The sequence below is a fragment of the Francisella frigiditurris genome (assembly GCF_001880225.1).
Lineage (GTDB): Bacteria > Pseudomonadota > Gammaproteobacteria > Francisellales > Francisellaceae > Francisella > Francisella frigiditurris.
In genome coordinates this window covers 519,044-749,729 of record NZ_CP009654.1, presented here as the reverse complement: position 1 = coordinate 749,729, position 230,686 = coordinate 519,044, and the positions used below count along the sequence as shown (strand labels likewise).

Genomic DNA, 230,686 nt, shown 5'->3' with positions numbered 1-230,686 from the left:
CCTAACCTTAAAAAAGAATTAGATCAACTTCAGAATAAGCAAATAGAAAACGTAAATCAAAAAATACACTCTCTTCAAGAGGTTTATAACAAATTACACATCGCTATTGTAGATATGCCACCAGCAACAATTCGTGATGGGGGGATTATAAAAGATGGTTTTGATGCTGAGCTTGATAAATTAAAAAGTATAAAAGAAAATGCCTATGAATTCTTATCTAAACTTGAACAAGAAGAAAGAAAGAAAACCAATATAAATGCCCTTAAAATTGGTTATAACAGAGTTCATGGATATTATATAGAACTTTCAAAGCAATATTCTGATCAAGTTCCTAATGACTACATCAGACGCCAAACATTAAAAGGCAGTGAGAGGTATGTAACAGAAGAGCTGAAAAATTTTGAAAATGAGATCCTTTCCAGTAAAGAAAGAGCTTTAGCAAGAGAAAAATATATCTATGAAAATTTATTAAAAGATATATTAGAGTTCTATACTGAAATCCAAGAAACATCAGAGCAAATTGCTCAATTAGATGTGCTTTCAAATTTTGCAGAAAGAACACATACTCTTAAACTAGTACAACCATCTTTTAATAAATCAAATTTATTAGACCTAAAGCAAGTTAGACATCTTGCAATAGAGCACAATATTGATGAACCTTTTATTCCTAACGACACTCTTCTATCTAGAGATTCTCATACTCTTGAAATAATAACAGGTCCAAATATGGGCGGTAAATCAACCTATATGAGACAAATTGCTCAATTAATATTTCTAGCACATACTGGGTGTTTTGTACCAGCGTCAAGTGCCGAAATTTGCGACATCGATGCAATATTTACTCGGGTAGGAGCTTCAGATGATATAGCAAGCGGACGATCTACATTTATGGTTGAAATGACTGAAACAGCTTATATCCTAGATAAGGCGACTAGTCAAAGTTTAGTTATAATGGATGAAATAGGTAGAGGAACTAGTACTTTTGATGGATTATCACTTGCCCAAGCATGTGCTGAAAAACTAAGCAAGATGAATTCATTTACCTTATTTGCTACTCACTACTTTGAGCTTACAGATTTAGAAAACAAATATAAGAACATAAAGAACATTCACTTTGAAGCTAAAGAATACAAAGATAATATATATTTCATGCATCAAGCTAAGTCCGGTGCTGCTAAAAAATCTTATGGTATCCAAGTTGCAAAACTAGCAGGAATCTCAAATGATGTTATAAATAGTGCCGAAAAAATATTAAAAGGATTGGAAAATAAAACAAGTTTAAAAACTATAGAAACTCCTCAAAAAAATTTATTTCAAGAACAAGATAAAAATTCTTTAAATATCAAAAACAAACTAAAAGACATTGATATAAGTAAAATAACTCCCTTAGAAGCCTTGATTATATTAGATGAACTCAAAAAGGATTACTCAAACTAAACTCTACATAATAACTACCTTATTTGTTATAATAATCAGAATAAGTAAAATTAATTTTCAATTTTGAAGGATCTAGTTAATGGAAGATAATCAAAATCAGCCATCTTTTGTGATACAAAAAGTATATACAAAAGATGTTTCTTTTGAGTCTATGAACTCGCCAGAAGTATTCAAACAACAATGGAATCCAAAAGTTGATTTCAACTTAGACATAAATTTCAAAAAATTAGATGAAAGTAATTACGAAGTTGATTTAACAATTACTGTAAATACTAAAAATAATGAAGCTAATGCCTATATCGCTGAAGTTACACAGTCTGGAATATTTACTATTACAGGAATGAGTGAAGAACAATTAGATTCAGTATTAAATACATACTGCCCTAATACTTTATTCCCTTATTCTAAAAGAGTTTTAGATAGCTCTATTCACCGTGGTGGCTTCCTCCCTCTCAACCTCTCTCCAATAAATTTTGACGCAATATATTTGCAAAAGAAAAATTCCGCTACACCAGCAGAACATTAATATTTTTTTTAAAAGAGAGACTTCTACAATGCACAATACTCAAAATAGCAAGATTAGAATATTTGGTTCTATTATGATAATAGTTGGCACCATGATTGGTGCTGGCATTTTAGCTTTACCAATTATAACTGCAAAATTAGGGTTTTTATTGAGTTCTCTCATTATAATCATTATGTGGAGCATAATGACTTATACAGCATTAGTAATTACAGATGTCTCTTGCTCCATGCCTTATGGTAGTAGCTTTAAAAGTATTACAGAACGTTATCTTGGAAAGATTGGTGGTGCTGTAGCTTCTGTTTCTTTTCTTATACTTATGTATTGCATTAGTACTGCTTATATTTCGGCGGCAGCCTCTTCTTTAACAGCCACTTTTCCTTCTTTACATGAAAATGTCTGTTCAATTGTATTTGTATTAGTTTTCGGAAGTATTGTTGCATTTGGAACTAGAATTGTAGATTATGCGAACAGAGTTTTTATTATCTTAAAAATATTAGTTCTAATAATATTATGTTTCGTTTTAAACAACTATATTGACACCTCTAATTTGCTAGCATCTCCTGTTGAATTAGGTGCTTCCTTATTAATTGCTATTCCAATTTTTGCTACTTCTTTTACATCACACATTATCGTTCCAGCTTTATCTGATTACCTACATAAGAACCATAAAGATATGAGAAAGGTAATAATCATAGGTAGCATTATCCCGTTGATATTATATTTAATATGGGTTGTAACCATACTAGGTGTTCTTCCTTTACATGGTCCAGTAAGTTTTATGCAATCAATATTTGATAAAACTCCAGTCCAAGATGCAAATATAGGTGATATTCTTAGAGCATTAGGCAGTAAAGTACATACTAAAACTACTGATATAGTTCTACATGTATTTACATATGTCGCTATAATGACATCTTTTTTAAGTGTTAACCTATCTTTATTACACTTTAATATTGATAGTTATAATCTTGATAAATTAAAGAATAAATATATTACACTAGCTATAGGAATTATTTTGACCTTCTCTGTACCATTAATAATAAATCAGGTGAATCCAAATATATTCATATATGCTATGACTTATGTTGGAGTATGTATTGCAGTACTACTTATGATCATACCCTCTCTTATAGTTGTGAAAAAGAGTTCTTTAAAAGAAAGTTTTAATTACAAAATTAGTAAAGTTAAAACATTCTGGATAATTTCTTGGATTTCTGGGATCATTGTTATACTTTGTGTTTTATTCTAACTTTTAAGATTCCGTGGACAATTTAATAAATAAATTTCTTGATGATCTAAAATATCATAAAAACTATTCTCCACGAACTATTGAAAGCTATTGTAAAGACTTAAAACAATTAAGTGCTTTTTTAAACACCTATAACATAAAAAATACTTCACCTTCAGATATAACAAATTGGATAAGAGATTGCCACTCTAAAGGAGATTCCTCAAAAACTCTACAGAGAAAAATAAGTTCTGTTCGTAGTTTCTTTAACTTTTTAATAGATTTAGATTTTATAAAAAATAATCCTACTTTTGATATAAAGCCTCCTAAAGATTCTAAAACTCTACCAAAAACAGTTAATGTTGATGAGTTAGCATTTCTATTAGATATAAATCCGAGCTCAAAAACAGAAGTTCGAGATATTGCTATTTTTGATATGATATATAGTTGTGGAATAAGATTATCAGAACTATCAGGTTTGACCATATCAAAAATAGATTTCTCTCAACAAAGCTTAAGGGTTTTGGGGAAAGGAAATAAAGAAAGAGTTGTCTACTTTGGAACAAAAACTAATAATACTTTAAAAAAATGGATAAATATTAGAGAAGAATATAATCCTAAAACTGATTACTTGTTTATAAATAACAAAGGCGAACATTTATCAAATCGCTCAATACAAAAAAGATTAGAAATTTTTGCAAAAAAATATGCTAGTAAACATATTCATCCGCATATGCTTAGACACTCATTTGCCACACACCTTTTAGAATCATCTAAAGACTTGCTTGCAGTAAAAAAACTATTAGGACACTCCGATATATCTAGTACTCAAATATATACTCATTTAGATTTTCAGCAACTTGCTGAAGTTTTTGATAAAACCCATCCCAGAGCAAAAAAGAAATCTTAAAATGATTATAGTACTAGATAAAGAAACTCAAGCTTATATAAAAAGCATAAATCCAAATATAGATATCTGTATTAATAGCAATGCAGAAAAGTTTCTATGCTTGGAGGATAAGGTTTTAACTTTACACAATATAGATCAGAAACTATCTATAGATTTTTCTAGCACAGATATTCTAGAAAGAATAAATCCAAAAACTAAAAAATGTAATGTGGTTCAGGCTGTAGAAGGTAGAAGTAAAGGTATCCTTAAAATACTTGATACAACAGCTGGGCTTGGGAGAGATGCTTTTACATTAGCATCAAGAGGTCATTTAGTTACAGCCATAGAAAAAGATACTTATATATTTTTATTACTGTACAACGCATTAGAAAGGGCAAAAAATAATACTCATCTAGAAGAAATTGCCAATCGAATGGAATTATTAAATACTGATAGTTGTGATTTTATACTTAAAACAAATACCTCTTTTGACTGTGTATATCTCGACCCTATGTTTCCAGAAAGAAAAAAGTCAGCAAAAGTAAAAAAAGAAATGCAAATTTTTCATAAAATAGCCTTTAATGAAGATGAAAATAACTCAGAGCTTTTAGAAAAAATAATGACTCACAGAATAGCAAAAAAAGTTATTGTTAAAAGACCAATCAAGGCAAACTTTTTAGCTAATAAACAACCAACTTCTCAACTTAAGGGTAAAGCAAATAGATTTGATATTTACTCTATTTAAAAGATCTATTTATTTGAGTATATTTACTAACTAAAGCTATGCCCGCAATAAAAAGAAATAACGCGGATAATCCGTAACATATAGAAAATGAAGTTCCATTAACTGGCATATTTTTAGTCGCCATAGCCACTTGTCCATATGACAAAGCATAACTTATAAATACTACAGCAATCATAAGTAAACTATATATAGTTCTAAATGCTAAGAAAACACAGCCTATAACAAAAATCATATAACATAGATACCCAAAACCAAAAAGCATTTCAAAAGAAAGAATTGCTGGATTTATCAATTTATAAACCGCAAATACCCATAAAGTTAATAATAAAGCAGATATTAATAAAGCTTTTATAAATATTTTTTTATTCAATTTGATGAAGTAATTATTCTTAAACCAAATAGTCGCTACAAACAAAACTGCTAATATTTCTGCTGACAAATACACTGTTGAAAGGAGTACGCTATATTTACCATAAACATATATTTTCATTAAAGTAGGCACTAGTAAAAATAACCAGCTAAATCGTTTTTCTTTCATTAAAAGAATAGAGAATATTAATAAAAATAAATTAGCAATAGTCTCCAATACAACATAATCTAAAGTAACCAAAATTTAACCTTTAAATATATTAATTAGGATATTTATTTTACCATTTACACTTTGTTTGTCATTACTTTAATAATATAATCACTTTTAGGTTAACTTTTTTACTAGTTTTCTTAGGAACCTTATGAAAAAAATCATAATATCATTTTTTACGGCGCTAATTTTTAGCTCATTCTCATATGCAAGTCCAGTTTATTCTTGGGTAAGTGAAGATGGAACTACTGTTTTCTCTGAGAAAAAACCTCCTGCAAATATTGAATATAGAGAAGTTGAGGTTGGTAAACCAACTGTTGTTGATGTACCATCTCAAGCATCTAAAATAGCAAACCCTAATACAGAAAATCAAAATGTAGAGATAGACCAGTCAAAACTATCTACGTTAGAAAATTCGCCTCAAGCGAAACAACAAAATGAAACTCTACAAAACGAATTTAATAGATACCCTGTGACAATCACTTCCCCATCAGAAGGACAAGGAGTTTTCTCTAAAGAAGATGTTATAGAGGTTAAAACTAATCCAGTATTATCAAAGGATGATAAGCCACAATTTATAATAGATGGAGATGTTGTTCCAGCTAAATATGCAGATGGAAAATGGACAATAGCTAGACCAATACCTGGAGAACATAAATTATCAGTTGGTGGTCAAACTAAAGATGGTAAGAATATAAACTCTACAAATAATGTTTCTTTTAATGTGTTCACTGGCTGGATAACACAATCAAAAAATACTGGAAATATAACTAAAAAATCTTAACTACTCTTTATTTATCCATTTAACTTCAATAAATCTTTCAGGATTTTTTTCTTTTAAGTAATCTAAATTTGGACATTTAGTTGTATGGATAACAACACCCTTACCAACACTCATATATCCAGCTATGTCATCATTAGGCTCAGGCTCACAACATTTAGCAAAAACATATTTCATCCCTGAATATCCAGACACAAGAATACTTTTGGGCTTACTTGGATCAACTTTATCATTTTTGAAAGAAGATCCTCTTTTAACAGTTCTTTCTTCAGCCGAATAATTATCTAATATATGATTAACTAAACTTTTTAATCTAATAGTTCCATTTTCAACACTAGCAAAAAGAGTATCTGCATCAAGCATATTAAACTTTTTTGCTACTTCAGTATAGTCCGGCTCTTTTAAATTATAACCTTTTAACTCTTTTGTTAATCGCTCTTTGCCTAGAGCTATATTATCTTCCTTATTCTGCTCATTAAACCATTTAGTCACTCTTGATCTATGTCTAGGAGAAAATAAAAACCCTTCACTTTCTAAAGCCCAGTCTTTACTTGGATTTGGTAATTTATTAGTTAATATCTCAACCTTATCACCAGTCTGTAGTTTTGTAGTTAGAGGAACTATTCTACCATTTAGCTTAGCTCCTCTAGTTCTGTGTCCGACCATAGTGTGAACAGAATAAGCAAAATCCAAAACTGTAGAACCTATTGACAAATCAACAAGCTCATTAGCTGGAGTAAATATATAAACTCTTTTATTAAGTTCTTGAGATATCGACTGTTCTTCTTGATTGATATCTTTTTCCCATGCTAATAATGATCTTAGCCATATAACTCTCGCCTCATAACTTGGATCGAACTTAACTCCCTCTTTATATCTCCAATGAGCAGCAAAACCAAGTTCTGATTCCTCATGCATTTCTTTAGTTCTTATTTGAACTTCTAACACTTGTCCATATGCATAAACAACAGTATGTATTGATTTATAACCATTCGCCTTAGGACTCACGATATAATCTGTAAATTCTTCAGCTATAGGCTCCCATATATCATTAACTACAGCTAAAGCTTTATAACATTGATCAATAGTGTCAACAACAATTCTTAGAGCTGTAATATCAAACAGTCTATCTAAACCAGCATACCCTTTATTTTTTAACTTTTTCCAGATGCTATATATATGCTTAATTCTTCCATTTATTTCAGCATGAATATTCTGCTTATTTATAGCTGTAGCTAAATCCTGCCTTGCTTTTTCAAGTCTACTTTCTCTTTCTAATCTTGTTGAACCTAAAGCTTTTGCTATTTTTTTATAGTCCTCAGGATTTAGAAATGAAAAAGCCCTATCTTCTAACTCCCATTTAATTTGGAAAAGGCCCAATCTATTTGCTAATGGAGCATAAATATCCAAGGTCTCTCTAGCTATTGTTAACCTTTGCTCATCCTCTAAAGATTTTATATGTCTAATAGTACAAAGTTTATCTACTATTTTTACTAAAACTATACGGACATCTTCTATTACTGTAAGAAGCATTTTTCTGAAAGTATCTATTTGCTCTAAACTTATACTTTCTGAACGATACATCTTAATTGCGGTCATCTTTTTAGAGCCTTGAAGAATTTTTAAGACTGAAATGCCACAAGCATTTTCCACATCTTCATCGGAAATAACAGATCTACTATATATATCATATAGAAGCCCTGATGCTACTGAATCCTCATCAGCTTTTATTTGGAATAAGATATAAGCCATTTCTATGGCATATATGTATACATTTATTCCAGTAATATGCCTAACAGTTGGACTACTATTTTTCTTTAATAAATTTATAGCTGATTCTATTAGGGACAACTTCTCTGAAGGGAAAAAACTTTTTAGCTGAGATAAAAATAACTCTTCATTAATATGACCATTACTATCAAGTAATTTAGAGTCTATAACTTGCATTTATTTTTTCTTCCCTTTTTAGATAAATAAAAAACAAAGTTAGTCTATAAGCCGGGTTCTGTAATAGACAGTCATTTATCTAGGCTTACTGTCACCAGCAAGCTCAAGCGACCTACCCTGCTACGATGCGAGCAACATCATAGTAGCACTATTTGGTCTTGCTTTAGATGGGGTTTACAATGCCATTGAGTGTTACCACCAATGCGGTGCGCTTTTACCGCACCTTTTCACCCTTACCAAACTAAAAAAGATTGGCGGTATATTTTCTGTTGCACTTTCCATAGGCTCACGCCTTCCAGGTGTTATCTGGCATCCTGCTCTGTAAAGCCCGGACTTTCCTCAGTAGCAAGCTACCGCGACTGTCCGACTAACTTTGTATCTCTTTAAAATTAACCTAGCCTTTTCCTTAGCTCAGTTAACTCTTTCTCCATATTAGATTTTACAGAATTATATTCCTCATGCAAAGAAGTAATCTGCTTTCCATATAATTTCTTTGTATCAATAACCTGAGCTTCTAAGGCCATTCTATCATTGATTAGCTTTCTTCTATGTTTAGTATATTCTTCTTGGCTCTTTATTCTATCTAACCTTACTAACTGTATAAGTTTAAAGATATCTTTTATTTCTTTTGCTTCTTTATTTAACTGATCAATGTTAAATTCATATTTTTTAGTAGTGAATATCTCTTCAGAATCCATTTTATTAAAATCAAAATTTGGTTTTTTCATATTTTAAATTAGGCCTAATTTTCTTAAGGAAATAATGAACAATTATATAAATATTATATATGTGCCAATTTACCAAATGAAACTAGCAATTGCAATGTAATAATACCAACTCCGCTTAAGAGTATCACTAGTAAATACAGCTTACTAACAAAGTTATTAGTTTTATTTGCTGTTCTTAATGACCATGCCATCATAGCTGGTTGTATTATTAACAAAAAGGCTACGAATATACTTGCGTAACCTAATGCTGATATAAAACTATCTACAAAATAAATGGCAAAAAATAAAGGGGGAGCTAGAGTTATACATAAAATAAGAAGTCTTTTCGCTATAGTTTTTGCCTCAATATTATAAAGATCTTTATTAAAAGAAAATAATGCTAATGCAACGCCTAAAAAAGATGTAACAATAGCAAAATTTTCAAAAAACTTAATAAATAAAATTACAGATATTTTATCTTGAGCCATATAACCTTGAGCTAAACTACTACCATTTTCGACAAGCTCAACAAACCCATTAGAACCATATAGAGGAATCGTTCCTAATGTTACAAAAACCCAAATCAAATACACTATGAAGGGAGTAACCGCCCCTATACTGACTACCTTCTTAAAGACCTTATCATTTTTATAGTAATTTCTAATAGCTGGAATAACTATATGAAAACCAAAAGATGTAACTAGAATCGGAATAGCAAACCATCCGTAACTAAAACCAAAATGACTTTCTTTTAAAAATGAGGATTTAACATCTGGAATAATAAATAAAACAAACATCACAAAAGCTAAAATTTTTAAAAATAAGAAAAATTTATTAACGTAAAAAGTTGCTTTTGTACCCATAAATATACAATAACCAAACATCACACAAAAAACTACTTTAGACCAGTCATTCAAACCATCACTTATAGGTTTTAGAATATAGTCCGAAAATAACTCTCCTCCCATAAATATATAGGCTGTAAGTAAAGAATATAAAAGTAATAAGTAAAATACTAAATTGAAAGCTTTCCCCCACTTTCCAAGTAAGTTATAGGCTATAGAATCCATATCTACACCTATAGGTTGCGAAGAGCTTATCTCAACTAAAAGCATCGCAGTAGCATACATAACCACCCAGACAATAAGTAGTAAAAAAACAGCAAAATAAAAGCCTGTAGCTGCAACTGCGAAAGGGATTCCTAACATACCAGCTCCAATGGCAGTTCCTGCTATAATTGAAACTCCACCAAGCTGTTTAATAAAAGAGACTTCTTGCATCAAAAATATAAAAGACTAACACTTAATATTTAAATTTAGCACATTTTGACAATAATAAAAAATAAATCAGAGAATTAAATCTATCTATAGATTTTCTCTAATATTCCTCATTCCAAAAAATATCCAGAGAGCTAGTAATATTTGAATAATCGCTGCTGAAAGCACTACTGCATAATAAGCCTCTGAGAAAACCTTCTCCCAATGATGATCTGAACCTAACATATGATAAAAATCATATGCCAATGTAAATGCTGTTAAAGCAAAAGCTGATGAAATCATATTACTTGAATTCTTAAGGGTATTTACACTATCTAGCTTACTTTTATCTATAACGGTGTACATTACTGCATTAGACGAAGTTTGATACATTCCCAACACAAAGCCATATGCCATAGCCATCAAACAGAAGGTGAAATAATGATAATGAATATCAAAAACTATAGATAAAGATAAAACAAATGCTATTCCAATAAGGCCTACTATCATACAAAGCTTATATCCATAATGATATATAAGCTTTTTAGTTACTTTCTTCGACACTATAGTACCCAGCATCAGAAATACTGACATGATAGATATATAAATAGTGTTTAAATGACTTAGATTATAAAGAACCACAGGCCAAGCAAAAAACACCCAATAAACACTTAGTCTGCATAGAAAATTTGTATAAAAAGGAATTTTAAAATCATGATTTTTAAAAATACTAAAATCTATGACAGGATCCTTTATCTTCCTATAAACAAAAGCATATAAAGATACTGAAAAACATACACCAACAGCTAGGCTAATTTTAATCCAAACTGCCACATCTTTTAAAATAACCTCACTCAGAATAAATAGAAATGAGATCGATAAACCAATTATAGTTAACCCTAAAAAATCGAACTTCCTATCTTTATTAAGTAAATCCTCCTTTGGAAAGATTTTATATAAAATGAGAATGGCAAATAATGCAAAAGGAACTTGCAATAAAAAAGCTAATCTCCATGATTCTGGTGAGATCGAAGCGAGCATACCTCCAAGTATTTGCCCTACTACTGCCATTATTAAAGTATAGTTAGATAGAGATGCTGTACCTTCCAACATATTTTCTGAAAATTTAAGATAAGCTAAGCTTGCAACAGGAGCTGAGAATGCAGCAAATAAACCTTGAAAACCTCTGTACGTAAACATCTGAATATCTGATGTTGCTAAACCAGTCATCATGGAGAAAAAACCAAAACCACTTGCCGCAAAAATCAATGTCTTACGATAGCCTACTTTCTCTGCAATCCAAGAACTAATTGGTAAAAACATACCCATGATAATCATATATATACTAATACCCATCTTTAAATGAACTGGAGTAACATCAAAAGTTTCAGCTATTTTGGGTAAGATATTATTCATAACTGTAGTATCAATAAGATCCATACCCATAATAGTGATAATGGCTAAAGTTACTAGTTGAATATGTGTTTTTTTCATAGATGAATATTTATTTAAAAAGATTTAGCATAATTTATATACTATAGCATAGCCTTAAACAACTTCTTTAGTTTCTTCTATACGCAAATCTGGACTGTTTAGATTAATTGGAAAACCGTTATATCTCCTCCACAATTCATAACCTAAACTAACTTTATTAAGCATTACCCAAGCTTTCACTCCAGTACCAAGACGTAAAATATCTGGAGAAGGCCAATTTCTATCGCCGGCAGGCTTAACAAAGATCTTATATTCGCCTAAGTAATTATTTTGTGGAGAAATAAACATTACTTCCCCCTCAAAAGTACCAATTGCTATCTGAGGCCATCCACTAAACTGAACAGCAGGCCAGCCCTCAAACTGCAACATCACTTTATCTCTCAGCTTTATCAAAGGAATATCCATATTTTTAACCCATAACTCTACAATACGAGTTTTACTTTCTGGAACTATAGTTGCTAAAACGTCAGTCTCCTTAACTATTAGACCCCCAACACCATGAACTCTATCAACAATTACTCCATCAACAGGAGCCTTTACTAATCTACTTTTCTGCCTTGCTATTGAAACCTTAACCTTTGCTAAATTAACTCTTTGTATCGCAAGCTCTTTAGTATAATTCACTAACTCAAATTCTGACTGTTCAATTATTCTCTGAGTACTTGCTCCAGTTTTAACAAGGTGCTTATGTCTTGCAACATTTTTTTTAGCATTCTTAATTGCTAGTTCTGATGATGCTATGCTAAGTTCTATGGCTTTTTTTTCTTCTTCTAATCTGGATAATACTTCAGGATCTAAATCAATAACTTCAACAATGGGATCTCCTTTTTTTACTTTCTCGCCTTCAAAAACAAACCATCTACCAAGACGTCCCCCCATAGGAGCTGATATATTTTGCTGTCTTTCAGAAGGTGATAGCGTAGTAACATATCCATAGCTAGCAGCTGTCTGTTGCCATGGAACAAATGCTAAAATTGTTACTAAAGAAAATACAACTATAAAAACTACTATAATTACTTTTGCTAAACTAGGACTTTTTTTAAGCAATCTCTGACTTTCTAACATTTGAACCCTGCCTAATTATTATCGTAGGAATTTTTAACTCATTTAATAAATTAATTATTTTATTTTGTAGTTCAGTATTTAAAAAATAAAAAACGTCAACAATAAGAATAAGCTTAGGATCCATCATTATTGCTCTTAAGATCATCAAAATAACTTGATCATTATAATCAATCTTGTATTTGACTATTTGTGAATCAATTCTTTCATAAAATATCTCTTCAAGATACTCTAAATCAAGTTTTACTAATACTTCTTTAAGAAACTCTACCTTAAAACTCTCTAACTGACCTAGTTTTATATTTTCAATAACTTTTGCATCATATAACTCAATATTTCTAATCAAAATTAATTTTTCATTCAAACTACTTTGATCATATATAGAAAGATCATGATCATTAATATATAAAGAAAATGATTCAAATTTATTACCATCTAGCAGACTCAGACATATCTTATTAGTACTTTCCTTATCTAAAACTAACTGTTCTATATTTTTATTTTTGAAGCTTACATTTAGCTCTATATCTTTATCTAATATTTTAAGCCTATCAATACTAGAGACATTTAATGAGAGTTTTTCTATTTTCTCAAGTTCCGAAATCTCAAATAACTGTTTTATCTTTATAGCACCAACAATAAAGTCGTAGCAGTCATCAAGATAGTAGCTAAACTTTAACATTCCAACAAGAACAACATTTATTAATAATTCTGCAGCTATTAACTGACCAATAGATAATTGACCTTTAATAATCAAGTATGAACCTAAGCTTAATAAAGCTATATTTATCAAAATATAAGTTATGCCAATATAAATATGATGCCTTAATAAAAATCCAAAATGCTTTTTCCTATAGCCTATATAATCACATAAATGTTTATCTAAAATTTTTAAACTCAAATCAGCATTATTTGCTTGTCTAAAGGAAATGGGATTATTAGCTAACTCCTCAAACCAGGCAACTATTTCATACTTGCATGTAGACTCAGCATAGGCTGTTTTACAAGCTGAGAAAAAAGGTAAAAATAAAGATAAAAAAACTAAAGTTACTAAAAGAATGTCAAAAGTTAAAAAAAGAGGATGGTAAAACCCCAATATTATGACACAAAATATTATCTGTAATACTATATCTAACAATGTTATAAATATTATTGAAACAGATTTCTGTAACATTGGTAGCTCAAAGGCTCTATTAACTTTTTCTGCTACATTAATATTTGTAAAGTTATAGAATCTTATTTTATTGATTTTCTCTAATATCTTGACTGATAGATTAACAAACAATCTTCGCTCTATATGCTCGACTAAATAAATCTGAAATATTCTAATACAAAAAGCTGTTGTTAATAGAACAAATAAAATAATAGTCAGACTAATAATGGGTCTTGTAGAAATACTGACATTAACCAAGTTCACAAGAGTCTGAACAGAAATTGGGATCGTTAAAGAAAGAATTCCCAACAAGATACTATAAATAAAAAATATATAAACTGTACCTCGAGGTATATCTAATAAAGATTTTAACTGTTTATAAATCATTTAATAAGTTATTAAATAATAGTATACTGATTTAGTATTATATAAAAATATAGAATTTATACAACTTCTAATTTCTTGGATTAAAATCCATTAACTCCTTCATCTTATCATAAAACTCTTTCTTTTCATTTGTATCTGCTGCAGGTAATTTGACATCATAAACAACATAGAAATCAGCTCCTGCAAGACCTTTACCTTTTATTCTCATTTTACGTCCAGACTGAGTATTCTCTGGAACTTTCATTTTCTTCTTACCGAAAGGAGTATCTATCTCTAATGAAGTCCCTAATGCGGCTTCCCATGGAGTTATATTAATATGTTCATAAACATCATTATCTTCAACCCTATAATTACCGCTAGCAACTACTTCAATCTTTATAAACAAATCTCCAGCAGGAGCATTTGTGCCTATACCAGCAGCACCCTTACCTTTCAAGCGAAGCTTTTTACCATTACCTATCGCTTTTGGAATAGTTACATCAACATTTTCATGTTTAATTGATGGCATACCATTAGCTCCAACTTCTTGATAGCTAAAGGCAACATTTTTCTTACCACCATTTAAAGCTTCATCAACAGTTAATTTTAGAGAAATTGTTATATCTTCACCTTTTTGAGCTCTTTGACGACCACCAAAGCCACTAGCTCTGCCACCGCCTCCACCAAAAAGATCGCCGAAGATATCTCCTAAATCCTCAAAATTAAAACTCTGCGAAGAACCACCTGCTCCACCGAAACCTCCGAAGCCCCCTTGGCCTCCGCCAAAGCCTCCTTGTTGTACCTTATCCCAATTATCTCCATAAGAATCATAAAGCTTTCTTTTTTCTGGATCTCTTAGAACTTCATAAGCAGTTTGAATTTCTTTAAATTTATCCTCTGCCCCAGCATCTTTATTAACGTCTGGATGATACTTTTTTGCTAATCGTCTATATGCCTTTTTAAGGTCTGCTTCAGAACAACCCTTACTGACACCTAGTAATGAATAATAATCTGCCATTTATATAAACCTTTTTTAAAATATTAATCTTATATGAACTTTCTCAAATATACATATAGTGGCAATATTAAGAAAAACAAGTATAAAACTGAATTTAGGCAAGTATAAATAGTAAAAACTAATCGCCTTTATAAATATTTAAACTCCAATTATAGTTTTGATAATTAATTTTATGGGTCTTTTGAACATATTCTTTTACTTTTGGATCTTTTGAATAGTTATATATATAATCTGCCATAGATTTGTTACTTCCAAAATCAGCATGATACCAGAAAAAAATCTTTGATATTAATAAGCCAGTTCCATCAACTTTTACACCTTTAGGGCTATTAATAAAATTACTAAAAGCATCATATAATTGCTTATCAATTATATTTCCTTCAAATGCTTGTGTAGATAGATTTGGACAACTAATAGATGCACAATTCAAGGTTGCATGAATACGTGGATCTTGCCATATTGGTCTTAAAATACGATGCTCTATATCATTTAAAGTAATATCTTTACCTTCTATTCTAATTACTGGCTTATCCCAAACTCCCGTAGATGCTCCAAACCATTTAGGATCAATTTGGCGAATTGAAGTTATTCCTTTATTTTTTAGAATTAAATCAACGGTTAGCATATTATACATATTTATCCAATATGCTAATTGCTGATTAGAGTTATAAGACAATATATTAAGATTACTATAATCATCTATCGCTTTTTCTAAGTTTTCTTGATCTTCCTGTGACACCTGATCATATTTCACATATGTTTGATCACCTATATTAACAAGATATTTATTAAGAAATTGCTGCCATGGATCAAAGTTTATAACTTGTTTTGAGTCTTTATCCCAATGATCCCAATATTTCCATTCTTCTGATTTTTGTGCTGAAAAACCCAATATAGTCCAGAAAACCAAAATACACGCTACAAAATATTTTCTCATCACACCCTCTCTATAGTTTTATCATAAATAAAACCTGCTAAAAATGCCCATGGAAAATTAAATATAATATTAGCATAAAATAACCCACTATCAGCATTTGATGCAAAAAAGCCATCTCCTGAATAAGGCATTCTTATCATATAATTAAAAAGTATAACTATTAGAGCAATAATAGTACTTTTTACCCATATATTTTTTGAGATAGGTAAAGCAAAAAGTGTCGCCCAAACTCCACCCCAGATCATCATGCGATAGATTTCAAACTTAAGCTCTTCTGTCAAATTTAGATTGTGTGTAGTTGCTAAAATCCATAAAAGCTCAATAACTAATGCACTTACTAGACCAGCCATATAAGCAATAAAAACTTTATTCAGATACTTTTGCATAATATATGCTCCTAAAACTATTGAGAGTCTTATCCCTTGGCAACCTTAGCATATATTACAGCGGCCAATAATCCCCATAAATAATTAAATATAATATTCATAAGAAAGACTTCCGTACCCGCATTAAGTGCAAAGAAACCTTGACCAGATAAAGGCATTTTCACTAAGAAGTTAAAAAATATAACTGCTAGCCCAACAATAGAGCCTTTAACCCATATATTCTTAGACAGAGGTAATGCTAATAAAATACCCCAAACTCCTCCCCATACCATCAAACGGTATAACTTAAATTTAAAATCTTCTGACACAGGAATTTGTTGCTTCGCAATAAAAGTAAAAATGTATACCAAAATTAAAGCACTTATTAATCCAGCCATATATGCTATAAAAACTTTATTCAAATGCTTATGCATAAACTAATCTCCTTCTTGACTTGAATAACAATAAAACTCATAAACTCTATAAATTGTTGTCCACAATACTAATATAGTGAAAACCAAACCTAAATACAAAGTTGTACTAGGCAAAAGAATCATTACAATAAAAAATATAAATGTCTCCGCTCTCTCCATAAGCCCTGGACTATAGTAAAAACTTTTATGACTTTGTTGCTGACTAAAAATTCCAACCAACAAAAAACTACTTATACAAACGATTATTGACATCATCATAAATAAACCAACCCAAGCAATATATGGTTGATGGATAAATATAGCAATGATTATAAAAGCCTCTACAAATCTATCACTTAGAATATCTAACATAGTACCAAATGATGATGACTTTCCTTGTATCCTAGCAACACTTCCATCTAATATGTCAAAATATCCCGAAAGTAAAAGAAAAAAGACGCTTATATATATATCAATAAATATAAATATTGCACTTATAAAACCAAATATAAATGAAGCAATTGTTAGACTACTTGGAGAACAATATTTAGATAAAGCCATAGCTACCATATCAACAAAATATCTCTGAAACCATGGTCTAACTTTTTGCTCTATCATATTCTTTTACCAAGAATCTTTAATAAAATTTTAACAATTGTTTTAACTTTTTTACTATAAAGCATAGGAGTAAAATAGCTCCCAGCAACTCTTTTGTTTAATTCACTTAGAGTTGGATAAGCTACTATATGTGAAGTCATTTGCTTTATTTTAAATTTATTTCTAATAGCTATTGTCCATTCATTTATAAGCTCGCCAGCACTCTCTCCAACAATTGTAGCCCCAAGTATATAACCTTTTTTATCAACAGCTACTTTTACCAAACCTTCCGTGGACAAATTAGCCTGAGCTCTATCATTACTACCATAATCAATTGTTAGAATTTTAGCATCCTGCTTATCAGCTTCTTTTATAGGCATACCTGTCTGAGCTAATTCAGGAGTCGTATAAACTACAAAAGGAAAACTCTTATAATCAACCTTAACAGGAAGCTTAAACAACATATTCTGAATAACTATACCTGCATGATAACCTGCTGCATGTGTAAACTGATATGGACCAGCAATATCTCCTATAGCATAAATATTTTTATAGTTAGTTCTTAGTGATGAATCTACTGTTACACCTTTTTCTGTATGAACAACACCAACTTCTCCAAGATTTAATTTCTTTATATTTGGTGCTCTACCTGTAGCTACTAGAAGATGTGTTCCAGAGTAAACATTAGTATCTGTTTTTACATAAATAGTGTCATTATCTTTATAAATCTCTTGTATCTTGGCGTTTGTGACAACATTTATACCTAACTTTTTAAATCCATTTAAGATTACATTTCGACAATCTGAATCAGCAAAACTTAAAATATCAGAAAAAGCTTCAATAATAGTTACCTCACAACCTAATAAAGCATGAGCCTGAGCTAGCTCTACTCCTATAGGACCTCCACCTAAAACAGTCAACTCCTGAGGTTTATCTGATATATCGAAAATATTTTCATTTGTATAATAATTAACTTCATCCAGACCTTTTATAGGAGGTACTTTAGCTCGTGAGCCTGTAGCTAAAACTATATATTTAGCTTTTATGATTGTTTCCCCAGCTTTGACTGTATATCTATCGACTAATTGAGCATACTCTTTTATTACATTCACCCCTAAGCCTTCAAACCTTTCTACAGAATCATGAGGAGCTATTTTAGCTATGACATTCTTAACGTGCTGCTGAACCTTTTTATAACTTGGCTTTACACCATCTATCTCTATCCCAAATTTATGTGCTTTCTTTGTATGATAAACAACCCTAGAAGCTTCGATCATTGCCTTAGATGGAACACAACCATAATTTAGGCAATCTCCACCCATTTCTCCGCCTTCACAAAGAACAACCTTTGCACCCATTTGCACTGCTCCAGCAGCGACAGATAAGCCTCCTGAACCTCCACCAATAATACAAATATCCGTTTTAATTTCTTTCATAAGACTTATCTCTTGTTAATTTCTTTTTTATTACAGGAATTAAAGAAAGTAATGCTAAAGCTAAAATTGGTAAAATAAATTCTTTTTGAAAAATAATACTAAGATTAAGCTCTTGCCCTTGCTTTATAGCGTAACCAAGACCCGTACCAACCCATACATAAATCACCGAACCTGGAATTATTCCTAATAGTGTTCCAAAGAAAAAATCTTTTAGCTTTATATTTAAAACACCACAAGCAATATTAATTACAAAAAAAGGAAAGATTGGCACTAGTCTAAGTACTAATAAATAATTAAAAGCATTATCAGAAAATCCTTTTCTCATCTTTTCAATGCTACCTTTTGCTTTATCCTTAAGCATTTCTCCAAACGATGTTTTCACAGCTAGAAATAAAATAACTGCACCTATTGTTGCTGATGAAACAACTAATATTGAGCCGAATACGATACCAAAAAGAAAACCTCCTAGTAAAGTCATAACAGCAGCGCCAGGTATAGAAAAGGCAACAACTAAGATATAGCAAACAGAATATATCAGAGAGCTTAATATTAAGTTCTCGGAAGTGAAATGAAGTAAACGATCATAGTTTTGCTTAAGAGTTTCAAGCGTTAAATATTTATAACCACCAAGCATAAAAAACGCTAGCAAACCAATAACTAATATAATTATGGGAATCAATTTATACTTCTTTCTCATAGATTTTTCTCAAAGAATAAGTAATTTCTTCAATTATATAGGTTATAGAGAAATATATTTAACTAAATTTATACCTATAAACTTTTCATTCCACTCTTTAAAGAAATTCTTAGAAATATCTCTCAATAAAAAATATAATATAAAAATATTTAAATTCATTTAAGAAAGTAATAGTGTCTAGTAAAATTTATTCTTGGACTGTCATTGGAGCTGGCTGTGCTGGTATAGTTGCAATAGCAAAACTACTTGATGAGAAAATATTACCTAATGATATTTTATGGATAGATGAAGATTTCAATGGTGGAGAAATAAACTCTAAATGGTATGAAGTTCCCGGAAACACTATTGTTGAAACCTTAAATGATTCATTCTATAGCTTTAAATCAATTAATTATAAAGAACTTAAATCTGATCTTAAAAACCTCAATCCTAATGATGTCTGTTCATTAGGATATTTAGCAGACGCTTTAAAAGATGCATCTAAAGAACTTTTATCCTCTGGTTTAAATACTTATAAAAGTAAAGCGATCTCTATTTGCGATAAAAGTGGAATTATTGAAATAGAAACACTTAATAAAACTTTTAAAACAAAGAAACTTATTTTAGCTACAGGAGCTAAGCAAGCCCAACAAAATACAAACAAAAAAAGCTTAAATCTAGAAATTGCATTATGTCCAACAAAGCTAGCTCAAGAAAACCTACAAAATAAAAAAATTGGTGTAATAGGATCTTCTCACTCAGCTATTCTTGTATTAAAAAACTTAATAGATGCTAATGCTGAGAATATTGTAAATTTTTACAGAAGTTTCACAAAATATGCTATGCCTTATAACGATAAGATAATTTATGATAATACAGGACTAAAAGGTCTAGCCGCTGCCTGGGCAAAAGAAAACTTAGAGACCTCAAAGCATATCAAAAGAGTACATATACAAGACCCTTCCTATAGTAAAGAATTTTCAGAATGTGATTTACTAATTCACGCTATGGGATTTGAAAGTAGAAATATTCCTATTAATGGAGTAACTAACTATAAGCATAATCCTTATCATGGAACTATAGCTCCAAACATATATGGAATAGGAATTGCGTATCCAGAAATTGCTTGTGATGATTTTGGGTATACTGAGCAGAATGTAGGAATGCTTAAGTTTGTAAAATATATAAATAAGGTTTTCCCTATATGGCAGATGTAGTTTTATACTCAAAAAACATAAAATCTCCTATTGGAGATCTTATAGCTATTGCAGATAATTCAGCTTTGTTAGCATTAGGGTTTGGTGAAATTAATATAAATCAAAAACTTGCTAAGCTTGACTTAAAAGCCTTAAAAATAGTAGAAGAAACTAATGAAATCCTTGAGACAACTGCAAAAGAATTAGATTTATACTTTTCTGGTATACTTAAAAAGTTTACTATCCCGTTAAAACTAAATGGTACAGAATTTCAGAAAAACGCTTGGAAACAGCTACAAAATATACCTTATGGAAAAACAATTAGCTACTTAGATGAAGCTAAAAACATAGGAAATGAAAAAGCTTTTAGAGCAGTAGCAAATGCTAATGGGAAAAATAATATTCCCATAATAATCCCTTGCCATAGAGTAATAAATAGCAATGGTAAGCTTGGTGGCTTCACTGGTGGTATAGAAAAGAAAATATGGCTCTTAGAACATGAAAGTAAATTTATATAATAAAAAAACATAGCTATATATCCTAAAAATACATTTTATTATCCTGTATGATAAAGTAATTAAAATATAAAAATCTCAGAAAATGGATTTACAATATACTCTTCTAAACTTTTTTAAAGAAAATTTTAATCTAAACCATACACTCTCAATAATCCTAGTAGAAATATTCTTAATATCTTGCTTGCTTGGTATTGGTCTTATCGCATACTGGGTATTAAAATTTATAAATTATATATATACAAAGAAATTCCTAGATCGATTTATTAGGCAAGCATCTATTGATGGCAGCTTTGAGAAAAGTCTAGTTGGAACTCTACTTAAAATAATACCGGGTATTATAGTTTTTATTGGATCTAAAGTTGTAATTTTCAATCAAGTCTCATGGACTAGAGAAGTATCTCAAATAGTTAAAAGCCTAGCTCTTCTTTACATTTTGTACATGTCACTAAAAACTGTCTTCATTATATTAGATATTTTCTGCGACTGGCTTAGAAAGAAAAATCATACTAGATACTACCTAATTAAAAGCTTCATTCAAGCTCTTAAATTAATTATTGTCTTCTTAGGGATAATATTAGCTATTTCTATAATTATTGAAAAATCTCCTTTAATACTACTAACGGGATTAGGAGCTCTATCAGCAGTACTGCTTTTAATTTTTAAAGATAGCATTGTAGGATTTGTAGCAAATATTCAGGTATCAACCTATGATACAGTTAGAGTTGGTGACTGGATAACTATCCCGAGTCATGGTGCTGATGGTACTGTATTAGATATCGCAATAAATACAGTTAAAATCCAAAATTTTGATAAAACCATAGTTTCCATACCCACTGCTGCTTTAATTAGTGGTGGTGTAAAAAACTGGCGTGGAATGCAAGAATCTGGAGGGAGACGAATTAAAAGAGCCCTAAAAATAGATATAAACACAATTCGCTTCTGTGATGATAAATTAATAGATAATCTTAAACATATAGATCTGTTAAAGAATTACTTAAACAATAAAGAGAATTGTAAAACTATTACAAATGCGACTTTATTTAGATATTACATAACTGAATATTTAAAAGCTTTACCAACTATAGAGCATTCTAACTTCTTAATGTTAGTAAGACACTTAGATCCTAGTGAAGTTGGTTTGCCAATAGAAATATATGCTTTCACAAACACTACCGCTTGGGCTGATTATGAAAGCATTCAAGCAGATATTTTCGACCATCTTTTAGCTATGATTAACTCATTTGATTTAAAAATTTTTCAATTAGATGATTATAGAAAATGGAAAATTAATAGCGATAATTAAAAGTAATTAAGCAAAACACATATAAATAATATTAGCCCTACCCAATGGTTATCTGAAAAAGCTTTTATACATTTCTCTATGCCTAGTTTCTTATAAACAAAATAGTTATATATAAAAAATAAACTTGCCAGAAATAATCCCACATAATATATCAACCCATATTTACAGATAATTCCTAATAAAATTAAGAAAGCTATAGATATAAAATTAAATATAAATATAAAACTAAAAACTCTTTTACCAAATAATATAGCTGATGAATTTATACCTATTTCCAGATCAAATTCTCTATCTGCTAATGCATAAACCGTATCATATGCTATGGTCCAACATATAGTAGCTAAATAAAATACCCACGCTTCTATCGGTAATTTATTTTGTATCGCAGAGAAAGCCATCAATATCCCAAAGTTAAAAGCCAAACCAAGTACAAATTGAGGCATGGCAAAAAACCTTTTACAAAACGGATATAAAATAGCTAAAAACAATGCTATAAAAGATAAAACAATTGTAAACATATTCAAAAATAAGACACATACAAAAGCTACAAAAGATAAAACCAGGCATAAATTTACAGCATTCCTAACTGTTAATTTACCAGTAGTTAATGGTCTAGAACTTGTCCTTGCCACATGCCTATCAAAGTCTATATCAGCAATATCATTTAAAATACAGCCAACTGTTCGCATCACAATTACACCAATAGCAAATATAAATAAATATTTAAATTCTGGTATACCATGAGAGGCTATCACTAAAGCTGTTAGCGTTGGCCATAGTATTAAAAGTATAGGAATTGGTCTATGCAATCTCATTAGCATCACATAGGCTTTTAAAGTCTCTTTATTTAACATTTAAACTTCTTTTTTCCACTAAATTTTTAATTCCTAAAAAATATTCTGTAATTAGAACTTTTAAATTATTTTGCTCTTTTAAAGAAAATATAGAGCTCCGCGAGAAAACATAATCATTTGTTACACTTCTATTCGTTTCTTGCTGAAATTCTTTATTTGAAAGCTTCCTTACAATAAAGTCACTTCTTAAAAAGTTATCATTATTATACAAAAAGCTCTCGCCTATTGGATTTTCTCCCAAAGATTCAAATCTTTCTTTAAAAAAGACATATGTATCAATAGGAACAATTGTCCTTGCATACACCAATTCTTTTTCATCTGAATTTAAACTAATTTTTCTTACTATGCTATTATCTTTATTCAGCAAATTACGCTCAAAGCTATTTAAATCTTCTAACTCTTGAGAATGTTTTGTCAGAGTAATTTCACTATAATATTTTTTTAAAGCTATTGTTAAATGCTTAGCGTCCCTTAACCAAAATTCATAATGTTTTTCATCTATATTTGTTAGTATTTCCATCTCACCAAAAATTATTTTAACTGCTTAATTGTTTAAAAAACAATTCCTAAAAGCTATTATTGATAACAATTATACACATATATACTAATTTTTATATTAAACAAGGAGTCGAAATGAGACCTAGTGGTAGAAATAATGACCAACTAAGGAATTTAAAAGTTACACATAATTTCACTAAACATGCTGAAGGTTCAATACTAATAGAATTTGGCGATACTAAAGTACTATGTACAGCCTCTGTAACAGAAGGTGTGCCAAAGTTTAAAAAAGACTCAGGAGAAGGTTGGTTAACTGCTGAATATGGAATGCTTCCTCGATCTACACACACAAGAATGGATAGAGAAGCTGCTCGTGGTAAGCAGTCAGGAAGAACTCAAGAAATACAAAGACTTATTGGTCGTGCTCTTAGAGCTAGTGTTGACCTTACTCAAATACCAGAATATACAATAAAAGTAGACTGTGACGTTATACAAGCTGATGGAGGAACTCGTACAGCAGCTATTACAGGTGCATCATTAGCAATCAAAGATGCAGTTGAACATATGAAAGAAAAAAATATGATTCCTGCTGAAGCTAAACCTTTAAAGGCTCAAGTAGCTGCTATTTCTGTTGGAATATATAATGATAATCCAGTTTTAGATCTAGATTACGATGAGGACTCTAATGCTGAAACGGATATGAATGTCGTAATGAATTCAAATGGCGGTTTAATAGAAATTCAAGGTACAGCAGAAGGTAAAGATTTTTCTGAAGAAGAGTTTGCTAAAATGCTTACTCTTGCTAAAAAAGGAATAAAAGAAATTTTTGAAAACTTATTCTAAATCTCACTAACTCTATCATTTATTTTTGCTAAAAGATCAAAATCCTTACTTTTTAATTCGATTAAGAATTCTTGTAAAGGTTCACTTTTAGCAAACTGTAATCTTTGCTCTAGCTGTTTTATTTGTTCTACAACATCATTTCTTTCTTCATATAATGAGGCTAAATCACTATCTGCATGTTTTAGAAAATTACTTACGGAGCTTTCTTTCTTAGCTTGAAGTTTATTTTTTAAATTATTGCTTGATGTAACTGCTCTATTTGTTGTTAAAGTCTTTCTTGTTGATAATGATAACTTTTTTCTTGGCTGTTCTTGTTCTGACATTGATACCACTTATTATTTTTTATTTATATTATTTACCGAAAAAAATCATAAAGATTTTGGCGAATGCACTCTTCAAATTATATTACATTTGAAGTGAATTTTATAGATTCTAGAAAAATCTTTATTTAACTAATTTTATTAGGTGTCACTTTTAATGAATCTAAATCAATCAAAGCACCATAACTGTCATCTGCCCCTGCTTCCCTTAGAGTTAAAGTTTTACCAGATGCATTAGTATTAGTTAAATCAATATTAATACTTTGCCAACCTTGTGAAAAATTATCATGAGTATAAACAAGTTCATCCCCAAGATAAACCTGAAAATTACTTGACTCATTACCTGTTCTTGAATAGTAATCAAAAGACATTTTCATACTATCAAAACCTTTAGATGCAAGATCATGAGAAAAATCAACTATTTCATTCCTATCACCATCTAGCTCAGCAACATTTGGACGTGCATCATCAATATTCTCAAAATCATTCCAGATTTCTACTTCTTCATCCCCTCCAGTAATATACCATTTTCCAAGAAAGTCACTATCAGTATTTACTTTACCCCAACCATTCTCATTAACAGGCATATCATCATACTGAAAATTATCTTCACTGAAAATCATGTTATTCTCTTTTAGAATTCTAAAGAAAGTTGCGTCACCTAATATACAATGACTAGGGAGGCTAGACTGAGTTAAGCCATCTCCGGCAACAACACAACGCCACCTTACAGAATCCTCCGGTACATCTTCTGGACGTACCATGATCTCTCCATATCCATTAATTATACCACTTCCAGTTGTGCCAATATCTTTAGTCAAAGCTGCATATTCATTAAGTGCGTCATTTCCCTGAAGAGAATAAAAATCATGACCATTTCTTTTAAGATCATATATTTCTTTTGCTCTAGCTGTCTGTACAGAAACTTCTGCTGCTATTTTTGTTCTTAGCACGTAGTTAGAATAGACTGAAGTGGCTATTGTAGCTATTATAGCTACAATAGCCACTGAAACCATAAGCTCTACTAAGGTAAATCCAGCATCTTTTTTGAAGCTTCTATTATTCATAATCACAAACCTTTAACACTTACACCTATAGACTGCAATCTATTCTCTAAGCTTGGATGTGTAGAAAACATATCTGACATATCACCGCCATTAAAACCAGCACTTAATGGATCATATATATAAGAAGCTCTACGAAGATTCTCATTTTTATTATGTTTATACTCATTTTGTGCTTCAGGAGTGGCGCTGTCTTTTGATATTTTCATCAATGCATTTGCCATTGGCATATTTGTTCGCATTAATTCTACAGCTCCCGCATCTGCCATATACTCTCTTGTCCGACTTAAGAATAGCATCATAAATATAGTAAATATTTGCAAAACATATCTTAAAATAATAATTATTAAGAAAAATACTGCAGCATTATTATTACGATTATTACTACTTCTATTATTTCCAGAGAAAAGCACTGAATAAAATAGGAAATCCATAATAATAAGCATCATATTAGATAAAACCATAGTAAAAAGGTTTAATTTAATATCTTGATTTCTGATATGGGTTAATTCATGTGCCATAACAGCCTGCAATTCATCTCTAGTTAAACTTTGAGCTAACTTAGCAGTTATTGCAACCATTGCTGATTTCTCTGAATATCCTGATGCAAAAGCATTCATATAGTTTGCATTAATAAGAAACACTTTCGGCATATATCTCATACCTGCAGCAACTTTCATTTCCTCGACAACATTATAAATTTTCCGAGCTAACGGATCATTATTATCTGCTGTTATTTCCTGATAGTCTGTACCAGAAAGCATTATCTTATCATACATTGCAAAAGTAATATAAAGCCAAACAACTGTTATTGCTGAAATTATAATAGTTGCATAAGGAATAATTTTAAACGTTGCAAGCCATACAAAGACCTGACTGATAGAAAGCTGTTGGTGATAATATTGATAATATGAATTCGCTAATTCACTATACCTATAAACAGTATCTACAAATATACCCAGTAAAAAGAAAACAATTAAAAATACTGCTATAACTAGATATGTCTTTTGCGTGTTTTTACGTACTACTTCTCTCCAGTTTGCTGAGCCGTAGTGTAAATTTTCACTCATCTATAGCTCCACTCTTGCTTCTTCTAATTGAGCTTTCTTCTCTTCAGAAATATTCCAATAAATAAAATTCTCATCTAACTTCTTAAAGAGACTTACTACTACTCCAGCAAAAAATGATTTCTTATGGGCATTATATCTTTCTATAGAATCATTAAGCGCTTGCTTAGCAAAAGCTAATTTATTCTCAGTCGAAGTTATTTCTTCTTGTAATTGTATAACATTCTGATTAGCTTTTAATTCTGGATAATTCTCAAATTGAACGTTTATGCCTCTAGCAAATTCTGAAATTTTATTTTCAGCATCTATTCTTTCTTGTACGTCGCCATTTTCTTTTGCCACATTTGCTTTATTTCTTAAAGCTACTACTTGTTTCAATGTAGTTTGCTCATAATCCATATATTTTTTAACCACATTCACTAAGGAGTCAAAAACCTTAGCACGACGATCAAGTTGCACATCAATTTGTTTTTCTGAATTTTTAACTGTTTCTATTTCAGCAATTAACTTGTTATACGTCATAACCACATATACACAGATAGCAGCTATCACTAATAATAAAATCACTCCAAATGTCATAAGCCATTCTCCTTTACTCAAAAATATCAATTTACTTAATATAATTTATATGCTCTTTAGCATACTTTTTCAAGGATAATTGAATAAAACTAGACTGAATGAATAAAATCAGAAAATGCTTTAGTAAGATTTGTATGATATTTTTTCTTATTAAGAAGTAAATAAAACTCTCTACTTAGATCTAACTCTTCTACTTTTAAAATTTTAATTTTTTGTATATCTGAAGACTCCTCGACAATTGCCTCTGATAAACACGCAAGTGAATCACTATGTGAAACATATTGCTTTATAGCTTCAGAATTATTTAACACCATTAATTGTTTCAAATCTTTTGCATCTTTACCAAGCTCTTTATAGAAAATATCAAATGTTCCTGAGCCCGCTTCTCTTGTTACCCACTCATATTTAAGAATATCTTTTATCGAAACCTTTTTCTTTTTTGCTAAAGGATGATTAATAGAGCAAAAGACTTTTAAGTTATCTTTTCTCCATAATTCCACATCTAGTGCTTGACTATCACAAGCCCCTTCTACAAAACCAATATCGCACCCAAGCATTTCAACTTGATGGATAATTTCTTTTGTATTTCCATTAATAATCTCTAATTCAACATCAGGATATTTTTGTTTGAATTGAGCCAAATATTTAGGCAAAACATAACTAGCAAGAGTTGTACTGGCGCCAACTATTAGTTTTCCAGATAAATGCTCATTATCAACAGCAAATGATTCAAATTCACTGACTTCATCTAAAATGCGAATTGCTTTTGATAATAGGTTTTGACCATTATCATTTAGTTTCATCCTTTTTCCAACTCTATCAAATAAGGTTGTATCCAACATACTTTCTAGTTGGGATAATGACATACTTGCCGCAGCTTGTGAGATAAAGCACTTTTCTGCACCAATACTAATAGATTCTGACTTAGCAGTATTAACGAAAACTTGAAGTTGCTTAAGAGTTATTTTCATAAACTATCTTGTTATATTTGACACCTTATTAGTTAAATAAGCATCAAAACCAATAATTAATATCATTTTAACTTATATGTTTTATAAAAAATATCTATTTAACCTTTTATAATTTATAGATAATATAGATATATTAATTAATTTTGTTTGTATATATTATGGATTACTTACTAATATTCTTATTTATGGGGTTTCTTATCAGCTTCCTCGCAAGAATAATTAGTATTAAAGAAGATCTAATTCTAATATTACTTTTAATATTAATTATCGCTGATGATGGTTGTATTATAAATCACAACTATAGTGATATAGCTGTTAATACATCTCTAATTATAATACTATTTAGCTCTTTAATTAGTATAAGAAATCTACATAAATCAAAAGGTTTAAGTTGGATACTTGCAACAAATATTATTCCAGCTACTTTAATTGGTGCTGTAACCAGCTTTGTTTTTTCTGATGGAATTCAAATGATAGATGCTGCTGCCATTAGTGGAAGTGTACTTCTTTTCTTAACACTATTAACTATTTACAATTTAATAAAACTCTCCCAAAGAAATAATACTCTAAATAAAAATCTAATATTTCGTTTATTAAAACTTGATAGTAGTAAAATTCTAAATGTGATAATGTTTTTAGCCTTAACTATTTCAGTAGCATTAATAAGCCTAACTATTATAGAAGATTATGAAAGCTATAATTTATACTCTCCAACTTGGATTATAAAATGGTTAGCAATCTTATGCATATTACCAATAAAACTAATTGGCTCTTATTTAGGTTCAAAATATTTGCATAGACTATCTAATAAATACTCAAAATTTTTATTTGCTGGAATATTAAGTATTATAGGCTCTACTTTATTGTTTATTTAATTTTTAGCAATCTTAGTGCATTCATAATTACAACTAATGTTGCTCCCATATCAGCCACTATTGCCATCCATAATGTAGCCACACCCGCTATAGCAAGAGTTATAAATAAAGCTTTTATGGTTATTGCAAAGATAATATTTTGCTTAATAATATTTACTGTTCTTTTTGAGTGCTTAATTAGCCAAGGTAACTTACTTAAATCATCAGACATAAGCGCAACATCTGCTGTTTCTATAGCAACATCACTCCCTATTGCTCCCATAGCAATGCCTAAGTTAGATCTTGCTAAAGCTGGTGCATCATTTATACCGTCACCTACCATCGCTACTTCTTTATATTGCTCAACAAGCTCTTCTACTTTAGAAACTTTATTCTCTGGCAATAATTCAGCATAGACTTTATCTATCCCACTTTGTTTACCAAGAGCTTTTGCTGTACCAGAGTTATCACCTGTCAGCATAACTGTTTGTTCTATACCTAACTCTCTCAAATTATTTAAAATTATTTGAATGTTCTCTTTTAGAGCATCTTGAACAGCTATTATTCCAATTATTTCCTTATCATTTCCCACAAAAATTAATGTATGTCCCAAATTTTCTAACTTAACAGCTTTTTCATGCATTGAACTATTTTCACACAATTGTTTTTCATGGCTAAATACATGGCTACCAAGCCAGTATTCTTTTCCCTCTACTTTTCCTGAAACACCTTTGCCGCTAATAACTTTAGTATCATCACTATCTACTAATCCTATATTATGTTCTTTAGAGTAATTTAAAATAGCCTCAGCAATAGGATGATCAGTATTTTTTTCTAGGCTTCCAGCAATTTTAATAAGCTCCTCTTCTGATATATTGTTAGTTATAACTTCTCTGACACTAGGCTTACCTTGTGTTAAAGTTCCCGTCTTATCAAAAGCTATAGCTTTTAATTTAGCAGGGATCTCAATAAAGGTTCCTCCTTTAATTAGCACACCATTTCTAGCAGCACTAGCTAAAGATGAAACAATTGATATTGGAGTAGAGATAACCAGCGCACATGGACATGCTATAACTAAAATAACTAAAGCTTCATAAATCCAGCTTAGCCAAGCCCCTCCCAAAAATAATGAAGGTACAATAGCGATTAAGATGGCTAAAATTAACATAGCTGGTGTATACACTCGAGCGAAACGATCAACCCATTTTTCAGACTCTGAACGCTTTGATTGAGCATGTTCTATAGCTTGAATAATTTTAGCTACAGAAGAGTCTTCGGCTGTTTTTGTAGTTTTTATTTCTATAGTTCCATTACCATTAATACTACCAGCAAAAACTGTATCACCTACTTGTTTCTGTATTGGCATTGACTCACCAGTTATAGGCGCCTGATTCAAGAAACTACTACCTTTTATAACTTCACCATCTAAAGCTACCCTTTCACCCGGTTTAATAAGAACTCTTCGTCCTATGTTAATTTCTGAAATAGGTTTTTCTTCAAACTCTTTATCATGGCAACAATAGACTAAAGCTTTATCTGGAGTTAAAGTTATTAATTTTGTGATAGCTGATCTAGCATTACCTACACTCCAAGACTCTAAAGATAGTGAAAATGCGAATAAGAAACTTACTATTGATGCTTCAAACCACTGACCAATTGCTACTGCACAGACAATAGCTATAACCATTAGCAAATTCATATCTGCATCAAACCTTTTCAGAGCTGCCCATGCTTTAGGGAAAACAAACCAGCTTCCAGAAATTATAGCCAGTAGATAAAATACTTGTGAAACTATTGGAAAAGCTTCTGTAGCACTTGATTCACCAACCACTAATGCATGAACAAAACCATGTAAAAAACCATGATATAAATATGCTGCTACTATAAATAATCCGCTAAATAATGTTGTTATTAAACGCAAATGACGCTTCCAAAAACTTTGATTCTCATCATTATTTTTTATGTGCTCATCCCATGTTGTAGCTTTTAATCCAGACTTTTTAATCAATGCCACAATCTCTTTGGCTGATATTTGATTATTTGGAGATTGTTCAATAAGCAACTTACTATTTAGAAGGTCAAACTGAAGTTGATCTTCAGGCACATTTTTTGCAAGCGCTTTTTTTATTATATTAACTTCTTCAACACAGTCTAAACCATAGACTTTAAAGCTTAAATAATTTTTAGTTCCACTCATATTGAAACTCCTTCTTTAGCATGTACCTCTGGAAGATGCTCCAGACTTTGTTCAACCATTTCTTTAATTAGTTTTAGATCTTGCTTCACAGTAGCATCATCTTTTAGTGCTTCTAGAAGCCATTTTAATTCCTCTTTATATATAGAATTAAAATAGAAATAGTGGAATCGTCCCTGCTTCCTCTTATGGATAAGTTTATTACGTCTTAAAATATCAAGATGTTTTGATAGAGTAGAATTAGCTAATTTAAAAATATGAGCTAAATGACATAAACAAAGCTCATGATGATAAATAACCATTAAGACTCTAATTCTAGTCTCATCCCCTAAAGCTTTTTGAAAATCTACAATATCAGCTAATTTCATTTCTACTTCCCACTATATGTTTCGTTATTTGACGAAATATAGTTATATGATAAAAATATTTTAATTAAACTTCAATCTTTACAGCAACTTTTTATTTACTTCTCTCAAAGTGAAATATACAATCCTCTCACCTTGATCATAAACCAAGCGAAGAATATAAAATGATCAAAACACTACTTAAATTTCTAACAATTACTCTAATATTTATGAATTATGCATACTCATATCAGAATTTTGCTGACAAAAATTTTATCGACAAAGTTGTAAAAACATTTGATTTACCTTCAGATAAAAATATAACTATGCTGAATATCCAAGATTATCAACAAACAACTGACTATACTTGCGGCCCTGCTGCTATTATGACTTTAATGCACTATTACGGTTTATTAAAAGATTCAGACATGAATAAAGAAACTGAGATGAAAATAGCCAAAGAGTTAAAAACTGATGATGACTATGGCACCACTCCTGAAAACATGGCAAATTGGTTAAAAACCCATGGTCTTGAGGTTGAGCAAGGAACTAATGGCAATATACAAATGTTAGTTGATAATCTTGATAAAGGCATACCAACGCTTGTCGATTGGATTGATTGGGGTGGACACTGGACTTTAGTAACTGGCTATCAAAAATTAGGAAACTCCATTGATGACGATAAAGACTTAATTTTATTCACAGACCCGGCTGTTCATTTTAACAATGAGAAAACTATTAATGGTCTTACTAAAATAAACCCTGATCGCTTTCAATATATGTGGTTTGATTCAAAACAAGTTCCGGGAATTTATATAACTGCATCAAAGAAAGATTAAATTATTAGTTATAGAAATTTATGATTTAAATCAACCTACTTTATCAGTACTTGCTATTAATTATGAAAATAACTAAATATGTAAGAACAGATTTAAAATTACAGATAAAATACTTTAATAATTATTTTATTACCGTCTCTAAGTCTTTTTGTTTGACAGACCCCGCCCGCTTTATTAACTTGGGTCGACAGTATAAAGACCTACATCTCTTTCTATTGTTCCAGACTGTTTTTCCTTCTATTTCACGACCACTATACCCTTAATAGCAACTATCTGGGCTGGTTTGATACCTATCTCTAGTATCGATATCGACGGACCTTCTGTAATCTCTTACGCAGCTTCGCTACGACAAGCTCCAAAATTTACAAAGTAACTCTACTTTCAGATCATTTTTAGACGCTTTTTTTACAATTAACTCTTTACATTAGAAGATTATATTTTCAATATAAATATAATATCATTTTAATTATAAAAATAATGAAAAGACCTAGACCCAATTTTACATTTAATATTGAGACATGCGCTCAAGTTGCAGAGCGACATAGGATTGAGGAAGACAAAGCTCTATATGAATCAGGTAAATGCCTAATTTGTAACGATAATTTATCAGAAGCAAATCTTAACATATGTACTCCATGTACTTTATTAGGATTTGAGGATCATATCGTAAGCACTGATCACTTAGGCGTAAGAGGTAGTAAACTGATACATACTATACATATTGTTTCAGAAATGCCAGAAATAAGATTAAAAGGATTCTTACAGTCATTAATATTAAGTAATTTTAAGGGAATTATATGGACCGACCTTAAAAATATGAAGAGTTTAGAATATGTATTATCTAGTTACAAATTAAGTAATAAATGTGAAATTAAAAATATTGAGATTCTTCTCAACAACTTTTTAGATAAAAATAATTCTCTAACATATTTAAATTATAAGACAAAAAAAAGCATACTAGGTTTTATTCAAGCAGAATTAAATAGTGTATTTGGTAAAGTAGCATATGCTGTTGATATACTTAGAATGATTGTTTTACAACAATATGGTGGGTTTTATATTGACTCAAACGTTAGAATTCTTAAGAGAGAGATACAAACCGTAAACCATTTAGGTAAAGAACAAAGACATAGTGGAATTATGTATTTAGGTAGAGGTGATGTATCGCATAATGCAGAAGAAGCTGATGCTACTTCATATAAATTATATGAAAAATTAAGAACCAAACCAGGAAGTAAGAAGTTTTATCCTCATGAATGCTCTGCTATTTATGCTAATAAAGGTAATATATTTTTTGATTTTGTTCTATATAATTTTTTTGATGTATATATAAAGAATCCTATTTTTTCACACGAATCTGGAATTTATAATGACTCTAAATATAACAGCAGAACTCCTAGTATTATTAATTGTATGATGGTAGCTCAATATTTAATGGAAATTAAGTTTAATCTGAGAGATTATGATTTCACATTAAAAACTGATGAATTTATAGAGGCTAAAGAGATAAAGCTTAAGGATTATTCGTTTGATGCTGTAAATTATATAGGAGTCTTACCATTTTCAGCTTTTGGTTATAACTGGGGAAAATATTATTCACATTCCCATAAAACAAGTCATGAATTTACAGGAGAAGATTACAAAACTTGGTAATATTTGGCGGATTTGGGCGAATAAGACACCTTTTGACATATAACCTAACCTATTTGTCTTGTGTTACCGCCTTCATTAGAATATCATGAGGAATATTATTAAATAGCTATTTAATACCAAACTCAAGCACCTAATTATATCGCAAACATCTTTTCCATGTTACGCATATCGCATCCAATGCAGATTTATTAGATCCGTAACCATAAAAATCATCTAAAAATATGGTTCAACTTGTGTCTCAAATGATGGCTTAATCACCATTTGAGCTATTCTGTCACTTCAAGTTGTAACTCTTAGCATTCTAATACTACTTGATTTCTTTGGAATTTCCACTACCATGACTGGTGGTGGAAAATAACTACCTGATAATAATCTATTCCAAATTTTGTAAAGGTTACTTTTTGATTTTCCTCAAAATCTTTAAGAAGCAGTTGATCTATACCAGCAGAACTGGCGTTCGATTTAAAAAGCTTATAGGCTTGATCCTTTGGTATCTCAAATGCTTTTGTCATTCCTTATATATCCTCCTAGTATTTACCAGTTGTATATTCAATTTGACAGCCCTATCCATTAACTAATGATGTTTAACTAAAACTGGTAAAATGCTATAGATACAAAATTAATTCGAACTTTGGTAAATTATACTTTTGAAAAGAATGTAGATTTTATAAATATTTACCAATGTAACACATATACTACATCAAGGAAATTAAATAAATGCCTTACTCTATAGCTTATACAGTAGATTATAGTTCTAATCATCACTCTGAAGAAAAGTGAAAACTTGTTATATATGAAGTTCAAGAATTTGGCTCAGATAATTTTGATTTAGATAATGAAGAATCAAAAAAACATAGAAGCGAAAAATATAAATGTTCGACCCCCATGGGAAAGTGATGTGTCAGTAAAGAATGCAGCTAGAGAGTATGAAATATCTAGAAAAAATAAATATATAAATTCTCCAACAATAGGAAGACAGCAAAAAAAGTTAACTGGGATTATTATAATGATGGTAAAGATTATACTGGGTATGAATCTTGGCATAAATACTTAGAATATGATGTAGATAGATTAATAAGAACCATAGGGGATTCTTTTGTAAATATAGCTATTACAAATATTTACGGCATAATCCATAATAACAATTAAGTAACTTTTTACAATAAAATAAAATTTAATCTTAGCTATAAATCTAGCTTATTCTTTCTGTAGCTAATATATTTGGTACAATATCTATATAGATGCATTACTACAGGTTATAAAAAATGAAAAAAAATATTTTGGTATTAGGGGCTGGCTCATGGGGAACAGCTCTTGCTTTACAACTTGCCTATGCTGGCCATAAAGTAAACATAAGTTCTTGGAAAAAAGAGCATAATGAACAAATGTTAGCCAATAAAAATAATGCTAAATATATTCCTAGTATTGAAAAGTTTCCAAATAATTTAGAAGCAACTGTTGACTGGAAATCTTCTATTAATAATTTTGATGAAATACTAGTAGCAGCTCCTAGTTCTGGATTTAAAAGCACTCTACAAGAGTTAAAAGGTTTTATTAAACCTCATCAAGGGATTATCTCCGCAACAAAAGGTTTTTGTCATCAAAGCTATAAACTTCTTAATGAGATAGCAAAAGAGTTTTTACCTGACACTAATTTTGCCATTTTAACCGGTCCAAGCTTTGCAAAGGAAGTAGCAAATAAACTTCCTACTGCTGTTGTTATAGCATCAGAAGATATTGAATATGCTAAAAAAATCCAGCAACTTTTTAGTTCTGAAACTTTTAGATGCTATACAACTTCAGACATTATTGGCGCTCAAGTTGGTGGCGCTGTAAAAAACGTACTAGCAATAGCTGCTGGTATATCAGCTGGAATGAACTTTGGCGTTAACGCTCATGCAGCCCTTATAACTAGAGGATTAGCAGAGATGAAAAGACTTGGTTTAAAACTAGGAGCTAAGGAAGAAACTTTCCTTGGGCTTAGCTGTCTTGGTGATCTTTTACTAACATGCTCTGATAATCAATCAAGAAATAGAAGATTTGGTTTATATGTTGGTCAAGGCCATAAAATAGAAGAAGCCTTAGCAATGGTTAATAACGTTGTAGAAGGATACTTAACTGCTGAAGTTGTATACCAATTAGCTAAAATAAATAATGTTGAAATGCCAATTGCTACAGCTACTTATAGAGCTTTATATAATAAAGAAGATCCTAAAACTATTGTAAAAGAACTAATGTTAAGAGAATTAAAATCTGAATAATCTTTATTATTGATCACCTGCGACTTGTTTTGGTACATAGTCTTTTAAATTGACTTCTTGCATTTCAATTTTTGTATTATATGCATGATCTCCTACTTTAGTAAAAATTGGAGCTAGCTGAGAATCTTCCCAAAATTTACTATCTTTAACATAATCGATAGAACTAATTGTTGAGCATATTATTGAGAATATTAAAACATATTTAATAATTGCAATAAAAAGAGCAAAAAGAGTATTTCCTATACCCTCTTTTTCTTTATTATTTTTCATGAAAATTTTCATAATACCGAAAATTATTAAATATGCGCAGATCAAAACGAATAAGAAAGAGACTACATACGCCACACCAGGATCTTCTATTATTGAGCTCATAAAACCATCTCTGATCTTTACAGCAAGTACTCCAGCTGCAAGTACTGCAAAGATCATCAACACAAATGAAACTATATTTTTAAATAAACCTTTAACTGCCGAGAACAGACTTAAAATAAAAATAGCTATTATCATAGCTATATCTAGGAAATTTAAACTTTCAAGGAACTCCATATTTACACCTATTTCAATATCTCTTTTAATTGATTCAAATTAGTTATAGTAATTAAATCTATACCTTCTGATTCTAACGCTTTTGTTACATTTGCTTTAGGCACAATTATTTTTTTAAATCCATGCTTCCTAGCTTCATTTATCCTCTCTATACCATATGGAATAGGTCTTATTTCTCCCGAAAGTCCAACTTCACCCATAATCATCATATCTTTAGGAATCTCAATTTCTTTAATACTTGAATAAATGATTAGAACCAATGCTAAATCTATACTAGTTTCAGCTATTTTAATACCACCAACTACATTTATAAATACGTCTTTTTCATATAAATCAATATGCATATATCTTTGGATAATTGCTAAAATCATGGCTAACCTATTTGTATCTATGCCAACACATAACCTTCTTGGTGGCTGATTTATATTTTTATCAACAACTAAAGATTGTAGCTCTACAAGCAATGGTCTAGTTCCCTCCCAAACTGAAACTATAGCACTTCCTATTAGATTAGTCCTTCCATTATTAAGAAATATTGCTGATGGGTTTTTAACCTCTTTCATCCCCATATCTGTCATTGCAAAGACACCTATCTCATTAACGGCGCCAAATCTATTTTTTAAAGCTCTCATAAGACGGTATCGACCATTATCTTGAGCTTCTAAAAATATAACAGCATCTACTATATGCTCTAGTACTCTAGGTCCAGCAACCTCTCCAGATTTTGTAACGTGTCCCACTAAAAAAACTGCAATTTCATTTTGCTTAGCTACCTGAGTAATATAAGCTGAAGACTCTCTAACCTGTGAAACTCCACCAACCATTGACTGAAGTTCTGGATTATATATAGTCTGAATTGAATCTATAACAACAATCTCTGGCTTCTCTGCAACTAAATAATTGGCTATTATTTCAACATTAGTTTCACACATAACAAGTAAATTGTCTGAAGGAAGTTTAAGCCTCCTAGCTCTTAAAGCTATTTGCTCTAAAGACTCTTCACCACTTACATAAAGTACTTTTTTTTCTTGAGATAGATGAGCCATTACTTGTAGCAATATAGATGATTTTCCAATTCCCGGATCACCTCCTACCAAAGATACAGAACCTCTAACGATTCCTCCCCCTAGAACTCTATCAAACTCTTTAATATGAGTAAGAATCCTAGCCTTACTTTCATTTGTGATTTTATCTAAAGTTACTGCTTTTGAGGTATTTCCAGAAAATCCTTTTCGAGAAATACTATTAGATTTATTCTCTTTTACCTGAATTTCTTCAACTAAAGTATTCCATTCCCCACAATTATGGCATTGACCTTGCCACCTAGGAGAGTCCATACCGCAGCTTTGACATACAAAGACTATCTTTTGTTTAGCCATTTACTGCTTCTTACCTTTATATCCCAACAAATATCTAGAAATTACTTTTTCTGTTTCTGATGCATTAGGTCCTATAAACTGAACCCAATATTTATGAGCATCTTCATTATCTTGTTCTATAGCCCTGACACTTTTAGGTAATACAGAAATCACTCTAGCTTCACAACCTACCTGCTCATGAAGTTCTGTTAAAGTAACAGATACTCTAATTATGCTATCTAATTCTAAAATTTTATTACTCTTTATTTTAATACCGCCATCTTTAATAACCCTTAAATACTTGACATAGGCATCTTCTCTATTTTCAAAAATATAATTAACTTCTAACTGAATATCTTCTTCACTATAATCAAATCCCGAATATCCTTCTACGATAGAAGATTCCTCTTCTTGTAAATCATCTACTTGCTCAATGATTTCTTCTTGCAGCTCATTTTCTAATATTTCTTCTTCCACGAAGTCACTTTTAATATCAGATACTTCACCTAAATCTATCTCAATAACATTTATAGATTCATCTGTATCTTCATCACTATCAACTTCATTATTTTCTATATACTCAGGCTCCAAATCTAAGACGTTTTCAAGCTCTTCTTTTTCTAGAAAGTCATCATCCTGAATATCTTCTAACTTTGGATGCTTTTTCTTTGCAGTGCCTAATAAATCTTTATCTGTTGTTCCTTTCTTAGAATCTGAGCCACCCTTTTTGGATGAGCCTTGCTTTAATAAATCTAACCTACTCATTTATTTCTCTTTGTCCTTTTCACAATCTTAAAAATACAAAAAACAATGGTGGATATAAATAGCAAAATAACAAATGAAATAAATTCATGCTCTTTTATCCATTTTCCTAAATGAAAATGAGAAAAAGCTCTTAAAACTGCATGGCCCGAAAAATATCCTATTGTTATATAAATAAAAGACCACACAAAACTGCTTAGAAAATCAAAAGCAAAAAATTTTAATCTTTTAATCTTACTTATCCCTACCACAAAAATAGTGATAGTCCTTAACCCATATAAAAACCTAATACTTAAAATAGCCCAATAATCATATTTATCTAATAAGCTTAAAGATTTATTTACTTTTTCATTCCATGATGGACGTTTAAGTAATATTTTTTCTCCAGCTATTCTAGAAATAGTAAAGACTGTATTATCATGTAACACCGCACCTAATCCAGATGCTAAAATTACTAAAGGATAATGAAGTAAGCCAACAGCTGTCGCTATCCCAACGACTATTAAGAAAATCTCACCCTCAATCATAACTCCAACAAAAACGGCTAAATAACCCCAGTGAACAATCATATCCCAGAATTCGTGGCTCATTACTTCTCCCTATCCACTTTAAAGGTTACTGTAACTTTTAGTTATTAAAAACTCATCCATTAGTACTAAAGCTAACATTGCTTCGGCAACTGGCACCCCTCTAATACCCACACAAGGATCATGACGACCTTTAGTTATTAAAGTAGTATTTTCTCCATGAATATCTATAGTACGACCGGGCTGTAATATACTTGAAGTTGGTTTAAAGGCCATTTTAACAATAATATCTTGACCAGAAGATATACCACCAAGGGTTCCTCCTGAATGATTTGATAAAAATCCGTCTTCCTTTGTAATTTCATCACGATGCTGACTGCCTTTCTGAGATACAACATCAAAACCGTCTCCGATAGAAACTGCTTTAACCGCATTTATCGATAACATAGCATAAGCTATTATCGCATCTAATCTATCAAAAACTGGACGACCCAAGCCAGCTTCAACCCCAGTTGCAACTACTGTAACTTCTGCACCTATTGAATCACCTTCTTTACGAATTTTATGAATCAGCTCTTCACACTTAGGCACAGCATTTTCATCTGCTAGGAAAAAAGGATTTTGAGATATAAAGCTTCTATCTTTAAGTTCTGCCTTTACATCACCAATTTGTGAGCAATATCCAAAAATATCTATACCATGAGCTTTTAATATTTTTTTAGCAATAGCTCCTGCAGCAACTCGCATAGCTGTTTCTCTAGCTGATGATCTACCACCACCACGATAATCTCTTATTCCATATTTTTTAAAATATGTATAATCTGCATGTCCTGGTCTAAATTTATCTTTTATATCACCATAATCTTGAGATTTTTGATCTTGGTTTTTTATTACTAAACCGATTGGTGTACCAGTAGTTTTACCTTCAAAAACTCCCGATATTATTTTAACTTCATCTGGCTCTTTTCTTTGAGTTGTATATTTTGATTGTCCTGGCTTTCTACGATCTAATTCTATTTGAATATCCTCTTCAGTAAGAGGAATGTTTGGAGGACAACCATCTATAATAGCTGCTAAAGAATCACCATGACTCTCTCCACATGTCGTAACTCTAAATAAGTTTCCAAAGGTATTACCCGACATAAGAATATATAGTATTTAAAATATGATTAACTAATATAATAACATAAAAGAAAATTCTTTCAGATATAACACTCTACTTACTAAAATAATTAATAAATAAACTCTTATACTTAATTAGCTCTTCATAAGTTAATAAAAATACTCCATCACCACCTTCGGCAAAACTTAACCATGTGAATGGAATATCTGGGCACATTTCCATTAAAGCATACTGACTATTTCCGACTTCAACGATTAATATTCCTTCTTCAGTTAAGTGCTGATCAGCTTCTAGAATAATTTTCTTTGCTAGATCTAGACCATCTTCACCAGCTTCTAATGCTAATTTAGGCTCAAAATGATATTCTCTAGGCATTGAATCTATATCTTCTTTATCCACATACGGAGGATTAGAGATTATTACATCAAATTTTTTATTGCCAAGATTAGCAAATAAGTCAGACTTAACAGTTTTCACTCTGTCTGTAAGATTATGTTTTCTAACATTAAGCTTAGCTACGCTTAATGCATCATCAGAGATATCAACTAATGTAACATCTGCGTTTTCAAACACTGTCGCACAAGCAATCCCTATACAGCCACTCCCTGTACAAAGATCTAGCACTTCTTTAACATCGTCAACATCTGCAATCCAAGGAGTAAAGCTATTTCTTATAAGCTCTGCCACAGGAGATCTTGGTATAATGACTCTCTCATCTATATCAAACTCCATATCAGCAAACCAAGCCTTTTTTAAGATATATGGTAAAGGCTTTCTCAAATAAGCTCTTTGATAAACATATTTAATTATCTTCTCTTTTTCTTCAGTAAGAAGATTTGCACCTATCATATTACTATCAATATCCGTAGAAATGTTTAAAGCAGATAACACTAAATGTATTGCTTCATCCCATGCTGTTTCAGATCCATGTCCAAAATAAACTTTTTGTTGAGTCATCTCAGAAATAGTCCAACGGATATAATCTCTTATAGTAGTTAGATTTTTTATAATATCTTGTTTTTTTACATCACTAAACATTTATTAGCCTCTTTTCCAAATTGTGCCTTTAGCAGTATCTTCTAAAACAATTCCTTGTTTTAATAAGTCATCTCTTATTTTATCTGCCTTAGCATAATCTTTATTTACTTTAGCTTTTACTCTTTCATCAATTAAATTTTGAATTGAATCAACATCTATATCCGTAGCACTATTAAAGTACTCTTCAGCACTTGTAAATAAAATTCCTAATACATCACATAGCTTTCTCAAAAGGAAAGCATATCCTGATGCTTTGTAAGCGCTTTTTGTTTTCAATACATTGATTTCTTTAGCTAAAGAAAATAATACTGCTAAAGCTTCTGGGGTATTAAAATCATTATCCATCGCTTTTATAAACTTAGTTTCATATTCTTCAGCATCATCTGGTAAATTAATTTCTACAGGCTCAATATCTCTTAGAGCTGTAAACAACCTTTCTACAGATGCTTTAGCATTATCTAAATTCTCTTTAGAATAGTTTATTTCACTTCTATAATTTGTTAATGCCAAGAAATATCTTATAACTTCAGGATGATATTCATCTAGCACATCAACTATCGTAAAAAAGTTATTTAAAGATTTCGACATCTTTTCAGCATTAACTTTTACCATTCCTGAATGCATCCAGTAATTAGCAAAAGTACATCCATTACATGCCTCAGACTGAGCAATCTCATTCTCATGGTGAGGGAATCTCAAATCCGACCCACCAGCATGGATATCAAAAGTCTTACCAAATAATTTTTTAGACATTGCTGAACACTCTATATGCCAACCTGGTCTACCAGCACCCCATGGTGAATCCCAAGAAGGCTCGCCCTCTTTAGACATTTTCCAAAGAACAAAATCTAAAGGATTTTCTTTTTCCTCAACCACATCCACTCTTGAGCCCTGCTGTAAAGCATCAAGGTTTTGTTTACTTAACTTCCCATAGCCATCAAACTTACTCACTCTATAGAAAACATCTCCATTAGCTCCTTGATAAGCATATCCTTTATCAATCAGGTCACCTATCATAGCTATCATCTCTGGAATAGTCTCAGTTGCTTTAGGCTCGCTACTTGGTCTTAATATGTTTAACTTATCAAAAACATCATGCATCGCTTTTATATTTCTAGCAACAAGATCAGTTGTTGATTCATTATTTTCATTTGCTCTTTTGATAATTTTGTCATCAATATCTGTAATATTTCTAACTAGATTTACATCATAACCTCTATATTTGAAATACCTATTAATAACATCGAACGCTATATATGTTCTAGCATGTCCTATATGACAATCATCATATACTGTGACACCACATGCATACATTTTTATTTTATTAGGTTCTATCGGCTTAAATTCTTCTTTTTGTCCACTAAGCGAATTGTATAAAATCATTAAATTTTTCTCTTACTAAATAATTTAGAATAAAAATATCGTACAAGTATAACTAATTTTCAAAGCATTTAGAATTGCTAAAAAATTAATAGAATAATGGCATACTCTGCTTTTGATTACTTCTAATTTGTGCTCTACATTCTTCTATATCTATTTTCTTCTGTTTTGCTATTTTCTCTAAAACCTCTAAAAGTAAATTTGGCATACCAACCTCATTTTCAGGTTGCTTATTTAACCATGGCCACGCTGAAGGATTATCTGTTTCTAATAAAACTCTATCAATAGGTAACAGCTCTAAAATCTTTTGGATTTTCTCACTAAATAAAACCTCTAATCCAATAGTAAAATATCCTCCCAAAGCCAAATAACTATCTAATAATTCCAATGACCCATTATACCAATGGATAATAAATTTTTTGTGTCGATATTTTTGAAGGTAGCTTAAAACATCCTCCTCTGCTCCACTAGTATGTAAATTTAAAAGCTTACCCTTCACTAAAGAACTAGAAAGAATATATTCAAAAACATCTAACTGATCATTATATGGTGCTGCATAATCCAAGAATCTTTTATCTAAGCCAATTTCACCTACCATTGTAGATTTATCTAAATACTCATTTATAACTTCTATATTTTTAGAATACTTCGATGCCATCCATGGATGGACTCCAAATGAACTTTTTATAATATTCGGGTTTAATGACTCTAATTTCACATTCCTCAAATATGATTGAATATCCATGCTAACAGCGAAAAGTTTTATATTAAGCTTTTCACATTGATTTATAACTTTTAATAGCTGATTATCCGTATAAGCATCAACATGAATATGCGCATCTACTAACATTAGTTATTTCTCTTTTATAGAACTAGCTTTTATGTTAAAACTAATAACAAAATATTTCTAAACTTTATTTATGCATTTATTAGATTTTATTACGATGATTGTTAATCTGCTATGTACCTATTTATTAGCAAAACTTAATATTTTAGGTTGGCCTGTTGGGGTTATTGGATTAATTTTAAGTTCAATATTATTTAGCCAAGCAGGTTTATATAGTGATGCTATATTACAAATATTATTAATAGCATTTTTTCTTTATGGTTTTTATAACTGGTATAAGCATGGCTATAAATCAACTTTTGAAATAAAACGATTATCTTTCAAAGGATACTTCTTAACAATAGCATCAGTTGCTTTTGGAAGCATAATTCTTCACTATATTTATAAATATTATGGCATTAATGTAATTTGGCTAGACACTATTGCTAGTATTTTCTCAATTGTTACTGTTTATTTAAGCGCCAAAGAGTATATTGATAACTGGGTCTGTTGGATTTTTATAGATGTAACCTACTTAAGTCTATACGTCTATAAGGAAATCTATTTTGCAGCAATAACTACTGCAATATATCTGATAATTGCTATTAGGGGCTACAACTACTGGAAAGCTCAAGAGAAATCACACAAATCAAGCATCTAAATTCTTAATCTCTAGAATAACTTCTTTTGCATATTTGTTCTTTACTTTATTAACTCTCAAATCAAAAGCAGGTTGAGACCATGTATCTCCAACCTTATGGGGTACGGGTAAAACTTGTTTTAATAAGTCCTGCACAGAATCTGCTACATAATCAGAAAAATCAACCTCAGCAAGCTTTTCAATAGCATATACTGGCGATTTTGTATTAATTAAAAACACATTACTAGATAAAGTTACCCAAGGCTCCTTAACAAAATGAAACTCATCTCGCATTTTCCCAATCAAAATTGTCAATAAGTTATCTAATGTAATAAAACCTATCAAGCTATCTTTATTATATACAAGAGCAAAGTGTGGCTTTCCTTGTCTAAACTTATTTAATAGCTCTATTAATGGCGCATGATGCGAAACTTTAACGATAGGACGTAGATTTTCTTTATAAACTTGATAGTCATCGCCTTTTCCCAATGCACATAAAATATCTTTGGTATGAAGAATACCTATAATATTTTCCTTATTTCCTTGATAAACTGGGTACCTTGTATAAAGTGATTCTTGAATAACTTTTAGTTTATCCTCAATCGAAGAGTCAAAATTTAAGCTAACCATTTCATCCAATGGTCTTGTAGCGTCAATAGCTTGAAGTCTCGAAAATTCCATCATCCTAAGCAACATAACGCGATGCTCTTCCTTTAGAGGCTCTCTTAAATGACTACTTTTTAGAATTAACTTTATTTCTTCAGCCGTATATCCATGCTCACCTTCGGGAACAATATTTAATCTAAATAGTTTAAGAAGTAAGTTAGCACTTGTATTTAATACCCAAATAAATGGAAACATTATCCAATAAAAGACATATAGCGGCACAGAAGTAAAAAGCGACCATCTCTCAGCTTGACGAATAGCCATTGATTTTGGCATTAATTCACCAATAACTATATGAAGAAATGAAATAATAGAAAATCCAGCGAGGAATGATACAAATTTAACAAGCTCTCTTGATGTTATTCCAAAACCAGCTAACACTGGCTCTAATAGTTCTGCAAAGGCTGGTTCACCAACCCAACCTAAACCCAATGATGCTAAAGTAATACCTAGCTGACATACTGAGAGATATGAGTCTAAATTATTATGAACTTTATATAATATTCTACCTTGCAATCCTTTTTTATCTTTTATAACTTCAGCTCTAGAATGCCTTAACTTTACCATTGCAAATTCTGAAACAACAAAAAAAGCATTAAGTAATACAAAGCCAAAAGCTAACAAAATAAAAAATAAATTATCGTATTCAATCATTTCATTTTTTTAAATTAAGTTCAAATATTAACTTCTAGATTTCCCAAGTATAAGTACACACAAAATAGTATTTAAAAATAACAAAATACTAGGAATCATAGAAAACATATAAATTGAGAAATCATTAGAATCAAAATATCTAATTATTGAGAAAATTGCTACCAATAAACCAAAGCTTGAAAATAATATTTTACCTACATGCTGCCTTAATATGACACTCCATGTATCATCTTTTACTTGTTTCTTACAAGTTGGTTTCCAACCCTGTGGTTTTTTTAAATAGAAATTAATCTCAGCCTTAATACCACACCAAAAGACAAATGAAGAAAGCATAAAGTTTGATATATATATCTGCCAAATTTTACTAAAAATATTTCCTTTAAGCTCTCCATAAAAATAGTACCAGATACTTAATATTATAAGAGGCAATAATGTAAGATTTATTAATATTGCAAGTCCCAAATCATTCCTTGGGAAAGCCACTACCAATAACGCTAAAAATGGAAATCCTGAAACAGCAATCTTAAATAAGAGGTAAAGCATATCTAGCTTTACTCTAAACGTTACATTAGATGAAGATAACATTCTTTTAATATGTTTATGCATAACCTGCATACCACCAAAAGACCAACGTAACCACATCCTTTCAAACTCTTTTAATGAAGTTGGCATCCATTCTCCAGTTTTAAGGAAAATGGGCTTACTCTCAAACCCTGCCTCATAACATCTAAAACCAGCAGCAATGTCTTCTGTAACCATTACTTCACCACGATAATACTCTTCCCAAGGATCTGTCTTATCTAAAGCTTCTTTACTCCAGATACCATTATGTCCTTGAAAGTTACAATAACCATATTTACCAGTAAACTCATTAAAATATCTAATAGTATTCTGAAATATGCTAGTAACTCTTGTCATCAAATTAACTTCATAATTAGTACTCTGTATTAAGAAACTTACAAAACCTAATTTTTCTACTTTCTCAAACTCTTTCATTCCAACGTTCAACGCTTGTTTTGGTAAAGTCGAGTCCGCATCAAGAAACAATACATAATTAAAAATTACGTTATCTATAGCTATATCTAAATTTCTAGGCTTGAATCCTTCAACACCATTTCTATGAATAAACTTACACTTATTATCACCATAAATTTCTTTATGCTTATTAACGTATTCTTTCCATTTATTTAAATCTTTAAATTCTAAATCACTATTATCTACTACTATTATTTCCTTTAACTCTACCGGGTAATCTAGATCATGTGCTGAATCAAAAGTCATTTTGCATACTTCAAAAGGCTCATTTCTTGTAGTGATTACAATTGAGCAGCCTTTAGTAGGCTTATTATCTAAATCAGGTATATAATATCTATCATTAAAACCAAATATACTTTCATAAAGACCATGAGAAGCTAAAATTATTCTATAGCTTAATAAAAATAAAGTTGGAAGCAACAGAGTAACTATAATTATTGATGTAAAACCATTATTTGCATAGTTAACTTTTAAAATCTCTAAAATAGCTAAATTTGTAAAAGAATAACTAAAAAGTATATAGACAAAAGTAGTTAATTTATTTTTCTTACTTTGACTTTTCTTACTTATAGAAAATATATAAATTAAAAAAACAGATAAAGTTGAAACTAATAAAGTATATATATATATATAATCAAAATAAGACAGAAAAAAGCCAAGTAAGATAAAGAGAAATATTAGTGTTACTTTTTTCATAAAATAAGCTGAATGTCACATTGAGCAAAATAATACTTTAATAGCATAAAACTAGCAATAAAAACCTATTTATACTTTTCAAGAGCTTCTTTATACTTATCGAACTCTTCTTCTATTGATTTTTCTGGCTTCCCAGTTAACAAACTTGCAATAACTATCCCTAAACAACTTGCACTAAAAGCAGGAATCATTGCATAAACCCCAAACATATATCCCAAGTCTTTAAGCCATGGCCAGACTAGTACCGTTAAAGATCCCAATGCAATTCCTACATAAGCTCCTGTTTTATTCATTCTCTTCCAGAATAAAGAAAGTATAATGACACCTCCAAAAGAAGAGCCTAATCCAGCCCACGCATATGCGACTAAATCTAAAATGCTACTTTCTGGACTATATGCTAAATATATCCCTATTATAGTTATAACCAAAACTATCAGTCTACTGACATTCAACATCTCTTTGTGAGATGCATTTTTCCTAATAAACTTATGGTAAACATCAGCTGAAAATGCACTAGACAATGCTAATAACTGTGCTGATGAAGTACTCATAACAGCAGATAAAACTGCTGCTAATAGAACACCTTCTAACCAAGGATTAAAAAATGCTTTAGATAATTGTAAAAATACTGCTTCTGGATTCTCAAGCCCGTTCTGATAATATGCTGCTCCTAACAAACCTACTGCCATAGCCCCTAGTAAAGCTAGAATCATCCAGATCATACATATCCACATTGCTTGAGTGGTTTTTTTAGGATCCCTTATAGCCATAAATCTAACAATAATATGTGGCTGACCAAAATATCCCAAGCCCCATGCAAGTAGAGAAATTATAGATAAAAAAGAAACTCCTGATGTAATATCAAAGAAACCATGAATTTCTCTGGAAGAAACAGCATCTGCTAAACTTGTAAAACTTCCAAAATATCCAAAAGCAACAGCAGGAACTACAAGTAATGCAAGCAGCATCAAAGATCCTTGAAAGAAATCTATCCAAGCAACTGCTAAAAAGCCTCCTACACACGTATAAGTAAATATAATGACTGCTGTTAAAATCAATGCTTGATGATAATCAATTGAAAACATAGAGCTAAATAACAAGCCACCAGATACAAAACCTGCACTTATATATATAGTAAAAAATATTACAAGAACTATGGCAGTCAATGCTCTAAGATAACCCTTAGTATCATGAAATCTATTCTCAAAATAAGCTGGTATAGTTATAGAATCTTTAGCCACTTCTGTGTAAACTCTTAATCTTTTTGCGACAACTCCCCAGTTTACAAATGCTCCGATTGTCAAACCTAAAGGAAGCCATATTTGACTAATCCCAAGAGCCATAAATGCACCAGGAAGTGCTAATAAAAGCCAAGAACCCATATCTGAAGCACCTGCCCCAAGAGCAGCGATTGGACCACTCAGTGACCTACCACCAAGCATATAGTCAGATAAGTTTTTTGTTTGAAAGTAAGAATAAAGACCTATAGCAAATATTATTGCTATATATATTATAAAAGTTATCCAAAGAATAGTCGTATGACTCATTTATTTTTGTCTACTACCTGTAGCCTTTTTAAAAATACATTAGATTTATCCTACCATAAGAAAGAGGGCTTTTCTAATTTATTAGATTTATAAACATACTCATAAAAGTTATGACATGAATTTCTCAACACCTTCTTTAAAGTCAAAACTATGCTCAGCTGTGATATGGCGAACTGTTTTAGTAGTAGATCTCATCACAATACTATGCGTTACTGCATACGATCCTCTACGAGAACTATTAACTCTTTTAACCCCTTTTAACATCGCCCCATCAGTCACTCCTGTAGCTGCGAAGATTATATTTCCTGAGGCTAAATCATCTATATCATATTTTTTGTTTAGATCAGTAATACCCCATCTATGGGCTCTAGCTATTTCATCTTTATCATTAAAGACTAGTCTCGCCTGCATTTGACCACCCAAGCACTTCAATGCTGCTGCTGCAAGTACTCCTTCAGGAGCCCCTCCAGTACCGATAAACACATCTATACCAGAGTTTTCTGTAGCTGTTGAAATCACGCCAGAAACATCACCATCATCGATTAAACAAACTCTAGCACCTGTTGCTCTAACTTCTTTTATTATCTGCTCATGTCTAGGTCTATCCATAGTACATACAACTAAAGCAGAAACATGGACTTTTTTAAAATCTGCTATTCTTTGTAAATTTACTGCTACAGAATCATCTAAATCAACTATTCCTTTTGGAGCATTTATTCCACCAACAGCTATTTTTTCCATATAAACATCTGGTGCATTTAAAAATCCGCCCTCATCAGCCATAGCTAAAACTGTTAGAGCATTTGGACCGCCTTTAGCTGTCAAAGTTGTTCCTTCTAATGGATCTAAAGCTATATCAACCTTTGGACCGCCTTTCCCAACTTTCTCTCCAATATATAGCATTGGAGCCTCGTCAAGCTCTCCTTCACCTATAACAACTGTTCCATCAATATCTAACTCATTAAGAGCCTTTCTCATAGCATCTACAGCAACTTGATCTGCGGCAACTTTATCACCTCTACCCATCATACTCCATGATGCTAAAGCCGCTAACTCTGTTACCCTTATTGCTTCTAAAGCTATATTCCTACTCATACTACTCATTTTCAATATCTCCTAAATTTTACAATGTCTTTTTTATTGGTTCTAAAAAATTTTCTATTACTTGCTTCAAATCAACTAATCTTCCATGAAAAAAATGACCTACCTCATTCATTTTTACTAATGTAAGCTCAGACTTTATTTTTTTCATAGTAAAATCAAAAACAGAATCAGGATTCACCGTATCATCATCCATTCCTTGAATAACAAGCCAAGGGATATTTTTTGGTTCTGGATAATTAGTTAAATCAAATCTATCAACAGCTGGTGCAACAGTTATAAGCATTGATAAATTATCTATTTTCTCAAATGCTTTATAAGCTATAGCTCCGCCAAAAGAAAATCCACATAAGACTATTTTTTGACCAGGTTTCTCTTTCTTTACCCATTCATATACTGATAAAAGATCATCCAGCTCGCCAAAACCATCTCCATACTCACCATCACTAGCCCCAACACCTCTGTAATTAAATCTATAGCTTTCTATTCCAAAAGTACGCATAGCTCTAGAAATAGTAGTTACAATCTTGTTATGCATAGAGCCTTGATATAAAGGATGCGGATGACAAATAATAGCGGAAATATTTTCTAATTTATCTTTTTTGATATCATCATGAATAGCGTCAATATTTCCAGCTTTCCCTGAGATAAAAAAATTATTCATAGCTAATTAACTTCTTCGAGTTAAATCACATTCTTCTAGTTTAACGACTTTTGTTCCTTTTATAAACTTATATCCCAAATATATAATAATAAATACTATTAAACCTATATATGTCGATATAAAGTTAACAGCTAGACTTTCCCAGGTTAAGCCATGCTGTTTAAATATATATACCCCTTGTCCAACGATAACTATAGAAACTAAAGTAAGAGCAATAATTGGCGCCCAAGGAAATAACTTAGACTGATAAGGCAAGTCTTCTAACTTCTTACCTTGTCTTACATATGCACGTCTAAATCTATAGTGACTTAAAGCTATAGAAAACCAAGCAATAAATCCTGCCAAACTAGAAACATTAATAAGCCATGTAAATACTTTTCCACTATCCAAAAATGATACAAAAAAGAAAGAACATCCAATTAATGCTGTTGCTAATAAAGCCATAACTGGGGTACCTTTAGAATTGATCCTAGCAAATATACTAGGTGCCTGTTTTGTCTTGCCTAAATGCCACAAGATCCTTGTTGCACTATACATACTAGCATTACATGCTGACAAAATTGCTGTTAATATTATTAAATTCATAACAGTAGCTGCTGAATTAAAACCAGCACTCTTAAATACTTCTGTAAAAGGACTAACAGATGCATCATGACTATCTGCTGCTCTTATAAGTATAGGATCATTATATGGGATAAGAAAACTTATAACTGCTACTGATAAAATATAGAATAAAAATAATCTCCAAAATGTTTGTTTAACCGCTTTAGGAATAGAATGCTCAGGGTCTTTAGCTTCTCCCGCTGTAACACCTATAAGCTCACTACCCTGAAAAGAAAATCCAGCTATCATAAAAACAGTCAGGAATCCCCAATATCCATTATGAAAAGGAGCGTCTCCTATAATCCAATTATCGAAACCTACTGGCCCACCGATTCCAGTTAAACCTATGATTGTTAAAGCCCCAACTATTATAAATATTACAACTGTAGAAACCTTTATAAAGGACATCCAGTATTCTACTTCACCATAAATTTTAACTGAAAAAAGATTTAACCCAAGAATTAGTAAGAAAAAAATCAAACTCCAAATTATTACAGGAACATCTGGATACCAATATTGCATAATTAAGGCAGCTGCAATAACCTCTGTTGCTACAGTAATAGCCCAATTAAACCAATAATTCCAACCTGTAGAAAAGCCAAAGGCAGGATCAACATACTTACTCGAGTATTCACAAAATGTTCCTGTAGTTGGTGAATAAGCAGCCATCTCACCCAAACTAGTCATCAGAAAATACACCATTACGGCAATTATAGTATAAGCAACGACTGTTCCTCCAGGACCCGCATCAGCTATAGCACTACCTACTGCTAAAAATAATCCTGTACCAATACACCCACCGAGTGCAATCATAGACATATGTCGACTTTGTAAACCTCGATTAAGTCCTTTTGACATCAAACCTCCTGCGGTTCTTAAAAAGCTATTAGTGGAATAGATAAAATTTTGAAGATCGTATTAATAGAAAATAGGAGACATAAAATCCACCTTTCCTAAATATTCCAAATCTCCGCCATAAAACTATAACCCAAGTCCATAAAAGCTACTTATTTATAAAAATATATTTTCATTATTACCTGGAACTTAAGAAAAAGCAACGATTTAGAATAAGATTGAGGTTCTATGATTTTTTTAATTTATTTCTATACATAATCGCATATATGACCCATGTCGATATATATACGAATATCCCACAGAAAATAACGTCACTAAAGAAATGTCCTCCTTGAGCCATTCTCATAAGCCCAAGTCCTCCTCCAGCCAATATAGCAACACTAAAAGCTATAGCTCTCTTTTTTCTAGTAGCCATAAGTGGCATCAACGCAAAAAGCCAAAAACCTACTGAGGCATCTCCACAGACAAAAGAACAGTTCGAGGAACATTCTGAAGAAATTACAAAAGGTTGTTGGAAGTTCTTATCTCCATCAAATTGTTTTACCATTTGAGGTCTTGGTCTACCCCAATGATCTTTGAAAATTGTATTTACAATTAAACCCGGTCCAACTATTAAACAAATTAAAACAAAGAATATTTCTTTTCTGTATTTAGTTTGCCACACTTTAATAAAAATAGAGCCAAGTAAAAACAGTGCAACCAATATTGAGAAAACTATTGGAAAAATTCTTACAAATTTATTTAAAAATGTAAAAAATAAAACACTTTGACCAGTAAAGAGATTATCACCACTATTATAAAAATTACTAGCTAAAGTGATATCTAAATGTGGAAAGCATAAGAAAAATACCCATGCAAAAAAACATACTACAAAACCTAAAATTATATGAAATCTAGCCAATCTACTGTCTCCTGAGAAATACAATTCTCTTTTACTAATACCAGTTACTCTTTATTAAGTTTACAAGAAGTTCATAAAACAGGAAAGCATGGCTAGTAAATTAACTAACAAAACAGCTTTATTTTTTGCTAAAATTGTAACGTTAAATTTGAACTCTAATTAATTTTATATATTAAGTTATGGCTGAAAAACAATTAAAAAACACAAATCATGCTACTGGAAGACTAAAAATAGCACTAGTTGTAAGCCTTGTTGCTATTATTATTTATCTAATAATAGCACTATTTTCTTTCAACATTAATGATCCAGGCTGGTCAACAGTTTCATCTGAAAAAGAAATACAAAATTATGCAGGACCTGTGGGTGCTTATATTGCCAGCGTTATATTATCAATATTCGGTATATTTGGGTATTTAATACCTTTCTTTCTAATTGATCCTATTAGATCTTTACTACTTAGAAATGATAAACCTAAATTCAATTATTTAATGCTTTCTATAAAAATCTTAGGATTTGTTATATTACTTCTGTCTGGCTGCGCTCTAGCTGAGCTTTACTTAAATTTTTTCAACTATTGGCTTCCTCAAAGATCTGGGGGAATAGCTGGCTATGAAGTTGCGAAATATTTTGTTAAATATTTAAACAATGTTGGTGGCTCATTCATATTACTTATACTTTTCTTTGTTGGACTAACTCTTTATTCTGGAACAACATGGATACATCTTTGTAAAACAATCTATAATTTTGTTACTGGATTATTTTCTAAAAAACCAGAAATAAATAAAAAAGAAGAAGATTTCATGTTTGGTGACTTTAATAGTTTTCAAAAAAATGATGATAAACCTTTAACAAAAAATCAAGCATCTGTAACAATAGAAAAACCAATAGTTAAAGAACCCATATCTAATATAAATGAAGATTACAATCATCAAGATTTTAACAATGATGAAGAGCTTTATTTTAGTGGAGAAAAAAATTATGAAGAAGAGGATTTTGCCTCTCTAGAAGAATTACCGGAAAAAAAAACTAAAAATAAATCACCAACGTTAAATAAAAGCATTAGCTTGCCCTCCTTAAATCTATTAATCGAGCCTGAAGAAAAAAAAACCATCGTTTCTAAAGAGCATTTAGAACAAACTTCTGCTTTATTAGAACAAACTTTAAATGATTTTAATATAAGCGCTAAAGTTGTAGCGGCATATCCAGGACCTGTTATTACAAGATATGAAATTGATCTAGCACGAGGAACTAAAGTTAGTAAACTTACAAATATATCTCAAGATTTAGCAAGAGCTTTATCAACTACAGCAGTAAGAGTCGTGGAAGTAATCCCGGGAAAGCCGTATGTTGGTTTAGAACTACCAAATAGTGAAAAACAAATAGTAAGAATAAAAGAAGTTCTATCAGCCTCTGAGTTTATAAGCTCAAAAGCACCAACAATGATGGGAATAGGTGTTGATATATCAGGAAAACCAACATTTGCAGAACTAGCAAAAATGCCTCACTTATTAGTTGCAGGTACTACTGGCTCAGGTAAGTCAGTTGGTGTCAATGCGATGATTATAAGTATGCTTTATAAATGTACACCTGAAGAACTTAGATTCATTATGATTGATCCCAAAATGCTAGAGCTTTCAATTTATGATGGTATTCCTCATCTTTTAACTCCAGTTGTTACAGATATGACTGAAGCTGCCAACTCCCTTAGATGGTGTGTAAAAGAAATGGAAAGAAGATATGCTCTGATGTCTGCAGCAGGTGTTAGAAATATTGCTCTACTAAATGATAAGATTGAAAGAGCTGAAAATGCTGGTAAACCATTAAAAGACACCATGTTCATTAAAATGAATCCTGAAAGAGCTCATGAAGCCCCTACTCTTCAAAAAATGCCTTACATAGTTGTTATTGCAGATGAATTCGCAGATATGATAATGGTTGTAGGTAAAAAAGTAGAAGAGCTTATTGCTAGGCTTGCACAAAAAGCAAGAGCCGCTGGTATTCATATTATTTTAGCAACACAAAGACCTTCAGTTGATGTCGTTACTGGTCTTATTAAAGCAAATATTCCTACTAGGATGTCTTTCCAGGTTTCTTCTAGAATAGACTCTAGAACAATCCTTGATCAACAAGGTGCCGAACATCTTTTAGGTCATGGAGATATGCTATATCTTAAACCAGGCTTAGGGGCCCCTATGAGAGTTCATGGAGCATTCGTAGATGATGATGAAGTTCATAGAATAGTTGAGTCATGGAAATCTTATGGAGAACCTGAATATATTGAGAGTATTACAAATACGGCTGATGATGAAGGTGGAAATAATCAAGGATCTGACGAATCAAGTGAAGATCCTTTATATAATGAAGCCGTTGAGATTGTAATAAAAACACAAAAAGCCTCAATATCGGCTGTCCAAAGAAAATTAAAAATAGGCTACAATCGCTCTGCTAGATTAATGGAAGAAATGGAAGAAAATGGAGTCGTTTCCGAAATGAATTCTAATGGTATGAGAGATGTACTAATAAAGAGAGAATCATAAATGAAAAAGATAGTCATTCTTATACTTTTAGTCTTTTCGATGAATATTAGTTTAGCTCAAAGCAGTACTGAAAGTCTAATTTATAAAATACAAAATATTCATTCTATGTCTGCAAACTTTTCACAAACCTTAATAGATGGACAAAATAATAGCAATATTACAAGTCAAGGAAATATGTTTTTAGAAAAACCATCTTTCTTTAATTGGACAACTACTAGCCCCAATAACCAAGAAATTATCTCCAATGGAAAGAATCTTTGGTTTTATGACGCAGATTTAGAACAATTAGTAATTAAAAATCTATCAAATGATATAGCTCAAGCACCCTATTTAATACTACTATCAAAAAATAGTGAAAAATTAGACACCCTGTTTAAAGTTAAAGTAAACAAAGACAACAGCTATACTTTAAAACCCAAGGATAACGATAGCATAATAAATAATATAAGAATCAAATTCGATGATAATAATAATCTTAAATCTCTAGATATCAGCACATCACTACATCAATACACTAAGATTGAATTTTCAAATGTTGAAACAAATGTAGAAATAAGTAAAAATAAGTTTGAGTTCTCTGCTCCAAAAGGAACAGATATCATCAATGAAACAAAGAATTAACTATCTAAAAAACTAGTTTCTTTCCTAGGTTCTCTTTTATGAATATTCCTATGTTTTAGAATCTCTTTCTTTTGAGAAGCTGACTTTTGAGGATTATTCTTATCAAATTCAGTAAGAAGGATATCCGCATCACTAACGTATTGTCTATTTTTTTTGTTATCAAATAAATGTAACATCTTAAAAAGAATCTTGTTCATTAAAGCCTCACTATACAATTTAACTTGTAGCCCTTAGTTAATTATACTAAACTAAACATCAAAGTCACCTACAAAATACCTTAGTCTAAGCATCAAAAATGGGTTTAAGTCAGAAGCCAAAAATTATTGGCGTATTTTTAATGTTTCTAAGTATAACAATGCTTACACCCATTGGCATAGACTATATATACGATGAGGGAAATTCCACACCTTACATAACAAGCTTTTTACTAACTTTTACATCTGGTTTTATTTGCTGGTTTATTGCTAGAAAATCTACAAAAAAACTCACAAATAGAGATGGTTTTATAATTGTTGCTCTAGTTTGGCTGATTGTAACCATTTTTGGTGCCATTCCCTACATGATGTTCCCAGATCTAGGTCTACCATTTACTAAAGCAGTTTTTGAATCAACCTCGGGATTTACAACAACTGGTGGCACAGTTATTGTAGGATTAGATAATCTTTCTCATAGCATTTTGTTTTATAGACAACAAACTGAATTCCTTGGTGGCATGGGTATTATTGTATTATCTGTAGCTATCTTACCATTACTTGGTGTTGGGGGCATGCAATTATACAAAGCCGAGATATCAGGACAATGGAAAGATGAGAAATTAGCGCCAAAGATTTCAAGCACAGCAAAAGCTTTATGGTTTGTTTATATCTTATTCACTATTCTATGTTTCTTTTCCTATCTAATCGTAGGATTAGATCCTTTTGATGCTATATGCTATACATTTTCAACAGTTTCAACAGGTGGCTTTGCCCCATCTGATGCTAGTATGACAGACAAATCCAATGGTGTTCTATTAGTATGTATGATTTTTCTATTTTTAGGAGCCACGAGCTTTAAAGCACATTTTATTGCATTAACAAGATTTAAAATAAGTCATTACTTTAAAAACGTAGAATTTAAAGCTTATTGTTATTACCTATTCTTCGCAGCATTTATAGTAGCTATTACACTAATTGCTAACACTAATGATTTATCACAAATTCCTAAAATCATCTGGAATAGTGCCTTCCAAGTTATAGCGATAAGCTCTAGCTCAGGATTTGTATCAGATACAAACTATTACTTATGGCCCTCTTTCCTTCCTGTAATGCTGATGTTTTTAGCTATCATTGGCGGCTGTGGTGGTTCAACTGCTGGAGGCTTAAAAATGATAAGAGCAATCTTATTTAAAGAAAAAGCCGTTCTTGAAGCAAAAAGAGTAATACATCCCCAAGGGGTTTTCTCAGTTAAACTTGGAGATATACATATCTCAGAACAAGCTCTCAATAGAGTCTCTGGCTACATTTCTGTATATGTGATAATTTTTGCTGTCGGCTGGTTAGCGTTAATAGGATGTGGTCTTGATATGACTACATCTTTTTCAACTATTGCAACTACTCTATCGAATGTTGGACCAGGATTAGGTGATATTGGATCAAATTTTAGTAAACTGTCTGATAATGCTCTATGGATTTGTAATTTTGCTATGATTGCAGGACGTTTAGAAATATTTACCTTGTTAGTTTTATTTATACCAGAATTTTGGAGAAAATAAATTAAAATACCGATGCTTCAGCAAGATAAGAAAGATTACCAACTATTTTATATTTATGCTCACCAGCCCTTATATTAGCTTTATAATCGATATTCGAGTACTTTCCATCACATTGAATCTTCATAAGCGATTTATCTAATAAATAAGCTGTAAAAGATCCAGTTTCAGATATACTTGATTGATCATTTGGTGTTTTCATATATATAAATTTACACCCTTTATTATCAGTAATATACACATCCACATCAAACGGGGTAGGATCACCTGAAGCAATATCTTTAACATCATTAGGAACTTGCCTAAATCCATAGACTTTATATGATTGTTTTATACTTCTATCATAATCATGGCCAATATCTCTAATATCTACTGTACTTTCAATATTAGGATTTGTTGCTGTACACCCAGATAAAAACAATAAACCTAATAGTATATTTTTTTTGGAATTTAATTTCATAGCAAACTCTTTCTTAAATATGTTATAAAAAACATAAATTAATTTAAATCTTAAGGCTAATTGTTTGCAAATCGTTTTATAGCAGAAACTATTCGTTTTCTGTACTTATGTCTTCTTGATTCTGTTGTTTTTTATGCTCATAGTAATCTTTCATACTAAGGCCTTTAGCTCTAAATTCAGCTTTTTCTGCAATTTCATCAACTCTTCTTTTAGAATATTCAATATGCTCAGGAGCATAGTCTTCTACTGGTTGTCCTTGCAAGTTAAATCTCTGCTTAAGCTCAAATACTGCTCTATGATAACGTGTATCACCAACATAGCGACGAAGAACATTTCTTAAAACCATTTTATCAATTGGTGCAAAGTGTTCGTTTTGATAAATTAATTCTATATCTTCACTTATACCTATTTTTAGAGGTTTTTTATTTATTGGACCAAAACAATTAGGAAAACGTGTACATAACCATTTAAATAATCTAGCTTCTTCTTTTTGTCTTTCTTTTTCAACATCTATAGAGATCACTAGTTCCTCAACATCATTAAGACTAGGACTCTGTAATTCTTTTATGACATTGTTACTTATTCTATGTCCATACTGCGGAATTCTTATAAAGTCATCAGATTTCAATATTTCAGCATTTTTCTTAGGAGATTTTATCTCTTCCTTCTTAATATCTTTAGCCTCAGATATATTCCTATCTCTAGCCTGTCTCATTCTTGAAGTTTTTTCTTCAATCTTAGATGAGCCACCAAGTAGTGACTGTAATAACGAAAAATCGTTTAATTTATTTCTTCCTTCAGACATATCTTAATTTTCATTCACTTTTAGCCGGAATTTCATATAAAATTCCTTAAATATTATTTAGATAATATCGTACTATAAAAATACCATAATAAGCAAGATATAATATTTATTAACAATTATTTTTTAATTTTATTCCTTGACAAGAAACTAATTTTTACAGATAATATGCTCATCTTTCGTGGCTATGTAGCTCAGTTGGTTAGAGCACAGCATTCATAATGCTGGGGTCACTGGTTCAAGTCCAGTCATAGCTACCACTTTCAATTGAATCAAAATATAGCATTAGCTTATTAAAATAAAAACTTTATTTTAAAATCTGAAGAAAGTTTATAAGAGTTTTAGATTAAAAAAGACCTACTAAAACAACATAAATTAGAATTATAATAGCTCCTATTGCTCCACAAACAGCTACCAAAAATAACGTATACAAAGTATCACTGAAGATTTTAGAAAAAATGCTATCAGGATTTTTACTTTTTATTGAATGAAAAAAATTTCTTATTTTATTCATAATTAATTCCTATAGGTTTTACAATATTTATAATTTAGAGTTTAAATCAACTCTTTCTAAATCATATTAAATAGCGTTTAATTTTGCAAGAAAAGATGCTTCACTAAACTCTTTCTTATCAAACTTTATATATATAGCTTCTTCATCTAGATTAATATTTGATTCATATATCCCTATCTCTTTTGAAAGAATATTTTCTATAGCCTTTTTTTGTTCATTAGAAAGATTAATATGATAGATTTTAGAATTAAGATACTGGATATCTCCCATTGTAAGAGAAACTATAAACCATAATACGCCAAAAATAGTACAAAATATTAACACTCCTGCAATACTATAAAGCTCAAAAACTACTCCTCCTAAACTACCTCCTATAAAAATACCAAAGAACTGAGCACTCGAGAAAATACCCATAGCAGTTCCTTTAGTTCCAACAGGAGCTGTTTTTGAAATGACCGATGGAAGAGTCGCTTCTAGAAATGAGAAAGATGCAAAAAATAAAGTTAAAAGCATCCCCATTATAATAACATGTTGAAACTCAAATAAAATTCCTAATACACAAAGTGTTAAAGTAATAATCGCTACTATAAAAAGTAATTTTATTTTACGTTTAACTTCACCAATAATAATAAATGGAAATACTAAAGTAAATGATATCACTAAGACTGGTAAATAAAATAACCACTGATAATCAGGTGCTATTTCTATTCTATTAGTCAATATAATTGGAATTACAATAAAAAGTGCTGTCAAAATTGCATGTAAAGCAAAAATTCCAAAGTTCAACCGTAAAAGTTCTTTATGAAAAATTACACTTTTAATCAAATGAAAAACTGGCTTAGCTTCATGATGAAAACTTGGCACTCGAGGTGTTGGAATTTTTAAGAGCATAATGATACCAACCACTCCCATAATAGCTGTTACCCAAAATATACCAGATAACCCTATAATACTATTTAAAATTGGGCTTATCATCATAGCAACCATAAATGACAAGCCTATACTCATTCCAATAATAGACATCGCCTTAAGTCTATTTTCTTCTTTTGTAATATCAGCTATCAATGCTGTTAAAGTACTCCCTATTGCTCCTGCTCCTTGAAGTGCTCGTCCTATTATGATTCCATATATATTAGTAGAACATGCTGCTATTATACTACCCAGTATAAACAGCAGTAAACCAAACAGTATAATCTTTTTACGACCTATATAGTCAGATGCTATCCCTAACACTAGTTGAAGAGAGGCCTGTGTTAAACCATAAATTCCTAAAGCTAAGCTAATAAGAAAAGGAGTAGCATCTTTTAAATGATCTACATACAAGCTAAAGATTGGAAAAATTATGAATAACCCAATCATTCTAAAACTATATATAAGAGAAATATAAAAAGTAGATTGAAATTCTTTAGAATACATTATTTTTAATTAAAATTTAGAATTCTTAAAAGTTTAATAAAAAAATCTATAGAATTAAAGATTTAATAAATTATAAAAGGTTATTTATGGATTAAAAGCTATTAACTAACCCATTGATAAGCAAATTACAGTAATAACCCAAACTGATGTTAAGAAAACTTTCTTAGACCATTCTTGCTCATCTTCAAGATTCATAGCTTTTATTGAAATAAATAGCCAAAAAATCGCCACAAACATTGTTATTATAAAAGAGATTATATCTGCTGTTCCGATGATAAAAGGCAGAGTACAAGATAATATAAATAACACCATATAAACTAGTATCATTTTTTTAGTAATATCCAGACCTTTAACAATCACTAACAGAGGTATTCCGACTCTTTTGTAGTCTTTCATATGTCTAATAGAAATTGCATAAGAATGAGGTATTTGCCAAAAAAACAATATTAGAAATAATGATAAGGCATTTAAATCAAGCTGGTTTGTTAATGCCGTATACCCAGCCACAGGAGGAATAGCTCCTGAGATACCCCCTAATAAGGTCGCATGTACAGAAGAACGTTTCATAATAGTATAAACTACAACATATACTACAAACCCTATAAGAATTATCCATAGCGTCAAAGGATTAACGAAATAATATAAAACAATACTACCTGCCACTAACAAAATCATTCCATAAATAATAGCTGAAAATGTAGAAATTTGACCTGTTACTAATGGACGATTCTTAGTTCTTGTCATTCCAGCATCAATATCTTGATCTATACAGTTATTGAAAACACAACCAGAACCTATCATTAAGGCAACACCAATCATAACATAAAGATATAAACCAAGATGCTCAAAGCCAATATGCCTATGCGCAGCTAATAAAAAGCCACCCGTTAGAGTAATCAAATTACCAAAGATAATCCCTGGCTTTGCTAATTGAAGATATTTTTTAAAAGACATAGAAAAAAGTGCGATTAATTTTAATTACATCATCATGTCATAAAGGTCGAACATGATCCACATAGTACCAACAATTATGATAACAACTACTAGAAGCGCAAAAACTGCACTTACCAAGTTCCAGCGAGCTTTTGAGTCAGTACTTAAGTGTAAGAAAAATATCAACTGCACAAATAACTGTATTAGAGCCAATATAGCTATTGCTACACACAAACCTATAGGAGATAAAACTTTAAACCCAACTAAAGCAAAAGCTATAGTAGTAATTACGATAGATAGCACAAAACCTGTTACATAACTCTTATGAGTACCGTATGCTGCACCTGTATCATGATCATATAAATGTTCTTTAGCCATATTATATCGCTCCTAACAAGTAAACTATTGAGAATACAAATATCCATACGATATCTAAGAAATGCCAAAACAAACCTAAATATGTAAGCTTAGTTTTTGCCATTGGCGTCATACCGTATTTCTTAAGTTGCAAGATCATACTTACTATCCATAAAAGACCCATAGATACGTGTAATCCATGCGTTCCAACCAAAGTAAAGAAAGATGATAAAAACGCACTACTTGACCAAGTATGGCCTTCCATAGCTAGTTCATAAAACTCATGAACTTCCATAATAATAAAGCCTAAACCTAAGAAGAAAGTAACTAATAGCCACTTTATTACATGATTTATGTTGCTAGAATTACGATTAAGCATTGCTAAACCGAAAGTAAAACTACTAACTAGTAGTAACATTGTTTCTACAAAAACATATGGCAAACTAAATAGTTCTTGAGCATCCGGCCCACCAAATGTATTTTTATGAAAGACTGCATATACAGCAAATAGCGTAGCAAATAGCACGCAGTCACTCATAATATAAATCCAAAAACCAAATACGTTTTTAGAACCATCAAAATGATGTTCGTGATGATGGTTATTATCCGCAGTTACTGTACTCATACTTGTAACTCTCCTTGTTGATTATATTTACTTTCAACATTTTTAACTTCGTCAGCTTTTACATAGTAGTCAATATCATAGTCAAACGATCTGTATAATACTGTACCTATCATACCAGCAACACCAACAACAACTAACCACCAGATATGCCATACTGCAGCAAATCCAAATACGAAGCTAAATGCTCCTATTATAACCCCAACTGCTGTATTTCTTGGCATATGAATATCTTCATATTCTTTAGCTTCAGTTAAAGGTCTATTATCTACACCTAGTCCTTTTTCTTTATGATCCCAATAAGCATCACGCTCTTCAACTACAGGATCATGAGAGAAATTATAGAAAGGAACTGGAGATGGGATACCCCACTCTAAAGTACGACCATAACCCCAAGCATCAGCACCAACACGATTTTGATCTCTATTTTTGATACTTACAATAATTTGTAATACTTGGAAAAATATACCTAATCCAATTATCATAGCTCCAAACCAAGCCACTATAAGTAATGATTGGAAACCAGTTGATGCATCATAATGATACAATCTTCTTGTCATACCCATAGCACCTAATAAATATAAAGGCATAAATGCTACAAAAAATCCTACTAGCCAACACCAGAAAGCATATTTACCTAAACGCTCATTTAGTTTAAAACCAAATATTTTAGGGAACCAATATGTAAGTCCGGCAAATGCTCCAAATACTACACCACCAATAATTACGTTATGGAAGTGAGCTATTAGGAATACACTATTGTGCATTTGGAAGTCAACACCTGGTAAGGATAATAATACACCCGTCATACCACCTACTGAGAAAGTTATCATAAAACCAACTAACCACATCATAGGCGTAGAGAAAGTGATTCTTCCACGGAACATAGTAAATAGCCAGTTAAATATTTTAACTCCAGTTGGAACAGCAATAATCATTGTCATAATACCAAAGAAAGCATTTACGTTCGCACTTGCTCCCATTGTAAAGAAATGGTGAAGCCATACAGCAAAAGACAATATAGTAATTACTATAGTTGCCCAAACCATTGTTACATATCCAAATAAAGGTTTCTTAGAAAAAGTAGCTGCAACTTCTGAGAATACACCAAACATAGGAAGTACAAGAATATATACTTCAGGATGTCCCCATATCCAGATTAAGTTTACATACATCATTTGATCCCCACCGCCTGAAACAGTAAAGAAGTGAGTACCGAAGTATCTATCTAAAGTAAGTAAACCTAAAGTCACAGTTAAAACTGGGAATGCTGCCACAACAAGTATAACAGAACATAATGAGGCCCAAGTAAATACTGGCATCTTCATTAATGTCATACCTTTACAACGCATTTTAATAATTGTCACAAAGAAGTTAATACCAGTCATTAATGAACCAATACCAGATATTTGAAGACCCCATATATAATAATCGGTCCCTACCGTTGGACTATAAGTTATTTCTGAAAATGGTGGATATGCTAACCAACCAGCATGAGCAAAATCACCCACCAATAAAGAAATATTTATTAGCATAGCTCCAACTACAAAAAGCCAAAAACTTAAAGAGTTCATATAAGGGAATGCTACATCACGAGCACCAATTTGAAGAGGTACAACCCAGTTCATCAATGCAAATATTAATGGCATTGCAACGAAGAAGATCATAATTACGCCATGGGCAGTAAAGATTTGATCAAAATGTTCTGGAATTAAATAACCTGTACTGTCACCTGAAGCTAAAGCCTGTTGTGTTCTCATCATAGCGGCATCCACAAAGCCACGGAACATCATTACTAAAGCTACGACAACATACATTGTCCCTATTTTCTTATGGTCAATAGTTGTAAACCATTCACTCCATAAGTAACCCCATTTTTTAAAATATGTGATACCACCGACTAATGCCACACCTGCAACCACTATACCTATAAACATACCAAGTATGATTAATTGTTGGCTTACTGGCTCATACAGATATGGAAAAACCAAATGTGGATCACTTAGTTTTCCAATTAATGCTTCTAGCATATTGCTCTCCTATTTACCGTACTATTTATAATTTATTACTACATATCCATATGATGCATATTACCCATCTTTTCCATGTCGCCAGGTTTATAATTAGGCATCATATAAGACATAGTAATATCATTAAATAAGTTCTTATCAACATTTGAATAGTAAGTTACTGGATTATTTACAGAATCTTTAACTAAATTATTCCAGAAATATCCCCATGTCAATGATGGATCATTTGAGCTTTTTATTTCTTTAACCCATTGATCAAAATTATCTTGATTCACCACCTCAGCATAAAATTGCATCTCTGCAAAACCATGACCAGTATAGTTAGCAGAAAATCCACGATACTTACCATTGTTTGTACCTATAATATGCAATTGTGTAGTCATACCAGTCATTGCATAGATCTGACCACCTAGCTCAGGTATGAAGAAAGAGTTCATAGGCGCAGCTGAAGTAATTTTAAAATTAATTGGTCTATCTTTTGGAATTCTTATGTAATTAACTGTGGCAATACCTTGTTCTGGATAAATAAACATCCATTTCCAGTTTAATGCTACAACATCAATTTCTAGAGGCTTTTTATCAGACTCTAAAGGCTTATATGGACTAAGTGAGTGAGTAGTCTTCCATGTCATAATAGCTAATATAAGAATTAAAACACCTGGAACACCCCAACACACAACCTCCAAAAGAGTACTATGAGTCCATTCAGGACGATATTTTGCATTTGCTCCTTCGCGATAACGCCATGCAAACCATAAAGTTAAAATTATCACAGGTATAACAACTATAAGCATAAGCAATATAGCATATACCAAAAGCTTCTGTTCACTTGCCGTAATAGGTCCATTAGGATCTAAAACACCACTCTTAACACAGCCTGATAAAAACAATGTAGTAAACGCAACTATTAACGCTAATATATATTTTTTTTGTTTCATACTATTAACCTTAGAACTATAAATTAATTTTAAAATAGTTATTCCGATATTATTCTAGCAGAATATATAACAAATAAGAAAAAAAAATAACTTTTTTTACAACTCTAAAGCTAATTAAAATACTTATATGCATGCTCTTACAATAACAATGCAAAACAAAAATCTAGACTTTTATTGATATGAATAGTTTAATAAAACATCATACAACCTTTATTAAGCCACAAAGGAACAACACATGAAAAAATTAACAATCGCTTTATTAGGAGCATCTGTAATATTAATGAGCGGATGTTCAGAGCAAAATACAAAAAGTAACACAGAAATTACAACAACCAAAACCGACACAATTAATTATGCTGAGCATATTGCAAACCCTGAAATTATAAATCAATTATTAAATGATAATAGAACTCCTTATTTAGGTAATAAAAATGCTGAAAAAGCAGTTGTTGTATTTTTTGACTACGGCTGTGGTAAGTGTGCTGAAATTTCTAAAGAGATAAACTCTATACTTAAAAACAACTCTGATATTAAGATCATATTCAAACCCTATCCTTCATCAAATCGCGATATGAACGTTGCAAATTACGCGAGCTTAATTGCATATGAAGCTTATACTCAAGGAGGTCCAGCATTATTTGATGAATATAATAAATCTATATTTGAAACAAGAATATCAAAAGGTGAAATAACATTTGATGAAATAAATTCCATTGCCGATAAACTAAGTATAAAAATTGATAAAGCCCAACTTAAGGAAGCCGCAAAAGAGGAACTTGAATCGCGTCAACTAGGAAAAGAAATTGGTTTTGATGGACCTCATGCACTTATTATTCTGCCAACAAATTTAGCGAACATGGACAAAAACGAGCTCGATAAACATTTAAATGAAATTCATGTAATTGCAGACAAACACACAAATAACGCTGCCAGCTCACCTAAAGATGCTGCTAACTGGGTGTCTAATCAAATTCAAAATGCTCTAACTAACTCTTAACTTAATCAGGGATAAATAAAATCACCACATCTTTATATAAAACATCTTCTTTTAATTCCCATGGCTTAAAGCATTCAAAATGCAAAACAATCTTTTGAGGAATCTTCTTGAACCTATCATGCACAGACATTTTAAAACTATCTAACGAACCATATTTAGATTTCTCAACATTAATACTTTCATGCTGATATGAAACCGCTTTAATATAATCATAATTATACTCTGTCAAAAACCATCTATAGCCAGAGATAGAGTCAACCGGTAATTCTATATTTATAGTTGCTTTATTTCCTTCTATAACTATAGGCTTTGAATAAACATCTTCTAGATCTGACTGCTTCATTTCAGCAAAAACAAAAAATGGAGAAATCACAAAAATAATAATTAATGACAAATATTTACTCATCGCTTTAATTCAAAATCATTTTATAAATACCTCTAGTTATTATACAATTACACAAATTTAATAGTAAATGTAAAGAAATTTCTAAATATGGCTCTAGAAAAATTTGATTTAGAATTAGTGTCTTTTAAAGATTTAACTCCAAATGTTAGACATTTTGTTTTTAAAAGAACAGACAACAAGCCTTTAAATTTTGTGGCTGGACAATTTATAACATTCCTACTAAAAGATAGTGAGGGAGCTCTAAAAAGAAGAAGTTATAGCTTAGGTTCTCTACCTACCAACAATATGCTTTTAGAAATAGGTATTACTTATGTTAAAGGAGGAGCTGCTTCAGAATTCTTCTTTAATATGAAAGAGGGAGAGACCGCTCCAGCAATGGGTCCTGCTGGTAGATTGATACTAAAAGATGAAGAAATTAACAAATTAATCCTAATTGGCACAGGTACTGGAATAGTTCCTTACAAATCAATGTTTCCAGAATTATTAGAAAAAGCTAACAACACAGAAATTCATATATTATTAGGCGTACAACATAGAAAAGATGCTCTTTATGCTGATGAGTTCATAAATTTTGCTGAGAGACATGAAAATATTCACTTCAAACTTTGTTTAAGTCGCGAGAAAGAAAGTTTAAATAGTTATGAAGCTTCTGGATATGTACAAAACCAATTAAGAGAATTAAGCCTAAATCCAGAAACAGATGTTGTATATCTATGTGGTAATCCAAATATGATAGATCAAGCATATGAGCAACTTACAAGCGCTGGATTTAATCCAAAAAGCGTAAGAAGAGAGAAATATATTTCCTCCAATTAAACTTGATACTTACTTTTAATTGAGTTAAAATTCGTGAGTTATTCTACTTTTTAGGGATATGGTGCCTAATGAAATAGCTTAGGTGGCGATGTCAAATTATAAAAACAAGGAAATAAAAAATGAAACAAGAAATTCACCCAAAATATAATGAAGTTACAATTACTTGTAGCTGTGGAAACACTTTTAAAACAAAATCTACAATCGGTAAAGATGCTTTAAATATAGATATCTGTTCTGAATGCCATCCTTTCTATACTGGTAAGCAGAGAGTAGTTGATACTGCTGGTCGTGTTGATAGATTTAACAAAAGATTTGGTTCTCTTAAGAAAATCTAATTTATTTATCTTATTATTTCTATCTAAAATTTATCAAATAAAAATCAATTTCTAAAATAAACTAAATACAAACTGATTTGTAGTATTTATCTATATACTCGTTTAAAGATAAACTATCATATTCTCTAAGTATTCTTTCTGCATCAAATGATTCAGCCACCTGCCTTTCTAATAAATCTATTTCAGTATGATCTAGTTTATTTTCCCTAAATTCATTAGATGCTTGTTTAGATAATTCTAAGACTAAGTTCTTATAACCCTTATCTTTAGCATGATTAGCTAAAATAGCAGAAGGAGTTTTTAATACATCAAGGACCTTTTCTTTTTCAAGAGAAACTGCATCAATATACTCCCGCCCCATTTGTAAAGCAGTTTTCTCGATAGATGTAAAAAGTTCAAGAGCATAATCTTTTAATAGAACTTTTTCTCCTGTACAAATCTTTATAAGCTTAGAAGATGGATTTCTCCCATTAATTGCCACTTCGGTTAAGTTAGATTTAGCAGCTTTTACAAAATCTTCGCTATATTGATTAAAATCTCTCATGAAACAAGTCATTAGCATAACCTCTATAAACAATGAAGTTTGCTTATCTATTCCAGAAGCAACAAAAGGATTTACATCAAGCACACGAACTTCTATATACTCAACACCTCTATTCATAAGCGCACAAGCCGGTCGCTCACATCTTTTTGATAGCTGTTTAGGTCTTACAGGACTATAATACTCATTTTCAATTTGTAAAATACTATTATTTAACTGAATACGCTTACCTTGATCATTATATAAGCCTATTCTTTCATAAGGTGCGAACTCTTCTTCTGTAGCACCTATTAATCCCGTAACATATGAAGTTACATCTTTATAAGATATATGCAAATTCTTCTGTGCTGGACTAGTATAGCCTAAATCACTCATCCTTAAACTTGTTGCATATTCACCAATATAAAATTCATCATCCAATTCATTTAAATAGTTAGGCTTATTTTTAACAGATGCTTTTGCACAAATCGGGCTTGCTCCAAACAAGTATGGCAACAGCCACATATACTCAAAATAATTATTTATTACACCAAAGTAAACACCAGACTTTGTTAAACCCAGCTCTTCAGATTTCTGAGCGACTAACTTCTCATCAAAAGAAAAATTATAGTGAATTCCTGCAATTACTTGCATCACCTTACCATAACGAGCTTCTAAACCTCTTCTATATACCTGTTTCATTTTTCCAGAATTAGACTCTCCAAAATCAGCAACTTGCACCTCTTTTTCTGAAACAATTAGTGGCATACTCAAATTTAATATAATTTCATTTACATCCATTCTTTGCAAAGTAAAAGAATGGAGTTTATTAAGCTCTTCCAACACATGATCTATACTTTTTCTAGGCTTTGTTATAAGCTCCAATAAATTTTCAGAGAAATCTACGGTTATACTACTATTAGTAAGCTTATGTCCTAATTTACTAGGATGTTGGCTATTAGTAAAAATTCCATCTTCACTAATCCTAAGAGTTTCCCTTTCTATCCCTCTAAGATTATTTATATTCTTTAAATCATACATTACAAAAAAAGTCTTATTTCCATATATACTTTTTCTAGTATAAAGTATTACAGATAGTTTTAGAAATCCTAATGTTTAATGATTAAATATTTTTTCACACCTAATAATAGCGTAATGACAATATAACTCATTGCTGAAAGACTAATAATAAGAAAAAGTCTTAAAAATCTTTCTAATAATGTCATTTGAAACCATACATCTATATTTAAATCAAAACTAAACAAAACCAATATCATTACACCAATACTAATAAAAATTTTTAAGAAGTAGCTTTTAGAGAAGAATAAGTTTATAAAAATCGTAAAATTAAATTTAGCTAATATGATCATTTGCATCATCAAATTTAATAAAGCTACTAAAGATGTAATAATCGCCAAGATAAAAAAAGCATAGGTATCATCTGATAAAAAATATATAACCAGAGCATCTAATACTATATTAACTAATAAACAAAATACACTTATTCTAAATACTATATTAGTTTGGCTACTAATATACAACGCAGATGTAATAATTCTAATAACCACAAAACAAAACAAAGAAACAGCATAGCCCATTAAAGCCATTTGAGTAAAATTAACATCTTGCTCACTAAACTTTCCATAATTAAATAATGTCACAACAATTGGTTTGGATAAAATTACCAGCCCCACAAGAGCTGGAACTGTAATATAGATAGCAAAATTAAAAACCCTAGAGAAAACATACCGAAAGTTAGAATAATCATTTCTATATTGAATCAAATAAGGAATAACAACTGTAGCTATAGCTGTGCCAAAAACCCCATAAACAAATTGGTTAACTCTGTCTGCATAATAAAGCCATGCAAGACTCCCAGATATCAAAAATGAAGCAAAAAAAGTTTCAACTAATGAGTTTATTGATAAAATTGAAGCTCCTACAAAAGCTGCTGGAAACTTTCTAAAAAAAACAATTACCCTAAGATCCCTCATAAAGATCACAGACTTACTAATATCTATTTTTCCAACAAGCTTATAAAGTGAAATCATGGCTACAATTAATTGAAAAATACCAGCTATTAAAACTGAATAAGCTACAACATATATTGGAGTATTAAACTTTGGTGCAATCAGAACTCCCATTATCATTGATATATTTAGAATTAAGGGAATTATAGAGGCTATTACATAACGCTTATGACTATTCAAAATAGCTGATATTAATGCTACAAGAAATATAAATAACACATATGGAATCATTATTATAAATAATGTAGAACATAATTTAAAAATCTGGTAATCATCCATAATTCCTGTAGCAAAAATACTTACCCATAAATTAGAAAAAGCAATTCCAAGTAAGATGATAAAGAGAAGAGAGATTGAAACAAAAAATAAAATAGTTGCAACAAATTGTTTCTGTTGATTACTAACTCGACCTTTAATATATGGATTTAATATCTGGGTTATTGCTCCTGAAGAAGCAACTTTTCTCATAAATTCTGGGATTCTAAAAGCTATTAAAAAAGCTTGCATTGCAATACCAGTTCCAAAAAAACTAGCTAGTAAGATATCCCTAACAAAGCCTAAGATTTTAGACAGAAGAAGAAAAAATGAAACAATTAAGCTATTAGAGAAAAACTTTTTCATTTAAAAGTTATCTTTCGATATAATCTTTAAAATAAGTTAGCGCTTTTTTATAAACCTCTTGTTTAAAATAAACAACGTGATTTATAGGATACCAATAGCTTACCCAACGCCAATTATCAAACTCTGGTGTTGCATTAGCTTCAAGATCAATATTGTTTTCTGAAGTTTTTAATTTTAATAAAAACCATTTCTGCTTTTGCCCAATACAACAAGGACTATTTTTTCTAACTAAAGATTCTGGTATATCATAAATAAACCAATCTCTTGTTGATGCTACAACCTCAACATCATGAGGCCTTAAACCAACCTCTTCATAAAGCTCTCTATACATAGCTTGCAAAGGAGTTTCGTTTGGATTAACCCCACCTTGAGGAAATTGCCAAGATGTCCGATTTTTTCTTTGCCCCCAAAATAACCTATTGCGGCTATTAAGCAACACTATTGCTACATTTGCTCTGTAACCGTCTTTATCTATCATGTATTTATAAATATAAATATAAAAGCCTAATATTTATTCTAAACTAAAAAAAATAGGTTTTATATTAATTAAAGAGAAAAAATTTAAAGAAAAATTTACATTTTAAGACCAAGCTCTCTCAGTCTTTCATTTAGAAAAATCTCTGCCTTTGGATATTTATCAGATAAATAAACTTCTGCTTTTGGATGAATGAAACATGGAGTTGATAATCTATCAACGTTTTTTGTTTCACCCTCTGGTTTAACAACTCTATGTTTTGTTGCTATATATTCCCCATTTGTCATCTCTTGAAGCATATCACCTATATTAATAATTATAGATTCACTATCACAAGGAACATCATACCACTGATTGGTAACTGGAGATAACACCTGTAAGCCTGGAGAAGAAGCAATCGGCAGTAAAGTAATCAAATTAATATCTTCATGAGCAGCTGCTCTTACTGCCCCAGGCTCTTCATCACCTTTCATCGCTGGATAATGTAAAACTCTCAACAAAGTACCTGGTCTTGATACAGTATCTTTCAATCTTTGAGGAAGTCTCTTAGCTACTTCTGGATCCATATAATCATCTATCCACTCTAATAAAGTTTCTCCTAACTCCATCATCTGGTCGAACATTTTTTTAGCCGCATCGCTGACCTCTTCAGGGTATCTACCCCATGGAAAATATAAATGATAGAAATGTTTTATATCTTTAACTCTTTCGCCTTTAGCAACTTCAGAAACATCTTTAGGGAAATAGCCATCTTGCTTTTCTCTATCAAATAGATACTTATCAGCATTTCCAGACTTCAAAAAAGCTTCCCACTCTTTATAAACAGTTTGTATAAGATTCCAATCAATTGGATGAGTCTTCAAAACAGCAAAACCTGTTTCTTTTAATGACTTTGTAAAATCAGATGGTGCATTATCCGCATAATAATCAACACTCAAAATATTCATACTCTCTCCACTTAAAATAAACTTTCCGTGTAAATTATATCAATAATAGTCTTAAGCTTGTATAAAATTATAAGCTAACCTCGTGGATGATGCTTTTGATAAACCTGCTGTAATCTATTCTGAGAAATATGAGTATATATAGTAGTTGTAGAAACACTACTATGACCTAAAAGCATTTGAACAGATCTTAAGTCCGCACCATTATTTAATAAGTGTGTTGCAAAAGCATGTCTTAAAGTATGTGGAGAAATTTCAGAACTTATACCTGCCAATAAAGTATAATTCTTAATCCTATGCCAAAAAGACTGTCTTGTTATTCTTTTAAAATGCTTACTTAAAAATAAAGCCCTTTCTTTTAAAGATTCTAATAATTGTGGTCTTACTTCACTCATGTACTTTTGTAGGTACTCTAAAGCATACTCTCCAATAGGAACTATTCTTTCTTTAGAACCTTTTCCTAATACTCTAATAAGACCTATATTCATGTCAATATCATCAATATTTAGACTTACTAATTCGCTAACCCTTAGTCCAGTAGCATACATTAGTTCTAACATAGCCTTATCTCTAACTCCAATATCCTCTTTTAGATCAGGAGCTTCTAGAAGTTTCTCAACGTCTGCCTCTGTCATATCTTTAGGTAAGCTTTTTTGCAACTTAGGCAATTGTAGTTTTATAGCAGGATTCTCAGAAATATATTTATTTTTATACAGCCATCCATAGAATTTTCTAAAAGTAGAAATCATTCTAGCATTTGATCTACTACTATAATTATTACTAGCCCTATATGAAATAAACTCATAAAGATGATCAAAGTCTATAGTTGAAATATCTTTTTTAGAATAGTATTTTTGAAGAAAATTAAGATCAGTACGATAAGAAGAAATAGTGTTTTTGCTTAATCCAGCTTCCAGCCACAGATTATCTAAAAAAATATCTATCAAGCCAGATACACTATCCATTTTAATTTATTATACTTTTTCCTTAATTCTAGCAGCTTTACCTGTACGACCTCTCATATAGTAAAGTTTAGCTCTACGAACTTTTGCTTTTTTCTCAATTGTGATACTGTCAATAAGAGGACTATGAGTCTGGAAAGTTCTCTCAACACCAACATCTGAAGACATCTTTCTTACAGTAAATGCTGAATGTAAACCTCTATTTCTTTTTCTTAAAACAAAGCCTTTGAAAGCCTGTACTCTTTGCTTATCACCTTCTCTAATCCATAGATTAACTGTGATAGTATCACCAGGGTTAAACTCTGGTAAGTCTGTTCTTATTTGAGATTTCTCTACTAATTCAATAAATTTATTTTTCATTTTTTACTCCTTTTGTGCATACCATATCTTTATATTTTTTTCTAAAAATTCTCTATCTTCTTTAGATAGGCATTGGCACTCTAATAAATCATATCGACGCTCATAAGTTCTTATCAACTTCTGATTTCGTCTCCATTTTTCTATATTTGCATGATTACCTGACAATAATACTTCAGGAACTGCTTTTCCATTAGGAAGCACAGCTGGCTTTGTATAATGCGGGTAATCCAAAAGTCCATCATAAAAAGAATCCTCTAAAAACGAATTCTTATTACCTAAAACTCCTGGCAGTAATCTTATTATACTATCCATAACAACCATAGCAGGAAGCTCACCACCACTTAAAACAAAATTGCCAATAGAGATTTCCTCATCAACATAATCTTCGATTAAGCGTTCATCAACTCCTTCATATCTACCACATAGCAATATCAATGAATCATTCTGAGAAAGCTCTAGAGCTTTAGCATGATCAAAAATATCACCCTGTGGCGACAAGTATACTACTTTTGCATTAGAACCTAAAGATTTTTTTGCTTCCAATATAGCTCTCTCTAAAGGCTCATATTTCATAACCATACCAGCACCACCACCAAAGCTAGTATCATCAACAGTAGAATATTTATCTTTAGTAAAATCTCTTGGGTTATAACATTTTAGCTCAACTTGCGACTCTTTAACCGCTCTAGAAGTTATGCCAAAGTTAGTTAAAGCTTGAAAGATTTCTGGAAATATTGATATAGTGGCAAACTTCATATAAATAAATTAGTAATCATATTCCCAATCAACTATTATTTTTTTATTTTCTAAATCAACGTCCAAAATATAGTTATTAATGTATGGGATCAAATACTCGTCTTCTGATTTTTTACAAATAAGAACATCATTATAGCCAGTCTCCATTATATCAATAACTGAACCAAAACTATCCTTACTCTTATTATAAACCTTCATGCCTATAAGATCAGTCCAGTAAGTTTCATCTTCCTTCAACTTTGGTAAAGCTTCTCTTGGAACACCTATAAGTGCATTAGTAAATTTCTTAGCATCATTTATATCATCAATGCCTGCCAATTTTATATAGATTTTATTTCCTCTCCTAAAAACATGCTCGTCTTGTAACTCATTCCAAGATATATCATTTTGAAAATTCAAATACCATTTACCATAAGACAAAATAGTTTCTATATCATTAGCAAATGGATAAAGTCTAAGCTCTCCATTTAGCCCATAAGTAGAACCAATTCGAGCTATCTCAACGAAATTTTTAGACATCTAGAAATTTAAAGGATTTTAAAAGAAAATTTAATTAAGCTGCTTTCTTAGCTTCTTTCACAAGAGAAGAAACTCTATCTGAAAGTTGTGCACCGTTAGAAACCCAATGATTAACTCTATCTAAATCAAGCTTTAATCTTTCTTCACCACCTTTAGCTAAAGGATTGAAAAAACCAAGTCTTTCAATAAATTTACCATCTCTAGGACTTCTTTTATCAGCTACTACGATTTTATAAAAAGGACGCTTCTTAGCACCACCGCGAGCCATACGAATTACTACCATAATCTTCTCCAATTAATATATTTAAATTTTTTAATATTTTATATATAAAGTCTTAAAATAAACAAGACTCATAAAAATAATAGCAATACTTTAAATGCTATAACTAAAAAAGTCAAGTGTTGACTATAGTTTGTAATTAGTTATAATGCTCACTTAGTCGCTATATTTAACAAACAACTTGCTTGCGACAGAAAATAAAAAGCTAAAGCGTTTCTTAAAGTTTAACCATTACTTTTTTAGGGACCTTTTAGCAAAAACTAAAAGGGAGCAATATATATGTCAAAAAATTATTTATTTACTTCAGAGTCTGTTTCAGAAGGTCATCCAGATAAACTTGCTGATCAAATATCCGATGCCATTCTTGATGAAATATTAAAACAAGATAAAAATGCTAGAGTCGCATGTGAAACTCTAGTAAAAACAGGAATGGCTCTAGTAGCTGGTGAAATCTCAACTACTGCATGGGTTGATATTGAAGAACTTGTAAGAAAAGTTATTACTGAAACTGGGTATGATGATGCCAACAAAGGTATAGATGGAAGAACTTGTTCCGTAATAAATGCAATTGGAAAACAATCTTCTGATATTGCTCAAGGAGTTGATAGGGGTGCATTAGAAGATTTAGGAGCTGGAGATCAAGGTCTAATGTTTGGTTTTGCTACAAATGAAACTCCAACGCTTATGCCATCTGCTATATATTACTCACATCTATTAATGAGAAAACAAGCCGAACTAAGAAAATCTAATAAATTAAGTTGGTTACGTCCAGATGCTAAAGCACAAGTCACATTAGCATATGAGAATGACAAACCCAAATTTATAGATACAATTGTACTATCTACACAACATGATGAAACAATCTCTCAAAAAGATTTACACGATGCCGTGATTGATGAAATAGTTAAAGCTACTATTCCAAAGGATCTAATTACAAAAGATACAAAATATCATATTAACCCCACTGGAGTATTTCTAATAGGCGGACCACAAGGTGACTGTGGTCTTACTGGTAGAAAGATTATAGTAGACACTTATGGTGGAGCTGCTCACCATGGTGGTGGTGCTTTCTCAGGAAAAGATCCTTCTAAAGTAGACCGCTCAGGTGCCTATATGGGCAGATATATTGCCAAAAACATTGTAGCAGCTGAATTAGCGGATAAATGTGAAGTTCAAGTTGCTTATGCCATTGGTGTAGCGAAACCAGTTTCTCTTATGGTAAATACTTTTGGCACAGGCAAAATTTCTGATTCCGCTATAGAAGAACTAGTTAATGAAGCATTTGACCTAAGAGTTGGCAAAATTATTGAAAATCTAGACTTACTAAGACCAATCTATAGAAAAACTTCTAACTATGGACATTTTGGCCGCGAACTACCAGAGTTTAGCTGGGAAAAGATTGACAAAGCAGATACCCTTTTAGAACTATATAAATAGCTCTCTATCAATTAAATGGATATACAATAGGTATTAGCAAAATACATGTTGCTATATATACAATAGATACAGGTACACCTACTACAATAAAATCTCTCCAACGATAAGAAGTAGCATTAAAAACCATAAGATTTGTCTGATAACCATACGGAGTCAAAAAGCTTGCAGAAGCAGCAAATGCTATACCTATTATTATAGGAAAAGAATCTATTCCCACCCCTTGAGCTAAATTAGATGCAACTGGAAACATTATGGCTACAGCCGCATTATTTGTAATTAGCTCAGTAAGAAGCATAGTAAGTATAAAAATACCCGCAAATATTACATACGGTTCTAAATTCTGTAAATAATCTGCTGAAAAATTTACTATCACTTTAGCAAGTCCAGTATTTTCCATACTAGAGGCTATACAAAGTGAAGAGGTAACTATCATCCAAATCTTTATTGGAAGAGAATTTCGTATTTCTGAAAGTGATAAACATCCTGTTATTAAAAGTAAGGCCAGCAGTAGAAAAGAAGTATTAAACAAAGATTCTCCTGTAATAACGGCATACCCCACCATTAGGATAAATCCAATAACTGTCAATTTTTCACGCCATCCAGATAATATATTATGGAGTTCTACATCTTCGTCTATAAGATAAAAGTTTTTTCCAAATTTTTTATTATTAGAAGTTGATTTTCTAGTTGCTAAAATCAACATATCGCCAGCCTTCACTTTTACATCATTTATCTCACTCTCAAGAGAATTCTCAGCTTTTTTAATTCCAACCACAGTCGCATAAAAATTTCTAGGAAAATTAATAGCTTTAATGGATTTACCTCGAAGCGGTGAAGTTTCTTTAACTATAACTTCTACCAACTCAACATTATCAAAGCCTTTAGACATCGCATGCAATGTTAAGTCTTTAATCTGAGATAAAATACTTATTTTTGAAATATCGCCAACAAATATTAACTTATCTTCACTTTTTAAGACTGTAGTAGCTCTGATTTGAGCTATTCTTTTACCATCTTTTCTTATTATAGTTTTTAAAGTTAACCCATCCAAATGCCTAATACCTGCTCCGCTAACACTTAAATCTTCTAGCTTTGATCCAGCTTGCAGCTCTACTTCAATAAAATAACCTTTATCTTTAGTATTATCGGATTTTATTTTAGGAAGAAATAAGCTTGTAAAATATAAAACCAAACATCCTAATAGCGCAACAACTAATCCTATTGGGGTAAATGTGAAGAAATTAAAACCCTCATGCCCTTCACTTATATACATGCTATTAACAATTAAATTAGTCGAAGTTCCTATTAATGTTAGAGTCCCTCCCATAATAGTAGCAAAAGACATAGGTAACAATAGCCTTGAAGGAAAATAAAGCTTAGTCGATTTAATAGCATTAATTAGTACAGCTGATACCGCCGTATTGTTTAATATCGCTGACGATATCGCAGATATACCTATGATTCTTATTAAAGTTTTACGTTCATTCTTTCCAAAAAGTAGTCTTTTAAGTTTCTGTAAAATACTGGTTTTTGCTAAAGCCACTGCGATTAGCATCAAAAATACTAAAGTTGCGAGCCCAGAATTAGATGCGTTTTTTATTAAATCATCCTTACTATACCAACCAAGCAAATAGCATATCAACATAGTAATAGAAAAAACTAGTACTGTTTTCTCTTGATACTTGACTAAGAAAACCAGCATAATAGTAAGCACTATAAATAATGCAACCTGACTGTACAACATATTTTATAATACGAGAGATAACAAGTTTATTTTACTATAGCAAAATAAAAGAATTAAAACATAGAAAATTTAATGTAGGTTAGAAGAATTATAAGAACTAAGATGCTGTACTAGCTTGATAGCTTTTCTTAGACTCAACAAACTCAACTTTTAGATCTTTATATTTTGACTTAATTACTTTCACATCAGCTTTAGACAACACTTTGTCTTTCTTTGCCTTTAAATACTCCTGCTTAGCACTATACATACTCTTCATATTTGAAACAAAAGCAGCATATTTTTCTTCAATCGCAGAATGCTTAGTTTTATTTGTCGATTCTAAAGCCTGCTCTAACTTAACTTTAGCTTTAGCAATTTCTATTAAATGCTTTGGCGTAGTTTTAAGATCAGTACACCAACCTAACTTAGCACAGCCTGCGATAAGCCACTTAGATGGATCAAAATCAAAGAATCTAATACCATTTCTATAGTCTCCAGCAAAAGCATGATGATAATTATGATATCCCTCTCCGCCAGTAACAAGAGCTGTTATAAAACTATCTCTAGCTGTATTCTTTGTTGAATAAGGTCTTCTGCCTAACATGTGAGCTAAAGAGTTTATACAGAAAGTTGCATGATGTACCAAAACAACTCTTAGAAACCCTCCTAATAAAACACACGCAATAACTCTACCTGTAAACAAACCATATAATGCTGGTAAACCAAAACATGCTAATATTGCTAGAATAGTATAATGCTTATCTTGAAACACTATAGCTTTATCTTTCATTAAATCATTTACACCTCTAATCTCTTGAATATCTGGCGTACTATACTTTAGGAGCCATCCAAAATGAGAAAACCAAAAGCCTCTAGTTGCCGCATATGGATCTTTTATAGGATCATCAACATCTTTATGATGTTTTCTATGATCTGAAGCCCATTGCAATACACTGTTTTGTAAAGCAGCTGTACCAAAAATTAATAATATGTAACTAATAACCTTATTAGCTTTATATGCTTTATGAGACCATAATCTATGATATCCCATAGTTATACTCAATCCTGTTAAAGCATAAAATATAGCTAAACAGATAAAGTCAGATGTTTGGAAACCATAAAAATATGCATATAACGGCACAGCCACTAGCGTAAAAGCAGGTATAACTATTAAGCCGAAAAAGCTTTTCCAAACGATAGAACCCTCTTTCTCGAAGGTTGTTGTTAAATTTTTATTCATGAAAACCCTTTTTTATTGTAAAGATTAAATTTTATTCTGTCTAATTAGACACCTTAAGCATAGCATAAAACATCGCCGGATAATAGCCTAGATTTTATACCTCGGAAAAACCTCTATATCTAAGCTCTCAATTCCATCTCTATGACAGTATCTATATCCACCAGCTAAAGCTATCATTGCACCATTATCAGTACAATATTTTAATGGTGGAAAAAATATTTGAAAATTATGATCATTTGCCATCTTATTTAAACTTTCTCGCAAGTAAATATTAGCACTAACACCACCTGAAACAACAAGACGTCTAAAACCAGCCTGACCCAAAGCTTTTTCACATTTATACACTATTACATCAATAGCAGCTTCCTGAAAAGCATAACAAAGGTTTGCCTTATTTTCTTCAGTTTTAAATTTTTCATTTTGCCAAGCATTTAATACTGCCGTCTTTAGTCCACTAAAACTAAAATTTAAATCAGGGCTATTTTTCATTGGTCTTGGCAATATGTATTTCTTCTTATCCCTTGCCAACTCAGCAAGTTTTGCTACTTCAACGCCTCCAGGGTAAGACATCCCTAACAACTTAGCTGTTTTATCAAAAGCTTCTCCTACTGCATCATCAATAGATTCTCCCAACAATCTATATTCAGCAAACTTACTTACCTCAAACAATTGAGTATGACCGCCTGAAACTAATAAAGCTAAATATGGATACTGAATATCACTATCTTCATCCAATAGTGGAGATAATAAATGCCCCTCCAAATGATGAATTGGTAAAGTAGGAATATCATAGATATAACCGATACTTTTTGCAAAAGTAGCCCCAACCATTAATGCACCTACAAGACCAGGTGCAAAGGTATAAGCAATACAGTCGATATCTTCCAAAGAAAGTTTAGCTTTAAATAAAACATCTTTAGTTAGAGAGTATAATTTTGCAATATGTTCTCTCGATGCAAGCTCTGGAACAACTCCTCCATAACTTTGATGCAACTTTATTTGACTATATAAAGAATCTGCAAGAAGTTTACCATTGCTAGAATCATAAATAGCTATTCCAGTTTCATCACAAGAACTTTCTATACCTAAAATTAGCATAATTATTTCTTGGCTGCACCGCCATTTGTTTTAGTTATTTGTATAAATTTAGTTATAAAAGATCCAAATACTAATCCTAAAACAAAAGCTATTGTCATTAACACAATCAAAGGTAAACTAGCCGTTCCAAAAATATAATCGAAGCTTACCTTATCAGTGTTCAATATAGATAAAATAACAATAATAATAATAGTTGCACCAAAAAATAATTGCCAAAATAATTTAATTATCATATCAAACATTTACCATAAAAATTAATAAATAAAAATTGGTATAATTATAAATTAAAAGAAAAAATAATTAAAAGTTTTTTATAAGTAGAAGAGAAACTATTAGAAGTCTAAAGATTCAAGAGCATTTCTTAACGATTCTTCAATATCATCATTCACATTGCTATCGTCATTAACATCACCAAAACTCTCAATGCCATTTTCCTGAGACGCAAATTCAGAAGCAATATTATCAAAGATAGCTGAATCATCTACGCCTAGATCTTCTCTCAGTTTCTCAATTTTAGCTGTTTCTTTTCTAATTGCCAAACCTGTACCTGTTGGAATCAATCTGCCTATTAATACATTCTCCTTTAAGCCTCTTAAATTATCTACCTGACCATTTATAGAGGATTCAGTAAGAACTCTTGTAGTTTCCTGGAATGATGCTGCAGATAAGAATGATTCCGTAGATAAAGAAGCTCTAGTAATACCCATTAACACAGGATCAAACTCTATCAACCTCTTTCCTTCAGCTGCTAACTTATCATTTTCTTCTAATATTCTCACTAATTCAACAGCTTCATCTTTAACGAATTTACTATCTCCCTCATCAAGAACTATTGCTTTTCTCAACATCTGTCTTACTACGGTTTCTATATGCTTATCGTTAATAACAACACCTTGCATACGATAAACAGACTGAGCTTCAAATAATATATAATCAGCAAATTCCTCTAATCCTTTAAGCTTAAGTAACTCATGAGGATCCGTTGGACCGTCAACTAAAACATCTCCTTTAGATATAGTTTCCCCATCAAATACATTCAAATGTCTTGATTTTGGCAACAAAATTTCATCTATCAAGATTCCATCTTTATCAAAAATTTCGATTCTTTGTTTTTCTTTTGTATCTCTATTACCTAACTTAACTACACCGTCACAAGGAGCTAGTATAGCAGCCTCTTTAGGTCTTCTAGCTTCAAACAGCTCTGCAACCCTAGGAAGACCTCCTGTAATATCTTTATTCTTAGAACCTTCTAAAGGAATCTTAGCAACAATATCTCCAATCTCAATTTTTGAACCATCAGCAACGTTAAGTACTGCACCAACTGCCAAGTTAATGATTTTTAGCTCTTTTCCTTTGGAATCTAATATTTTAACTACTGGTTTCATATGCTTAGTAGTTGCTCTTTGAGAAACTGAAGTTATCTCAATTGTAAGCTGACCTGTTAAATCATCGGACTTATGTCTTGATGTGATACCATCAATAACATCTTCTAATATAACTGTACCAGCAACATCAGTAATTATTGGTTGCGCATGAGGATCCCAAGACGCTATAACATCACCAATATGAACCTCACTACCATCAGTTAATGGTAATATTGCTCCCATATGTACTTTATGTTTTTCTCTAGTTCTTCCCATGCTATCAGAAACTATTAATTCTCCTGCACGAGATACTACAACTTGCTTAGCTTCTTTATTAGTTACCGTTCTTATGTTATCAAACTTAACTGAACCACTAGTTTTAACTTTAATATCACTAGCTGTTACTCCTAGAGATGCCGCACCACCAGTATGGAATGTTCTCATTGTAAGCTGAGTACCTGGCTCACCAATAGATTGAGCAGCAATAACTCCTACAGACTCACCAACGTTAACTTGTCTTTCACGAGCCAAGTCTCTTCCATAACATTTAGCACATAGTCCTCTACGAGTATTACAAGTAATTGGTGAACGTAGTTTGATCATATCAATGCCGTTTTCATCAAGCAACTCAACCAGATTTTCATCAAGTAAAGTACCAGCTTCTAATAAAACTTCATTCTTATTATTATAAACATCAGCAGCCAAAACTCTTCCTAAAGCTCTTTCTGCTAGTGGAACTTTAACCTCACCATCTTCAACTATTGCTGAGAACATTAAGCCATCATCCGTTCCACAATCTTCTTCAATAATTACTAAATCTTGTGCAACATCTACAAGCCTACGAGTTAAATAACCAGCATTAGCTGTTTTAAGAGCCGTATCTGCTAAACCTTTACGAGCACCATGCGTAGATGTAAAGTATTGAAGAACCGATAATCCTTCTCTAAAGTTAGCTGTAATAGCTGTCTCAATAGTTGTACCATCTGGTTTTGACATTAGACCCCTCATACCAGCAAGCTGTCTCATTTGGTCATAAGATCCTCTAGCACCAGACTTCGCCATCATATAAACTGAGTTGAAAGATTCTATTTCTTTTTCTTTACCATCAACTAAAGCTTTTTCTTTAGAAATAGCTTCCATCATTGAAGCACCAACCTCATCAGAAGTTTTACTCCATATATGAACTATATTATTATATCTTTCATTTTCAGTAACTAATGAAGACTGATACTGTTCTGTTATATGCTTGACTTCTTTTTCAGCTTTTTCAATTTTTTCTTCTTTATCTGTTGGAATAACCATGTCATCAACACCAACAGATACACCAGAAATTGTAGAATATTTAAAACCAGCGTACATTAAATGGTCAGCCAAAAGGACTGTTGCCTTACCACCAAGGATTCTAAAGCTTTGGTTTATAATATTACCGATTTCTTTTTTAACAAGCACTCTATTGATTAGAGAAAAAGATAAACCGTCTGGTAAAATATTGATTAACAATGCTCTACCTACAGTAGTATCAACTATTCCTTTTTCACTATAAGTATTACCCTTAGTGTCAAATACTTGTCTATTCACTCTAAATTTAATTTTTGCATGAATATCTACAGTTCCTGAATTATACGCTCTACTAACATCTTCATAGCTAGAAAACAATTTGCCTTCGCCTTTAGAGCCTTCTTTTTCTCTAGTTATATAATAAAGTCCAAGCACTATATCCTGAGTAGGAGTAATAACAGGCTGTCCACTTGCTGGAGACAAGATGTTATTTGTAGACATCATAAGAACTCTAGATTCAAGCTGAGATTCCACAGTTAAAGGAACATGTACAGCCATTTGGTCACCATCAAAGTCAGCGTTGAACGCCGCACAAACTAATGGATGCAATTGAATAGCTTTACCTTCAATAAGTTTAGGTTCAAAAGCTTGAATACCTAATCTGTGTAATGTAGGAGCTCTGTTAAGAAGAACTGGATGCTCTCTAATAACAGTTTCTAGAATATCCCATACTACTGACTCTTCTAACTCTACCATTCTTTTAGCTTGCTTAATAGTTGTAGCATAGCCACCAAGTCTTAACTTAGAATAAACAAATGGTTTAAATAATTCTAAAGCCATCTTCTTAGGCAAACCACACTGATGTAATTTTAAAGAAGGTCCAACAGTAATTACAGAACGACCCGAATAGTCAACACGTTTACCTAATAAATTTTGACGGAAACGACCTTGCTTACCTTTAATCATATCTGCTAATGATTTAAGAGGTCTCTTATTAGAACCAGTTACAGCTCTTCCTCTTCTACCATTATCTAAAAGAGCATCTACAGATTCCTGAAGCATTCTTTTTTCATTTCGAACTATAATATCAGGAGCATTTAGATCTAATAATTTTTTAAGCCTATTATTTCTATTAATTACTCTACGATATAAATCATTTAAATCAGATGTTGCAAATCTACCACCTTCAATAGGCACAAGAGGTCTTAAGTCTGGTGGAAGAACTGGCAATACAGTCATAACCATCCACTCAGGTTTATTACCAGAAGCTTGGAAAGTCTCCATAAGTCTTAATCTTTTTACAGCCTTCTCTCTTCTCGCTGTTGACTTACTTTCTTCATACTCTGCCTGAAGAGCTTCAATTTCTGAATCCATATCAGTTTCAGAAAGAAGAGCATAAATAGCTTCAGCACCCATAGAAGCTTCAAACTCATAACCGTAGTTTTCTAATGCTTCCGCATACTCTTCATCCGTAAGAAGTTGTTTTCTTTCTAAAGGTGTCATACCAGGGTCTGTTACTATATATGATTCAAAATATAGAACTTTCTCTACATTTTTAAGCGGCATATCTAAAAACAAGCCAATTCTAGAAGGTAATGATTTTAGATACCATATATGAACAACGGGACAAACTAAATCAATATGCCCCATTCTTTCTCTTCTTACTTTAGCTTGCTCTACTTCAACACCACATCTTTCACAGACAACACCACGATGCTTAAGTCTTTTATATTTACCACATAGACACTCATAATCTTTTACAGGGCCAAAAATTTTAGCACAAAAAAGACCATCTCTCTCTGGCTTAAAAGTTCTATAATTTATGGTTTCAGGTTTTTTAACCTCACCATGTGACCATGAACGAATAACTTCAGGCGATGCCAAAGAAATTTTGATTATGTCAAATTTTTTGCTATTGTAATTCTGATTCAGGATACCGTTACTCAAGGTATATTCTCCTATAATTTATTTATTTTGATTACAAACAAAATATATGTTTATAAAATGGGCTTTTACTCTTCTTCATCTGAAGATTGATCAAAGTCCATGTCAATACCTAATGCTCTAACTTCATTTCTTAAAACATTAAATGATTCTGGTACATCAACATTCATAGTTAATTTACCATCAACTATATTCTTATACATTTTAGATCTACCAGTTATATCATCAGACTTAACCGTTAGCATTTCTCTCAATGTATAAGCAGCTCCATAAGCTTGAAGTGCCCAAACTTCCATCTCACCAAATCTTTGGCCACCAAACTGAGCTTTACCACCTAATGGCTGTTGAGTTACCAAACTATATGAACCTGTTGATCTAGCATGCATTTTATCATCAACCAAGTGATCTAGCTTAAGCATATACATATAGCCAACTGTAACCTCTCTATCAAAAGGTTTTCCAGTACGTCCATCGTATAATCTCATTTGCCCATTAGTTGCAAATCCACCTATTTTAAGAAGCGACTTAATATCTTCCTCTTTAGCGCCATCAAATACAGGAGTTGCTATTGGAACACCTGCTTTAAGGTTATTTGCCAAAGTTAAAATCTCATTATCGCTTAAGCTTTCAACATCAACTTTCTTATTTCCAACACTATTATAAACTTCATCTAATGTTTTTCTAAGATCCGCTGCTTTTTTTGAATCCTCTAAAGCTTTATCAATTTTCTTACCTAAACCATAAGAAGCAAGACCCAAATGAGCTTCCAGAATCTGACCAATGTTCATACGAGAAGGAATACCCAATGGATTTAGACAAACATCAACAGGTGTTCCATCCTCCATAAATGGCATATCTTCAATAGGTAATACTCTAGAAACAACACCCTTGTTACCATGTCTACCAGCCATTTTATCGCCTGGCTGTATTCTTTTTTTAATAGCAACAAAAACTTTAACTGTCTTAAGAACACCTGGAGAAAGATCACTACTCTGTGTTACAGATTTTTTCTTAGCTTCAAATCTACTTTCTATAGCAATTTTAGCTGAATCGTAATACTCTTTTGCTTTCTCTACTTTTTCATTAATTTTTTCAGACTCAAATTCAATTTCTAACCACTTAGAGAAAGGAAGTTTGTCTAAAAATTCTTTAGTTACAACAGCTCCTTTTTTAAGACCTTTAGATTTCGATACTTTTTGTCCAACAATTTCTTTTTCAATAGAAGATCTAACTATAGACTCTATAACAGCAAACTCTTCATCAAAGTCTTTCCTAATTTTAGAAATCATTTGTTTTTCAATTTCTAAAGCTCTCTGACTTTTACCGCCTTTATCATTTTCAAATACCTGAACGTTAATAACTGTTCCAGATGTTCCACTAGGCATTCTTAATGAGCTATCTGCCACATTAGCTGCTTTCTCATTAAAAATAGCTCTTAGAAGCCTTTCTTCTGGAGTAAGTTGTTGCTCAGCTTTTGGAGTAATTTTTGCTACAAGAATATCACCTGACTCAACGTTTGCCCCAATATGAACTATTCCAGATTCATCAAGCTTTGACAACCCACTTTCACTAACATTAGGAATATCTGCAGTAATCTCTTCAGGTCCAAGTTTTGTATCACGAGCCACGCAAGTAAATTCTTCAATATGAATACTTGTATATTTATCATCTTTAACAACTCTTTCAGATAATAAAATTGAATCCTCAAAGTTATATCCATTCCATGGCATGAAAGCTACCATCAAATTATGACCTAAAGAAAGCTCACCAAAATCTGTAGCAAAACCATCAGCTAAAACATCACCTTTTTCAATTTTATCGCCAACGTTAACTATTGGTCTTTGATTAATACAAGTATTCTTGTTAGATCTCTTGAATTTTGTTAGATTGTAAATATCCACAAGATTATTTGCTTTAGCTTTCTTTGTATTTACTCTAACCACAATTCTATTAGAATCAACTTCTTCTATTGTTCCTGGATTTCTAGCAACGATACAATTACCTGAGTCTCTAGCAACAATCTTTTCCATTCCAGTACCAACAAGTGGCTTTTCTGACTTAAGTGTAGGAACAGCTTGACGTTGCATGTTTGCTCCCATCAATACCCTATTTGCATCATCATGCTCCAAGAAAGGTATTAAAGCCGCAGCAGCTGAAACCATCTGCTTAGCAGAAACATCCATATACTGAACTCTACTTGATTCAGTAAAAATAGCCTCACCACCTGAACGACATTGAATCAATTCATCAACAAAGTGATTATTTTTATCTAACCTAGTTGATGCTTGCGCAATTACATATTTTCCTTCATCAATAGCTGATAAATATTCTATTTCATTAGTAACTTTACCATCTACAACTTTTCTATAAGGCGCTTCTAGAAAACCATAATCATTAACTCTAGCATAACTAGCTAAAGAGTTAATTAGACCAATATTTGGTCCCTCTGGCGTTTCAATAGGGCACAACCTACCATAGTGAGTTGAGTGAACGTCTCGCACCTCAAATCCTGCTCTATCACGAGATAAACCACCAGGCCCTAATGCTGAAATTCTTCTCTTATGAGTAACCTCTGATAATGGATTATCTTGATCCATAAATTGAGATAATGCTCCTGAAGTAAAGAACTCCTTAATAGCCGCTGTAATAGGTTTAGAGTTAACTATATCCTTTGGCATAAGTCTATCTTTATGAACTAAAGACATACTTTCTCTAATACCTTTTTCAACTCTATAAAGTCCTATTCTGAACTGGTTTTCAACCATTTCACCTACAGAACGAACCCTTCTATTTCCTAAATGATCAATATCATCTACATTACCTTTGCCATCACGAATATTAATAAGCTCTTCAAGAACACCAATAATATCGCTATTTTCAAGAGTATAAATATCTTTTGAAACTTTATCGCTATTTAGTCTAGCGTTTAATTTCATTCTACCTATATCAGATAAGCTATACCTGCTTTCAATAAAGAAAAGACCTTCAAACAGAGCCTTAACTGATGCAGCAGCCGGAGGATCACCCGGTCTTAAAACCTTATAAATCTCAACAAGTGCTTCTTCTGTAGTTTTAGTTAAATCATATTTTAAAGTATCAGAGATATATCTACCTCTTTCTGTTGTTATAAAATCAACAACATTTAATTCTAAAACTCCTGCTCCTGCACATTTTTCTAACAGACTATCTGTTATATCATCATTTGCAGATGCTATAACCTCTCCTGTTTTTCTATCTATTATATCTTCAGAGACTCTAAGTGTTTTAACCAAATCTAAGTCAATAGATATTGATTCAACACCAGCATCTTTAATTTTCTTAATATCTCTCGTAGTTAACTTCTTATTTTTCTTTATAAGAATTTCACCTTTTGAATCAGATATATCAAATTTAAGCACTTCACCTTTTAATTTAGCAATATTGTCTAATTTAAGTTGAAAGTTTTCACCATCAAACAAGATAGTTTCACTAGTAGAAAAGTGCTTTAATATTTCCTCTTGAGAATATCCTAATGCTCTTAATATAACCGTAGCACAAATTTTTCTCTTTCTATCTATTCTCGCCCAAATAATACCTTTTGAATCAAACTCAAAATCTAACCAAGAACCTCTATATGGTATAATTCTCGCAGAAAAAGCACCTTCTTCAGAATCATCTTTACTAAAGAAAACCCCTGGAGAACGGTGAAGCTGAGAAACAACCACTCTTTCAGTACCATTTACTATAAAAGTACCATTACTAGTCATTAATGGGATATCACCCATATAGACAAACTCTTCCCTTATATCTTCTACTATTTTCTCGCCAGGAAGAGCTTCTTTATTATAAACGACTAGTCTAAGTTTAACATTAAGAGGAGCATCATAAGTCGCTCCTCTTATTTGGCATTCACTTTCATCAAAAGTTGGCTCACCTATTTCATAATCAACATAATGAAGCTCATATTGTCCATTTTTACTTTCAATAGGAAAAGAAAGCTTCAATACAGCTTCTAAACCAGATTTTGCTTGAGCATCTTTATCTGCATCAAGTTGCAAAAATTTTTTATAAGATTCAGTCTGTACAGCCAGCAAGTACGGCACATCCAAAATATGAGGAAGAACTCCAAACTCTTTACGAATTCTCTTTTTCTCAGCGTATGAGTAAGACATCAAAAACATCCCTAAGATTTTTGTTTAAACAAATAACAAAACAAAAACGCAAATATGAATATATCTGCACCAATCTATATCTTCAATACTAGAAAGACTAGGAGCCAAAAATTGACTACTAGTCTAATATTTCCTTTAAATTTTATATTTAAAATTATAATTATTTAAGCTCAACTTTAGCGCCAGCTTCTTCAAGTTGCTTTTTAAGAGCTTCAGCATCGTCTTTAGAAGCAGCTTCTTTAACTGTAAAAGGAGTACCTTCTACAGCATCTTTAGCTTCTTTAAGACCTAAGCCAGTCGCCGCTCTAACTGCTTTAATAGCAGCAATTTTATTTGCACCAGCATCAACTAAAACAACATCAAATTCAGTCTTCTCTTCAGCAGCTTCAGCAGGACCAGCAACAGCAGGACCAGCAACAGCAACAGCGGCAGCAGCAGAAACACCAAATTTTTCTTCCATCATTTTAACCAATTCACATACATCCATTACACTCATTTCAGCAACAGCATTTAGGATATCTTCTTTTGTTATAGCCATTTTAATAACTCCTTTTATTTAACAATTAATTCTTTAAATAGCTTTTTCTAATTTTACAAACCAAAGTAATATTTTACTTACTATCTCCAACAGCAGCAAAGACTCGTACAGCTTGAGTAGGAATCTCATTAAGAGTACGAACAAACTTAGCAACTGGCGCTTGCATAACACTAAGTAATGTAGCAAGAGCTTCCTCTCTATTAGGAAGCTTAGCAAAGTCATCCAATTTCTCAGGACCAAATACTTCACCAGACATAGCTAAATTTTTAACTTCAAAAGCATTATGATCTTTTGCGAAGTTTTTAAATAATTTAGCTGCTGCACCTGGCTCATCCTTAGAAAGAGCAAGAACAAGAGGACCTTTGAGCACTTCACCCAAACACTCCAACTCAGTTCCCTTAATTGCTAAACGTGCTAAGTTGTTACGAACAACTCTTAAATAAACCCCTGACTCGCGCGCTTGCTTTCTTAATGAAGTCATTTCATTAACAGTCAAGCCACGATAATCAGCTACCGCTGCAGACAATGCTGAGGATACATGTTCAGCAACTTCTTCAACTATTGCCTTCTTATCCTCTATTCTAAGTGCCATAATCGACTCCTTATGTTTATTGTCCACACTCATTTATTTATTAACACGATATTTAAACCAAAAAAGGTTGTCAAACATCGTCTGCGTAGGATAATTATTAAGCCAGAAATCCAGCTCCTACGGTCTTTGATCGTTGTATTTTCACACAACCCAAAGAAATTGCAAAAGCAAATTTTATATAGTTAAATCAGAAAAGTCAACATTTATTCCTGGACCCATAGTACTAGATACAGAAACTTTCTTTAGGTATATCCCTTTAGAGTTAGCTGGCTTAGCCTTTTTAAGATCAACTAATAATTTTTCTAAATTTTGCTTTAACGCATCAGAAGTAAAGTTAACTTTGCCAATAGTAGTATGAATTATACCAGCTTTATCAACTCTATATCTAACTTGACCTGCTTTAGCATCTGTAACTGCTTTAGCAACATCCATAGCAACAGTACCAACCTTAGGGTTTGGCATAAGACCTTTTGGACCAAGTATTTGTCCCAACTGACCAACAACTCTCATAGCATCTGGAGACGCTATAACCACATCGAAATCCATGTTACCTTTTTTAACTTCATCCGCTAAATCTTCCATACCAACAACTTCAGCACCAGCTTCTTTTGCCGCATCAGCTGCAGGACCTTTAGCAAAAACAGCCACTCTTACTGATTTGCCAGTTCCATTAGGCAATACAGAAGCTCCTCTAACTACTTGGTCAGATTTTCTAGGATCAACACCAAGAGCAACCGAAACATCTACAGACTCAACAAACTTAACAGAAGAAACGTCTCTTAAAATATCAAACGCTTCTGCCACATTATATTTTTTCTCAGCATCTACTTTAGCTGAGATATTTTTCATTCTTTTTGAAATTTTAGCCATCATTAAACCCCTTCTACTTTTACACCCATGCTACGAGCACTTCCTGCAATAATTCTTACAGCAGCGTCTAGGCTTGCTGCAGTCAAATCAGGATCTTTAGTCTTCGCAATCTCTTCCAACTGTGCGCGAGTAATTGTTCCCACAAACTCTTTTGAAGGGTTTGAAGAACCAGATTTAAGCTTAATAGCTTTCTTAATTAAATAAGAAGCTGGTGGCGTTTTCATCTCAAATGTAAAACTACGGTCACTGTAAACTGAAATCTCTACAGGAATTGGAGAACCTGGCTCCAAACCTTGAGTTTTAGCATTAAATTCTTTACAGAATCCCATAATATTAACACCATGCTGACCTAAAGCCGGACCAATAGGAGGACTCGGATTAGCTTGACCAGCTTTAACTTGCAACTTAATAATAGCTTCTACTTTTTTCTTAGCCATTTTATTTCTCCAAAATTAGGTTAATAACACTTGTGACTTAAACACAAGCTCCCCAACAAACCCTAAATACTAGGATTCTTTCTCAACCTGAGAAAACTCAAGCTCAACAGGTGTTGATCTACCAAAAATAGATACAGCAACCCTAACCCTTGATTTCTCATAGTTAACTTCTTCAACCACGCCAGTAAAGTCATTAAATGGCCCCTCTAGAACCCTAACAACCTCACCAACCTGATAAGTTTTTCTAAGCTTCGGCTCAACCTTAGCAGCATCACCTTCTACAAAATTTAAAATTCTTTCAATTTCTTTTTTGCTCAAAGGAATTGGCTTCCCTCTAGAACCAACAACCGTCAACACTCTAGGAACCGATTTTATCAGCTGCCAAGCGTCAGTAGTCAAATCAGCTTCAATCAAAATATAACCAGGAAAGAATTTTCTTTCACTTTTTCGTTTTTGACCACCCCTCATTTCAACAACATTCTCTATTGGAACAAGGATTCTACCAAAACTCTTTTCGAAACCAGCTACTTTTATATTCTCTTCAAGCTGCATTTTAACTCTTTTTTCATAGCCAGAATGCACCTGTACAACGTACCAAAGCATAAAAAACCCTTAATCAACCTAAGAAAAGCTGAATAACTTTTCCAAACAACATTCCAAACAAGTAAATAAATACTGAAAAAATCATAACAACTACTATCACCATAGCAGTAATTGTCATAGTCTCTCTTCTAGTCGGCCAAACCACCTTTGCCATCTCAAGCTTTGATGCATTAAAAAAAGCCCAAAATCTACGCCCTTGATTAGTAAATCTAGCAATGACCAGTGCCACCAAAACCGTAATAACTGCTATAGATGTTATATAAGCCGAATCCAAAGCATTAAAATAATTACTTGTAAAAATTCCAGTAACTATAACAAGTAAAGAAATCACCCACAACATAAGATTTGCTGGCTTAGAAATAGTAGCGGATTCAGAGCTTTTAACTGCTCCACTAACCCAAACTTTATTATTAAAACCTTGTTTACTCACAAAAGCTCTCCTTACAAAACGTAGGGTATAAAATAACACAGAGAAAAAATAATATCAAGATATAAAAAAGGCGATGCATACTTTTGTACACACCGCCTTAATTATTTGGCAGGCCAGGAGGGACTCGAACCCCCAACTTGCGGTTTTGGAGACCGCTGCTCTACCAATTGAACTACTGACCTTTTTTAACGATTACTCGATAATTTTAGCAACAACACCTGCACCAACTGTTCTACCACCTTCACGAATAGCGAAACGTAAACCTTCATCCATCGCGATTGGGTTGATTAGTGTTATAACCATTTTAATATTATCACCAGGCATAACCATTTCTACACCTTCCGGAAGCTCAACAGCACCAGTAATATCTGTAGTACGGAAGTAGAATTGCGGTCTATAACCTTTAAAGAAAGGAGTATGTCTACCACCTTCTTCTTTAGATAATACATAAACCTCAGCTTCAAACTTAGTATGAGGCTTAATTGAACCTGGCTTACATAATACTTGACCACGCTCAACATCATCTCTCTTAAGACCACGAATTAAGACACCAACGTTATCACCAGCTTCTCCACGATCTAAAAGCTTACGGAACATTTCAACACCAGTAACTGTAGTTTTTTGAGTTGGTCTAATACCAACAACTTCAACTTCATCACCAACGTGAACAATTCCACGCTCAACACGTCCAGTAACAACCGTACCACGACCAGAAATTGAGAACACATCTTCTATCGGAAGAATGAACGGCTTATCAGTATCACGCTCAGGAGCAGGAATATAGTCATCCATAGCTTGAACTAGCTCAACAATCTTCTCAACGTACTTCTCATCACCTTCAAGAGCTTTAAGAGCAGAACCCATAACAATAGGAGTATCGTCACCAGGGAACTCATACTGATCTAAAAGTTCACGAACTTCCATCTCAACTAACTCTAATAACTCTTCGTCATCAACCATGTCACATTTGTTTAAGAAAACAACGATATATGGTACACCAACCTGACGAGATAAAAGGATATGCTCACGAGTTTGTGGCATAGGACCATCCGCTGCAGAACATACAAGAATAGCGCCATCCATCTGAGCAGCACCAGTAATCATATTTTTAACATAGTCTGCGTGTCCTGGACAATCAACGTGAGCATAATGTCTATTTGGAGACTCATACTCAACGTGAGAAGTATTAATAGTAATACCACGCGCTTTTTCTTCAGGTGCATTATCGATTTCATCGAACTTACGAGCAGAACCACCGTTTTTCTCAGCCATAACCTTAGTAATAGCTGCAGTAAGAGTTGTCTTACCGTGGTCAACGTGACCAATAGTACCAACGTTTACGTGCGGCTTCGAGCGTTCAAATTTTTCTTTAGCCATTTTTTTACTCCATTTTTATTAACAAAAACAAAAAACAAATATGGTGCTCACAACCAGACTTGAACTGGCGACCTCTCCCTTACCAAGGGAGTGCTCTACCAACTGAGCCATGTGAGCTTAAACATCTATTTTATAAAATTCTGTGATTTAGGTTGGAGCGGGTGATGGGAATCGAACCCACGCTATCGGCTTGGAAGGCCGAAGTTCTACCATTGAACTACACCCGCATGGTGGAGGGAGCAGGATTCGAACCTGCGAAGGCTGAGCCGTCAGATTTACAGTCTGATCCCTTTGGCCGCTCGGGAATCCCTCCCCTAAAACTTGTACTACTATAAAGCTTATTTTATTAAAAATCAAGCTTTTTTAGCGTTACTTAAAACAATTCAAAAATTGAAATTTATGGGACTTTAACCCCCTAAAAAAACAAATATATAATACTTATTTTATTAAACTATGTAAAGCCCTAAAACTACAAAACAACAACCTTATTACTAGATCTAGTTAATGCAACATATAACATTTGTTGCATTTCTCGCTTTTTAGAGTTTAGCAAAATATCTTTCAATAAGATAAAAACAGTGTCATAAGTTGAACCTTGAGCTTTATGGCTTGTTACTGCAAAACCATAATCAAGATCTTTTTTTATTTCATTATTTTTAAACCTATTAGAACCATCTAAATTTTTTAAAATATCAGTCATTAGTAGATTATTTTTTCTAAACTCATAATATGAAACCCAATTTTTATCTGCTCTAGACACCGCCAGTAACTTATCATGAATTTCTGCATAATTGTATAAATTCTTAGCATCTAAATGATCTACTATAAAAACGTGCTTTTCATCAAAGGTTTTGAAAATTTTTGACTTTTCCAAAAGAAAAACATTATAACCAAAAAGACCATTTTTATTACACACCCTATCCGAAATAGAAGAAACCATATAATCAACGCAATTATTAATAATAAAATTCTTCTTAGCAGCATCCCTTACTGCCCTATAACCTGTTAATATATCGCTCTTTTCTAATAAATTAACTTTTACACCAAAAGTTAACTCTCTTATAATCTGATTGGACTTCATAACTGTTTTATTTCGCCATGCAATGAGCTTAGCATAATTAATATTTTCATTAAAATTTGACGCTTCAAAGCACTCTGATATTTTCTCTCTGAATTCTTCATTTGAAGAACAAAAATAAATACCTTCACCCTTTGCATTTAATAAAGTTTGTCTATTTAAAATAAATTCTGGCAATTCTCCATTATTTAAAGAATATCTCAACTCTTTACTTAACTTAACTAAAGGGTTATTTTGTTTTTGTCTCACAAGACTAGTTAATTCATAAAAATCTTCAATTTCAAAAACTACGCTCTGATCTTCATCAATTGGCGGGATCTGTGCTTTATCCCCTATAAAAATAATTTTTGTTGTCAAAGATTTATTAACTTCAAATTTTATAAGATCAAATAAAGAGCCATTTATCATGCTAGCTTCATCAATAATAATAAGATTATATCTATTGATTAAAGCCGGCTCCACTTGTGAAAACTCAGGATCATTCGGATTAAAACCCTCCAGTTTAACATCAGGGCGAAGCCCAAGTAATGTATGAATAGTAAAACCGTCAAAAAGTGTTGCTTGTGAAATAACCAAACTAGCTTTTTTTGTTGAGGCTGAAACAATCGCCCTCCCCCTATACTTCTCTAAAATCCTCTTTATGATAGTTGTTTTACCTGTCCCAGCATATCCTGAAAGCAGAAAAAACATTTTTGGGCTTTTTAAAAAATCATTTATCGCTGATATAGCAGCAATCTGTTGTTTGTTTAATAAAATTTTTTGCCCATTAGCTAGATATAAAGACTCTTTTTCTTTATTTAAAAGATTTTTTTGCATCAAAATTAAACTTACTATGAATATCCATAACTTAGTTTTATAAACTATAAAAAGATTAATAAAAGTTACATATAAAAGTCAACTCTCGATTACTTATGACATAATCTTTTACTTGCCTTACAAAACATACAAAACGATGCAACTTATATCTCAAATGACAACTACAAACATATAAACAGTTGCAACAGATATAAAAATAAAATAGTCTTCCTACAATTGTTCTATATCTAATTATATTTGGAAACTTAAGCAAGTTTTATGAATACATCAAGAAAATACTTAATAATTCAGCTATTTGGATATTTATTTATCTGGGCAGGAATGACTTCACTTTTTTATAACCCCTCAGCCATAGCCATGGATGTAGCAGAAAATATAGCATGGTCAAATCACCTGAGTATAATGTATGACATTCATCCAGGGTTAGGAGCTTTTTTAATAAGAACTATTTTATTCTTTACCAACAATGCAATTTTATCTGCAATGCTCTCTACTGGATTATGCATGCTAATTTCTTTGATATATATTTATAAAATTAGTAGAAAATATTTTTCTGAAGAAGAGTCAACTTTTATAACAATTATCACCACATGTAGCGGATTTTATATTCTACAATATTTTTTAATGTATAATCAAAACAAAATATTGTTACCTTTTTGGGCAATTACATCTTATTACTTTATATCAGTTATTGAAAACAACAAATATAAAGACTGGATATTACTAGCAATATTTACAGCTTTAGGCGTTTATGCTAAGTTCCAAATTTTACTATTATCAGGCATAATGTTTGTCTATATACTCTGTACTTTCAAGAAAGAATACTTATTTAAGATAATTACAGCAGCAATTATTTTCTTTATTGCAATAACCCCTGCCATTATCGGCATAATCCAGCAAAATTACACTCCAATCTTATGGATATTTAAAGATGCAAATATAATATCGGGCGATCATAAAGATTTAAGTATTTTATCTAAACTTCTAACAGGACAATTAAACAATTTTCTTAATTTTGCATATGTTTCTGCGCCATTAATTATAATTGCAATTTTTATCAAAATAAAAAAAATAAAATGCGATAGCTATAAGTTTCTATTAAACCTAACACATCCTTTATTGGTATTGTGGGCATATCCTCTAATTTTTGTTTTCGCACTACAAAGTTATTATGGAAAAATTCCAGACGGGTGGCCATTAGCTATTATGTCTTTATGCATCCCTGCAATATATAAATTATTTAACCTTAAACAAGTAAATAATATAAACTTCAAAAAACTGGTTATTACACTATTAACATTACAGTTTATAGTATTTGCAACCTATAATACTGCAAAATATTTTAATGACATAATTCTTTATGAAAACATAGGTGATGACCTTGCTAAAAAAGCCGATATATTTTGGGATAAATACTATGACTCCTCAATGACATATGTTGCTGGCTTTTATCCATACTATTTAGCTGCTTTTTCTAAAAGTAAGCCTAGATTCCTAAGAGATCCTTATTTAGCAGATAAGAACTCAACTATTCTTATAGCTTTTGGAGATTGTAACCCTAACAATTATAAAAGCTTAGAACCTGATTTTAAAATATTACATAATGAGTGCTCTCAGATTACAACAGTTAACAAATACCATAGTGTTAAAACTAATGTTTCTTTCTATGTAGTTAAGAAAATAAACTAAGTAAAGCTTATTGTTTGAAAATAAATATTTCTAAACACATAGAAAATAAAAAACTTTAATTAACTATTTTGAATCTAGGTATCTAGTAACCACTCGAGACATAACTATACTATTTGATAAAACAATCTCATCTCCACTATCTGATTCTAGCTTTGTATAAAGAAAACCAACTGACTTAACAACTCCCAAAGAACCTCCTATATCAACTTTCTCACCTATTGAAAAGGGTTTACTAAAAGCTAGCATTATACCAGATGCAATAATACTATAAGATGACTTTAAGGACATTGAAACACCAAACACTATACCTGTTAAAACACCGGTAATTGGCGATATTGGAACGCCTAATTGAGCAATAGCAATAACTACTACTAAAACTATTAAAATAACATTAACAAGACTAGATAAAAATCTAGCCATAATTTCATCATATTGTTGTAAAATTTTATTTATTAGATTTCTTACTATTTTAGATATAAATATTCCAACTATTAGTATAATTGCAGCAACAATAAGCTTCATAAAAAAATGATCTGAGTTTAAATAAATCATTTTGCTTTAATCCTTAAATAATATTTTTTCCTTGCTTTAAGCAATATAATCAATGAGATAACATGAAAACCAAAAACCACTAAAGATGAAACTATATCATCAAAGTCATACTTAGCTAACCAAAAAACATCTTTAGCTCCATGTCCTAAATCATCAATAATTTGACAAAGCATATAAAAAGCAAATACTGAAATAGACATCGAATATCTAAACAAAAATAAAATTAAAGCTGTTAGCAAAATCATTGGATATACAGCAACACTAAGAAACTGTCCAGTCGATCCATAATATTGTAAAGTTGTTAAAGAGTAATAACTAAGATCTTCAGAGTCTATAGCTGAAAAATAAATAAAAACCGCAACTAGCAAAACTGATATTGCCGCTACAGTGTTTCTATTTATTATAGTATCTGAGAATTTTCTATAACCCTTCTCAGAAAACAAAAGGCCTACAACAGAGATCATGATTGTTCCAGAAAGGAAGCTATTATAACTATCTACAGAAGTCGGAAAAAGCTTATACAATAAATAACCATATAAGCTTGGCGAAATAGAAAATAACAACATACAAATCCAAAAATAAGGATCATCATTCTTTTTATTCTCAAAAATCCTACTCATAAAATGACTTGCTAAGAATAAAGACAATCCAATTAATAGCTGCATCACAATGTTTGCGATTAAAAAATTATCCAACTAAATAACTCCCTTACTCTTTAATAACAAATAAAATCCTGCTGCCAAAGAACAACCAATTAAAGGTCCTACAACAGGTATCCATGCATAACTCCACTGACTTGAGCCCTTACCTTGTATTGGCATGATAGCATGAAACAACCTTGGCCCAAAATCTCTAGCCGGATTTATAGCATACCCAGTAGTTCCCCCAAGTGACAAACCTATAGCGATAACAACAAAAGCAACAGGTATGCCCCCTAAAGATCCCATATCTACAGGATATGCTGTGACTAAACTTGTTGAGTCTCCTAACTGAACAACAACTCCATGCATCATCAAAATAGCTAAAACTAAAACGAATGTACCTATTATCTCACTTGCCAGGTTTGAAGGAATATGCTTAATTGCTGGAGCAGTACAGTGTGTAGCAAGTTTTAAATCAGTATTATCTGTTACAGAATAGTGTGGATAATACATAACCCAAACTAAAGCCTGTCCAAACATCGCTCCCAATATTTGTGCAAAGATATATGGTGCAACACTTCCCCAAGGAAACTTACCAGCAATTGCCAATGAAACACTAACAGCCGGATTTAAATGTGCTCCACTAATAGGCCCAGCAACAAGAACACCTAAAAAAACTGCCAGCCCCCAAGCAAAAGTTATAACAATCCAACCACCATTATGAGATTTTGTTTTACTTAGCACAACTCCAGCAACGACACCATTACCTAGTAGAATAAGTATCATTGTCCCTATAAACTCGCCTATACAAGCTTCAAACATAAATCACTCCGAAAATAAATTAATTTGCATAAAGATATTTAGCATCATAAAGCTTACTAAATTCCAAAAATGAGTTTACTTGATTTTCTTGCCAAGCCTCATCTTTGCCAAGCTCTTTTGCTAAAAGCTTTGCAACTAAGCTAGCAGACTCTTTACAAGCTTTAATATCTAAAAAAGCAGCCCTAGTTCTTCGTGCTAATACATCTTCAACTGTATGGACTTTTTCATGTCTTGCCTGATAAATAACTTCTGCTTGAAAATAAGGTAGATCCTTATGAATAAACTCATAATTATTTTCTTCTTTTTGAATGCTCTTAATTTTATCTACAAATTTACCATAAACTCTTAGAGGATAGACCTCATTAGAATTTATAGCATCAACCAACTCTATCTGTGATGTTTTAGAAGGTTTTTGACCAGTTTTACCCAATTGAATATGATCAATAACATCTTGACCCATTCTTCTAAAAATAGTCCACTTACCACCAACGATAGTTATCAAACCATCTTCAGACTCTATAATCTCATGCTTACGAGAGATTTTTGCAGAACTTTTTTGTTTTTTTGGAGAAACTAGAGGTCTTTGACCACAATAAACAGCTTTAATATCATTAATTGTTGCTTTAACTTTAGAATACTCATTAAATGTATCCAAAATAAAATCAATTTCCTCTTTATCTGCTTTTGGCTCAATACAAGGCTTTTCTTTTTTTATATCTGTTGTACCTACTATCAAATGATCATGCCACGGAAGTATAAAAAGTACCCTTCCATCAATAGTTTCAGGAATTAAAATAGCATGCTCTGTAGGAAACATCTTTCTATCAAAAACAACATGTGTACCTTGACCAACAGATACATATTTATGTGCTTCTTTTTCACCAGATAATCCAATGGTAACATCTGAAAAAGTTCCCGTTGCATTAACAATATGCTTTGCTGTAAATACTTTCTTTTCTCCCGAAATAGTATCTACAACTTCAACGCTATCAACCTTTGAACTATTATTTGAGCTAAAGATCTTTTCAACTTTATGGTAATTTAAAGCTGTTCCACCTTCACTCTCAAAAGTTTTCATTAATGAAACTAGTAGTCTTGTATCATCAAACTGACCATCATAATAAACTAAGCCTTTATGCAACTTAGTATCATCAATATTTTCTAATTCATTTATAGTTTCTTGCTTATTAAGAACATAGCTTTTGCCAATTTTATATTTACCAGATAAAAACTCATATAATTTAACTCCTACAGTATATTTAAGAGTTTCATAAAGAGTTCTAGTAGGAATAAGATAAGTTTGTTTTTTAGTAAGGTGTGGAGCATTATGCAGAAAAGAAAATCTTTCCTCCAAACCTTCTTTAACTAAAGCAAAATCAAAATTTTCCAAATATCTAAGTCCTCCATGTATAAGCTTTGTTGACTTAGATGACGTTCCTTTACCAAAATCATAAGCTTCTAGAAGTAGCGTTTCATAGCCTCTTGAAGCTGCTTCTAAAGCACAACCAAAACCAGTAGCACCACCACCGATTATGATAATATCAAAATCTTTACTCATTATTCAGCCCATGCCTTACTTCTTTCAACAGCTTTTTTCCAACCTTTATAATCATGACATACTGTCTCTAAGTCTTTTTTAGGCTCAAAATTTTTCTCAATATTGACTAATGTTTTAAGTTCTTCTTTATTCTTCCAAAAACCTACCGCTAGACCAGCTAAAAACACAGCTCCTAATCCTGTTATCTCATTAATTTCAGGCTTAGAGATATGTGTTTGTAAAATATCTGCCTGGAATTGCATTAAGAAACTATTCTGCACAGCTCCGCCATCAACTTTTAATCCAGCAAGATCTAATCCCGTATCTTCTTTCATACAGTCTAAAACATCTTTAGCCTGATATGCGATAGCTTCTAATGCTGCTCTAATAATATGCTCTCTCTTTGTATCTCTAGTTATACCAACTATAGTACCTCGAGCATACATATCCCAGTAAGGAGTCCCCAGCCCAACGAATGCAGGCACAAAATAAACCCCGTTAGTAGAGTCAATTTTTGTTGCATAGTATTCACTATCTTCTGAAGAGCGAATAAGCCCAATACCATCTCTAATCCATTGTATTACTGCTCCAGCAATAAATACACTACCCTCAAGTGCATACGTAGGTTTACCATTTTCACCCCAAGCAATAGTTGTTAAAAGTCCAGCATCTGAAAATACTGGCTTATCACCCACATTCATAAGCGCAAAGCATCCAGTTCCATAAGTGTTCTTAGCCATACCTTTCTCAAAACAGCAATGTCCAAATAGTGCAGCATGCTGATCTCCAGCTACTCCTGCTATAGGAATTCTTGCTCCAGCTAGAGTTCTTTCATCAGTATGTCCATAAATTTCACTAGAGTTTTTCACTTCAGGGAGCATTGATTCAAGAATACCTAAATGTTTAAGAATCTTTTTATCCCACTCTAGTGTATTTATATTAAAGAGCATAGTTCTAGAGGCATTACTATAGTCTGTTGCATGTACTTGCCCTCTAGTCATATTCCAAATAAGCCAAGTATCAATTGTACCTAACAACAACTGTCCTTTTTCAGCCTTCTCCCTTGCACCCTCTACATTATCAAGAATCCATTTAACTTTTGTACCAGAGAAATATGCATCAACAACTAGTCCAGTATTTTCTTTTATATATTTAGTTAATTCTTTATCTTTTTTTATTTCATCACAGATATACGATGTTCTTCGACACTGCCAAACTATAGCATTATAAATAGGATCTCCAGTTTCTTTATCCCAAACCACGACGGTTTCTCTCTGATTTGTAATACCTATTGCTGCTATCTGATCTGGTTTTATTCTAGACGATTCTAAAACTTCTCTTAAAACTCCACTCTGTGTACCCCAAATTTCCATAGGATCATGCTCGACCCAACCACTTTTTGGATAAATCTGTGTAAACTCTTTTTGAGCGATTTTTTTAATACCACCTTTATTATCAAATATAATTGCTCTTGAACTGGTTGTTCCTTGATCTACTGCTAAGACAAATTTTTGAGACATTGATTGCTCTCTTTCGAAAAACACTTATGTCAAAGATTATATAACTAAAGAGGTAATAAATTAATAAAAATAAGAAAATTAAGCTCTTTTTTCTTTTATAAAAAGCGCTAATAAGAAAGATAAAAACATTAATATCGGCAGTATAAACAATGCTAGTTTAAATGACGCAATTTCACTAAAACCAAAACTTTCTAATTTTGCTACAGCAAAGCCAACAAATGGTTGCAATATAGCTCCACTTAAAGGAATGAATAAGTTAACCATAGCTAAACCTGTAGCAATATATACAGGACTAACCTGAGTTCTTAAGATAGTGAAGTTAAGCACATGGACAGCCTGCATACCTCCCCATAAAACACATAAAACACACATTAGTATAGGATTTATATGGAAGTAAACTATAGCTGTAACAATAAATATCCCAAAGACAGATGCCCACACAAGAAGAGACTTCTCCTTATTAAAGATTGTCGCTATAAAACCCCATAACGGACTAAATACGGCTATTCCAATAAATATCATTGATGAAGCTGCTCCAGCATAATGTTCAGAATAGCCTTCTAAAGTCAAAAACCTAAAGCTCCATAAATCTGCAAATAATGCTGTAGTACCATAGATAGTGAAGCAAAAAAGACCATTTAACCAAATTTGTTTATTCTTTAAAACTACAAGAATATCAGCTGGCTCACTATGCGCATCTGCCAAAACATCAGTATCTTTCTGATTATGTGGCTCTTCTGACTTTATGAAAATAACAGTACACACAAATAGTACTATCGATACTATTAATATCCCAGCCATAATTGTCTGAATACTATAATGATTAGATAAGATAACCAAAGGCAAACCAGTCAAAGTTCCTGCTGTATACATCAACATCTGAGTAGCTCCTGTAAACATAGGAAAAAGTCTACTAGGTAACCATATCGCTATAGATTTCAATGCAGATAAAAAGGCAAAACCACCACCTAGACCTGCTAAAATTCTATAAATAACTAAATACTCCTGAGATGTGGCTTGAGTCGCAATAAACACAGCTAATGAAAACATAAATGTACTAATCATCATGACTTTCTTAATACCAAATTTATCAAGCAATATACCCGCTGGTAGCTGTGCTGCCACGTAAGCCCAATAAAAAGCTGAACTAAACAAACCAATTTGCTCTGGAGATAGATTATATGGATCAGTCAGAAAATCATGATATAAAGAATTACTTGATGCTCTAATAACGAATTCTAACGCATAGAAAAACGCACATAAAAACCATATAATAAAACCAATTTTTGTAACTTTTTTCATTTATACATCAAGAAAGTTGGGTTATTGATAATTCGATTATGGTTTAGATTTCGATAGAAGTAAATAGAATGAATTTATTTGAATTAAAAATCCCATTCAAACCCTGTTTTTAGCATTCTTGAACCTCGATAGTTTGCTCCATCAAATCCATTAAACATCGTAGTATCATTTGCCATCTGACCAGTTAGGTTATATTGCCCTTCAAATATTAATCCAAAAGATTTAGAAAGATTATATTTTGCTCCTCCTCTACTTGAAGCAAACGCTGCTACTCGATCTTGAGCGTTATAAACCCCACCAATATTGTTTAATACATAAGGAGAAGCTCCCAATACTGTACCACCATAAAGTTCAAACTTATCATCTAATATTTTTTTAGTTAGTTTAGTTTCTTGAGTATAGAATTTTGAATTTTGGACGACTCCACTTGTTCCAGCTGTTAGCATACCTTCTGAACTTGTCCAAGAATTTAACTCTAAAGTGTCGATCAATTTTAAGCCTTCTGCTTGTGTATTTAAAAATAAAGAACTATTGCTTTTATCTACAACCTCATTTCCTCTTTCTGAGCTAGATCTATAAAAGCCTTCACTTCCAGTAAAAAATTTGCCTGTTTGAGGATTATATTCTGAAGCCTGTAAAGCTGATAATGAAATCATAAAAATAATCAAAGCTAAAATATTTTTCATAAGCCTCTCCAATGATTTGCCTCTTTATTATATCACAGCGTAGTAACACAATAACTTATAGACAATAAACTCTGTAACTAGTAAAGTATCTACATATTTTCAAAAAGATACATAGATGAAAAAAACAAATTTTTTCTCAATACTAACTATAGGTATTAGTTTTTATTGTTATGAATTCTTCCTAAGAATACTTACTGGTGCTTACCAAGAGCAAATAGTTAATTATTTCTCAATAAACACTCATACTGGATTCTCATTTCTAGTATCAAGTTACAATATTACCTATCTTCTAATGCAAATACCTGCAGGAATATTACTTGATAGATTTGGTAGCAAAAAAATTCTTATCTCTGCAACACTCATATGTGGATTAGGCAATATACTATTTGTCCTTGGCAGCTATAATATGGCTCTTGTCGGTCGTCTCTTAGTTGGTATAGGATCATCTTTTGCTTTTATTGGGGTACTTAAACTAGCTAGAGAGAACTTAAGTCTGAAATACTTTGGGTTAGTTGCTAGTATTGTGATATCTCTTGGTACATTGGCTGCTGCTTTTTCTCAACAATTAAGCGTCTACATATCAAGCTATAATGCTTCTTGGATATCTGTGTTTATTTATTCTGGGATTTTAGCTGTTCCATTATCTTTATTATTTTTGCTGTTCTTACCATCAAATGAAAACACTATAAATTTGATGCCAAAAATTGGAGATATCTCCAATCTAACAAAGAAACTTTTAAAAGATAAGACTTTATGGCTGAATGCTAGTTGGGCTAGTTTGATATATATACCAACCGTTGTTTTAACCTCTCAATATGGAGTTTTTTACTTTAAATCTATTTATAATATAAATGATTTATCTGGAACTACTCTTATAACATCATTATTTATGGGATGGGTTATTTTCTCACCAATTATGGCAACTATAATTCACAAGTTTGGTGAAAGAAAAACTATCCATATCTGCATTATAGGAATGCTTATTACAATAATATTACTAGATGCTAAAGTGCTTGGTAATAACCTTATATTACTCACTTTTCTATTTGGAAGTTTTTCTGCTGTCCAAGTACTTGTATGGCATTTTTTTAATAAAATATGTCCAACAAATATATCTGGTCTTGGTATAGCAATTACGAATATGATAATAACTCTAATAACAGAATTAGGACAATTAGCTGTTGGAGTTTCTTTAGATGTGACTAAGGTAGTTAATTTAGATTATCCTTCAAAAACAATAAGTGCTTGCTTCTTAGTATTTACTCTTTTAGGATATTATTTAATAATTAAATCTCTTAAAAAATTTGATAATAGACAAATCGGCTAATCTAAATATTCAGCTTGCTCTTTAACTGGCTTTTCCATACCAGTTTTCCAAACCCAGTAATACACAGGCTCACTGCCTCTGAAGCTAATTACTTTATAGTTATCTTTAGCATCAATAGCATGCAATGTTAACTCATCAAGATATCCATGCTTGAGCCTTTTCAAATCATTTGCTGCTTCGTATACAGCTTCTGTAACACTCATTCCCATCTTTTGATATAACACTATTGATCTAGCAGTTGAACATCTTATAGCCATCTCACCTGTATGAGTACAAGCTGCCGCACCATAACGAGAATCAGCATATGATCCTGCTCCAATTATTGGACTATCTCCTAATCTACCAGGATAACGCCAAGCCCATCCAGAGGTGCTAGTTGCAGATGAAATTTTGTTTAAATGGTCTCTAGAAAGATAAACCGTAGTATCAAAAATCTTTTCAGGATCTATCGCTTTTTTACTTAACTCAATTAGAGCAATATTTGGAAACTTCTCACCCTGCTCTTTTGTTAAGTATTTTTCTATATGATTCCTCCACGCTGTCTCTGCAGATTCTATTAAATTATTAGATTTCTTTGCTCTTATTTCTGCAGCAAACCTATTAGCACCTTCGCCTACTAAGAGCTCATGATTTAATCTTTTAAATACTTCGTAAGCTACTTCAACTGGATTAAGAAAACCTTCTAATGCTCCTACAGCGCCTGTCTTTAATGAGTCTCCATCCATAACAGCAGCATCTAATGTAACATGCCCCGTAACATCTGGCCATCCACCTTTCCCAACTGTTCGAATATCCGTATTCTCTTCAACTAACTTAATTCCTTCTATAATCGCTCTTAAGCCATCTTGATTAGCTTTTAGCAATTCAAAAGATTTATTAACTCCACATTTACCTTCATCATTTGCTATTAAAATCATGCTTGAAATTCCTCTGGACTCTTTTTAAACCTTCTCAAAAGGTAAATTATTATAAATAAAAGTATAGCCATAAATAATGCTGCTACTGCCAATTCAAAAAAACCCGATGAAAATAATTTAGTTGGATTACTATCTGACTTTACATCTTTTGTAATATGTGAGCCAATTATACCGCCGAAAAATCCAGCATATGCACTAATAGTCCACCAAACTCCCATCATTGTTGATTTCAAATGCTCAGGAGCCACTCTAGTAACCAAAGCCAACCCTACAGGAGAAATACATAATTCTCCAAAAACTAACATAAGGTATGCAGCTGAAACCCATAAAACACTTACATAGCTAAGTGAGTTTATAGCTGAATAACCACCCACAGCTAAAAATGTAAAAGATAAGGATAAAAACACTAAGCTTAGAACAAATTTAATCTCATCTGAGGGTTCTCTATTTATATCACTAAGTCTCTGCCATAAGAATCCAAAGAGTGGTGTGATAATAACCAAAAGTGTTAGCTGAATGCCCATAACTGTAGTTACAGGCAATTGATATCCGAAAATATTAAGGTCAACACTAGTCTTTATAAATAATGGAATACTAATAGTAGTTTGATTACTTAAAGACCAATAAAACAGCATAAATATAGATAATAATAATAAAGTTGCTATTCGAGTTTTTTCAGCGGTTGTTAAAGATCTCCACAAAAAACTAAGATAAACAAATAAGCCAATACCAGACAAACTAATAACAATCATAGAACTAGTAGGATGAGCAATAAGATAGCCAAATAAAACTGCAAAAAATACTACACTCAAAATGATCAGTCTCCACACAGTAATTCCGAGAATGAGTTTTTTATTCATAACTTTAAAATTAGGCTCATCACAACTTTCAGGAAAATGCTTTTTACCTTTTTCAAAAACAACTAACCCTAAAGCCATACCAAAAGCCGCTAACATAAATCCATAATGCCAACCTATCTTCTCACCAACATAGCCAACTATAAAAGTAGCTAATACTGAACCAAAGTTGATCCCTGTATAAAAATATGCAAAACCACTACTTCTTAAAGCTTCTTTTTTATCATATAGACGCCCAACCATAGTTGATACATTAGATTTAAAAAATCCTGTTCCTGCTGATATACATCCAAGTCCTAAAAACAATGCAGTAGAATTACTGCCTAATGAAGATAAAATTATGTGCCCCGCCATAATAGCAAGACCTCCAATTAGTACACATCTTCTATAGCCAATAATCCTATCAGCTAAGACTCCTCCAAAAGCGGTAGTAATATAAAGATAAGTCACATAACTTCCAAAAATAACAGTAGCATTATCTTCAGCAAAATTTAAACGACTTGTCATATATAGAACTAATAATGCTGAAAGCCCATAAAAACTAAAACGCTCCCACATTTCTGCAAAAAATAGATACTTTAAACCACTAGGATGCTTTAAGTGAAGGTGACTACTCATAATAAAATTCCACAAGAACAATATAAATCTGTAATTTATATTTTTAGTATTAATTTCATTATGTTAGAGAAAAAATTCAAAGACAAGATGATTGCACCAAATAAGCTTGGTACCTAATTAATTATAGTTATGCTTTATTTCCATATTCTTGCATATGCTTAGCAATACGTTTATTTGAACCATACATGAAATGGTTTTCCATTCTTTCTTTATACTTACTACCTGGTACGGTTAACCCAACAGCATCTGCAACTTCTCTAATTAACATAGGGCTAGCTCCACAACAAACACCTAAATAATTCACTCCAAAATCATAAGCCTCTTTTGCAAACTCTCTGATCTCGTAACGATTACAGTATAAGGGATCAAGCGCTGTTGGAAAAGTTCTTCCATGAGGTGCTGGACAGCCACAACCATTGTTGTCTGGCAAGTTAAAAAATGTTGGATGATCATTAGTTGTTCTATATGGAATAGGAAGACCTGCCACATGGCACTTAACAGCTGTTCGAATTTTCTTTAAATCTGGAAGCATTGTTTGAGGGCCTCTAAAACAATTAAGTCCTACAACATCAGCGCCACGCTGCTCTAGCTCTTTGCAAGTATCTATAATTGACCATCCATCTCTCATTGTATTTTCAGCCATTGGTGCGATTGTTAATACAGTTGGAAGATTGGTTTTTTTCATAATTTCTAAAGCTCTAAAAGCTTCTTCAGCATAATAAAACGTTTCTCCGATTAAAATATCAGCCCCTTCTTCAGCTGCCCATGTAACCATTTCATCAAACATTCTAGTTACTTCTTTTTGTGATGTATTATTTCCTTGTTCCCAAATATTTGAGTTAGAAATATTTCCAGCTAATAAATTTGGTTGAACACCTTCTGGTGTTGTATCAGCAACTCTTTTAGCTATTCTAAGAGCCTCTCTATTTAACTTTTCAAGCAGACGCTCTTTTCCAATAACTCTTAATTTTTCTCTATGGCCGTTATAAGTAAAAGCCTCTACAATATCTGACCCAGCATGTTGGAAGTCTCTATGCAAACTTTCTAAAACCTCAGGATGCTCCAAAGATACCATAGGCACAAATTCACCTGATGCCATATAGCCTCTTCTTTCTATCTCAAATAGAAAGCCTTCCGCACAAATAACAGGCCCTTTATTTAAACGTTCAACTAAACCTTCTTTAACACTCATTTTTATACTCCTCTTAGTTTTTAAACCACATATAAAAAATGATAAATATGTAGCATTTATTAAAAATTAAGGCTTTTTGGAAACTTTTTAGAAAAGTTGTTTCAAAAAAACCATCTGCAAAAGCGGATGGTCTATAAATGAATATTAAAGACAACAAACTACGCTTTAGCAGAATTTATAAAGCGCTCGCAAGTTGATATATTAAATCAGCGCTTGTCTTTTATCCTAAATTAGATTTCACAATTGTTAAAACTTTTTACAGCAATAATATTAATTTCTTTAATTTTAATTTTTCTATCTATCATATAAAAAGCTATACATGCATACACACCAACTAAAGAAACTATAGCCATATAAACAAAATATAGCTGATATCCTAATACTCCAGGATAAGTTTCTAATAAATAGCCATTTAATATAGGTAACAATATATCCGGTGAAAAAGATAACATAGCTGCTACACCTATAGCTAAACCCAACATTTCTTTTGGAAAACCACACATCTCTATAGTAGACCAATAGGTTCCTCTAGCTGCGTAAGTTACGATTCCAAATAGCATCACAATACCAATAATCACTGATGTATTATCAAAAAACATCGGAATCGCTATAGCTGAAAGGCTTAATAAAAATAAAGAGATCATTATTAGTAATAAAGTTTTCAATATACAAAGCTTATCAGCAAAAATTCCGGCACATATTGCACCAAAAGGTTTTGTCCAAAGCTTCAGAGCTATAATACCTCCAACCATATAAGCAGTTAACCCAAAGCTTGATTCATTTAAATAACCAGAAAAACTATACGTTGCCCAAAATACTTGATATGCCGAAAAAATTATAAGAACAACATACTTAAATCTTCTATTTTTAAATATAATCTTTAAGTTCTCTAATAAATTACCTTTAACTATTCTCTCAATTTTCTTTATATCTGGACTTTGCTTAAAGCAGAACCAAAAAATTATACCGACTAAAATACAAACAGTTGAATACATCAATATTACATTTATTAAGGCTTGAGGATCTTTATCAGAAGTTTTTTCTGCAGTTACAAAGTAAATATATACAGCCGCGGTTGCTAAGATAGCCTCCACAAGACCTCTACCTCCCTCAAAAGCCCCAAAAAATCTACCCTGAGCATTTTTACCAGCAATAATATTTATCAGTTTCAGAGAAGCTGCAGAAAATGATAAGCCTGTAGTTATACCCCATCCTAAATATACAAAATATAAAGAATAAAAAGATGGAATGGTTGAAAAATAAAAACCAATACAACCTGTACCAATTAGAGAAAATGTAATTAGCTTTTTCATTGAAATCTTATCTGCTAGCCAACCACCAGGAACATATCCCAAGAAAAATGATAATCCCAATATCGAATACAAATTACCCAATTGAAAAATACTTATACTAAAGGTTGTAAGCATTTGATCCTGAAAGTTTTGTCTAAGATAAACTATTGGATATATAACTCCTCCAGCTAATATTAATAACAGAAGTTCTAATGTTTTTTGTCTGCCCATTTTAATACCCTCAAAATAGAGACTATAAAAAGAGATATAGATTTAAGCCTTATCCCCATACGCTTGTATATGCTTAGCTATTCGCTCATGTGTTCCATACATGCTATGGTTTTGCATTTTTTCTCTATACTTACTTGCTGGTACTGTTAACCCCACAGCTTCGGCAACCTCTCTAATCAAAGCAGGACTTGCCCCACAACAGACTCCTAAATAATTAACTCCAAAATCATAAGCCTCTTTAGCAAACTCTCTTATTTCATAGCGATTACAGAATAATGGATCTAATGCTGTAGGGAATGGTCTACCATGTGGTGATGGGCAGCTACAACCATTGTTATCGGGTAGGTTAAAAAATGTTGGGTGATCATCTGTTGTCCTATATGGAACAGGTAGTGCTGCAACATGGCATTTCACTACTTTACGAATCTCTTTTAGATATGGAAGCATTGTCTGAGGGCCTCTAAAACAATTTAAACCAACAACATCGGCACCACGTTGCTCTAGCTCTTTACACGTATCAATAATTGACCAACCATCTAACATAACATTCTGACCAAATGGAGCTATTGTTAAAACTGCTGGCAAGCCAGATTTTTTGATTACTTCAACAGCCTTAAATGCTTCTTCTGCATAAGAAAATGTTTCTCCTATTATGAGATCAGCACCTTCTTCAGATGCCCAGGTAACCATTTCATCAAACATCCTCTCAACTTCTAGTTGAGCATTTCTATCTCCTTGCTTCCAGATATTTGAGTTGCAAATATTACCCGCCATCAAATTTGGCTGCACTCCTTTAGGAGCAGAATCAGCAACTTTTTTAGCTATTCTAAGAGCCTGTCTATTCAAGTCTTCTATAATATGCTCTTGCCCTGCTACTCTAAGCTTTTCTCTATGTGCATAATAAGTTAAAGCCTCTACTATATCAGATCCCGCATGCTGAAATTCTCTATGCAATCCTTCTACAATCTCTGGATGATCTAAAACAACTGTTGGAACAAATTCACCTGACGCTAAAAATCCACGTCTTTCTAATTCAAAAATAAAACCTTCGGCACAGATGACTGGACCTTTATTTAGACGTTCAACCAAACCTTCTTTAACACTCATTTTTATACTCCTCTTAGTTTTAAACCACATATAAAAAAATGACAAATATGTAGCTTTTATTAAAAATTAAGGCTTTTTGGAAACTCTTAGAAAAACTGTTTCAAAAAAAACCATCTGCAAAAGCGGATGGTCTATAAATGAATATTAAAGACGACAAACTACGCTTTAGCAGAATTTATAAAGCGCTCGCAAGTTGATATATTAAATCAGCGCTTATTTTTATCCTAAAGAAAAATAAATTTATTTATACTATTTTTTACAGCAATTTTTATTTTTCAGAATTTGCTGTAGAATTTTTGACAACAGCATACTTTACAGATTATGATGAAAAGTATGAATTTTGTTTCATATTAGTCTACAAGTTAAATTTTGTAGGCACGTGTTGATTTGATAACTCAGCTTGCGGACACGAAAAATAATCTGCTAAACGGTTGCTGGATATTCCATCCTCCCATACTCAGATTTTCCCCAAGCTAAAGAGTTTTATAAATAGGAGAAAACTATGAGTAAATATTCTTTAGAAACTTTAGCATTACACCGTTCAATTCCTGATAAGAGTGGATCTGTACAAACACCTATTCATCAAACATCTAGTTATGTATTTGAAAGTACAGAACACGCTGCAAACCTTTTTGCACTAAAGGAATTTGGTAATATCTATTCTCGACTGACAAACCCAACTGTTGATGAATATGCCTCAAGGCTGGCTAGCTTACATGGAGCTGCTGGTGGCTTTGCCTGTTCATCAGGTCATGCTGCTCAATTTTTAATATTGCTTAACTTACTACAAAATGGAGATCATGTAGTCGCTTCAAAATACTTATATGGTGGCTCTATCACACAGTTAAGCCATACATTTCCTAGACAGTTCGGATGGCAATCAACTTTAGTTGATATAGATAATCACTCTGAAATAAAAGCTGCAATCAAAAATAATACAAAAGCCATATTTATAGAATCTCAATCTAATCCTACAGGAGTAATTGCAGATATTAAAGCTATTGCAGATATAGCTCATGAAGCTGGAATCCCTCTAATTGTTGATAATACGATAGCAACACCATATTTACTAAACCCCATAGAACATGGTGCTGATATAGTTTCATATTCTCTAACCAAATATTTAGGAGGAACTGGTTCAATTATTGGTGGTGCTGTAGTCGATGCTGGGACTTTTAACTGGTCACAAAATGATAAATTTCCTTTATTATCTAAACCTGATAGTTCATATAACAATATCTCTTTCCATAAAACTTTTGATAAATTAGCATTTACTGTCAGAGGTTTGGCTGTTGGTTTAAGAGATATCGGAGCCACACTTAGTCCACATAGTGCTTTCTTAGCAATTCAAGGATTAGAGACGCTAGGAGCAAGGCTAGATAAACATGTTTCAAATGCACAAATTATTGCTGAATTCTTAGATAATCACCCTAAGGTAAAAATAGTTAATTATGCTGGGCTTACAAACTCCCCATACTATAACTTGGCAAAAAAATATTTTCCTAAAGGCCAAGTGGGTCTATTAACTATAGAACTTGAAGGAGGCTTTGAGGCTGGCAAAAAACTTGTAGAACAAACAAAGATATTCACTCACTGCGCCAATATTGGTGATGCTCGTAGTTTGATAATACACCCAGCATCAACAACACACTCTCAGCTGAGTGAGGAAAAAAAAATACAAGCTGGTGTAACTAATGGGTTAGTGAGACTATCAATAGGTTTAGAAAATCCTGATGACTTAATTTCAGATTTATCTCAAGCTCTAAATGCTTAAGGAGAAAAGCTATGTCCGTAAATGTGAAAGAATCATTTGAATGGCTCAAAAACTTAAAGTTTAACTTTCCGACTCAAATTAACTATAAAAATTCTAATAATATTCGTCACTTACGAATAGCTATAGTAAATTTAATGCCAACCGTTAAAGAAACCGAAAAACAATGGACAGAGGTTCTATCACACAATCCTAACACAATTGTTGACTTAGTCTTTTTTCATTCTTTAACAAGACCAAGTACTCGAGTTGACAAAGCTCACTTAGAACAAAACTACCACAATTGGCAAGATTATGATTTTAATGATCTAGATGGAGTTATCATTACTGGAGCTCCAGTTGAGCTGCTAGAATTTGAAGATGTTGATTACTATAAAGAAGTTTGTGACATAATAGCAAAAAGTATTAATCATGATCTCTCTTTAATGCTAGTCTGTTGGGCAGCACAAGCAGCTTTATATTATTTATATGGAGTAAAAAAAGTTTGTTTGGATAAGAAACTGTTTGGAGTATATGAGCACAAATTACTTAAACCTGATCATCCTTTATTGAAGGGCATTAAAGATAATCAGATTAGAGCCTGTGTCTCAAGGCAAACAAAAATAGATCATACAGATGTATTAAAATATACAGATCCAATTCTAGGTTCATCTATCGATGGTTTAGATTGTTTAGCCGATAAAAACTCTAATATAACCTATATGTTCAATCACTTAGAATATATAGCGAACACTCTAGAAGGCGAATACTTAAGGGATCTTGAAGCAGCTAAAAATATAGAAACACCTCATAATTATTATGATGAACAAAATAACATAAACTTTTCTTGGCAAAATGATCGAAAGGTTTTTTATTCTAACTGGCTAGATATTTTAAAAGAGAATAAGAATTAAAACCGATCAAACAATTTTTGTATTTCTTCTGTATTACTTGTTTTCAACAAACATAAATATAGATATATTCTAGCTTTTTCAGGAGTTAATATATCAGAAGACACTAAATCAAATCGTCTATCCAAATCATTATAGTTTTTAGATACTTTTCCAGAACGTACAAAAGTTGATCTCACAACAACTATACCTTTGTCTCTAGCTTTCTTAAGGAAATAATATTGATTAGATGGGATATTACCATTTCCTGGTTCCACAATTACAATTCCCTTGAGATCCTTAATATTTCCGATACTTTCTAGATAATCTGATGATATATCAGCATGCTCATAAATTATCTCTACTTTTGGAAAAGACTTAACTTTTTCTAAATCATTATTTGCTGCGAGTATTCTTCCATGGCTAGCTATAATAGAATCTTTGTCATCAATAAGAATAGGATTAGTAAAGCCAAACTCTTTAATAGAGCCAGCTATCTGTAATACTTGATCATCATTATGAGTTCTTGAATTATTAATATAAGGTATTAAATCAGAAACTTTTTTAATTTTATTTTCGTAGAAATTCATTAGGAAGTATAAATATAATTTCTTTAATTATAAGTATACTATTGAGATAAGTTAGGACTCTTAGGCTTATGAGCCCCATGCATAGTTAATTACATAATCGACATCTCCTAACTTGTCGATTAATGGTTTTGTTATATCTTTCCATTTAGCACCAAAGTCTTCGCTCAAATATACTTTATTTGTTGTTAAGCCTTTATCTATTAAAACAATACTTCCTTCCGAAGAAGTTATCTGTTGTATTGAATTTAAATATGCTGTACCTCCATCTATCAAGCTAAGGCTATTGTGCTGCTTATACGTAGCTGGCAAACCTTTATTTTCAGATCTATAAAATCTTTGACTATTTTTAGAATAAACTACTACATCATTTTTATTAAATAAATAATGTGGTAAATCATCTACCGAAATATCACTTACTAATTTAACATCTTCTCTATTTGTTGAAATATATTGTTTATTATTTTTAGTTGCTAGATATACATACTCATTTTGTGTGTACATCGCTGAATATCCATCATCAGAATTACACTCCATTGTACCCATCCAAAAACCATCGTTTTCTCTATGAAAAACATAGTTGCTTTCTGCACTTGATCCGTAAATTCCAGAACTAGATTTATCTATATTAATTAAACTATTAGATCCTACACTAAGTGATCGTACATCATCATTATTTAAAGACCATGTTATACCATTGTCGTATGAAATATAAAATTTAGCTGTATATCCACCTTCAGCATCATTAAAACCAATTGTTAAGAGACAAATATCTTCAAGCTTTTGACTATATGGTGCTAAGCTAATTATCCTTTCTCCTTTTAAAACAAGCTTCCAACCATCATCAAAAGAGAATCTATATAAAAATTCTCCACCTTCTCCGCCAGCATAACAATAAAAGTAAATATTATTATTTATTGTTATAAATTTTACTGGCTTTCCTGTTTCCTTAATTCCTAAGTCTATCTCTTTTGCACCTTGGCCCATACGACCTCCAAAAAGCTTTATATGTCCACTTTTATCTTTGTATGCATAACATTGATAATCGGCATGGAAACATCCTATAAACCCTGTTAATTTATCTGGTGTTTTTAAATCTTCAAAAGCTCCAGCTTTAGGATTATATAGACAAGCTATATCCTTAGTTTTGCTATTTGCCATTATTAAATTAAAAAAAGCATTTTTCATTTTTATCTCCTTTTTGATTAACTCACTTTCAACTGTAACACTAATAAATATTATTTTCAGCTTCTAGAACAAATCTCCACAAGCTTTTTTATAATATTTTCTATTACAGTAATTTCTCTTTCTTTTTTTATTTGAGACTTTGAGCTCTTCGTAAGGTTTAAGATTAGTTAATTCACTTATTGGAAATAAGCTTCTATTTCCTTCAAGCATAAAAACTATATCTTCCTCAGCTGTGTTTTCCCATAATTCATAAGCTTTTAGAAAGCTTAAAATTAGACAAATAGTAAAACCCTCTACAATACATACATATCAAGGCTTTCATCAAAAATTAGCTCCATTCGTAACGCTTCCCGGCTTATAGGAACGAAACCCCAACTTTTTATATTTTAATTAAGAATAGAAAGAAAGTGACTTACTATAGACTATAATAAGTTTGGAATTCCATAGGATGAGGAATAAGCTCAATCTTAGTTAATTCCTCTAACTTAAGCTCGATAAATGCATCTATAAACTCATCAGTGAATACACCACCTTGCTTCAAGAATTCTCTATCTGCATCAAGTGACTGTAAAGCAATTCTCAATGATGGTGCAACCGTAGGAATCTTAGCCAATTCAGCTTTTGGTAATTCATACAAGTTTTGATCCATTGGAGCACCTGGATGAATTTTATTTTTTATACCATCTAAAGCTGCCAACATTACTGCTGAAAATGCCAAATATGGATTAGCCATAGGATCACTAAATCTAATTTCTATACGACGAGCCTTAGGATTTGCTATATAAGGAATTCTTATAGAAGCAGATCTATTTCTCGCAGAATATGCTAACAATACAGGAGCCTCATATCCAGGAACTAATCTTTTGTAACTATTAGTTGAAGGATTTGTGAATGCATTAAGTGCTCTAGCATGCTTAATAATCCCGCCTATTGCAAATAGAGCTGTTTCTGAAAGACCTGCATAATCATCACCTGTAAATAGATTTTTACCGTCTTTAAATAAAGATAGATGTATATGCATACCAGAACCATTATCAAAAGGAATTGGTTTAGGCATAAATGTTGCTGTTTTACCATACTCATTTGCAACGTTGTGAACTATATATTTAAACTGCTGAACTTCATCAGATTTCTTAGTAAGTGAGTTAAATTTCATACCTATTTCACTTTGCCCACCAGTAGCAACTTCATGATGATGTACTTCTACTTCTTGACCAACATCTTCTAGAACTTTACACATCTCAGCTCTAATATTATGTAAATGATCAACTGGAGCAACTGGAAAGTAACCACCTTTAATGCCAGGACGATGTCCTTTGTTACCAAACTCAGTCATCTTGTTTGAATCCCAAGCAGCATGGTTTGCTCTAATTCTATACTCAGAACCTTCCATATCAGACTTAAATGTAACATCATCAAATATAAAGAATTCTGGTTCTGGACCAAAATAAGCATCCGTAGCAATACCTGAAGTTTTTAAGAAATCTTCTGCATTTCTTGAAATACTTCTTGGATCTCTTTCATATCTATCTAAAGTTTTAGGATCATAAACATCACAGCTTAAAACTATAGTTTTGTCATTATAAAAAGGGTCAATATAATAACTAGCCAAATCAGGCTTTAATATCATATCTGATTCATTAATTGTTTTCCAACCAGCTATAGAAGAGCCATCAAACATTTTACCATCTTTGAAAAAGTCTTCATCAACACAAGAAGCTGGAACAGTAACATGATGCTCCTTTCCTTTAATATCCGTAAATCTTAAATCTACAAATCTTACTTCTTCTTCTTTAATAAAACTTTCTAATTCTCTAGTATTCATTTTACCTCCAAATAATTGACAAAAACAATGATGTCAAATTCAATTCTAGCATAAAATCCAGAAGCCAAGCAACAACTATATTTTGACAAGATTTGCTATATTAGCTAGAAGTATTTTTTGCCCCATATCTGGACCAAAATCTACAGTATAAAACTGTTTCTGACCTTGCTGCTGAGACTTAATAAAGATACCTTTACCAAAAACTTTATGAAATACTTTATCACCCTTTTTGAAAACTAATTCTTTAGAGTTATTTTTTAGAAAGTCAAAAGGTGAAACTCCAAAATTCTGTTTTTCTTTTTGCTTTGGTTTTTCCACTATTTTTTTAGATATTAACTTTTCATCATCTATTTCTCTTAAGAAACGTGATTTAACTTGAAAGCTACTTCTACCAAAAATATTACGTACTTCTGCATGACTTATTGTCAAACATTTCATTGCTCGAGTAATTGCAACATAAAATAGTCTTCTTTCCTCTGCAAGCTTCTCCTGGATTTTTTTTGAAGAAGCTTCATTATAAGCATATTCTTCTGAATTTATGACTGCCGTTGGAGGAAACACTCCCTCTTCTGCAGCAACAATAAAAACATATGGAAACTCCAAACCTTTTGCCGCATGAACAGTCATAAGTTGTACACACTCAACACTTTCTTGTGCCTGCATTTCACCAGACTCTAAAACAGCAAATGAAAGAAAATCCTGAAGAATATCTACATTATCATCTAGTATCTCTATTTGTGGCTCAAAATCTTTTGCCGCACTTATCAATTCTTTTAAGTTATCTATTTTCTGTCTATCTTTTTCTGTATCTTTATCTTCATACATTGCTAATAAACCAGACTCTTGAATAGCAAACCCTATTAATTCATCTAAAGATAAAATACTTAACTGCTTAGAAATTAAATCTATCAATGCTATAAAGTTTAATAGTATTGTTGAAGCTCTTTTTGACAGCAACCCTCTTTGAACAACTTCTAATGAAGCATCCCAATAGGAAATAATATTTATTTCTGCATAATTTTTTATTATATCTAATGTTTTATTACCCAGACCTCTAGTCGGTGTATTAATTATTCTTTCAAAAGCTAAATTATCTGATTTTGAAACTGCTAATCTTAAATATCCTATAGCATCTTTCACTTCAGCTCGATCAAAGAATTTAAAGCCCCCATAAATACGATAAGGAATACTCGCATATATACAGCTTTCTTCTAAGACACGAGATAAATAGTTAGATCTATAGAGAATAGCTATATCATTGTAACTAACACCCTGATCATTTAACTCTCTAATTTTTTCTATAATGTACCTAGCTTCATCCCTTTCATTAACAGCATCATAAATATCAATTTGTTCACCTTCTTCAGCTGCAGACCAAAGTTCTTTAGTCATCCTATTATCATTATTTTTAATTACAGCATTTGCTGCTTTGAGGATATTCTTTGTTGATCGATAATTCTGTTCGAGTTTTATAATTTCAACATCACCGAAATCTTCAACATACTTATGAATATTATCTACTACAGCGCCTCTCCAACCGTAGATAGACTGATCATCATCGCCAACAGCCATTACATAGTTATTTTCATTAACTAAAAGCTTTAGCCATAAATATTGCACTTTATTAGTATCCTGAAATTCATCAATCAAGATATATTTAAAAAGCCTTTGATAATAATGTCTAACATCCTCATTCAATAAAAAAAGCTCATATACATATAACAACAAATCAGCAAAATCTAAGGCATTATCTAGTCTTAATTTTTCCTCATAGGCTTTATATAATTCTGAGTAATTAGAATCATAAGAAAAAGTTTTCTCTAACTTATCACTACGTATTGCATCATCTTTCTTCTTATTTATAAAATTCTGAACTAATTTAGGGGGATATTTTTTATCATCTAAATTTAGAGATTTTATTATTTTCTTTATAACTTGTGTTTGCTCATCCTGATCTAGGATTCTAAAGTTTTTATCTAACCCTAATTCATGAGCATGTTTTCTAAGTAATCTATGTGCAATACCATGAAAAGTTCCTATCCACATACCAAAAGTCGAAAAGCCTAATATTTTCTCAACTCTTTGCTGAATTTCTTTAGCAGCTTTATTTGTGAAAGTCACTGCTAATATATTTAATGGTGAGATACTTTGCTCTCTACAAAGATATGCGATTCTAGAAGTTAAAACCTTAGTTTTACCACTGCCCGCTCCAGCTAGAATTAGTGAATTTTTTTCCCCAATAACTACTGCTCTATGTTGGGGATCATTTAAATCTTTTAGAAAAGTTAAAGACATTAATCAATTAATAAAAACTTTTATTTATTATATTCTAACAAATTACTTTTTTTATTTAAGGATAAGTGCGAATTATAATATTAAGATTCTATAGAGAATAAAGCCTCTGTGAAATTTTCTGCATCAAACTCTTGTAAATCATCAACTCCTTCACCAACTCCAATAAATCGAAATGGTAGAGAAAACTTCTTAGCAAGAGAAAAAACCATTCCGCCCTTTGCTGTTCCATCTAATTTTGTAACTGTTATACCTGTTAATCCTACGGTTTTATTAAAAACTTCAGCTTGTGCTAAAGCATTTTGTCCAGTTGTAGCATCAAGGACAAGCATTATTTCATGAGGTGCAGACTCATCTATTTTCTTTATAACTCTAACAACTTTTTTAAGCTCTTCCATTAGATTATCTTTTGTATGCAATCTTCCTGCTGTATCTGCTATTACAACATCAACTCCTTTTGTCTTTGCTGAAGAAATAGCATCATAAATAACAGAAGCACTATCCGCTCCAGTATGTTGCGCAACCACAGGAACATGATTTCTTTGACCCCATTCTTTTAATTGCTCAACAGCAGCAGCCCTAAATGTATCTCCAGCAGCCAAAATTACACTTTTTCCTTGAGCTTGTATTTTTTTAGTTAGTTTACCTATAGTAGTTGTTTTACCTACCCCATTTACTCCAACTATTAAAATAACATAAGGCTTCTTATTTAGATCAACTTCTAAATGCTTTTGGCAAGGTAATATTATTTCATGTAATTTCTGTTTTATTATTTCATTTAGCTTATCTGCTGTTTGGATCTCTTTCCTAGACACTTTATCTCTAAGATAAGAAATAATTTGATCTGTTGCTTCTATACCAATATCAGCAGTTAATAACTGCATCTCAATATCATCTAATAGTTCCTCATCAACTATTTTCTGACCCATCAGTATAGTGCTTAAGCCACTACCTAATTTACCTGCTGTTTTAGAAAGCCCTTTTTGTAACCTAGAAAATAAGCCTTTTTTATCTTCGATTGAATTATTTACTAAGTCTTTGCTAATATCTTCTGAGCTTTTATTTTTTTTGAAAAACATTAGAATTTGAAGAAGAAAAAATAATAATTACAGATTTTGCACTAAGAGTTGCTTATTTGCAACAATTGAAAAAATAAGCTATTCGAAATATCTATCTCTTAATTTAGCTATCTTCTGATGAAGAGGATCAAACATGCTTACTATTCCTTTTGATTTTATGAAATGCACCTCTCCATCAAAAGCTATCTCATCACCAGCTCTTGCATAAACTTCTAAAAGTTTATATCTTAAATCAACGTTATTAGAATCAGTTTCTAATGAATCTTGTAGAGTTATACTCGCTTCAACAAATTTTTCACTATCTAAGTATTGATCAACTAGTTCAATAACATATAACTGTTCTTGCTCTTTAAAATCTTCATAACCTTCTTCATTATTAGAGCTAGAGCTTTCATCAGTAGTTAATGATTTATTTTCACTTGTTTCAAAGATTACGCCTCTATCAGTTCTAACAGCAATATTTCTATCCTTCTCACCATAAACAACATCTGAACTTACTTCTTCAGCATAATTATCTATTGGTAAAGAATCTTCACCATAATCTTCTTCATCAAGGCTTGCTGATGACACATTATTGTTATTAACATTTGAATTTTGTTGATTCTCTCCACTACCTGCGAAAAAATCAAACTCAGCTTGGGCATCATTTTTATCAGTTCTATAAAATTCCACATCTGAAACAACAGGTGAAATTCTTGACATCAAATGATCTCTTCTTTTTTTAGAAATAAGTTCAAGTTCTTTTTCTTTCTTATCATTCCTAGAGTCCAAATATTTTTTCCCAAAAAATCCAACCACTCCAAGGAATAAAAGAAACGCCACTATTCTTAAAAAACCACTAAAACCTGAAGTTCCTGCTTTTATTTCAGACTCTACACCTTGTATTTGGGTATCTAAATCATGACCATATTTAGTTGCCACAGATTTACTATCTTCAAAGATAATCCCTGGAACATTATGCTGAACAGAATTTGTAGATGACGAAGATGATTTAGCAATCATACTTTTATCACCCAAGTTATCATCGATCACTTCTGGAACAGAATTCACATTACTAGCTACAGAACTTCCTGTATCATTAGCTACACCTTGAGATCCATCTGAAGAATACTGGTTTCTTAATAAAATTAAACCATCCTCAACCTCAGATTTTGTTGTAGGTATTGCAATTTTATCTCCAACACCTATTCTGTTAGATAAAATATCTGGAATTTCTGGTTTATTTATTCCTTTTATAGCATCAACAAGCTCAGAATTGCTTACTCCTTTTATGGAATGATTAGCTGCTATTTTATATAAATAATCATTAGACTGTACTGTATAGATATCCATACTAAAAACATAATGACTAGTTAGAAACACTAGCACAACAGAACATATCAACTTCTTGACAATATCAAACATTCCTAATTCCAAAATACTTTTTATAATAAATCACACAAAATTATATCATATTTTTTTAGCTTAAAAATAGGTGTATCTAGTGTTCTCTAGTCGCACTAAAAATAATATCAGGATTTTTTTCTTTTGCTAACTGCAAATTAACATTAGTAGGAGCTAAATATGTCAAGTATCCTGCGCCATCATAAGCTATATTTACTTCATATTTCTTTTTAAATTCTGCTAATTTTTTCTCGTCTTTACAAAAAATCCATCTCGCTAAAGAAACATTCACTCCTTCATAAGAGCATTTCACATTATACTCTGAAGCTAACCTTTGAGCTACAACATCAAACTGTAAAACACCAACAGCACCTAAAACCAAATCATTAGATATAACTGGTTTAAATACTTGTGTAGCACCCTCTTCTGATAATTGAATAAGTCCTTTTTGTAACGCTTTCATTTTTAAAGGATCATTTAATTTAACCCTTTTAAAGATTTCAGGAGCAAAGTTTGGAATACCTTTAAACTTAAGTTTCTCTCCTTGAGTGAAGCTATCACCTATTTGGATACTACCATGGTTATGCAATCCTATAATATCTCCAGCAAATCCTTCTTCGACCTGCTCTCTTTCACCTGCCAAAAAAGTAAGAGCTTTAGAAACTTGCATAGTTTTACCAGTTCTTTCATGAAAAATTTTCATACCTTTTTCATATTTTCCTGAACAGATTCTGAAAAAAGCTATTCTATCTCTATGTTTTTCATCCATATTAGCTTGGATTTTAAAAACAAATCCAGTCAACTTATCTTCATCAGCTTTAACAACTCTTTGATCAGCTTCACGTGACTGCGGTGCTGGAGCATATCTTGTAAATCCATCCATCATTTCTTTGACACCAAAATTACTTAAAGCCGTACCAAAATATACTGGAGTTAAAGTTCCATCCAAAAATTCTTTCTCATCAAATTCATGGCTAGCTCCTTGCACAAGCTCTATTTGCATTTCTAACTCATCATATAAGTCAGGGCCAATAGCTTCCTTAGCATTTTTCAAGCCTTTTACTTTTTTATAAGGGTGAATCTCATGACCATGCCCGCCTTCAAAAAGGGTAACTTCATCTTGGTATAAATCATAAACTCCTTTAAAAAACTTACCCATACCTATAGGCCAATTCATAGGAGCACATTTGATTTTTAAAATATCTTCAACCTCATCCAAAAGCTCTAAAGGATCCCTAGTATCTCTATCAAACTTATTCATAAATGTAACAATAGGGGTATCTCTTAGGCGACACACATTCATAAGCTTAATAGTTCTATCTTCAACACCCTTTACAGCATCAACCACCATCAGTGCTGAATCAACAGCTGTAAGAGTTCTATATGTATCCTCTGAGAAGTCTTCATGTCCCGGTGTATCTAATAGATTAACCACCCTTTCATTGTAAGGAAATTGCATAACAGACGTAGTTATAGAAATTCCTCTCTGTTTTTCCATCTCCATCCAGTCAGAAGTTGCATGAATACCACTTTTTTTTGCTTTTACTGTACCTGCTGTTTTAATAGCATTTCCAAAAAGTAACATTTTTTCTGTAATTGTTGTCTTACCCGCATCTGGGTGAGATATGATCGCAAAAGTTCTTCGTTTTGCTATTTCTTTTAACATTTCATTCATAACTTTATTTAATAAATAATTATTGGACCTAAAAATAATGTATAAGATTCTACTAAAACTATAAAAACAAAGAAACTAAAAATACTTATCTAATATCTTTGATAAATCCTGTTTAATTTCCTCTAACGAATTACTTGCATCTATTTGAAAAGCATTATCATTTTCTTTAACTAAGTTTTGAAATACTTTCCTAGCTCTTTCAAAAAACTCTAAACCTGCTTTTTCTATTCTATCAGGAGAACCAACTTTTCCAGCTCTTGCTAAGCCTACAGCTGGATCAATATCTAAATAAATAACAATATCTGGCTCACATTCGCTTAAAAAAGTTTTATTTAACGCTTCTATTTTTTCAAACCCTAGCTGTCTTCCTCCTCCTTGATAAGCAAGACTAGACCAATAAAATCTGTCTGAAACAATAGTTATTCCATTATTTAAGCTTGGCTTTATAAGAGCTTCAACATGCTGAATTCTACTAGCATACATCAGAAGTAATTCAGTATCTGAAGCAACTTGCTCACCATCATATTCTCTAAGTGCCAACTCTCTAATTTCTTCAGCAACTTTTGTACCACCCGGCTCTCTTGTAAAAACTGCCTTACAGGCTTTTTTCTCAAAATACTCTTTTATAAATCCTATAGCTGTACTTTTTCCAGCTCCATCAAGACCTTCTATAACTATAAAAAGTGGTTTCATATAAAATCCTCTAAACAAAAACTCCAACTACAACTGCTGACAGAAGACTGACTAATGTTGCTCCATAAAGTATTTTCAAACTAAATTTACTTACTTTTTCTACAGCCACTTTATCTAAAGAGTAAATTGTTCCAACGATAATTCCAATAGAACTAAAATTAGCAAATGATACTAAAAACACAGAAATTACTGCCTGAGTATGTAAAGATATTTCAGTCAAATGATCTTTCATCATAAGCATAGCAACAAACTCGTTAGATACTAACTTTATTCCCATGAGTTTACCCGCAAATAACATTTCATTTGATGGAATATTTAAAACCCATGCAATTGGATAAAAAACATACCCTAATAAATCTTGAAAACTAATTCCTATAATAAACTCAAAACATGAATTTAAAGTTGCAATTAATGCCATAAAACCTATTAACATTGCAGCAATAACAGTGGCTATTTTAAAACCATCTATAATATACTCGCCTAGAACAATAAAAAAAGCTCTTTTACTATCAGTATCATAATCTATTTCTAATTCTTCATAAGAAGTTTCTTTTTTAAAATCATATGGATTTATAATATGTAAAACGAAGAATGTACTAAACATATTCATAATAATTGCTACACATACATATTTAGGATCTATCATAACCATATAAGATCCCAAAATAGATAGTGATACTGTAGACATTGCTGTAGCAGTCATAGTGTATAAAACATTAGGTGATAAATGCCCAAGAATATTTTTATAAGCTATAAAATTCTCAGCCTGACCCAAAGTCAATGAACTTACAGCATTAAATGACTCTAACTTCCCCATTCCACTAACTTTTGATAATAGATATCCAACTCCTCTAATAATTAAAGGTAGAATTTTTAAATACTGTAAAATACCTATTAATGCTGAAATAAAAACAATTGGCATTAAAACATTTAAAAATAATACAAAGCCATTATCTTTATTTTTATCAATATTTCCAAATACAAATGAAATACCTACTTGCGCCTTATCTATCAAAAAATTAAAAGCATTAGTAACACCTTTCATTATCAAAACACCAATGTGTGATTCTAAGAGAATTCCACATAAGATTAATTGAATAAATAACAAAATAAAAAGCCATCTATACTTGATATTTTTTCTGTCAGAACTAAATGCAAAAGCTAAAATAAAGACAAGAAAGATACCTAATAAAAAGAAAAAAATTCTTTCTATCATTTAAAAACCCTTAAACAACGAAACCAACAACACAAGCAGATAAGAAACTTACTAATACAGCTCCATATAGTATCTTTAAACTAAACTTCGCGACTTTAACTGAAGCTTCTTTACTAAGAGCTTGTATTGCTCCAATAATAATCCCAATAGAACTAAAATTAGCAAATGATACTAAAAACACAGATAAAACAGCCGTTGAATGCTCTGTTAATTCTTTAGCATGGCCACTCATCATTTGCATAGCAACAAATTCGTTAGTAACCATCTTAGTTCCCATAATCTTACCTGCTAGTAAAAGTTCATTATTATTAATATGTAAAACCCAAGCAAATGGATAAAATATATAACCCAATATATCTCTAAAAGTAATACCAAATATACTACTAAAAATACTATCCACTAAATGTAGTAATGCTATGAACCCTATTAACATAGCACATACTATAATAGCCACCTTGAAACCGTCTAATATGTATTCAGCAAGCATTTCAAAGAAGTCTTGTTTTTCCTCTTCAAATTGCTCATGTAGCTTGTCATAGCTAATTTCTTCAGATTTTTCATATGGATTTATAATAGTCAAAACAAAGAAAGTACCAAACATATTCATAACCATTGCAACACAAACATATTTTGGCTCAAGTAATGACATATATGCTCCAGCCACAGCTAAAGATACCGTAGACATTGCTGTAGCAGCCATAGTATATAAAACATTAGATGGTAGATGGCCAATAATTTTTTTATAATTTATAAAGTTTTCTGATTGCCCAACTGCTAAAGAACTTACGGCATTAAAAGATTCTAACTTCCCCATTCCAGTAACTTTTGATAAAACCCAACCTATACCTTTTATGATCAATGGCAATATTTTAAAATACTGTAAAATACCTATGATTGCTGAAACTAAAACTATTGGCATTCCGACATTAAAGAAGAATATAAAACCATTCTTATTCATATCTGTAAGACTACCAAATATAAACTCAGAACCATCATGAGCACAATCTAATAAATGTTCGAATCCTTCCGATATTTTACTAATAATAGTAACTCCGATATCAGAGCGAAGTAAGAAAGCTGCAAGTCCTAATTGAACAAGTAAAATTATAAATAAATATTTATATTTAATTCCTTTTCTATCACTACTCCAAGCAAAAGCTAAGATAAAAACAGAGATAATCCCTAATAAAAAAAACATAAACTTTACAAACATCTCTAACCTTAGCACATGAAAATGACACAAACTGAGTAAATTTTACTAAAAATAAATATCTTTTTGGAATTTTTTTAGAGGTTTTAAGAAGTATTAATAACTATTATTAGCTTTCTGAGTATTAAGAAGATTATCTAGTAAGCCACTAACACCAAGCCTGAATGTTTTTGAATCAATATAGTCTTTGGAAATTATTTTTTCTGCTAAATTTATATAACTAACTGCTTGATCATAATCTCTAATTCCACCTGATGCTTTAAAACCAACTACTCTATTTGCTTTAGCAATAGTTTGCAGCATGATTTCAGCAGCTTCGGTAGTTGCTCCCACCTTCGTTTTACCAGTAGATGTTTTAACAAAATCAGCTCCATTATCAATCGCATCTTGAGTAGCTTTAAGAATTAGCTCTTTACTCTCTAGCTTTCCAGACTCAATAATGATCTTTAACACTTTACTACCACAAACTTTTTTTATTTCAGATATGATTTCACAAGATTTTGCTGAAGATCCTTGTACGTTATATTCTTTATAGTCTATAACTAAATCGATCTCATCTGCGCCTAAAGCTAACGCCTGTTTAGTTTCTGCTAATACGCTTTGTAAGTTAGCTTCGCCTCTAGGAAAATTTATAACTGTTGCGACCTCAAATTCATCAAATAGTTTTTCTTTAACTAATTCAATAAACTGTTTATGAACACATATTGCAGCAACTCTTCCAAGTTTATTTTCTGCCTTTGAACAAAGTTTTATAATATCTTGCTCGCAATCATCATCGCCCAATAATGTTAGATCCATCAGAGAAACTATTTTTTCTTTACTAATCATTTTGACCTTTACTTAAAAATTGACTTACCATTCTCTAGAGCATCTAAGCCAAGATAATCAGCTATACTTTGACCAATATCTGCAAATGTGTCTCTAATCCCTATACATTCACTCTCAATACTTTTACCCCAAAGCAAAAATGGAATATGTTCCCTTGTATGATCACTGCCTGGCCAAGTTGGATCACAACCATGATCTGCCGCCATAATGACTATAGTATCTTCATCAAGAATTTCATCTAGTTCTGGTAACCTTGAGTCTAAATATTCTAAAGCTTTACCATATCCCTTAGGGTCTCTTCTATGTCCAAAACTTGAGTCAAAATCAACAAAATTAGTAAATATTAAACTATTTGCCGACGCTGTTTTATATTCTTGTATCGTTTTATCAAATAATTCTTCAAGACCTGTAGCTTTGACTTTTTTAGTTATACCTTGATTTGCATAAATATCAGCTATTTTACCGATGGAAACTACATTCCCACCAGCTTTCTTTAGCTTATCTAAAAGTGTGGGAGCTGGAGGTAAAATAGAAAAATCCTTCCTATTACCAGTACGCACATATTCATCTGCACACTCTCCAATAAAAGGACGAGCAATAACCCTACCCACACACATACCTAATTCATCTAAAACTTCTCTAGCTATTTTACAAATCTCTAATAATCTGTCTAAGCCATAATAATCTTCATGCGCAGCTATCTGAAAAACACTATCTGCAGACGTATAAATTATTGGACTTTTTGTTATACAGCTTTCACAACCTAGTCTTTTTAAAACCTCTGTACCTGAAGCATGTCCAGCATCAATAAAACCTTCGGTAAGGTTAGCTCTCTCAACCCAAAGATCTATAAATTTTTTATCAAAATAGCTTCCACCTTCTTCTTTAGGAGAAAAATAATACCAATCAAACATTACTGGCACACCAGCTATTTCCCAGTGTCCGCTAGGAGTATCTTTACCTTTACTCACCTCTGTACAACTACCATATTTAGAATTAATAACAGTATCATTTCCATCGGTTATATCTAATGACAACTCTTTACCACTACTTAATTCAGCAGCTTTTTTTAGGCCTTTTTTTGATAGATTGGGCAAACTCAAAGACAAACCATTGTTTTTAAAATAATCAACAATATGTCCAAAAGTATCAGATCCTACATCTCCAAATTTATCAGCATCAGGAGCATGTCCAATACCAAAAGAATCGAATATTAAGATTATTACTTTTTTATTTTTTAACATTTACTCACCTGCAGAATTATTTAAATATGCTGTTCTAATACCTCTTAAAATCAAATCAGGAGATATTACATCAAAAATACCCTCATCCTTAAATAAATGAGAGAAGCCACCTGTTGCGATAGTTAAAACATCAGAATCACCCAGCTCTTTTATCATTCTAGATTTAATTTCTTTTATCGCTCCTAAATGGCCAAAGTATAATCCTGATCTGATATTTGTAGTAGTATCATACCCTGTCGCCTTACTCGCCTTAGCTATAGTAATTGATGAAAGTTGCGATGCTCCAGCACATAATGCATTTAATGATAGCTTCATCCCTGGCAATATTGCCCCACTCAGATACTCTCTATTTTTAGTAACTATATCAAGAGTAGTTGCCGTCCCCAAATCAATAACAAGCAAATTCCTATTTGGATAGTCTTGTATTGCTCCAATACAGCTTGCGATCCTATCAGCACCAACTTGATGAGCTTCAACATTTGACATATCAAGCTTTAATTTCACATCCATATTTACAAAAAATGCTTTTTGCTTGAAGTATTTAATAATAGCTGAACCTAAAGAATAATTAATATGAGGAACAACGGAAGAAATAGCACATCCTTTAATATCAAGAGGATCTATATCATTTTCTCTAAGAGCTTGTCTTAAGAAAACACCTATTTGGTCTGAAGTAGAGTCAACTGATGATGTTGCATATCTAAGCTGGCCAATAATTTTATCTTTGTCAAAAACCCCTATATGTATATGCGAATTTCCAACATCCATTACTAATAACATAATAACCTCTTAATGGGCTTGCTCCCAGTTATCACCAATATCAACATTTACCTCTAATGGCACACTTAAAGTGACAACCTGCTCCATAATGTTTTTTATTTCTAGCGCTAGAGTTTCTGCTTTTTCTTTTCTCACCTCAAACACTAGTTCATCATGAACTTGCATTATCATTCTTATATTTTGATTATACTTACTAACCAAGTCTTTTTTAACTGCAATCATAGCTTTTTTTATAATATCTGCGGCTGTACCTTGCATAGGAGCATTTATTGCAGCTCTTTCTGCAGCATTCCTTTGGGGGACATTTCGTGAATTAATTTCAGGCAAATATAATCTTCTACCCAAAATAGTTTCAACATAGCCATTCTTTTTAGCAAAATCCTTTGCTTGTTGCATATACTCTTTTACTGCTGGATATCTATTAAAATATATATCTATATAATTCTGTGCTTCTGATCTAGAAACTTCTAATTGCTTAGCCAAGCCAAAAGCGCTCATCCCATAAATTAGTCCAAAATTCACTGCCTTTGCTCTTCTTCTTTGCTCTGAAGTGACTTCTTTTATATCAATATCTAAAGTCTCAGCAGCAGTCGCAGCATGGATATCTAAACCTTGATTAAATGCTTTTAAAAGATTTTTATCTTTAGAAAGATCTGCCATTATCCTAAGCTCAATCTGAGAGTAGTCTGCAGCAACTATATAGAACCCTTCTTCTGCTACAAACGCTTCCCTAATTTTTCTACCTTGCGGACTTCTAATTGGTATATTCTGCAAATTTGGATCTGAAGATGACAATCTTCCTGTTACCGTTCCCGTCTGATTATATGAAGTATGCACTCTACTATTAGAATCAACCATTTTAGGTAGCTTTTCTGTATACGTGTTTTTTAACTTAGATAAATGCCTATACTCCATTATTAATCTAGCAACTTCATACTCTTCAGCTAATTGTTGTAAAACCTCTTCAGAAGTTGATGCCTGTCCTCCTGAAGTTTTTTTGACTGCTGGTAAATTCATTTTCTCAAACAGTATTTCTCTAAGCTGTACAGGTGATGACAGATTAAACTCTTGATCACACAGAATAAAACACTCTTTCTCTAGCTCATCAATCTTAGATTGCAGATCGTAGCTTTGTTGCTCTAACTTCTCAACATCAATTTTTACACCAAGCTTTTCCATCTCATTTAATATGAGTAATAAAGGCATTTCCACATCTTTATATAACTTATATAAAACATCTTCTTTCTTTAGTTTTTCAAGAAAATGATTGTATAGCCTAAAAGTAATATCAGCATCTTCTGCTGCATATTCAGAAACTATTTCTATTTCTATACAATCTAGAGTTTGTTGCTTTTTGCCAGTTCCTGCAATACTAATATACGGAATCGGCTCTATTCTTAAATTTTCTTTTGACAGACTATCCATATCATGTCTACCTGTACTTTTAAGAACGTATGCCATAATCATCGTATCATGTATGTCTCCACATATCTGAACACCATATTTTGATAAAACTTTTTCATCGAATTTAAAATTATGTGCTATTTTTTTAGAATTATTTGCAAATATAGGCTTTAACTTATCTAAAACAAAATCTAATGATAATTGCTGAGGAACACCTAAATATCTATGTTGTAATGGAATATATACAGCCTCTCCTTCTTCATAACAAAAAGACATTCCAACAAGTGCTGCTTCTTTAGTATCTAGAGAATCAGTTTCAGTATCAAAAGCAAAAACCTCAACAGTTGAAAGTTTCTCAACTAGCTTATCAAGGTCTTCTTCTAAAAGAATTGTTTTATAGCTTTTAACAACCTCTTTCTTAGAAGTATCTTTTACTTCGAACTCTTTTAATAATGAATTAAACTCATACCTTTTAAAAGCTTCTTGCAAATACTCTTTATCTGCCTCTCCTCGTTTTAAAGTCTCTAAGCTTAGTGGTAAATTTAAATCACACTTAATTGTTGCCAACTCATATGAAAGTCTTAATAATTCAATATTATTTCTAAGATTCTCACCAACCTTTCCTTTTATCTCATCCTGATGAGCAATAACACCTTCTATATCATTATAGGTTTGCAACCATTTTACTGCTGTCTTTGGACCAACATTTGGTACACCTGGAATATTATCTGAAGAGTCTCCCATAAGCGCTAAATAGTCTATAATTTGTTCCGGTGTTACACCAAACTTCTCAACCACCTTAGCTGGATCTGTAACAACATCTTTCATAGAATCAAAAAGTACAACTTTATCCGTAACAAGCTGAGCCATATCCTTATCTCCTGTTACGATAACAACTTCGAAATCATCTTTAAAGTTTCTAGCTAAAGTTCCTATTACATCATCTGCTTCAACATTCTTTTCAATAATTAGTGGAAAACCCATCTTCTCTATAATCTCAAGAAGTGGCTTAATTTGAACTCTTAACTCATCATCCATTCTCTTTCTATTTGCCTTATAATCAGCAAACATATCATGGCGAAAGCTTTTCCCTTCAGCATCAAAAACAACAATTATATGATCTGTTTGATACTTTTGAGTGAGTTTTTTTAACATATTTATTACGCCAAGAATAGCACCGGTAGGCTCTCCTTGACTATTACTAAGGAATGGTAAGGCGTGATATGCTCTAAATAAATAAGATGAGCCATCTACTAATATTATTTTTTCCACGAGAAAATATTTCTAAATTTAATTTAATTGAATTAATTATATATGAGATAATAAATCAAACCAAATGTGCTTTAATAATGAAGATCTAAAAAGCTAATTAAACTACTTTTATATCCTTACCTCTTGTTTAATTACGTATAGTTTATGATTATTACGATGCTGGGCCATCAGCACTCGGAGTAATCGTTGTTTCATTATTCGCTGGTTGATTTTTTCCTTGTTCGATAAACTTCCCTCACTCAAAAGCTTTAAAAACAATTCTTCTATATTAACTGGAAAGCCCGCATATGATTATACTCCTGTGACGCATTAGTATAAGTCTTACCAGCTTCAATTACAAATTTCTCTGTCAATATATTAAATTTAATTCTCAAGATTTCCATTCTTTCATCTAACACATCATCCTACTCTTTGGTCAATACTATAATACAAAAATTGATTAACTAGGGCTTAATAGAGTTCCATAATTAGGATCAGTAAACTCTTCCGATCCTATTACATCTTTACTACCCTCGAGACTAATATTAGTAATCACTTCTAAAAATATTTCTGAAGAATTCCAACTTTTCATTTATTGCCTAGGCTCACTAAATTTAAACCACATCATATACTAAACATAAACTATCAAAATTTATATTTATTGAAATATCTAAATACCACCAGTTTTCTTTTGCAAAATTTTTACACTTAACAGCATCTTTATAGGTCATAACTATTACATCATCACCATCAAACTCTATAAAATCACACTCTTTAAATTTATAATGATCTTTAAATATTTTTCTTTTAGTAACAACCACGCCAAGTTCCTCTAAAGAGTTAAAAAACTTTTGTGGATTACCTATACCTACGATAGCAGTTAAATTAATTCTATTAAATTCGCTTAAGCTTTTTCTTTCGCCTGTTTTTATATTTACAAATTCTTTAGGAATAATTTTTGTGAAGAGAATATTTTTGTTAAACTCTTGTAATAGCTTTTTATCTTCATCTTTACAGTTTCCAATAGCTATAACTGCATCAACCTCTTTTATTCTCTCAATCGACTCTCTAAGAGGTCCTGCTGGAAAAGTTAATCCATTTCCAAACATCCTTGTTGCATCAACAACAACTATCTCATAATCTCTCGCAATCTTATAATGCTGTAAGCCATCATCAGATATTATTACATCTATATTTGGATACTTTTCTTCTATAAACTTTATAGATCTAGTTCTATCCACATCTATAATTATCGGAACTTTTCCCTCTAGAGCATCATACATCATACAAGGCTCATCACCACATTTTGATGGTTTAGTATTTTGATCAACCTCAAAAGGATAAGTATCTGCTTTAGCCCCATACCCTCTACTGATAATAGCTGGCTTTTTATTATGAGAAATAAAATATTCGCTTAAAGCTCTTACTACTGGCGTCTTACCTGTTCCACCAACAGAAATATTTCCAACAATTATAATAGGAATATTTGATTTATATTGTTTTTCTTGGAGCTTTTTTTTTCTATGTGATGCTATTTTTGAGAAAATATAAGAAACAGGCTCAAGTATGGTTGATAGTATTGTTTTTTTTCTTGAGTACCAGTGCTTCTCAATCATTTTTTACTCTAGGCCAGATTGATATAACCTACTATACAATCCACCATTTTTTATAAGTTCTTCATGCTTTCCACATTCAACAACTTTACCACTATCCATCACTACTATCTTATCAGCATTTTCAACTGTGCTTAATCTATGAGCTATAATAATAGTAGTTTTTGAATTAGTGAGATTTTCTAATGCTTGCTGAACCACTCTTTCAGATTCATTATCTAGCGCACTAGTAGCCTCATCAAATATTATTACAGGAGCATCTTTCAACAAAGCTCTAGCAATTGATATTCTTTGTCTTTGCCCACCAGAAAGTTTAGATCCATTATTTCCAATACTTGTATGCATTCCTTCAGGCAAAGTAGCTACAAACTCTAAAGCATTAGCCTTTTCTAGAGCTTTTAAGACCTCTTCTTCAGATACATCTCTATCAAGACCAAATGCAACATTATTATAAACAGTATCATCAAATAAATGAACATTCTGAGAGACCATTGATAAGTGAGATCTCAAATCTTTTAAAGTTAGCTCTTTTGTATCAACACCATCCAAGAATATCGCACCTTCATCTTGTATATAAAATCTAGATATTATACTTGTAAGAGTTGTTTTTCCACTTCCTGATTTACCAACAAAAGCTACTGTCTCACCTGAATTAATATCAACATTAACATTATCTAGAACTTTTTTATCTCCAAATGAAAAAGATAGATTCTTTATATTAATTTTACCATCGGATTTAGTAAGCTTTTTTGTTCCTGTTTCTTTTTCAGCAGGATAGTCTAGTATATAAAATATATCTTCTGTAGCAGCAACCGCTTTTTGTATAACCACATTAACTTTTGTTAGATTTTTTATAGGTTTCAATACTGCAGCAGCAGCCGCAAAAAAAGAGGCAAAAGAGCCTGCTGTCAACCATGAAGAACCACTTTCATTTGTCCCAAAAATAGCTATAGTAAACAAAGAAAAAGCTAAAACTAATGAAGCTATAATCTGTATAATTGGTGATGTTAAAGCATCTAAAGCAATTGTTCTTACTTGCTGAGAATACGTATAATCCAGATTTTTAAAGAATTTTTTCTGTTGCTTTTCTTGAGCTCCAAATATTCTTATCTCTTTGTAATTTCTAAGAGTTTCCTCAGCAGTATGAGTCACATTTCCCATAGAAGACTGAGTATTTCTGCTCAATGACCTAAATTTTTTATTTATCAAGGTAATAAACAAACCCAAAAAAGGTCCAACTACAATCAAAAATAAAGATAGCTGCCAGCTTGAAACAACCATTACAATAATAAGCCCAATAACAAATGTACCATCTTGGACAACTGTTATAATAGCTGTTGATGTTGCTTCAGTAACTTGGTCAACATTATATAGAAGTCTAGAGATAATCTGCCCAGAAGAGTGCTTATCAAAAAAGCTTGCTGGCAAATCCATGAACCTTTTATAAATATCTTTTCTAAACTTATAAACAACTTTTTGACCTAATGAACCTATAAAGTATTGAGATAGAAACGAGCCAACTGAGCGTAAAAATAACAGCCCAACCATTCCAAGTCCCATAAACATTAAAACTTTCGCACTTTGCTTAGTTATGTCTCCGCCAGCTCCAAACCCATAATTCAATATTGGATTTATCAAATAGATCATAGAAGCATCAGCTGCTGAGAAAAATATACTTCCTATCGCTGCTATAGCTAAAAACCACCAGAGGTGTCTAACCTGATAAATAAGCCTCTTATAAAGAGTAGTTACTTTTTCTTTACTAGGAACACCACTACTAAAATCATTCGCTGGAGAAGACTTAATATCTATTTTATCTATAGAATTTGACATATTTGTAAAAAAGTAGACCTATTATAAAAACACAACTAGAATTAATTATACACTTTTTTATGCTAACATAAAGTTTAAGAAAGTCATTTCATATCTTTTATTCACATGAAAATCTACTTAGTTGGCGGGGCAGTTAGAGATATTCTTCTAGGCATAACTCCAAAAGACAAAGACTGGGTTGTAATTGGAGCAAATGAAGAAAAAATGCTTACTTTAGGATACAAAAAGGTCGGCTCAAACTTTCCTGTTTTTATTAATCCAAATACTAAAGAAGAATATGCTTTAGCTAGAAAAGAGAAAAAAATAGGAAAAGGTTACTGTGGATTTGAAACAATCTTTGACAAAAGCGTAACTCTAAAAGATGACTTACTAAGGCGTGACTTAACTATTAACTCCATTGCCATGACTGAAAAAGGAGAAATAATTGATCCTTTAAATGGAATGCTTGATATAAAAAAAAAGATTTTACGTCACACTAGTTTAGCATTCACAGAAGATCCCTTAAGAGTCATAAGAATAGCAAGATTTAAAGCCCAATTATCAGACTTCAACTTTAAGATTGCTAAAGAGACTAAAGAGCTTTGTATAAAAATAGCTAATTCTGGAGAGCTTACTGATCTAAAAAGGGAAAGGATAAACATCGAATTCATAAAATCTTTAAAAAATCCTAAAATATTTTTTAATACTCTTAAAAACCTAAATAGTTTAGAAATTCTTTTTCCACACATTAAGCAACATTTCTCCAAATTACCAAAGAAAAGCTTTTTCATATCTAGCACATATGAACAAAGCAGTATAGAAATTAAAATCGCTTTAACTTTTTTTGCTTTTACACCGGATCAAATAGATAAATTAAAAACTGAACTTTATTTAAACAATAAACATTCAAAAATTATTAATGCCACTTGTTGTTTATTTCAAATAAGTAAAGTGACAAACCATGATGAAATACTTCTCCTAATAAAACAATCAAACGTATTAAGAGACAACATTCTTTTACAAAAAATTAAAATCGTTATGAACAAATTAAAAGAACTCATAAACTTAAATAATTTGGAAGAAAAAATAGACTCCACTTTTGAAACCGTTTCTAAATTACTAAAATTAAATTATAATAACGCTTTCTCAAAAGCCTCCTCTACAGACAAAAAGAAACTAGCTAAAACCCTGCAGCTGAATATTATAAAAAAACATTTTAAATTATGATACAATCACAAACTACTAAATGTTTGAGCAAACATACCTTATAAGAGTTATCAAATATATGAGAATTTTTTTAGATAAGCCTTTTCTGACAAACATAATAATATGCACTTTTGTTGAGCTAATAATTATATGCCTTGCACTCACATTAAATTTAACCCCTTGTCCATTATGCATATTACAACAATTGTGCTTAATTGGTATTCTTGTACTAAGCATTGTCGGGCTATTTAAATTCAAAAAATACTGGTTTATAACTCTAGCCATAATACTTTTTTTAGCTATTTTAGGGATATATTTCTCTGGTGCTCAAGTATACCTACAATACTTTTCCCCATCTAAAAAAATTGCTGCCTGTGATACAGTAACTAACTCTTTCATTATAAGCGCTGTAACGTCCGTATCAGGATCAACAAGTAGTTGTTCAGCAACTTTGAAAGAAATTCCTGGGCTATCTTTAGCTTCCTATAGTTTAATTATATTTATATTAATTACTTGCTTAAATATAGTCTCATTTTTAAGAAAAATATTTACTAATTCGAAGGAATCATAGATGTCTGAGAAAACAAAAGCTTTTTTATACAAAATTAAAGATAAATGGAATAAATTCTACGAAAAAATTAAATCCAAAAAAATATATTATGTTTCTTTTGTAATTGCAGTACTATTTATAGCTTGGTACTTCTTAGGCTCTCTGGGCTTAACTGTCGCTCTAATTTACTTCATCCAAAAAATTAATTTTGTTAAAAGACAATTTTTAAAACTAAAGAATAATCGACAAGCTGCTGGAATAACAATTGCTGTAACTACAGCTATAATGTTTGGTTTGGTTTTTGGATTTTCACAATTAGTAAAATCAATGATACAACAAGGCATGGCCTCTTATGTGCCTCAGCCTACGGCAGTTACTTCAGTTTTAGTAAAAGAGCAAGATTGGCAACCAATTATAAATACAATTGGTGAGGCTCAGGCCATTCAATCAACTGCCATCTCCTCTCAGTCTGGCGGTATAATCAGCGAAATTGCTTTCAAAAGTGGGCAAGAAGTTAAAAAAGGTGATCTACTCTTTAAACTTGATACTAGTCAATTAGAAGCAAGCTTAGAAGAAGCTCAAGCAAATCTAAAATTAGCTAAAATCACAGATGAAAGATATAAGCAACTTGTTGCCCAACGTGCAACCTCTAAAGAATCAGCAGATAAAGCAAATGCTGATTACCTTTCAGCAAAAGCTCAAGTTGACAACATAAGATCACAAATTGCATTTAAAGTCATAAGAGCTCCTTTTGATGGAAGAATTGGTATAAGAAACATAAACTTAGGGCAATATTTTAATAATGGTGATAATGCTGCAACGCTTACCACTATATCTCCTATCTTTATAACATTCCCAATCCCTCAAAACAAGGTTAATTTAATTAAGGTTGGCGACATTATAAGTTTTTATTCTGACACATTCCAAAATGAAACTTTTGAAGCAAAAATAACTGCTGTGAACTCTTTTATTAATAGTTCAAATAGATCTATTATGGCTCAAGCAATTTATAAAAATAAAGATCACCGAATATTACCAGGTATGTTTGTAACTGTTCATATAAACCTACCAATAGAAAAAAATGCTATAGTTATCCCGAGAAATGCTATAAATTACAACCTTTATGGCGAATCTGTTTACACTTTAAAAACAATTACTGATGATGACGGGAAACCTACAAAAGCATCTTATACATCTACAGCAGATGGAGGCATGAAAACGGTACAAACTGAAGATACTCTATACAAAGTTGGTCAGGACAACATAGAAGTTTTAGAAACTAAAGATAATCTTGCACTAGTATCTGGAGTAAAAGCAGGGGAAACAATAGTAACATCTGGTCAAAACAAAATAAGAAAAGGTGCAAAAGTTATCGTAAATAACTCTGTAGAACTAAGCAATGACATCTATAATGGAGATATTCAATAGTGGAAACAGAAGCTCCAAAAACTAATTTTATTAAAAAGCATTTTATAGACACTTTCATAAGAAGACCCGTTTTATCCCTTTCTATAAGCTTTATGATAATAGTAATAGGGATAGGATCCTTTTTCACATTACAGATTAGACAATATCCTTACATTGATAGTGCAACAATAACTGTTACAACAAATTATCCTGGCGCTAGTCCAGCAAACATTCAAGCTTTTGTTACCAGACCAATTGAAAACTCTGTTGGTGCTGCAAAAGGTATTGATTACATGACTTCTTCGTCAGCATTAGGAACAAGTACTATAAATGTTTATGTAAAACTTGGGTATAACACAAATGACGTTCTATCTGAAGTAGTACAATATGTTAATGCTGTTATAAATAGATTACCTAAAGATGCTTATTCTCCATCTATACAGGTTAACCCAGCAGATGACTTCCCTTCTCTAATTTTTGCTTTTACAAGTGATGTCATGACTCCTCCAGATATCACAGCATATATAAACTCTGAGTTAACACCTAGGCTATTAGCTAAAGGTGGTTTATCTAAGGTTAGTGTTTGGGGAAATAAGCCTTATGCCATGAGAATCTATCCTAATAAAGAGAAAATGGCTGAATATGGTATAACAGCTACGGAGCTTGCTGACAGTATTGGATCAAACAGCTTAATAGCTGCTGGAGGCGCTATACAAGGCCCATATCTTAACTATGTTCTTAATCCTGAAACTAGTATGTCTACAGCTCAAGATTATAGAAACCTAATAGTTAAGAAATCTGAGACACAAATAATAAGGCTAAAAGATGTAGCTAGAGTAGAATTGGGCGCACAAACTTATGACTCATCAGTAAAATTTGATGGTAAAACAGCTGTTCTAGCTGGTGCTGTTGTATCTCCTGATGCGAACCCTCTTACTGTTGTAGCTGCTCTTTTAGACGAACTCCCATCTATTAAAGAAGGACTTCCAAATGGACTAAATGTTGATGTAGCATTCAATAGTACATTATATATTGAAAGTTCTATCGAAGAGGTTTTACATACTCTATTTGAAGCAGTGATTATTGTTTCTATTGTTATGTTCCTGTTCTTAGGATCTTTTAGAGCAGTAGTTGTTCCTATTATTGCTATTCCGCTATCTATCATAGGCTCATTTTTCCTAATGAAGGTAATGGGATTTTCAGTAAACCTCTTAACTCTATTAGCTATGATTTTGGCTATTGGTCTGGTTGTAGATGATGCTATTGTTGTATTAGAAAATATTTATCGTCATATAGAAGAAGGAATGGAACCATTCCCTGCCGCTATTAAAGGAGCTAGAGAAATAGCTAATCCAGTTGTATTAATGACACTAACCTTAGTAGTAGTATATGCACCTATTGGTATGATGACAGGATTTACAGGAGCATTATTTACCGAGTTTGCATACTCACTAGCTGGAGCTGTATTAATATCAGGTATAGTTGCATATACACTTTCTCCAATGCTCTGTTCAAGAGTATTAAATAGAGAAATGCTTGATTCCAAATTAGTACATTATATAGATAGTTTTTTTACTAAGCTAACTGCCAAATACACTAGCATTCTAAAATTCGTACTAGAAGTTAAGCCATCTATTGCGATAGTCGGTCTAATTGTGACAGCAAGTTGCTTCTTTATGATGCGAGACATTAAATCTGAACTTGCCCCAATAGAAGACCAAGGCTTTATAGCGATAATGGGATCTGCTCCATCTTCTGCTAACATAAACTACTTAAATACTTTTAGTAATCCTTTAGCTAAAATATTAACCAATATTGAAGGAGAGCAGAACACATTCATTTTAAATGGTGTAATGGGTTCAAACGTGATATTTGGTGGATTTATTATGAAACCTTGGGATGAGAGAACAATTCTGCAACCCCGAGCTGCTCAAAAAATACAATCTGAAGTAACAAACATTGCAGGAATACAGACCTACACATATCAAACACCTTCCTTACCAGGTATCCCTAGAGGAGCTCCTATGACATTTGTTATTCAAGGAGTTACTGATTATGAGGCGATTTATGACATTGCCAATGATTTCATCGCTAAAATGATGAAAAGTGGTTTATTCGTTTTTGCCCAAAGTGATCTTAAGTTTGACAATCCTGTTACTGATATCAAGATTGATAGAGAAAAAGCAGGAAACTTAGGGCTCTCGATGAAAGATATTTCTAGCGTATTGCAATATAGCTACGCTGGAGGATACATTAACTATTTCTTCCGTCTAGGATATAGTTTCCAGGTTATTCCTCAACTCCCTAGAATGGATATGCTCACACAAGAGCAACTGGGAAGCATTTATTTAGACATAAAAACTCCTATAGAAAATATGTTTAACTCTCAAATTCCAATATCTGCTTTGGTTCAGTTTAAAACGAAAGGGCAACCACTTACATTAAATACTTTCCAACAGTTAAACTCAGCTACTATTTCAGCAGTTATGGCGCCAGGAGTCACTCAGGGTCAAGCAGTAGACTATATGGAAGAGTTATCAAAAGCAGAACTTCCAAATGGATTTTCATATAACTACTCTGGCTCTGTTAGACAATATATAGAAAACGGTAATACAATGATGATTGCTTTTGCTTTTGCCATTATCCTTATTTTTTTAGCTCTTTCCGCACAGTTTGAAAGTTTTAGAGATTCTTTAGTTATTCTAGTGACAATTCCTATGGCTATATCAGGAGCTCTACTACCACTGTTCTTAGGTCAATATCTTGGAGCATCATGGGCTTCCCTGAATATTTATACTCAATTAGGACTAGTTACACTAATAGGATTAATATCTAAACAAGGTATTATGGTTGTTGAATTTGCAAACCACTTGCAAAAAGTTGAGAAATTAAACAAGTACGATGCCATAGTAAAATCATCTTCTCAAAGATTAAGACCCATTCTAATGACAGTTTCAGCAATGGTTGTTGGTGTAATACCTCTAGTATTCTCATCTGGTGCTGGTGCTGTAAGTAGAAACTGTATTGGGGTCGTTATATCAAGTGGATTAGTAGTAGGTGCTATATTCTCTCTATTTGTTTTACCAGTTGTATATATGTACGTTGCTGAAGATAAATCTAAATTCCTAGAGAGAGAAAAAAAGGAAGATGAAATAATAGAAACTTTACAACAATCTGATCACTAATCCTCATTTACTTCTTTTATAAGATGCTATATATTGAAATTATCATAAATAATTTTGTATATTACTATGAATTCAGAATCACATTTACCTGACTCAAAATCACTTATGGCTCTAGCATGGGTTATTTGTCTAGTAACAACACTTTGCTATAGTTACGACTTCTTTATAAGAGCCGCTCCTGGAGTTATGGCAACAAACTTAAAAGATGCCTTTTCAATAAACGATACCCACCTTGGTTTTTTATCTTCTGCTTATTTTATTTCATATACAATAATGCAAATTCCAGCTGGTGTTGTATTGGATAAATATAATAGAAGAGTTGTTATAAGTGTTGCAACAGCATTATGTGTGCTAGGTAACTACCTCTTTTCAGCTACAGATTACTATGAAGTAGCCTTTTTTGGCAGAATACTTATGGGAATAGGTTCAGCTTTTGGTTTCATTGGCGCCGCTAAAATGGCCGCTATGTGGTTACCTCAGAGATTCTTTGCAACATTCATTGGTTTCACTACAGTTGTAGGAATTCTAGGTGGTCTTATGACTGATACAATCTTATCTTCTTTAGTACACAATTTTGGTTGGAAATCCGGAAATGCTGTATTTACATATATTGGGATAGGAATATTAGTCCTAGTTATCACGTTCGTACGAGACAACCCAAAACATGTAGAAAAATTTACACACTTAAGTGAAGCAAATTTTAAAGAAACAATTTTTAAAGTACTTAAGATTTTTGGAAATTCTAAATTTTGGGCAGCTAGTATTATAGGTGCCATATTGTTTATTCCAATAAATGTTCTAGGCTCTTTATGGGGTGTTGGGCTAATACAAGCAAAATTCGGGATAGATCAAGCAGGGGCATCTTCTATAAATGGTTTCTTATTTATTGGATCTGCTGTGGGATTTGCAATAGCTGCAATCATAGCTTCTATGACAACTAGATTTCGTTTTATGTTAGTTGTAAGTATCACGGCATCATTTACTCTGCTAGCTATAGTTGTATATCTTCCATTAAATATACAAGCATTCACTATATTCTATGTGCTATTAGGTGTAGTTGCAGGTCCTCAAGCAGTAACTTTTGCTATTGCAAAAGCAATATCTCCGAAAGGTACAGCTGGCTCGGCAACAGCTGGTGTAAATATGGTTAACAACCTTATACCTGTCTTTTTACTACCTTTAATTGGATATATATTGACTCACTATGGTACTTTAATGGTTCACACAAATACTAAGCTTGAAGTTTATACTATATCTAGTTATCAAACTGCTCTAAATATGGTATTAGTTCTTCTATTAATCTGCTTACCTATCTCAATATTTATACCAAAAGAAATAGAAGATAAATAAATCTTTTTTATCTAAAGAATCCAATTATTTACAAGAACATGCTATATCAAGAATTTCAGATAGTCTTTCATCTGAATCTGCTATAACTAATATCATAACTTTATTATTAGCTTCTAGATTTCCTATACAGGTAATAATAACCCCTTCTTTATCACCATAACTATAAGCTATACCTTTAGATTTCAAATAATCATGATAGTCATCTATAGTATATCCTTTTGGAACCAAAACATTATTATGACCCACCCAAGGCTTATACTCGCCATCTCTTAATTCATGCGCTAAGAAACCAGCATATATAGCACCTGTTTGACGAGCATTTACCTCTAAAACATATGGAATAATTTCTCCAGCAATTTCTCTTATAAGCAAATCAACTCCAACAACACCTCTTACACCGTGCTCTCGAAGTATTTCTGTCACTTCTGAACAAAGTTTTTGAACTGATGGGTATTTTTCAAACCTTGACTTATATTTATTTCCCAAGTGAGTTTGACCATCTAACATTTGATCACTTAATCCCAAAGAAATATCATCTTCTTTCTTATCCGCAATACATATCTGGAAAGCTGGAGAACCTAAATTATCAAGCCAAGGATCAATCATAAATACTTCGACCTTACTCATCAATTTTAAAACTTCTTTAAGTTCTTTTTCACTTTCAAATCTATGAATACCATATCCGGAACATGCTCTTGGAATAATAACTGCACATTCATAAATACCATGATTTTCATACTCTCTATATATCTCAAGAGATTTTTTTACATAATCATCACTAATTGTAGAAACCATATTAGTACTTGGAACCAATATGCCTCTATCATGTAACATTTTTCTTAAGAAGGATTTATCATTAAGGAAAACAGATAAAGATGTGCTTAATCCATACTCTTTACCATATCTAATTCCCATTAACTCTATTGATGTAGATGAAGTAAAAGGAACAATAGATACAAACTCCTTATCTTTGAATTCAGGAATTTGATCAGCATAGTTCATTACTAAAGTAGAAAATCTATAATGCTGCAATATATCTTCTATAAAAATGAAATTATCCATAGATATATAGCCAAGGCCAATCTCTTTAAAGTATTTAACCATTTGCTCTGCGACTTTCATGCTAGTTCTTGGCAATACAATCTTATGATCTTTTGCCAATAAACAAAGTGTTCTTGTTATATAGTTACTAACAAATGAGCTAACCAAATCTGCTCCATAAATATCAGTAGTATTAGGAATATGTATAGCTTTTTTGCCCCACATTTTTTCAGATAATGTATTTGTTATTTTTGTTGTAGACATATCTCACCTCTTCTTTTTTCTTTTAATTGCATGTGGGCGTCATAAATAGCTTTAGAAAAAATAGCTGTCATCTGATTTAATTTGATCTCATCTATTTCTAGTTTTGCTAAATCATAATCTGTGTCACTTGTTACTTTTTTTGACAAAAAGTCCTTAGGTAGATCTATACACACAGTACCAAGCTCACAAACTAAATAATGAGCAACTAAATGCTCAGCTAGTATATATGGTTTATCATACTGGATTTCTATACCTTGATCATGAAATTGCTTCGCTAAAGCATCTAATAGCTCTTGATTTGCAAAAATACCATTACGATGATCACCTGTAAAAAGCTCTGTTAATCGTAGCTCTCCCTCTTTATGACTATCTCTAAATAGCCTTATATATTCTTCTAAATTATCAGGTGTCTCTATGATCGCCTCAGCATACCTTTCTTGAATAATATTTGGAGAATATGTCGACATTGTATGCAAATCTATAGATACTGCATTATAGCTTTTTGCTATAGCTACAGCATGACAAAGATGCTCCATATATCTATCGTAAAGCTTCAGCAACTCTGCTTTAAGTTTTGGATGTTGATTATAATCTATTACGTTTCTCAAACAGTTTGGATATAATCTACCAGCGTCTAATATTGACCTAGGAAAAGATGGCTCTATTATTAAAGTTTTTAAATTAAATTTATTATAAAGAAATTTAGCTATCTCTTTAGCCAATTCTCTTGTACCAAAATCACACTCAATTTCTAGAAATTGCTCAAAAGCAACTTTATCAAGCTTTATTAATTCAGCAAATATAGGATAATCAAACTCTATAAAATCGCGTCCCAGCTCAGAATGTGGGCAAGTTAGCAAAACATCAAACTTTAAATCATCATCGGAATAAAAGTAAAAAGTCGCACTCTCGTGATATTTTACATATGATGGTTTATCTATCAAATTCACAGAAATATTAAGTTTAATTTAAAAATTATTATTAGAAAATTATAACAACTATATAAACAATAATAAAATCTAATTTTTTTTGGCATTCTTTACGTTTATACTTAATAGACACAATATTTTTAATAAGAAAACTTCTATGGATGATATAAAAGAAGAAAAAAGTGGATCCATTTTTGGCTTCTTGATAACTTCTTTTACTGTTTTTTTTGCCATTCTTATATTTACTATATCAATAATTATTTTTCACCAGATAAAGAAGCAAAGTGATTCATTATTTGACTATCAAATGCAGGTATCAGCTAAAGTTTTAGAAACCGTTTTTAAAATATATCCAACTTTAGAAGCAGCAGAAGAAAGTGTAATTTTTAATAATATGTCTAAATCATTTTTAAACGTTGAAAACTATAATGAAAATGTTGCTATTAGAGTTTATGATCCGAAAGATAAGAAACTTATATTAAAAACCTCTAATCTGCCAGATTTTGAAAAAAACAATATGCAGATAAACCAAGGCTTTGAAAGGATATATACAGTATTAAACGGAGGTCAGAAAAAATATTGGTACACCTATACTTTAACTACCGATAATGGAAACCTTATAACCATCTTTATTAATGATGCTGTTAAAGATAAAATATCTCACTCTGTAATTGTTAAAGCTTTAGGTTTATTAATTCTTACATACCTATTTTTAGTAGCATTTACATACTATATTTTAAGCTTAGCTCTCAGACCTTTAAAAAGAATTAATAAAAAAGTATCAAGACTTAATCCTAGAAGTAATGATAGACTCGATATGGATGAAACCCCTCAAGAAATAATGCCATTTGTTCAACAAATTAACTCTCTTATTGATAAATTCCAAAATATTCTTGAAAGAGAGAAGAGATTTTCTGGTGATGCTGCTCATGAGCTTAAAACACCAATAGCTGGATTACGGACACAAGTTCAAATTGCTCTAACTAGTGACGACCTCACAGAAATAAAAGAAAAACTCAAAAAAGTCTTAAACTCAGCAGACAGATATTCTCATATAATTGACCAATTATTAACCCTTAGTAGAATTCAGCCAAATGAGCAAATTTCTTTTGCTAAGAAACTAGGAATTAATAGAACAATAGAAACAGCATTAGCTGATGCCGCTATTAAAGCTATAGAAAAAAACATAAATCTTATATTTAATCCTTATAAAAAAGAGCTTTACTGTCAAAGTAATGATTATCTAATAAATATTTTAGTAAAAAATCTTATTTCAAATTCAATAAAATATACCGAACCTAATGGATCTGTAGAGGTCACAACTTATCTCAAAGATAAAAGTATTATGATAACAGTTAAGGATACTGGAATAGGTGTTCCTAAGGAAAGTCTAACAAGAATATTTGATAGATTTTATAGAGAAACCGGAACAAAACAAGAAGGTAGTGGATTAGGCCTAGCAATAGTCTCTGAAATAGTTAGACTCCATAATGGAGAAGTGTATGCAGAAAATAATCAAGATAAAGGAATTACTGTTACAGTAAGAATTCCTCTTATAAATAATTAACCTTTAATTACAATATATTTTGCTGCCTCTTCTTTACTAATTATATCTGTCTTCATTAAAAGCTCAATACTAGCTTCCATAGTAGACATCCCTTGAGCACTTCCTGTTTGAAGAGAGCTATAAATTTGAGAAAGCCTATTATCTTTTATCATATTTTTTATACCAGAATTATTAACCAAAACCTCATAAGCTGCTACTCGTCCACCGCCTTTTCTTTTCAAAAGCCTTTGAGAAATAACTATTTGTAGCGATTCTGCTAACATATTTCTTACCAGTTCTTGTTCCGCTGGAGGAAAAACAGAAATAATCCTATCTACAGTTTTTATAGCTGACATTGTATGCAAAGTTCCTAACACAAGATGTCCTGTTTCAGCAGCTTCTAATGCGAGCCTAATAGTCTCTAAGTCTCTCATCTCACCGACAAGAATACAGTCTGGATCCTCCCTTAAAGCAGATTTCAAGGCGGCATTAAATGATCTAGTATCCCTCTTAACTTCTCTTTGATTGATCAAACTCTTTTGACTAACATGTACAAACTCAATTGGATCTTCTATCGTCAGAATATGGGCTTCTTCTTTTTGATTTATTTCACTAACTAAAGCCGCCAAGGTACTACTCTTACCAGAACCCGTAGGACCCGTAACAAGAATTAAACCACCTCTTTTTGCCTGTACCGTTTTTAAAACTTTTGGCGCACTAAATTGGTCCAAAGTAGGAATCTTATTTTCTAAACGACGAAATACTGCTCCATAGCCTCTATTATGAAAAAAAGCATTTACCCTAAATCTAGCATCATTCTCTTTATTATCTATTGAGAAGTCACACTCTAGCGTATCTATCAGCTCCTCTTTTTGATCCTCAGTCATTATTTCCAATAACATCTGACTAATCATCTTGTCATTTAATACTGGGGAGCTTTCTATATCAACAAGATCACCATCTATTCTATATCTTGCTTTACAACCAGAAGATAAATGTAAATCTGATACTTTCTTTTGAACACATAAAGTTAGAAGTTTTTCTATCACAAGCGTACTTTTATAATAAAAATCGATAAAGAAACTTTACCATTATTAGCAAATAAAGAAAATAAGGATTACAGAAAAATTAATAAAGAAAAATTTATTTGAATAACTTCTTGAAGAATCTACCTATCTTAGTAAAAGGACAACTACAAGATTTAGAAGATTCATCACCAGACATCATAGCCTTAAGAACTGTCTGTAAAATTCCTCCATTCTTCAAGTAATCAACGTCTACATCAGCATCTAAACGAGCTAACGCTTCAAATGTAGTTGTATGAGCAGTTGTAGGATGTACTGCTTCTACAACAACTCTTTGTCTTGGTTTAACTCCATCTAGGTTTTTAATGTTAAACATCTCAGAACCATCTAGTCCAAGTGTTTTAGCATTTTGCCCATCAACATACTCAAGAGGTAAAACACCCATACCAACCAAGTTAGAACGATGTATTCTTTCATAGCTTTCTGCTATAACTGCTTTAACACCAAGTAAGAATGTACCTTTAGCCGCCCAATCACGAGAAGATCCTGTACCATACTCTTTACCCGCTAAAATTACTAGAGGAATACCTTTCTCTTTATACTTCATAGCAGCATCAAACACATACTGTTGAGAACCATCTAAATGATACTTAGTATAACCACCTTCAACATTATCTAGCAATAAGTTACGGATACGAATATTTGCAAAAGTTCCTCTCATCATAACTTCATGATTTCCACGACGTGATCCATAAGAGTTAAAATCTTTTTTCTCAACACCATGAGCTTTTAGATATTGTCCAGCTGGATAATCTTCGGGAATTGAACCTGCTGGAGAAATATGGTCTGTAGTAACAGAGTCACCAAGCATCAATAAAGTTCTTGCTCCTTTGATATCTAAGCTACCAGTATTCTCACCAGCAAAGTTTTCAAAGAAATTTGGACACTGAATATAAGTAGAGTTTTTATCAAACTCATATAGCTTACCTGTTGGAACTTGAAGCTCTTGCCAGTCTTTTGTTCCATCAAGAACTGTTGCATATGCTTTCTTAAACATTTCTGAATTAACAACATCAGCTTGAATTGTCGCAATTTCTTCAGTACTAGGCCAAATATCTTGCAAGAAAACATCATTACCTTCAGCATCTTGACCAATAACATCTTCTACTGGATCAAAATCAACACTGCCAACTAATGCATATGCTACAACATGAATTGGAGAAGCTAAATAATTAGCTTTAACATGAGGGTTAATACGCCCTTCAAAGTTACGGTTACCAGAACTTACAGAAGATACTACCAAATTAGCTTCATTAATTGCATCAACAACAGGTTGATCTAATGGACCAGAGTTACCTATACATGTTGTACAACCATAACCAACCAAGTTAAACCCTAAATTCTCTAACTCAGATAAAAGTCCTGCTTTTTCTAGATATTGGGTTACAACTTGTGATCCAGGTGCTAAAGATGTCTTAACAAAAGACTTAACTTTCAACCCTTTCTCATTTGCTTTCTTCGCTAATAAACCAGCGCCTAGTAAAAGAGATGGATTTGATGTATTTGTACAAGATGTAATTGCAGCTATCGCCACTGAACCATGAGTAATAGTCTCATCAAGCCCTTTAACCTCTACTGATTTTTCCAAATCAGCTTCAGTTAAACCAAAACCATGTAAACCTTGCTCATGAGTTAGAGCCTCTTTAAATGCTTTTTTCATATCATGAAATGATACTCTATCTTGAGGTCTCTTAGGACCAGCAAGGTTAGACTCAATCTCAGACATATCAATTTCAACTATACTAGAATACTCAGGCTCTTCTGAAGAGTTTTCTCTATATAGAAGTTGTTCTTTATACATTTCACGAGCAGCATCTACAAGTTCTGCACGGTTAGTATTTTTAAAGAAATCTAAAGTTACTTCATCAACAGGGAAGAAACCAATAGTTGCTCCATACTCAGGAGCCATGTTAGCAATAGTCGCTCTATCTGGTAATGATAGACTTTCTAATCCATCACCATAATATTCTACGAACTTACCAACAACACCATGCTTTCTTAATACTTCTGTAATTCTTAAAACCAAATCAGTTGCTGTAACACCAGTTCTTAATTTTCCAGTAAGTTTTACACCTACTACATCTGGTAAAACCATATAATATGGTTGACCTAACATAACTGCTTCAGCTTCGATACCACCAACACCCCAGCCAACAACACCAACACCATTGATCATGGTAGTATGAGAATCTGTACCTACTAAAGTATCAGGATAAATGATGTCTTCACCATTTATATTTTTAACTAAAGCACCTTTTGCTAAATACTCTAAGTTAATTTGATGGATAATCCCCATTCCTGGTGGAACCACAACAAAATCATCAAAAGCTGTTTGCGCCCACTTTAAAAGACTATATCTTTCACCATTTCTTTCAAACTCTTTAGCTACGTTTTGCGCTAAAGCAGTTTTCGTACCATAATAATCAACTTGAACAGAATGGTCGATAACCATAGCTGTATCTACAAGAGGGTTAATCTTATCAGGATTACCACCAGCATCTTTAATCGCTTTTCTCATAGCAGCTAAATCTACTACAGCTGGAACACCTGTGAAATCTTGCATAACTACTCTAGCAGGCATATGAGGAATTTCTGGTCTATCTTTAGATTTAGCATCCCAGTCTAAGACTTTATGCATATCTTCTTCTTTTACTTTATAACCATCAATATTTCTAAGTTGGTTTTCTAGTAAAACTCTTATAGAGTAAGGAAGACGAGAAACATCTTTTCCCAACTCTGCATTAAGTTTCTTTAAACTATATAGAGAATACTTTTTACCCTTGTCCTCTATTTCTACTTTTGCGATATTCTTAATATCAGCCATGCACTATCCTCCGTAGATGAGTAAATTTAAAAAATACACGATTAATATTTTAACCTGTTTAAGTGATTTTGTATAGAATAAAGAGTTTTAGTTAATGACTCTATTTTTGAAAAAGAGATATGTCTAGCTTTCCTTTTTTAAATGGTGGACACCATAGATAACTAGTATTCAAAATTTTTGAGAATTTAAATACCCCGTCTATTATTCCATCACCATCTCCAAGCATTCGACCCATTTGTAAATTAAATGATCTAAATGAAGAGGCAAAACATGAGAACATAAATCCTCCATTTAGACTACCATCAGACCAAGGCATCGATTTTCTTAATAAATTAGCTTCTGGTGAAAAATTCTCTTTTGCCGATCTACTTATATGAGCATAATCTTTCAAATTTGATAACTGATGAGAATCATCCATACTTCTTCCTATACAACCCTCTTTCTCTGACTGACTAGCATTCATAAGCCAATTAAAATCATGCTGCCATTGCTGTAAAACCCAAAAGCTTGAACCTTCCAACAAGCCCTCATTAATTATTGCCACAGGAACAACTTCATCACCTTTTGGGTTCTCTATACCGTCTTCGAAACCAGATAAATCAAATTTACGATGATATGAATAAGCTGAAACAGCTTTCTTAAAATCAAAAAATTCTAATAATGCTTTTCTTATATTGAAAGCATGATGAAATATGACTCCCTTATCTTCCTCTTTTATCCATAAAACAAGATCATATCCACTGTCATCTTGCATCAAATTCGAGTTAAATTTTTGTTTTTTATATAAATCCACCTTCAGAAAATGCTTTATTAGATTATTCCCAAAACCTGCAACTATTGTTTTTCCATCAACAAACTTTTGTAAAACTTTTAAACCAAATTCAAGATTTTCTTCATTAGCTATATTAAACATCATGTACATAGCTGAAGATGTATTAGGCTCAACTATTCCTAATTGATACTTTATTATTTCCATCTTAAAACCTTAGATAATTAATCACTTATAGTTATAATATAAGCAACCAAATTTAAACTCCACAATAAATGATAAGAAAGCAACTTTCATATTTCTTAATAATAGGTATTCTAGCCTCTATATTAAACTTCATAATAGTCTTCATTTTAGTACATCTAAATATAGCAAAACCCCTTGTAGCAAACTTTTTTGCTTTTCTTATTGCTTTTAATGTGAGCTATTTTGGTCATAGATACTTAACTTTTTCTGGAACCACCAAATCCCATAAAAAAGCCGCATCTCAATTTTTCATAAATGCGCTTATAGGGCTTGCTTTAAATGAAGGAATTTACTTCATACTTCTTCACTTTAATATTCAATATTTAGTAGCTCTATTTATTACCATGTTTTTAGTAGCTCTATATACATTTATAATTAGTAAGTTATTTATCTTCACATCATAGCTCTTTTATCTTTATCATATTAAAATACAACCTTATAAAGCCTATCTTTAGACTCTTAAATATGTTTAAAATTGATAAATACATAAGCATTTACATCCATTTCCCTTGGTGCGTTAAAAAGTGTCCTTATTGCGACTTTAATTCGCATGCAATAAAGGATGATTTATATTTATCTGATACATATTACAAAAAACTTATAGAGGATTTTGATCAACACCTAGAAGATATTCAGGGTAGAGAAATTATAAGCATATTTATCGGTGGAGGCACTCCATCCTTATTCAAAGCTGAATATTTAGGAAAAGTATTAGAGCACATAAAAACAAAAGCCAAACTTGCTAGCAATTGTGAAATAACTCTTGAGGTCAACCCAGGAACAGTTGAAAGAGGGTCTATAGACAGTTATTCAAAAATAGGAATAAATAGAATCTCTCTTGGAGTACAAAGTTTTCAAGATGATAAACTAAAAACCCTTGGACGAATTCATAATAGTCAAAATGTGTACACAACCATAGAGGAAATACATAAATCAGATATAAATAATTTCAATATAGATATAATGCATGGTCTTCCTCAACAAAACTTAGCTGACGGATTATTTGACCTTTCTGAAGCAATAAAAATGCTTCCCTCTCATCTATCTTGGTATCAGTTAACTATCGAACCAAATACTATGTTTGCCGCTCATACACCCTCTCTTCCAAATGAAGAAATCCTTGAAAAGATAGAAATCCAAGGCAAAGAACTTCTTGACTCAAATGGATTTAAACAATATGAAATCTCAGCATATGCTAAAGACAATAAGAACTCTATACATAATACAAATTACTGGTTGTTTGGAGATTATATAGGTATAGGAGCAGGAGCACATAGCAAAGTAACAAATCTAGACAAGCATACAGTTAAAAGAGTATGGAAACATAAACATCCTAAGGTCTACACTCAAACAACAAATTTTGTAAAAGGATCAAATATTCTCACAAGAGAAGATCTAATTTATGAGTTTATGCTAAATGCCCTTAGATTAAAAAATGGCTTTAATCTAAATAAGTTCACAGAGACTACTTTTCTAAATATAAAAGATATTGATTCCAAAATAGCTCAAGGAATTAAAAAAGGCATACTGTCAAACGAAAACAATATATTAAAACCTACAGATAAAGGTTATATATTCCTAAATGATTGTATAAATATTTTTATATAAAATTTGAATTTTTGGTATCCCGTAGGGGATTCGAACCCCTGTTGCCGCCGTGAAAGGGCGGTGTCCTAGGCCTCTAGACGAACGGGACATAAGACTTTTCATCAATCAAATGATGTGAAATTATTATATATTTATTTCAAATCCTGTCAATATTTTTTTAAAGGCCTAACAGAACTTAGATATAGCTGTTTGTATTCTTGAAATAACTCTTTGTTTCCCCAAAAGCTTTAAAGTTATCCCAATATCTGGCGACTGTCCAGAGCCTGTAACAGCGATTCTAATTGGCATACCAACTTTGCCCATTCCACACTCACACTCTTCTGCTGTTGCACTTACAACTGAATGAAGTACAGCTTCATCTTTCCAGTCAGCATCATTTAAGTTTTCAAACTTACTTAAAGCAACTTTCAAGATATCACCAGTTGTAGCTTTATAATGTTTCTTTATAGATGCATTATCATAAGACAACTCATCTGAATAAAAATAGCTAGACTTCTCAGCTAACTCTTTTAAAGTCTCCACTTTTTCAGCCATTGCCGGTACAAGTTCAGATAAAACCGGTCCATCATTAATATTTAAACCTGCTTTTTCAAAATGATATTCAACCTCATCTTTTATATCTTTAAAAGGAGATGTTTTTATATAATGCTTATTTATCCATCCCAGTTTCTCAAAATCAAATCTAGATGGAGATGCACTAATATGCTCTAAATTAAATTTCTCTATCATTTCCTCTATAGAAAAGATTTCCTGATCCCCAGATGACCAACCAAGTCTCACAAGATAATTTAATATAGCTTGTGGCAAATATCCATCTTCACGATATTGCATAACATTTACAGCACCATGTCTTTTAGAAAGTTTTGCCCCATCTGGCCCCAAAATCATTGGAACATGTGCAAAAACTGGTACCTTTGCACCAAATGCTTCATAAATATTTATTTGCTTAGGAGTATTATTTATATGATCATCACCACGAATTACATGAGTTATAGCCATATCTATATCATCAACAACTACACAAAAATTGTATGTTGGCGAACCATCAGACCTTTGAATAATCATGTCATCCAACTCTTCATTGGCTATAGATATTCTACCTTTTACAGCATCATCCCAGCTAACAACTCCACCTAATGGATTCTTAAATCTCACCACATATTTGTCACCATCTTTAGGAATATAATTAGACTCTCTACATTTTTCATCATAACCAATTTTTAAATGATTCTTTTGTTGAGACTCTCTTAGCTCATCCAACCTTTCTTTTGAGCAATTACAATAGTAAGCTTTCCCATCAGCAACAAGTTGCTTAACTTTTTCGTGGTATCTATCAAATCTTTTTGTCTGATAGTAAATCTCGCCATCGTTTTCTAGCTTAAGCCATTTCATACCATCTAAAATAGCATCTACTGCTTCTTGCGTAGACCTTTCTAAATCAGTATCTTCTATTCTTAATACAAATTTACCATTATGCCTTTTTGCATAAAGCCAACTAAATAATGCTGTTCTTACACCACCTACATGTAAAAAACCTGTAGGACTTGGAGCAAATCTTGTTACTACCATGACCACTTTCCCTTTTAATAAAACTATAATCTAAAATTCAATATAGGTAACTTGCTACTTATATTGCTAATTAAATTCTCAATTTTAACACAATAACTATATTTAATATTAGAAAAAGCCTTATGTTTTAAAATACTTTTCTCATAAAAATTTATTTTTTTGATTATTTATTAAATATATATAAAAGCACTTAGTACAAGGAATTACATTAAGGAAGACCCTTCATATACACATTAAAAAATAAAGATAATTTCATTTTTGCTGTATAAAACTATAAAAACGAGGAAATATTATTTTATTATTAAATTAATTTAAGTATAGATTAATTTAAATTTATTTAAATTTTAATAAACTATGACAAAAGAGGTGACTTATGAAATTGAACAAAATTACTCTATTTATGGGGCTAAGTTTATTGGTAGCAAATCAGGCATATTCTCATGGATATGTGGAAAGTCCTGCATCTAGAGGATACTTTTGTAAACTTGGAGAGAACAAAGATTGTGGTAGAGCTCAATGGGAGCCTCAGTCAATTGAAAGAACAAAAGGTTATTTTAATTCTGGCAGTCTAAATAATAATATGGGAAGTGCTGGAGTTTCTGGTTTTGAACCTTTAGATGAGCAAAGCAAGAATAGATGGGCAAAAACTGTAATTAGACCAAATCAACCGCATAAATTCACATGGTTTTTTACGGCAAACCATAAATCAAATGCTTTTGATTTCTATATAACAAAAGCTGATTTTGATCCAAACAAGCCTCTTACAAGAGATAGTTTTGAGAAAGAACCTCTTCACTGCTACAACCCTACTCCTTACTGGATTGCCCCTAATCAACCAGCAAAAGATGGACAAAGCTTCACGTGTGACCTACCAGAAAGATCAGGCTATCAAATCATAATGTCCGAATGGGAGGTTAATGATACTGTAAATAGCTTCTACAATTTAATTGATTTAGAGTTTTCTAATGCTGAAACTGAAGGAAGTATTATAAAACCAGGATCATCATCTGATGATGACAATGGCGAAATTCCAGCATGGAGCTCAAACTCAACGTATGCTACACCTGGCACCAAAGTCAGCCACAATGGTAAAATTTATCAAAATAAATGGTGGGCAGGATCATCAGATATTCCTGGTCAAAGTGCAGTATGGGAAGAGATTCAAAACATTCCAGATGAGCCTACACCTTCTGATCAATTCCCTGTAGAATCATTTAGACTTGATATTAATCCAACAGATTTGAAAGAAGGCGATAAAGTTTCATTATTCGTATTTAGTCAACAAAATGGTTCTCAAGAGTTTGATTTAATAACTGTGCCAAAATCACCAGACTCAGGACAACTATTAAAATCTATAGCTGAGAAAATCAATGAAATAAGTGCAAATAGCTTAAACAATAAAATCATTGCTGGGGTTAAGAAAAATGGTGTCGTCTCACCTAGCACAGAGAATTTAATGATCTATCAAACATTAGGTAATACATACTCTCAAGTAAACCTTAAGCACGAAATTGCAGATCAGAACCTTATTAATGAATTACATTTGATGAATGTCCAAGATGAGTATGCTATAGATGATTATGGCAACATACAAATAAATGTTAGCTTAATGTCTCATAGCTCTGAGCCTGTCGAGGCCTCAGTTACTTTACTTGATAGTGAAGATAATCCAATTAAAAGAGAAGATCATATTAAAATAAACCCTTATGATACTGCCAATGTAATTTGGAGTATCGAAGACTTAGAAAAAGGTGATTATAAGTTAGCATTCACAAGTATTCTTACTGGTGCTCCAATCTGGCAAGAAACCAAAGATATTAAGATTGTTGATTCAGAAGAAGAGTCTAATACTCCAGTGAACGAGCTACATTTAATGGGCGCATTAGATGAATATACCATAGACTCAGATGGCAATGTTCAGATCAACTTTAACATCATGTCTCATAGCTCCGATCAGGTTAAAGTAACCGTTAAGCTATTAGATAGTGAAAAAAATGTTGTTAAAATAGAAAAGAATATAGCAATAAACCCTAATAGCTCAGCTAGTCTTAACTGGAGCTTAAAAGGACTTCAAGAGGGTAACTATAAATTAATTATAGTGAGCAAGCTAGAGGGTACTAAAAATTGGAAACAAACGAAGAATATTAAAATATTAGCTTATGCGGATGAGCCAACGCCAACGCCAACGCCAACGCCAACGCCAACGCCAACGCCAAATGATTATCCTAAATATGTTGCTGGTACAGCATATAAAGCTGGAGATATAGTAAGCAATGCTAGTGGGAACTATAAATGTAAGCCGTTCCCATATTCTGGATGGTGCTCACAAGCACCTAGCTATTATGCTCCAGGAACTGGATCCGATTGGGCAGACGCTTGGGACAAAGTCTAAATAATAATGGGGGTTAATCAACTCCCTACAATTCTTTCTAACCCTTTCTTTTTATTTCAAATAAATTTCACAAAATATTTTAAATATCTAAGTAAGTTTATAAAACAGTTAAACCAAAGAAATAACCAACAATAATGGTTAATCCCATAATTGTCAGAAAAGCGTTCAACACAGTGTATCTATAAGCTTTATACTTTGTATTTTTATATATAATTATTACCGGCAATAAATATAATAAAAACGCCACAGCTGGAGCAACTAATAAACCAATAATATCCAGTATACTAAAATTACATATTACACTTACCCACAAAGTGAGAAATATAAGAAATGTTGCTAAACGATTTATTAATCTATTAGGAATTCTACGATTTAAGAACTTATTTAAAAAAGTATTAAGTAAGCAATGTAACCCTTCTTTTGAACCTATATAGCACCCAACAAATGAACTCACTATAGCAGTTAAAACTATCATAGGCCCTAAAAAATCAAGAATCTGACTATCATGATACTTACCTAAAATAGTTACTATAGATAAATTATTACAAGCACCATTAAGAATATCTTGCTCAGGAACACTCAAAAGACAAGATGTTACAAATATAAGCACAAAAATAAATAATGATAGACTGCTTATTTTCATTATCTGATTAACTTTATCCTCATTATTAGGGTAATTAAGTCCTACTCTATCCCTATAAAATATTACCAAGCTAGATATCACTGGAGAATGATTTAATGCTAAAACTAAAATAGGTAGCACCATTAATATTCCTCTCAAATAAGAACGAAAATCAAAACTGCCAAAATCTAAGTAATTAATATTCCAATAAGGAATCATATATATGGAAAGGAATATAACAAGCAATATTAAAACTATTACTATAAGTTGCATAACTCTCAATATTATTTTTATACCAAATGAAACTAACATAAATATAAAAAACAAAAGCAAAAAGCTAAACCATATGTGATTTGATAGATTTACACTAGTAATTCCTTTTTCATAAAGAAAATTAGAAATTTCATTATTTAAACCAATAGCATATAAAGGCATATTTAAATATATTGCTAAAAAATACAATAAAACACATATTGTACCGAGAACATACCCCAAAGTGTCTGAGAAAGTATCTGTAATATCTTCATGGTTTTTACTCTTTAAAACTATCCTAGACATATTTCTATGAGACAAATATGTTAAAGGAAGTGCAAAAATCATAACTGTAATAATTGCCCAAATACCACTTTTACCAGCTTGTATCGGTAAATATAATAAACCTGCCCCTATTGCTGTTCCGAATAATGTAAAAACCCATTGAATGTCTACTTTAGTTATTTTCTTTAGATCATCCAAACCTTAGTTTCCCCAATCCAAAATTACTTTACCACATTTGCCTTCTTTCATAATTTCAAAAGCCTTTTTATAATCATCAACATAAAATCTATGTGTGATAACAGGATTTAAATCTAATCCTGCCTGAATCATGCTAGCCATAAGATACCACGTTTCAAACATTTCTCTTCCATATATCCCTTTCAATGTTAATCCTTTAAATATTATAGGACCCCAATCAAGGGTTATATCTGTACCAGAAATACCTAATAAAGACATTTTGCCACCATTATTCATAGCATCAATCATCATTGTAATAGCAGAATTAAACCCAGACATTTCTAGTCCAATATCAAAGCCTTCTGTCATACCTATTTCTTTCATCACAACTCTCACTTGCTCTGACAATGACTCTTTAGTCTTATAATCAGAAACATTCAAAGCAAAAGTTGCACCCAAATCTTTAGCCTTTTGTAACCTATATTCATTAACGTCTGTAATCACTATTCTCCTAGCTCCACAGAATCTAGCTATCTTTACAGCCATTAATCCTATCGGACCAGCTCCTGTTATTAATACATCTTCACCTGCTAAACTAAAAGACAAAGCTGTGTGTACAGCATTTCCTAAAGGATCAAAAATACTTGCTATCTCATCGCTTATCATATCAGGCACTTTAAATACATTAACAGCAGGAATCGTTAAATATTCTGCAAATGCCCCCTGCCTATTAACCCCAACACCTATAGTTTCTCGACAAAGATGTCTTTTACCTGCTCTACAGTTTCTACAGTGTCCACAAACGATATGCCCTTCTCCTGAAACTCTATCTCCAATTTTTAAGCCTGAAACACCTTCTCCCAAACCAACTACTTCTCCAACAAACTCATGTCCAACTATCATCGGAACTGGAATAATCGCCTGTGACCATTTATCCCAGTTATATATATGTAAATCAGTACCACAAATCGCAGTTTTTTTTATTTTAATCAAAACATCATTATGACCAAAAGTTGGGATAGGCGCATCATCAATCATCCAAATTCCTGGCTCTTTTTTTAATTTAGATAATGCTTTCATTGTTTGTTTTATACTCATACAATTCCTTAATAACTAAATTATTCCCAACTCTTTTGCTGCTTTTGTAAAGCCTGAAACAGCTTTATCTATTTGCTCAAAAGTATGTGCTGCAGACATTTGTGTCCTAATTCTTGCTTTTCCTTTAGGAACAACAGGATATGAGAAAGCAATAACATAAATACCATAATCTAAAAGTTTTTCTGCAAATTCAGCAGCTTTTTTCTCATCATATATCATTACAGGTATAATAGGATGCTCACCAGGAACTAAATCAAAACCAGCGGCAGTCATTTTTTCCCTAAATCTATCTTTATTTGCCTCAAGTTGAGTTCTTAGTTTATTAGAGCTTTTAACTATATCTAAAGCTTTTAGAGATGTCTTAGCAATAATCGGTGCCAAAGAGTTAGAGAATAAATATGGTCTAGAAAGATTCTTTAATAAATCAACAACTTCCTTTTTAGCACAGATATAGCCACCTGAAGCTCCACCTAAACCTTTTCCTAAAGTTCCTGTTAAAATATCAACCCTACCCATTACATTACAATGCTCTATAGTTCCTTTACCATTTTTACCAACGAAACCAGAAGCATGAGAATCATCAACCATTACAATAGCATTATATTTATCTGCCAAATCACAAACCGCTTCTAAGTTGGCAATAATTCCATCCATTGAGAAAACACCATCTGTAGCAATCATTTTAAAGCGCGCTCCAGCCTTATCTGCTTCTTTTAATTTCTCCTCTAAGTCTTGCATGTTATTATTATCATATCTAAAACGCATAGCTTTACACAGTCTAACTCCATCTATAATACTAGCATGATTTAGCGAATCGCTAATTATTGCATCTTCTTTAGTCAATAGCGTTTCAAATAAGCCTGTATTAGCATCAAAACAAGATGGATATAAAATAGTATCTTCAAACCCAAAAAAATCACTTAGCTCCTTTTCTAATTCTTTATGAACACTATTAGTCCCACAAATAAATCTTACTGAAGCCATACCATAACCATATTCTTCGATATGATTCTTTGCATATTTCACAATATCTTTATTATTAGCAAAGCCCAAATAATTATTAGCACAGAAATTTATTAATTCGCTTCCATCTTCTAGTTTAATTACAGGATCTTGGGGGGTTACAATAATCCTTTCACTTTTATATGTTCCAGCATCTTTAATCTCAATTATTCTAGTATTTACGTTTTTATAAAATTCTCTATTCATAATTTATAGACCTCTCAGGTTATTACTATTTTAATTATTAAACTAAGCTTATGAGTTGTGGCAAAGACTTACCAAAAATGATATTTATACTTAAACTATAATTTTTTTTCCTGCCGGATACAAGCAATAGAAATACTCTCTTTGATTTACTAAACTAAAGAATTGAAATTACTCTATTTCTTCCTGATAATTGATATTTGCCAATATAAAAGCTGATATATCTAAGATTAGCTCTATTAAAACAATAAATATACTAAAGGCAAATGAGAAAGTGATAATATCTGAAATTAAAACAATTATAAAAATCGATTTTCTTCTAAGTTTCACAGATCTAATATAACATATATAATACAATGTTAATGTTGACAAAACCTGAAGAGATGTAACTATAAGTATTTACACTGTTAAATGTAACACCAGAAGGATCAGCATAGGCAGAATACAAATATATATTAAGAAGAATATAAAGAAAGTTAAAAACAGCAGTATTAGAAAGGTCTTTACTTAAACTATAAAAAAACCATTTTTAGGTCTTATTGAATAGCCTGATTTATTATTTCTAATATTTTCTCTTTGTTTTTGCCATTCAGGTATATTATTTTCGCTCATTTTTCTAATATTAAAAATATTACATAAAATATAAGCTACAGATTAAAATGGTAGAGTTCAAGAAAAAATATTATTCAGGATCTTTTGAGTAATAAATACCTTTTGATGAATTTAAGGCTTTTAATCTAGCGTCTGCCTCTTGAAGTCTTTTCTTAGCGTCTTCAAGGCTTAGTTTAGAAGAATCAGGATGTTTAAGAGCTTCTTCAGCTCTTGCTTTAGCCTTTTCAGCTTCAGCATGATTAAGATTTTCAGCTCTTTCCATCTCATCAACCATTATAGTAACTCTAGAAGGAGTAACTTCTAATACTCCCCCAGAAACATAAAGAACTTCTACATCATTATCTTTCTTAATAGTTACCACACCTGCTGGCATAGTAGATAGTAGCTCAGTATGTCCATAAGCTATACCCATTTCACCTGCACTACCTCTTAAGCTAACAATATCAGCTTCTCCAGTAAATACAGAACCGCTAGGGCTAACTACATCAACTTTTATATAGTTTTTAGACATAATTTTTTCCTATAGAGTTTTTGCTTTCTCGATAGCCTCTTGAATAGAACCAACCATATAGAAAGCTTGTTCTGGTAAATGATCATATTCGCCATTAGCTATAGCTTTAAAGCTAGCTACAGTATCTTTTAATGGTACAAATTTACCAGGGTTTCCAGTAAAGACCTCTGCAACATGGAATGGCTGAGATAAGAATCTTTGAATCTTACGTGCTCTATCCACAGTTTTCTTATCTTCGTCAGATAACTCGTCCATACCTAAAATAGCAATGATATCTTTTAATTCTTTATATCTTTGTAATATTTTCTGAACTGAACGAGCTGTTTCATAATGCTCTTGACCAACAACTAACGGATCTAACTGTCTAGATGTAGAATCAAGTGGGTCTACAGCAGGGTAAATACCTAACTCAGCGATTTGACGAGACAATACAATTGTTGCATCCAAATGCGAGAATGTAGTAGCTGGTGATGGATCTGTTAAGTCATCTGCAGGTACATATACAGCCTGTACAGACGTAATTGAACCAGTCTTAGTAGATGTGATACGCTCTTGTAAAGCACCCATCTCAGCAGCTAGAGTTGGCTGATAACCTACAGCAGATGGCATACGACCTAAAAGAGCTGAAACCTCAGTACCTGCTAAAGTATAACGATAGATGTTATCAATAAACATTAATACATCACGCTTCTCATCACGGAAACCTTCCGCAATTGTAAGACCAGTTAAAGCTACTCTTAATCTATTTCCTGGCGGCTCGTTCATCTGACCATAAACTAAAGATACTTTATCTAATACATTAGATTCTTTCATCTCATAATAGAAGTCATTACCTTCACGAGTTCTCTCACCAACACCAGCAAAAACAGAGTAACCACTATGCTCTTTAGCAATGTTATTGATAAGCTCCATCATTGTTACTGTTTTACCCACACCAGCACCACCAAATAGACCTACTTTACCACCTTTTGCAAATGGACAAATCAAATCTACGACTTTGATACCAGTTTCTAAAATTTCTGTACTTAATGCTAATTCATCATATGCTGGAGGAGCTTGGTGAATAGATCTAGTCTCTTCATATTGAATTGGACCAGCTTCATCAATTGGCTCACCTAACACGTTCATAATACGTCCTAAAGTTCCATGTCCTACAGGAACTGATATAGGAGCATGAGTATTAGTTACTGCCATACCTCTTTTTAATCCATCACTAGTTCCCATAGCGATAGATCTAACAACGCCATCACCTATTTGTTGTTGAACTTCTAATACTAAACTAGCTTCTTCAACTTTTAATGCATCATAAACTTTTGGTACATTATCCCTTGGAAATTCCACATCGATAACTGCACCAATTACTTGAATAATTTTACCTGTACTCATCATATATCTCCTAAACTGCCGCGGCCCCAGAACAAATTTCTGCAAGCTCTTGTGTAATCATAGCTTGACGCACTTTGTTATAATCTAACTTAAGTTTCTCAATAATATCGCCAGCATTATCTGTAGCGTTTTTCATTGCTAACATCCGCGCTGCTTGTTCACATGCAGCATTTTCTAAAATAGCACCTCTTACTTGAGCTTCTATATATCTTGCACACAAAGCATTTAAAACCTCTTCAATATCTCTTTCATAGATATAGTCCCAATGACCTTTACTAGCTTCAGCTTTATTTTCTGCCTTTTCTTCTTCAGTAAAGATATTTTTTATTGGTAATAAAGTCTGCTTTTTAGGCTTTTGTTTTATAGTGCTTACAAATTCATTACTATATAAAAATAATCTATCAATCTCTTCAGCTTTAAATTTGTCTAGCATAACTTTAACAGCGCCAGCAATCATTTTGATGCTATTTTCCTTATCCTTCTCAACATAATGAGCTGTTGCAATAACTTTCACATCTTTTAGCTTTCTAAAAAATGCTTCTGCTTTTGAACCAATAACACATACATCGATCTGCACTCTATCTTCTAATAAATCTTTTATATCTTTTAGAACATGCTTGAATAAATTTATATTAAGACCACCACAAAGACCCCTATCTGTTGAAGTAACAATAAAGCCTACTCTTTTAACAGGTCTTTCATACAAAAAAGGATTAGGATAGTCAATGCTAGCAGCCACAACGTTTTTAATTATTGTATTTGCACACTCTACATATGGACGTACATTATTCATAGAAACTATAGCTCCGCGCATTTTACTTGCGGCAACAAGCTCCATAGCCCCTGTGATTTTTTGCGTATTTTTAACACTTTGTACTTTAGAGCGTATCTCTCTAGCGTTAGACATTCTTCACTCCTACCAAGCTTGTGTTGATTTACAATCTTCAATAATAGCTTTTAATTTATCTGCTATTTCAGAGTTATAATTGCCAGTTTCATTAATTTCTTTTACAACATCCGCATACTTATCTTGTGCTAAAGAATGTAATGCTGTTTCAAAAGGAATTACTTGATCAACATCTAAATTATCTAAATAACCATTATCTGCTGCATATAAAGATAAAGCCATAAGCGCTATAGATAAAGTCGCAAACTGATTTTGCTTTAATAATTCAGTAACTCTTTGACCTCTGTTTAACTGAGCTCTAGTTGCTTCATCAAGATCTGAAGCAAATTGTGAGAATGCTTCTAACTCTCTATACTGAGCTAAAGCAAGACGAACTCCTCCACCAAGCTTTTTAATAATCTTAGATTGAGCAGCACCACCCACACGTGAAACAGAGTTACCTGGATTTATAGCAGGTCTTAAACCAGCATTGAATAAATCAGTTTCTAAGAAAATCTGTCCATCTGTAATCGAAATTACGTTTGTTGGTACGAAAGCAGATATATCGCCCGCTTGTGTTTCAATTATCGGTAAAGCTGTTAAAGAACCAGTTTTACCTTTAACTTCACCATTTGTAAATCTTTCAACGTACTCTTCATTTACTCTAGCTGCTCTTTCTAGAAGTCTAGAATGTAGATAGAAAACATCACCAGGATATGCTTCACGTCCCGGAGGTCTTTTTAATAATAGAGATATTTGTCTGTAAGCCCAAGCTTGCTTAGTTAAATCATCATAGATAATTAAAGCATCTTGACCTCTATCTCTGAAATACTCACCCATTGAGCAGCCAGAATAAGGAGCTATATATTGTAGTGCTGCAGAATCTGAAGCTGTAGCAGCGACTATAATAGTATGGTCTAAAGCATCATGTTCTTCTAGTTGCCTAACTATATTTGCAATAGAAGAAGCTTTCTGCCCAATGGCCACATAAATACATTTAACACCAGTATCTTTCTGGTTGATGATTGTATCTATTGCGATAGCTGTTTTACCAATTTGTCTATCACCAATAATTAACTCTCTTTGACCTCTTCCAATTGGAACCATAGAGTCAATAGATTTAATACCTGTTTGCATAGCTTGATCTACTGACTTTCTCCAAATCACTCCCGGAGCAATCTTTTCAATAGGAGATACTTCACTAGTATTTATCTCGCCTTTACCATCAATAGGATTACCTAAAGCATCAACCACACGACCAAGTAAAGCTTCGCCAACAGGAACTTGTAAGATTCTTCCTGTACAATAAGCTTTTTCGCCTTCTTTAATGTGCTCATATTCGCCTAAAACTACCGCACCAACTGAATCAGAATTCAAGTTAAGCGCTAAACCATAGACATCTCCTGGTAACTTAATCATTTCGCCAGCTGCAACATCGTTTAAACCATAAATGGTCACGATACCGTCAGCAACACTAACTATAGTACCTTCTGATTTAAGTTCAATAGAGTTATCAAATTTCTCTATTCTTTCTTTTATTAAACCACTAATTTCTGATGGACTTAACTGCATAGGTTCCCTCTTCCCACATACTTTATGATAATAAAATATTTTTCATTTTATCTAGACGACCAGATACAGAATTATCTATAACTGTATCCCCAACTCTCACAATTGCACCACCAAGGATTTTAGAATCTATCTTAACATCCATATCAATAGTACAATTAAATTTTTTCGCAAGTTTTTCTTTAAGCTCTTTCAACAAAGTCTTATCAGCTTCATAAGCCAAAATAACTACAGCTTTTTTATTACCACTAGCTAAATTTTTAAACTCTTCAAACAAGTCTTTAACTTGCGGAATAATCAATAATTTATTCTTCTCTGCGATCAGCTTTAAAAAATTTAATATTTTTTGATCTACCTTATCAGTCAACTGATCAACTATAGCGCTAACAATTTGTGTCTGAGAATATATTGGACTAGATATTAAATTTAAGACATTTTTATCTGTTACTAAAGCTTTAAATACTGTCAATGCTTCCAACCATTGATCGACAACACCATCTTTGCTAGCAAACTCGTAAGCTGCTCTAGCATATGGTTTTGCAATAATATTTAAATTTGTCATCTCAGCTACCTTATATCGACTTATAACTTAGAAACAAAATCATTTAAAATTTCATTTCCACTTTGCTGATCTACTTTAGCAGAGATAATTTTACTAGCTCCAGCAATAGCAAGTTCAACAAGTTCTTTTTTAAGCTCTTCTCTTGCTTTCACTTTCTCTTGTTCTATCTCAGCCATAGCCATACTTTTTATCTTATCAGCAGATGCAATTGCTTCTTCTTTTGCTTGCTCGTCTATTCTATGAGCTCTAGAATAAGCGCTATCAACTATTTCAGCAGCCTTTTCCCTAGCTTCACGAACTATATCAGCAGATTGCCTTTTAGCTAATTCTAGTTCTCTAGACGCCCTGTCAGCAGAAGCTAATCCTTCAGCAATTTTCTCTCTACGCTCATCCAAAGATTTACGTAAAGGAGGCCATACAAATTTCATTGTAAAGCCAACAAAGATTGCAAAAGTAATCATCTGTCCAATAAGGGTGATATTTATATCCATTCTAAATCCTTTCTAAAAAGATATTTACTTTAAAAATAGTCTATTAATTATGCTCCAACAACTTTAGTTGCTGCTTCTGCTAGTCCTGGTATAGCTAATGGATTTGCATATAAAACTAAGAAACCAATTGCTATTGAAATAGCTGCGAAAGCATCAACGAAAGCAGCTACGATAAACATACGACCTAAAAGCATACCGCCCAGCTCAGGCTGACGAGCAACACCTTCAAGATATTTACCGCCTAAAACACCAAAACCAATTGCAGTACCCAAAGCAGGTAAAGAAATCAGAAGCGCTACTGCTATAGCTGTTAAACCATTTAAGTTACCTAAAACTTGTAAAGACATGTCCATTTATACTCTCCTTTTATTAACGTTATATTTACATTTTTAAACTAATGATCATCCTGAGCCATATTTAAATAAACTACAGTCAACATCATAAACACAAAAGCTTGAATCAATACAATTAAAATATGAAATATAGCCCATATTCCACCCAGCATCCACTGGAACCACCAAGGCAAAAGAGCAATAAGTATGAAAATTAATTCTCCGGCAAATATATTACCAAACAAACGAAGTGATAATGATACCGGTTTAACTATTTCATCAACCAACCTAAAAAAGATATTAAGTGGAAATAGCCAAATACCAAAAGGCACTGTCAAAATCTCTTTAAGAAGACCAAAGCCCTTAGCTTTTATATTATAAAAAACAACTAATAAAAACACTGTAATAGACATGGCAAACGTAACATTTGGATCAGCTGTTGGAACCACTCTAAAGTAAACATGATGACTATCTGTGAAGAAAGATATTATCCAACCAAATAGATCCACTGGAAGCAAATCCATAAGATTCATAAGAACAACCCAAACAAATATAGTCAAAGCCAATGGTGTCACAAAATCACGCTTTCTATGATAGTTTTCAGCAACAAGACCATCCATCCACTCCCAAACAGATTCAATCATATTTTGAAATCTTCCAGGAACGCCAGATGTAGCTCTTCTAGCTACAAAAAACATCATTAAAATAAAAAAACAACCTAAAATTGCACTCACCAAAAGAGAATCTAAGTTTAATTGCCAAAAAGATCCTTCTCCAAGGCTAACTTGCCAGTGATGCAAATGGTGCTGTACATACTGAGTTGCTACTTGCGAACTAGATTCACTACTTGCCATTATCTTTTACCCACCACACTAAAATAACTTTAAAACAAACATACCTACCTACTTCACCTTAACAAGAAACATAGGCACAAAACACATGACTAATTGTAACGAAATTAAACCAAAAATGTAAGGAAATAATTTAGGTTTTATGTAAATTGCTAATAATATTGTTATCAAGGCAACCAATGTTAGCTTTATTGCCTCACTTAAATAAAAAATCAAAAGCTCAATCCCTGGATTGAATTGCTTCCTCATCAAGAATCTAGAAAAGAATATAAAGTTGGCTAAAAAAATTACCCCCCCTCCTAGTAAAAATGAAAACAAGTACTCAGAACTATATAAAAAATAAGTAATGCAAGATCCTAAAATCAAGACAAAAACCTGACTAAAAACAAATTTTCTTATATCCAGCCCTACATTCGCTAACATTCCATTTCACCTCAAAAAAAAGAAATCTTATCATAATCAGAACAAATAATATCAAAAAAACAAAAATCAATAAACTAAATGATCCTTGAATTAATCTTTATAGAAACTTAAAATAAACAATACTGACTAATTTAAAATTTTCTCTACTCTTTAATGACTGAAAAAATACACCAGATAAAAGGCTATGCTTGGATAATAATAGCTTTAAGCTCATTTTTACTTTTTGACAAATATGTGATGCAAGTTTTTCCAAGCTTAATTACTGACAACATGATGTCTAGCTTTCATATTAATGCAACTGAAACTGGAGCTTTAGGATCAGCTTTTTTCTGGGCCATTATAATTTGCCAGCTTTTCCTTGCTGGTCCGATTATAGATAAGTTTGGTTTTAGAATAATTAGCCCCATTTCTATATCTATATCTGCAGCTGGAGTTATTCTTTTTGTCGTCGCAGCATCTCGCGGCAATTTATATTTAGCATACTTTGCCAGGATCATAACAGGTCTTGGAGTATCTTTCGCAACTATTTCATATATAAAAGCAGTATCTGTTTGGTTCGAGCCTAGAAAATTTGCTTTCGCTGCAAGCTTCTTAGCTACAGCAGCCATGATAGGTGCCTTATGTGCACAAGCTCCTTTAGCTTGGCTTATTTCATCATTCGGCTCTTGGAAAGAAGCTATGCTAATCTTCTCAGTATTTAGCTTATTTATAGCTGTTATATATTATGTTTTAGTAAGAGACTTTAATCCTCAACAGCCTCATGCTAACTGCCCAGAAAGTAGACCCTCAACCTTACAGGGACTTAAAGAAGTAATAAAAAGCAAAGACAATTGGTTACTTGCCTTTTATGTTGGCTTAAGTTTTACAGCTGTTGATGCATTTGCTGGTTTCTGGGGAAATGCTTACTTTAGAGAATCCTATCATATATCTAAAGAGCACGCTGCATCTATAATATCTATGATTTTTATAGGAATGGCTATTGGATCTCCTATATTAGGTAAAATATCTGAAATTCTAGATAGTCGCAAAGGAGTAATGATAGTTTTCCATATAATAGGAACAGTTGCTCTAAGTGTTGTATTACTTTTTAAAACAACCATTTTACTTTCATACATTCTATTGTTTATTTTTGGCATTTGTCTAGGTATTTATATGCTATCTTTTGCTATAGGTAATCGCATAAACCCCATAGCTATAGCTGCAACCGTTGCTGCCTTTATAAACACTGGGGAACCAATACTTGGTGCCATATTTGATCCTCTCATAGGATATTTCCTTGATTTCTCTTGGGGTGGAAAATATATAAATACAGCTGGGGAAATAATAGCCCAAAGAAGCCATGTATCGGATATAAAGTATTTCGACTTATCATCCTATCATTTTGCTTTTATTTCATTAGTATTAAGCATGATTGCTTCTTTAGTAATACTTTTCTTCATTAGCGATAAAGAAATAAAACAAGATTAATTTATAAATCCAAGATTTTTTTAATTCTTGAATCTAAATCAGCCTTTACATTTACTTTCTCTTTCTTCTTACTATCAAAAAATTCCAAACTATAAGCATGTAACATTAGTTTATCAACCTTCAAACTATTAAGATCCTTATCTTTGTCAGAATCTCCATATTTTTTATCAAAAACAATAGGATGACCAGATACTTGACAATGCACTCTGATTTGATGAGTTCTTCCTGTTTCAAGCTTTATCTCTAGAAGACTATATTTTTTTCCAATATATGTAACATTTAATATATTTGTAATAGCTTTTTTACCTTCTGTGTAATCAACTTTAACAATACGCTCCCCAGACTTAGATAAAGTTCTACTAAGAGGTAAATCAATTTTGTTCATATTTTTATCCCATAGTCCATGAACAACAGCAAAATAAATTTTATCGACTTTTCTTTGTTTAAAAAGATCAAAAAAATAAACTAATGAGCTATGTTTTTTAGCTAAAATAACGCATCCAGAAGTTTCTTTATCTAAACGATGAACTAAGTCCAGTCGCTTAACTTTTGGACGAAGTTGTCTAAGTCGCTCAACTAATCCGCTATTAACTCCCGATCCTCCATGAACAGCCATCCCTGAGGGTTTATCTACAATGATATAGTCATCTGTTTCGTAAAGAATTCTATTTTCTAAAAAATCTAAATGTTGTGAGGGAATTTTTACCACGGATTCTTCAGCTTCTAAAACAAACGGAGGAACTCTTACTATATCTCCAGAAGTAATCTTATCAGTCTGCTTAACTCTTTTTTTATTTACCCTAAGCTCACCTTTTCTTATCCAACGATAAATTAAAGATTTTGGCAGCCCTGAAAATTTTGAGATTAAAAAGTTATCTATTCTTTGTTCAATTATATCACTATCAACCTCAATATATTGCACTCCGGACATTTTACATTTCCCCAAAATCTTCAGATTGCATATCATTAAGCCTACTTACTGTCCTCTGGAACTCAAACTGAAGCCGTCTTCCTTGATAAATAGTTTTAAAATCTTCAGCTGCTAAAATTATAACTTTTACATCCTGATCATAACATTCATCTATTAATGCTATAAATCTTCTAGCAATACTTTCATCAGAAGTACTACAATCACTACCATCTTCAGGACGCATAGGTTTTAACTTATATAGAAATATACTTCTATATTTACTACATATCTCTATATAATCAAGAGCACTTCTTCCTGAGCCACATATAACTGCTACATCAAAACAAATAGAATTTTCACCAACAAGAAGGGCCGGAATTTTTCTATTAATTATTTCTACCTCAACATCTTTATCAAAGCTAACATTTTCTTCAAAAAATCTAGTAAAAAAAACTTCTCTCATTTCAGTATTATAAGGATAAAAATAATTCAAGTAACTAACATCTTTACAGAATCTATAATCAACCCCAGAATCAAGGTTTAAAACATCAACATTTTCTATCAACACATCTATAGCAGGCAAAAAAAGTTCTCTCTGCAACCCGTTTGAATAAAGTTTACTAGGATGTATGTTTGAAGTAGCAACCAAAACAACACCTAGATCAAACAGTTCCTTAAAAACCTTGCCAAGAATCATTGCATCAGCTATATCTTCAACAAAGAATTCATCAAAACATATTAATTGATTTTTCTTAGCTATTTCATAGGCAGCTTTTGAAATTGGATTTTTCTGACCACTATATTTCTTAAGTAAGAAATGCATATTTTTCATAAAATGAGAAAAATGTAATCTACTTTTATTTATTATAGGAACATTATCAAAAAATATATCCATGATAAAAGTTTTACCTCTACCAACACCTCCCCACATATAAAGGCCGATTATAGATGGATACAAACTTTTACTAAAAAAATTAAATTTATTTCTTTTTTTTGTTTTAAGCTGATTAGTAATTCTATCTAAGCTTCTAATCGCTTCTAGTTGTAATGGATCAGATCTTAAATGAGACTGTTCTATCTTTTTTTCATAAACTTCTAAAAGCGACATATATTATTTTACTTCTTTATCTTTAACTAAGAACAATAAGAATAAAGCTATTATCATACTTATAATAAGAATAATAAAGGCATTATGATATGCTTGTATATTAAAATATCGATGAGCTCCATCAATAGCTGAGTTTACAATATTATTATGTATGTCAATATATTGACCATTCCATGTAAAATCTAAGAAAAATCCAATAAGAGGATCAAACAATGCTCCTAAAAGAGGCTCTCCCGTATTAATAAGAGCAGCTACTGTTGCAGCAACAACTATAGGATTAACACGATTACCTATAGCAAAAGCCAACATATAAACACCTAAACAAAAGCCAAAAATGAATAATAAGACAGCCGAGATTGTCGGAGTTAATTTAAACTGCAAAACGATAGCTAGAGATATAGTTGCTATCACATGAAATGACAACATTATTCCGACTCTATTATCAAATCTCTCTGAAAGCTTACCAACGAAAGGAGAGCCTATTGCTAAACCAAGAAACATCATAGAAACGATATATGAAGCCTCTTTAGAGCTCACATCATAAAGCTCTCGAAAATAATTGTTACCCCAAATACCTCCAAAGACATCTATAGTTGTAAAGGTCAGACCAGTATAAAAAGTTAGAAACCAATTATTCCTATTTAACAATACCTTCTTTATACCATCTAAAGTACTAGTCTTTTTCCTTAAATCATCAGCAAAAGAAGCATGTGGATTATAATCTCTAACAAGAGCTAAATATAACAAAGCTATGACTATACTAAAAAGTGCGTAACTCACTAATGCTTTATGCCACGAACCTGTAAACTCAATAAGATAAACTAGTGGAGCCTGACCCATCAATGCACCAGTCATCGCTGCAGTCATCAGGAAACTACAAACAAAAGCAAATTTCCTAGGCTCAAACCAAACCGCGGCTGCCTTTATATATCCAACAGTTGCAAATGAGGCTCCTATTCCTATCATTATTCTAGAAATACAACCTAAAGCAAAACTATGAATATCTGCAGCCAAAACAAACAATAACAATCCCATGGCTGAAAGAATTAGAGATGCAAAGCTGACCTTTCTAAAACCTAACTTATCTATAATAGGTCCAGCCACAAAAAATTGACAAAAAACAACTGCCCATAGAAACAGCGATACCATAGCACTCATTTCTGTCGCATTTATCGAGAAACTTGTCATAAGCTCATTTGCTATTAAGCTTGGTGACACATTCATTATATATTTATCAATAAGTAAGAAAGAGCTTAATATTACTACAATCCAAGCATATCCTCTTATATTGTGAATTTTCATTTATCTCACTTTTTATAAAAATATTTAAACTAACCTATATATTTAATTCTTTATATAAAAATTCTTCCAATAATGGAACCTCAACACCGACCTGATCTCTTCCATCCTGTAGAAACTTAATTGTTACAGAATTATTCTCAAGCTCTTTTTCTCCAATAATTACAGCTAATCTTGCTTTTTGCTTATCAGCTTTCTTAAATTGAGACTTAAAGCTTCCTAGTTTCAAATCCAAGTCACATTTAAAATTTGTATTAAAACGTATTAAATCAACTATAGGCATAGATTGTTGAACACTCTGTGCTTCTAAAATAAAGAATATATCTAAATCATTATTTTCATTTGGTAATAAATTTAATTCCTCAAGAAGAATCAACAACCTTTCCATTCCTATAGCAAAACCTATGGCAAAATTATCATCACCACCAAGATTTGCAATTAAACTATCGTACCTACCACCTGCACAAATAGCACTTTGAGCCCCTAATTTATCTGTTGTCCACTCAAACACTAAGCCGGAATAATAGTCTAAGCCTCTAACTAAGTTTTTATTTACTTTATATTTAATGCCTAGTTTTTCTAAATAATCACAAGTCTTTTCAAAATCCTCTCTCACTTCATCATCAATAAAATCTATAAGTTTAGGGGCATTTTGTAGAATCTTTTGTGTTGATTCAATTTTCGAATCTAATATTCTTAATGGATTATTATCTAATCTTTTAACAGAATCCTCATCTAAATCATTATGATATGGTTTTAAATAATCTAATAATGCCTGAGTATAATTTTTCCTATTCTCAACTGAACCTAGATTATTTATTTCTAACACCACATGCTCTGTTATACCGAGTCTATTAAATAATTGCCAGCATACTGAAAGTATTTCCAAATCTATACCCAGTCCTGAATATCCATAAGTTTCAACACCCAGTTGATAGAACTGTCTATATCTACCCTTTTGAGGTCTTTCATACCTAAACATTGGACCTAAATACCAAATCTTCTGAGTTTGGCCTCTTGAAGCAAGATTGTTCTCAACAACCATTCTCACACATCCAGCAGTACCCTCTGGACGTAAGGTAAGATTCTCTCCATTTCTATCTTGAAAATCATAAGTCTCTTTAGAAACTATATCTGATGTTTCTCCAACACTTCTATGAAAAAGCTCACTTTTCTCTAATAATGGCAATCTTACTTCTTTATAATTATAAGAGGATAAAACACTTTTTATTATTGATTCTAGACATTGCCACTTATAGCTATCCTGAGGAAAAATATCATTAAAGCCTCTGATAACTTGAATTTTCTTCATAGGAATCTATCTCAGTTTTTCTACTTTATTCTCTTTTTGATGACTTTCGTCTTCAGATACTTCTTCTTTATCATGCTTTATAAACTTAGCATCTTGTTCCAAAGCTTCATGAATTTTTCCTTCCATTTTCATACCATACTCAATGGAATCATCATATATAAATTTCAATTCTGGAACTATCCTAAGTTTTAAATCCTTCGCAATTGAAGATCTAAAAAAACCTTTAGACTTTTTAAAAGCTTCTGCAACATAAGGAATATCTTCTTCAATTAAGCAAGAATAATAAACTTTTGCAAAAGATAGATCTTTAGACATTTCAACTTCAGTAATAGACACTAAAGAAAGTTTTGCATCCTTAACTTTAGAACGAAGTAATAATGATATTGTTTTTTTTAGTTCACTAGAAACCCTTAGAACTCTACCTTCTGCTGCCATTTACAGCTCCTTAGCTACTTCAATAACTTCAAAAACTTCTATTTGATCACCTGCTCTTACATCATTATAGTTTTTGACACCAATTCCGCACTCCATACCTTTTTTAACTTCGCTGGCATCATCTTTAAACCTTTTTAAAGACTCTAAACTACCTTCATAAATAACAACTTGATCTCTAAGTATCCTAATAGGATTACTCCTCTTAACAACTCCTTCAATAACCATACACCCAGCGATAGAACCAAATTTAGAAGATCTATAAACTTCTCTTACTTCGGCAATACCTATGATTTGTTCTTTCATTTCAGGAGATAATAATCCTGTCATTGCTTTCTTAACATCATCTATCAAATCATAAATAATATTATAGTAGCGCAGCTCAACACCATCTATCTCTGCCAACTTCTTAGCAGCACTATCAGCACGGACATTAAAACCAAATATTACAGCGGTAGAAGCTACAGCTAAAGTTACTTCAGATGAAGTAATACCACCGATACCACTAGAAATAATATCAACTTTTACTTCATCAGTAGAAAGCTTAAGTAATGAATCTCTTATAGCCTCAACAGAACCTTGAACATCACCTTTAAGTATGATTTTAAGAGTTTGTTGCTCTCCTTCTTTGCCCATATTATTAAACATGTTAGAAAGTTTAAGCGATTGTTCTTGAGCAATTTTAGCTTCTTTTTGTTTCTGAGCTCTTAATGCAGCAACTTCTTTTGCTTTCTTCTCATCCTTAATAACTGTCATCTCATCACCTGCAGCAGGAACTCCTGATAAACCAAGAATCTCAACTGGTGTTGAAGGACCTGCTGTCATTATCTTATTTCCAAGATCATCATTCATCGCTCTAACACGACCAAACTCAGTACCACATAGGACTATATCACCTTGCTTAAGAACCCCGTTTTGCACTAAAACTGTAGCAACTGGGCCTCTGCCTTTTTCTAGGCGCGACTCCACTACAGTACCTTCAGCATGTCCGCCTCCAAAAGCTACAAGCTCTAGAACTTCAGACTGTAACAATACTGCATCAAGAAGCTCATTTACACCCTCTCCAGTTTTAGCAGAGACATTAACAAACATAACTTCCCCACCCCAAGATTCAGGTATAACATCCCTTTGAGCAAGCTCACTAACCACTTTATCTGGATCAGCTTCTGGTTTATCTATTTTATTAACAGCTACCACTATAGGCACTCCAGCGGCTTTAGCATGCTGAATAGCCTCCTCTGTTTGAGGCATCACACCATCATCAGCCGCAACAACTAGAATAACGATGTCCGTACTCTTAGCTCCTCTAGCTCTCATAGCAGTAAAAGCTTCATGTCCTGGAGTATCTAAGAAAGTAATTGAACCCTTCTGAGTTTCTACAGAGTAAGCTCCTATGTGTTGTGTGATTCCACCAGCCTCACCCGCTACAACTCTAGCTTTACGAATATAATCTAATAAAGAAGTTTTACCATGGTCAACATGGCCCATAATTGTTACAACAGGAGCTCTAGAAACCTTTTCATCAGAGCTTCTATCTACAGTAGTTACTGCTTCTTCCAATACATCTGCTTTATGTAAAGCATATGAATGTCCCAATTCTTCTACTATCAAAATAGCTGTATCCTGATCTAAAGATTGGTTTATAGTAGCCATAACACCCATATTAAATAATAGCTTAACTATTTCAGCACCTTTAACTGCCATTTTCTGAGCAAGGTCACTTACTGTTATGCCTTCATAAATCACTATATTCTTAACTTCACTTTCTACAGGCTTTGTAAACTCCTGCTTCTTAATTTTTGACTTGATATGAGCATGTTTATTTCTCTTACTACCAAACTCATCAAAAGAATCAAAATCACCAGCCAACTGTGATAGCTGCTTAGGCGAAGCTTTTTTAAATGACTTAGATGTCTTCTTAACAGCTGCTCCCTTAGCCTTTCTACCCTCTTCTTCTTCTCTTTTGTATTTAGTATTCGTAGGACTTACAACTGAATCTGCTGAGAACTTTTTCTTTTCAGATTTCTTTTTAGAAGATGCATCTTCATCTTCTTCTTGTGTTTCTTCAACATTCTTAGCTTTTTCTGGCATAGAGGTTATTTTAAAACCACTAGTCTCTACCTTTTTTTCTTTAACAGGCACTTGTTCTTTCTTAGAAGCATCAACGTTGCTAACTTCTGAAGCTTCTTCTTTTTCAACTTTAGCCACCACTTCTGGAGAAATCTCTTTTAGAACTTCTTCTTTCTCCTGTTGATCGCCTATTCTTTCTTTTTCTTCAGCATCTAACTTTTCAATATTTAACTTAGCAACTCTTCTTTTTTTCTTAACAGAAACATTAATCTTATGATTACCATCAAGCTTAACTGTCTTAGTAACCTTTTTTCTTGTAAGATTTCCTTTGGAACTATTTATTTTCTCCAACAAAGTCTTCATTTCATCCTCTGTAAGAGTGTCATCCTTACCTTTTTTATTTATACCAAAAGAACTAAGCTGCTTAAGTAAGGCATCTTCATCCTTTTTAATTTGTTTAGCTAGCTGACCAACTGTAATATTTGCCATGAACAATCATCCTCTTTTCTAATTTTTGTCTTTTATCCTACTCAAACCAAGGAGCTCTTGCCTTCATTATAAGTTCAGCACCTTGTTCTTCAGAAAGATCAACAATATCTAAAAGCTCATCTACTGATAAATCAGCCAAATCTTCCATAGTGCAAATATTGTTTTTAGCTAAAGAATTTGCTAAATCTTCTGTCATCCCATCCATATCAAGTAAATCTTGAGCAGGTTTTTTATTCCCTAAAGCTTCTGTAAGCAATGCTGTTTTAGCTCTTTCTTGAAGCTCATTCACTATATCTTCATCAAATCCTTCAATTTCTAAAAGCTCCTCTTTATCTAGATAGGCAAGATCTTCTAATGTTTCTATTCCTTCCTCTATCAACACTAAAGCAAAGTCATGATCAATATCTAGGACCTCAACAAATCTTTCCACTATTGAAAGTTGCTTTTCTTCTTGCTCAGAATCCGAAAGAACGTTAATTTTCCAACCTATCAAAGCACTAGCCAATCTAACATTAACTCCATTTTTACCAATCGCTTTTGATAGACTATCTTGCTTAACTACAATATCCATTGATGCCGTTTCTTCATCAACATTTACTTCTATCACATCTTCAGCATCTACAGGCGAAAGTGAGTTGATAGCATACTGAATAGTATCTTCATCCCAAAGAATGACATCAACTTTCTCGCCACTTAACTCATTCATTATCGAATGAATCCTAGAACCTCTAACACCAACACAAGCACCGCAAGGATCTATTCTTCTATCATTACTTTTAACAGTAACTTTTGCTCTAAATCCTGGCTCACGCACAACATTAACTATATTAATAAGCTCTTCTTCAACTTCAGGAATTTCCAATTCAAATAAAGCTTTCAGCATAGTATTACTAGAACGACTTAAAACTATAGTTTGTGCACGACCATCTTCATCATAGTCTATACCTTCAACACAGCTTCTTATTTTATCTCCAACCCTAAATCTTTCTCTAGGAATCAGATCCTTTTTAGATAAAATACCTTCAGCATTACTTCCAAGATCTATAACAAGCAACTCATAAGTCGCTCTCTTAACTTCTCCATATACAATAGATCCAATTTTTTCTTTATAAACCCTAGCTGTTTTCTCACGCTCAAAGTTTTTAATTTTTTTCATCAAAATCTGTTTTGCTGTAGTCGCTGCAATACGTCCAAATTCAGCAGCTTCAACAGGCTCTCTTATCACATCTCCTGCAGAAACATCATAGCCTTTTTCTCTAGCAACATCTTCATATAATTCTTTAGAATAATCTATTAAATCTCTATCTTCTGGAACTATATGCCATACTCTATCTGCAGTATATTCTCCAGTATTTCTATCTATATGAACTTCTATATTCATATCGTCATTAAGTTCTTTTTTAGTAACAACAGCTAATGCTTCTTCCATAGCTTGGAATAATAACTCTTTTGAAATATCTTTTTCATTAGCTACTGTCTCTAAAACTAAAAGTAATTCTTTACTCATAATAACCTCTCTAAAAATTAAAATACTGGAGAAACTCTCATTTTCTTTAAATTATCAAAATCAAAAGCCAGCTCTTGGCCATCCTCTTGCTTCAAAAAAACATTATTTCCTTCGACCTTAGTTAATTCACCCTTAAATTTAGTCTGCGAATTAACAGGCTCTAAAGTTACTGCCTTTACATTAAACCCAATCAAAGCCTCTGCTTGATTTATATTAAAAATCTGACGATTCATGCCAGGAGAAGATACTTCTAAAACATATCTTCCAGAAACTGGATCTTCAACATCAAAAATAGCACTAACTTCTTTACTAACAGTTTGACAATCATCAACAGAAACACCTGTTTCATGATCTATAAATATACGAATAGTAGTTTTACCACTACCCTCAACTTCTATTCCCCATAGAATATAGCCAAGGTCATCAACAACTGGCTCAACTATTTCATAAAGCTTATCTAGAATCATTTTCTAAGAATCCTCCTTAACAAAAGCATGAAATCATACCTTCAGATAGCAAAAAGGCCCTTATAGGGCCCTTAATGAGTCTTAATATTGGTAGCGGGGGCTGGATTTGAACCAACGACCTTCGGGTTATGAGCCCGACGAGCTACCAAGCTGCTCCACCCCGCGTCTATGTGTAATATAATAACAGTATATTTTACATTTACAAGGCTTTTTATATTTTTTCTAAATAGTGCTCTGCCTTATCGCATCAACCATAACCTTAACTTTCTCTGGATCCACATCAGGATAAATCCCATGACCTAAGTTAACGATATAATTATTCTTTTCATCCTGCTTTATAAAGTCCATATTATGCCTAACAGTATCTTGAATTTGCTTATCACTAGCATATAAGAATGCTGGGTCAAAATTACCCTGTAGAACAAACTTATTCCCCACCTTATTTCTAGCTTCAGGCAATGTTATATTCCAATCAATCCCTATACCATCACATAATGAATTAGCATATTCTTCTAAAAACATACCACCACCTTTAGTGAAAAAAACTATAGGAATATTAGGAAATTCACTTTTTACATCATTTGCTATTTTATTCATATAATTAAGAGAAAATTCTTTATACTGTTGCACAGGAAGAACTCCTCCCCATGTATCAAATATCATTAGGGAATCAGCTCCGGCTCTTATTTGTTCTTTCAAATAAAGAACAATTGTTTCAGATAGTATAGATAATAGCTTATGCATTAATTGAGGTTGTGAATACATCATCTTTCTAAGCTTATTAAACTGCTTAGACCCTTGACCTTCAACCATATATGCAGATAAAGTCCACGGACTCCCTGTAAAACCAATCAGTGGTACATTTATAGCTTTCTTTGTTGTTTTCACAGCATTATACACATACGACAATTTATGGTTTACCTCATCTAGTGATGCAAAGTTTCTTAAATCTTCTTCTGACTTTATTACATCATTAAAGATAGGACCAACTCCTTTTACAAATTTTAAATCAAGACCCAATGCCTCAGGTATAGTCAAAATGTCAGAAAAAACTATTGCTGCATCAAGATCATATCTTCTAAGAGGTTGTAATGCCACTTCACAACAAGCATCTGCATTACGACACATATCCATAAAATCTTCAAATTTTGATCTAACCTGTCTATATTCTGGCAAGTATCTCCCAGCTTGTCTCATTATCCAAACAGGTGGAGCAGATAACTTTTTTTCTCCAAAAGCATCTAAAAACAACCTTCTCATATAAATCCTTATTAATTTATAACTCTATCTAGCTTTCTATAGCTTATAGCTTCTTGAATAGACTTTTTATTAATTAGCTCTATTCCTTCTAGATCAGCTATAGTCCTGGCTACTTTTAATATTTTATAATATCCCCTAGCTGACAATCCTAATTTATCTATAGCTTTATTTAGAATATTCTTACTTTCTACATCTAGCTTACAAATAGTATCAATTTCTGTGCTTGTAAGCATAGTATTTATTTTGCCTTGTCTTACTAATTGTAAGTTACGAGCTATCTCAACCCTTTCTCTTATAGGCTCACTTCTTTCACCACGCAAACTTTGATTTGTTAAATCATCCTTTTGCAACTCAAGCACTTCAACATGCAAATCTATTCTATCCAACAATGGTCCTGATAGTTTACTCTGGTATTTATTAACCGATTGCTGAGTATCTGTACATTGCTTATATTGAGAACCCAAATAACCACAAGGACAAGGATTCATTGCAGCCACCAACTGAAACCTAGCTGGATACTCAACCTGATTTTTAGCTCTTGAGATACTTATAGTCCCTGTTTCCAAAGGCTCTCTTAGAACCTCCAAAACCTTTCTATCAAACTCTGGAAGCTCATCGAGAAACAATACTCCATTATGTGCTAAAGAAATTTCACCAGGCATTGGATTACTGCCACCTCCAACTAAAGCAACTGCTGATGATGTATGATGTGGCTGTCTAAAAGGCCTCTTATAGAAACTATCTGCGATATCGGTCTCACCCTTTATAGAAGCAATCATTGCTGAAGATAAAGCTTCTTTCTTATCTAAGCTTGGAAGAATAGAATTAAGTCTACTAGCCAACATTGTTTTACCCGTACCAGGCGGTCCTATTAATAAAATATTATGACCTCCAGCAGCAGCTATTTCTAAAGCTCGTTTAGCTTGATACTGACCTTTAACATCCTCTAGATTTTCGTATAGATTGCTAAAGTCTAACTTATTAGTTTTATCTAAATTAGCTAATTTTATTTTCCCAGAGAGAAACTCAACCACCTCTTTTAGACTACCTAGAGGAAAAGCTTTAACTTCGCTAACCAACTGAACCTCTTCTGTATTGTCACGAGGTAATATTATTTTCTTATCAGCTTCAGAGCTTTTAATTGCCATAGGAATAACACTAGATATTCTCTTAAGATCACCACTTAAAGATAGCTCTCCAGCAAATTCATATTCATCAATCGATAAATCACTCGCAATTTCTACTTGTCCTGAAGCATAAAGAATCCCTAAAGCTATTGGAAGATCAAAGCGACCTCCACTTTTAGGCAGATCTGCTGGTGCGAGGTTTATGGTTATTCTCTTATTAGGGAAATTAAAGCCTGAATTTATTATTGCACTTCTAACTCTATCTTTACTTTCTTTAACTGCAGTTTCTGGTAAACCTACAATTGATAAACTTGGTAAGCCATTGGATAAATGTACTTCTATAGATACAGAAGGTGAGTCTATACCAAGCTGCGCTCTACTTTTTAGGACAGCAAGACTCATCTTTTAACTATCCTTTATTAATAATTGATCAATTTTTTTCTCTAGCTCTTCTAATTTCAATCTTGTCTTTGCTAGTATCTTTTTCTGAATTTCAAACTCCTCTCTGCTTACAACATCTAATTTTGACAAGCTTTTTTTGACTATTTTATCACGAGAGTTTTTTATCGTATCTTCTAAAGAATTTAAAATATCTTTCATCTTATAAAACCTTATTTAGTTTTATAAGAGTATAAAAACTACAAATCGAATTAGCAATTAAAAGATTAAGAAAGAAAATTATATTACGTTAACAACTTGAGCTAAAGTTGATAGCAATGCTAAAGGCATGATACCTAATAACAATAAGAATAAACCATTAACACTTAAAGCTACAAGTGTAGATTTATGTGCTTTAACTTTTGTGTCATTTTCAGGATCATCAAAATACATCACCTTAATAACTCTCACATAATAGAATGAAGCAACTACAGCCATGAATAATACAAAACATGCTAAAACGTAATCACCACTATTTATAAGACCAACTATCAGAAATAATTTAGCAATAAACCCACCAAAAGGAGGAATACCCGCCATAGAAAACAACACTATAAGCATAATAAATGCAAGCCATGAGTTCTTAGTATTAAATCCTTTTAAATCATTTAATGTTTCAACTTCATAACCACCAACACTAATTGCTGTTAAAGCTCCAAATATAGCCAAGGCAGTAAAAACATAAACGATTATATAAAAACTAGCTGTCACTAAAGCATATTCTTGAGGATGTAAGCTAATAGCTAAAAGTATAAAACCAACCTGAGAAACTGTTGAGTATCCAAGTAATCTTTTTACATTCGTTTGAGATAAGGCCACTAAGCTACCAAAGAAAATCGACAATATACCAATTACCCTAAATAAATATATCCAAGAATCTTTTAGTGAAGGAAAGCCTACAAATAAGATATTAACTAACATTGCAAATGCTGCTATCTTTGGAATAGTTGCCACTATAGTAGCCACAGCATTCGGAGCACCTTCATAAACATCTGGAAGCCACATATGAAAAGGAAATGCTCCCAATTTGAATAAAAATGAAGATATCATTAACACAACACATACTAATAAAAGCTGTCTCTCAATACCTGTAAAGTGACCTGCTGCTAATGCCTTAGCAATATCCGTAACATCTAATTGACCTGTGATACCATAAACAAATGACATCCCGAAAAGTAATAACGCTGAAGCAATAGCTCCTAAAACAAAATACTTAATTGATGCTTCAAGACCTCTTCCAGAGCTTCTATAAATAGCAATTAACGCATACATTGGTAATGATAAAAGCTCTAAACCAATGTATATGCTAACTAAACTATGTGCAGCTGTTAGAACCATTGCTCCTAATATACATAGCATCAATAAGGTATAGAAATCACCATCTGAGATTTTTCTATCCTTGATATACTCTCTTGAATACAGCGTAACAAAAAGAGCCAAAATTAATATCACAATCTGCAAAGTATAAGCAAATCCACTAAATACAACCTGACCCTCAAAAGTAACCCCTGCTTGTAAGAAACTATCTTTAGCAAAAGTCGCCACAAGAGCTAAAGCTATAAATATTTGCGCAAAAATATAATTAATATTTTTTATTTTTCCATGCAAAAATAACCCAGAAAACATTACAACCAAAACACCTACTGCTAGTAATATTTCTGGTAATACGTAAAAGATCGATAAATTCATAATCAAATCACCACCCTATAGAGATAAACCAACAATATGCGCCGAAGCAGCAGATGATATTTTTAATATTGGCTCAGGATAAAAACCAAAGAATAATGTTGGAGCCGCTAATAATATAAACACAAATAACTCCATCTTGCCTAAATCTTTTAGCCCTGCAACCTGAGGAGAAATAACCTCTCCAAAAAATACTCTTTTATACATCCACAATGTATATACAGGAGCTATTATTAGAGTTAACCCAGCTATCAATGCAAATAAAGGAGAATATTGAAAAACTGCTAATAGAATCATAAATTCACCAACAAATCCACTTGTTCCTGGAAGACCGACGTTAGCCATACAGAAAAGCATAAAGAATGCAGCAAATATTGGCATTGTTTTAGCAACACCTGAGAAATCTGATATCTCTCTAGTATGCATTCTCAAATATAAATACCCAATCCCAATAAACATACCACCAGAAGAGAACGCATGGCCTATCATTTGAAAAACTGCGCCTTGTATAGCAAGCTGCGCATGAGTTTCACCTAATTCTGGACTAGCGTTCTTCAATAAAAATATAGAGAAAAGCCCTAAAGTTACTAGTCCCATATGAGAGATAGATGAATATGCTATTAACCTTTTAACATCTGTTTGAGCAACAGCAACTATTCCTACATAAACTATAGCTATAAGAGACATAGCTATAAGTACATACTCTAACGATGATGCAACTTCTGGCAACATCGGAATAGCAAATCTTAAAAAACCATAAGCTCCTAACTTAAGCATTAGTGCAGCAAGTATAACCGAACCTCCTGCAGGGGCTTCTGAGTGAGCATCTGGTAACCATGAGTGGAAAGGCCACATAGGAATTTTTACTGCAAATGCTAAGAAAAATGCTCCAAACACTAGCCACTGCGCTGTTAATGTAAACTTAACAGCCTCATCTAAACCTTGTGTTTGAGTTGCCCAAGCTATAAAGTTTTGTATTGAATATGTATCTGCGTTTACAAGAGCGCTAGCTGGTTGCTGAACGACTTGAGACTGTAGATATAATATTGCTGCTAATAAAAATACAGATCCAAAAAATGTATATATAAAATATTTAACAGCCGCATATGCTTTTTTATTACCGCCCCAAATACCTATACCTAGAGTTGTCGGAATAATTAAAGCTTCCCAGAAAACATAAAAAAGGATTGAGTCATTAGCACAAAAAACCCCATTAGTTAGACCACAAGTAATCAAAAAGATCGCCATATATTGTCTGACTTTAGTTTTAATGGATGTCCAAGCTGATAACACAATAACTAATGTTGCAAAACAAGTTAAAACTATAAAAAGAACTGAAAAACCATCAACCCCTAAACTATAATAAATATCATGGTTACCAAATCCCGTAAACCATCTATAGCTTTCCTGATACTGCATTTGGTAGCTACCCACATCAAAGCCAGTAACTAATGGAATACATAGTAATAAAGTCATCACACTAAATACTAATGCGACCCAACGTGCTGCGTCACCATGCAGCTCTTCTGTTTTAGTTGCGAGCACTGTAAAGCCACCAACTATCGGTAACCATATAATCAAACTCAATAAGTGTTGACCAATATTCATAATAAAACTTACCCTCTATTAGCTAAACCGTTACTAGCAATAATATAAATAATAATACCCCAACCATCATTACAAAGGCATAATCAAATAAATATCCTCTTTGTAGCTTTCTAAAACTATCCCCTGTTTGGTATATTAAGTTTGAAGACCCATGAACGATTGTCTTATCTATAATAAAGATATCTATGACTTTCCATAAAAAAGCACTAACCAATAAAAATGCCTTTGCAAAAACCACATCATACAATAAATCAATAAAGTACTTTTTAACTAAAATATTATAGAAAATTCCTACACCAGATTTTGTCTTAGAAAAGAATTCGGGAACGCTTGGCAGCCATATATAAAGTACATATGAAAGAATAAATGCTCCAAAAGCCAACCAAAAAGCCAATGAGTGAACAGAATGTTTCACAAATGTTAATGGCGTAGCAGTAGCTTCATCAGAAGCTAAATGTGCTGTAACACTTAAACCACCAAGCCCTTGCTGTGCGTAAGAACTAATTGTATCTCCAAATAATCCATTAGCTTGAGATAATACTGGCTCAAAGAAATACCAACCGATCAAAGCTGATGGGATAGCTAATAACACCAAAGGTATTAATATTGATAATGGAGACTCTTTAATATGAGATTTTTCTTCTTCAGTCATTCTTTCTTTACCATGGAATACCAAGAAAAACATTCTAAATATATAGAAAGAAGTTACAAAAGCGCATGCTAAAACCATTGCATACGCAAAATCATGGCCAAAAACTTTAGTACTACCAGCTGCCTCGATTATTAGATCTTTTGAAAAAAATCCAGAAAAAGGAGGTAGTGCAGCCAAAGCCCAAGCACCTATAAACATACAAACATATGTAAGAGGTAAATATTTTCTTAAACCTCCCATTCTTCTGATATCTTGCTCATGATGCATAGCAACTATAACAGAACCTGCAGCTAAGAATAAAAGTGCCTTAAACATAGCATGAGTCATAAGATGGAACATACCTATAGAAAAAGCGCCAGCTCCTTGAGCAACCATCATATAGCCAAGCTGAGAAAGAGTACAGTATGCAATAACTCTTTTAATATCTGTTTGTACAATAGCTATCAACCCCATAAACAAACAAGTAATAGCACCTACTATTAATACAAAACTCAATGCTGCTTCAGACATCACAAACATTGGTGAAAGCCTAGCAACCATAAACACACCAGCTGTAACCATTGTAGCGGCATGTATAAGAGCTGAAATAGGAGTAGGACCCTCCATAGAACCCTCTAACCAAGAATGTAATGGGAACTGAGCAGACTTACCCATAGCTCCAATAAAAAGTAAAACACACATCAATGTTACTGGACTAAAAGATATTCCTAAGAATTCTACAACTTGTGTATTATCTATATTCGATAAACTTGCAAAAACAGTATCATAGTTTACAGAGCCTGTATAAAGTATTACTGCACCTATACCTAGTAAGAACCCAAGATCTCCTACTCTATTTACCAAAAAAGCTCGTAAACTAGCCACATTAGCTGAATCTCTATTAAAATAAAAACCTATTAATAAATAAGAGAATAAACCTACACCTTCCCAACCAAAGAATAATAATAAGAAATTATTTCCCATAACTAGGCATAACATCGCAAAAGTAAAGCCCGAAATATAAGAAAAGAATCTAGCATATCCTTTCTCACCTTTCATATAACCTATAGAGTAAACATGCACTAGCGTTGAAACAAATGTAACTATAAGCATCATATATACTGTTATTCTATTAACAGTAAAGCCAACATCTAGCGAAAGCTTGTTAGAAATAGGAGCCCAACTATAATATGTAGCACTATAAACATCTCCATAGAAGAAAACACCATAAGCTAATACAGCACTTAATACAAAAGATATAGAGCACAGAATTACTGTAAAAAAGTTTACACCTTCATTTTTTATAGATTTACTAAAAAATCCTGCAGTAATAGCTCCAACTAAAGGCGCCAAAACTATAATTGCAATTATTATAGCTGCTACTTGATTATTTATCATCATTGCCTGCCTAACCTTTCAATGTATTAAGTTTACTCAAATCAATAGTTTTTCTCTTACGCGAGATTGCTACCACAATAGCAAGACCTATAGCCGTTTCAGCTGCTGCCACCGCCAATATGAAGAAAACAAAAACTCCACCCATAGCCTGTTGATGCATATTAGCAAATATCAAAAAATTTGTATTTACAGCTAAAAGCATAAGCTCAATAGACATTAAGAGAATTAGAATATTTCTTCTATTTATAATAATTCCAGCAACACTTATAACAAAAAGTATTGTACTAAAAATTAATCCATGAGTAACTGGGATTGTAATGCTATTCATTAGTCACACCCTCTTGTTTTTGCTCTTTATCAGTTCCTATTTTAACCATAGTTAAACGATCCTTAGCTCTAACTCTAATTTGCTCAACAGGGTTAACTGATCTATTATCTTTTCTTTTACTTCTTAAAGTAAGAGTAACTGCTGCAACCACTGCAGCTAAAAGTATAAAATCGACAAGCTCAAAAACGTATAAATTACTATCATTAAACATTGTAGAGCCTATTATTTTTAATCCTCCAATACCCTCTTTCATAGTTGCTCCAGAAAAGACTTGGGTCACTGCATAAGTTATTATTGTTGCAAATATAGCACATACAATAATTGCTGAAAGCGCATAAAAAAATCTACCAACTCTTCCTTGCTTCTCAACATGTAAATCAAGCATGAATACCACAAATAAGAACATAACCAATACGGCACCAACATAAACAACTATCAAAAGTAAAGCTAAATATGTTTGCTGAAAAGTAATCCATACTGCAGCTGAAAAAATAAACGTTGAGATCATAGCTATCACAGAATTAACTGGATTATTGCCTAGCACCAATACCAAAGCCGAAATAATAGCTAGAGATGCAAATATATAAAATAAAATATTAACTATCACTTGTAACCTCTCTATCTAAAATTTTTATCTTGCAATCTATCGGCAGCAATTTGAGACTCATATTTATCACCAATTGCTAATAGCTTAGCTTTAGTCATAATATTTTCACCTCTTTCTTCAAAGTGGTATTCCAAAATATTTGTCTCAACAATAGAATCAACCGGGCAAGACTCCTCACAAAAACCACAAAATATACATTTAAATAAATCTATTTCATAACTTGATGTTCTTCTTGAACCATCTTCCCTTTCAGTTGAATTAATTGTAATTGCTAAAGCTGGGCAAACCACCTCACAAAGCTTACAAGCAATACATCTTTCTTCACCATTTTCATATCGTCTTAAAGCATGCAAACCTCTAAATCTATTAGAGACAGGAGTTCTTTCATCTGGATACTGTACAGTAACTTTTCTAGTAAAAAAGTGTTTTCCCGTAACTGTAAGCCCTTTCAAAAGCTCCCATAGTAAAAATGTTTTAAGAAAACTTGTAACATTTCTCATTTCTTTATCCTTTTTACCACCAAGGCCCTACATTAAATCTTACCATACAAGCAACTACAACAACCCAAGCAAATGTTAGTGGAATAAATATTTTCCATCCAAGTCTCATTATTTGGTCATATCTATATCTAGGGTAAGTTGCTCTAACCCATAAAAACATAAACATAAACACACTAGTTTTACCAAATAACCATACTACGCCAGGTACTATTGAAAATATGTGTTCAAGAGCTGTTCCTTCAAAAGGAGAATTCCAGCCACCTAAAAACATTATCGCAGTCAAAATACTAATTAAAATCATGTTTGCATATTCTGCCAAGAAAAATAAAGCAAATCTAGCTCCTGTATACTCTATGTGAGGCCCTGCAACAATTTCAGACTCTCCCTCAACAACGTCAAAAGGGGCTCTATTTGTTTCAGCAATACCAGAAATAAAATATATAATAAACAAAGGAAATAAAGGTATAAAATACCAATGTAGTATTCCTCCAGCTTGTGACTCTATTATTCCTGTTATACTCATAGATCCAGCAGCTATTACAACACCTACTATAGCAAAGCCCATAGAAAGCTCATATGAAATAACTTGCGCTCCAGCTCTCAGTGCGCCAAATAAAGAGTATTTACTATTTGATGCCCAACCAGCAATAACTATTCCATATACAGAAAAGGATGTCATCGCTAATATATAAAGAAGTCCAAGATTCATATCTGAAACCACCACACCTTTAGCAAATGGGATAACTGCCCATGCAGCATATGCTGGTGCAAACGCTAATATTGGAGCAACAAAAAATAAATATCTATTTGATTTTGTAGGAACAATTATCTCTTTTAAGAAAAGCTTTAAAGCATCAATTATCGGTTGCAACAAACCAAAAGAGCCAACTCTGTTTGGACCAATTCTATCTTGCATATATCCAATAACTTTTCTCTCAGCATACGTATAGTATGCAACTACTAAAATCAAAGGAATGATTATAAGAAGAGTATAAAGAGAAATCCATAAAACATACTCTAGCATACCTACTCTCCCTTATCGTTAACTAGTCTTATACTAATATTGTTGTCACTATACAAAAATGGCTCCATTTTTTTTCTAGGAATCATTATATTCTTTGAATGAAGAGCATCATCTACAACAAAATCATATTCAACTGAATTTTCTATATTATAAAATTTGATTCTACCAACTTCATTATCAGAACCAATCTTATCTGCTAAAGTTCTAGAAATTCTTACTCCAGAATACCTTTTAGCATCTTGAGTTTCCTGTAAAGGTTTAGATCTTCTTATTAAGCTAGTATTATCGTACATACTACTAGTAGCAACAAAGGTTATATCTCTAGCTTCTTCCAAAGGCAACTCTTTCAGTTCTTTTTTATAATCTATTTCAACACTACTATTATCTTGCTGATTATTATAAGCATCTGTAGTGACTTCTGAGATTTCATTATATTCGAAACCTTTCAGATCTAACATATTGCCTAAAACTCTTAGAATTCTCCAGAGCTCTTTATTTTCAGAATAAGGCTTTACAACTTGCCTGAACTTCTTAATATTTCCAAAAGCATCCACAAAACTACCAGAAGTTTCATAATGTGAAGCAGTAGGAATGATAATATCTGATTGCTCTTTTATCAACTCATCTGTATAAGCACCAAATGAAACTACAATATCTATATTTGATAAAGCTTCTTTTAATTTAACTTCACCAAGAACACTATCTTTAGCAGGCTCAGTATTAAATAATAACAATAATTTTGTATCTGTATTTCCACTCAAACACTCTTTCACAGAAAACTCCGTATCGCAACTAAAACCAGGGACCACTCCTGTTCTGACAGCGCCTACCGAATTAACATTTGTTGGCAAGAATCCCCCTTTGATATTTATAACTTCTCTTATCATAGAAATAATGATTGATACAAACCCAAACTCTTTTGATCCAACTATATCTTGCCCAACAAGGATTTTCGGTGAATTTGCTTCTAAAATTTGATCTGCAACTTTTCTTACTTCTGCAGCAGGATCAACTTTTCTTAAAACATCATCTAAATCAAAATGGCTATAGCTAATATTAGCCCTAGTAAGCAAGGCTTTAAGTAAACAAAGAGTTAGATATCCCGCATCACTCAGATCCATTTTTGTTTGAGCAACTGGGTAATTAAACTCATAATCACAGATATTCCAAGCAACTACCTTAGCACCTTTTTCAACAGCTTCTTTTACTCCATAATTTATTAATGGATATTCTTTTCTCAGGTTTGAACCTAGAACAAATATAAAATCAGACTTTTCAATTTCTTTTAATGAACAATCCAGTCCAATACCAGATGAAACTCCTTTTTTAGAAGCATTCTCTCTTACTCGAGAATCTATATTTTCAGAGCCTACAGCTTTCAAAAGTTTTTTTGTTAAAAACATTTCTTCTGAAGTAGAGCTCTCAGATATTACAGCAGCTATTTTATCAGCGCCATCTTTTTCAACTGTTTGACTAATAGCTACTTTCACAAAATCCAAAGCCTCTTCCCAAGAGACAGGCACCCAATCACCTGATTTTTTAATCATCGGCTGCTGAATTCTATCTTCGCTATAAAGTCCTGCATACTCAAATCTATCTCTATCAGCTATCCATGTATTTCCAGCCTCATCTTCTCTAGGCACAACTCTAACTAATTTATTTTGATATACGTGCGCGCTCAAATCTGTAGCCACACCATCTCCAGCTGATATAGCCGGATACTGCTTAAGCTCCCAGGCTCTTGCCTTAAATCTAAAAGGCTTAGAAGTAAGAGCTCCAACAGGGCAAAGGTCTATAACATTTCCAGATAATTCAGAATTAACCATATCGCCAGAAATATAAGTACTAATTTCAGAGTGATCACTTCTTCCCATAACACCAAGCTCTTTAACACCAGCGACCTCTTCACCAAATCTAACACAACGTGTACATAGAATACATCTAGTCATATCAGTAGATATCAAAGGACCAAGCTCAGGATCTGCAACAGCCCTTTTTGTTTCTTTATAGTCTGATGTAGTATTTCCGTAGCCAAGAGCAATATCTTGTAACTCACACTCTCCACCTTGATCACAAATAGGGCAGTCTAATGGATGATTTATAAGCAAAAACTCCATAACATCTTTTTGCATCTGCAAAGCTTTTTCAGACCTTGTTTTTACTTTCATTCCCTCCATAACTGGAGTTGCGCAAGCTGGTGATGCTCTTCTAGCACCTTCAACATCAACCAAACACATACGACAGTTAGCTGCCACAGAAAGCTTTTTATGATAACAAAATCTAGGTATATATATACCATTCGCATCTGCAATCTGAATTATAGTCTGATTAGGTAGTGCTTGATAACTTCTACCATCTATCTCTACATTAACTTTTTTGGATTCTTTATTGTCTGACACAAAACTTCTCCAACAAATTATTTATCTACAATACTTCTGCCTTCATTTTCAATCATATAAACAAATTCATGTCTAAACTTATCTATATAACTCTGCACAGGCCACGCAGCAGCATCTCCTAAACCACAAATAGTATTCCCTTCTATATTTGTAGCCACTCTAAATAGAGTATCAATATCTTCAGGCTTACCTTCTCCATGAATAATTCTATGCAATGTACGAGCTAGCCAACCAGTTCCCTCTCTACAAGGCGTACATTGACCACAAGACTCCTCATAGTAAAAATCTGCGAGTCTAGCTAAAGTCCTAACCATACAAACAGTCTCATCCAGGATTACAACAGCACCAGAACCTAGCATGGAGCCAGCTGCTGCTATTGATTCGTAATCCATAGTAACATTCAACATTTCTTCGCCTGTTAGAATCTTACTTGAGCTACCACCAGGAATAACAGCTTTAAGCTTATTACCATTTCTAACTCCGCCACACATATCAAGCAAGTCTTTAAATGGCATACCCATGCCCACTTCAAAAACCCCTTGCTTCTTAACATGACCAGAAACACAGAATAATTTAGTTCCACCACTTTTCTCAGTGCCTAACTCACTAAACCACTTACCACCATTTTCTAAAATAGGAGGAACTGAAGCATAAGTTTCAGTATTATTTATATTAGTTGGTCTATCATACAAGCCTTTAAAAGCTGGAAAAGGTGGTTTAAATCTAGGACGTCCCTTCTTCCCTTCTAAAGAGTTAAGAAGCGCTGTTTCTTCACCACAAATATAAGCTCCAGCCCCAACAGCACAATACAGATTAAAGGTCACACCCGACTTTTTAATATCAGAACCTAAAAGACCAGCCTGATACACCTCTCTCAACGCATCCTCAAACCTTTCTATAGGCTCAAAAAACTCTCCTCTAATATAGTTATATCCAGCCGTGGCTCCCATAACATAACCAGCGATAGCCATACCTTCTATCAGCTGATGAGGATTATTTCTTAAAATCTCTCTGTCTTTACATGTTCCAGGCTCACCTTCATCAGAATTACATACAACATATTTTTGACCAGGAACACTTCTTGGCATAAAGCTCCACTTCAAACCAGCTGGAAATCCCGCACCGCCTCGACCACGAAGACCGGATGCTTTTAACTCGTCAATAATAACTTCTGGAGCTATTCTTTCATTCAATATCCTATTCCAATAAGAGTATCCACCAACAGATAAATAAGACTCCAAAGTCCATGGCTTATCTAAATGTAGCGTACGAAAACAAACTTCATTAGCCATAACTACTCCAGCCCATCTATTATCTTATCAACCTTTTCTATAGTAAGGTTTTCATGAAACACTTTATCAACCTCTAACATAGGAGAACCACAACAAGCACCCAAGCACTCAACCTCTTTTAAAGTTATTCTACCATCTTTAGTCGTCTGACCAGGCTTAATACCCAATTTATTTCCAATGTGCTCAACTATTTCATAAGCACCATTTAGCATACAAGATACATTTGTACAAACATTAAGCTTATGTTTTCCTACAGGCTCTAAGCAATACATACTATAAAAAGTAGAAACCTCATAAACATCAACCTTGCTGACCCCAAGATAGTCTGCTAAAGCAGTTTGTAACTCATCTGTAAGATACCCACCATTTTCATCTTGCAGAATATGTAAACTTTCTATTATTGCCGATCTCTTCTGATCCGCTGGGAATTTGCTAACGACCCTATCAATATCTTCAATGACCGCTGCTGAAACTATTTGTAATAAAGACATTCTATATCCTCAAACTATCTATCAATATCACCAAACACAATATCTTGTGTCGCAATAATTGCTGGAGCATCTGCCAACATATGCCCAGAAAGCATCTCATCCATCGCACTAATATGCGCAAACCCTGGAGCTCTCATTTTAAGTCTATATGGCTTATTAGCGCCATCAGACTTCAAATAAACACCAAATTCACCCTTTGGATGCTCTGTACCAACATAAACCTCTCCTTCTGGAACACAATACCCTTCAGAAAAAAGTTTAAAATGATGAATAAGCTCTTCCATATTATTTTTCATACCATCTCTAGTCGGAGGAGCGACCTTATAATTATCAGAAATAACCCTTCCTTCATTCACTCTCAACCAATCGATACACTGCTTAATAATCTTATTAGATTCTCTCATTTCAGCCATTCTCACAAGATATCTATCATAGCAATCACCCGTAGCTCCGACAGGTATATCAAACTCTAATTTATCGTAAACTTCATATGGCTGCATCTTTCTTAAATCCCATGCAACACCACTTCCTCTAAGCATCGGACCAGAAAAGCCTAGTGCTTTTGCTCTTTCTGCAGAAACAGTACCTATATCAACCGTTCTCTGCTTCCAAAGTCTATTATCAGTCAGCAAAGTATCTATCTCATCTAAAGACTTTTCAAAACCTTTAACAAAGTTATCTAAGAAATCAAGCATACTGCCTTCCCTAGCCTTATTGATTTTCTTAGCCTTTCTCTTACTTGTAAATCTACTTTCTTTATATTTAGGCATTTCTACTGGCAAATCCCTATACACTCCACCAGGTCTAAAATATGTAGCATGCATACGAGCACCAGAAACAGCCTCATAGCAATCAAACAAATCTTCTCTAACTCTAAATGCATACAAGAAAATTGTCATCGCGCCCAAATCTAGACCAGAAGCTGCAACCCATAACAAATGGTTCAACAATCTTGTCATCTCCGCAAACATCACTCTAATATACTGGGCTCTTTCAGGAACTTCTATTTCCAAAAGCTTTTCTATCGCCATGACATATGAATGCTCATTACACATCATAGATACATAATCAAGCCTATCCATATAGCCAATACTTTGATTATACGGCTTAAATTCAGCTAACTTTTCAGTACCCCTGTGTAACAAACCAACATGAGGATCCGCCCTAACAACCATCTCCCCATCTAATTCCAAAATTAGTCGCAATACACCATGAGCAGCAGGGTGAACTGGACCAAAATTTAACGTGTAATTCTTATATTCTGCCATACTCAAAAATCCACATTTATTTACGAATAACTCTAGGAGAGTTTACTCTATCATCTATTTCAACAGGCTCATAAACAACCTTTCCTAGGTTTTCATCATACCTCATCTCAACATAACCTGTTTGGGGAAAATCTTTTCTTAAAGGATGTCCAACAAAACCGTAATCTGTAAGCACTCTTCTTAAATCTGGGTGATTCCTAAAGTAGATACCAAACATATCATAAACTTCTCTTTCCGCCCAATTCGCTGAAGGCCAAATATCAGAAACAGAATCAACCAAGATTATTTGAGCATTCTTAAGCTTACACTTAACCCTTATACGAACATTCTTCTTAAAGCTCAATAACTGATATATCAACTCAAATCTATCGTCCGCATCAGCATTTCTAGTAGCTTGCTTTCTTCCCCTAGAAAATCCTGCTTGAGAAACAACATTACCAGTATCCCAATCGGCTTTACCATAAGTAAGATAATCAACCGCCGTAATATCAGTTAACTGCTCAAAAGAGTATCTCTTCCTAAGAGCATCTAACACTAAATAAATATCTCTTTGATCACTTATAGAGATATTTATTTCCTTATTTGCAATATAGCAAGAAACTGCCCAACCTTTAAACAGGTTAGAAATATTATCCAAATGTGTTTGCAAAGAATTACTCACAATTACTTCCTCGCTATAGTATTGGTTCGAATTATTTTATTTTGAAGCTGAATAATTCCATAAACTAGAGCTTCAGCTGTTGGCGGACAACCTGGAACATATATATCAACAGGAATAATTCTGTCGCACCCTCTCACAACCGAATAAGAATAATGATAATATCCGCCACCATTTGCACAAGATCCCATAGAGATAACCCATTTTGGATCAGGCATCTGATCATACACCTGTCTCAATGCAGGAGCCATCTTATTACAAAGAGTCCCAGCCACCAACAATACATCAGATTGCCTAGGACTTGGTCTAAAAACAACCCCAAACCTATCTAAATCATACCTCGAAGCTCCTGCGTGCATCATCTCAACTGCACAACAAGCCAAACCAGTTGTAACCGGCCATAAAGATCCTGTTCTAACCCAGTTAATCAAAGCATCAGCACTGGCCGTAATAAAGCCCTTATTCTCGCCACCTACTCCCATTCCAAAGCTCCTTTTTTCCAGCCATAAATAAGACCAAGAAACAAAACTACTAAAAATATTATCATTGCAACGAACGCACCATTTGAAATAGCTGGAGAATCTACGCTAGCTCTTATGTTTATTCCCCATGGAATAATAAATGCCAATTCTAGATCAAGAACTAAAAATAAAACTGCCACCAGATAAAATCTAACATCCAACTTTTCTCTTGCATCACCAAAAGTAGGGAAACCACACTCAAAGGTTTCTCCCTTGCTTTCACTCGGTTTATTAACACCAACTATAATGGACAAGATCTTACCAATCATAGCGAATGCAACACCTATAGCTACCGAAATAATTAGAAAAATTAAAATTGGAGCAAATTGCTCGTAGACACTATTTGCCATAAGCCAAATCAATATATACACAATTAATACGCAAATGATAACATAATTAGGAACCAACTACAAAGTTAGTAGTAAATAAAAAGCCGCCAAAGCAAGTACCTAGAAGCTTCTTAGGAAGCTTAAAATATATATAGATAAAATCTAGCTTGCTACTATTTTTTTTTCTAATACAATAATTTCAATTAAATTATATAATTAAAACTATAAAGTGACTCAATACAAAATCTTTGACAACAAATACATAAAGGACTTTATAACATCAGATAACAAAAATACTCCTTGCTACATCTATGACACAACCCTCCTAAAAGACACTTTCCATGCTGCATCCAAGGCTTTAAATAAAAAGTTTAACAATGCGTATATTCATTACGCAATAAAGGCAAATACTCATCCCAAAATAATAGAATTAGCAAAAGAATATGGCATGGGAATAGATTGTGTAAGTAGCGGAGAAATACTACAAGCATTAGATAGTAAAATCCCCCCTAGCAATATTGTATTTGCAGGAGTTGGCAAGACCAACCAAGAAATAGATATTGCTTTAGAAAAGGATATTTTTAGTTTCAACTGTGAATCTATCCAAGAAATCGAAGTAATTAATGAGAGAGCTAAGGATAAAAATAAAATTGCTTCTATTTGTATACGAATAAATCCAAATATTGACGCAAAAACTCACCATTATATCAGTACTGGACAATTTGATGATAAATTTGGTGTATCTTTCTCAACTACTACTGAGTTTCTACAAACTCAACTAGAAAAACTTAAAAATATTAAATTTATTGGCTTACATTATCATGTCGGCTCCCAAATATTAGATAAGGCTGTATTTGAGTCATTAGCTAATACAGTCAATGAGCATTTTGAAATTTTACTTAATATTGGAATAAAAGTTGAACATATTAATTTTGGTGGCGGACTAGGAATAGACTACATAAACCCAAATCAAAACCCTATAGTTGATTTTAATAATTATTTTGGAACTTTTGTAAAAGGATTTAAATTTAAGGACAATGTCCAAATACATTTTGAACTCGGAAGGTCTCTTGTTGCCCAATCAGGAATAATTGTTTCTAGTGTACTATTCAACAAAACGACTCACCTGACTAATTTTTTAATAATTGATGCTGGAATGACAGAGTTAATTCGCCCAGCACTTTATCAAGCAAAACATCATATTGAATCGCTCAGCATGAATAAAAAAATAAATAAATACCATGTCGTAGGTCCTATTTGCGAATCTAGCGATATCTTAGCTAAGAATATACAGCTACCAGAAACAAACAGAAATGATTTAATAGTAATATACTCAACTGGCGCCTATGCAAAAGTGTTATCAAGCCAATATAATTTGCGACCTAGCGCCCCTGAATATTTTATTTAAATCTTATAAGATTTGTTTTTAATCATTATTTTAACTAAAATTTCAAATAACTACCTTCTTACTTAAGATATATAAATGTCTAACAATGTAAAAACTATCGGTATCTTCACACTAGCCATGCTTAGTGTCTCAGCCATATTAAATCTAAGAAACATTCCCGTAATGGCATCTTTGGGGCTAGAGGCTATATTTTTTTATACTATTGCCACTTTATTTTTTCTAATTCCAACATCAATGGTTAGTGCCGAACTAGCAACAAAAATTCCAACTAATGGTGGAGTTTACTCATGGGTAAAAGCTGCCTTAGGAGAAAAACTAGGATTTATAGCTATTTGGCTTGAATGGTTTAATAACGTTATTGCCTATCCTGCAACACTAGTAACTATCGTGGCAACTTTAGTTTTTACGGGACTTCCATCCTTACAAAATAGTAAATCTCTAATGTTCTTAACCATGATGATCATATTTTGGGGATGTACTTTTTTTAATTTAAGTCAGATTAAGACTTCTACCAAATTAAACATTATTGGGGCATTATTTGGCACAATATTACCAGGAATACTAATTATAGGCTTAGGCGCGATATGGGTGCTTGCTGGAAATCAAAGCTCCATAAGTTTAAATGATCAAATAATACCCTCTTTTACCCCTTCAAATTTATCTTTACTAGTAATAGCATTTTCAAGCTATTCAGGTATGCAACTATTAGCCTTTCATGTCAAAAATGCCAAAAACCCTACCACCACAATCCCTAGAGCAATCTTGATTAGCGCTATAATCATTCTTTTTATTAGCACAATGTCAGCTCTAAGTATCGCCACAGTAATACCACACAATGAGCTAAATATAACGAATGGCGTCATTGATTCATTCTCAAGATTCTTCTCTATATTTCATCTAAAATTCTTAACACCTATATTAGCTATCTGTATAGTAATTGGTGCAACAGCAAGCTTATCAGCATGGTTGCTAGGACCTGCTAGATCACTCCTTGTAGTTGCTCAAGAAGGCTATTTACCAAAACCTTTAGCTAAACAGAATAAAGCAGGAATGCCTGTAAATATTTTATTATTACAAGGCGTTATTGGAACAATATTTTCTAGTTTGTATTTATTCACTCCAACATTACAGGATGCCTTTAGTCTACTCATAGCATTGACTTCACAATTTACTGTAATGATGTTTATTCTGATATTTATTTCAGCTATTAGATTAAAATACACACATCCTCATAATAATGGTTTTAATATACCATTTGGAAAACTTGGTGCGTGGATTATTTGTTTAGCAGGTATTACAGCATGTTCAATAGCTTTTGTGATGGGACTATTCCCTTCAAGCTCAATAAGCTCAACAATTTCGATTCATGAATATCTTACATACATGCTTATAGCGGATGCCATAATAATAGGCATACCTCTAATATGGATAACTTACAAAGAAAAAACCAAACAAAAATAGTAAACTACTGCTTAACCCATACTAATTTATCTGTCTCAAAGCCAAGTCCTTTTGCTTTTTTTACAAAATCTTCTTTAACCGAGTCTGGTACAGTTGGAGTTCTAGATAACAACCATAAATAATTATAATTATTACCTGCAATATATGCATATTTATAACTATCTTCTAAATCAAATATTACATAAGCTCCATAGAACGGTTTAAAGAAAGAAACTTTCAAGTAGCCAACATCATCTTTTTCAACAAACTTAGCAACCCCTTTAGCATAAGTTCTTTGCTCAGTTATAGGATTAACTCCACTATTAACAACTTCTATTGTTCCATCTGAATTTAAGCTATATTCTGCATAAACCTTAATCAACCCTTTCTCAAAACTATTATCAAACCTAGCGATTTCATACCACCTACCTAAATAATTTTGAGGATTGAAATTTTCCACTGGCAGAATGTTATCTGGCTTATGAACACAACCAACAAGAAAAAGAGTAATCAACAACATAAAAAATCTTTTCATAATACAAATATAAAAATTAACATCAATAAGCTATATAATATTTGTAGCTAAAATATAACTCAATAATTATCTACTATGGAATTAGATTACTTTGGCTTCATGGATAAGCCGAATATAGCTGATTATAAGCTATTTCTTATAAGTGGCGATGAACCATTACAAAAACATAATATTATTGAGAAAATAAATAATTCTTTTAAAGAAAAAAATTATGAAATAGCTCGCTATGATATTAGTGAACAAAACCATGATGTTTTATACCATGAAGCAGATAGTTTAAGTCTATTTAGCATGGACAAATTCATCCAATTCACTCTAGATAAACCGCCTCTGAAAAATCTACAAAAGGCTCTAGTAGACAATCTTTGTAAGCCTAGTGATAACTCATACCTTGTTATCTTCAGCGGGTTAAAAAAGCAAAATCTATCTACTAAATGGTTTCAATCATTAAGTCAAAATGCCATACATGTACACATATATGACCCAAATATAAATGTAGCGATAAGAATAATAAAAAGCGAAATACTTAAAGAAAATGAGCTATCACTTTCTGATGAAGCTATTCAGATGCTAGCACAAAAAACTGAAGGTAATTTAATTGCTACAAAACAAATACTAAAATTATTAGGAAGACAGAATCAGAAAACCTTTGATGAACAAACTATAAAGCCATTTTTACATGAGCACACAAACTATAACGTTTTTGACTTATCTGACGCTATCATTGAACAAAAAAAAGCAAAGGCTCTAACTATATTAAACCACATACTCTTAGAAAGAGATAAAGCTACTCTTATACTATGGACACTCAAAAGAGAGCTTAGAATAATTTTCCAACTACAAGAAACTAACCCTTCTTATCATCAAAAAGTATTTAGAGAGAATAATATATGGCCGTCCAAACAAAAATATTATTCATCATTAATAAATAGAGTTCATAATCAAAACATTATCTTAAACCTACAAAAGTGCCTTAATACAGACCTTTGTATAAAAGGAGTAAAAAAAGGAAATGTAAAAATAATGCTCAATGAAATAGTTTTCGATTTAATTAAATAAGAAATATTATAGTTATTTCAACTTGCCAAATTTTTCTTCAATATCTTAAAACAGTTAGCCAAAATTCAGCAAACACATTTTTTACTGCTTTGTCTAGAAAACAAACTTTACGCAACTTTTTCAAGAGTTGGCTTAATACCCTCATAAGCACTAGCTACAGCAACTCCATTCATTGGAATAGAGCTTGTAATATTAATATCTATTACTTCTATAATATTTGCTAATTTCTTTATGATTTTTTCTATTTTAATTTCTGTACTATGAACCACTAAATTAAAATGTGAAATCCCTTTATTTGCAGTTTCAAAAACCGTCATTTGCTCTATATTCACGCGATTACGTGACAATATAGATGAAATTCTTTGTAATACGCATAGAGTATTTTCCGTATTTATTGCAATAAAATAAATATTCTCGTTCATAATCTATTACTCCTCTATTCCTAATCTGGTATCACTGATAGAGGCTCCTGCTGGAACCATTGGAAATACATTTTCCTGTTGCTCAACCACTATTTCTAACAAATAAGACTCATCTGAGCTTAACATCTCATCTATAGCATTAGATAAATCTTTTCTTTCAACAACTTTTTGTGCTCCAATATCATAGGCTTCTGCTATTTTTATGAAGTCTGGAGAACTTATTTTAGTATATGAATATCTTCCATCAAAAAACATTTCTTGCCACTGGCGAACCATTCCAAGAAAACTATTATTTAAAATAACTATTTTAAGATTTATATTTTCTTGCTTAAGAACTGCTAGCTCCTGAATATTCATCTGGAAGCCACCATCACCAACAACAACTATAACTGTTTTTTTATCTTTAACTCCCATTTTTGCTCCAATAGCTGCAGGAAGAGCAAAGCCCATAGTTCCTAAGCCACCTGAACTAATATGGGAGTTAGTATCCATAAATCTATAATATCTAGCTGCTATCATTTGATGCTGGCCAACATCAGAAACTATAACAGCCTCGCCTTTAGTCTTTTCTGAAAGAAGATTAACTACTTCTGCCATTTTTAACTGACCATCTTTCGGCTTTGTTTCATTCTTTATTATAGCATCAACTTCTTTTTGATACATTTCTGAGAAAAGCTTATGCCAATCTTCATGAGAGTTTTTACACACATATGGAGTAAGAGCCAATAAAGCTTCTTTTGCATCCGCATGAATAGGAACATCAACCACAACGTTTTTGTTGATCTCTGAAAGATCTATTTCTATATGTATAATCTTCGCATTTGGTAAATAGTTATTTAAATCACCAGTAACTCTATCATCAAATCTCATACCTACAGCAATAACAACATCAGCTTCATTACATAAAACGTTAGCTGCATAGTTACCATGCATACCCAACATACCCTTATATAAAGGATGCTCAACAGGAAAAGAAGACAATCCCAATAAAGTACTAACTACTGGAAGACTTGCTTTCTCTGCCAATGCAAGCATAGCTTCTTCAGCACCAGATAACATAACACCGTGTCCGGTTATCAATATTGGTTTCTTTGCATTATTTATAAGCTCTGAAGCTTTTAATACACTATCCATATTCATAACAGGTTTTCTTGTCCATTTTGAATTAGGAGTGCTTTCTGCTTCTTTATACTCCATCATTCCAACCTGCGCATCTTTTGTAACATCTATAAGAACAGGTCCTGGACGACCACTTTTAGCTATTTCAAAAGCTTTCTTAAATATATAAGGAATTTCATTAGGATCCGTAATTTGATAATTCCATTTAGTCGCTGCGACAGTCATTCCTATAATGTCAGCCTCTTGGAAAGCATCTGTTCCTAAAAGAGAACTAAAGACTTGTCCTGTAATACAAACAACAGGAACTGAATCTATTTGAGCATCCGCTATTCCTGTAATAAGATTTGTAGCACCAGGTCCTGAAGTAGCAATAGCAACTCCTACTTTCTCAGTTGCCCTTGCATATCCAACTGCGCCATGAATCGCAGCCTGTTCGTGCCTTACCAACACATGGTGTACGGTATCATGTGCATCATGTAAAGCGTCATATGTAGGCATGATTGCTCCACCTGGGTAACCAAATACGCAATCAACACCCTCTGCTTCTAAGCTTTTTACTATAGCTTGTGAGCCGGTAATTTGCATTTATTATTCATCCTCCACTAAATTAGAGATATTATTCATTCTCTACACTATTTTTCTAGCCTTAGAGATTTTAGAACTCATCAGCTGTTATAAAAACTTATAACACTCATTCTGCATTTTGTGTAAATATTTTTATATGAGTTTTACAGCGTTAATTGTAATAAAAAGAAGCTACTTTTCTTAGCTTTTAAAAAAAGTATATCGTTTAAAATAATAAAATAAAGAAAAAACTATAAATCAAGTAAAATTAGTCTAAATCAGTTACACATCCCTGAGATGCTGAAGAAACTGTCATAATATATTTTTTCAACGTTCCTCTAGTAGCTTTATATGCGGGAGCTTTCCACTTAGCTTTACGCTTAGCTAATTCTTCATCTGATAAATCAACATTTATAACATTCTTCGTTGCATCAATTGTAATTTTATCTCCATTCTCAATTAAAGCTATCACACCACCTTCTTGAGCCTCTGGTGCAATATGACCAACAATAAACCCATGAGAACCTCCGGAAAAACGTCCATCTGTTATCAATGCCACATCTTTTCCAAGGCCCGCTCCCATTATCAGAGAAGTTGGCTTTAACATCTCAGGCATACCAGGACCGCCCTTAGGCCCTTCATAACGTATAACTATTACATCACCTTTTTTAACTTGACCTTTCTCTACTGCTTTAACCATATCTTCTTCTGAATCGAAAACATTAGCTATACCTGTAAATACTTCACCTTCTTTTCCAGTGATTTTAGCTACTGAACCTTCAGGGGCAACGTTACCTTTCAATATCTGTAAATGACTTGTTTTCTTTAACGGATTGCTTAATGGTCTAACGATTTCATTATTTTCAGGTAAATCAGCAACTTCTGCTAAATTTTCAGCCATAGTTTTACCAGTAACAGTCATACAGTCGCCATGAATCATACCCTCTCTTAGAAGCATTTTCATAACAGCTGGAGTTCCACCTATAGCGTGTAAATCTGCCATAACAAACTTTCCACTTGGCTTGAAATCCGCTAGTAATGGAGTCTTATTAGCTATTTCTTGGAAATCATCAATATTTAAATCCACACCTACAGAACTAGCTATCGCCAATAAGTGAAGCACAGCATTAGTAGATCCACCAAGTACTGTAATTACAACCATAGCATTCTCAAATGCTTTTCTAGTCATAATATCTCTTGGTTTTAAATCAAGTTCTAATAAATTTTTAATAACCTCACCAGCTCTATCACATTCTTTAACCTTCGCAGGAGATGTTGCTGGCGTAGATGAACTAAATGGTAAGCTCATACCCATAGCTTCTATAGCACAAGCCATAGTGTTTGCAGTATACATACCACCACAAGCACCCGCACCAGGACAAGCCTTTTTAATAGTTTCTACACGTTCCGACTCTGTAATACTACCAGCAAGACATGCACCATAACTTTGAAAAGCTGTTACGATATCTATAGGTTGCCCACGAAGAACTCCCGCCTGAATAGTTCCACCATATATAACAAAACCAGGGCGATTTAGACGACCCAACGCCATCATACATCCAGGCATATTCTTATCACACCCAGGAATAGAAACTAGACCATCATACCAATGCGCAGACATTACTGTCTCTATAGAATCAGCAATTAAATCTCTAGATTGAAGAGAGTAGCTCATTCCATCCGTACCCATAGATATACCATCACTAACACCTATAGTGTTAAATCTCATACCTTTTAAATTAATTGCCTCCACACTGTTTTTAACAAACTGTGCTAATTGGTTAAGGTGCATATTGCAAGTATTACCTTCATACCAAACACTTGCTATACCTATTTGAGGCTTACTCATATCTGTATCAGTCATACCAGTACCATATAGCATAGCCTGAGATGCCCCTTGAGATTTATCTTGCGTAAGAACCTTACTATATTTATTTAAAACTTTATCTTTACTCATTATTTTACCCTTTAATGTTTATGGATATGCAATATTATATGCATCTATAAATGCTTCAACAGAAGCCTGAATAATATCCGGAGATACTGCTTTACCTATAGTCTTTATGCCAGCTTTATTTAGGCTCATCTCAACATAAACAACCGCATCAGCCCCTTGTCCCCTAATCTTAACCTTATAATCAGTCAATTGATAATCAATACTGCTTGGACACGCCTTTCGTAAGGCATTTAATACAGCATCTACTGGACCAACACCTATACTTGAAGCAAAAAATTTCTGCCCATCTATTTTTACAATCACCTCTGCTTTAGATTGCTGATCTTGCTCAACAGCCACTTTAAAAGATTCAACCTCAAGCACATCGCTACTTGTACGATCAACCATTTCTGTAGCATCTTGAATAACGTCCTGCAAATCTGAAATATAAATTGCCTTTCCTTTAGCTAAAAATCTTTCAATCTGCTCTCTAACTCTAGTAATGAAGCTTTCATCATAATTAGCTCCGAAAACTTCAGCCAATACTTTCTTAATTTCCTCGATTGTAGGTAACTTATCAAATATAACCTGACTTTGTTCTACAAATATCATCATCTTATTATCAAAGAACTTACTATCATATAATTTGTTAAAATCTCTTTCATTAGGATAAATAATTGGTGGCTGAATTGCTGATTTAAGCACAACGCTAGGATCTTTAAGCCCTTCTCCAGAAAGCACGCACACAACGGTATCGCCTTTTCTGATTTCACCATTTTTATGCTTTTTAAGTAAATGTGCTACTGTTGATGCTGAAGCCACCTCAACAAATAAACCCTCTTTTGTAGATAGAATATATTGAGCCTCTAACATCTTCATATCAGTAACTGAAGATGCTTCACCAGCTGTATTATAAATAGCATCTATAGCCTTATCTCCATCTATCGGATATGGAACAGCTATTGCCGTTGCTATCGTATCTGCTCTAGTTAAGGCTTCTACTCTATTTTGATTTTTCTCAAAAGCTCTTACTAAAGTATCTGCTCCAGTTGACTGAACACCTGTTAATCTTGGCATTTTATCAATCAATCCAAGCTCATTATACTCAGTAAAACCTTTATAATAGGCTGTCATATTAGTTCCGCACCCAATTGGAATAATTACCTCATCTGGCACTTGGAAAAGCATTTGATCAACTATTTCAAATGCTGCTGTCTTCTGACCCTCCACCCTAAATGCATAATCGCCTGCCAAGAAGAATTTCTTAGATTTAGCTATATCATAAGCTAGTTTAGCTGCATCATTATAGCTTCCTTTCACCTGAATGATTTTCCCACCAAAAGACATAACTTGTGCTAGCTTTGACATTGAAACACCTTCAGGTACTATAATAAAACAAGGCATTTTCGCAGCTGCCGCATAACAAGCACAAGAAGCCGCCATATTACCAGTTGAAGCAAGTATAATACCTTTTGCTCCCAACTCTTTAGCTATCGTGATATCAACAGCTGATCCTCTATCTTTAAACGATCCTGTTGGATTTTTACCCTCAACTTTAAAATATAGTTCTATACCCAGCTCTTTTCCAATCACCTTACTTTTAATTAGAGGTGTTGCATTTTCTCTTAAAGAAACAAAATTAGCTGGTTCTTTAATTGGCATTAATGGCAAGTATTTTGATAAACAAGGAACCGCCTGCGTGAAATAATCTAAATTAATTTTGCTTCTAACTTTTACCATATCCATTTGCACTTCCCACGGAGTACTCTCCCCAGCAAATACAAAATCATCTGTAGAAACTTTTTCTTTAGTAATAAAATCTATTATTTGATACATATTAAATAACCTTTAAACAATCTTTTAAAATAGAAAGTTCATAATCGAACTCTAAATACTGCTCATTATAATTAACTGTTGTATGTTCTTAAATAGTTAATTGCTCCCAGCCCACATATTTTTTATAAAAACCGTGAAACATTTAGACTAAATCATTATCAATTCATTATTTATGGGATATAATAAAATCCTTTTGATAAAAAAGATTCTTTCTATTATGTTGCTTAAAGAAATTTTGAGATTCACTGATGATAATACTGAAGACAGAAATGAAGCGCCAACGCTTGAAGCTATTGGTATTACACAAGAAGTTCTAATTGGTGTAGATAAGTGGGCCAGATCAAAAACTAATTATGGAAAACCTGCAAGCTATATACCTGAGCTTTTAAAATATGATATAAAAAATACAGCTCTTGCAGTTGGAGATTTGCACGGTAATATTTTAACTGCAGGGAACGCCCCAACCTTTAAAGCTAGTATCCAATCTGTTGTGAAACCATTTCTGTATGCTTATGCTTTAGAAAAAGGGACTCCTCCTGATGAGATTTCTTCTATTGAAGCTACTTCTTTGCAATTTAATATAGATAAAGTATTGCAACCAAATTCTGGAATAACTAGACCTGGTCACCCTTTAAATAATGCTGGGGCAATTTCTTCTGCTGGAGCTATAGAAAACTTCAATGATTTTTTAGGGTTCATGAGAGAACTAACCGGCTCTCCAGATTTAAATATAATAGAAGATATTTATCTTTCTGAAAGCTCTACTAATTATAATAATCGTGCAATGATGTATCGCCTAGTAGATACTGGCAGATTTAAATCCGCAACTCGTGGCATCAAGGCTCTAGATAACTATACTAAAGCTTGCTCTATTGGACTAAATGTCTCTGAATTACTTCAAGCAGCTCTTGTTTTTGCTAGCGGTGGTGTAAAGAATGGAAAAAGACTTATAAGCCAAAATAATGTTGTTCGTGCTATTAATGTTATGAACTCTTTTGGTTTATATGAAAATACAGGCGCGCTATCATTATTAGCTTCTGGAACAAGAGCCTTGTCATGTAAAAGTGGTGTTGGTGGATTCATTATTAACATAGATCCATTTAGAGGAGCAAGTTGCTCGTATAATCCTTTATTAGATGTTTCAGGAAATAGTGTTTATGGAAAGTTAACTCTTGTTATTTTAAACCATCTACTATCATCTGCTCATGCTATGAGGCTAGATGATCAAGAAACTCTTAGACTACTTTCTTGTGAGTATGAAGTCTCTATTGAAAATAAATATTTCTGCTATGGCTACAAAGCCGAAAAAATAGACATAGATAACCCTTTATAACTCAATCCTCTTATTGCTTTTATTTACTTAGTTGTATATCTTTGCTTGAGATAGCAAGAAATTCCTTATGGATTAAAAATGAATAGCAAATTAGCAATAGCTCTTGAAAAATTTATATTTGGCATACGTTGGTTACAAGCACCTATTTATATACTATTATCTTTCATTCTTATAGCTTTTATCTATGAGATATTTAATGAATTAAAACATCTATTCATGTCTTTATCTTCATTTAATGGAGAAAAGTTAATAATTCTAACTTTAACTTTATGTGATGCTGTTTTAGTGGCGAACTTAGTAGTTATAGTAATAATTAGTGGATATGAAAATTTTGTTTCTAAAATAAACATGAGAAAACAAAATGGTCAACCCTTATGGATTAAAAAACTATCTCCAAATGCTGTTAAAATAAAGATCGCAGGATCGATAATTGCTATCTCATCAATATCTTTATTAAAAAAGTTTTTAGAAATATCTCAAACGACAGATAGAGAACTTTTATGGGGCACAATAATTCATATTGTTTTTGTATTATCAGCCCTATTAATAGCTATCACATCTTATATAGAAGGTAAGTCTCATAAACCTAGTTATGATGAAGATTAACACCAGGCAAAATAAGAAGATTATTTATCTTTAATATTCTTAATTAATACCACATTATTCGCAGGAGTTCCTTGAGAAACTAAATAATATCCTGCTGATGAATTAGTATCTATAGCTGACTCTACTTTACACTCTCCGGATGCATCACAAGAAGAAATCACTCCAGAGTCTTTAGGATCTCTTAATTCAACTTTAGCTGATCCAAAAACAGGATTAGAATAACTTAAAAATGCCACATTTTGATTTTTACTATCTTTTAATGGGAAAGATATATTATTTGAAAATAAACCTGCGTCACAGCTTGTTTTGACAGTTTTACCATCATTACTAATTACTTTACAGCCATCTGTAACTTTTTCCACCGTTCCAATACTTATATTACCACTATCAACTTTCGTAGTGAAAGCTTCTGTAGCATTTGAAATAGCTGGTAAAAGTAAAGTCACTGTTGCAATACCTAAAATTTTCTTTTTCATATTTATTTTCTCCTATTTAACTCATAGACAATATTGTCACTATTTATTGTAAGATGAGCTGCCAATTTATAGCAATAGCTTTATTCAGCAGCTACATTTTTTAACAGAATAAGAGGAATAAGCTTTTTATACTTATAAATTAAGAACAAATATTATCTGAGGTATTTTTTATAAAAAAATATCTATTCCGGCTTCATATGAGGGAATAAAATTACATCTCTTATAGATTGAGAATTTGTCAGATACATCACTAGCCTATCAATACCTATACCTTGACCAGCTGTTGGAGGCATCCCATATTCTAAAGCTCTTATATAATCTTTATCATATGGCATAGCTTCGTCATCACCAAAGGCTGCTGCCTCTACTTGTTTTCTAAATCTGGTTGCTTGATCTTCTGCATCATTAAGCTCAGAGAAGCCATTAGCAATTTCACGTGCACCAATAAAGAATTCAAATCTATCTGTAAATTCTGGATTACCATCACTCCTTCTCGCCAATGGTGAAACAACAGCTGGATAGTCTGTAATAAATGTAGGTTGAATTAACTTAGCCTCAACAGTTTCTTCAAATATCTCATTAATTAAATGACCTAATTCATGAAATGGTTCAACCTTAATATCTAACCTTTCAGCAATAGCTTTTGTTTTATCAAAACTTGCTAAATCATCTTTTGAAATATCTCCATTATGCTTAACTATAGAGTTAACCATAGAAATTCTTTCATATGGTGCTGCGAAGTTTACTTTAAACTTCCCATACTCAAGTTCTGTAGTTCCAGCTATTTCTTGCACCAGCTTAGGCAGCATATCTTCTGTCAAATCCATTAAGTCATTATAGTCAGCATAAGCCATATAAAACTCAAGCATTGTAAATTCAGGATTATGACGAGATGAAACACCTTCATTTCTAAAATTACGATTTATTTCATACACTCTTTCAAAACCACCAACAACTAGTCTTTTTAAATAAAGCTCCGGAGCTATTCTCAAATATAATGGCATATCTAAAGCATTATGATGTGTTTTGAAAGGCTTCGCAGCTGCACCACCTTGTAAAACGTGCATCATTGGTGTTTCAACTTCCATAAACTTATGATCATCAAAATATCTACGGATAAAGCTAACCACTTTTGAACGAACTTTAAAAACTTCGCGTGATTTCTCATTAGTAATAAGATCAACATATCTTTGACGATATCTCATTTCTTGATCCGCAAGTCCATGGAACTTGTCTGGTAGTGGTCTTATAGCTTTTGTTAGTATTTCAAAATGATCTGCATGAACAGAAAGCTCACCAGTATTCGTTTTAAATACCTTTCCTGAAACCGCTACTATATCACCCAAGTCACATAAGTTCTTAAAAGTATCATACTGCCCTTCCGGTAAGTCATCTTTTTTCAGATATATCTGCACTCTTCCAGACATATCCTGAAGCGTGAAGAACGAAGCTTTCCCCATCACTCTTCTTAAAACAACTCTCCCAGATACTTTATAAGTTTTTTTATCTTCAGCATCCTCTAGCTCTTGCTTTGTTTTCTCTGCATATCGAGCTTGTAGACACGCTGCAACCACATCCCTTTTAAACTTATTTGGATGGCTTATACCATTGTTCTGTCCAGCTAGTGTTTGCAATTTTTCTTTTCTTAAAGCTATTTGTGAATTCTCTTGCATCTCTTCTATATGCTTTCTTACAAATTCAGGCACTCTCTCATGAATATCTAAACTATGCTCATGCAAATCTTTTTCAGCCAAAGTTTTTTCAACCTGCTCTCTTACTTTACCTCTTACAGCATCTTTTATGACTATATCATTAGCCTCTAAATATTCTTTTATTGATGTTTTAATTAAATCTTTTAGTTTACTACTCATTCAATACACCTTATAAACCACTTTTTAAACTTGCTTCTATAAATCTATCCAAATCACCATCAAGCACTGCTTGTGTATTTGTATTTTCAACTCCTGTTCTTAAATCCTTAATACGAGACTGATCTAAAACATAAGAACGAATCTGACTTCCCCAGCCTATGTCAGATTTTGACTGTTCTAAAGCATTTTTCTCCGCATTCCTTTTTTGCAACTCAAGCTCATACAATTTAGATTTTAACTGTTTCATTGCCTGATCTTTGTTTTTATGTTGAGACCTATCTGCTTGACATTGTACCACCACGTTTGTTGGAATATGTGTAATCCTAACAGCAGAATCTGTACGGTTAACATGTTGCCCACCTGCTCCAGATGCTCTATAAGTATCAATCCTTAAATCAGCTGGATTAATCTCTATATCAATATCATCATCTACCTCTGGAGAAATAAATACTGATGCAAATGATGTATGCCTTTTGTTATTAGAATCGAAAGGAGACTTTCTAACTAGCCTATGGATTCCTGTCTCTGTTCTAAGCCAACCATAAGCATATTCTCCCTCAATCTTTAAAGTACAACCTTTGATACCTGCAACATCTCCATCAGAAACATCATCAACTGTTACTTTAAAGCCATGACCATCTGCCCAACGCATATACATTCTCATCATCATCTGCGCCCAGTCTTGTGCCTCTGTACCACCAGAGCCCGACTGAATATCTAAATATGCATTATTAGCATCCATTTCACCAGAAAACATTCTTCTAAACTCTAGCTTTTCAATATCCGCTGTAACTTGCTTAATATCTTTTATGACTTCTTCTAAGAAACTTTCATCTTCTTCAGCCAACTCTAAAAGTTCAGATAAAGTTTCCAGACTTCCTGTAATTTGCTCACAGTTTATAACGATATTTTCTAGTTCAACTTTCTGCTTTCCAAGATTTTGAGCATACTCAGGATCATCCCATATAGAGCCATCTTCGAGCTCCATTAAAACTTCTGTTAGTTTTTCTTTCTTTGCATCATAGTCAAAGATAACCTCGTAAAGATTCAATACGAGCCATTAGATCTTTTAATTGAGATTTATAGTTTATAGTTTCCATTTGCATATTTTTTATAAAAATTTGTTTCTAGATTTTATATTTTTGTATAAAAAATCACAATCAATTTACATTAATTCAGATTTTATCTTGACTTAGTTAGATAGGGGGGGGGGTATATTAATTTACGAAGATGTCAAACATTTTACAGCAAAAAAGGAATATATAATGAAAATATCAAAAACTTTTATTTTAGGCTCTATGATTGGATCTAGCTTAATATTAGCCAGCTGTGCTAGTTCAGAAACAGGATTAAAACAAGCAACTGCAAACAATATTGGTGGAGTACTAAGCAATGATGTAGCAGTTAGTGATATTGATAGAGGCGCAACAACTGTCTCATGGAAAGCTAAAGTAAACAATACGAACTATAGTTGTGAATCTGATGACATGGTAAGAAAAGTTAATTGTGTCGCTAAAAAATAATAATAAGAAAGATAAGATAAAAACACTCATTGTTGATTAATGCGAAATTAAGATAAACGGCAAAAATATTACTCAACAACCAGGTTTACAGAAAGTTTTGACGGATAGTAAAATGCATGAAAAGGAGCAAATAAATGAACTGTACAAGTTGTAATTCAGAGAATACTCAAAGATTAGAAGTTATATATGAAGATGGCACTCAACACATACACACTAAAAGCAAGACTGCTGGGACAAGTCTTTTTAATCCTATAGGAGGACTATTTGGTGCTAAAACAACTACCAAAGGAGTTTCAATGTCATCAGCAGCAAAAAAAGCTGCTCCTCCTATTAAAAAATCTTTTGGCTGGCCCATCATTATGATTATTGCTGGCATAATATGCTTTAATGGTACCATTGGCGTTATCCTTATAGGCTTATTACTGATAGCTAGCGGAGGATTTCTAGGTTATAAAAACTTTAAATATAATAGCGAGATTTTTCCTCCATTATATAGTAACTGGCTAAATTCATGGATGTGCAACAAATGTGGCTCCATTTTTACTACTGAATAAATTTTTACTCTTATTCTTTTAGAATATCTTTGCTATCATTGTTAATAAGTTTTTTATTATTTTTAATTTTCACACGCCAATATGTCATACCAAGCTTTAGCGAGAAAATATAGACCTAAATCATTTGCAGAAGTCTGTGGTCAACAACATGCTCTAAACAGCTTAGTCCATGCTTTAGAAACACAAAAAGTACATCATGCATATCTCTTTACTGGCACAAGAGGTGTTGGAAAAACAACATTAGGTAGACTATTAGCTAAATGTCTAAATTGCCAATCTGGCGTAACTGCAGACCCATGCAATGTTTGTGAAAGTTGTACAGCCATAAACAATGGGACTTTTATAGATCTTATTGAAATTGATGCTGCATCTAGAACAGGTGTTGAAGAAACCAAAGAAATTCTAGATAATATCCAATACATGCCCTCTCAAGGTAGATATAAGGTCTACCTAATAGACGAGGTGCATATGTTATCTAAACAAAGTTTTAATGCCTTGCTAAAAACTTTAGAAGAACCTCCTGAATATGTCAAATTTATTCTTGCTACGACTGATTATCACAAGATACCAGTAACTATACTTTCTCGATGTATACAGCTACATCTTAAACATATCTCACAAGAAGATATTAAAGCTCAACTTAAAGAAATACTTCAAAAAGAAAGTATTGATTCAGATGAACAATCTCTAGAATATATCGCATACCATGCAAAAGGTAGCTTAAGAGACGCATTAAGTATTCTAGATCAAGCAATTAGCTTCTGTAATGGAACTCTTCATCAAGCTAAAGTCAGAGAGATGCTAGGCATTGTCGACAATGAAGAGATATATAGCATTATTTATTCAATAATAAATAATGACCCTCAAGGCATATTACCCGCTATCAAAAACTTATCACTAACAGAAAGTAATGCAGAAGCTATTTTAGATAGAATCTCTGAAATCTGGTTTAGCTGCTGTCTTTATCACTTTACAAATAGCTTAGATACAACCAATGATGTAAGTCTAGAAGTTATTAAAGACATCTTAGGTAAAATATCTGTTGAAGAAGTTCATTTATTATATCAATTAACAATTTCCTCTAAAGAAGATATTCATTTAGCACCAAATTTTGAAACTGGTGTAACAATGGCTTTACTCCGCCTTATAGCTTTTCAAAAAAAAAACTTAACTGAGAGTGAAACTACCAATATTCTAAAAAAAACAATAGTTGAGCCGAATATTCAACAACAAATAAATCCACCCTCTGAAAAAGTTAACTCTCCAAAACAACAGAAAACTTCTGAGCAAAATGATGAAAATCATTCAGATATAAATAATGATCAAAAGTGGTTTTCTATTTTAAATAAAATTAAGCTAAAAGGCTTTACAAAAACTTTTGCATTTAATACACATCTAATAAGCTTAGATAAAGAAGAAATAAGAATAAGTCTAAATGAAGATGCTAAAAAAATTCTTGAGCTTAATCCAAACAGTTTAGAGAAGTTACAAGAATCTATTAGAACTCACTCAGAAAATGAAAATATAAAAATCATAATGGATAACCATTCTCAAAACTCTAAGAATGCAAAAAAAACACCCTCTGAAATAAAGAGGGAAAATGCAGTAAATAAAGTATTTAATGATACAAATGTAAAAATAATTAAAGAAACTTTGGATTTAGAAATTCAAGATCAAAATATTGTATTAACTAACTAATATATTCCCACGCGCTTTTATCAGCAAAAACAGCATGTAGAAGTCTATTATTTAACGTATGTCCTGATTTATAGCAATTAAAGTGTCCTAAGATGTAACCGCCAACATAAAAGTCACCAATAGCATCTAAAAGCTTATGTCTCACGAATTCATCTTCATAACGAAGGCCTCCTTCATTCAACACACCCTCATTAGTAATACCAACAGCATTATCTAATGATGCTCCTTTAGCCAAGTTATTTTGATGCAAATATGCAAGCTGCTCATAAAATCCAAATGTTCTAGCTTTTGAAACCATCTCTATATAAGCATCTAAATTATGCTCAAACACAATATGATCCTTAGTTGCAGCTATTACAGGATGATCCCACTTAATTTTGAATTCATATTTAAGAGTATCACTTGGTAAAACCTCTGCAAACTTTCCTTCATGTTCAACTTTTACAGGTTTTAAAATTTTAATGCCCTTTCTTTTACTATCTTGCTCAACAACTCCAGCCTTATTTAAAAGTTGAGTAAATTCATAAGAACTACCATCCATAACTGGAAGTTCAGGAGCATTGACCTCAATTAAGACATTATCAATTTCATACATAGCAAAAGCAGACATCAGATGCTCAATAGTTGATACAGAAAGTTTCTCATTTCCATCTTTAGTAAGCAAAGTACACATAATAGCTTCTTTTATATTAGAAATGCCAACTTTTATATCAACATTAGGACTTAAGTCTATTCTACGAAAGACTATTCCATGATCAACATTTGCTGGAAGGACTGTCATAGATACATCAACACCAGAATGTAAACCTATACCAGTAACCTTAAAAGGCTTTGAAATTGTTTTTTGATGCATATTATCCCCTTTTTCCTGAAAAAGAAATTATCTTCTTCTTAAGAAGCTTGGAATATCTGCTTGACTAGTTTCTTTAGCCGACTCTTGTGAGTTGTTTGAAGCAACTTCCGTTTCTTTTCTTAAGAAAGATGGAGCAGATGGACTAGAAGATTCTCTCGCTGAAGAACTTTTTTCTAAACCAAAACCTTTCTTAGAAGCTACTTTTTCTATACCAGTAACAACTACAGTGACTTTCATAGTCTCAGTAACTTCAGGATCAATAACTGTACCAGCTATAACTATAGCATCATCAGAGATAAATGATCTAATCACCTCACCAACTTCTTCAAACTCACCGATAGACATATCCATGCCAGCAGTAATATTAACAATTACTCCTTTAGCACCATCTAAATTAACATCTTCAAGTAATGGACTTGATATAGCAGCCTCAGCAGCTTCTCTAGCCCTATTTTCACCAGAAGCTTCTCCCATACCCATCATTGCTATACCCATATTAGTCATCACAGCTCTAACATCCGCGAAGTCGACGTTTATTAAACCAGGCTTCGTTATAAGCTCAGAAACCCCTTTAACAGCATTTCCTAATACATCATTAGTTGCTTTGAATGCATCTAAAAGGCTAGCTCCTTTACCAAGTACACTTAATAATTTTTCATTTGGAACAGTTATTATTGAATCAACATGTTTAGTTAATTCCTCTATACCAAAATCTGCTGCTTTCATTCTTCTTGGTCCTTCAAATGGGAAAGGCTTTGTAACAACAGCTATAGTAAGAATACCCATTTCTCTAGCAACCTCTGCAACGATTGGAGCTCCACCAGTACCAGTACCGCCTCCCATACCAGCGGTAATAAATACCATATCAGCACCACTTAAAAGTTGCTCAATTTTACTTCTATCTTCTGTAGCAGCTCTCTTACCTATTTCAGGATTTGCACCAGCTCCAAGGCCTTTTGTAAGATTAGTACCAATTTGTAGAACATTTTCCACTTTAGATCTAGATAATGCTTGACCATCAGTGTTCATTACATAAAATTCAACACCCTCAACCTCTTCACACATGTGCTGCACAGCGTTACCGCCACCGCCACCAACGCCAACAACTTTTATAACAGCATTCGACACCATTGAGTCATTAAAATCAAACATTCTTCAATCTCCTTTTATTACCTTTATAAATTAATTCTTAAAAATTATTGGAAAACCAACCTTTAACAGAAGATACTAAACCTTTTTTATCAACTTTACTCTCATCTTCTGATACATCAACTTCTTTACTGCTACTTACAGATGATGGGGAATCTACACTATTTATCGCTGCGTATTTTAAAAGTCCCACAACAGTTGAGTAAGAAGGATTATGAACCACTTCATTAGCCCCTAACACATCAATAGGACCTCCAACTCTTACTGGAAGCCTAAACATTTCCTCACCCAATCTAGCCAAACCTTTTAATTTTGATCCTCCTCCTGTAAAAACAATCCCAGAAGACAATGTTTCTAATAATCTATTCTCATCTAATTTAGAATAAAGCATCTCAAAAACTTCTTCCATTCTTGCTTCAATTACTAGAGAGAGATCTTGCACAGATATTCTCTTTTTTGCATTACCTAGAGCATTAGGAATATCTATTTTTTCATCCGGATTTTTCAAATGCTTGCTTGTAGCATATCCATACTGTAACTTAAGGCTCTCAGCAGCATCAACAGGAAGCCTAAAAACTTTAGAAATATCTGAAGAAATACTATTTCCACCAACTTTCAGTGTATCAGTAAAACAAATACTTCCTTCAGAAAAAACAGTAACACTTGTTGAGTCTGCTCCTATATTAACTAAACAAACACCCATATCTTTTTCATCTGATGTAAGCACAGAACTACTACTAGATAAGTGTTCAGCAACAATATCAGAAATTTCAAAGCCACATCCCACAATGCTTTTTCTTATGTTCTGCAATAATCTTGATGACACAACGATTATATGCACATTGGACTCTAACCTTACAGCAAACATTCCTATTGGCTCTGTAACTCCAGGCTGTCCATCAACAACATAGTCTCTCTGCAAAACATGCAACATTTCGGTATCAGCTGACATAGGAACAGCTTTTGCTGTTTTAATTGCCATTGCTAAATCTGTCATAGAAACTTCGCCACCCTCAACAGCAGCTAACCCATAAGAATTAAAACCAGCAACATTGGGTGCACTTACACCTAAAGTTACTCTATTAATATCAACTCCTGCTATATCTCTAGCCTCATCTAAAGCTGCATTTATAGCTTCCATTGCCATTTCTAGATTTATAATAGCGCCTTGTTTAACACCTTTTGATCTCTTCTGACTTACGCCAAGTATTTTTATCGTTCCTTGTTCAACCAATTGACCAATAGCAACTGTAATTTTTGAAGAACCTAAATCAAGCGCACAGAAATTACCACTTTCAAAAGCCATACAATACCCACTATCCTAACCATTAATGGCAAAGTTAATATAATCTAGTATACAATTATAAAGGTTTAGCTAAAAAAAACCAATTGCTTTACATAATAAAATAATATCTAATATTTCACAACAAAGCCATTATCATATCGCATATCAAAATATTTTACACTCTCATAATTTTTAACTTGCTCATAAAATTTGAAAAATTTCTCAAATCTTTTAATAAGATCTTTTGAACCAAGCTTTACATAAAAACCATCCGACAGCTTCACTGAAAACAAATTCCCCTCATAATCCATATCAATTATCTCAACATTGTTTTTCTGAGCAATTCTTTCCAGATCTAAATATTCGCCGTATATATAATCTTTATTCTTATCTGGACCATTGATGCGAGGTAGATATTTATCATAATTAAAGACAGTTGGAGAAATAATAGTCATATCATCTAAAAGAACTTTTTTTTCGCCCCAATATGCAATAGGCTCTCTTTCATAAATATAAACAACTAACGTTGATGGCCATATTTTCTTCACCAAAGTATAATCCGTTCCTTGAAAGTCAGAAATATAATACTCCAAAGACTCAGCATTGAAATCAAGCCACCCCTTGTTGCTTGACTCTAAAATTTTATCTATTAAATCTTGTTTAGATATATAAAAAAGCTGATCATTTGATACAACATCAACTTTAGATATATTCTCATCTATCCTTGTAGCAAAAAACAAGATGATCAACAGAATGGCTACACAAATCAAAAATAAAACAAATCTTTTTACAATCTTTATCATTTAGCCTGTTCTACAACTTTTTTAACTAAATCATTAAAACTATAGCCCAAAGCTTTAGCTGATTTTGGAGATAAACTATGTTCTGTCATGCCTGGGGAAGTATTTATCTCTATCAAATAAAACTTATTATCTGAATAAATAAAATCAACTCTTGCATGCCCCTTACAGCCCAGAACATCATATGCTCTTTTCGCCAATTCTCTTATTTCTAATTCTTTATCATCAGGCAATCCACTTGGACTATGATATATGGACTGACCACCATATTTTGATTCATAATCATAAAACTCATTTTTAGGCTCTATCCAAACAGATGAAAAAACTTCATCATTCAGAACGGCTACAGTCATCTCTTTCCCAGTGATCCACTCTTCTATCATGACCTCGCCATATTGAGCAGCTTCTTTATAAGCCAACTCAAGCTCCATCTCAAGATTTACTTTCGTAATCCCAATACTCGATCCAGTACTAGTAGGCTTTATCACAACTGGAAAATTAAGCTCCCCAGATTCTTTTAAGCTCTCTGTGAGAAGCCTTGCCTTAGGAGTAAGGAGACCATTTCTCTCCCATATCTCTTTACTTAGCATCTTATCCATAGTAATCACACTAGCACGAGTATCAGATGCTGTATGCTTAATTTTCAAAATCTCGAGCAATGCTTGAATGCGTCCATTCTCACCATCTTCACCATGCAAAGCTATATAACATACATCTGGAGAAATTCTTAAAATCTCTTCAACAAGCTCCTTAGAAAAGGCGTCAACTCCCTGAACATCGAAGCCTTCTTGCTGTAATGCAGCTAAAACAGCTTTTCCTGACTCTAAAGAAACTTCTCTCTCAGGAGAATCTCCACCATATAAAACAACTATCTTTTCTTTTTTCATACAATTATTTATTTCTTCTTTCCAAAAAAAAATCTTTTAAAAGCACTTCACATTCTTTCTTCATCAATCCTGATCTAATACTTAAATTATGATTCAGATCCTTATCTTCATAGTATCTTTTGCGAGAAAAAACTCCAACTCTACTATCAGGTGTCGCAAAAACTAATTCATTCACTCTAGCTTGAATCAAAACACCCAAACACATTATACACGGCTCTAATGTTACATACAATTTAGTATCATTTAAACGATGATTATTTAACCTAGCAGCTCCCATTCTTATCGCGAGCACCTCAGCATGTGCCGATGGATCATTATTAGTTATAGTACAATTATGAGCTTTCCCAATTATCTCTCCATCCCTCACCAAAACCGCACCTATTGGAATTTCGTTTTTTTCTTTAGCCAATAGTGATTGACTATAAGCCTCTCTCATAAAAAAAATATCAGATTCATTAAAAAGCATCAAAAATATATAACTAAATAATTTTTTACTTGAAGTCTCACCATATCATAAGTTAATATTAAAGACTACAATTTTGTCTGCCACTATTTTTTTAATAACCAGTGGATAGTGTCAGATTATTGTTTAACCAACCACACTGGAAAATGGAAACACATATATGTCAGAAAATTTCAAAGAACTATTTGAACAGTCTCTAAAACAAACAGAAATGAGAGTAGGTAAAATAATCGAAGCTACTGTTGTTAGCATAGATAAAGATTTCACTATGATTGATGCTGGATTGAAATCAGAATCTTTCATCCCTACTGATTCATTAAAAAATAACGACGGAGAATTAGAAGTTTCTGTTGGCGATAAAATCAATGTTGTTTTAGATGCTTTAGATAATAGTCATGGTGAAACTAGACTTTCTAGAGACAAAGCTAAGAAAATTGAGCTTTGGCAAAATATTGAACAAGCTTTTGAAAACAACCAAACTGTACTTGGTAGAATCACTAATCATGTTAGAGGTGGTTATACTATGGAAGTACAAGGTTTAAGAGCTTTCTTACCAGGATCTTTAGTTGATGTAAGACCAATTAAAGATGTTGCTCATCTAGAAGATAAAGATATCGAACTTAAAGTAGTTAAAATAGATACTAAGAGAAACAACATAGTAGTATCAAGAAAAGCTGTTATTGAAGAAAATAACTCAGGTGATAAAGATGCTCTTCTTGAAAAAATCTCTGAAGGAAGTGTTGTTAAAGGTATTGTTAAAAACATTACTGACTTCGGTGCTTTCGTTGATCTTGGTGGTGTAGATGGTTTATTACATATCACAGATATTTCTTGGAGCAGAATTAGCCATCCAACAGATGTTCTTTCTATTGGTGAAGAAATTGATGTTAAAGTAATTAAGTTCGACAAAGAGAAGCAAAGAATATCTCTAGGCATAAAACAGTTAGGTGAAGATCCTTGGTTGAATATTGCTAGAGAATTACCTGTTGGCACTAAATTAATGGGTACAGTTACTAACATCACTGATTATGGATGTTTCGTAAAACTTAAAGAAGGAATTGAAGGCTTAGTTCATACATCTGAAATGGATTGGACGAATAAGAACGTTAATCCTCATAAAGCTGTAAGCATTGGTCAAGAGCTTGAAGTTATAGTTCTTGAACTAGATGCAGACAACCATAGAATATCTTTAGGTATAAAACAATGTAGACCAAACCCTTGGAATGAATTTGAGAAGAACTTCCAAGTTGGTGATAAAGTTCATGGCAAAATCAGATCTATTACTGAATTTGGTGTATTTATCGGTCTTGATGGTGGAATTGATGGTCTAGTTCACATATCTGATGTTGCTTGGGATAATCCTGCAAAAGCAATTAAAGAACTTAAAAAAGGTGATGATGTTGAAGCTGTGCTTGTTTCTGTTAATACTGACCTAGAAAGAATAGCTCTTAGCATGAAGCAATTATCTGAAGATCCTTTCAGACAATTTGCAGAAACTAATCCTAAAGGATCTTTAGTTAAAGGTAAAATCATCAAAGTCCAAGAAAATGGCGCGGTCGTTTTACTTGATGAGACTAATAATATTGATGGATTTATTAGAATATCTGAAATTTCAGTTAATCACACTAAAGATGCTAGAGATGAGCTAAACGAAGGTCAAGAAATTGAAACTCGCATAGTAAACATAGATCCTAAAAAGAGAAGTATTGCTTTATCTATAAAAGCAATAGAAGAAGGTGATGTTGCTAAAGCTAAGTCTAACTACAAAGTTGAGCAAATGACTCCTACAACTCTTGGAGATCTAATTAAAGAGCAGTTAAGTAAAAAATAATCTCTTTATTTATTAAATTTGTTTATTCATCATAGCCCATAAATCAAAAGGTTTTTGGGCTTTTTTATTCTTAAAAATAAAGTAAAATATCAATAATTTATATATAAAAATAAAGTTATATTGTGCTTACATCTAAAATAGATGAAATAATAAAAGATTTGAAAGAAAATAAAATAGTAGCTATTCCAACAGATACTATTTATGGTTTTAGTTGCTTAATAAATGAATCAGCAATCAAATCCATTCTTTCTCTAAAAAGAAGAGAACCAAGCAAAGGTCTTATAATCATATCATCAAACCCAAAACATTTAGCAAATTTCATTAAACTTGAAATATTATCAAAAGCACAGCTTGACAAAATATTCTCTGAAACTTTAGAGCCTACTACTTGGATAGTCCCAGCTAAAAATACTGAAACGTGGCTAACAGGGGGAAAAGATACTATTGCTGTTAGGCTCACAAATAATGAAACCATAGAAAAAATAACATCTAATCTAAGTCAAGCTATAATTTCAACAAGTGCAAATTTATCTGGTAATGAAAGCTTATCTACCACATCTATGATAGATAGCGCTTTTCCGAATATAAAAATATTAGAGACAAATAAAACCTTAAATACTAAACCTTCAAAGATAATAGATATCATAAAAAACATACAAATACGCTAGCCTTTCAATAGAATAAAATTGATAAAAATATAAAAATGTAATAGCATATGAGTGTGTAACAAATTCCCGAGATTTTTGTAAAAGGAAAAAAATGAAGAAATCAAAAGAAATAGATCATAAAGATATTCAAGATAAGCTTTGGAGCCATGATGATGAAACCAACTTGTCGAATGAGCAGTATAATACTCTACTTATAGAGCAATATAGAATGTATGTCGAGTCTGCTGACAGAACTAGCTTTAGAAGAATCGTTATCAATTTATTCTTCCTAGTGACGAACCTTTTCATTGTTGGAATCGTTGCTCTTGCTGTAAGCAATAATATAAATATTAATAACCCTCCATCTCCAACTTTAATCGCTATACCTTTCTTCGCTGGTATAGTTTTCTGTTATGCATGGTGGAAAATTGTAAGATTCTTTAGACATCATGTGCAAATAAAAAACACTATTGTCCCTTCTATAGAAAGAAGATTACCATCAAAAGCATGGTTAACTGAAGAATATATAGCTGGTCAAAAGGGTTCATTTAAGCCTATCAGAGTACTTGAAATATACATGCCTTTCATTTTTGTTGGCATCTATACAGCTTTCTTCATATTCATCCAAGTTTCTTGGTTAAAAGTCTCTTAAATAAATTTTTCTCTAATTTATATTGCCTGAATAGCTGTTATAGCTATTGTATATGTAATATCATCTACAGTTGCGCCTCTAGATAGATCATTTACTGGCTTATTTATACCTTGAAGAACTGGTCCGATACTTAAAACATTCGCACTTCTTTGAACGGCTTTATAAACAGTATTTCCAGTATTTAAATCAGGAAATATTAAAACTGTTGCTTTACCTGCCACAGGACTACCTGGAGCTTTTTTCTTAGCTACACTCTCTATCATTGCAGCATCATATTGCAAAGGCCCATCAACTAGTAACTCTGGCTGTCTATTTTTCAGCATTTCAGTTGCCTTGCGAACTTTTTCCACCTGCTCTCCAGAACCAGATGTTCCTGTACTATAGCTTATCATCGCTATTCGTGGCTCAATACTAAACTTTTGAGCAGATTCTGCACTTTGTATGGCAATTTCAACAAGCTGCTCTGCTGTAGGGTCTTGGTTTACAGCACAATCTGCAAAAACAATAACCTCTTCTGGCATACACATAAAGAACACAGATGAAACCAGCGAAATTCCTGGTCTTGTTTTAACTAATTGCAACGCAGGTCTTAAAACATCTGCAGTTGTATGTTCCGCACCAGAAACAAGACCATCAACCTCTCCAAGGTAAAGCATAATTGTTGCTAAAATTATTGGATTTTTTATCGCATCTTTAGCAATATTTTCAGATAGTCCCTTATGTTTTCTTAAATCTAGTAGCGTTTTTAAATATCTTTTTTCTGAAGCTTCATCTATTTCTATTACTGTTATACCTTCCGGCAAAGAAAAACCATTTAAATGAGCAACCTCATTAATTTTAGTTTTATCTCCAATAAGCACGCAATCAGCTATACCTTGTTCATAACAGTTTTTAACTGCCTGCAAAGTTCTAGGCTCATAACTTTCTGGCAATACTATTCTTTTCTTAGCTTTTTGTGCCATTTTCAACAAATGATACCTAAATGCTGGCGGTGACATGATTCTATTTTTTGCTATAGAATCTTTCGTTATTTCTTTTAATATCTCTTTAATATTAACACTGGCTATTATCGAATCTTTAACTCTTTGGATTCTTTCAAAATCATCTTTAGGAATACCCATGAAATCTAATTCTGTTATTTTAACAATAGTACTAGTACTTCTATTTTCTGTAGTAAGTATAGCTAATCCACTCTTCTCAGCAATTTCTAAGCATAGCCTTTTAACATCATCATTAAGTCGCTTTCCTACAGTTAAAACTATCCCAGCTATTTTCATACCTTTATGAGCAGCTAAACAAACTGCCATCAATATATCAGATCTATCAGCAGAAGTTATGACCATTGTATTTGGTTCCAAATCTTCTATAAAATTCTCTATATTTCGAGAACACATAGTCACTCTATGAACTCTTGTGTCTAAAGTTACATCTGTAATAAGCTCTAACTTTAATCTGTTTTTGATATCCAATATCCTAGGATAAGTCTTCTCTTTTGACCAATCAACACAACCAAGAAATCTTATCCCATCTGGTTTTGAAAATATTGATAGCCTACTTACCTCTTCAGGACTTATTCTTACTGTCCCGCTTGATTCTCTAGTTTCTTCATCAGTCAAACTAAAACCGATATGTCCATCCTCATCATAAGGAGCATTTACCTTAGTTATAATAGCTCCTAGCACTTCTATTTTTTTAGGTAAAGTTCTATATTTATATTCCATTTCATCGTTAATATCTTGTAAGGTCTTGTTGCCATGATAAGATGAAATTATTACTTTTGCTGATAATGCCTTAATCAGCTCTCTATTTAACTCAAATAAACTACCATTTAAGGAATATAGCTTATGTGTGTAGTCAGTTTGTCTAAATAACCCACACACTATTGCAAAATCATAACCTTGAGCTTTCTCATAAAATTTTTGTAAAACCAATTCAACATAATCTTTAACTCTATCATTTAATAAATATTTCTCTATCTCTTCAATGGTCATATCCATATCAAAAACAGGGTGAAAGGTTTTTATCTTTAGACCTTTTTGTTGAAGTGCATAAGCAATACTGCTTGCCAACATTCTTAAGCCTGTGAATTTAGATGATGGTAAAATAAAAATTGGTGTATTCATATTATTAAGATTCCAGATTTTTTAAGAACTAAACTGTTAAACTAATTGCAATGTATCTTTTGCTATCATCAACTCCTCATTAGTTGGCACAACCATTATTTTATGACTTCTATCACTATTTATATAAATTTGATCTTTAGCATCATTTTTAGCAGAATCTATCTCAAATCCAATATTTGATAGTTTATCAACTATGTTCTTTCTAATTGTATTAGCGTTTTCACCTATACCGCCTGTAAAGACTAATGCATCTAAAGTATCAAAATAAATCATATAACTTGCGACAAACTTGGCTACTCTTTGAGAGAACATTTTAATAGCAAGGCTAGCATCAGTATGCCCCTTTGCCGCTAACTCACGAATTTCTCTCATATCATTATGACCACATATACCTAACAAACCACTTTCTTTATTTAAAACACTAGAAATTTTCTCAACATTCCAGCCAAGATTTTTTGCTAAAAAACTAAATATTCCAGCATCTATTGAACCCGAACGAGTTCCCATTATAAGACCATCTAGAGGGGTAAACCCCATACTAGTATCTACACTTTTCCCATCAACAATAGCAGATAAGCTACATCCATTACCTAGATGAGCAACTATAAAATTTCCTCTCTCTTTATTTAAAAGCTTTGCTGCTTGTTTAGAAACATAGTTATGTGAAGTACCATGAAAACCATACTTTCTTATATGATACTTATCAGTTAATTCTCTGGGAATTGCATACTCTGCAACATATTTCTCTATAGTTTGATGAAATGCTGTATCAAATACAGCAACTTGAGGTAGTTTTGGAAAAATTCTCTCACAATATTCTATACCATCCACATTTGCTGGATTGTGTAAAGGTGCTAGAGTAATACATTTCTTAATTTT

At 32.3% G+C, this 230,686-nt stretch carries 207 protein-coding genes, 7 tRNA genes, 1 other RNA gene, 4 pseudogenes and 1 riboswitch (2 of these 220 cut by a window edge); of the genes and pseudogenes, 50 read left to right on the top strand and 169 right to left on the bottom strand.

Features of this window, described 5'->3' with window-relative positions; translation table 11 throughout:
- The 5 genes from mutS to KX01_RS03715 form a co-directional block, all read left to right on the top strand.
- Positions 1-1,437, top strand: the 3' portion of a protein-coding gene (mutS, locus tag KX01_RS03735) for a DNA mismatch repair protein MutS (RefSeq protein ID WP_071664740.1). The gene continues 1,113 nt to the left of window position 1, outside the view; the window shows 1,437 of its 2,550 coding nt (coding positions 1,114-2,550); the start codon falls outside the window, past its left edge; the stop codon is at positions 1,435-1,437.
- A gap of 79 nt (positions 1,438-1,516) precedes the next feature.
- Entirely contained in the window at positions 1,517-1,963 is a 447-nt protein-coding gene (gene secB / locus KX01_RS03730) for a protein-export chaperone SecB (RefSeq protein ID WP_071663719.1), read from the top strand.
- A 28-nt stretch (positions 1,964-1,991) separates the two neighbouring features.
- Positions 1,992-3,212 carry an amino acid permease gene (locus KX01_RS03725; protein ID WP_071663718.1) on the top strand — a complete coding sequence of 407 codons (1,221 nt, stop codon included), beginning with the start codon at positions 1,992-1,994 and terminating at the stop codon, positions 3,210-3,212.
- Between the two features lie 13 nt (positions 3,213-3,225).
- On the top strand, positions 3,226-4,101 hold the full coding sequence (gene xerA, locus KX01_RS03720; protein WP_071663717.1) for a site-specific tyrosine recombinase/integron integrase: 876 nt from the start codon (positions 3,226-3,228) through the stop codon (positions 4,099-4,101).
- Between the two features lie 4 nt (positions 4,102-4,105).
- Positions 4,106-4,825 (top strand): class I SAM-dependent methyltransferase, encoded by a 720-nt coding sequence (locus KX01_RS03715; protein WP_408606613.1) that lies wholly within the window; start codon positions 4,106-4,108, stop codon positions 4,823-4,825.
- Here KX01_RS03715 and KX01_RS03710 read toward each other — a convergent pair.
- Entirely contained in the window at positions 4,818-5,435 is a 618-nt protein-coding gene (locus tag KX01_RS03710; protein ID WP_071663715.1) for a hypothetical protein, read from the bottom strand. The two genes, KX01_RS03715 and KX01_RS03710, sit on opposite strands and share 8 nt — an antisense overlap.
- A gap of 121 nt (positions 5,436-5,556) precedes the next feature.
- On the opposite strand from KX01_RS03710, the gene KX01_RS03705 reads away from it, so the two are divergent.
- The gene (locus KX01_RS03705; RefSeq protein WP_071663714.1) at positions 5,557-6,189 is read left to right on the top strand and encodes a DUF4124 domain-containing protein; all 633 of its coding nucleotides are present in this window, start codon (positions 5,557-5,559) and stop codon (positions 6,187-6,189) included.
- Here the strand turns inward: KX01_RS03705 and KX01_RS03700 are convergent, their stop codons facing one another.
- The 14 genes from KX01_RS03700 to KX01_RS03635 all read right to left on the bottom strand — a co-directional run bounded on the left by KX01_RS03700 (position 6,190) and on the right by KX01_RS03635 (position 19,634).
- Positions 6,190-8,133 (bottom strand): RelA/SpoT family protein, encoded by a 1,944-nt coding sequence (locus tag KX01_RS03700; RefSeq protein ID WP_071663713.1) that lies wholly within the window; start codon positions 8,131-8,133, stop codon positions 6,190-6,192.
- Between the two features lie 31 nt (positions 8,134-8,164).
- Positions 8,165-8,508, bottom strand: an RNA gene (gene rnpB / locus KX01_RS03695) — RNase P RNA component class A.
- A 14-nt stretch (positions 8,509-8,522) separates the two neighbouring features.
- The gene (locus tag KX01_RS03690) at positions 8,523-8,861 is read right to left on the bottom strand and encodes a hypothetical protein (RefSeq protein ID WP_071663712.1); all 339 of its coding nucleotides are present in this window, start codon (positions 8,859-8,861) and stop codon (positions 8,523-8,525) included.
- Positions 8,862-8,914: 53 nt separating this feature from the next.
- Positions 8,915-10,120 carry an amino acid permease gene (locus tag KX01_RS03685; RefSeq protein WP_071663711.1) on the bottom strand — a complete coding sequence of 402 codons (1,206 nt, stop codon included), beginning with the start codon at positions 10,118-10,120 and terminating at the stop codon, positions 8,915-8,917.
- Between the two features lie 84 nt (positions 10,121-10,204).
- Positions 10,205-11,590: an MFS transporter gene (locus KX01_RS03680; RefSeq protein WP_071663710.1), complete on the bottom strand. Its 1,386-nt coding sequence runs from the start codon at positions 11,588-11,590 to the stop codon at positions 10,205-10,207.
- A gap of 54 nt (positions 11,591-11,644) precedes the next feature.
- On the bottom strand, positions 11,645-12,655 hold the full coding sequence (locus tag KX01_RS03675; RefSeq protein WP_071663709.1) for an HlyD family secretion protein: 1,011 nt from the start codon (positions 12,653-12,655) through the stop codon (positions 11,645-11,647).
- Positions 12,630-14,192 carry an ATP-binding cassette domain-containing protein gene (locus tag KX01_RS03670; RefSeq protein WP_071663708.1) on the bottom strand — a complete coding sequence of 521 codons (1,563 nt, stop codon included), beginning with the start codon at positions 14,190-14,192 and terminating at the stop codon, positions 12,630-12,632. The genes KX01_RS03675 and KX01_RS03670 overlap by 26 nt, the downstream gene beginning before the upstream one ends.
- A 67-nt stretch (positions 14,193-14,259) precedes the next feature.
- On the bottom strand, positions 14,260-15,189 hold the full coding sequence (locus KX01_RS03665) for a DnaJ C-terminal domain-containing protein (RefSeq protein WP_071663707.1): 930 nt from the start codon (positions 15,187-15,189) through the stop codon (positions 14,260-14,262).
- A gap of 118 nt (positions 15,190-15,307) precedes the next feature.
- Entirely contained in the window at positions 15,308-16,126 is an 819-nt protein-coding gene (locus KX01_RS03660) for a DUF547 domain-containing protein (RefSeq protein WP_071663706.1), read from the bottom strand.
- Positions 16,126-16,512, bottom strand: a complete 387-nt coding sequence (locus KX01_RS03655) for a membrane lipoprotein (protein ID WP_071663705.1) — start codon at positions 16,510-16,512, stop codon at positions 16,126-16,128. Before KX01_RS03655 ends, KX01_RS03660 begins: the two co-directional genes overlap by 1 nt.
- 29 nt (positions 16,513-16,541) lie before the next feature.
- Positions 16,542-16,925, bottom strand: a complete 384-nt coding sequence (locus tag KX01_RS03650) for a membrane lipoprotein (protein WP_071663704.1) — start codon at positions 16,923-16,925, stop codon at positions 16,542-16,544.
- Between the two features lie 3 nt (positions 16,926-16,928).
- A complete protein-coding gene (locus KX01_RS03645) occupies positions 16,929-17,522 on the bottom strand; it encodes a CDP-alcohol phosphatidyltransferase family protein (protein WP_071663703.1) in 594 nt (197 codons plus the stop codon).
- Complete coding sequence (locus KX01_RS03640) at positions 17,519-18,937, bottom strand: dihydrolipoyl dehydrogenase family protein (protein ID WP_071663702.1); 1,419 nt, start codon at positions 18,935-18,937, stop codon at positions 17,519-17,521. Before KX01_RS03640 ends, KX01_RS03645 begins: the two co-directional genes overlap by 4 nt.
- Positions 18,924-19,634 carry a TVP38/TMEM64 family protein gene (locus KX01_RS03635; protein ID WP_071663701.1) on the bottom strand — a complete coding sequence of 237 codons (711 nt, stop codon included), beginning with the start codon at positions 19,632-19,634 and terminating at the stop codon, positions 18,924-18,926. Before KX01_RS03635 ends, KX01_RS03640 begins: the two co-directional genes overlap by 14 nt.
- Positions 19,635-19,807: 173 nt before the next feature.
- Here KX01_RS03635 and KX01_RS03630 point away from each other — a divergent pair, with 173 nt between their 5' ends.
- The 3 genes from KX01_RS03630 (at position 19,808) to KX01_RS03620 (ending at position 22,630) form a co-directional block, all read left to right on the top strand.
- Positions 19,808-20,830, top strand: coding sequence for a hypothetical protein (locus tag KX01_RS03630; RefSeq protein WP_071663700.1), 1,023 nt, complete (start codon positions 19,808-19,810; stop codon positions 20,828-20,830).
- Positions 20,818-21,327, top strand: coding sequence for a methylated-DNA--[protein]-cysteine S-methyltransferase (locus KX01_RS03625; RefSeq protein WP_071663699.1), 510 nt, complete (start codon positions 20,818-20,820; stop codon positions 21,325-21,327). The genes KX01_RS03630 and KX01_RS03625 overlap by 13 nt, the downstream gene beginning before the upstream one ends.
- 82 nt (positions 21,328-21,409) lie before the next feature.
- Entirely contained in the window at positions 21,410-22,630 is a 1,221-nt protein-coding gene (locus KX01_RS03620) for a mechanosensitive ion channel family protein (RefSeq protein ID WP_071663698.1), read from the top strand.
- On the opposite strand, the gene ubiA is transcribed toward KX01_RS03620, so the two are convergent.
- Both ubiA and KX01_RS03610 read right to left on the bottom strand, forming a co-directional pair.
- The gene (ubiA, locus tag KX01_RS03615) at positions 22,627-23,484 is read right to left on the bottom strand and encodes a 4-hydroxybenzoate octaprenyltransferase (protein WP_071663697.1); all 858 of its coding nucleotides are present in this window, start codon (positions 23,482-23,484) and stop codon (positions 22,627-22,629) included. The two genes, KX01_RS03620 and ubiA, sit on opposite strands and share 4 nt — an antisense overlap.
- Positions 23,474-24,004 (bottom strand): chorismate--pyruvate lyase family protein, encoded by a 531-nt coding sequence (locus KX01_RS03610; RefSeq protein WP_071663696.1) that lies wholly within the window; start codon positions 24,002-24,004, stop codon positions 23,474-23,476. The genes ubiA and KX01_RS03610 overlap by 11 nt, the downstream gene beginning before the upstream one ends.
- A 113-nt stretch (positions 24,005-24,117) precedes the next feature.
- Between KX01_RS03610 and rph the strand changes: the two genes are divergently transcribed.
- On the top strand, positions 24,118-24,825 hold the full coding sequence (rph, locus tag KX01_RS03605) for a ribonuclease PH (protein ID WP_071663695.1): 708 nt from the start codon (positions 24,118-24,120) through the stop codon (positions 24,823-24,825).
- On the opposite strand, the gene KX01_RS03600 is transcribed toward rph, so the two are convergent.
- The 5 genes from KX01_RS03600 to KX01_RS03580 all read right to left on the bottom strand — a co-directional run bounded on the left by KX01_RS03600 (position 24,822) and on the right by KX01_RS03580 (position 28,826).
- Complete coding sequence (locus tag KX01_RS03600; RefSeq protein ID WP_071663694.1) at positions 24,822-25,148, bottom strand: hypothetical protein; 327 nt, start codon at positions 25,146-25,148, stop codon at positions 24,822-24,824. The two genes, rph and KX01_RS03600, sit on opposite strands and share 4 nt — an antisense overlap.
- 125 nt (positions 25,149-25,273) lie before the next feature.
- A complete protein-coding gene (locus KX01_RS03595; protein WP_071663693.1) occupies positions 25,274-26,212 on the bottom strand; it encodes a prepilin-type N-terminal cleavage/methylation domain-containing protein in 939 nt (312 codons plus the stop codon).
- Positions 26,213-26,214: 2 nt separating this feature from the next.
- Positions 26,215-27,279, bottom strand: a complete 1,065-nt coding sequence (gene htpX / locus KX01_RS03590; protein ID WP_071663692.1) for a zinc metalloprotease HtpX — start codon at positions 27,277-27,279, stop codon at positions 26,215-26,217.
- Positions 27,280-27,855, bottom strand: coding sequence for a LemA family protein (locus KX01_RS03585; protein WP_071663691.1), 576 nt, complete (start codon positions 27,853-27,855; stop codon positions 27,280-27,282).
- Positions 27,856-27,944: 89 nt separating this feature from the next.
- Positions 27,945-28,826 (bottom strand): LysR substrate-binding domain-containing protein, encoded by an 882-nt coding sequence (locus KX01_RS03580; RefSeq protein WP_071663690.1) that lies wholly within the window; start codon positions 28,824-28,826, stop codon positions 27,945-27,947.
- A 158-nt stretch (positions 28,827-28,984) separates the two neighbouring features.
- Between KX01_RS03580 and KX01_RS03575 the strand changes: the two genes are divergently transcribed.
- The gene (locus KX01_RS03575; protein ID WP_156860368.1) at positions 28,985-29,701 is read left to right on the top strand and encodes a sulfite exporter TauE/SafE family protein; all 717 of its coding nucleotides are present in this window, start codon (positions 28,985-28,987) and stop codon (positions 29,699-29,701) included.
- On the opposite strand, the gene KX01_RS03570 is transcribed toward KX01_RS03575, so the two are convergent.
- Together KX01_RS03570 and KX01_RS03565 are read right to left on the bottom strand one after the other, a co-directional pair.
- A complete protein-coding gene (locus KX01_RS03570; RefSeq protein WP_071663688.1) occupies positions 29,694-31,877 on the bottom strand; it encodes a heavy metal translocating P-type ATPase in 2,184 nt (727 codons plus the stop codon). The two genes, KX01_RS03575 and KX01_RS03570, sit on opposite strands and share 8 nt — an antisense overlap.
- The gene (locus tag KX01_RS03565; protein ID WP_071663687.1) at positions 31,874-32,242 is read right to left on the bottom strand and encodes an ArsR/SmtB family transcription factor; all 369 of its coding nucleotides are present in this window, start codon (positions 32,240-32,242) and stop codon (positions 31,874-31,876) included. The genes KX01_RS03570 and KX01_RS03565 overlap by 4 nt, the downstream gene beginning before the upstream one ends.
- Positions 32,243-32,403: 161 nt before the next feature.
- Between KX01_RS03565 and KX01_RS03560 the strand changes: the two genes are divergently transcribed.
- The gene (locus KX01_RS03560) at positions 32,404-33,057 is read left to right on the top strand and encodes a peptidase C39 family protein (RefSeq protein ID WP_071663686.1); all 654 of its coding nucleotides are present in this window, start codon (positions 32,404-32,406) and stop codon (positions 33,055-33,057) included.
- Positions 33,058-33,534: 477 nt separating this feature from the next.
- Complete coding sequence (locus tag KX01_RS03555; RefSeq protein ID WP_071663685.1) at positions 33,535-34,710, top strand: glycosyltransferase; 1,176 nt, start codon at positions 33,535-33,537, stop codon at positions 34,708-34,710.
- Positions 34,711-35,042: 332 nt separating this feature from the next.
- Here KX01_RS03555 and KX01_RS03550 read toward each other — a convergent pair whose 3' ends face one another.
- A complete protein-coding gene (locus KX01_RS03550) occupies positions 35,043-35,222 on the bottom strand; it encodes a hypothetical protein (RefSeq protein ID WP_071663684.1) in 180 nt (59 codons plus the stop codon).
- A gap of 323 nt (positions 35,223-35,545) precedes the next feature.
- Between KX01_RS03550 and KX01_RS03545 the strand changes: the two genes are divergently transcribed.
- Entirely contained in the window at positions 35,546-35,764 is a 219-nt protein-coding gene (locus tag KX01_RS03545) for a hypothetical protein (protein WP_071663683.1), read from the top strand.
- Positions 35,765-35,975: 211 nt separating this feature from the next.
- Positions 35,976-36,971: an NAD(P)H-dependent glycerol-3-phosphate dehydrogenase gene (locus tag KX01_RS03540; RefSeq protein WP_071663682.1), complete on the top strand. Its 996-nt coding sequence runs from the start codon at positions 35,976-35,978 to the stop codon at positions 36,969-36,971.
- A 6-nt stretch (positions 36,972-36,977) separates the two neighbouring features.
- Here the strand turns inward: KX01_RS03540 and KX01_RS03535 are convergent, their stop codons facing one another.
- The 8 genes from KX01_RS03535 to KX01_RS03500 form a co-directional block, all read right to left on the bottom strand.
- Positions 36,978-37,517, bottom strand: coding sequence for a CvpA family protein (locus KX01_RS03535; RefSeq protein WP_071663681.1), 540 nt, complete (start codon positions 37,515-37,517; stop codon positions 36,978-36,980).
- An 8-nt stretch (positions 37,518-37,525) separates the two neighbouring features.
- A complete protein-coding gene (gene radA / locus KX01_RS03530; RefSeq protein ID WP_071663680.1) occupies positions 37,526-38,896 on the bottom strand; it encodes a DNA repair protein RadA in 1,371 nt (456 codons plus the stop codon).
- Complete coding sequence (locus KX01_RS03525) at positions 38,897-39,640, bottom strand: PilZ domain-containing protein (RefSeq protein WP_071663679.1); 744 nt, start codon at positions 39,638-39,640, stop codon at positions 38,897-38,899. It abuts the gene before it with no gap.
- Positions 39,637-40,227 (bottom strand): DedA family protein, encoded by a 591-nt coding sequence (locus tag KX01_RS03520; RefSeq protein ID WP_071663678.1) that lies wholly within the window; start codon positions 40,225-40,227, stop codon positions 39,637-39,639. The genes KX01_RS03525 and KX01_RS03520 overlap by 4 nt, the downstream gene beginning before the upstream one ends.
- Before the next feature lie 18 nt (positions 40,228-40,245).
- Positions 40,246-41,307: a chorismate synthase gene (aroC, locus tag KX01_RS03515; RefSeq protein ID WP_071663677.1), complete on the bottom strand. Its 1,062-nt coding sequence runs from the start codon at positions 41,305-41,307 to the stop codon at positions 40,246-40,248.
- A gap of 73 nt (positions 41,308-41,380) precedes the next feature.
- The gene (prmB, locus tag KX01_RS03510; RefSeq protein WP_071663676.1) at positions 41,381-42,325 is read right to left on the bottom strand and encodes a 50S ribosomal protein L3 N(5)-glutamine methyltransferase; all 945 of its coding nucleotides are present in this window, start codon (positions 42,323-42,325) and stop codon (positions 41,381-41,383) included.
- 3 nt (positions 42,326-42,328) lie between these two features.
- Positions 42,329-43,708 (bottom strand): cysteine--tRNA ligase, encoded by a 1,380-nt coding sequence (cysS, locus tag KX01_RS03505; RefSeq protein WP_071663675.1) that lies wholly within the window; start codon positions 43,706-43,708, stop codon positions 42,329-42,331.
- An 85-nt stretch (positions 43,709-43,793) separates the two neighbouring features.
- On the bottom strand, positions 43,794-44,555 hold the full coding sequence (locus KX01_RS03500) for a TatD family hydrolase (protein ID WP_071663674.1): 762 nt from the start codon (positions 44,553-44,555) through the stop codon (positions 43,794-43,796).
- Positions 44,556-44,625: 70 nt separating this feature from the next.
- On the opposite strand from KX01_RS03500, the gene pnuC reads away from it, so the two are divergent.
- Positions 44,626-45,192, top strand: a complete 567-nt coding sequence (gene pnuC / locus KX01_RS03495; RefSeq protein ID WP_071663673.1) for a nicotinamide riboside transporter PnuC — start codon at positions 44,626-44,628, stop codon at positions 45,190-45,192.
- Here pnuC and KX01_RS03490 read toward each other — a convergent pair.
- From KX01_RS03490 to lpxF, 7 genes are all read right to left on the bottom strand, one after another.
- Positions 45,181-46,491: a hemolysin family protein gene (locus KX01_RS03490; RefSeq protein WP_071663672.1), complete on the bottom strand. Its 1,311-nt coding sequence runs from the start codon at positions 46,489-46,491 to the stop codon at positions 45,181-45,183. The two genes, pnuC and KX01_RS03490, sit on opposite strands and share 12 nt — an antisense overlap.
- A gap of 27 nt (positions 46,492-46,518) precedes the next feature.
- On the bottom strand, positions 46,519-48,222 hold the full coding sequence (locus KX01_RS03485) for a glycosyltransferase (RefSeq protein ID WP_071663671.1): 1,704 nt from the start codon (positions 48,220-48,222) through the stop codon (positions 46,519-46,521).
- A 65-nt stretch (positions 48,223-48,287) separates the two neighbouring features.
- Positions 48,288-49,769: a sodium/proline symporter PutP gene (gene putP, locus KX01_RS03480; RefSeq protein WP_071663670.1), complete on the bottom strand. Its 1,482-nt coding sequence runs from the start codon at positions 49,767-49,769 to the stop codon at positions 48,288-48,290.
- A gap of 108 nt (positions 49,770-49,877) precedes the next feature.
- Positions 49,878-50,864, bottom strand: coding sequence for a class II fructose-bisphosphatase (gene glpX / locus KX01_RS03475; protein WP_071664739.1), 987 nt, complete (start codon positions 50,862-50,864; stop codon positions 49,878-49,880).
- Between the two features lie 28 nt (positions 50,865-50,892).
- A complete protein-coding gene (locus KX01_RS03470) occupies positions 50,893-51,534 on the bottom strand; it encodes an alpha/beta hydrolase (protein ID WP_071663669.1) in 642 nt (213 codons plus the stop codon).
- A gap of 6 nt (positions 51,535-51,540) precedes the next feature.
- Entirely contained in the window at positions 51,541-52,995 is a 1,455-nt protein-coding gene (locus tag KX01_RS03465; RefSeq protein ID WP_071663668.1) for an amino acid permease, read from the bottom strand.
- A gap of 223 nt (positions 52,996-53,218) precedes the next feature.
- The gene (gene lpxF / locus KX01_RS03460; RefSeq protein WP_071663667.1) at positions 53,219-53,893 is read right to left on the bottom strand and encodes a lipid A 4'-phosphatase LpxF; all 675 of its coding nucleotides are present in this window, start codon (positions 53,891-53,893) and stop codon (positions 53,219-53,221) included.
- Positions 53,894-54,072: 179 nt separating this feature from the next.
- Here lpxF and KX01_RS09620 point away from each other — a divergent pair.
- The 3 genes and pseudogenes from KX01_RS09620 to lolA form a co-directional block, all read left to right on the top strand.
- Positions 54,073-54,619: pseudogene (locus KX01_RS09620) on the top strand (DNA translocase FtsK 4TM domain-containing protein); the annotation flags it as partial.
- Positions 54,620-54,936: 317 nt separating this feature from the next.
- A pseudogene (locus KX01_RS09615) lies at positions 54,937-56,430 on the top strand (DNA translocase FtsK); the annotation flags it as partial.
- Entirely contained in the window at positions 56,431-57,051 is a 621-nt protein-coding gene (lolA, locus tag KX01_RS03450) for an outer membrane lipoprotein chaperone LolA (RefSeq protein WP_071663665.1), read from the top strand. It abuts the pseudogene before it with no gap.
- Here lolA and KX01_RS03445 read toward each other — a convergent pair.
- Positions 57,048-57,248 carry a CBU_0585 family protein gene (locus KX01_RS03445; RefSeq protein WP_071663664.1) on the bottom strand — a complete coding sequence of 67 codons (201 nt, stop codon included), beginning with the start codon at positions 57,246-57,248 and terminating at the stop codon, positions 57,048-57,050. The two genes, lolA and KX01_RS03445, sit on opposite strands and share 4 nt — an antisense overlap.
- 98 nt (positions 57,249-57,346) lie before the next feature.
- On the opposite strand from KX01_RS03445, the gene KX01_RS03440 reads away from it, so the two are divergent.
- Positions 57,347-58,801: a potassium transporter TrkG gene (locus tag KX01_RS03440; RefSeq protein ID WP_071663663.1), complete on the top strand. Its 1,455-nt coding sequence runs from the start codon at positions 57,347-57,349 to the stop codon at positions 58,799-58,801.
- Between the two features lies 1 nt (position 58,802).
- Here KX01_RS03440 and KX01_RS03435 read toward each other — a convergent pair whose 3' ends face one another.
- Both KX01_RS03435 and KX01_RS03430 read right to left on the bottom strand, forming a co-directional pair.
- Positions 58,803-59,258, bottom strand: coding sequence for an FTL_1709 family lipoprotein (locus KX01_RS03435; RefSeq protein WP_083578893.1), 456 nt, complete (start codon positions 59,256-59,258; stop codon positions 58,803-58,805).
- An 88-nt stretch (positions 59,259-59,346) separates the two neighbouring features.
- The gene (locus KX01_RS03430; protein ID WP_071663662.1) at positions 59,347-60,063 is read right to left on the bottom strand and encodes a ProQ/FINO family protein; all 717 of its coding nucleotides are present in this window, start codon (positions 60,061-60,063) and stop codon (positions 59,347-59,349) included.
- Positions 60,064-60,243: 180 nt separating this feature from the next.
- Between KX01_RS03430 and KX01_RS03425 the strand changes: the two genes are divergently transcribed.
- A tRNA-Met gene (locus KX01_RS03425) sits at positions 60,244-60,320 on the top strand.
- A gap of 86 nt (positions 60,321-60,406) precedes the next feature.
- Here the strand turns inward: KX01_RS03425 and KX01_RS09350 are convergent.
- The 7 genes from KX01_RS09350 to cyoA form a co-directional block, all read right to left on the bottom strand.
- Positions 60,407-60,574, bottom strand: a complete 168-nt coding sequence (locus KX01_RS09350; protein ID WP_156860367.1) for a hypothetical protein — start codon at positions 60,572-60,574, stop codon at positions 60,407-60,409.
- A 66-nt stretch (positions 60,575-60,640) separates the two neighbouring features.
- Positions 60,641-61,990 carry an MFS transporter gene (locus tag KX01_RS03420; RefSeq protein ID WP_071663661.1) on the bottom strand — a complete coding sequence of 450 codons (1,350 nt, stop codon included), beginning with the start codon at positions 61,988-61,990 and terminating at the stop codon, positions 60,641-60,643.
- Positions 61,991-62,095: 105 nt separating this feature from the next.
- Entirely contained in the window at positions 62,096-62,944 is an 849-nt protein-coding gene (cyoE, locus tag KX01_RS03415; RefSeq protein ID WP_071663660.1) for a heme o synthase, read from the bottom strand.
- A 24-nt stretch (positions 62,945-62,968) separates the two neighbouring features.
- On the bottom strand, positions 62,969-63,301 hold the full coding sequence (gene cyoD, locus KX01_RS03410) for a cytochrome o ubiquinol oxidase subunit IV (protein ID WP_071663659.1): 333 nt from the start codon (positions 63,299-63,301) through the stop codon (positions 62,969-62,971).
- Position 63,302: 1 nt separating this feature from the next.
- A complete protein-coding gene (gene cyoC, locus KX01_RS03405) occupies positions 63,303-63,905 on the bottom strand; it encodes a cytochrome o ubiquinol oxidase subunit III (protein WP_071663658.1) in 603 nt (200 codons plus the stop codon).
- Entirely contained in the window at positions 63,902-65,932 is a 2,031-nt protein-coding gene (cyoB, locus tag KX01_RS03400) for a cytochrome o ubiquinol oxidase subunit I (protein ID WP_071663657.1), read from the bottom strand. The genes cyoC and cyoB overlap by 4 nt, the downstream gene beginning before the upstream one ends.
- A gap of 38 nt (positions 65,933-65,970) precedes the next feature.
- Positions 65,971-66,870 (bottom strand): ubiquinol oxidase subunit II, encoded by a 900-nt coding sequence (gene cyoA / locus KX01_RS03395; RefSeq protein ID WP_071663656.1) that lies wholly within the window; start codon positions 66,868-66,870, stop codon positions 65,971-65,973.
- Between the two features lie 235 nt (positions 66,871-67,105).
- Between cyoA and KX01_RS03390 the strand changes: the two genes are divergently transcribed.
- Complete coding sequence (locus KX01_RS03390) at positions 67,106-67,867, top strand: thioredoxin domain-containing protein (RefSeq protein WP_071663655.1); 762 nt, start codon at positions 67,106-67,108, stop codon at positions 67,865-67,867.
- 1 nt (position 67,868) lies between these two features.
- On the opposite strand, the gene KX01_RS03385 is transcribed toward KX01_RS03390, so the two are convergent.
- A complete protein-coding gene (locus KX01_RS03385) occupies positions 67,869-68,273 on the bottom strand; it encodes a hypothetical protein (RefSeq protein WP_071663654.1) in 405 nt (134 codons plus the stop codon).
- A gap of 87 nt (positions 68,274-68,360) precedes the next feature.
- Between KX01_RS03385 and KX01_RS03380 the strand changes: the two genes are divergently transcribed.
- Positions 68,361-69,089: a ferredoxin--NADP reductase gene (locus KX01_RS03380; RefSeq protein WP_071663653.1), complete on the top strand. Its 729-nt coding sequence runs from the start codon at positions 68,361-68,363 to the stop codon at positions 69,087-69,089.
- Positions 69,090-69,208: 119 nt separating this feature from the next.
- Positions 69,209-69,424: a 50S ribosomal protein L31 gene (rpmE, locus tag KX01_RS03375; RefSeq protein WP_071663652.1), complete on the top strand. Its 216-nt coding sequence runs from the start codon at positions 69,209-69,211 to the stop codon at positions 69,422-69,424.
- Positions 69,425-69,485: 61 nt separating this feature from the next.
- On the opposite strand, the gene gshA is transcribed toward rpmE, so the two are convergent.
- The 9 genes and pseudogenes from gshA to rpsP form a co-directional block, all read right to left on the bottom strand.
- A complete protein-coding gene (gene gshA / locus KX01_RS03370; protein ID WP_071663651.1) occupies positions 69,486-70,985 on the bottom strand; it encodes a glutamate--cysteine ligase in 1,500 nt (499 codons plus the stop codon).
- A 68-nt stretch (positions 70,986-71,053) separates the two neighbouring features.
- Positions 71,054-72,595, bottom strand: coding sequence for a murein biosynthesis integral membrane protein MurJ (murJ, locus tag KX01_RS03365; protein WP_071663650.1), 1,542 nt, complete (start codon positions 72,593-72,595; stop codon positions 71,054-71,056).
- Between the two features lie 7 nt (positions 72,596-72,602).
- Entirely contained in the window at positions 72,603-73,073 is a 471-nt protein-coding gene (locus tag KX01_RS03360; protein ID WP_071663649.1) for an RNA pyrophosphohydrolase, read from the bottom strand.
- 95 nt (positions 73,074-73,168) lie between these two features.
- On the bottom strand, positions 73,169-74,017 hold the full coding sequence (locus tag KX01_RS03355; protein WP_071663648.1) for a 2OG-Fe(II) oxygenase family protein: 849 nt from the start codon (positions 74,015-74,017) through the stop codon (positions 73,169-73,171).
- A gap of 74 nt (positions 74,018-74,091) precedes the next feature.
- Complete coding sequence (gene xerD / locus KX01_RS03350) at positions 74,092-74,979, bottom strand: site-specific tyrosine recombinase XerD (RefSeq protein WP_071663647.1); 888 nt, start codon at positions 74,977-74,979, stop codon at positions 74,092-74,094.
- 9 nt (positions 74,980-74,988) lie between these two features.
- Positions 74,989-75,336 carry a 50S ribosomal protein L19 gene (rplS, locus tag KX01_RS03345; protein WP_071663646.1) on the bottom strand — a complete coding sequence of 116 codons (348 nt, stop codon included), beginning with the start codon at positions 75,334-75,336 and terminating at the stop codon, positions 74,989-74,991.
- A pseudogene (gene trmD / locus KX01_RS03340) lies at positions 75,326-76,092 on the bottom strand (tRNA (guanosine(37)-N1)-methyltransferase TrmD). The gene rplS and the pseudogene trmD overlap by 11 nt, the downstream one beginning before the upstream one ends.
- A 9-nt stretch (positions 76,093-76,101) precedes the next feature.
- Positions 76,102-76,611: a ribosome maturation factor RimM gene (gene rimM, locus KX01_RS03335; protein WP_071663644.1), complete on the bottom strand. Its 510-nt coding sequence runs from the start codon at positions 76,609-76,611 to the stop codon at positions 76,102-76,104.
- Between the two features lie 34 nt (positions 76,612-76,645).
- The gene (gene rpsP / locus KX01_RS03330) at positions 76,646-76,894 is read right to left on the bottom strand and encodes a 30S ribosomal protein S16 (RefSeq protein ID WP_071663643.1); all 249 of its coding nucleotides are present in this window, start codon (positions 76,892-76,894) and stop codon (positions 76,646-76,648) included.
- Positions 76,895-77,170: 276 nt separating this feature from the next.
- Here rpsP and metK point away from each other — a divergent pair, with 276 nt between their 5' ends.
- Positions 77,171-78,328 carry a methionine adenosyltransferase gene (metK, locus tag KX01_RS03325; protein ID WP_071663642.1) on the top strand — a complete coding sequence of 386 codons (1,158 nt, stop codon included), beginning with the start codon at positions 77,171-77,173 and terminating at the stop codon, positions 78,326-78,328.
- A 7-nt stretch (positions 78,329-78,335) separates the two neighbouring features.
- Here metK and KX01_RS03320 read toward each other — a convergent pair whose 3' ends face one another.
- The 18 genes from KX01_RS03320 to KX01_RS03235 form a co-directional block, all read right to left on the bottom strand.
- On the bottom strand, positions 78,336-80,072 hold the full coding sequence (locus KX01_RS03320) for an SLC13 family permease (protein WP_071663641.1): 1,737 nt from the start codon (positions 80,070-80,072) through the stop codon (positions 78,336-78,338).
- A gap of 97 nt (positions 80,073-80,169) precedes the next feature.
- Positions 80,170-81,291, bottom strand: coding sequence for a fatty acid desaturase (locus KX01_RS03315; RefSeq protein ID WP_071663640.1), 1,122 nt, complete (start codon positions 81,289-81,291; stop codon positions 80,170-80,172).
- Between the two features lie 87 nt (positions 81,292-81,378).
- Positions 81,379-82,389: a tRNA (adenosine(37)-N6)-threonylcarbamoyltransferase complex transferase subunit TsaD gene (gene tsaD / locus KX01_RS03310; protein WP_071663639.1), complete on the bottom strand. Its 1,011-nt coding sequence runs from the start codon at positions 82,387-82,389 to the stop codon at positions 81,379-81,381.
- 2 nt (positions 82,390-82,391) lie between these two features.
- Positions 82,392-82,631: a lipopolysaccharide assembly protein LapA domain-containing protein gene (locus tag KX01_RS03305; protein WP_071663638.1), complete on the bottom strand. Its 240-nt coding sequence runs from the start codon at positions 82,629-82,631 to the stop codon at positions 82,392-82,394.
- A gap of 90 nt (positions 82,632-82,721) precedes the next feature.
- Positions 82,722-86,978: a DNA-directed RNA polymerase subunit beta' gene (gene rpoC, locus KX01_RS03300; RefSeq protein WP_071663637.1), complete on the bottom strand. Its 4,257-nt coding sequence runs from the start codon at positions 86,976-86,978 to the stop codon at positions 82,722-82,724.
- Positions 86,979-87,043: 65 nt separating this feature from the next.
- Positions 87,044-91,126: a DNA-directed RNA polymerase subunit beta gene (rpoB, locus tag KX01_RS03295; RefSeq protein ID WP_071663636.1), complete on the bottom strand. Its 4,083-nt coding sequence runs from the start codon at positions 91,124-91,126 to the stop codon at positions 87,044-87,046.
- A 160-nt stretch (positions 91,127-91,286) separates the two neighbouring features.
- The gene (gene rplL, locus KX01_RS03290) at positions 91,287-91,664 is read right to left on the bottom strand and encodes a 50S ribosomal protein L7/L12 (protein WP_071663635.1); all 378 of its coding nucleotides are present in this window, start codon (positions 91,662-91,664) and stop codon (positions 91,287-91,289) included.
- Positions 91,665-91,737: 73 nt separating this feature from the next.
- Entirely contained in the window at positions 91,738-92,256 is a 519-nt protein-coding gene (gene rplJ / locus KX01_RS03285; RefSeq protein WP_071663634.1) for a 50S ribosomal protein L10, read from the bottom strand.
- Between the two features lie 174 nt (positions 92,257-92,430).
- Complete coding sequence (gene rplA / locus KX01_RS03280; RefSeq protein ID WP_071663633.1) at positions 92,431-93,126, bottom strand: 50S ribosomal protein L1; 696 nt, start codon at positions 93,124-93,126, stop codon at positions 92,431-92,433.
- A gap of 2 nt (positions 93,127-93,128) precedes the next feature.
- The gene (gene rplK, locus KX01_RS03275) at positions 93,129-93,563 is read right to left on the bottom strand and encodes a 50S ribosomal protein L11 (protein WP_071663632.1); all 435 of its coding nucleotides are present in this window, start codon (positions 93,561-93,563) and stop codon (positions 93,129-93,131) included.
- Positions 93,564-93,632: 69 nt separating this feature from the next.
- Positions 93,633-94,166 carry a transcription termination/antitermination protein NusG gene (gene nusG, locus KX01_RS03270; protein WP_071663631.1) on the bottom strand — a complete coding sequence of 178 codons (534 nt, stop codon included), beginning with the start codon at positions 94,164-94,166 and terminating at the stop codon, positions 93,633-93,635.
- A 13-nt stretch (positions 94,167-94,179) separates the two neighbouring features.
- A complete protein-coding gene (gene secE, locus KX01_RS03265) occupies positions 94,180-94,635 on the bottom strand; it encodes a preprotein translocase subunit SecE (RefSeq protein ID WP_156860366.1) in 456 nt (151 codons plus the stop codon).
- A gap of 67 nt (positions 94,636-94,702) precedes the next feature.
- A tRNA-Trp gene (locus KX01_RS03260) sits at positions 94,703-94,778 on the bottom strand.
- A gap of 10 nt (positions 94,779-94,788) precedes the next feature.
- Complete coding sequence (gene tuf / locus KX01_RS03255; protein WP_071663629.1) at positions 94,789-95,973, bottom strand: elongation factor Tu; 1,185 nt, start codon at positions 95,971-95,973, stop codon at positions 94,789-94,791.
- A gap of 41 nt (positions 95,974-96,014) precedes the next feature.
- Positions 96,015-96,090: transfer RNA gene (locus tag KX01_RS03250), tRNA-Thr, on the bottom strand.
- A gap of 36 nt (positions 96,091-96,126) precedes the next feature.
- Positions 96,127-96,200, bottom strand: a tRNA-Gly gene (locus KX01_RS03245).
- Position 96,201: 1 nt separating this feature from the next.
- Positions 96,202-96,286 (bottom strand) — tRNA-Tyr (locus tag KX01_RS03240).
- Between the two features lie 156 nt (positions 96,287-96,442).
- Entirely contained in the window at positions 96,443-97,867 is a 1,425-nt protein-coding gene (locus KX01_RS03235) for an ATP-dependent DNA helicase (RefSeq protein ID WP_071663628.1), read from the bottom strand.
- 258 nt (positions 97,868-98,125) lie between these two features.
- On the opposite strand from KX01_RS03235, the gene KX01_RS03230 reads away from it, so the two are divergent.
- The gene (locus KX01_RS03230; protein ID WP_071663627.1) at positions 98,126-99,556 is read left to right on the top strand and encodes a glycosyltransferase family 39 protein; all 1,431 of its coding nucleotides are present in this window, start codon (positions 98,126-98,128) and stop codon (positions 99,554-99,556) included.
- Between the two features lie 63 nt (positions 99,557-99,619).
- Here KX01_RS03230 and KX01_RS03225 read toward each other — a convergent pair whose 3' ends face one another.
- The 7 genes from KX01_RS03225 to KX01_RS03195 form a co-directional block, all read right to left on the bottom strand.
- Positions 99,620-100,108 (bottom strand): mechanosensitive ion channel family protein, encoded by a 489-nt coding sequence (locus tag KX01_RS03225; protein ID WP_071663626.1) that lies wholly within the window; start codon positions 100,106-100,108, stop codon positions 99,620-99,622.
- Entirely contained in the window at positions 100,105-100,803 is a 699-nt protein-coding gene (locus KX01_RS03220) for a hypothetical protein (protein WP_071663625.1), read from the bottom strand. The genes KX01_RS03225 and KX01_RS03220 overlap by 4 nt, the downstream gene beginning before the upstream one ends.
- Positions 100,804-101,571: an MIP/aquaporin family protein gene (locus KX01_RS03215; RefSeq protein WP_071663624.1), complete on the bottom strand. Its 768-nt coding sequence runs from the start codon at positions 101,569-101,571 to the stop codon at positions 100,804-100,806.
- 19 nt (positions 101,572-101,590) lie between these two features.
- Entirely contained in the window at positions 101,591-103,129 is a 1,539-nt protein-coding gene (locus tag KX01_RS03210) for a glycerol-3-phosphate dehydrogenase/oxidase (protein ID WP_071663623.1), read from the bottom strand.
- The gene (glpK, locus tag KX01_RS03205; RefSeq protein ID WP_071663622.1) at positions 103,129-104,628 is read right to left on the bottom strand and encodes a glycerol kinase GlpK; all 1,500 of its coding nucleotides are present in this window, start codon (positions 104,626-104,628) and stop codon (positions 103,129-103,131) included. The genes KX01_RS03210 and glpK overlap by 1 nt, the downstream gene beginning before the upstream one ends.
- Before the next feature lie 78 nt (positions 104,629-104,706).
- Positions 104,707-105,930: an MFS transporter gene (locus tag KX01_RS03200; protein ID WP_071663621.1), complete on the bottom strand. Its 1,224-nt coding sequence runs from the start codon at positions 105,928-105,930 to the stop codon at positions 104,707-104,709.
- Between the two features lie 83 nt (positions 105,931-106,013).
- A complete protein-coding gene (locus tag KX01_RS03195; RefSeq protein ID WP_071663620.1) occupies positions 106,014-106,616 on the bottom strand; it encodes a hypothetical protein in 603 nt (200 codons plus the stop codon).
- Between the two features lie 115 nt (positions 106,617-106,731).
- On the opposite strand from KX01_RS03195, the gene KX01_RS03190 reads away from it, so the two are divergent.
- A complete protein-coding gene (locus KX01_RS03190) occupies positions 106,732-107,943 on the top strand; it encodes an MFS transporter (RefSeq protein WP_071663619.1) in 1,212 nt (403 codons plus the stop codon).
- Here the strand turns inward: KX01_RS03190 and KX01_RS03185 are convergent.
- The 5 genes from KX01_RS03185 to KX01_RS03165 all read right to left on the bottom strand — a co-directional run bounded on the left by KX01_RS03185 (position 107,940) and on the right by KX01_RS03165 (position 114,157).
- Complete coding sequence (locus tag KX01_RS03185; RefSeq protein ID WP_071663618.1) at positions 107,940-108,860, bottom strand: isoaspartyl peptidase/L-asparaginase; 921 nt, start codon at positions 108,858-108,860, stop codon at positions 107,940-107,942. The two genes, KX01_RS03190 and KX01_RS03185, sit on opposite strands and share 4 nt — an antisense overlap.
- The gene (locus KX01_RS03180) at positions 108,857-110,335 is read right to left on the bottom strand and encodes a peptide MFS transporter (RefSeq protein WP_071663617.1); all 1,479 of its coding nucleotides are present in this window, start codon (positions 110,333-110,335) and stop codon (positions 108,857-108,859) included. The genes KX01_RS03185 and KX01_RS03180 overlap by 4 nt, the downstream gene beginning before the upstream one ends.
- Before the next feature lie 127 nt (positions 110,336-110,462).
- Complete coding sequence (locus tag KX01_RS03175; protein WP_071663616.1) at positions 110,463-111,527, bottom strand: homocysteine S-methyltransferase family protein; 1,065 nt, start codon at positions 111,525-111,527, stop codon at positions 110,463-110,465.
- Between the two features lie 230 nt (positions 111,528-111,757).
- Positions 111,758-113,050 (bottom strand): MFS transporter, encoded by a 1,293-nt coding sequence (locus KX01_RS03170; RefSeq protein WP_071663615.1) that lies wholly within the window; start codon positions 113,048-113,050, stop codon positions 111,758-111,760.
- 42 nt (positions 113,051-113,092) lie between these two features.
- A complete protein-coding gene (locus tag KX01_RS03165) occupies positions 113,093-114,157 on the bottom strand; it encodes a homocysteine S-methyltransferase family protein (RefSeq protein WP_071663614.1) in 1,065 nt (354 codons plus the stop codon).
- Positions 114,158-114,526: 369 nt separating this feature from the next.
- A riboswitch (SAM riboswitch) is annotated at positions 114,527-114,604 on the top strand.
- A gap of 55 nt (positions 114,605-114,659) precedes the next feature.
- Here KX01_RS03165 and KX01_RS03160 point away from each other — a divergent pair.
- Positions 114,660-115,931 carry an O-acetylhomoserine aminocarboxypropyltransferase/cysteine synthase family protein gene (locus KX01_RS03160; protein ID WP_071663613.1) on the top strand — a complete coding sequence of 424 codons (1,272 nt, stop codon included), beginning with the start codon at positions 114,660-114,662 and terminating at the stop codon, positions 115,929-115,931.
- A gap of 11 nt (positions 115,932-115,942) precedes the next feature.
- Positions 115,943-116,821, top strand: a complete 879-nt coding sequence (locus KX01_RS03155; RefSeq protein ID WP_071663612.1) for a homoserine O-acetyltransferase/O-succinyltransferase family protein — start codon at positions 115,943-115,945, stop codon at positions 116,819-116,821.
- Here the strand turns inward: KX01_RS03155 and KX01_RS03150 are convergent.
- The 17 genes from KX01_RS03150 to msbA all read right to left on the bottom strand — a co-directional run bounded on the left by KX01_RS03150 (position 116,818) and on the right by msbA (position 138,898).
- Positions 116,818-117,387: a ParB N-terminal domain-containing protein gene (locus KX01_RS03150; RefSeq protein ID WP_071663611.1), complete on the bottom strand. Its 570-nt coding sequence runs from the start codon at positions 117,385-117,387 to the stop codon at positions 116,818-116,820. The genes KX01_RS03155 and KX01_RS03150 overlap by 4 nt on opposite strands.
- Before the next feature lie 66 nt (positions 117,388-117,453).
- Positions 117,454-118,572, bottom strand: coding sequence for a hypothetical protein (locus tag KX01_RS03145; RefSeq protein ID WP_071663610.1), 1,119 nt, complete (start codon positions 118,570-118,572; stop codon positions 117,454-117,456).
- A gap of 415 nt (positions 118,573-118,987) precedes the next feature.
- Positions 118,988-120,397: a type I glutamate--ammonia ligase gene (gene glnA / locus KX01_RS03140; protein ID WP_071663609.1), complete on the bottom strand. Its 1,410-nt coding sequence runs from the start codon at positions 120,395-120,397 to the stop codon at positions 118,988-118,990.
- Positions 120,398-120,472: 75 nt separating this feature from the next.
- Positions 120,473-122,692, bottom strand: coding sequence for a UvrD-helicase domain-containing protein (locus tag KX01_RS03135; protein WP_071663608.1), 2,220 nt, complete (start codon positions 122,690-122,692; stop codon positions 120,473-120,475).
- An 80-nt stretch (positions 122,693-122,772) separates the two neighbouring features.
- A complete protein-coding gene (ftsY, locus tag KX01_RS03130; protein WP_071663607.1) occupies positions 122,773-123,768 on the bottom strand; it encodes a signal recognition particle-docking protein FtsY in 996 nt (331 codons plus the stop codon).
- A gap of 78 nt (positions 123,769-123,846) precedes the next feature.
- Positions 123,847-125,100: a LysM peptidoglycan-binding domain-containing protein gene (locus KX01_RS03125; RefSeq protein ID WP_332245031.1), complete on the bottom strand. Its 1,254-nt coding sequence runs from the start codon at positions 125,098-125,100 to the stop codon at positions 123,847-123,849.
- 148 nt (positions 125,101-125,248) lie between these two features.
- Entirely contained in the window at positions 125,249-126,826 is a 1,578-nt protein-coding gene (locus KX01_RS03120; protein ID WP_071663605.1) for a peptide chain release factor 3, read from the bottom strand.
- Between the two features lie 75 nt (positions 126,827-126,901).
- The gene (gene tmk, locus KX01_RS03115; protein ID WP_071663604.1) at positions 126,902-127,519 is read right to left on the bottom strand and encodes a dTMP kinase; all 618 of its coding nucleotides are present in this window, start codon (positions 127,517-127,519) and stop codon (positions 126,902-126,904) included.
- Positions 127,520-127,529: 10 nt separating this feature from the next.
- Complete coding sequence (locus KX01_RS03110) at positions 127,530-128,735, bottom strand: NupC/NupG family nucleoside CNT transporter (protein ID WP_071663603.1); 1,206 nt, start codon at positions 128,733-128,735, stop codon at positions 127,530-127,532.
- Between the two features lie 10 nt (positions 128,736-128,745).
- Complete coding sequence (locus tag KX01_RS03105; RefSeq protein WP_071663602.1) at positions 128,746-129,948, bottom strand: NupC/NupG family nucleoside CNT transporter; 1,203 nt, start codon at positions 129,946-129,948, stop codon at positions 128,746-128,748.
- 93 nt (positions 129,949-130,041) lie between these two features.
- Positions 130,042-130,773 carry a deoxyribose-phosphate aldolase gene (gene deoC, locus KX01_RS03100; protein WP_071663601.1) on the bottom strand — a complete coding sequence of 244 codons (732 nt, stop codon included), beginning with the start codon at positions 130,771-130,773 and terminating at the stop codon, positions 130,042-130,044.
- 8 nt (positions 130,774-130,781) lie between these two features.
- Positions 130,782-132,017, bottom strand: a complete 1,236-nt coding sequence (locus tag KX01_RS03095; protein ID WP_071663600.1) for a phosphopentomutase — start codon at positions 132,015-132,017, stop codon at positions 130,782-130,784.
- Complete coding sequence (locus KX01_RS03090; protein WP_071663599.1) at positions 132,018-132,797, bottom strand: type III pantothenate kinase; 780 nt, start codon at positions 132,795-132,797, stop codon at positions 132,018-132,020. It abuts the gene before it with no gap.
- A 9-nt stretch (positions 132,798-132,806) separates the two neighbouring features.
- Positions 132,807-135,473, bottom strand: a complete 2,667-nt coding sequence (polA, locus tag KX01_RS03085) for a DNA polymerase I (protein ID WP_071663598.1) — start codon at positions 135,471-135,473, stop codon at positions 132,807-132,809.
- Between the two features lie 439 nt (positions 135,474-135,912).
- Complete coding sequence (locus KX01_RS09570; RefSeq protein WP_269556825.1) at positions 135,913-136,044, bottom strand: hypothetical protein; 132 nt, start codon at positions 136,042-136,044, stop codon at positions 135,913-135,915.
- 22 nt (positions 136,045-136,066) lie between these two features.
- The gene (lpxK, locus tag KX01_RS03080) at positions 136,067-137,068 is read right to left on the bottom strand and encodes a tetraacyldisaccharide 4'-kinase (protein WP_071663597.1); all 1,002 of its coding nucleotides are present in this window, start codon (positions 137,066-137,068) and stop codon (positions 136,067-136,069) included.
- A gap of 3 nt (positions 137,069-137,071) precedes the next feature.
- The gene (gene msbA / locus KX01_RS03075) at positions 137,072-138,898 is read right to left on the bottom strand and encodes a lipid A export permease/ATP-binding protein MsbA (protein WP_071663596.1); all 1,827 of its coding nucleotides are present in this window, start codon (positions 138,896-138,898) and stop codon (positions 137,072-137,074) included.
- Between the two features lie 105 nt (positions 138,899-139,003).
- On the opposite strand from msbA, the gene KX01_RS03070 reads away from it, so the two are divergent.
- The 5 genes from KX01_RS03070 (at position 139,004) to KX01_RS03050 (ending at position 146,575) form a co-directional block, all read left to right on the top strand.
- Complete coding sequence (locus KX01_RS03070) at positions 139,004-140,104, top strand: hypothetical protein (protein WP_071663595.1); 1,101 nt, start codon at positions 139,004-139,006, stop codon at positions 140,102-140,104.
- A 58-nt stretch (positions 140,105-140,162) separates the two neighbouring features.
- Entirely contained in the window at positions 140,163-140,654 is a 492-nt protein-coding gene (locus KX01_RS03065; RefSeq protein WP_071663594.1) for a disulfide bond formation protein B, read from the top strand.
- Positions 140,655-142,061, top strand: a complete 1,407-nt coding sequence (locus tag KX01_RS03060) for an efflux RND transporter periplasmic adaptor subunit (protein ID WP_071663593.1) — start codon at positions 140,655-140,657, stop codon at positions 142,059-142,061.
- 92 nt (positions 142,062-142,153) lie between these two features.
- Positions 142,154-145,225 carry an efflux RND transporter permease subunit gene (locus tag KX01_RS03055; protein ID WP_232223350.1) on the top strand — a complete coding sequence of 1,024 codons (3,072 nt, stop codon included), beginning with the start codon at positions 142,154-142,156 and terminating at the stop codon, positions 145,223-145,225.
- 66 nt (positions 145,226-145,291) lie between these two features.
- Complete coding sequence (locus tag KX01_RS03050) at positions 145,292-146,575, top strand: MFS transporter (protein WP_071664736.1); 1,284 nt, start codon at positions 145,292-145,294, stop codon at positions 146,573-146,575.
- A 24-nt stretch (positions 146,576-146,599) separates the two neighbouring features.
- Here the strand turns inward: KX01_RS03050 and KX01_RS03045 are convergent, their stop codons facing one another.
- Together KX01_RS03045 and KX01_RS03040 are read right to left on the bottom strand one after the other, a co-directional pair.
- Positions 146,600-147,880: an ATP-grasp domain-containing protein gene (locus KX01_RS03045; protein WP_071663592.1), complete on the bottom strand. Its 1,281-nt coding sequence runs from the start codon at positions 147,878-147,880 to the stop codon at positions 146,600-146,602.
- Entirely contained in the window at positions 147,862-148,830 is a 969-nt protein-coding gene (locus KX01_RS03040; RefSeq protein WP_071663591.1) for a hypothetical protein, read from the bottom strand. Before KX01_RS03040 ends, KX01_RS03045 begins: the two co-directional genes overlap by 19 nt.
- 136 nt (positions 148,831-148,966) lie before the next feature.
- On the opposite strand from KX01_RS03040, the gene KX01_RS03035 reads away from it, so the two are divergent.
- On the top strand, positions 148,967-150,376 hold the full coding sequence (locus tag KX01_RS03035) for a sensor histidine kinase (protein ID WP_071663590.1): 1,410 nt from the start codon (positions 148,967-148,969) through the stop codon (positions 150,374-150,376).
- Here KX01_RS03035 and KX01_RS03030 read toward each other — a convergent pair.
- The 3 genes from KX01_RS03030 to KX01_RS03020 form a co-directional block, all read right to left on the bottom strand.
- Positions 150,373-151,404 (bottom strand): type IV pilus twitching motility protein PilT, encoded by a 1,032-nt coding sequence (locus tag KX01_RS03030; protein ID WP_071663589.1) that lies wholly within the window; start codon positions 151,402-151,404, stop codon positions 150,373-150,375. The genes KX01_RS03035 and KX01_RS03030 overlap by 4 nt on opposite strands.
- A 94-nt stretch (positions 151,405-151,498) precedes the next feature.
- Positions 151,499-154,264 carry an aconitate hydratase AcnA gene (gene acnA, locus KX01_RS03025; protein WP_071663588.1) on the bottom strand — a complete coding sequence of 922 codons (2,766 nt, stop codon included), beginning with the start codon at positions 154,262-154,264 and terminating at the stop codon, positions 151,499-151,501.
- A gap of 100 nt (positions 154,265-154,364) precedes the next feature.
- Entirely contained in the window at positions 154,365-155,240 is an 876-nt protein-coding gene (locus tag KX01_RS03020; protein WP_071663587.1) for a Dyp-type peroxidase, read from the bottom strand.
- Between the two features lie 68 nt (positions 155,241-155,308).
- Here KX01_RS03020 and KX01_RS03015 point away from each other — a divergent pair, with 68 nt between their 5' ends.
- Positions 155,309-155,683 carry a GtrA family protein gene (locus tag KX01_RS03015; RefSeq protein WP_071663586.1) on the top strand — a complete coding sequence of 125 codons (375 nt, stop codon included), beginning with the start codon at positions 155,309-155,311 and terminating at the stop codon, positions 155,681-155,683.
- Between the two features lie 61 nt (positions 155,684-155,744).
- Positions 155,745-156,887 carry a radical SAM family heme chaperone HemW gene (gene hemW / locus KX01_RS03010; RefSeq protein WP_071663585.1) on the top strand — a complete coding sequence of 381 codons (1,143 nt, stop codon included), beginning with the start codon at positions 155,745-155,747 and terminating at the stop codon, positions 156,885-156,887.
- A gap of 12 nt (positions 156,888-156,899) precedes the next feature.
- Here hemW and KX01_RS03005 read toward each other — a convergent pair.
- Positions 156,900-156,975 (bottom strand) — tRNA-Glu (locus tag KX01_RS03005).
- Positions 156,976-157,052: 77 nt separating this feature from the next.
- The gene (gene gltX / locus KX01_RS03000; RefSeq protein WP_071663584.1) at positions 157,053-158,456 is read right to left on the bottom strand and encodes a glutamate--tRNA ligase; all 1,404 of its coding nucleotides are present in this window, start codon (positions 158,454-158,456) and stop codon (positions 157,053-157,055) included.
- A 373-nt stretch (positions 158,457-158,829) separates the two neighbouring features.
- On the opposite strand from gltX, the gene KX01_RS02995 reads away from it, so the two are divergent.
- On the top strand, positions 158,830-160,848 hold the full coding sequence (locus KX01_RS02995; RefSeq protein ID WP_071663583.1) for a lytic polysaccharide monooxygenase: 2,019 nt from the start codon (positions 158,830-158,832) through the stop codon (positions 160,846-160,848).
- A 97-nt stretch (positions 160,849-160,945) separates the two neighbouring features.
- Here KX01_RS02995 and KX01_RS02990 read toward each other — a convergent pair whose 3' ends face one another.
- The 12 genes from KX01_RS02990 to KX01_RS02935 form a co-directional block, all read right to left on the bottom strand.
- Positions 160,946-162,205 carry an amino acid permease gene (locus KX01_RS02990; protein WP_071663582.1) on the bottom strand — a complete coding sequence of 420 codons (1,260 nt, stop codon included), beginning with the start codon at positions 162,203-162,205 and terminating at the stop codon, positions 160,946-160,948.
- A 3-nt stretch (positions 162,206-162,208) separates the two neighbouring features.
- Positions 162,209-163,264, bottom strand: coding sequence for an L-threonine 3-dehydrogenase (gene tdh, locus KX01_RS02985; RefSeq protein WP_071664735.1), 1,056 nt, complete (start codon positions 163,262-163,264; stop codon positions 162,209-162,211).
- Positions 163,265-163,297: 33 nt separating this feature from the next.
- Positions 163,298-164,491: a glycine C-acetyltransferase gene (locus KX01_RS02980; RefSeq protein WP_071663581.1), complete on the bottom strand. Its 1,194-nt coding sequence runs from the start codon at positions 164,489-164,491 to the stop codon at positions 163,298-163,300.
- A 679-nt stretch (positions 164,492-165,170) separates the two neighbouring features.
- Complete coding sequence (locus tag KX01_RS02975; RefSeq protein WP_071663580.1) at positions 165,171-165,611, bottom strand: F0F1 ATP synthase subunit epsilon; 441 nt, start codon at positions 165,609-165,611, stop codon at positions 165,171-165,173.
- 9 nt (positions 165,612-165,620) lie between these two features.
- On the bottom strand, positions 165,621-166,997 hold the full coding sequence (atpD, locus tag KX01_RS02970; RefSeq protein WP_071663579.1) for a F0F1 ATP synthase subunit beta: 1,377 nt from the start codon (positions 166,995-166,997) through the stop codon (positions 165,621-165,623).
- Between the two features lie 10 nt (positions 166,998-167,007).
- Positions 167,008-167,904 (bottom strand): F0F1 ATP synthase subunit gamma, encoded by an 897-nt coding sequence (locus KX01_RS02965; protein ID WP_071663578.1) that lies wholly within the window; start codon positions 167,902-167,904, stop codon positions 167,008-167,010.
- 9 nt (positions 167,905-167,913) lie between these two features.
- Positions 167,914-169,455, bottom strand: coding sequence for a F0F1 ATP synthase subunit alpha (gene atpA / locus KX01_RS02960; protein ID WP_071663577.1), 1,542 nt, complete (start codon positions 169,453-169,455; stop codon positions 167,914-167,916).
- A gap of 22 nt (positions 169,456-169,477) precedes the next feature.
- A complete protein-coding gene (locus KX01_RS02955; protein ID WP_071663576.1) occupies positions 169,478-170,014 on the bottom strand; it encodes a F0F1 ATP synthase subunit delta in 537 nt (178 codons plus the stop codon).
- Positions 170,015-170,034: 20 nt separating this feature from the next.
- Positions 170,035-170,505, bottom strand: a complete 471-nt coding sequence (locus tag KX01_RS02950) for a F0F1 ATP synthase subunit B (RefSeq protein ID WP_071663575.1) — start codon at positions 170,503-170,505, stop codon at positions 170,035-170,037.
- 47 nt (positions 170,506-170,552) lie between these two features.
- Positions 170,553-170,858, bottom strand: coding sequence for a F0F1 ATP synthase subunit B (locus KX01_RS02945; protein WP_071663574.1), 306 nt, complete (start codon positions 170,856-170,858; stop codon positions 170,553-170,555).
- Positions 170,859-170,899: 41 nt separating this feature from the next.
- A complete protein-coding gene (gene atpB / locus KX01_RS02940) occupies positions 170,900-171,691 on the bottom strand; it encodes a F0F1 ATP synthase subunit A (RefSeq protein ID WP_071663573.1) in 792 nt (263 codons plus the stop codon).
- A 48-nt stretch (positions 171,692-171,739) separates the two neighbouring features.
- Positions 171,740-172,111 (bottom strand): ATP synthase subunit I, encoded by a 372-nt coding sequence (locus KX01_RS02935; RefSeq protein ID WP_071663572.1) that lies wholly within the window; start codon positions 172,109-172,111, stop codon positions 171,740-171,742.
- Between the two features lie 153 nt (positions 172,112-172,264).
- Here KX01_RS02935 and KX01_RS02930 point away from each other — a divergent pair, with 153 nt between their 5' ends.
- Positions 172,265-173,578: an MFS transporter gene (locus KX01_RS02930; protein ID WP_071663571.1), complete on the top strand. Its 1,314-nt coding sequence runs from the start codon at positions 172,265-172,267 to the stop codon at positions 173,576-173,578.
- 1 nt (position 173,579) lies between these two features.
- Here KX01_RS02930 and KX01_RS02925 read toward each other — a convergent pair whose 3' ends face one another.
- The 26 genes from KX01_RS02925 to ndhC all read right to left on the bottom strand — a co-directional run bounded on the left by KX01_RS02925 (position 173,580) and on the right by ndhC (position 200,758).
- Positions 173,580-174,509: an RluA family pseudouridine synthase gene (locus KX01_RS02925; protein WP_071663570.1), complete on the bottom strand. Its 930-nt coding sequence runs from the start codon at positions 174,507-174,509 to the stop codon at positions 173,580-173,582.
- 1 nt (position 174,510) lies between these two features.
- Positions 174,511-175,596 carry a cell division protein ZapE gene (gene zapE / locus KX01_RS02920; RefSeq protein WP_071663569.1) on the bottom strand — a complete coding sequence of 362 codons (1,086 nt, stop codon included), beginning with the start codon at positions 175,594-175,596 and terminating at the stop codon, positions 174,511-174,513.
- Between the two features lie 3 nt (positions 175,597-175,599).
- On the bottom strand, positions 175,600-176,898 hold the full coding sequence (locus tag KX01_RS02915; RefSeq protein ID WP_071663568.1) for an MFS transporter: 1,299 nt from the start codon (positions 176,896-176,898) through the stop codon (positions 175,600-175,602).
- 34 nt (positions 176,899-176,932) lie between these two features.
- Complete coding sequence (gene hisS / locus KX01_RS02910; RefSeq protein WP_071663567.1) at positions 176,933-178,207, bottom strand: histidine--tRNA ligase; 1,275 nt, start codon at positions 178,205-178,207, stop codon at positions 176,933-176,935.
- 6 nt (positions 178,208-178,213) lie between these two features.
- Positions 178,214-178,642, bottom strand: coding sequence for a 30S ribosome-binding factor RbfA (gene rbfA, locus KX01_RS02905; RefSeq protein WP_071663566.1), 429 nt, complete (start codon positions 178,640-178,642; stop codon positions 178,214-178,216).
- Positions 178,643-181,198: a translation initiation factor IF-2 gene (gene infB, locus KX01_RS02900; protein ID WP_071663565.1), complete on the bottom strand. Its 2,556-nt coding sequence runs from the start codon at positions 181,196-181,198 to the stop codon at positions 178,643-178,645. It lies immediately after the preceding gene.
- A gap of 37 nt (positions 181,199-181,235) precedes the next feature.
- On the bottom strand, positions 181,236-182,705 hold the full coding sequence (nusA, locus tag KX01_RS02895) for a transcription termination factor NusA (RefSeq protein ID WP_071663564.1): 1,470 nt from the start codon (positions 182,703-182,705) through the stop codon (positions 181,236-181,238).
- 17 nt (positions 182,706-182,722) lie between these two features.
- On the bottom strand, positions 182,723-183,172 hold the full coding sequence (rimP, locus tag KX01_RS02890; protein ID WP_071663563.1) for a ribosome maturation factor RimP: 450 nt from the start codon (positions 183,170-183,172) through the stop codon (positions 182,723-182,725).
- Between the two features lie 88 nt (positions 183,173-183,260).
- Positions 183,261-183,337, bottom strand: a tRNA-Met gene (locus KX01_RS02885).
- 57 nt (positions 183,338-183,394) lie between these two features.
- Entirely contained in the window at positions 183,395-184,432 is a 1,038-nt protein-coding gene (gene hemE / locus KX01_RS02880) for a uroporphyrinogen decarboxylase (RefSeq protein WP_071663562.1), read from the bottom strand.
- An 11-nt stretch (positions 184,433-184,443) separates the two neighbouring features.
- On the bottom strand, positions 184,444-185,961 hold the full coding sequence (locus tag KX01_RS02875; protein ID WP_071663561.1) for a YifB family Mg chelatase-like AAA ATPase: 1,518 nt from the start codon (positions 185,959-185,961) through the stop codon (positions 184,444-184,446).
- 3 nt (positions 185,962-185,964) lie between these two features.
- A complete protein-coding gene (locus tag KX01_RS02870) occupies positions 185,965-186,159 on the bottom strand; it encodes an accessory factor UbiK family protein (RefSeq protein WP_071663560.1) in 195 nt (64 codons plus the stop codon).
- A 78-nt stretch (positions 186,160-186,237) separates the two neighbouring features.
- Complete coding sequence (locus KX01_RS02865; protein ID WP_071663559.1) at positions 186,238-187,686, bottom strand: NADH-quinone oxidoreductase subunit N; 1,449 nt, start codon at positions 187,684-187,686, stop codon at positions 186,238-186,240.
- 15 nt (positions 187,687-187,701) lie between these two features.
- Complete coding sequence (locus KX01_RS02860) at positions 187,702-189,291, bottom strand: complex I subunit 4 family protein (protein WP_071663558.1); 1,590 nt, start codon at positions 189,289-189,291, stop codon at positions 187,702-187,704.
- Between the two features lie 22 nt (positions 189,292-189,313).
- A complete protein-coding gene (gene nuoL, locus KX01_RS02855; RefSeq protein WP_071663557.1) occupies positions 189,314-191,323 on the bottom strand; it encodes an NADH-quinone oxidoreductase subunit L in 2,010 nt (669 codons plus the stop codon).
- Positions 191,324-191,330: 7 nt separating this feature from the next.
- Complete coding sequence (gene nuoK / locus KX01_RS02850) at positions 191,331-191,648, bottom strand: NADH-quinone oxidoreductase subunit NuoK (protein ID WP_071663556.1); 318 nt, start codon at positions 191,646-191,648, stop codon at positions 191,331-191,333.
- Complete coding sequence (locus KX01_RS02845; protein WP_071663555.1) at positions 191,641-192,255, bottom strand: NADH-quinone oxidoreductase subunit J; 615 nt, start codon at positions 192,253-192,255, stop codon at positions 191,641-191,643. The genes nuoK and KX01_RS02845 overlap by 8 nt, the downstream gene beginning before the upstream one ends.
- 11 nt (positions 192,256-192,266) lie before the next feature.
- Positions 192,267-192,755: an NADH-quinone oxidoreductase subunit NuoI gene (nuoI, locus tag KX01_RS02840; protein WP_071663554.1), complete on the bottom strand. Its 489-nt coding sequence runs from the start codon at positions 192,753-192,755 to the stop codon at positions 192,267-192,269.
- Positions 192,756-192,768: 13 nt separating this feature from the next.
- A complete protein-coding gene (gene nuoH, locus KX01_RS02835; RefSeq protein ID WP_071663553.1) occupies positions 192,769-193,779 on the bottom strand; it encodes an NADH-quinone oxidoreductase subunit NuoH in 1,011 nt (336 codons plus the stop codon).
- 2 nt (positions 193,780-193,781) lie between these two features.
- Positions 193,782-196,178: an NADH-quinone oxidoreductase subunit NuoG gene (gene nuoG, locus KX01_RS02830; RefSeq protein ID WP_071663552.1), complete on the bottom strand. Its 2,397-nt coding sequence runs from the start codon at positions 196,176-196,178 to the stop codon at positions 193,782-193,784.
- 17 nt (positions 196,179-196,195) lie between these two features.
- Positions 196,196-197,470 carry an NADH-quinone oxidoreductase subunit NuoF gene (nuoF, locus tag KX01_RS02825; protein WP_071663551.1) on the bottom strand — a complete coding sequence of 425 codons (1,275 nt, stop codon included), beginning with the start codon at positions 197,468-197,470 and terminating at the stop codon, positions 196,196-196,198.
- A 2-nt stretch (positions 197,471-197,472) separates the two neighbouring features.
- The gene (gene nuoE / locus KX01_RS02820; protein WP_071663550.1) at positions 197,473-197,961 is read right to left on the bottom strand and encodes an NADH-quinone oxidoreductase subunit NuoE; all 489 of its coding nucleotides are present in this window, start codon (positions 197,959-197,961) and stop codon (positions 197,473-197,475) included.
- Between the two features lie 14 nt (positions 197,962-197,975).
- Positions 197,976-199,229, bottom strand: a complete 1,254-nt coding sequence (locus KX01_RS02815) for an NADH-quinone oxidoreductase subunit D (RefSeq protein ID WP_071663549.1) — start codon at positions 199,227-199,229, stop codon at positions 197,976-197,978.
- A 16-nt stretch (positions 199,230-199,245) separates the two neighbouring features.
- The gene (locus KX01_RS02810) at positions 199,246-199,890 is read right to left on the bottom strand and encodes a complex I 30 kDa subunit family protein (protein ID WP_071663548.1); all 645 of its coding nucleotides are present in this window, start codon (positions 199,888-199,890) and stop codon (positions 199,246-199,248) included.
- Positions 199,891-199,892: 2 nt separating this feature from the next.
- Complete coding sequence (locus tag KX01_RS02805; protein ID WP_071663547.1) at positions 199,893-200,369, bottom strand: NuoB/complex I 20 kDa subunit family protein; 477 nt, start codon at positions 200,367-200,369, stop codon at positions 199,893-199,895.
- Positions 200,360-200,758, bottom strand: coding sequence for an NADH-quinone oxidoreductase subunit A (gene ndhC, locus KX01_RS02800; protein ID WP_071663546.1), 399 nt, complete (start codon positions 200,756-200,758; stop codon positions 200,360-200,362). Before ndhC ends, KX01_RS02805 begins: the two co-directional genes overlap by 10 nt.
- A gap of 208 nt (positions 200,759-200,966) precedes the next feature.
- On the opposite strand from ndhC, the gene lysA reads away from it, so the two are divergent.
- Positions 200,967-202,145: a diaminopimelate decarboxylase gene (gene lysA / locus KX01_RS02795; protein WP_071663545.1), complete on the top strand. Its 1,179-nt coding sequence runs from the start codon at positions 200,967-200,969 to the stop codon at positions 202,143-202,145.
- A gap of 75 nt (positions 202,146-202,220) precedes the next feature.
- Positions 202,221-203,606, top strand: a complete 1,386-nt coding sequence (locus KX01_RS02790) for an APC family permease (RefSeq protein ID WP_071663544.1) — start codon at positions 202,221-202,223, stop codon at positions 203,604-203,606.
- Between the two features lie 4 nt (positions 203,607-203,610).
- Here the strand turns inward: KX01_RS02790 and KX01_RS02785 are convergent, their stop codons facing one another.
- Positions 203,611-204,105: a lipocalin family protein gene (locus tag KX01_RS02785; protein WP_408606607.1), complete on the bottom strand. Its 495-nt coding sequence runs from the start codon at positions 204,103-204,105 to the stop codon at positions 203,611-203,613.
- A 90-nt stretch (positions 204,106-204,195) separates the two neighbouring features.
- On the opposite strand from KX01_RS02785, the gene holA reads away from it, so the two are divergent.
- The gene (holA, locus tag KX01_RS02780) at positions 204,196-205,179 is read left to right on the top strand and encodes a DNA polymerase III subunit delta (RefSeq protein WP_071663542.1); all 984 of its coding nucleotides are present in this window, start codon (positions 204,196-204,198) and stop codon (positions 205,177-205,179) included.
- Between the two features lie 107 nt (positions 205,180-205,286).
- Here the strand turns inward: holA and KX01_RS02775 are convergent, their stop codons facing one another.
- The 5 genes and pseudogenes from KX01_RS02775 to thrC all read right to left on the bottom strand — a co-directional run.
- The gene (locus KX01_RS02775) at positions 205,287-205,601 is read right to left on the bottom strand and encodes an ACT domain-containing protein (protein ID WP_071663541.1); all 315 of its coding nucleotides are present in this window, start codon (positions 205,599-205,601) and stop codon (positions 205,287-205,289) included.
- Positions 205,602-205,607: 6 nt separating this feature from the next.
- Positions 205,608-207,305, bottom strand: coding sequence for a biosynthetic-type acetolactate synthase large subunit (gene ilvB / locus KX01_RS02770; protein ID WP_071663540.1), 1,698 nt, complete (start codon positions 207,303-207,305; stop codon positions 205,608-205,610).
- Positions 207,306-207,552: 247 nt separating this feature from the next.
- Positions 207,553-209,241, bottom strand: coding sequence for a dihydroxy-acid dehydratase (gene ilvD, locus KX01_RS02765; protein WP_071663539.1), 1,689 nt, complete (start codon positions 209,239-209,241; stop codon positions 207,553-207,555).
- Positions 209,242-209,259: 18 nt separating this feature from the next.
- Positions 209,260-209,628: an alpha-isopropylmalate synthase regulatory domain-containing protein gene (locus KX01_RS09600; protein ID WP_332245030.1), complete on the bottom strand. Its 369-nt coding sequence runs from the start codon at positions 209,626-209,628 to the stop codon at positions 209,260-209,262.
- Between the two features lie 363 nt (positions 209,629-209,991).
- Positions 209,992-210,882: pseudogene (gene thrC, locus KX01_RS09595) on the bottom strand (threonine synthase); the annotation flags it as partial.
- Positions 210,883-211,273: 391 nt separating this feature from the next.
- On the opposite strand from thrC, the gene KX01_RS02755 reads away from it, so the two are divergent.
- Positions 211,274-212,389: a glutaminase gene (locus KX01_RS02755; RefSeq protein WP_071663537.1), complete on the top strand. Its 1,116-nt coding sequence runs from the start codon at positions 211,274-211,276 to the stop codon at positions 212,387-212,389.
- A gap of 78 nt (positions 212,390-212,467) precedes the next feature.
- The gene (locus KX01_RS02750; protein WP_071663536.1) at positions 212,468-212,995 is read left to right on the top strand and encodes a TIGR00645 family protein; all 528 of its coding nucleotides are present in this window, start codon (positions 212,468-212,470) and stop codon (positions 212,993-212,995) included.
- 20 nt (positions 212,996-213,015) lie between these two features.
- Here KX01_RS02750 and KX01_RS02745 read toward each other — a convergent pair whose 3' ends face one another.
- The 3 genes from KX01_RS02745 to prfB form a co-directional block, all read right to left on the bottom strand.
- Entirely contained in the window at positions 213,016-213,471 is a 456-nt protein-coding gene (locus KX01_RS02745) for a hypothetical protein (protein WP_071663535.1), read from the bottom strand.
- A 182-nt stretch (positions 213,472-213,653) separates the two neighbouring features.
- Positions 213,654-215,144 carry a lysine--tRNA ligase gene (gene lysS, locus KX01_RS02740; protein WP_408606612.1) on the bottom strand — a complete coding sequence of 497 codons (1,491 nt, stop codon included), beginning with the start codon at positions 215,142-215,144 and terminating at the stop codon, positions 213,654-213,656.
- A 208-nt stretch (positions 215,145-215,352) separates the two neighbouring features.
- A protein-coding gene (prfB, locus tag KX01_RS02735) for a peptide chain release factor 2 (protein WP_156860365.1) occupies positions 215,353-216,442 on the bottom strand; the annotation gives its coding sequence in 2 pieces (ribosomal slippage) (positions 215,353-216,369 and positions 216,371-216,442; 1,089 coding nt in all).
- 165 nt (positions 216,443-216,607) lie between these two features.
- Between prfB and KX01_RS02730 the strand changes: the two genes are divergently transcribed.
- The 3 genes from KX01_RS02730 to dnaX all read left to right on the top strand — a co-directional run bounded on the left by KX01_RS02730 (position 216,608) and on the right by dnaX (position 219,117).
- Positions 216,608-216,865 (top strand): hypothetical protein, encoded by a 258-nt coding sequence (locus tag KX01_RS02730; protein WP_071663533.1) that lies wholly within the window; start codon positions 216,608-216,610, stop codon positions 216,863-216,865.
- 134 nt (positions 216,866-216,999) lie between these two features.
- Positions 217,000-217,419, top strand: coding sequence for a hypothetical protein (locus KX01_RS02725; protein ID WP_071663532.1), 420 nt, complete (start codon positions 217,000-217,002; stop codon positions 217,417-217,419).
- Positions 217,420-217,500: 81 nt separating this feature from the next.
- Positions 217,501-219,117: a DNA polymerase III subunit gamma/tau gene (dnaX, locus tag KX01_RS02720; RefSeq protein ID WP_071663531.1), complete on the top strand. Its 1,617-nt coding sequence runs from the start codon at positions 217,501-217,503 to the stop codon at positions 219,115-219,117.
- Here the strand turns inward: dnaX and lpxC are convergent.
- The 6 genes from lpxC to KX01_RS02690 form a co-directional block, all read right to left on the bottom strand.
- Positions 219,110-219,970 carry a UDP-3-O-acyl-N-acetylglucosamine deacetylase gene (gene lpxC, locus KX01_RS02715; RefSeq protein WP_071663530.1) on the bottom strand — a complete coding sequence of 287 codons (861 nt, stop codon included), beginning with the start codon at positions 219,968-219,970 and terminating at the stop codon, positions 219,110-219,112. The two genes, dnaX and lpxC, sit on opposite strands and share 8 nt — an antisense overlap.
- A gap of 27 nt (positions 219,971-219,997) precedes the next feature.
- Positions 219,998-221,122, bottom strand: a complete 1,125-nt coding sequence (gene ftsZ / locus KX01_RS02710; RefSeq protein WP_071663529.1) for a cell division protein FtsZ — start codon at positions 221,120-221,122, stop codon at positions 219,998-220,000.
- 37 nt (positions 221,123-221,159) lie between these two features.
- Positions 221,160-222,425, bottom strand: coding sequence for a cell division protein FtsA (ftsA, locus tag KX01_RS02705; protein ID WP_071663528.1), 1,266 nt, complete (start codon positions 222,423-222,425; stop codon positions 221,160-221,162).
- Positions 222,426-222,532: 107 nt separating this feature from the next.
- Positions 222,533-223,207: a cell division protein FtsQ/DivIB gene (locus KX01_RS02700; protein WP_071663527.1), complete on the bottom strand. Its 675-nt coding sequence runs from the start codon at positions 223,205-223,207 to the stop codon at positions 222,533-222,535.
- Positions 223,204-224,091, bottom strand: coding sequence for a D-alanine--D-alanine ligase (locus tag KX01_RS02695; protein ID WP_071663526.1), 888 nt, complete (start codon positions 224,089-224,091; stop codon positions 223,204-223,206). The genes KX01_RS02700 and KX01_RS02695 overlap by 4 nt, the downstream gene beginning before the upstream one ends.
- A gap of 4 nt (positions 224,092-224,095) precedes the next feature.
- Complete coding sequence (locus KX01_RS02690; RefSeq protein WP_156860364.1) at positions 224,096-224,560, bottom strand: nucleoside deaminase; 465 nt, start codon at positions 224,558-224,560, stop codon at positions 224,096-224,098.
- 154 nt (positions 224,561-224,714) lie between these two features.
- On the opposite strand from KX01_RS02690, the gene rpsA reads away from it, so the two are divergent.
- The 3 genes from rpsA to KX01_RS02675 all read left to right on the top strand — a co-directional run bounded on the left by rpsA (position 224,715) and on the right by KX01_RS02675 (position 227,684).
- Entirely contained in the window at positions 224,715-226,385 is a 1,671-nt protein-coding gene (gene rpsA, locus KX01_RS02685) for a 30S ribosomal protein S1 (RefSeq protein WP_071663524.1), read from the top strand.
- A 122-nt stretch (positions 226,386-226,507) separates the two neighbouring features.
- On the top strand, positions 226,508-227,053 hold the full coding sequence (locus KX01_RS02680) for an L-threonylcarbamoyladenylate synthase (protein WP_071663523.1): 546 nt from the start codon (positions 226,508-226,510) through the stop codon (positions 227,051-227,053).
- A gap of 91 nt (positions 227,054-227,144) precedes the next feature.
- On the top strand, positions 227,145-227,684 hold the full coding sequence (locus KX01_RS02675; protein ID WP_071663522.1) for an intracellular proliferation membrane protein RipA: 540 nt from the start codon (positions 227,145-227,147) through the stop codon (positions 227,682-227,684).
- A 17-nt stretch (positions 227,685-227,701) separates the two neighbouring features.
- Here KX01_RS02675 and pta read toward each other — a convergent pair whose 3' ends face one another.
- Together pta and KX01_RS02665 are read right to left on the bottom strand one after the other, a co-directional pair.
- Complete coding sequence (gene pta / locus KX01_RS02670) at positions 227,702-229,675, bottom strand: phosphate acetyltransferase (RefSeq protein WP_408606611.1); 1,974 nt, start codon at positions 229,673-229,675, stop codon at positions 227,702-227,704.
- A gap of 168 nt (positions 229,676-229,843) precedes the next feature.
- Positions 229,844-230,686: the 3' portion of an acetate/propionate family kinase gene (locus tag KX01_RS02665; protein WP_071663520.1), read on the bottom strand. It continues 315 nt past the right edge of the window; 843 of the gene's 1,158 nt are visible here — the last part of the coding sequence; its start codon lies off the right edge, out of view; its stop codon occupies positions 229,844-229,846.

Bases quoted from the DNA above. Each gene is read 5' to 3' on its own strand.
- secB (WP_071663719.1), top strand. From the start codon at position 1,517: ATGGAAGATAATCAAAATCAGCCATCTTTTGTGATACAAAAAGTATAT.
- KX01_RS03725 (WP_071663718.1), top strand. From the start codon at position 1,992: ATGCACAATACTCAAAATAGCAAGATTAGAATATTTGGTTCTATTATG.
- KX01_RS03705 (WP_071663714.1), top strand. From the start codon at position 5,557: ATGAAAAAAATCATAATATCATTTTTTACGGCGCTAATTTTTAGCTCA.
- KX01_RS03700 (WP_071663713.1), bottom strand. From the start codon at position 8,133: ATGCAAGTTATAGACTCTAAATTACTTGATAGTAATGGTCATATTAAT.
- KX01_RS03690 (WP_071663712.1), bottom strand. From the start codon at position 8,861: ATGAAAAAACCAAATTTTGATTTTAATAAAATGGATTCTGAAGAGATA.
- KX01_RS03685 (WP_071663711.1), bottom strand. From the start codon at position 10,120: ATGCAAGAAGTCTCTTTTATTAAACAGCTTGGTGGAGTTTCAATTATA.
- KX01_RS03680 (WP_071663710.1), bottom strand. From the start codon at position 11,590: ATGAAAAAAACACATATTCAACTAGTAACTTTAGCCATTATCACTATT.
- KX01_RS03675 (WP_071663709.1), bottom strand. From the start codon at position 12,655: ATGTTAGAAAGTCAGAGATTGCTTAAAAAAAGTCCTAGTTTAGCAAAA.
- KX01_RS03670 (WP_071663708.1), bottom strand. From the start codon at position 14,192: ATGATTTATAAACAGTTAAAATCTTTATTAGATATACCTCGAGGTACA.
- KX01_RS03665 (WP_071663707.1), bottom strand. From the start codon at position 15,189: ATGGCAGATTATTATTCATTACTAGGTGTCAGTAAGGGTTGTTCTGAA.
- KX01_RS03660 (WP_071663706.1), bottom strand. From the start codon at position 16,126: ATGAGAAAATATTTTGTAGCGTGTATTTTGGTTTTCTGGACTATATTG.
- KX01_RS03655 (WP_071663705.1), bottom strand. From the start codon at position 16,512: ATGCAAAAGTATCTGAATAAAGTTTTTATTGCTTATATGGCTGGTCTA.
- KX01_RS03650 (WP_071663704.1), bottom strand. From the start codon at position 16,925: ATGCATAAGCATTTGAATAAAGTTTTTATAGCATATATGGCTGGATTA.
- KX01_RS03645 (WP_071663703.1), bottom strand. From the start codon at position 17,522: ATGATAGAGCAAAAAGTTAGACCATGGTTTCAGAGATATTTTGTTGAT.
- KX01_RS03640 (WP_071663702.1), bottom strand. From the start codon at position 18,937: ATGAAAGAAATTAAAACGGATATTTGTATTATTGGTGGAGGTTCAGGA.
- KX01_RS03635 (WP_071663701.1), bottom strand. From the start codon at position 19,634: ATGAGAAAGAAGTATAAATTGATTCCCATAATTATATTAGTTATTGGT.
- KX01_RS03625 (WP_071663699.1), top strand. From the start codon at position 20,818: ATGGCAGATGTAGTTTTATACTCAAAAAACATAAAATCTCCTATTGGA.
- KX01_RS03620 (WP_071663698.1), top strand. From the start codon at position 21,410: ATGGATTTACAATATACTCTTCTAAACTTTTTTAAAGAAAATTTTAAT.
- ubiA (WP_071663697.1), bottom strand. From the start codon at position 23,484: ATGTTAAATAAAGAGACTTTAAAAGCCTATGTGATGCTAATGAGATTG.
- KX01_RS03610 (WP_071663696.1), bottom strand. From the start codon at position 24,004: ATGGAAATACTAACAAATATAGATGAAAAACATTATGAATTTTGGTTA.
- rph (WP_071663695.1), top strand. From the start codon at position 24,118: ATGAGACCTAGTGGTAGAAATAATGACCAACTAAGGAATTTAAAAGTT.
- KX01_RS03600 (WP_071663694.1), bottom strand. From the start codon at position 25,148: ATGTCAGAACAAGAACAGCCAAGAAAAAAGTTATCATTATCAACAAGA.
- KX01_RS03595 (WP_071663693.1), bottom strand. From the start codon at position 26,212: ATGAATAATAGAAGCTTCAAAAAAGATGCTGGATTTACCTTAGTAGAG.
- htpX (WP_071663692.1), bottom strand. From the start codon at position 27,279: ATGAGTGAAAATTTACACTACGGCTCAGCAAACTGGAGAGAAGTAGTA.
- KX01_RS03585 (WP_071663691.1), bottom strand. From the start codon at position 27,855: ATGACATTTGGAGTGATTTTATTATTAGTGATAGCTGCTATCTGTGTA.
- KX01_RS03580 (WP_071663690.1), bottom strand. From the start codon at position 28,826: ATGAAAATAACTCTTAAGCAACTTCAAGTTTTCGTTAATACTGCTAAG.
- KX01_RS03575 (WP_156860368.1), top strand. From the start codon at position 28,985: ATGGATTACTTACTAATATTCTTATTTATGGGGTTTCTTATCAGCTTC.
- KX01_RS03570 (WP_071663688.1), bottom strand. From the start codon at position 31,877: ATGAGTGGAACTAAAAATTATTTAAGCTTTAAAGTCTATGGTTTAGAC.
- KX01_RS03565 (WP_071663687.1), bottom strand. From the start codon at position 32,242: ATGAAATTAGCTGATATTGTAGATTTTCAAAAAGCTTTAGGGGATGAG.
- KX01_RS03560 (WP_071663686.1), top strand. From the start codon at position 32,404: ATGATCAAAACACTACTTAAATTTCTAACAATTACTCTAATATTTATG.
- KX01_RS03555 (WP_071663685.1), top strand. From the start codon at position 33,535: ATGAAAAGACCTAGACCCAATTTTACATTTAATATTGAGACATGCGCT.
- KX01_RS03550 (WP_071663684.1), bottom strand. From the start codon at position 35,222: ATGACAAAAGCATTTGAGATACCAAAGGATCAAGCCTATAAGCTTTTT.
- KX01_RS03545 (WP_071663683.1), top strand. From the start codon at position 35,546: ATGAAGAATCAAAAAAACATAGAAGCGAAAAATATAAATGTTCGACCC.
- KX01_RS03540 (WP_071663682.1), top strand. From the start codon at position 35,976: ATGAAAAAAAATATTTTGGTATTAGGGGCTGGCTCATGGGGAACAGCT.
- KX01_RS03535 (WP_071663681.1), bottom strand. From the start codon at position 37,517: ATGGAGTTCCTTGAAAGTTTAAATTTCCTAGATATAGCTATGATAATA.
- radA (WP_071663680.1), bottom strand. From the start codon at position 38,896: ATGGCTAAACAAAAGATAGTCTTTGTATGTCAAAGCTGCGGTATGGAC.
- KX01_RS03525 (WP_071663679.1), bottom strand. From the start codon at position 39,640: ATGAGTAGGTTAGATTTATTAAAGCAAGGCTCATCCAAAAAGGGTGGC.
- KX01_RS03520 (WP_071663678.1), bottom strand. From the start codon at position 40,227: ATGAGCCACGAATTCTGGGATATGATTGTTCACTGGGGTTATTTAGCC.
- aroC (WP_071663677.1), bottom strand. From the start codon at position 41,307: ATGTCGGGTAATACCTTTGGAAACTTATTTAGAGTTACGACATGTGGA.
- prmB (WP_071663676.1), bottom strand. From the start codon at position 42,325: ATGTTTAGTGATGTAAAAAAACAAGATATTATAAAAAATCTAACTACT.
- cysS (WP_071663675.1), bottom strand. From the start codon at position 43,708: ATGATTTTATACAATTCGCTTAGTGGACAAAAAGAAGAATTTAAGCCG.
- KX01_RS03500 (WP_071663674.1), bottom strand. From the start codon at position 44,555: ATGTTAGTAGATGCGCATATTCATGTTGATGCTTATACGGATAATCAG.
- pnuC (WP_071663673.1), top strand. From the start codon at position 44,626: ATGCATTTATTAGATTTTATTACGATGATTGTTAATCTGCTATGTACC.
- KX01_RS03490 (WP_071663672.1), bottom strand. From the start codon at position 46,491: ATGATTGAATACGATAATTTATTTTTTATTTTGTTAGCTTTTGGCTTT.
- KX01_RS03485 (WP_071663671.1), bottom strand. From the start codon at position 48,222: ATGAAAAAAGTAACACTAATATTTCTCTTTATCTTACTTGGCTTTTTT.
- putP (WP_071663670.1), bottom strand. From the start codon at position 49,769: ATGAGTCATACGACTATTCTTTGGATAACTTTTATAATATATATAGCA.
- glpX (WP_071664739.1), bottom strand. From the start codon at position 50,864: ATGAGTAGGAATATAGCTTTAGAAGCAATAAGGGTAACAGAGTTAGCG.
- KX01_RS03470 (WP_071663669.1), bottom strand. From the start codon at position 51,534: ATGAATAATTTTTTTATCTCAGGGAAAGCTGGAAATATTGACGCTATT.
- KX01_RS03465 (WP_071663668.1), bottom strand. From the start codon at position 52,995: ATGTCAAAAGGACTTAATCGAGGTTTACAAAGTCGACATATGTCTATG.
- lolA (WP_071663665.1), top strand. From the start codon at position 56,431: ATGAAAAAGATAGTCATTCTTATACTTTTAGTCTTTTCGATGAATATT.
- KX01_RS03445 (WP_071663664.1), bottom strand. From the start codon at position 57,248: ATGAACAAGATTCTTTTTAAGATGTTACATTTATTTGATAACAAAAAA.
- KX01_RS03440 (WP_071663663.1), top strand. From the start codon at position 57,347: ATGGGTTTAAGTCAGAAGCCAAAAATTATTGGCGTATTTTTAATGTTT.
- KX01_RS03435 (WP_083578893.1), bottom strand. From the start codon at position 59,258: ATGAAATTAAATTCCAAAAAAAATATACTATTAGGTTTATTGTTTTTA.
- KX01_RS03430 (WP_071663662.1), bottom strand. From the start codon at position 60,063: ATGTCTGAAGGAAGAAATAAATTAAACGATTTTTCGTTATTACAGTCA.
- KX01_RS09350 (WP_156860367.1), bottom strand. From the start codon at position 60,574: ATGAATAAAATAAGAAATTTTTTTCATTCAATAAAAAGTAAAAATCCT.
- KX01_RS03420 (WP_071663661.1), bottom strand. From the start codon at position 61,990: ATGTATTCTAAAGAATTTCAATCTACTTTTTATATTTCTCTTATATAT.
- cyoE (WP_071663660.1), bottom strand. From the start codon at position 62,944: ATGTCTTTTAAAAAATATCTTCAATTAGCAAAGCCAGGGATTATCTTT.
- cyoD (WP_071663659.1), bottom strand. From the start codon at position 63,301: ATGGCTAAAGAACATTTATATGATCATGATACAGGTGCAGCATACGGT.
- cyoC (WP_071663658.1), bottom strand. From the start codon at position 63,905: ATGAGTACAGTAACTGCGGATAATAACCATCATCACGAACATCATTTT.
- cyoB (WP_071663657.1), bottom strand. From the start codon at position 65,932: ATGCTAGAAGCATTAATTGGAAAACTAAGTGATCCACATTTGGTTTTT.
- cyoA (WP_071663656.1), bottom strand. From the start codon at position 66,870: ATGAAACAAAAAAAATATATATTAGCGTTAATAGTTGCGTTTACTACA.
- KX01_RS03390 (WP_071663655.1), top strand. From the start codon at position 67,106: ATGAAAAAATTAACAATCGCTTTATTAGGAGCATCTGTAATATTAATG.
- KX01_RS03385 (WP_071663654.1), bottom strand. From the start codon at position 68,273: ATGAGTAAATATTTGTCATTAATTATTATTTTTGTGATTTCTCCATTT.
- KX01_RS03380 (WP_071663653.1), top strand. From the start codon at position 68,361: ATGGCTCTAGAAAAATTTGATTTAGAATTAGTGTCTTTTAAAGATTTA.
- rpmE (WP_071663652.1), top strand. From the start codon at position 69,209: ATGAAACAAGAAATTCACCCAAAATATAATGAAGTTACAATTACTTGT.
- gshA (WP_071663651.1), bottom strand. From the start codon at position 70,985: ATGTATGATTTAAAGAATATAAATAATCTTAGAGGGATAGAAAGGGAA.
- murJ (WP_071663650.1), bottom strand. From the start codon at position 72,595: ATGAAAAAGTTTTTCTCTAATAGCTTAATTGTTTCATTTTTTCTTCTT.
- KX01_RS03360 (WP_071663649.1), bottom strand. From the start codon at position 73,073: ATGATAGATAAAGACGGTTACAGAGCAAATGTAGCAATAGTGTTGCTT.
- KX01_RS03355 (WP_071663648.1), bottom strand. From the start codon at position 74,017: ATGAATATTTTGAGTGTTGATTATTATGCGGATAATGCACCATCTGAT.
- xerD (WP_071663647.1), bottom strand. From the start codon at position 74,979: ATGGATAGTGTATCTGGCTTGATAGATATTTTTTTAGATAATCTGTGG.
- rplS (WP_071663646.1), bottom strand. From the start codon at position 75,336: ATGAAAAATAAATTTATTGAATTAGTAGAGAAATCTCAAATAAGAACA.
- rimM (WP_071663644.1), bottom strand. From the start codon at position 76,611: ATGTCTAAAAATTTCGTTGAGATAGCTCGAATTGGTTCTACTTATGGG.
- rpsP (WP_071663643.1), bottom strand. From the start codon at position 76,894: ATGGTAGTAATTCGTATGGCTCGCGGTGGTGCTAAGAAGCGTCCTTTT.
- metK (WP_071663642.1), top strand. From the start codon at position 77,171: ATGTCAAAAAATTATTTATTTACTTCAGAGTCTGTTTCAGAAGGTCAT.
- KX01_RS03320 (WP_071663641.1), bottom strand. From the start codon at position 80,072: ATGTTGTACAGTCAGGTTGCATTATTTATAGTGCTTACTATTATGCTG.
- KX01_RS03315 (WP_071663640.1), bottom strand. From the start codon at position 81,291: ATGAATAAAAATTTAACAACAACCTTCGAGAAAGAGGGTTCTATCGTT.
- tsaD (WP_071663639.1), bottom strand. From the start codon at position 82,389: ATGCTAATTTTAGGTATAGAAAGTTCTTGTGATGAAACTGGAATAGCT.
- KX01_RS03305 (WP_071663638.1), bottom strand. From the start codon at position 82,631: ATGTTTGATATGATAATTAAATTATTTTGGCAATTATTTTTTGGTGCA.
- rpoB (WP_071663636.1), bottom strand. From the start codon at position 91,126: ATGTCTTACTCATACGCTGAGAAAAAGAGAATTCGTAAAGAGTTTGGA.
- rplL (WP_071663635.1), bottom strand. From the start codon at position 91,664: ATGGCTATAACAAAAGAAGATATCCTAAATGCTGTTGCTGAAATGAGT.
- rplJ (WP_071663634.1), bottom strand. From the start codon at position 92,256: ATGGCACTTAGAATAGAGGATAAGAAGGCAATAGTTGAAGAAGTTGCT.
- rplA (WP_071663633.1), bottom strand. From the start codon at position 93,126: ATGGCTAAAATTTCAAAAAGAATGAAAAATATCTCAGCTAAAGTAGAT.
- rplK (WP_071663632.1), bottom strand. From the start codon at position 93,563: ATGGCTAAGAAAAAAGTAGAAGCTATTATTAAGTTGCAAGTTAAAGCT.
- nusG (WP_071663631.1), bottom strand. From the start codon at position 94,166: ATGCTTTGGTACGTTGTACAGGTGCATTCTGGCTATGAAAAAAGAGTT.
- tuf (WP_071663629.1), bottom strand. From the start codon at position 95,973: ATGGCTAAAGAAAAATTTGAACGCTCGAAGCCGCACGTAAACGTTGGT.
- KX01_RS03235 (WP_071663628.1), bottom strand. From the start codon at position 97,867: ATGCAAAAAAATCTTTTAAATAAAGAAAAAGAGTCTTTATATCTAGCT.
- KX01_RS03230 (WP_071663627.1), top strand. From the start codon at position 98,126: ATGAATACATCAAGAAAATACTTAATAATTCAGCTATTTGGATATTTA.
- KX01_RS03225 (WP_071663626.1), bottom strand. From the start codon at position 100,108: ATGATTTATTTAAACTCAGATCATTTTTTTATGAAGCTTATTGTTGCT.
- KX01_RS03215 (WP_071663624.1), bottom strand. From the start codon at position 101,571: ATGTTTGAAGCTTGTATAGGCGAGTTTATAGGGACAATGATACTTATT.
- KX01_RS03210 (WP_071663623.1), bottom strand. From the start codon at position 103,129: ATGAGTAAAGATTTTGATATTATCATAATCGGTGGTGGTGCTACTGGT.
- glpK (WP_071663622.1), bottom strand. From the start codon at position 104,628: ATGTCTCAAAAATTTGTCTTAGCAGTAGATCAAGGAACAACCAGTTCA.
- KX01_RS03200 (WP_071663621.1), bottom strand. From the start codon at position 105,930: ATGAAAAAAGTTACAAAAATTGGTTTTATTATATGGTTTTTATGTGCG.
- KX01_RS03195 (WP_071663620.1), bottom strand. From the start codon at position 106,616: ATGAAAAATATTTTAGCTTTGATTATTTTTATGATTTCATTATCAGCT.
- KX01_RS03190 (WP_071663619.1), top strand. From the start codon at position 106,732: ATGAAAAAAACAAATTTTTTCTCAATACTAACTATAGGTATTAGTTTT.
- KX01_RS03185 (WP_071663618.1), bottom strand. From the start codon at position 108,860: ATGATTTTAATAGCAAATGATGAAGGTAAATGTGGAGTTAATAAATCT.
- KX01_RS03180 (WP_071663617.1), bottom strand. From the start codon at position 110,335: ATGAGTAGTCACCTTCACTTAAAGCATCCTAGTGGTTTAAAGTATCTA.
- KX01_RS03175 (WP_071663616.1), bottom strand. From the start codon at position 111,527: ATGAGTGTTAAAGAAGGTTTAGTTGAACGTTTAAATAAAGGGCCTGTT.
- KX01_RS03170 (WP_071663615.1), bottom strand. From the start codon at position 113,050: ATGGGCAGACAAAAAACATTAGAACTTCTGTTATTAATATTAGCTGGA.
- KX01_RS03165 (WP_071663614.1), bottom strand. From the start codon at position 114,157: ATGAGTGTTAAAGAAGGTTTGGTTGAACGTCTAAATAAAGGTCCAGTC.
- KX01_RS03160 (WP_071663613.1), top strand. From the start codon at position 114,660: ATGAGTAAATATTCTTTAGAAACTTTAGCATTACACCGTTCAATTCCT.
- KX01_RS03155 (WP_071663612.1), top strand. From the start codon at position 115,943: ATGTCCGTAAATGTGAAAGAATCATTTGAATGGCTCAAAAACTTAAAG.
- KX01_RS03150 (WP_071663611.1), bottom strand. From the start codon at position 117,387: ATGAATTTCTACGAAAATAAAATTAAAAAAGTTTCTGATTTAATACCT.
- KX01_RS03145 (WP_071663610.1), bottom strand. From the start codon at position 118,572: ATGAAAAATGCTTTTTTTAATTTAATAATGGCAAATAGCAAAACTAAG.
- glnA (WP_071663609.1), bottom strand. From the start codon at position 120,397: ATGAATACTAGAGAATTAGAAAGTTTTATTAAAGAAGAAGAAGTAAGA.
- KX01_RS03135 (WP_071663608.1), bottom strand. From the start codon at position 122,692: ATGTCTTTAACTTTTCTAAAAGATTTAAATGATCCCCAACATAGAGCA.
- ftsY (WP_071663607.1), bottom strand. From the start codon at position 123,768: ATGTTTTTCAAAAAAAATAAAAGCTCAGAAGATATTAGCAAAGACTTA.
- KX01_RS03125 (WP_332245031.1), bottom strand. From the start codon at position 125,100: ATGGATATCTATACAGTACAGTCTAATGATTATTTATATAAAATAGCA.
- KX01_RS03120 (WP_071663605.1), bottom strand. From the start codon at position 126,826: ATGAATGAAATGTTAAAAGAAATAGCAAAACGAAGAACTTTTGCGATC.
- tmk (WP_071663604.1), bottom strand. From the start codon at position 127,519: ATGAAACCACTTTTTATAGTTATAGAAGGTCTTGATGGAGCTGGAAAA.
- KX01_RS03110 (WP_071663603.1), bottom strand. From the start codon at position 128,735: ATGATAGAAAGAATTTTTTTCTTTTTATTAGGTATCTTTCTTGTCTTT.
- KX01_RS03105 (WP_071663602.1), bottom strand. From the start codon at position 129,948: ATGTTTGTAAAGTTTATGTTTTTTTTATTAGGGATTATCTCTGTTTTT.
- deoC (WP_071663601.1), bottom strand. From the start codon at position 130,773: ATGATTAGTAAAGAAAAAATAGTTTCTCTGATGGATCTAACATTATTG.
- KX01_RS03095 (WP_071663600.1), bottom strand. From the start codon at position 132,017: ATGTTAAAAAATAAAAAAGTAATAATCTTAATATTCGATTCTTTTGGT.
- KX01_RS03090 (WP_071663599.1), bottom strand. From the start codon at position 132,797: ATGTTATTAGTAATGGATGTTGGAAATTCGCATATACATATAGGGGTT.
- KX01_RS09570 (WP_269556825.1), bottom strand. From the start codon at position 136,044: ATGAAAAGTTGGAATTCTTCAGAAATATTTTTAGAAGTGATTACTAAT.
- lpxK (WP_071663597.1), bottom strand. From the start codon at position 137,068: ATGATTGAGAAGCACTGGTACTCAAGAAAAAAAACAATACTATCAACC.
- msbA (WP_071663596.1), bottom strand. From the start codon at position 138,898: ATGTCAAATTCTATAGATAAAATAGATATTAAGTCTTCTCCAGCGAAT.
- KX01_RS03070 (WP_071663595.1), top strand. From the start codon at position 139,004: ATGAAAATCTACTTAGTTGGCGGGGCAGTTAGAGATATTCTTCTAGGC.
- KX01_RS03065 (WP_071663594.1), top strand. From the start codon at position 140,163: ATGAGAATTTTTTTAGATAAGCCTTTTCTGACAAACATAATAATATGC.
- KX01_RS03060 (WP_071663593.1), top strand. From the start codon at position 140,655: ATGTCTGAGAAAACAAAAGCTTTTTTATACAAAATTAAAGATAAATGG.
- KX01_RS03055 (WP_232223350.1), top strand. From the start codon at position 142,154: ATGATAATAGTAATAGGGATAGGATCCTTTTTCACATTACAGATTAGA.
- KX01_RS03050 (WP_071664736.1), top strand. From the start codon at position 145,292: ATGAATTCAGAATCACATTTACCTGACTCAAAATCACTTATGGCTCTA.
- KX01_RS03045 (WP_071663592.1), bottom strand. From the start codon at position 147,880: ATGTCTACAACAAAAATAACAAATACATTATCTGAAAAAATGTGGGGC.
- KX01_RS03035 (WP_071663590.1), top strand. From the start codon at position 148,967: ATGGATGATATAAAAGAAGAAAAAAGTGGATCCATTTTTGGCTTCTTG.
- acnA (WP_071663588.1), bottom strand. From the start codon at position 154,264: ATGGCTGATATTAAGAATATCGCAAAAGTAGAAATAGAGGACAAGGGT.
- KX01_RS03020 (WP_071663587.1), bottom strand. From the start codon at position 155,240: ATGGAAATAATAAAGTATCAATTAGGAATAGTTGAGCCTAATACATCT.
- KX01_RS03015 (WP_071663586.1), top strand. From the start codon at position 155,309: ATGATAAGAAAGCAACTTTCATATTTCTTAATAATAGGTATTCTAGCC.
- hemW (WP_071663585.1), top strand. From the start codon at position 155,745: ATGTTTAAAATTGATAAATACATAAGCATTTACATCCATTTCCCTTGG.
- gltX (WP_071663584.1), bottom strand. From the start codon at position 158,456: ATGGTAGTAACAAGATTTGCTCCAAGTCCTACAGGTTTTTTACATGTA.
- KX01_RS02995 (WP_071663583.1), top strand. From the start codon at position 158,830: ATGAAATTGAACAAAATTACTCTATTTATGGGGCTAAGTTTATTGGTA.
- tdh (WP_071664735.1), bottom strand. From the start codon at position 163,264: ATGAAAGCATTATCTAAATTAAAAAAAGAGCCAGGAATTTGGATGATT.
- KX01_RS02980 (WP_071663581.1), bottom strand. From the start codon at position 164,491: ATGAATAGAGAATTTTATAAAAACGTAAATACTAGAATAATTGAGATT.
- KX01_RS02975 (WP_071663580.1), bottom strand. From the start codon at position 165,611: ATGTCTAAAAACTATATAAAAGTTGATGTAGTTAGCCCTAGCGGTTCT.
- atpD (WP_071663579.1), bottom strand. From the start codon at position 166,997: ATGAGTACAGGTAAAATTATTCAAGTAATTGGTGCAGTTATCGATGTG.
- KX01_RS02965 (WP_071663578.1), bottom strand. From the start codon at position 167,904: ATGTCTAACGCTAGAGAGATACGCTCTAAAGTACAAAGTGTTAAAAAT.
- atpA (WP_071663577.1), bottom strand. From the start codon at position 169,455: ATGCAGTTAAGTCCATCAGAAATTAGTGGTTTAATAAAAGAAAGAATA.
- KX01_RS02955 (WP_071663576.1), bottom strand. From the start codon at position 170,014: ATGACAAATTTAAATATTATTGCAAAACCATATGCTAGAGCAGCTTAC.
- KX01_RS02950 (WP_071663575.1), bottom strand. From the start codon at position 170,505: ATGGATATAAATATCACCCTTATTGGACAGATGATTACTTTTGCAATC.
- KX01_RS02945 (WP_071663574.1), bottom strand. From the start codon at position 170,858: ATGGACATGTCTTTACAAGTTTTAGGTAACTTAAATGGTTTAACAGCT.
- atpB (WP_071663573.1), bottom strand. From the start codon at position 171,691: ATGGCAAGTAGTGAATCTAGTTCGCAAGTAGCAACTCAGTATGTACAG.
- KX01_RS02935 (WP_071663572.1), bottom strand. From the start codon at position 172,111: ATGTTAGCGAATGTAGGGCTGGATATAAGAAAATTTGTTTTTAGTCAG.
- KX01_RS02930 (WP_071663571.1), top strand. From the start codon at position 172,265: ATGACTGAAAAAATACACCAGATAAAAGGCTATGCTTGGATAATAATA.
- KX01_RS02925 (WP_071663570.1), bottom strand. From the start codon at position 174,509: ATGTCCGGAGTGCAATATATTGAGGTTGATAGTGATATAATTGAACAA.
- zapE (WP_071663569.1), bottom strand. From the start codon at position 175,596: ATGTCGCTTTTAGAAGTTTATGAAAAAAAGATAGAACAGTCTCATTTA.
- KX01_RS02915 (WP_071663568.1), bottom strand. From the start codon at position 176,898: ATGAAAATTCACAATATAAGAGGATATGCTTGGATTGTAGTAATATTA.
- hisS (WP_071663567.1), bottom strand. From the start codon at position 178,207: ATGAAGAAAATTCAAGTTATCAGAGGCTTTAATGATATTTTTCCTCAG.
- rbfA (WP_071663566.1), bottom strand. From the start codon at position 178,642: ATGGCAGCAGAAGGTAGAGTTCTAAGGGTTTCTAGTGAACTAAAAAAA.
- infB (WP_071663565.1), bottom strand. From the start codon at position 181,198: ATGGCAAATATTACAGTTGGTCAGCTAGCTAAACAAATTAAAAAGGAT.
- nusA (WP_071663564.1), bottom strand. From the start codon at position 182,705: ATGAGTAAAGAATTACTTTTAGTTTTAGAGACAGTAGCTAATGAAAAA.
- rimP (WP_071663563.1), bottom strand. From the start codon at position 183,172: ATGATTCTAGATAAGCTTTATGAAATAGTTGAGCCAGTTGTTGATGAC.
- hemE (WP_071663562.1), bottom strand. From the start codon at position 184,432: ATGAGAAGGTTGTTTTTAGATGCTTTTGGAGAAAAAAAGTTATCTGCT.
- KX01_RS02875 (WP_071663561.1), bottom strand. From the start codon at position 185,961: ATGAGTCTTGCTGTCCTAAAAAGTAGAGCGCAGCTTGGTATAGACTCA.
- KX01_RS02870 (WP_071663560.1), bottom strand. From the start codon at position 186,159: ATGAAAGATATTTTAAATTCTTTAGAAGATACGATAAAAAACTCTCGT.
- KX01_RS02865 (WP_071663559.1), bottom strand. From the start codon at position 187,686: ATGAATTTATCGATCTTTTACGTATTACCAGAAATATTACTAGCAGTA.
- KX01_RS02860 (WP_071663558.1), bottom strand. From the start codon at position 189,291: ATGAATATTGGTCAACACTTATTGAGTTTGATTATATGGTTACCGATA.
- nuoL (WP_071663557.1), bottom strand. From the start codon at position 191,323: ATGATGATAAATAATCAAGTAGCAGCTATAATAATTGCAATTATAGTT.
- nuoK (WP_071663556.1), bottom strand. From the start codon at position 191,648: ATGAATAGCATTACAATCCCAGTTACTCATGGATTAATTTTTAGTACA.
- nuoI (WP_071663554.1), bottom strand. From the start codon at position 192,755: ATGAGAAATGTTACAAGTTTTCTTAAAACATTTTTACTATGGGAGCTT.
- nuoH (WP_071663553.1), bottom strand. From the start codon at position 193,779: ATGCTAGAGTATGTTTTATGGATTTCTCTTTATACTCTTCTTATAATC.
- nuoF (WP_071663551.1), bottom strand. From the start codon at position 197,470: ATGGCTAATGAAGTTTGTTTTCGTACGCTACATTTAGATAAGCCATGG.
- nuoE (WP_071663550.1), bottom strand. From the start codon at position 197,961: ATGTCTTTATTACAAATAGTTTCAGCAGCGGTCATTGAAGATATTGAT.
- KX01_RS02815 (WP_071663549.1), bottom strand. From the start codon at position 199,229: ATGGCAGAATATAAGAATTACACGTTAAATTTTGGTCCAGTTCACCCT.
- KX01_RS02805 (WP_071663547.1), bottom strand. From the start codon at position 200,369: ATGGGAGTAGGTGGCGAGAATAAGGGCTTTATTACGGCCAGTGCTGAT.
- ndhC (WP_071663546.1), bottom strand. From the start codon at position 200,758: ATGGCAAATAGTGTCTACGAGCAATTTGCTCCAATTTTAATTTTTCTA.
- KX01_RS02790 (WP_071663544.1), top strand. From the start codon at position 202,221: ATGTCTAACAATGTAAAAACTATCGGTATCTTCACACTAGCCATGCTT.
- KX01_RS02785 (WP_408606607.1), bottom strand. From the start codon at position 204,105: ATGTTGTTGATTACTCTTTTTCTTGTTGGTTGTGTTCATAAGCCAGAT.
- holA (WP_071663542.1), top strand. From the start codon at position 204,196: ATGGAATTAGATTACTTTGGCTTCATGGATAAGCCGAATATAGCTGAT.
- KX01_RS02775 (WP_071663541.1), bottom strand. From the start codon at position 205,601: ATGAACGAGAATATTTATTTTATTGCAATAAATACGGAAAATACTCTA.
- ilvB (WP_071663540.1), bottom strand. From the start codon at position 207,305: ATGCAAATTACCGGCTCACAAGCTATAGTAAAAAGCTTAGAAGCAGAG.
- ilvD (WP_071663539.1), bottom strand. From the start codon at position 209,241: ATGAGTAAAGATAAAGTTTTAAATAAATATAGTAAGGTTCTTACGCAA.
- KX01_RS09600 (WP_332245030.1), bottom strand. From the start codon at position 209,628: ATGGTTGATCGTACAAGTAGCGATGTGCTTGAGGTTGAATCTTTTAAA.
- KX01_RS02755 (WP_071663537.1), top strand. From the start codon at position 211,274: ATGTTGCTTAAAGAAATTTTGAGATTCACTGATGATAATACTGAAGAC.
- KX01_RS02750 (WP_071663536.1), top strand. From the start codon at position 212,468: ATGAATAGCAAATTAGCAATAGCTCTTGAAAAATTTATATTTGGCATA.
- KX01_RS02745 (WP_071663535.1), bottom strand. From the start codon at position 213,471: ATGAAAAAGAAAATTTTAGGTATTGCAACAGTGACTTTACTTTTACCA.
- lysS (WP_408606612.1), bottom strand. From the start codon at position 215,144: ATGCAAGAGAATTCACAAATAGCTTTAAGAAAAGAAAAATTGCAAACA.
- KX01_RS02730 (WP_071663533.1), top strand. From the start codon at position 216,608: ATGAAAATATCAAAAACTTTTATTTTAGGCTCTATGATTGGATCTAGC.
- KX01_RS02725 (WP_071663532.1), top strand. From the start codon at position 217,000: ATGAACTGTACAAGTTGTAATTCAGAGAATACTCAAAGATTAGAAGTT.
- dnaX (WP_071663531.1), top strand. From the start codon at position 217,501: ATGTCATACCAAGCTTTAGCGAGAAAATATAGACCTAAATCATTTGCA.
- lpxC (WP_071663530.1), bottom strand. From the start codon at position 219,970: ATGCATCAAAAAACAATTTCAAAGCCTTTTAAGGTTACTGGTATAGGT.
- ftsZ (WP_071663529.1), bottom strand. From the start codon at position 221,122: ATGTTTGATTTTAATGACTCAATGGTGTCGAATGCTGTTATAAAAGTT.
- ftsA (WP_071663528.1), bottom strand. From the start codon at position 222,425: ATGGCTTTTGAAAGTGGTAATTTCTGTGCGCTTGATTTAGGTTCTTCA.
- KX01_RS02700 (WP_071663527.1), bottom strand. From the start codon at position 223,207: ATGATAAAGATTGTAAAAAGATTTGTTTTATTTTTGATTTGTGTAGCC.
- KX01_RS02695 (WP_071663526.1), bottom strand. From the start codon at position 224,091: ATGAAAAAAGAAAAGATAGTTGTTTTATATGGTGGAGATTCTCCTGAG.
- rpsA (WP_071663524.1), top strand. From the start codon at position 224,715: ATGTCAGAAAATTTCAAAGAACTATTTGAACAGTCTCTAAAACAAACA.
- KX01_RS02675 (WP_071663522.1), top strand. From the start codon at position 227,145: ATGAAGAAATCAAAAGAAATAGATCATAAAGATATTCAAGATAAGCTT.
- pta (WP_408606611.1), bottom strand. From the start codon at position 229,675: ATGACCATTGAAGAGATAGAGAAATATTTATTAAATGATAGAGTTAAA.